Annotated in this window: 202 protein-coding genes and 1 pseudogene (2 of these 203 only partly in view); 115 read left to right on the forward strand and 88 right to left on the reverse strand. The window is 68.2% G+C overall.

What is annotated here, in order from left to right:
• The 8 genes from ACYVG2_RS06825 to ACYVG2_RS06860 all read right to left on the reverse strand — a co-directional run.
• Positions 1-1666: the 5' portion of a DEAD/DEAH box helicase gene (locus ACYVG2_RS06825; protein ID WP_460780279.1), read on the reverse strand. Its footprint begins 863 nt before the window's first position; the window shows 1666 of its 2529 coding nt (coding positions 1-1666); its start codon is at positions 1664-1666; its stop codon lies beyond the left edge, outside the window.
• A gap of 32 nt (positions 1667-1698) precedes the next feature.
• Positions 1699-2913 carry an MFS transporter gene (locus tag ACYVG2_RS06830; protein ID WP_460780280.1) on the reverse strand — a complete coding sequence of 405 codons (1215 nt, stop codon included), beginning with the start codon at positions 2911-2913 and terminating at the stop codon, positions 1699-1701.
• Between the two features lie 53 nt (positions 2914-2966).
• Positions 2967-3677, reverse strand: a complete 711-nt coding sequence (deoD, locus tag ACYVG2_RS06835; RefSeq protein WP_460780281.1) for a purine-nucleoside phosphorylase — start codon at positions 3675-3677, stop codon at positions 2967-2969.
• A gap of 15 nt (positions 3678-3692) precedes the next feature.
• On the reverse strand, positions 3693-4364 hold the full coding sequence (locus ACYVG2_RS06840; RefSeq protein ID WP_460780282.1) for a DNA alkylation repair protein: 672 nt from the start codon (positions 4362-4364) through the stop codon (positions 3693-3695).
• A gap of 124 nt (positions 4365-4488) precedes the next feature.
• A complete protein-coding gene (locus tag ACYVG2_RS06845; RefSeq protein WP_460780283.1) occupies positions 4489-5523 on the reverse strand; it encodes an FUSC family protein in 1035 nt (344 codons plus the stop codon).
• A gap of 126 nt (positions 5524-5649) precedes the next feature.
• Positions 5650-6459 carry an ABC transporter ATP-binding protein gene (locus tag ACYVG2_RS06850; protein ID WP_460780284.1) on the reverse strand — a complete coding sequence of 270 codons (810 nt, stop codon included), beginning with the start codon at positions 6457-6459 and terminating at the stop codon, positions 5650-5652.
• 2 nt (positions 6460-6461) lie between these two features.
• Positions 6462-7526 carry a FecCD family ABC transporter permease gene (locus tag ACYVG2_RS06855; protein ID WP_460780285.1) on the reverse strand — a complete coding sequence of 355 codons (1065 nt, stop codon included), beginning with the start codon at positions 7524-7526 and terminating at the stop codon, positions 6462-6464.
• Complete coding sequence (locus ACYVG2_RS06860) at positions 7523-8581, reverse strand: iron chelate uptake ABC transporter family permease subunit (protein WP_460780286.1); 1059 nt, start codon at positions 8579-8581, stop codon at positions 7523-7525. The genes ACYVG2_RS06855 and ACYVG2_RS06860 overlap by 4 nt, the downstream gene beginning before the upstream one ends.
• Before the next feature lie 89 nt (positions 8582-8670).
• Here ACYVG2_RS06860 and ACYVG2_RS06865 point away from each other — a divergent pair, with 89 nt between their 5' ends.
• Complete coding sequence (locus tag ACYVG2_RS06865; protein WP_460780287.1) at positions 8671-9669, forward strand: iron-siderophore ABC transporter substrate-binding protein; 999 nt, start codon at positions 8671-8673, stop codon at positions 9667-9669.
• A gap of 4 nt (positions 9670-9673) precedes the next feature.
• Here the strand turns inward: ACYVG2_RS06865 and ACYVG2_RS06870 are convergent, their stop codons facing one another.
• Genes ACYVG2_RS06870 through ACYVG2_RS06885 form a run of 4 tightly spaced genes read right to left on the reverse strand, consistent with a single transcriptional unit; the run spans position 9674 to position 13615 of the window.
• The gene (locus tag ACYVG2_RS06870; RefSeq protein ID WP_460780288.1) at positions 9674-10480 is read right to left on the reverse strand and encodes an ABC transporter ATP-binding protein; all 807 of its coding nucleotides are present in this window, start codon (positions 10478-10480) and stop codon (positions 9674-9676) included.
• On the reverse strand, positions 10477-11508 hold the full coding sequence (locus ACYVG2_RS06875; protein ID WP_460780757.1) for a FecCD family ABC transporter permease: 1032 nt from the start codon (positions 11506-11508) through the stop codon (positions 10477-10479). Before ACYVG2_RS06875 ends, ACYVG2_RS06870 begins: the two co-directional genes overlap by 4 nt.
• Positions 11509-11543: 35 nt before the next feature.
• A complete protein-coding gene (locus ACYVG2_RS06880) occupies positions 11544-12587 on the reverse strand; it encodes a FecCD family ABC transporter permease (RefSeq protein ID WP_460780289.1) in 1044 nt (347 codons plus the stop codon).
• Positions 12584-13615, reverse strand: coding sequence for an iron-siderophore ABC transporter substrate-binding protein (locus ACYVG2_RS06885; protein WP_460780758.1), 1032 nt, complete (start codon positions 13613-13615; stop codon positions 12584-12586). Before ACYVG2_RS06885 ends, ACYVG2_RS06880 begins: the two co-directional genes overlap by 4 nt.
• Positions 13616-13800: 185 nt before the next feature.
• Here ACYVG2_RS06885 and ACYVG2_RS06890 point away from each other — a divergent pair, with 185 nt between their 5' ends.
• From ACYVG2_RS06890 to putP, 3 genes are all read left to right on the forward strand, one after another.
• Positions 13801-14745 carry a siderophore-interacting protein gene (locus tag ACYVG2_RS06890; RefSeq protein ID WP_460780290.1) on the forward strand — a complete coding sequence of 315 codons (945 nt, stop codon included), beginning with the start codon at positions 13801-13803 and terminating at the stop codon, positions 14743-14745.
• 78 nt (positions 14746-14823) lie between these two features.
• Positions 14824-15861 carry a DUF998 domain-containing protein gene (locus tag ACYVG2_RS06895; protein WP_460780291.1) on the forward strand — a complete coding sequence of 346 codons (1038 nt, stop codon included), beginning with the start codon at positions 14824-14826 and terminating at the stop codon, positions 15859-15861.
• A gap of 85 nt (positions 15862-15946) precedes the next feature.
• Positions 15947-17479, forward strand: a complete 1533-nt coding sequence (gene putP / locus ACYVG2_RS06900) for a sodium/proline symporter PutP (RefSeq protein WP_460780292.1) — start codon at positions 15947-15949, stop codon at positions 17477-17479.
• A gap of 63 nt (positions 17480-17542) precedes the next feature.
• On the opposite strand, the gene ACYVG2_RS06905 is transcribed toward putP, so the two are convergent.
• Positions 17543-18385 (reverse strand): alpha/beta fold hydrolase, encoded by an 843-nt coding sequence (locus ACYVG2_RS06905; RefSeq protein WP_460780293.1) that lies wholly within the window; start codon positions 18383-18385, stop codon positions 17543-17545.
• A gap of 97 nt (positions 18386-18482) precedes the next feature.
• Here ACYVG2_RS06905 and ACYVG2_RS06910 point away from each other — a divergent pair, with 97 nt between their 5' ends.
• From ACYVG2_RS06910 to ACYVG2_RS06935, 6 genes are all read left to right on the forward strand, one after another.
• On the forward strand, positions 18483-19040 hold the full coding sequence (locus tag ACYVG2_RS06910) for a TetR/AcrR family transcriptional regulator (RefSeq protein ID WP_448966799.1): 558 nt from the start codon (positions 18483-18485) through the stop codon (positions 19038-19040).
• A gap of 103 nt (positions 19041-19143) precedes the next feature.
• Complete coding sequence (locus ACYVG2_RS06915) at positions 19144-19392, forward strand: hypothetical protein (protein ID WP_460780295.1); 249 nt, start codon at positions 19144-19146, stop codon at positions 19390-19392.
• Between the two features lie 59 nt (positions 19393-19451).
• Complete coding sequence (locus tag ACYVG2_RS06920) at positions 19452-22298, forward strand: ATP-binding protein (RefSeq protein ID WP_460780296.1); 2847 nt, start codon at positions 19452-19454, stop codon at positions 22296-22298.
• Between the two features lie 84 nt (positions 22299-22382).
• Positions 22383-23222, forward strand: coding sequence for an ABC transporter ATP-binding protein (locus tag ACYVG2_RS06925; RefSeq protein WP_460780297.1), 840 nt, complete (start codon positions 22383-22385; stop codon positions 23220-23222).
• A 26-nt stretch (positions 23223-23248) separates the two neighbouring features.
• On the forward strand, positions 23249-24280 hold the full coding sequence (locus ACYVG2_RS06930; RefSeq protein ID WP_460780298.1) for an ABC transporter substrate-binding protein: 1032 nt from the start codon (positions 23249-23251) through the stop codon (positions 24278-24280).
• Between the two features lie 10 nt (positions 24281-24290).
• Positions 24291-26342: an iron ABC transporter permease gene (locus tag ACYVG2_RS06935; protein ID WP_460780299.1), complete on the forward strand. Its 2052-nt coding sequence runs from the start codon at positions 24291-24293 to the stop codon at positions 26340-26342.
• Positions 26343-26361: 19 nt separating this feature from the next.
• Here ACYVG2_RS06935 and ACYVG2_RS06940 read toward each other — a convergent pair whose 3' ends face one another.
• From ACYVG2_RS06940 to ACYVG2_RS06965, 6 genes are read right to left on the reverse strand one after another with little or no spacing between them, the layout of a single operon-like run.
• Entirely contained in the window at positions 26362-27033 is a 672-nt protein-coding gene (locus ACYVG2_RS06940) for a response regulator (RefSeq protein ID WP_448966793.1), read from the reverse strand.
• Positions 27030-29555: an ATP-binding protein gene (locus tag ACYVG2_RS06945; protein ID WP_460780759.1), complete on the reverse strand. Its 2526-nt coding sequence runs from the start codon at positions 29553-29555 to the stop codon at positions 27030-27032. Before ACYVG2_RS06945 ends, ACYVG2_RS06940 begins: the two co-directional genes overlap by 4 nt.
• Positions 29556-29569: 14 nt before the next feature.
• Complete coding sequence (gene kdpC / locus ACYVG2_RS06950) at positions 29570-30169, reverse strand: potassium-transporting ATPase subunit KdpC (protein ID WP_460780300.1); 600 nt, start codon at positions 30167-30169, stop codon at positions 29570-29572.
• Between the two features lie 10 nt (positions 30170-30179).
• On the reverse strand, positions 30180-32324 hold the full coding sequence (gene kdpB / locus ACYVG2_RS06955) for a potassium-transporting ATPase subunit KdpB (RefSeq protein WP_460780301.1): 2145 nt from the start codon (positions 32322-32324) through the stop codon (positions 30180-30182).
• Position 32325: 1 nt separating this feature from the next.
• Positions 32326-34005 carry a potassium-transporting ATPase subunit KdpA gene (gene kdpA, locus ACYVG2_RS06960; RefSeq protein ID WP_460780302.1) on the reverse strand — a complete coding sequence of 560 codons (1680 nt, stop codon included), beginning with the start codon at positions 34003-34005 and terminating at the stop codon, positions 32326-32328.
• Positions 34005-34094: a potassium-transporting ATPase subunit F gene (locus tag ACYVG2_RS06965; RefSeq protein WP_448966789.1), complete on the reverse strand. Its 90-nt coding sequence runs from the start codon at positions 34092-34094 to the stop codon at positions 34005-34007. Before ACYVG2_RS06965 ends, kdpA begins: the two co-directional genes overlap by 1 nt.
• 259 nt (positions 34095-34353) lie before the next feature.
• Between ACYVG2_RS06965 and ACYVG2_RS06970 the strand changes: the two genes are divergently transcribed.
• Both ACYVG2_RS06970 and ACYVG2_RS06975 read left to right on the forward strand, forming a co-directional pair.
• Entirely contained in the window at positions 34354-34599 is a 246-nt protein-coding gene (locus ACYVG2_RS06970) for a hypothetical protein (RefSeq protein WP_460780304.1), read from the forward strand.
• The gene (locus tag ACYVG2_RS06975; protein ID WP_460780305.1) at positions 34596-35597 is read left to right on the forward strand and encodes an SRPBCC family protein; all 1002 of its coding nucleotides are present in this window, start codon (positions 34596-34598) and stop codon (positions 35595-35597) included. The genes ACYVG2_RS06970 and ACYVG2_RS06975 overlap by 4 nt, the downstream gene beginning before the upstream one ends.
• Before the next feature lie 22 nt (positions 35598-35619).
• Here ACYVG2_RS06975 and ACYVG2_RS06980 read toward each other — a convergent pair whose 3' ends face one another.
• Positions 35620-36216 (reverse strand): GNAT family N-acetyltransferase, encoded by a 597-nt coding sequence (locus tag ACYVG2_RS06980; protein ID WP_460780306.1) that lies wholly within the window; start codon positions 36214-36216, stop codon positions 35620-35622.
• A gap of 113 nt (positions 36217-36329) precedes the next feature.
• Here ACYVG2_RS06980 and ACYVG2_RS06985 point away from each other — a divergent pair, with 113 nt between their 5' ends.
• Entirely contained in the window at positions 36330-37850 is a 1521-nt protein-coding gene (locus tag ACYVG2_RS06985; protein WP_460780307.1) for an HNH endonuclease signature motif containing protein, read from the forward strand.
• A gap of 121 nt (positions 37851-37971) precedes the next feature.
• Positions 37972-38667, forward strand: coding sequence for a GTP pyrophosphokinase (locus ACYVG2_RS06990; protein WP_460780308.1), 696 nt, complete (start codon positions 37972-37974; stop codon positions 38665-38667).
• Between the two features lie 5 nt (positions 38668-38672).
• Here the strand turns inward: ACYVG2_RS06990 and ACYVG2_RS06995 are convergent, their stop codons facing one another.
• Positions 38673-39887 carry an amidohydrolase gene (locus ACYVG2_RS06995; protein WP_460780309.1) on the reverse strand — a complete coding sequence of 405 codons (1215 nt, stop codon included), beginning with the start codon at positions 39885-39887 and terminating at the stop codon, positions 38673-38675.
• 15 nt (positions 39888-39902) lie between these two features.
• On the reverse strand, positions 39903-40547 hold the full coding sequence (locus tag ACYVG2_RS07000) for a TetR/AcrR family transcriptional regulator (RefSeq protein WP_448966782.1): 645 nt from the start codon (positions 40545-40547) through the stop codon (positions 39903-39905).
• A gap of 161 nt (positions 40548-40708) precedes the next feature.
• Here ACYVG2_RS07000 and ACYVG2_RS07005 point away from each other — a divergent pair, with 161 nt between their 5' ends.
• From ACYVG2_RS07005 to ACYVG2_RS07030, 6 genes and pseudogenes are all read left to right on the forward strand, one after another.
• On the forward strand, positions 40709-42379 hold the full coding sequence (locus ACYVG2_RS07005; protein WP_460780311.1) for an ABC transporter substrate-binding protein: 1671 nt from the start codon (positions 40709-40711) through the stop codon (positions 42377-42379).
• Positions 42380-42470: 91 nt separating this feature from the next.
• Positions 42471-43295, forward strand: a complete 825-nt coding sequence (locus ACYVG2_RS07010) for an ABC transporter ATP-binding protein (RefSeq protein WP_460780312.1) — start codon at positions 42471-42473, stop codon at positions 43293-43295.
• A 104-nt stretch (positions 43296-43399) separates the two neighbouring features.
• A pseudogene (locus tag ACYVG2_RS07015) lies at positions 43400-44092 on the forward strand (ABC transporter ATP-binding protein); the annotation flags it as partial.
• On the forward strand, positions 44089-45180 hold the full coding sequence (locus tag ACYVG2_RS07020) for an ABC transporter permease (protein ID WP_460780313.1): 1092 nt from the start codon (positions 44089-44091) through the stop codon (positions 45178-45180). The pseudogene ACYVG2_RS07015 and the gene ACYVG2_RS07020, both read left to right, overlap by 4 nt.
• Before the next feature lie 3 nt (positions 45181-45183).
• Positions 45184-46239: an ABC transporter permease gene (locus tag ACYVG2_RS07025; protein ID WP_460780314.1), complete on the forward strand. Its 1056-nt coding sequence runs from the start codon at positions 45184-45186 to the stop codon at positions 46237-46239.
• Entirely contained in the window at positions 46239-48479 is a 2241-nt protein-coding gene (locus ACYVG2_RS07030) for an exo-beta-d-1,3/1,6-glucosidase (RefSeq protein ID WP_460780315.1), read from the forward strand. Before ACYVG2_RS07025 ends, ACYVG2_RS07030 begins: the two co-directional genes overlap by 1 nt.
• Positions 48480-48576: 97 nt before the next feature.
• Here ACYVG2_RS07030 and ACYVG2_RS07035 read toward each other — a convergent pair whose 3' ends face one another.
• From ACYVG2_RS07035 to ACYVG2_RS07055, 5 genes are all read right to left on the reverse strand, one after another.
• Complete coding sequence (locus ACYVG2_RS07035; RefSeq protein ID WP_460780316.1) at positions 48577-49434, reverse strand: NAD(P)-dependent alcohol dehydrogenase; 858 nt, start codon at positions 49432-49434, stop codon at positions 48577-48579.
• Positions 49435-49493: 59 nt separating this feature from the next.
• Complete coding sequence (locus tag ACYVG2_RS07040; protein WP_460780317.1) at positions 49494-50138, reverse strand: response regulator; 645 nt, start codon at positions 50136-50138, stop codon at positions 49494-49496.
• Complete coding sequence (locus ACYVG2_RS07045; RefSeq protein WP_460780318.1) at positions 50135-51229, reverse strand: sensor histidine kinase; 1095 nt, start codon at positions 51227-51229, stop codon at positions 50135-50137. The genes ACYVG2_RS07040 and ACYVG2_RS07045 overlap by 4 nt, the downstream gene beginning before the upstream one ends.
• Positions 51230-51239: 10 nt before the next feature.
• Positions 51240-51935 (reverse strand): DUF2306 domain-containing protein, encoded by a 696-nt coding sequence (locus tag ACYVG2_RS07050; RefSeq protein ID WP_460780319.1) that lies wholly within the window; start codon positions 51933-51935, stop codon positions 51240-51242.
• A gap of 112 nt (positions 51936-52047) precedes the next feature.
• Entirely contained in the window at positions 52048-52398 is a 351-nt protein-coding gene (locus ACYVG2_RS07055) for a MerR family transcriptional regulator (protein WP_460780761.1), read from the reverse strand.
• Between the two features lie 186 nt (positions 52399-52584).
• Between ACYVG2_RS07055 and ACYVG2_RS07060 the strand changes: the two genes are divergently transcribed.
• The gene (locus ACYVG2_RS07060) at positions 52585-54108 is read left to right on the forward strand and encodes a SulP family inorganic anion transporter (RefSeq protein ID WP_460780320.1); all 1524 of its coding nucleotides are present in this window, start codon (positions 52585-52587) and stop codon (positions 54106-54108) included.
• A 1-nt stretch (position 54109) separates the two neighbouring features.
• Here the strand turns inward: ACYVG2_RS07060 and soxR are convergent, their stop codons facing one another.
• Positions 54110-54604, reverse strand: coding sequence for a redox-sensitive transcriptional activator SoxR (gene soxR / locus ACYVG2_RS07065; protein WP_460780321.1), 495 nt, complete (start codon positions 54602-54604; stop codon positions 54110-54112).
• A gap of 86 nt (positions 54605-54690) precedes the next feature.
• On the opposite strand from soxR, the gene fdxA reads away from it, so the two are divergent.
• The 3 genes from fdxA to ACYVG2_RS07080 are packed head-to-tail and all read left to right on the forward strand — an operon-like array spanning position 54691 to position 56166.
• On the forward strand, positions 54691-55017 hold the full coding sequence (gene fdxA / locus ACYVG2_RS07070; protein ID WP_460780322.1) for a ferredoxin: 327 nt from the start codon (positions 54691-54693) through the stop codon (positions 55015-55017).
• On the forward strand, positions 55014-55535 hold the full coding sequence (locus ACYVG2_RS07075; RefSeq protein ID WP_460780323.1) for a flavin reductase family protein: 522 nt from the start codon (positions 55014-55016) through the stop codon (positions 55533-55535). The genes fdxA and ACYVG2_RS07075 overlap by 4 nt, the downstream gene beginning before the upstream one ends.
• Position 55536: 1 nt before the next feature.
• Positions 55537-56166, forward strand: a complete 630-nt coding sequence (locus tag ACYVG2_RS07080) for a superoxide dismutase (protein WP_460780324.1) — start codon at positions 55537-55539, stop codon at positions 56164-56166.
• A gap of 45 nt (positions 56167-56211) precedes the next feature.
• Here ACYVG2_RS07080 and ACYVG2_RS07085 read toward each other — a convergent pair whose 3' ends face one another.
• From ACYVG2_RS07085 to ACYVG2_RS07105, 5 genes are all read right to left on the reverse strand, one after another.
• Entirely contained in the window at positions 56212-57456 is a 1245-nt protein-coding gene (locus ACYVG2_RS07085) for a glycosyltransferase (RefSeq protein ID WP_460780325.1), read from the reverse strand.
• A gap of 16 nt (positions 57457-57472) precedes the next feature.
• Positions 57473-58336, reverse strand: a complete 864-nt coding sequence (locus ACYVG2_RS07090) for an alpha/beta fold hydrolase (RefSeq protein ID WP_460780326.1) — start codon at positions 58334-58336, stop codon at positions 57473-57475.
• Complete coding sequence (gene nhaA, locus ACYVG2_RS07095; protein ID WP_460780327.1) at positions 58333-59637, reverse strand: Na+/H+ antiporter NhaA; 1305 nt, start codon at positions 59635-59637, stop codon at positions 58333-58335. Before nhaA ends, ACYVG2_RS07090 begins: the two co-directional genes overlap by 4 nt.
• Positions 59638-59720: 83 nt before the next feature.
• Positions 59721-60416 (reverse strand): potassium channel family protein, encoded by a 696-nt coding sequence (locus ACYVG2_RS07100; RefSeq protein WP_448966766.1) that lies wholly within the window; start codon positions 60414-60416, stop codon positions 59721-59723.
• Positions 60417-60449: 33 nt separating this feature from the next.
• Positions 60450-61817, reverse strand: coding sequence for a TrkH family potassium uptake protein (locus ACYVG2_RS07105; RefSeq protein ID WP_460780328.1), 1368 nt, complete (start codon positions 61815-61817; stop codon positions 60450-60452).
• Positions 61818-62000: 183 nt separating this feature from the next.
• Here ACYVG2_RS07105 and ACYVG2_RS07110 point away from each other — a divergent pair, with 183 nt between their 5' ends.
• The gene (locus ACYVG2_RS07110; protein WP_460780329.1) at positions 62001-63470 is read left to right on the forward strand and encodes an alanine/glycine:cation symporter family protein; all 1470 of its coding nucleotides are present in this window, start codon (positions 62001-62003) and stop codon (positions 63468-63470) included.
• Here the strand turns inward: ACYVG2_RS07110 and ACYVG2_RS07115 are convergent, their stop codons facing one another.
• From ACYVG2_RS07115 to ACYVG2_RS07125, 3 genes are all read right to left on the reverse strand, one after another.
• A complete protein-coding gene (locus tag ACYVG2_RS07115) occupies positions 63471-64547 on the reverse strand; it encodes a LacI family DNA-binding transcriptional regulator (protein WP_460780330.1) in 1077 nt (358 codons plus the stop codon).
• Between the two features lie 9 nt (positions 64548-64556).
• Entirely contained in the window at positions 64557-66218 is a 1662-nt protein-coding gene (locus ACYVG2_RS07120; protein WP_460780331.1) for a glycoside hydrolase family 13 protein, read from the reverse strand.
• 156 nt (positions 66219-66374) lie between these two features.
• The gene (locus ACYVG2_RS07125; protein ID WP_460780332.1) at positions 66375-67304 is read right to left on the reverse strand and encodes a 2-hydroxyacid dehydrogenase; all 930 of its coding nucleotides are present in this window, start codon (positions 67302-67304) and stop codon (positions 66375-66377) included.
• An 88-nt stretch (positions 67305-67392) separates the two neighbouring features.
• Between ACYVG2_RS07125 and ACYVG2_RS07130 the strand changes: the two genes are divergently transcribed.
• Together ACYVG2_RS07130 and ACYVG2_RS07135 are read left to right on the forward strand one after the other, a co-directional pair.
• Positions 67393-67821 (forward strand): DUF1761 domain-containing protein, encoded by a 429-nt coding sequence (locus ACYVG2_RS07130; protein ID WP_448966760.1) that lies wholly within the window; start codon positions 67393-67395, stop codon positions 67819-67821.
• 46 nt (positions 67822-67867) lie between these two features.
• Positions 67868-68749, forward strand: a complete 882-nt coding sequence (locus tag ACYVG2_RS07135) for a hypothetical protein (protein ID WP_460780333.1) — start codon at positions 67868-67870, stop codon at positions 68747-68749.
• A gap of 32 nt (positions 68750-68781) precedes the next feature.
• Here ACYVG2_RS07135 and purQ read toward each other — a convergent pair whose 3' ends face one another.
• Positions 68782-69489: a phosphoribosylformylglycinamidine synthase subunit PurQ gene (gene purQ / locus ACYVG2_RS07140; RefSeq protein WP_460780334.1), complete on the reverse strand. Its 708-nt coding sequence runs from the start codon at positions 69487-69489 to the stop codon at positions 68782-68784.
• Positions 69486-69734 carry a phosphoribosylformylglycinamidine synthase subunit PurS gene (gene purS, locus ACYVG2_RS07145; RefSeq protein WP_033105327.1) on the reverse strand — a complete coding sequence of 83 codons (249 nt, stop codon included), beginning with the start codon at positions 69732-69734 and terminating at the stop codon, positions 69486-69488. The genes purQ and purS overlap by 4 nt, the downstream gene beginning before the upstream one ends.
• A gap of 276 nt (positions 69735-70010) precedes the next feature.
• On the opposite strand from purS, the gene ACYVG2_RS07150 reads away from it, so the two are divergent.
• A complete protein-coding gene (locus ACYVG2_RS07150; protein WP_460780335.1) occupies positions 70011-70712 on the forward strand; it encodes a MerR family transcriptional regulator in 702 nt (233 codons plus the stop codon).
• Positions 70713-70722: 10 nt separating this feature from the next.
• Here the strand turns inward: ACYVG2_RS07150 and ACYVG2_RS07155 are convergent, their stop codons facing one another.
• The gene (locus ACYVG2_RS07155; protein ID WP_460780336.1) at positions 70723-71256 is read right to left on the reverse strand and encodes an adenine phosphoribosyltransferase; all 534 of its coding nucleotides are present in this window, start codon (positions 71254-71256) and stop codon (positions 70723-70725) included.
• Positions 71257-71415: 159 nt separating this feature from the next.
• Here ACYVG2_RS07155 and ACYVG2_RS07160 point away from each other — a divergent pair, with 159 nt between their 5' ends.
• The 5 genes from ACYVG2_RS07160 to ACYVG2_RS07180 all read left to right on the forward strand — a co-directional run bounded on the left by ACYVG2_RS07160 (position 71416) and on the right by ACYVG2_RS07180 (position 77265).
• The gene (locus tag ACYVG2_RS07160; protein WP_460780337.1) at positions 71416-72723 is read left to right on the forward strand and encodes an ABC transporter substrate-binding protein; all 1308 of its coding nucleotides are present in this window, start codon (positions 71416-71418) and stop codon (positions 72721-72723) included.
• A gap of 97 nt (positions 72724-72820) precedes the next feature.
• Positions 72821-73864 carry a carbohydrate ABC transporter permease gene (locus ACYVG2_RS07165; protein ID WP_460780338.1) on the forward strand — a complete coding sequence of 348 codons (1044 nt, stop codon included), beginning with the start codon at positions 72821-72823 and terminating at the stop codon, positions 73862-73864.
• Positions 73861-74748, forward strand: a complete 888-nt coding sequence (locus ACYVG2_RS07170; RefSeq protein ID WP_460780339.1) for a carbohydrate ABC transporter permease — start codon at positions 73861-73863, stop codon at positions 74746-74748. The genes ACYVG2_RS07165 and ACYVG2_RS07170 overlap by 4 nt, the downstream gene beginning before the upstream one ends.
• A gap of 5 nt (positions 74749-74753) precedes the next feature.
• A complete protein-coding gene (locus ACYVG2_RS07175; protein ID WP_460780340.1) occupies positions 74754-76184 on the forward strand; it encodes a GH1 family beta-glucosidase in 1431 nt (476 codons plus the stop codon).
• 88 nt (positions 76185-76272) lie between these two features.
• Complete coding sequence (locus ACYVG2_RS07180; RefSeq protein WP_460780341.1) at positions 76273-77265, forward strand: LacI family DNA-binding transcriptional regulator; 993 nt, start codon at positions 76273-76275, stop codon at positions 77263-77265.
• 12 nt (positions 77266-77277) lie between these two features.
• On the opposite strand, the gene ACYVG2_RS07185 is transcribed toward ACYVG2_RS07180, so the two are convergent.
• Complete coding sequence (locus ACYVG2_RS07185; protein WP_460780342.1) at positions 77278-79245, reverse strand: TPM domain-containing protein; 1968 nt, start codon at positions 79243-79245, stop codon at positions 77278-77280.
• 319 nt (positions 79246-79564) lie between these two features.
• On the opposite strand from ACYVG2_RS07185, the gene ACYVG2_RS07190 reads away from it, so the two are divergent.
• The 3 genes from ACYVG2_RS07190 to ACYVG2_RS07200 all read left to right on the forward strand — a co-directional run bounded on the left by ACYVG2_RS07190 (position 79565) and on the right by ACYVG2_RS07200 (position 82367).
• A complete protein-coding gene (locus ACYVG2_RS07190; protein WP_460780343.1) occupies positions 79565-80059 on the forward strand; it encodes a RidA family protein in 495 nt (164 codons plus the stop codon).
• An 11-nt stretch (positions 80060-80070) separates the two neighbouring features.
• Positions 80071-81465, forward strand: coding sequence for an aminotransferase class V-fold PLP-dependent enzyme (locus ACYVG2_RS07195; protein WP_460780344.1), 1395 nt, complete (start codon positions 80071-80073; stop codon positions 81463-81465).
• A gap of 173 nt (positions 81466-81638) precedes the next feature.
• Positions 81639-82367 (forward strand): LytR/AlgR family response regulator transcription factor, encoded by a 729-nt coding sequence (locus tag ACYVG2_RS07200; protein WP_460780345.1) that lies wholly within the window; start codon positions 81639-81641, stop codon positions 82365-82367.
• Positions 82368-82425: 58 nt separating this feature from the next.
• On the opposite strand, the gene ACYVG2_RS07205 is transcribed toward ACYVG2_RS07200, so the two are convergent.
• Positions 82426-83247: a VOC family protein gene (locus ACYVG2_RS07205; RefSeq protein WP_460780346.1), complete on the reverse strand. Its 822-nt coding sequence runs from the start codon at positions 83245-83247 to the stop codon at positions 82426-82428.
• Between the two features lie 67 nt (positions 83248-83314).
• Positions 83315-83953, reverse strand: a complete 639-nt coding sequence (locus ACYVG2_RS07210) for a GntR family transcriptional regulator (protein WP_460780347.1) — start codon at positions 83951-83953, stop codon at positions 83315-83317.
• Positions 83954-84079: 126 nt separating this feature from the next.
• On the opposite strand from ACYVG2_RS07210, the gene ACYVG2_RS07215 reads away from it, so the two are divergent.
• The 5 genes from ACYVG2_RS07215 to ACYVG2_RS07235 are packed head-to-tail and all read left to right on the forward strand — an operon-like array spanning position 84080 to position 90275.
• Positions 84080-85363, forward strand: coding sequence for an NRAMP family divalent metal transporter (locus ACYVG2_RS07215; RefSeq protein WP_460780348.1), 1284 nt, complete (start codon positions 84080-84082; stop codon positions 85361-85363).
• A 2-nt stretch (positions 85364-85365) separates the two neighbouring features.
• Positions 85366-86145, forward strand: a complete 780-nt coding sequence (locus ACYVG2_RS07220) for a LamB/YcsF family protein (protein ID WP_460780349.1) — start codon at positions 85366-85368, stop codon at positions 86143-86145.
• A gap of 1 nt (position 86146) precedes the next feature.
• Positions 86147-86947, forward strand: a complete 801-nt coding sequence (locus ACYVG2_RS07225; RefSeq protein WP_460780350.1) for a putative hydro-lyase — start codon at positions 86147-86149, stop codon at positions 86945-86947.
• Entirely contained in the window at positions 86947-88566 is a 1620-nt protein-coding gene (locus tag ACYVG2_RS07230) for a 5-oxoprolinase subunit B/C family protein (RefSeq protein WP_460780351.1), read from the forward strand. The genes ACYVG2_RS07225 and ACYVG2_RS07230 overlap by 1 nt, the downstream gene beginning before the upstream one ends.
• Positions 88563-90275, forward strand: coding sequence for an acetyl/propionyl/methylcrotonyl-CoA carboxylase subunit alpha (locus ACYVG2_RS07235; RefSeq protein WP_460780352.1), 1713 nt, complete (start codon positions 88563-88565; stop codon positions 90273-90275). The genes ACYVG2_RS07230 and ACYVG2_RS07235 overlap by 4 nt, the downstream gene beginning before the upstream one ends.
• Before the next feature lie 130 nt (positions 90276-90405).
• Here the strand turns inward: ACYVG2_RS07235 and ACYVG2_RS07240 are convergent, their stop codons facing one another.
• From ACYVG2_RS07240 to ACYVG2_RS07260, 5 genes are all read right to left on the reverse strand, one after another.
• Positions 90406-91746: a uracil-xanthine permease family protein gene (locus ACYVG2_RS07240; RefSeq protein WP_460780353.1), complete on the reverse strand. Its 1341-nt coding sequence runs from the start codon at positions 91744-91746 to the stop codon at positions 90406-90408.
• A 98-nt stretch (positions 91747-91844) separates the two neighbouring features.
• Positions 91845-92705, reverse strand: coding sequence for a phosphoribosylaminoimidazolesuccinocarboxamide synthase (locus tag ACYVG2_RS07245; RefSeq protein ID WP_460780354.1), 861 nt, complete (start codon positions 92703-92705; stop codon positions 91845-91847).
• 83 nt (positions 92706-92788) lie between these two features.
• Complete coding sequence (locus ACYVG2_RS07250; RefSeq protein ID WP_448966737.1) at positions 92789-93169, reverse strand: RidA family protein; 381 nt, start codon at positions 93167-93169, stop codon at positions 92789-92791.
• Positions 93166-94812 carry an N-acyl-D-amino-acid deacylase family protein gene (locus ACYVG2_RS07255; protein WP_460780356.1) on the reverse strand — a complete coding sequence of 549 codons (1647 nt, stop codon included), beginning with the start codon at positions 94810-94812 and terminating at the stop codon, positions 93166-93168. Before ACYVG2_RS07255 ends, ACYVG2_RS07250 begins: the two co-directional genes overlap by 4 nt.
• A 10-nt stretch (positions 94813-94822) precedes the next feature.
• Complete coding sequence (locus ACYVG2_RS07260) at positions 94823-96196, reverse strand: MFS transporter (protein WP_460780357.1); 1374 nt, start codon at positions 96194-96196, stop codon at positions 94823-94825.
• Positions 96197-96314: 118 nt separating this feature from the next.
• Here ACYVG2_RS07260 and ACYVG2_RS07265 point away from each other — a divergent pair, with 118 nt between their 5' ends.
• Together ACYVG2_RS07265 and ACYVG2_RS07270 are read left to right on the forward strand one after the other, a co-directional pair.
• Complete coding sequence (locus tag ACYVG2_RS07265; protein WP_448966734.1) at positions 96315-97001, forward strand: helix-turn-helix transcriptional regulator; 687 nt, start codon at positions 96315-96317, stop codon at positions 96999-97001.
• A 144-nt stretch (positions 97002-97145) separates the two neighbouring features.
• Positions 97146-98567 (forward strand): DHA2 family efflux MFS transporter permease subunit, encoded by a 1422-nt coding sequence (locus tag ACYVG2_RS07270; RefSeq protein ID WP_448967263.1) that lies wholly within the window; start codon positions 97146-97148, stop codon positions 98565-98567.
• A gap of 111 nt (positions 98568-98678) precedes the next feature.
• Here the strand turns inward: ACYVG2_RS07270 and ACYVG2_RS07275 are convergent, their stop codons facing one another.
• From ACYVG2_RS07275 to ACYVG2_RS07285, 3 genes are all read right to left on the reverse strand, one after another.
• Positions 98679-99683, reverse strand: coding sequence for a sugar phosphate isomerase/epimerase family protein (locus tag ACYVG2_RS07275; RefSeq protein WP_460780358.1), 1005 nt, complete (start codon positions 99681-99683; stop codon positions 98679-98681).
• Between the two features lie 39 nt (positions 99684-99722).
• Entirely contained in the window at positions 99723-100862 is a 1140-nt protein-coding gene (locus ACYVG2_RS07280) for a Gfo/Idh/MocA family protein (RefSeq protein WP_460780762.1), read from the reverse strand.
• Positions 100863-100946: 84 nt separating this feature from the next.
• On the reverse strand, positions 100947-101999 hold the full coding sequence (locus tag ACYVG2_RS07285; RefSeq protein WP_448966726.1) for a substrate-binding domain-containing protein: 1053 nt from the start codon (positions 101997-101999) through the stop codon (positions 100947-100949).
• 297 nt (positions 102000-102296) lie between these two features.
• Here ACYVG2_RS07285 and ACYVG2_RS07290 point away from each other — a divergent pair, with 297 nt between their 5' ends.
• From ACYVG2_RS07290 to ACYVG2_RS07300, 3 genes are all read left to right on the forward strand, one after another.
• A complete protein-coding gene (locus ACYVG2_RS07290; protein ID WP_460780764.1) occupies positions 102297-103781 on the forward strand; it encodes a sugar ABC transporter ATP-binding protein in 1485 nt (494 codons plus the stop codon).
• 65 nt (positions 103782-103846) lie between these two features.
• Positions 103847-104833, forward strand: coding sequence for an ABC transporter permease (locus ACYVG2_RS07295; RefSeq protein WP_448967260.1), 987 nt, complete (start codon positions 103847-103849; stop codon positions 104831-104833).
• A gap of 92 nt (positions 104834-104925) precedes the next feature.
• Entirely contained in the window at positions 104926-106104 is a 1179-nt protein-coding gene (locus ACYVG2_RS07300; protein WP_460780359.1) for an ROK family transcriptional regulator, read from the forward strand.
• A 120-nt stretch (positions 106105-106224) separates the two neighbouring features.
• On the opposite strand, the gene purD is transcribed toward ACYVG2_RS07300, so the two are convergent.
• Entirely contained in the window at positions 106225-107517 is a 1293-nt protein-coding gene (gene purD / locus ACYVG2_RS07305) for a phosphoribosylamine--glycine ligase (protein ID WP_460780360.1), read from the reverse strand.
• 31 nt (positions 107518-107548) lie between these two features.
• Entirely contained in the window at positions 107549-108226 is a 678-nt protein-coding gene (locus tag ACYVG2_RS07310) for an NUDIX hydrolase (RefSeq protein ID WP_460780361.1), read from the reverse strand.
• Positions 108227-108314: 88 nt separating this feature from the next.
• On the opposite strand from ACYVG2_RS07310, the gene ACYVG2_RS07315 reads away from it, so the two are divergent.
• On the forward strand, positions 108315-108683 hold the full coding sequence (locus tag ACYVG2_RS07315; RefSeq protein WP_460780362.1) for a sterol carrier family protein: 369 nt from the start codon (positions 108315-108317) through the stop codon (positions 108681-108683).
• Positions 108684-108709: 26 nt separating this feature from the next.
• On the opposite strand, the gene ACYVG2_RS07320 is transcribed toward ACYVG2_RS07315, so the two are convergent.
• Genes ACYVG2_RS07320 through ACYVG2_RS07330 form a run of 3 tightly spaced genes read right to left on the reverse strand, consistent with a single transcriptional unit; the run spans position 108710 to position 111680 of the window.
• Positions 108710-109483 carry a heme ABC transporter ATP-binding protein gene (locus ACYVG2_RS07320; RefSeq protein ID WP_460780363.1) on the reverse strand — a complete coding sequence of 258 codons (774 nt, stop codon included), beginning with the start codon at positions 109481-109483 and terminating at the stop codon, positions 108710-108712.
• Entirely contained in the window at positions 109480-110553 is a 1074-nt protein-coding gene (locus ACYVG2_RS07325; RefSeq protein WP_460780364.1) for a FecCD family ABC transporter permease, read from the reverse strand. Before ACYVG2_RS07325 ends, ACYVG2_RS07320 begins: the two co-directional genes overlap by 4 nt.
• A complete protein-coding gene (locus ACYVG2_RS07330; protein ID WP_460780366.1) occupies positions 110550-111680 on the reverse strand; it encodes a heme/hemin ABC transporter substrate-binding protein in 1131 nt (376 codons plus the stop codon). Before ACYVG2_RS07330 ends, ACYVG2_RS07325 begins: the two co-directional genes overlap by 4 nt.
• Positions 111681-111854: 174 nt before the next feature.
• On the opposite strand from ACYVG2_RS07330, the gene ACYVG2_RS07335 reads away from it, so the two are divergent.
• The 3 genes from ACYVG2_RS07335 to ACYVG2_RS07345 are packed head-to-tail and all read left to right on the forward strand — an operon-like array spanning position 111855 to position 116378.
• Complete coding sequence (locus tag ACYVG2_RS07335; RefSeq protein ID WP_460780367.1) at positions 111855-115190, forward strand: HtaA domain-containing protein; 3336 nt, start codon at positions 111855-111857, stop codon at positions 115188-115190.
• Between the two features lie 4 nt (positions 115191-115194).
• Positions 115195-116025: a siderophore-interacting protein gene (locus ACYVG2_RS07340; RefSeq protein WP_460780368.1), complete on the forward strand. Its 831-nt coding sequence runs from the start codon at positions 115195-115197 to the stop codon at positions 116023-116025.
• 38 nt (positions 116026-116063) lie between these two features.
• On the forward strand, positions 116064-116378 hold the full coding sequence (locus tag ACYVG2_RS07345; RefSeq protein ID WP_448966716.1) for a potassium transporter Trk: 315 nt from the start codon (positions 116064-116066) through the stop codon (positions 116376-116378).
• An 11-nt stretch (positions 116379-116389) separates the two neighbouring features.
• On the opposite strand, the gene ACYVG2_RS07350 is transcribed toward ACYVG2_RS07345, so the two are convergent.
• Positions 116390-116995 (reverse strand): zinc-binding alcohol dehydrogenase, encoded by a 606-nt coding sequence (locus ACYVG2_RS07350; protein ID WP_448966715.1) that lies wholly within the window; start codon positions 116993-116995, stop codon positions 116390-116392.
• Positions 116996-117056: 61 nt separating this feature from the next.
• On the opposite strand from ACYVG2_RS07350, the gene purM reads away from it, so the two are divergent.
• The 3 genes from purM to ACYVG2_RS07365 are packed head-to-tail and all read left to right on the forward strand — an operon-like array spanning position 117057 to position 120952.
• A complete protein-coding gene (gene purM, locus ACYVG2_RS07355; protein WP_448966706.1) occupies positions 117057-118175 on the forward strand; it encodes a phosphoribosylformylglycinamidine cyclo-ligase in 1119 nt (372 codons plus the stop codon).
• Positions 118176-118181: 6 nt separating this feature from the next.
• On the forward strand, positions 118182-119639 hold the full coding sequence (purF, locus tag ACYVG2_RS07360) for an amidophosphoribosyltransferase (protein WP_460780369.1): 1458 nt from the start codon (positions 118182-118184) through the stop codon (positions 119637-119639).
• Complete coding sequence (locus ACYVG2_RS07365; protein WP_460780370.1) at positions 119636-120952, forward strand: MFS transporter; 1317 nt, start codon at positions 119636-119638, stop codon at positions 120950-120952. The genes purF and ACYVG2_RS07365 overlap by 4 nt, the downstream gene beginning before the upstream one ends.
• A gap of 85 nt (positions 120953-121037) precedes the next feature.
• Here ACYVG2_RS07365 and ACYVG2_RS07370 read toward each other — a convergent pair whose 3' ends face one another.
• Positions 121038-121223, reverse strand: a complete 186-nt coding sequence (locus ACYVG2_RS07370) for a DUF3073 domain-containing protein (protein WP_188438153.1) — start codon at positions 121221-121223, stop codon at positions 121038-121040.
• A 149-nt stretch (positions 121224-121372) separates the two neighbouring features.
• On the opposite strand from ACYVG2_RS07370, the gene ACYVG2_RS07375 reads away from it, so the two are divergent.
• On the forward strand, positions 121373-121915 hold the full coding sequence (locus ACYVG2_RS07375; protein ID WP_448966703.1) for a universal stress protein: 543 nt from the start codon (positions 121373-121375) through the stop codon (positions 121913-121915).
• A 70-nt stretch (positions 121916-121985) separates the two neighbouring features.
• Here ACYVG2_RS07375 and ACYVG2_RS07380 read toward each other — a convergent pair whose 3' ends face one another.
• The 3 genes from ACYVG2_RS07380 to ACYVG2_RS07390 form a co-directional block, all read right to left on the reverse strand.
• Positions 121986-122621 carry a PadR family transcriptional regulator gene (locus ACYVG2_RS07380; RefSeq protein ID WP_448967259.1) on the reverse strand — a complete coding sequence of 212 codons (636 nt, stop codon included), beginning with the start codon at positions 122619-122621 and terminating at the stop codon, positions 121986-121988.
• Entirely contained in the window at positions 122618-123457 is an 840-nt protein-coding gene (locus tag ACYVG2_RS07385; protein WP_460780371.1) for a DUF4097 family beta strand repeat-containing protein, read from the reverse strand. Before ACYVG2_RS07385 ends, ACYVG2_RS07380 begins: the two co-directional genes overlap by 4 nt.
• A gap of 156 nt (positions 123458-123613) precedes the next feature.
• Positions 123614-124654, reverse strand: a complete 1041-nt coding sequence (locus tag ACYVG2_RS07390; protein ID WP_460780372.1) for a hypothetical protein — start codon at positions 124652-124654, stop codon at positions 123614-123616.
• Between the two features lie 121 nt (positions 124655-124775).
• On the opposite strand from ACYVG2_RS07390, the gene ACYVG2_RS07395 reads away from it, so the two are divergent.
• The 3 genes from ACYVG2_RS07395 to ACYVG2_RS07405 all read left to right on the forward strand — a co-directional run bounded on the left by ACYVG2_RS07395 (position 124776) and on the right by ACYVG2_RS07405 (position 126849).
• Positions 124776-125570: a MerR family transcriptional regulator gene (locus ACYVG2_RS07395; RefSeq protein WP_460780373.1), complete on the forward strand. Its 795-nt coding sequence runs from the start codon at positions 124776-124778 to the stop codon at positions 125568-125570.
• 108 nt (positions 125571-125678) lie between these two features.
• Positions 125679-126047 (forward strand): hypothetical protein, encoded by a 369-nt coding sequence (locus tag ACYVG2_RS07400; RefSeq protein WP_460780374.1) that lies wholly within the window; start codon positions 125679-125681, stop codon positions 126045-126047.
• A gap of 4 nt (positions 126048-126051) precedes the next feature.
• The gene (locus tag ACYVG2_RS07405) at positions 126052-126849 is read left to right on the forward strand and encodes a nitroreductase family protein (protein ID WP_460780375.1); all 798 of its coding nucleotides are present in this window, start codon (positions 126052-126054) and stop codon (positions 126847-126849) included.
• 7 nt (positions 126850-126856) lie between these two features.
• Here the strand turns inward: ACYVG2_RS07405 and ACYVG2_RS07410 are convergent, their stop codons facing one another.
• Positions 126857-128386, reverse strand: coding sequence for an FAD-dependent oxidoreductase (locus ACYVG2_RS07410; protein ID WP_460780376.1), 1530 nt, complete (start codon positions 128384-128386; stop codon positions 126857-126859).
• A 92-nt stretch (positions 128387-128478) separates the two neighbouring features.
• Between ACYVG2_RS07410 and ACYVG2_RS07415 the strand changes: the two genes are divergently transcribed.
• The 5 genes from ACYVG2_RS07415 to ACYVG2_RS07435 all read left to right on the forward strand — a co-directional run bounded on the left by ACYVG2_RS07415 (position 128479) and on the right by ACYVG2_RS07435 (position 135412).
• Positions 128479-128847 carry a fluoride efflux transporter FluC gene (locus ACYVG2_RS07415; RefSeq protein WP_460780377.1) on the forward strand — a complete coding sequence of 123 codons (369 nt, stop codon included), beginning with the start codon at positions 128479-128481 and terminating at the stop codon, positions 128845-128847.
• The gene (locus tag ACYVG2_RS07420) at positions 128844-129203 is read left to right on the forward strand and encodes a fluoride efflux transporter FluC (RefSeq protein ID WP_460780378.1); all 360 of its coding nucleotides are present in this window, start codon (positions 128844-128846) and stop codon (positions 129201-129203) included. The genes ACYVG2_RS07415 and ACYVG2_RS07420 overlap by 4 nt, the downstream gene beginning before the upstream one ends.
• A 112-nt stretch (positions 129204-129315) precedes the next feature.
• Complete coding sequence (locus ACYVG2_RS07425; protein ID WP_460780379.1) at positions 129316-129906, forward strand: TetR/AcrR family transcriptional regulator; 591 nt, start codon at positions 129316-129318, stop codon at positions 129904-129906.
• A 17-nt stretch (positions 129907-129923) separates the two neighbouring features.
• Positions 129924-133100, forward strand: coding sequence for an efflux RND transporter permease subunit (locus tag ACYVG2_RS07430; protein ID WP_460780380.1), 3177 nt, complete (start codon positions 129924-129926; stop codon positions 133098-133100).
• 185 nt (positions 133101-133285) lie between these two features.
• On the forward strand, positions 133286-135412 hold the full coding sequence (locus ACYVG2_RS07435) for a HelD family protein (protein WP_460780381.1): 2127 nt from the start codon (positions 133286-133288) through the stop codon (positions 135410-135412).
• On the opposite strand, the gene ACYVG2_RS07440 is transcribed toward ACYVG2_RS07435, so the two are convergent.
• Positions 135405-136301, reverse strand: coding sequence for an aldose 1-epimerase family protein (locus ACYVG2_RS07440; protein WP_460780382.1), 897 nt, complete (start codon positions 136299-136301; stop codon positions 135405-135407). The two genes, ACYVG2_RS07435 and ACYVG2_RS07440, sit on opposite strands and share 8 nt — an antisense overlap.
• A gap of 265 nt (positions 136302-136566) precedes the next feature.
• Between ACYVG2_RS07440 and ACYVG2_RS07445 the strand changes: the two genes are divergently transcribed.
• Positions 136567-139011, forward strand: a complete 2445-nt coding sequence (locus tag ACYVG2_RS07445; protein WP_460780383.1) for a DEAD/DEAH box helicase — start codon at positions 136567-136569, stop codon at positions 139009-139011.
• Between the two features lie 138 nt (positions 139012-139149).
• Entirely contained in the window at positions 139150-140295 is a 1146-nt protein-coding gene (locus ACYVG2_RS07450) for a hypothetical protein (protein WP_460780384.1), read from the forward strand.
• A 17-nt stretch (positions 140296-140312) separates the two neighbouring features.
• Here ACYVG2_RS07450 and ACYVG2_RS07455 read toward each other — a convergent pair whose 3' ends face one another.
• Genes ACYVG2_RS07455 through ACYVG2_RS07465 form a run of 3 tightly spaced genes read right to left on the reverse strand, consistent with a single transcriptional unit; the run spans position 140313 to position 143070 of the window.
• Positions 140313-140852 (reverse strand): YaeQ family protein, encoded by a 540-nt coding sequence (locus ACYVG2_RS07455; RefSeq protein ID WP_460780765.1) that lies wholly within the window; start codon positions 140850-140852, stop codon positions 140313-140315.
• A 54-nt stretch (positions 140853-140906) separates the two neighbouring features.
• Positions 140907-141953, reverse strand: coding sequence for an Rv2578c family radical SAM protein (locus ACYVG2_RS07460; protein ID WP_460780385.1), 1047 nt, complete (start codon positions 141951-141953; stop codon positions 140907-140909).
• 55 nt (positions 141954-142008) lie between these two features.
• Complete coding sequence (locus tag ACYVG2_RS07465) at positions 142009-143070, reverse strand: hydroxyacid dehydrogenase (RefSeq protein WP_460780386.1); 1062 nt, start codon at positions 143068-143070, stop codon at positions 142009-142011.
• Positions 143071-143135: 65 nt separating this feature from the next.
• Here ACYVG2_RS07465 and ACYVG2_RS07470 point away from each other — a divergent pair, with 65 nt between their 5' ends.
• Both ACYVG2_RS07470 and ACYVG2_RS07475 read left to right on the forward strand, forming a co-directional pair.
• Positions 143136-144068: a M15 family metallopeptidase gene (locus ACYVG2_RS07470; protein ID WP_448966685.1), complete on the forward strand. Its 933-nt coding sequence runs from the start codon at positions 143136-143138 to the stop codon at positions 144066-144068.
• 140 nt (positions 144069-144208) lie between these two features.
• Positions 144209-145372: an acyl-CoA dehydrogenase family protein gene (locus ACYVG2_RS07475; protein WP_460780388.1), complete on the forward strand. Its 1164-nt coding sequence runs from the start codon at positions 144209-144211 to the stop codon at positions 145370-145372.
• 53 nt (positions 145373-145425) lie between these two features.
• Here the strand turns inward: ACYVG2_RS07475 and ACYVG2_RS07480 are convergent, their stop codons facing one another.
• The 5 genes from ACYVG2_RS07480 to ACYVG2_RS07500 all read right to left on the reverse strand — a co-directional run bounded on the left by ACYVG2_RS07480 (position 145426) and on the right by ACYVG2_RS07500 (position 150043).
• Positions 145426-145983 carry an ECF transporter S component gene (locus tag ACYVG2_RS07480; RefSeq protein WP_460780389.1) on the reverse strand — a complete coding sequence of 186 codons (558 nt, stop codon included), beginning with the start codon at positions 145981-145983 and terminating at the stop codon, positions 145426-145428.
• Positions 145980-146855: a siderophore-interacting protein gene (locus tag ACYVG2_RS07485; protein WP_460780390.1), complete on the reverse strand. Its 876-nt coding sequence runs from the start codon at positions 146853-146855 to the stop codon at positions 145980-145982. The genes ACYVG2_RS07480 and ACYVG2_RS07485 overlap by 4 nt, the downstream gene beginning before the upstream one ends.
• A gap of 10 nt (positions 146856-146865) precedes the next feature.
• Positions 146866-147684 (reverse strand): energy-coupling factor transporter transmembrane component T, encoded by an 819-nt coding sequence (locus ACYVG2_RS07490; protein WP_460780391.1) that lies wholly within the window; start codon positions 147682-147684, stop codon positions 146866-146868.
• Entirely contained in the window at positions 147681-149408 is a 1728-nt protein-coding gene (locus ACYVG2_RS07495; RefSeq protein ID WP_460780392.1) for an ABC transporter ATP-binding protein, read from the reverse strand. Before ACYVG2_RS07495 ends, ACYVG2_RS07490 begins: the two co-directional genes overlap by 4 nt.
• 92 nt (positions 149409-149500) lie before the next feature.
• Positions 149501-150043: an ECF transporter S component gene (locus tag ACYVG2_RS07500; RefSeq protein WP_460780393.1), complete on the reverse strand. Its 543-nt coding sequence runs from the start codon at positions 150041-150043 to the stop codon at positions 149501-149503.
• A gap of 171 nt (positions 150044-150214) precedes the next feature.
• On the opposite strand from ACYVG2_RS07500, the gene ACYVG2_RS07505 reads away from it, so the two are divergent.
• From ACYVG2_RS07505 to ACYVG2_RS07535, 7 genes are all read left to right on the forward strand, one after another.
• Positions 150215-152521 (forward strand): carbon starvation CstA family protein, encoded by a 2307-nt coding sequence (locus ACYVG2_RS07505; RefSeq protein ID WP_448966678.1) that lies wholly within the window; start codon positions 150215-150217, stop codon positions 152519-152521.
• Between the two features lie 4 nt (positions 152522-152525).
• Positions 152526-152759, forward strand: coding sequence for a YbdD/YjiX family protein (locus tag ACYVG2_RS07510; protein ID WP_448966677.1), 234 nt, complete (start codon positions 152526-152528; stop codon positions 152757-152759).
• 58 nt (positions 152760-152817) lie between these two features.
• Positions 152818-153999 carry a sensor histidine kinase gene (locus ACYVG2_RS07515; RefSeq protein ID WP_460780394.1) on the forward strand — a complete coding sequence of 394 codons (1182 nt, stop codon included), beginning with the start codon at positions 152818-152820 and terminating at the stop codon, positions 153997-153999.
• A 14-nt stretch (positions 154000-154013) separates the two neighbouring features.
• Positions 154014-154730, forward strand: coding sequence for a LytR/AlgR family response regulator transcription factor (locus ACYVG2_RS07520; RefSeq protein ID WP_460780395.1), 717 nt, complete (start codon positions 154014-154016; stop codon positions 154728-154730).
• Positions 154727-155107 carry a heavy metal transporter gene (locus ACYVG2_RS07525; RefSeq protein WP_460780396.1) on the forward strand — a complete coding sequence of 127 codons (381 nt, stop codon included), beginning with the start codon at positions 154727-154729 and terminating at the stop codon, positions 155105-155107. Before ACYVG2_RS07520 ends, ACYVG2_RS07525 begins: the two co-directional genes overlap by 4 nt.
• Complete coding sequence (locus ACYVG2_RS07530; RefSeq protein ID WP_460780397.1) at positions 155104-156561, forward strand: sodium/solute symporter; 1458 nt, start codon at positions 155104-155106, stop codon at positions 156559-156561. Before ACYVG2_RS07525 ends, ACYVG2_RS07530 begins: the two co-directional genes overlap by 4 nt.
• Positions 156562-156788: 227 nt before the next feature.
• Positions 156789-159731 carry a S8 family serine peptidase gene (locus ACYVG2_RS07535; protein ID WP_460780398.1) on the forward strand — a complete coding sequence of 981 codons (2943 nt, stop codon included), beginning with the start codon at positions 156789-156791 and terminating at the stop codon, positions 159729-159731.
• A gap of 154 nt (positions 159732-159885) precedes the next feature.
• Here the strand turns inward: ACYVG2_RS07535 and ACYVG2_RS07540 are convergent, their stop codons facing one another.
• The 3 genes from ACYVG2_RS07540 to ACYVG2_RS07550 form a co-directional block, all read right to left on the reverse strand.
• On the reverse strand, positions 159886-161454 hold the full coding sequence (locus ACYVG2_RS07540; RefSeq protein ID WP_460780399.1) for an HNH endonuclease signature motif containing protein: 1569 nt from the start codon (positions 161452-161454) through the stop codon (positions 159886-159888).
• Between the two features lie 72 nt (positions 161455-161526).
• On the reverse strand, positions 161527-162456 hold the full coding sequence (locus ACYVG2_RS07545; protein ID WP_460780400.1) for a pirin family protein: 930 nt from the start codon (positions 162454-162456) through the stop codon (positions 161527-161529).
• A complete protein-coding gene (locus tag ACYVG2_RS07550; RefSeq protein WP_448966670.1) occupies positions 162453-162779 on the reverse strand; it encodes a GNAT family N-acetyltransferase in 327 nt (108 codons plus the stop codon). The genes ACYVG2_RS07545 and ACYVG2_RS07550 overlap by 4 nt, the downstream gene beginning before the upstream one ends.
• A gap of 79 nt (positions 162780-162858) precedes the next feature.
• Here ACYVG2_RS07550 and recQ point away from each other — a divergent pair, with 79 nt between their 5' ends.
• Positions 162859-164892: a DNA helicase RecQ gene (recQ, locus tag ACYVG2_RS07555; protein ID WP_460780401.1), complete on the forward strand. Its 2034-nt coding sequence runs from the start codon at positions 162859-162861 to the stop codon at positions 164890-164892.
• Between the two features lie 121 nt (positions 164893-165013).
• Here the strand turns inward: recQ and ACYVG2_RS07560 are convergent, their stop codons facing one another.
• Positions 165014-165427, reverse strand: coding sequence for an OsmC family protein (locus ACYVG2_RS07560; RefSeq protein ID WP_460780402.1), 414 nt, complete (start codon positions 165425-165427; stop codon positions 165014-165016).
• A gap of 74 nt (positions 165428-165501) precedes the next feature.
• On the opposite strand from ACYVG2_RS07560, the gene ACYVG2_RS07565 reads away from it, so the two are divergent.
• The 4 genes from ACYVG2_RS07565 (at position 165502) to ACYVG2_RS07580 (ending at position 170102) form a co-directional block, all read left to right on the forward strand.
• Positions 165502-166275 (forward strand): methionine ABC transporter ATP-binding protein, encoded by a 774-nt coding sequence (locus tag ACYVG2_RS07565; RefSeq protein WP_460780403.1) that lies wholly within the window; start codon positions 165502-165504, stop codon positions 166273-166275.
• Positions 166275-166946, forward strand: coding sequence for a methionine ABC transporter permease (locus ACYVG2_RS07570; protein WP_460780404.1), 672 nt, complete (start codon positions 166275-166277; stop codon positions 166944-166946). Before ACYVG2_RS07565 ends, ACYVG2_RS07570 begins: the two co-directional genes overlap by 1 nt.
• 49 nt (positions 166947-166995) lie before the next feature.
• Entirely contained in the window at positions 166996-167817 is an 822-nt protein-coding gene (locus ACYVG2_RS07575; protein WP_460780405.1) for a MetQ/NlpA family ABC transporter substrate-binding protein, read from the forward strand.
• Between the two features lie 230 nt (positions 167818-168047).
• Positions 168048-170102, forward strand: coding sequence for an acyl-CoA dehydrogenase family protein (locus tag ACYVG2_RS07580; RefSeq protein ID WP_460780406.1), 2055 nt, complete (start codon positions 168048-168050; stop codon positions 170100-170102).
• Between the two features lie 36 nt (positions 170103-170138).
• Here the strand turns inward: ACYVG2_RS07580 and ACYVG2_RS07585 are convergent, their stop codons facing one another.
• Positions 170139-171137, reverse strand: a complete 999-nt coding sequence (locus tag ACYVG2_RS07585; RefSeq protein ID WP_460780407.1) for a hypothetical protein — start codon at positions 171135-171137, stop codon at positions 170139-170141.
• Between the two features lie 79 nt (positions 171138-171216).
• Between ACYVG2_RS07585 and ACYVG2_RS07590 the strand changes: the two genes are divergently transcribed.
• The 12 genes from ACYVG2_RS07590 to ACYVG2_RS07645 all read left to right on the forward strand — a co-directional run bounded on the left by ACYVG2_RS07590 (position 171217) and on the right by ACYVG2_RS07645 (position 189762).
• Complete coding sequence (locus tag ACYVG2_RS07590; RefSeq protein WP_460780408.1) at positions 171217-171786, forward strand: DNA-3-methyladenine glycosylase I; 570 nt, start codon at positions 171217-171219, stop codon at positions 171784-171786.
• 116 nt (positions 171787-171902) lie between these two features.
• Entirely contained in the window at positions 171903-178004 is a 6102-nt protein-coding gene (locus ACYVG2_RS07595) for an Ig-like domain-containing protein (RefSeq protein WP_460780409.1), read from the forward strand.
• 48 nt (positions 178005-178052) lie between these two features.
• Positions 178053-179024, forward strand: coding sequence for an AAA family ATPase (locus ACYVG2_RS07600; protein WP_448966660.1), 972 nt, complete (start codon positions 178053-178055; stop codon positions 179022-179024).
• Positions 179024-180283: a DUF58 domain-containing protein gene (locus tag ACYVG2_RS07605; RefSeq protein WP_448966659.1), complete on the forward strand. Its 1260-nt coding sequence runs from the start codon at positions 179024-179026 to the stop codon at positions 180281-180283. The genes ACYVG2_RS07600 and ACYVG2_RS07605 overlap by 1 nt, the downstream gene beginning before the upstream one ends.
• The gene (locus ACYVG2_RS07610; protein ID WP_460780410.1) at positions 180280-182682 is read left to right on the forward strand and encodes a transglutaminase family protein; all 2403 of its coding nucleotides are present in this window, start codon (positions 180280-180282) and stop codon (positions 182680-182682) included. Before ACYVG2_RS07605 ends, ACYVG2_RS07610 begins: the two co-directional genes overlap by 4 nt.
• Complete coding sequence (locus ACYVG2_RS07615) at positions 182679-184112, forward strand: RDD family protein (RefSeq protein WP_460780411.1); 1434 nt, start codon at positions 182679-182681, stop codon at positions 184110-184112. The genes ACYVG2_RS07610 and ACYVG2_RS07615 overlap by 4 nt, the downstream gene beginning before the upstream one ends.
• On the forward strand, positions 184109-184924 hold the full coding sequence (locus ACYVG2_RS07620; protein ID WP_460780412.1) for a PP2C family protein-serine/threonine phosphatase: 816 nt from the start codon (positions 184109-184111) through the stop codon (positions 184922-184924). The genes ACYVG2_RS07615 and ACYVG2_RS07620 overlap by 4 nt, the downstream gene beginning before the upstream one ends.
• Positions 184924-186294, forward strand: coding sequence for an FHA domain-containing protein (locus tag ACYVG2_RS07625; protein WP_460780413.1), 1371 nt, complete (start codon positions 184924-184926; stop codon positions 186292-186294). The genes ACYVG2_RS07620 and ACYVG2_RS07625 overlap by 1 nt, the downstream gene beginning before the upstream one ends.
• Positions 186291-187925 carry a serine/threonine-protein kinase gene (locus tag ACYVG2_RS07630; protein WP_460780414.1) on the forward strand — a complete coding sequence of 545 codons (1635 nt, stop codon included), beginning with the start codon at positions 186291-186293 and terminating at the stop codon, positions 187923-187925. Before ACYVG2_RS07625 ends, ACYVG2_RS07630 begins: the two co-directional genes overlap by 4 nt.
• Complete coding sequence (locus tag ACYVG2_RS07635; RefSeq protein ID WP_460780415.1) at positions 187922-188650, forward strand: hypothetical protein; 729 nt, start codon at positions 187922-187924, stop codon at positions 188648-188650. The genes ACYVG2_RS07630 and ACYVG2_RS07635 overlap by 4 nt, the downstream gene beginning before the upstream one ends.
• On the forward strand, positions 188643-189437 hold the full coding sequence (locus ACYVG2_RS07640) for a hypothetical protein (protein ID WP_460780416.1): 795 nt from the start codon (positions 188643-188645) through the stop codon (positions 189435-189437). Before ACYVG2_RS07635 ends, ACYVG2_RS07640 begins: the two co-directional genes overlap by 8 nt.
• Positions 189430-189762 carry a hypothetical protein gene (locus ACYVG2_RS07645; protein ID WP_448966651.1) on the forward strand — a complete coding sequence of 111 codons (333 nt, stop codon included), beginning with the start codon at positions 189430-189432 and terminating at the stop codon, positions 189760-189762. Before ACYVG2_RS07640 ends, ACYVG2_RS07645 begins: the two co-directional genes overlap by 8 nt.
• Before the next feature lie 16 nt (positions 189763-189778).
• On the opposite strand, the gene ACYVG2_RS07650 is transcribed toward ACYVG2_RS07645, so the two are convergent.
• A complete protein-coding gene (locus ACYVG2_RS07650; RefSeq protein WP_460780417.1) occupies positions 189779-190483 on the reverse strand; it encodes a hypothetical protein in 705 nt (234 codons plus the stop codon).
• Positions 190464-191135 (reverse strand): hypothetical protein, encoded by a 672-nt coding sequence (locus ACYVG2_RS07655; RefSeq protein ID WP_460780418.1) that lies wholly within the window; start codon positions 191133-191135, stop codon positions 190464-190466. Before ACYVG2_RS07655 ends, ACYVG2_RS07650 begins: the two co-directional genes overlap by 20 nt.
• Before the next feature lie 75 nt (positions 191136-191210).
• Here ACYVG2_RS07655 and ACYVG2_RS07660 point away from each other — a divergent pair, with 75 nt between their 5' ends.
• The 12 genes from ACYVG2_RS07660 (at position 191211) to ACYVG2_RS07715 (ending at position 205919) form a co-directional block, all read left to right on the forward strand.
• Positions 191211-192248, forward strand: a complete 1038-nt coding sequence (locus ACYVG2_RS07660; RefSeq protein ID WP_460780419.1) for a hypothetical protein — start codon at positions 191211-191213, stop codon at positions 192246-192248.
• On the forward strand, positions 192245-196585 hold the full coding sequence (locus ACYVG2_RS07665; RefSeq protein ID WP_460780420.1) for an FtsK/SpoIIIE domain-containing protein: 4341 nt from the start codon (positions 192245-192247) through the stop codon (positions 196583-196585). The genes ACYVG2_RS07660 and ACYVG2_RS07665 overlap by 4 nt, the downstream gene beginning before the upstream one ends.
• 85 nt (positions 196586-196670) lie before the next feature.
• Positions 196671-197294: an FHA domain-containing protein gene (locus ACYVG2_RS07670; RefSeq protein ID WP_460780421.1), complete on the forward strand. Its 624-nt coding sequence runs from the start codon at positions 196671-196673 to the stop codon at positions 197292-197294.
• Positions 197295-197422: 128 nt separating this feature from the next.
• On the forward strand, positions 197423-197716 hold the full coding sequence (locus ACYVG2_RS07675) for a WXG100 family type VII secretion target (RefSeq protein WP_307361391.1): 294 nt from the start codon (positions 197423-197425) through the stop codon (positions 197714-197716).
• A gap of 54 nt (positions 197717-197770) precedes the next feature.
• Positions 197771-198229, forward strand: a complete 459-nt coding sequence (locus tag ACYVG2_RS07680) for a WXG100 family type VII secretion target (RefSeq protein WP_460780422.1) — start codon at positions 197771-197773, stop codon at positions 198227-198229.
• Positions 198226-198519 carry a hypothetical protein gene (locus ACYVG2_RS07685; protein ID WP_448966643.1) on the forward strand — a complete coding sequence of 98 codons (294 nt, stop codon included), beginning with the start codon at positions 198226-198228 and terminating at the stop codon, positions 198517-198519. The genes ACYVG2_RS07680 and ACYVG2_RS07685 overlap by 4 nt, the downstream gene beginning before the upstream one ends.
• A gap of 3 nt (positions 198520-198522) precedes the next feature.
• A complete protein-coding gene (locus ACYVG2_RS07690; protein WP_460780423.1) occupies positions 198523-202281 on the forward strand; it encodes a WXG100-like domain-containing protein in 3759 nt (1252 codons plus the stop codon).
• Positions 202278-202709, forward strand: a complete 432-nt coding sequence (locus ACYVG2_RS07695; RefSeq protein ID WP_460780424.1) for a hypothetical protein — start codon at positions 202278-202280, stop codon at positions 202707-202709. The genes ACYVG2_RS07690 and ACYVG2_RS07695 overlap by 4 nt, the downstream gene beginning before the upstream one ends.
• A 34-nt stretch (positions 202710-202743) precedes the next feature.
• The gene (locus ACYVG2_RS07700) at positions 202744-203586 is read left to right on the forward strand and encodes a hypothetical protein (RefSeq protein ID WP_460780426.1); all 843 of its coding nucleotides are present in this window, start codon (positions 202744-202746) and stop codon (positions 203584-203586) included.
• Positions 203587-203669: 83 nt separating this feature from the next.
• Positions 203670-204434 (forward strand): PoNe immunity protein domain-containing protein, encoded by a 765-nt coding sequence (locus ACYVG2_RS07705; protein WP_460780427.1) that lies wholly within the window; start codon positions 203670-203672, stop codon positions 204432-204434.
• Positions 204435-204467: 33 nt separating this feature from the next.
• On the forward strand, positions 204468-205400 hold the full coding sequence (locus tag ACYVG2_RS07710) for a hypothetical protein (protein WP_460780428.1): 933 nt from the start codon (positions 204468-204470) through the stop codon (positions 205398-205400).
• Between the two features lie 30 nt (positions 205401-205430).
• Complete coding sequence (locus tag ACYVG2_RS07715) at positions 205431-205919, forward strand: DUF6630 family protein (protein WP_460780429.1); 489 nt, start codon at positions 205431-205433, stop codon at positions 205917-205919.
• A gap of 9 nt (positions 205920-205928) precedes the next feature.
• Here the strand turns inward: ACYVG2_RS07715 and ACYVG2_RS07720 are convergent, their stop codons facing one another.
• Positions 205929-206399, reverse strand: coding sequence for a recombinase family protein (locus ACYVG2_RS07720; protein ID WP_460780430.1), 471 nt, complete (start codon positions 206397-206399; stop codon positions 205929-205931).
• A gap of 68 nt (positions 206400-206467) precedes the next feature.
• Positions 206468-207457, reverse strand: coding sequence for a malate dehydrogenase (locus ACYVG2_RS07725; protein ID WP_460780431.1), 990 nt, complete (start codon positions 207455-207457; stop codon positions 206468-206470).
• Positions 207458-207547: 90 nt separating this feature from the next.
• Between ACYVG2_RS07725 and ypfJ the strand changes: the two genes are divergently transcribed.
• On the forward strand, positions 207548-208417 hold the full coding sequence (ypfJ, locus tag ACYVG2_RS07730; protein ID WP_460780432.1) for a KPN_02809 family neutral zinc metallopeptidase: 870 nt from the start codon (positions 207548-207550) through the stop codon (positions 208415-208417).
• Between the two features lie 91 nt (positions 208418-208508).
• Positions 208509-209474, forward strand: a complete 966-nt coding sequence (gene pip / locus ACYVG2_RS07735; RefSeq protein WP_460780433.1) for a prolyl aminopeptidase — start codon at positions 208509-208511, stop codon at positions 209472-209474.
• Between the two features lies 1 nt (position 209475).
• Here the strand turns inward: pip and ACYVG2_RS07740 are convergent, their stop codons facing one another.
• The 3 genes from ACYVG2_RS07740 to ACYVG2_RS07750 form a co-directional block, all read right to left on the reverse strand.
• Complete coding sequence (locus ACYVG2_RS07740) at positions 209476-211221, reverse strand: aldehyde dehydrogenase family protein (protein ID WP_460780434.1); 1746 nt, start codon at positions 211219-211221, stop codon at positions 209476-209478.
• A gap of 87 nt (positions 211222-211308) precedes the next feature.
• Positions 211309-212709 carry an MFS transporter gene (locus ACYVG2_RS07745; protein ID WP_460780435.1) on the reverse strand — a complete coding sequence of 467 codons (1401 nt, stop codon included), beginning with the start codon at positions 212707-212709 and terminating at the stop codon, positions 211309-211311.
• 28 nt (positions 212710-212737) lie between these two features.
• Positions 212738-213001 carry a glutaredoxin family protein gene (locus ACYVG2_RS07750; RefSeq protein WP_448966629.1) on the reverse strand — a complete coding sequence of 88 codons (264 nt, stop codon included), beginning with the start codon at positions 212999-213001 and terminating at the stop codon, positions 212738-212740.
• A gap of 150 nt (positions 213002-213151) precedes the next feature.
• On the opposite strand from ACYVG2_RS07750, the gene ACYVG2_RS07755 reads away from it, so the two are divergent.
• The 4 genes from ACYVG2_RS07755 to ACYVG2_RS07770 all read left to right on the forward strand — a co-directional run bounded on the left by ACYVG2_RS07755 (position 213152) and on the right by ACYVG2_RS07770 (position 217320).
• Positions 213152-214339 carry a glycosyltransferase gene (locus tag ACYVG2_RS07755; RefSeq protein ID WP_460780436.1) on the forward strand — a complete coding sequence of 396 codons (1188 nt, stop codon included), beginning with the start codon at positions 213152-213154 and terminating at the stop codon, positions 214337-214339.
• A gap of 64 nt (positions 214340-214403) precedes the next feature.
• Positions 214404-215549 (forward strand): low temperature requirement protein A, encoded by a 1146-nt coding sequence (locus tag ACYVG2_RS07760; protein WP_460780766.1) that lies wholly within the window; start codon positions 214404-214406, stop codon positions 215547-215549.
• A 264-nt stretch (positions 215550-215813) separates the two neighbouring features.
• Entirely contained in the window at positions 215814-216080 is a 267-nt protein-coding gene (locus ACYVG2_RS07765; protein WP_448966612.1) for a hypothetical protein, read from the forward strand.
• A 124-nt stretch (positions 216081-216204) separates the two neighbouring features.
• Positions 216205-217320: a fatty acid desaturase family protein gene (locus ACYVG2_RS07770; RefSeq protein ID WP_460780767.1), complete on the forward strand. Its 1116-nt coding sequence runs from the start codon at positions 216205-216207 to the stop codon at positions 217318-217320.
• A 19-nt stretch (positions 217321-217339) separates the two neighbouring features.
• Here ACYVG2_RS07770 and ACYVG2_RS07775 read toward each other — a convergent pair whose 3' ends face one another.
• On the reverse strand, positions 217340-218278 hold the full coding sequence (locus tag ACYVG2_RS07775) for a ketopantoate reductase family protein (RefSeq protein WP_460780437.1): 939 nt from the start codon (positions 218276-218278) through the stop codon (positions 217340-217342).
• Between the two features lie 91 nt (positions 218279-218369).
• Here ACYVG2_RS07775 and ACYVG2_RS07780 point away from each other — a divergent pair, with 91 nt between their 5' ends.
• Positions 218370-218918, forward strand: coding sequence for a TetR/AcrR family transcriptional regulator (locus tag ACYVG2_RS07780; protein WP_460780438.1), 549 nt, complete (start codon positions 218370-218372; stop codon positions 218916-218918).
• Between the two features lie 53 nt (positions 218919-218971).
• Positions 218972-219208, forward strand: a complete 237-nt coding sequence (locus ACYVG2_RS07785) for a hypothetical protein (RefSeq protein WP_460780439.1) — start codon at positions 218972-218974, stop codon at positions 219206-219208.
• Positions 219209-219245: 37 nt separating this feature from the next.
• Here the strand turns inward: ACYVG2_RS07785 and ACYVG2_RS07790 are convergent, their stop codons facing one another.
• Positions 219246-219671: a VOC family protein gene (locus ACYVG2_RS07790; RefSeq protein WP_460780440.1), complete on the reverse strand. Its 426-nt coding sequence runs from the start codon at positions 219669-219671 to the stop codon at positions 219246-219248.
• 97 nt (positions 219672-219768) lie between these two features.
• On the opposite strand from ACYVG2_RS07790, the gene ACYVG2_RS07795 reads away from it, so the two are divergent.
• The 3 genes from ACYVG2_RS07795 to ACYVG2_RS07805 are packed head-to-tail and all read left to right on the forward strand — an operon-like array spanning position 219769 to position 222912.
• Complete coding sequence (locus ACYVG2_RS07795; protein WP_460780441.1) at positions 219769-220728, forward strand: helix-turn-helix transcriptional regulator; 960 nt, start codon at positions 219769-219771, stop codon at positions 220726-220728.
• Between the two features lie 9 nt (positions 220729-220737).
• A complete protein-coding gene (locus ACYVG2_RS07800; RefSeq protein WP_460780442.1) occupies positions 220738-222144 on the forward strand; it encodes an amidase in 1407 nt (468 codons plus the stop codon).
• Between the two features lie 60 nt (positions 222145-222204).
• The gene (locus ACYVG2_RS07805) at positions 222205-222912 is read left to right on the forward strand and encodes a spermidine synthase (protein ID WP_460780443.1); all 708 of its coding nucleotides are present in this window, start codon (positions 222205-222207) and stop codon (positions 222910-222912) included.
• 96 nt (positions 222913-223008) lie between these two features.
• Here ACYVG2_RS07805 and ACYVG2_RS07810 read toward each other — a convergent pair whose 3' ends face one another.
• From ACYVG2_RS07810 to ACYVG2_RS07825, 4 genes are all read right to left on the reverse strand, one after another.
• Positions 223009-225138 carry an alpha/beta hydrolase gene (locus tag ACYVG2_RS07810; protein WP_460780444.1) on the reverse strand — a complete coding sequence of 710 codons (2130 nt, stop codon included), beginning with the start codon at positions 225136-225138 and terminating at the stop codon, positions 223009-223011.
• Positions 225139-225421: 283 nt separating this feature from the next.
• Positions 225422-226822: a threonine/serine exporter family protein gene (locus ACYVG2_RS07815; protein WP_460780445.1), complete on the reverse strand. Its 1401-nt coding sequence runs from the start codon at positions 226820-226822 to the stop codon at positions 225422-225424.
• Positions 226823-226853: 31 nt separating this feature from the next.
• Complete coding sequence (locus ACYVG2_RS07820; RefSeq protein WP_460780446.1) at positions 226854-227177, reverse strand: hypothetical protein; 324 nt, start codon at positions 227175-227177, stop codon at positions 226854-226856.
• Positions 227174-227959 (reverse strand): DNA/RNA non-specific endonuclease, encoded by a 786-nt coding sequence (locus tag ACYVG2_RS07825; protein ID WP_460780447.1) that lies wholly within the window; start codon positions 227957-227959, stop codon positions 227174-227176. Before ACYVG2_RS07825 ends, ACYVG2_RS07820 begins: the two co-directional genes overlap by 4 nt.
• Positions 227960-228072: 113 nt before the next feature.
• Between ACYVG2_RS07825 and ACYVG2_RS07830 the strand changes: the two genes are divergently transcribed.
• Together ACYVG2_RS07830 and ACYVG2_RS07835 are read left to right on the forward strand one after the other, a co-directional pair.
• Complete coding sequence (locus tag ACYVG2_RS07830) at positions 228073-228414, forward strand: ArsR/SmtB family transcription factor (protein ID WP_460780448.1); 342 nt, start codon at positions 228073-228075, stop codon at positions 228412-228414.
• Positions 228411-228839, forward strand: the 5' portion of a protein-coding gene (locus ACYVG2_RS07835; RefSeq protein ID WP_460780449.1) for an SRPBCC family protein. It continues 75 nt past the right edge of the window; only the first 429 of its 504 coding nucleotides appear in the window; it begins with the start codon at positions 228411-228413; its stop codon lies beyond the right edge, outside the window. The genes ACYVG2_RS07830 and ACYVG2_RS07835 overlap by 4 nt, the downstream gene beginning before the upstream one ends.

The raw sequence follows: 228839 nt of genomic DNA on the forward strand, positions 1-228839 counted from the left end.
GGCTCAGCACCGCACGCGGATCGTCGAGTGTCGCCTCGACGATCGAGATCATGTCGAGGGCGAAGGTCGCGGCATCCGGATCCAACAGCTCGAATGCTGCCAGCGCGAACGGCGACAGCGGCTGGTTGAGTGCGAAGTTCGGCTGCAGATCGACCGTGAGACGGATCTCTCCGTCTGCGGTCTGCTCGACGATCCCCGATTCCCGCAGCGTCCGATAGATTCCCAGCGCCCGGATCGCCAGCATCCGCTGCCGCGCCCGAGGCTCGTGATTGTCGTATACCAGCGCGCGCATATTGCCGAACACGTCGCCGCCGCGCGCGATCACGTTGAGCATCATCGCGCTCGTGATCTGCATGTGCGAGGTCAGCGTCTCCGGCTCGGAGTCGATCAGCTTGCGGAACGACGGCTCGCCCCACGACACGAAACCGTCCGGCGCTTTCTTGCGGATGATCTTGCGCTTCTTCTTCGGGTCGTCACCGGCCTTTCGGATCAGCGCGGCGTTCTCGGTCTCGTGCTCGGGCGCCTGGGCGACCACCGTGCCGGCGGTGTCGAAGCCGGCGCGGCCCGCACGACCGGCGATCTGATGGAACTCGCGGGCGTTGAGCTGTCGCATGCGCGTGCCGTCGAACTTCGTCAGCGCCGTGAGCAGCACCGTGCGGATCGGCACGTTGATGCCGACGCCGAGCGTGTCGGTGCCGCATATCACGCGCAGCATGCCGCGCTGGGCCAGTTGCTCGACGAGCCGGCGATACTTCGGCAGCATGCCCGCGTGGTGCACGCCGATGCCGGCGCGCAGGAACTTGGACAGCGTCTTGCCGAACGCGGTCGTGAAGCGGAACTCTCCGATGAGCTCGGCGATCTGATCGCGCTGCTCGCGCGTGGCGATCTTCATGCTCGACAGCGCCTGCGCGCGCTCCATCGCGGCGGCCTGCGAGAAGTGCACGACGTAGATCGGCGCCTGGCCGGTCGTCAGCAGATCGTCGACGGTCTCGTGGATCGGCGTCAGTTCGTAGTAGAAGTGCAGCGGTACCGGCCGCTCGACGCCCGTGACCGTCGCCGTCTCGCGTCCTGTGCGGCGGGTCAGATCCTCGGCCAGCGCCGTCACATCGCCGAGCGTCGCCGACATCAGGATGAACTGCGCCTGCGGCAGAGTCAGCAGCGGCACCTGCCACGCCCAGCCGCGATCGGGGTCGGCGTAGAAGTGGAACTCGTCCATCACGACCTGGCCCACGTCGGCCGACGGGCCCTGGCGCAGCGCCAGGTTCGCGAGGATCTCGGCCGTGCAGCAGATGATCGGCGCGTCCGCGTTCACGGAGGAGTCGCCCGTGATCATGCCGACGTTCTCAGGGCCGAAGATGTCGACGAGCGCGAAGAACTTCTCGCTCACGAGGGCCTTGATCGGCGCGGTGTAGTAGCTGCGGCGGCCCTCGACGAGCGCCGCGAAATGCGCGCCGATGGCGACGAGGGACTTTCCGGTGCCGGTGGGAGTGGAGAGGATCAGATTCTGTCCGGAGACGATCTCGATGACGGCCTCGTCCTGCGCCGGGTACAGCTGAATGCCGGTGCCCTCAGCCCATTCGACGAATGCCAGGTAGACGGCATCCGGGTCGATCGCGCCCTCGGTGTCGCGCAGGGAGGTCGGATCGAGGCGCGCGGAAGAAGTCATGGTCCTTCGATCATCCCTCACTGCGGGCTGCATCAGCGCCTGGCGGGTGGTCGACTGCCGGCACGGCGACGCCGACCGACCAGGATGCGCACCAGCACGACGATCGCGACGATGAAGCAGAGCACCGAAGTCGTGGCCAGCGCGACACTGAAGTCGGTGCCTGCGGCGATGAAGCCCACCACCAGCGCGCCGATGCCGGTGCCGCAGTCGAAGCCGATGTTCCAGACGGCGCTCGCGACGTCGCGGTGGCGGGGCCCGACCGCCGCGAACGACTCGATCAGAGTGACGTTCTGCAGCGCGCCGTAGGCGATGCCGGTGAGCGCCATTCCGCCGACCAGCGCCGCGCCTCCTCCGCCGCGCATCGACCACACGCACAGTGCGAGCCCCGACGCCCCGATCAGGAGCAACGGTGGCTGGAACGCCAGATGCCCGAAACGATCGGCCGGCCCGCCGACGAGCCAGCGGGCGATCGCGGCGCACGCCGTGAGCGCGAACAGACCGGCGACCGCGTAGCCGCCCACCTCGGGGAACTGCGGCACGAAAGTGAGCAGCGCCCCACCAGGGGCGGTGATCGTGAGCAGGACCACGCTCGGGGCGGTGAGCGCGAGCCACACCCGTGCGCTCGTCCCGTGTGCGACATGATCGGCTGCCGGTGACTGCGACATCCGGTCGAGTCGTCGGGCGAGGAGGAAAGCGGGGACCGTCGCGATCAGCGGGGCCGCTCCGATGGCGAAGACGACCCAGAAGCCGATGTTCTCCGCGACCCACACCGATGTCGGCACGAGGAAGATCTGCGGGGCGGCGATCGACAGACCGTAGAGGCCGATCGCGCGGCCGCGGCGGGCGGGATCGACCAGCATCGCCACCGCGGACGATCCGCACACGGTGATCACCGCGAAGCCGGCACCGCGTGCGGCGGAGATCGTGAGGATCGCAGGCAGAGCATCAGTGAGGAGCAGCAGCAGCGACGGTGCACCGAGCAGCGCCACACCGGCCACGAGAGTCGGGGTCCATCCGAAGCGTCGCAGTGCTGCCGGTACGGTCGTCTGCACCGCGACGGTCGCGGCCATCATCACGGCGTTGACGAGGCCGCCCCCGACTTCGTCCGCGCCGCCGCGCACGGCCCACAGCGGCACCGTCGACACGAGTGCGCCGAAGCCGGCGAAGCCCAGCGCCGACATCGACATCAGTGCGATGATCCCGGGGGTCCGGATCACACTGCCGGGTGTCGACGTCGTGCCTGTCATATCCGATTCAGCCTACCGAGCGTCGCGTTCGACGATCGGGCGGATGCCGCGGATCAGGCCGTCGCCGCGCGCAGCGAGATCTCGATCATGTCGCCGAAGGTCTGCTCGCGCTCCTGCGCGGTGGTCTCCTCGCCGGTCACGATGTGATCGGAGACGGTGCAGATGCTCAGCGCCCGACGTCCGTGGAACGCCGCCAGCGTGTACAGCCCGCTGGTCTCCATCTCGACGCCCAGTGCACCGTGGGCGACGAACGGCTCGGTCAGCTCGGGCCGCGTGCTGTAGAACTGGTCGCTCGAGAACAGCAGCCCGACGTGCACGGCGGCATCCAGCGACATGGTCTCACTCGCCTCGACCGCCGCGCGCAGCAGCGAGAAGTCGGCGACCGGGGCGTAGTCGAGTCCGTTGAACCGCACGCGGTTGATGCCGGAATCCGTGCAGGCGCCGTTCGCGATGATGATGTCGCGCACGGCGAGCCGCTCCGTCAGCGCTCCGCACGAGCCGACCCGCACGATCGTCTGCACGTCATAGTCCTTGAACAGCTCGGTCGCATAGATCGCCATGGACGGCTGGCCCATGCCCGACCCCTGCACCGAGACTCGGTGCCCGTTCCAGGTGCCGGTGAACCCCAGCATCCCGCGCGTCTCCGAATAGAGCTGCGCATCCGTGAGGAAGGTTTCGGCGATCCACTTGGCGCGCAGCGGATCGCCGGGGAACAGGACGATGGGGGCGATCTGACCGGGCTCGGCGGCGATGTGCGTGCTCATGCACTCAGCCTAGAGTCAGCCCTCGCGGCGTCTGACGATCTCGTTGATCCAGATCGGCGCGAACGGCGAGGTGCACCCGGGCGCGGTCGGGTAGTCGGCGAGAACCTGCAGCCGGTCACCGATCTCCAGCGCGCGGGCGCGCAGGTGCGGATGATGGATGCCGATCTGCGCGAGCGTCTCGTTCATCGACCACTGCGGCCGTGCCGGCGCATCCTTCATGCCGCGCTCGATGCGGTCGAGCAGATCCTCGAGGTCGACGCCTTCGGGGTTCTTCGCGACGCGTTCGCTGGTCAGTGACCACGCGGCGGCGGCGACCGTCGGATCGCTGTCGTCGAACCACCGCTGACGCATCTGCTCGGCGAGCGGCGACTTCTTGGCTATGTAGTTCACGAACCAGTCGTTGACCTTCGGCGGATGCGTCTCACGCAGCATCGCGTCGAGCTCGTCCGCTGTGAAGGCGCGCGGCGTGCAGATCAGCATCGCGAGCAGGCGCGGCGCGGTCTCGCCGGTCGACCACAGCTCTTTCGCCAGAGGATGGTTCGTCTTGATCTGCTTCGCGAGCCCCCGCATCTTCGACAGGTTGATGCCGTGGTCGTCGCCGCGCTTCTCGTTCGCGGCTCGCATCTTCGGATCCTCGAGCGCCGCGAGCTCGCTGAGCACCTCGGGGACGGTCATCGTGTCGGCCATGATTCCAGCGTACGACCGGCGCCCCGGTGACAGATGTCAGTCCAGAACACAGATGTCAGCACAGATCGGCCGGTTTCGGCTGACATCCGTGAAATCCACTGACGGGTGTACCCGCGTCGACGCGTCAGTCCTCGCCGACGAGCTCGTCGCGGATGCGCCGCAGATCCTCCATGAGCGATCCGATCAGGATCCAGTGACCGGATGCCGGTGGCTTCACCCGCAGCGGAGCGGTCAGCGCCGGGATCGCCGAGGTCTCCGATGACGGTTCGGGTGCGACGTCGGCGACCTGCACGGCAAGGCGCACATCGTGGCCCGCCCGGCGAAGCTGCTCGGCGATCGCATGCACCGTCGGTTCGTCGGCAAGAGTGTCGTCGTAGTGGTCGAAGTACGCTCGCGTCATCCCGATCACCTGCGTGACGATCGGGGAGAGCCTGTCCAGAAGCGCGCGCATCTCGGCGAGGTCGCCGCGCTGCGAACGGCGAGGATTGAGCGTGAGCGATTCCTCGCCCGCGGTGATGGATGCTTCGGCGGCATCGCGCATCGGGCGCAGCAGTCGCGCCTCCACCATCAATCCCTGAAGCTGAGCGGGCGTCTGCGCAGTCGGCAGCGCCGAGGCCAGCCGGTCGAGACTCGCGGCGATCTCCGTGCCCAGCAGGCCGAGATCCCGCCGTGCCGGCTCGGTGAGCACAGGGGGCACGATCAGCGCGTTGACGATGATGCCGATCGCGACGCCGATCAGCGTCTCGATGATGCGGTCCAGGGCGTACTGGGGGCTGGATGAACCCAGCGCGAGCACCAGCATGGCCGAGATCGCGACCTGATTCCCCATCCCCGGTGTCGCACGGAACACCCATGCCACCAGCATCGCGACCACGATCGCGAGCAGGACCACCCAGCTCTGCGGTCCCAGCAGCAGGCTGAGTCCCGTGGCGATCACGACGCCGACGATCACCCCGGCGCTGCGCTCTATCGCCTTCGTGAACGACTGGTTCACGCTCGGCAGCACCACGAGCAGTGCGGCGATCGCCGCGAACACCGGCAGCGGTCCTGGCACCAGCCAGCCGGCGATCAGCCAGGCGCCGATCGTCGCCACCGCCGACTTCACGACCTGCAGCAAGGGTGCGCGCTTCGCGCTGCGCACCGCCGACGTCATCCGCATGACCCCACGTTAGCGCTGGTGCCGGTGGGCATCGACGCCCCCTTCGGGCGCCGACGCCCCCTCCGGTCTGCGTGGTTCAGAGGGGGCGTCGACGCCGAGCGGGGGCGTCGACGTCAGGCAACACGTTCACACGCGCGCGGTCCGCACCGCTCTCGATTCGGGAACGACCATGGGCGTGCCCGTCGCCGGATCCTCGATGACCCGGCACTCCAGACCGAACACCTCGCGCACGAGCGTCGACGTCACGATCTCCTTCGGTGCGCCCTCGGCGATGACCCTCCCGTCCCGCATCGCCACGAGGTGGGTGGCGTACCTGGACGCGTGGTTGAGGTCGTGCAGGACCGCGACGAGGGTGTTCCCCGCCGAGTGCAGATCTGCGAACAGGTCGAGGAGCTCGATCTGGTGGGCGATGTCCAGGAACGTTGTCGGCTCATCGAGGAGCAGGATCGGCGTCTGCTGCGCCAGCGCCATCGCCGCCCAGACACGCTGCCGCTGACCGCCGGAGAGCTCGTCCACCTGTCGGGCCCGCAGATCGACGATGTTCGTCGCGAGCATCGCGGCCTCGACGGCATCCTGATCCTGGTCGGTCCACTGCCGGATGAGTCCCTGGTGCGGATATCGGCCACGTCCGACGAGGTCGACGACCGTGATGCCCTCCGGGGAGATCGAGCTCTGCGGAAGCAGCCCGATGATGCGCGCGGCCTCCTTCGCCCGGTACGACGAGATCGCCTTGCCGTCCAGCACGACCTCTCCTCTGCTCGGGAGCAGCAGACGCGACAGAGCGCGCAGCAGGGTGGACTTCCCGCATGCGTTCGGCCCGACGATCACGGTGAACGACTGATCCGGGATGCTGATGGACAGTTGTTCCGAGACGACCCGACGATCGTAGGCCAGGGTGAGATCGTCGGCGTGGAGGCGAGTATCCGGTGCGGTCATGTCTACAGTTGCCTTCGTGCTTCGTTGACGAGCAGTGCGATGAGATAGATGCCGCCGATCACGACCGTGACGATGCCGACGGGAGCCGACCCGGGGACGACATGCTGGCCGATGACGTCGGCGGCGAGCAGGAGGAACGCCCCGACGATCGCCGATCCTGCCACCGGGATTCCGGCGCTGGCGCTCAACCTGCGGGCGATCTGAGGCGCGGCGAGGGCGATGAAGGCGATCGGACCGGAGGCCGCGGTGACGATCGCGATGAGGGCGACGCCGACCACCATGACCAGCAGGCGCACGGGTTCGGGGCGCACTCCGTGAGCGTGCGCCGCGTCGTCGCCGAGCTCGAGCTGTCGCAGCGGTCGGACGACGATCATGGTGCCGACGGCGAGCAGCAGGAGGGGGATCGCGGTGACCGCGATCTGATCCCAGCCGACGAGCGAGAGCGAACCGGCGCCCCAGATGGCAGCGCTCATCGCGACCTCGGTCTGCGCTCGGAGGAGGAGGAAGGTGTTCACGCTGCTGAGCAGAGCGGTGACGGCGATTCCGACGATGATGAGGCGGAATCCCTGCACTCCGTTGCGCCATGCCAGCACGTAGACGACGGCGGCGGTCGCGAGTCCGCCTGCCAGGGCGCCCGCTGAGACGGCGATGAATCCGCCGCCCGCGATCGTGATCACGAGGATCGCTCCCGTGTACGCGCCGGTGGAGAACCCGATGATGTCTGGAGAGCCGAGCGGGTTCCGCGTCAGTGTCTGGAAGAGCGCGCCCGAGGCTCCGAGCGCCGCACCGAAGACGATGGCCGCCACGATCCGGGGAAGACGCCATTCTCCGACGATCCTGCTCGCGAACCCCTGGTCGCTGAACAGCGCCGCGATCACCTCGGGCACGGTGAGCGGGTAATCCCCGAGGGTCAGGGCGGTCACGGCGACGACGATGATGGCCGACGACGCGATCGTGCCGACGAGGAGACCCCGCCGCGGGATCGGTATGCGTCCGCCGGGAACCGGCAGCGCGAGATGGCCGTCCGGCACGCGCCTGCGGCGCGGCGTGCGAGTGCTGACCGTCACAGCGCGCTCGCCCTCTGCGTGCGGACGAGGAGGATCAGCACCGGCGCTCCGAGGAACGCCGTCACGATGCCCACCGGTATCTCACCGGGGCGCAGCAGGATGCGGCCGAGGACGTCGGCGGCGACCAGCAGGATGGGTGCGAGCAGCATCGAGTAGGCGATGATCCACCGCTGATCCGGACCGACGATCCACCGGGCGAGATGCGGGATCATGAGCCCGACGAACACGATCGGACCGGCCATGGCGGTGGCGGTTCCGCACAGCAGCGTGACCGCGACGATCGCCAGGATCCGAGTGCTCGGCACGCTCGATCCGAGAGCGCGGGCGAGATCGTCTCCGAGCGCGACCGCATTGAGGGAGCGTCCCAGCAGCAGGGCGAGCACGAGACCGACGGCGAGATACGGCGCTGTCCCAGCGACGACTTCCCATCCCCGATCGGCGATCGCGCCCGACTCCCACGCTCGCATCGCGTTGAAGCCCTTCGGATCGGCGAGCACCATGGCGGAGGTGATGCCGGCCAGCACGGCGCCGATCGCGACCCCGGCCAGGGTTATGCGCGCGGGGCTGATCGATGCTCGTCCCGCCGACCCGATGAGGTACACCACGATCGTCGTGACCAGGGCGCCGCCGAACGCGAACCACAGGTACGCGGGTGGGGACGTGATCCCGAACACTCCGACGGCGATCGCGACCGCGAATGCGGAGCCGGCGTTCACGCCGAGGATGCCGGGATCGGCGAGCGGATTGCGTGTCACCGCCTGGATCAGCGCTCCGGCGACTCCGAGCCCTGCGCCCACCAGCAGTCCGAGGACGGTGCGGGGAATGCGCAGCCCGAGCACCGTCTCGGCGTCGCGATCGGCTGAGAAGCCGATCAGCGTCTCCCAGACGACCCGCAGCGGCACGTCGCGAGCCCCGATCATCAGACTGAGCATGGTGACGGTGACGAGCAGGATCGCGATGACCAGCAATCCCAGGAGGCGTCGTCCGCGCGGCGGTCGCTCGGCTGCGGATGCACCGCCTGCGGAGCTCGCGCGTGCGATCGACGGTGGGGTCACTCATCCAGCTTAGGCTAACCTAAGCTGGATGAAGAATGGGGTGGGCAGACGGCCCACGACCCGGAGATGAGCCTGAAAGGCAGCAACGGATGAACTCGAGGCACAAGTTCGCGGCGGTCGTCGCCCTTCTGGCAGTGACGCTGACGGGATGTGCGAGCTCCGCCGGCGCGGACAAGGAGGAGCCGACCGGCGAGACCTCGACGACAGGATCGTTCCCGCAGACCGTGGAGACCGCTTTCGGAGACATCACGATCGAGAGCGCGCCGCAGCGAGTCGTCGCCCTCGGGTGGGGCGACGCCGAGACGGCGCTCGCATTCGGCGTCCAGCCCGTCGGGGCGTCGGACTGGCTGGCCTTCGGCGGCGACGGCGTCGGACCGTGGGCGGAGGGCCTCTACGACACCTCCCCGGAGATCATCGACACGCTCGAACCGTCCTACGAGGCCATCGCGGCGCTCGAGCCCGACCTCATCCTCGACGTGCGCGGCAGCGGTGACCAGGATCGCTACGACCGCCTGGCCGAGATCGCGACGACCGTCAGCGTTCCGGAGGGCGGCGAAAGCTACCTGACGACCCAGCAGCAGCAGGTGGAGATGATCTCGACCGCTCTCGGCGTGCCGGAAGAGGGCGAAGCGCTGCTGGACGAGATCGAGACCGCCTACACGGAGGCCGCCGAGGCGCATCCGGAATGGCAGGGCAAGACGGTGACGGCCGCCACGAGGACCAGCGAGGGCTGGGGCGCGTACATCGAAGGGAGCAACCGGGTCGAGACCATGGAGCGCTTCGGCTTCGTGCAGAACCCGACGATCCAGGAGATCCCGGTCAACTCGGGGGGCTTCTCGGTCTCGATCTCCAGCGAGGAACTGGACGCGATGGAGGCAGACCTGATCGTCGCCTTCCCGATCTACATCGAGACCACCGAGATCACCGACGACCCGCAGTGGCGCAAGCTCAGCGCCGTGGAGGAGAACCGCGCCATCGTCATCGACGGCGACATCTCGGCTGCGTACTCGCTCGGGTCCCCTCAGGCGGCGCTCTACACCGTCGAGAACCTGACCCCGCTGCTCGAAGAGGCCGTCCCGGCCCCGTGAGGCTCTACGGCTGCCGCATGTGATGCCGCCCGATCGGCAGCATCAGCGGCTTGCCGGAGGTCGGATCGACGATCACCTGACTCTCGATGCCGAACACGGACTGCACCATCGTCGGCGTCAGCACGCTCGTCGGATCGCCTGCCGAATGCACGCGTCCGCCGTTGAGCGCGATGAGGTGATCCGCGTAACGGGCGGCGAGGTTCAGATCGTGCAGCACCATGACGATCGTCGTTCCGCGACGCCGGTTCAGATCGGTGAGCAGATCCAGCACCTCGACCTGATGACTCACGTCGAGGAAGGTCGTCGGCTCGTCCAGCAGCAGCAGATCGGTGTGCTGCGCGAGTGCCATCGCGATCCACACGCGCTGGCGCTGCCCTCCGGAGAGCTCGTCCACAGCGCGGTCCGCGAGCGCGACGGTGTCGGTCGCCAGCAGCGCCTCGGCCACGGCCTCGTCGTCCTCGCGGGTCCAGCGCGTGAAGATGCCCTGATGCGGATGCCGTCCGCGTCCGACCAGGTCGGCGACGGTGATGCCCTCCGGAGCGATCGGCGACTGCGGCAGCAGGCCGAGCGTGCGTGCGAGCTGCTTCGCCGGCATCCGGTGCACCGACGCGCCGTCGAGGACGACCTGGCCCGTGCGCGGAGCCAGCAGCCGTGACATCGAGCGCAGCAGGGTGGACTTGCCGCACGCGTTCGGGCCGACGATCGTGGTGATCTTCCCTGGCGGAACGGACAGATCGAGCTCCTCGATCACGCTCCGATCGCCGTATCCCAGAGTGAGCTGTTCGGCGACGAGTGTGTGCGATGCGGTCATAGCGACCCTCCCGCGCGGTTGGTGCGGATGATGAGATACACGAGGTACGGGGCGCCGAGTATGCCGGTGACGATGCCGACGGGGTAGCGCATCCCGACGAGGTTCTGTCCGACGAAGTCGGCGACGAGCACGAGCAGTGCGCCCACGAGCGCCGAGGGGATGAGCATCGATCCGTGCGGGCCGACGATCCGAGCGGCGATCGGCCCGGACAGGAAGGCCACGAAGGCGATCGGCCCGGTGGCGGCCGTGGCGAAGGCGATCAGTCCGACCGCGGCGATCACGACGATGAGTCTGGTGCGGTCGACGCGCACGCCGAGAGCGGAGGCCGTGTCCTCACCGAGGCGCATCGCGTCGAGATCGCGCGACCGGCTGAGCAGCAGCGCACCGAGGACGATGAGCGCGGCGAGTGTGGGCAGCACCTGGTTCCAGGTGCTGCCGTTGAGGCTTCCGGTCAGCCAGCGCAGCGCCTCCTGCAGCTCCCACTGACCGGCGCGCGAGAGCACGTACTGCGTGAGGGCGTCGAGCATCGCCGCGATGCCGATGCCGATCAGGATGAGCCGGGTGCCCGCCGAACCCGAACTGGTCGACAGCAGGTAGATGACGACCGTCACGACCAGTCCTGCGACGATCGCGAAGACGGAGACCATCGTCCCGCTCAGGCCGAGGACGATGATGGCGAAGGCCGCCGCGGCACTGGCCCCGGCACTGATGCCGATGATGTCGGGACTCGCGAGCGGATTGCGCAGCATGGTCTGGAAGGTGACGCCGGCGACGCCGAAGCTGAGCCCGACGATCACCGCCAGCACGGCACGCGGCAGACGGAGGCGACCGACGGTGAACGTCGCGCCGTCGACGTCCTGCCCGAGGATCACGCCGATGACGTCGCCGAGCGGATAGAAGGTGTTGCCGACCATGAGCGAGACGGCGAACATCAGCACGATGAGGGTGGTGAGCACCACGATCACGCCACGGCGCCGACGGTGGCGGCGACCGCGGCCGCGTGCGATCGCGGTCGCGACGTCGTCCATGCTCGTGGCGGGCGAGTGCGTCGATGTCTGAACGGTCACAGCGCACGCACCTTCTGGCGGCGGACGATGGCGATGAAGACCGGGGCGCCGACGACGGCCGTGATGATGCCGACGTCGATCTCGCCCGGGCGGGCCACGATCCGCCCGAGGATGTCGGCCGCCACGACGAGGCACGCTCCGCTGAGCGCCGAGAAGGGCAGTAACCAGCGGTGGTCGACGCCCACGAGCAGACGGCAGGCGTGCGGGATCATGAGTCCGACGAACGCGATCGGACCCGCGATGGCGGTCGCAGCCCCGCACAGGAGAACGGCGCCGAGCGCGGAGGACGCGCGCACGACGGCGACGCGCTCGCCGAGACCGGCCGCGAGGTCGTCTCCGAGTGCGAGGGAATTGAGACCTCGGGCGGAGAGCAGCGTGATGGCGGCGCCGACCACGAGGAAGGGGAGCATCTGCTGGATCGACGTCCAGGAGGCGCCGCCGACGCCGCCGACGAGCCAGGAGCGCACGACACCGGAGATGTCGCCACGGGGCAGGTAGACGGCGGTGACGAAGGATGCGAGCGCGGCGGAGGTGGCGGCGCCTGCGAGAGCGAGTTTGAGGGGCGTGGCTCCACCGCGACCGAGCGAGCCCACCGTGTAGACGAAGACGGCGGCTGCGCCGGCGCCGATGATCGCCACCCAGAGGTAGCCGTCGGCGGAGGAGAGCCCGAACCAGGCGATGCCGGTGACGATGGCCAGTGAGGCGCCCATGTTGACGCCGAGGATGCCGGGATCGGCGAGCGGGTTGCGGGTCACGCCCTGCATGACCGCGCCCGACAGTGCCAGAGCGGCTCCGACGAGCACGGCGAGCATGGTGCGCGGGGCGCGTTTGACCACCGCGGCCTCGCTGATGCTGTCGGTCGAGCCGGAGAGGCCGGCGACGATGTCCGCCCAGGTGACGTCGCGCGACCCGATCGCGACGGATGCCGCGAAGAGCAGGATCAGCACGATGACGACCGCGATCAGCCAGAGCAGGCGAACGCGCTGTGGGCGTCGCACGACGGCGACGCCCACAGCGCTCTGGTCTTCCAGGTGCGTCACTTCACCTTGTCTGCGGCATCCGCGAGGAGCGCGAGGTAGTCGTCGAGCACCCACGAGATCGCCAGCGGCGTCGGGTTGGCGGCGGTCCCCAGCGAACCTGCACCGTCCAGCGACACGATCGCCCCGTTCTTGACCGCCGGCATCTGAGACAGGAGCGGATCGGCCTCGAGCACGTCCACCAGTTCCTGGTCGCCGTACGTCACGATCACCTCGACATCATCGAAGACATCCACCTGCTCGGCGCTGATCTTGCCGGAGAACTCGCCACTCGCGGATCCCTCCTCCACTGCCGCGGGCGTTCCGAGTCCGAGGTCTTCGAAGAACGCGGCGCGGGTGTCGTTCGCGGTGTAGAAGTTCACGGTGCTCAGGTCAGCGGGGTCGACGTGCGTGAGGAACATGGTGGACTTCCCCTCGAGCTGCGGGTACTCGGCGAGTGAGTCCGTGATCTCCTGCTCGATGTCGGCGATGAGCTCTTCGCCCTCGGCGCCCATGCCCATGCCCAGTGCGTTGTACTCGATGACGTCCTGCCACGAGGTCGCCCATGGGCCCTCGGGGTACGCGACGACGGGCGCGATCTCGCTCAGCGTGTCGTAGTCCTCCTGCGTCAGGCCGGAGTATGACGCGAGGATGACATCGGGGTCGGTGTCCGCGACGGCCTCGAAGTCGATGCCGTCGGTCTCGTCGAACAGCACGGGGGTGTCGGCGCCCAGTTCGTCGAGCTTCTCCTTGACCCAGGGCAGCAGTCCGTCGCCGTCGTCATCGCCGAAGTTCGCCGCAGCCATGCCGACCGGCACGACGCCGAGTGCGAGGGGAACCTCGTGGTTGGCCCACTGGACCGTGGCCACGCGCTCGGGCTTCTCGTCGAGCGTGGTCGTGCCGAGAGCGTGCTCGATCGTGATCGGATAGTCGCCCGAGGACTGTGCGGTGCCGTCGGTCTCCGATTCCGGCGTGCCGCCGCATGCGGAGAGGACGAGGGCCGCGGAGGCCGCGATGGCTGCGACGGCCGCATACCGGGAGCGAGTGCGCAAGGTGAACTCCAGTTCGATCGAGGGGGAGCCAGGGATGCCGCGGATGAGCCGCGCACGGATGTCCCCACGCAGCACTGACGCTGACTTAGGGTAGGCTTGCCTAGATCCTAGTCGGCCCGATTCGTCGCTGGCAAATGCCCGTACACCGCAGGCGAAGCCGATACTCACGCCGATCGGAAGGCATCATGTCCGCTGGCACCACCACCACGCAGCGCCCCTCCTATGTCCTCGCCCGCGCCGAGGTGCGCGCAGTCGAACGGCTTTCGCCGAACTTCGTGCGCGTCACGTTCGGCGGGCTCGACCTCGAGGAGTTCGGCACCCCTGGCGATGTCTTCGACGCGCGGATCAAGCTGGTCTTCCCGCCCGCGTCCGGCATCCTTCCCGACCTCGATCGCGACGCCGACGACTGGTGGGGCGGATATCTCGCGGTACCGGAGGAGCAGCGCGGGTCGATGCGCACCTACTCGGTGCGCTCACTCGATGTCTCGGATGCCGGCACCGAAGTCGTCGTCGATTTCGTACTGCACCTCGCGCCGGGGCTCACCGGCCCGGCGTCGCTGTGGGCGAGTAACGCGTCGCGGGGGGACGAATTGTGGATGGTCGGTCCGCGCCGCGGACGGGAGGACCGCAGCGGCATCGAGTACGCGCCGGGGGCGGCGTCATCCGTGATGCTGGTCGGCGACGAGACCGCGGCCCCGGCGATCGCCCGCATCCTGGAGGACGCACCGCGGAGCCTGCGCGGTCTCGCGTTCATCGAGGTGCCCACAGCGGATGACGTCCTTCCGATCGATGCGCCGGAGGGGGTGGAGGTGCACTGGCTGCCGCGGGGGGATGCGGCTCACGGGCTGCGCCTGATCCCCACCGTGCTCGACTGCCTGGGCGACACCGGCCACACCGAGATCGTCGTGCAGGATGCCGAGGGCGAGGAGCTCGTCTGGGAGACCCCGGTCTACTCGGGCGGCGGCGAAGACGTGGTCGGTGCGGTCGCCGACGAGCGGTACTTCTGGATCGCGGGCGAGAGCGGAGTCGTCACGACGTTGCGCAGGCATCTGGTGAAGGATCTCGGCATCGACCGATCGCAGGTGGCGTTCATGGGGTACTGGCGCCGCGGCGTCGCGATGCGCGGCTGAATCCTTCGGGGTCGCATCGGCCGGGATCGGAACGTCGCCGACCCGTGGTTCGATGGAGGCATGGACCAGGAGCGCAGGATGCGGCAGGAATCCCGAGCGATCTGGGCCACCGTCATCTGCTTCCTGGTCGGCACCGGCATCGGCACGGCGGTGCTGTGGGGCAATCCACGGCCGATCGCCGGTGACGGATCCGTCAGCCTGCCGGCAGCACTCGTCGCCGGTGTCGTCGCCGCGGCATCCTTCGTCGTCAGCACCTTCCTGCACCGAAGAGGCGAGCACGCGTCGATGCCGGTGTGGCAGGTGATCATCTCGGCGTCGTCGGCCGTGGCGTTGACGGTGGCGTTCGCCGGGGTGACCGCACTGGGCGTGCTGCTCGCGAGTGAAGTGCTCGGCGTCGGTCTTCAAGGACTCGAGCTGCCGGCGCTCGGCGGAGGCATCATCACGGGGGTCGCGAGTGCCGTCGGCGGCAGGCTGACGTTCGACGCGGGGATCGGCCTGCGAACCGCCGACCTCGCCACGCTTCTCTTCAGCTACCTCGTCATCGGCACGCTCTTCGCCATGCTCACCGCCGCAGATCCGCAGTGGTGGGAGACGAACTTCTCACAGCTCGGCATCGGGGTCGGCTCCTGGGTGTTCAACGGCACGCTCGTCGTCGCCGGCATCCTCATCGCGACGGTCGGGTCGTACATCGGCCGCGACCTGCATCGCGTCCTGGGCGACGCGGCGCTGGGACGGATCGCGTGGGTCGTCGTGCTGTGGGCGGCGACCGGTGTCGCGCTCGCCGGGGTGGGGCTGTTCCCGCAGGAGAACATCGTCGTCATCCACAACATCGCCGCCGTCTCCGCGCTGGTGCTGTTCGTCGCGTCGGGCGTCCTCACGACCACCGTGATGCCGGGGCCGCCACGGCCGCTGCTGCTGACGACGGTGGGCGTTGCCCTGCTGCTCGTCATCGCGTTCGTGCTGGCCGACAGCTTCCATCTCTACTCGATCACCGTGCTCGAGGTGATCGTGATCGGGCTCGGGCTGCTCTGGCTCACGACGCTGGTGCGCGTGCTCGCGGTGCTCACTCCGGACGTCGCGCGCCCGTCGGTGCGGGGGTCACTGCTGGGAGGGTGATCCCGGCCGAGCCGCGCCGGACGGGGTAGCACCCCGCATCCGTCCCTGTCAGTATCGGGGGACCGACCTCCACGAAAGGACGACGATGTCCGACCAGATTTTCATCTTCATCGCGCTGGGCCTCTACTTCGCTGCCATGCTCGCCATCGGCTACCTGGCGTTTCGCCGGACCACCGACCACGAGGACTACATGCTCGGCGGGAGGAACCTGCCGCCGTGGGTCGCGGCGCTCAGCGCCGGGGCGTCGGACATGTCCGGCTGGCTGGTGATGGGCCTTCCCGGCGCCATCTACCTGTCGGGTCTGATCGAGGCGTGGATCGCCGTCGGTCTCACGATCGGCGCCTACTTGAACTGGCTGCTGGTCGCTCCGCGGCTGCGCGCGTACACGCAGGTCTCGCGCAACTCGATCACCGTGCCGAGCTTCTTCGAGAACCGGCTGCGCGACTCGTCACGGCTGCTCCGCATCCTCGCCGGCGTCGTGATCCTCGTGTTCTTCACGCTGTACATCTCCAGCGGCATGGTCGCCGGTGGCTTCTTCTTCGAGACGTCCTTCAACTCCGACTATCTGCTCGGCATTGCTCTGGTCGGCGGCGTCACGCTGCTCTACACGCTGTTCGGCGGCTTCCTCGGGGCGTCGTTCACCGACGTCGTGCAGGGGCTGATGATGGTCATCGCGCTCATCGTCATCCCGGTCGCCGCCGTCATCGCCATCGGCGGTTTCGGCGAGGTCGGCGGCTACATCGACGACCTCGCGCCGAACCACCTGTCGCTCATCGGCGGTACGGCGTTGACCGGTGGGGTGGTGCTGACGATCGTCTCGGGCCTCGCCTGGGGCCTCGGCTACTTCGGTCAGCCGCACATCATCGTGCGGTTCATGGCGTTGCGCAATCCTGGCGAGGCGAAGACCGCTCGCCGCATCGGAATGACCTGGATGATCATCTCCCTGGTCGGAGCGGTGTTCTCCGGCATGATCGGCATCGCCTACATGGCGCAGAAGGGCATCGACCTCACCAACCCCGAGACGGTCGTGCTGGTCATGTCGCAGACGCTGCTGCATCCCTTCGTCGCGGGGCTCGTGCTCGCCGCCGTGCTGGCGGCGATCATGAGCACGATCTCCAGCCAACTGATCGTCGCGTCGTCCGCGCTCGTGGAGGACCTGTTCAAGGTCGTGAAGAAGGAGCCGTCCCCGAAGCTGCTGGTGCTGCTCGGGCGGATGACGGTGCTCGGCGTCGGCATCATCGCCGCACTGCTCGCCCTCGTCCCGAACGACACGATCCTCGGACTCGTGTCGTTCGCATGGGCGGGCTTCGGTGCGGCCTTCGGTCCGCTGATCCTGCTCAGCCTGTTCTGGCGCAAGCTCACGAACTGGGGCGCACTCGCCGGCATGTTCGTCGGTGCGGCCGGTGTCTTCCTGTTCAAGGCGATCTGGCCAGGGCTCTACGAACTGCTGCCCGGATTCATCGCGGCCACGATCGTGGCGGTGGTCGTGAGCCTGCTCACCCATCGCGACGGGTCGCAACGTCAGAACGAGATCCTGCAGGAGTTCACGGACACGGGAACGCTGCTGACAGTGAACGGAGTGGGCCGCGGAGCGCGCACCGACCGGATGACCCCCTGAGCCGCGCGACTCCGGCGGCCGCGCTGTTGAGCATCGGCCACCGGAGTCGGCGTCACAGGGTCCTTACTTGTCGAGGAATGCGCTCAGCGCGGCGTTGACCTCGTCGGCGTGCGTCCACAGCAGGCCGTGCGGGGCGCCTTCGACCTCGACGTACTCGGCATCGGGCACCGCCTGGTGGAAGCGTCGCGCGGTGGCGTCGATCGGCAGGATGTTGTCCGCCGTGCCGTGCAGGATCAGCGTCGGCTTGCCGGCCGCACGGACCGCTTCCACATCGCCGCGGAAGTCCTCGATCCATGCGGAGACCACGGCGTAGGCGGCGACCGGTGCGCTGCCGATCGCGACATTCCAGCTGCCGTCGACCGCCTGCTGGCTGATGCGGGTTCCGAGGTTCTCATCGAGGTTGTAGAAGTTCTTGTAGAAGTCCGCGTACCAGGCGAACCGATCGCCCTTCGCGGCAGCCTCGATCCCGTCGAAGACGTCCTGAGGCACGCCGTCCGGGTTGTCGTCGCGCTGCACGAGGAACGGCTCGAGCGACGCGAGGAAGGCGAGCTTCGCGACCCGCTCGTGCCCGTAGCGCGACACGTAGCGGGCGAGCTCACCCGTTCCCATCGAGAATCCGACGAGTACGACCTCGCGCAGATCGAGGGTCTCGAGCACGGTGTTCAGGTCGGCGGCGAACGTGTCGTAGTCGTACCCGGTGCCCACCTTGGACGACTGCCCGAACCCGCGGCGGTCGTAGGTGATGACGCGGTAGCCGTTCGCGAGCAGTTCGCGCGTCTGACGCTCCCAGCTGTGGCCGTTCAGCGGGTAGCCGTGGATGAGGACGACCGGCTGGCCGGCGCCCTGATCTTCGTAGTAGAGCTCGATCGGAGCGGAGTTCTCGGTGCCGACGTTGATGTACCCCATGGTTCTGCCTTTCTGGAAGAGAGTGGAGAACGATCGTTCTCCGCCGTTGATCACAAATGTAGAGAACGATCGTTCTCATGTCAAGTACAATCGGGATATGGATTCAGACAAGTCGCGCGAACGCATCCTCGACGCGGCCGAGGAGCTCTACTACGCCAAGGGCTACGCCGCTGTCGGCATGGATGAGCTGCGTGCGGCGGCGGGCGTCTCCCTCAAGCGGGTGTACGCGCTGTTCCCCTCGAAGAACGACATCATCAAGGCGGTGCTCGCCCGCAAGCACGATGAGTGGGAGAGCATGGTGACGAGCGCGGTGCAGGCCGCCGGTGACGATCCCCGCGCGCGTCTGCTCGCCGTGTACGACTTCCTGCAGGACTGGTTCAGCACCGACGATTTCCGTGGTTGCGCGTTCATCAACGCGTTCGGTGAACTCGGCGGCACAGTACCCGAGGTGGCCCGGATCGTGCGCGAGCACAAGGCGTCGTTCCAGGAGTACATGACCGGACTCGTCGCGCAGACAGGTGCATCCGAGATCCTCGCCGCACAACTGTCCATCCTCGCCGAAGGAGCGCAGAGCACGGCAGCGATCTCCGCCGATCCCCGGGTCGCGGCGCAGGCGCGAGGCGCGGCTGAGGTGCTCATCGACGCTGCCGTATGAGGCGGCCGGGGCACGGAAATAAGGCATCTGCCCGATGTCGGCAGGGGGCCTTAGAGCGGAGTGTTGACTCAGCGCCAGAAGGCGCAGCAGAGGAGTCGACATCATGTACGAGCACCCGTCCTTCACGTACGGCAGCATCATCGTCGAGCAGGAGCGCGTGGACCGCGCCAACGAGATGCGCCGCATCATCGCCGAGAACCCGTCCAGGATCATCCCGCGTGCGCACCCCGTTCTCGATCGGATGCGCGGTTGGTTCCGTGCCGGCCGAGCGGATGCCGTATCGGCGGCCACGTCCGTGGACGGTGCGCGAGCCGTCTGCGATCACACCGCGCGACCCGCGCACGCGCGGTGAACCCGTTCCCCGCCGAGATCTCCGGCCCCGCTGTCCGCGGTGCGTGGCACCATGAACAGGTGACGGTTCCGACGGACAGCACGACGATGGTGGGTCGCGACGACGATCTTGCCGAACTGCGGCGCGCGTTCGACAGAGCGGCCGGTGGAGAGCCGTCGGCCGTGCTGATCGAAGGAGAGGCCGGCATCGGTAAGACGCGTCTGCTGCGGGAGTTCCTGAGCGACGTGTCGCCGCACTCCGAAGTGCATGTCGGGCGCTGCCTCGATCTCGGAACCGCCCGCTCGGCGTACGGTCCGCTGATCAGCATCCTCCGTTCCCTCGTCGAGACCATCGGGGTCGACGAGGCGCGCGCCGCGGTCGGAGTCGGCGCCGAGGCGCTGCGGATGCTCGTGCCGGAACTCGGCGGCGGCGCGGCGCAGCGCGAGCTCACGAGTCCCGACGCACTCCGTGGCGCGGTCATCACCCTGATCGAGGCCGCAGCCGAACGTGCACCGCAGGTGATCGTGATCGAGGACGTGCATTGGGCGGACGACTCCACGCTGGGCATGCTCTCGTTCCTGCTGCGCACTCTGCAGTCGGGTCGCGTGCTCGTGGTCATAACCTGCCGAAGTGATGATGTGCGACGGGGCGACGCCGTGAGCCGTTTCATCGCCGAGACCACGCGTGCTCGGCTCATCGAACGGCTCTCGCTGCGGCGCCTCGACGCCGACGCCACGCGGCAGCTCGTCCGACAGCTCGCGGGCGACTCGCTCACCGAGGCCGCTCTGCAGCGTCTGATGGAGCGCGTCGAGGGTGTGCCGTTCTTCATCGAAGAGGTCGCCTGCTGTGCGGCAGGACCGCTTCCCGGCTCTTTGCGCGACATGCTGCTCGTGCGATTCGACCAGCTCGACGATGACGCTCGGCACGTCGTGCGCGTCGCATCCGGTGCCGAGGGGATGCTCTCGCACACGCTGCTCGCCGAACTCGCTCGCCTGCCGGACGACCGGTTCGACGACGCGATACGCGCGGCAGTGCAGGGAGGCATGCTCTCGGTCGATGACGATCAGTACACGTTCCGGCATGCGCTGCTGCGTGAGGCGGTGCACGACGACCTGCTGCCTGGCGAGCGGGCGCGGCTTCACCGCTCGTACGCCGAGGCCCTCGAAGCCCGCGCCGAGCTGCTCGATCGCTGCGATCGCTCCTCGCTCGCACACCACTGGCGACTCGCGCAGGTGCCGGACAAGGCGCTGGCGGCGTCCGTCAAGGCCATGCACGAGGCGAAGTCCCGATTCGCCTTCGCGAGCGGGGCCCGGTTCGGTGAGCTCGCGCTGGAGCTGTGGGAGCAGGTGCCCGATCCGGAGACCGTCGTCGCGCTGACGCACGTGCAGCTCCTGCGTCAGATCGGATCTATCCTGCGCAACGCGGGCGAAGCGGAGCGGGCGCTCGCGATCGCCGAGCGCGCGCTCGACGAGGTCGATGACAGCACCGATCCGGCAGAGCATGCCCGGCTGCTGCGGGACAAGGGGGAGTTCCGCAGCAACCTCGGGCTTCCGGGCTCGAAGGATCTGTATCTGCAGGCGCTGGAGATCGTGGATGCGCGCGTCGATGACGACCGTCTGCACGCGACGCTTCTCAATCAGATCGCCGGCAAGCACATGCTCGCATCTATGCCGCGCGAGGCTCTCATCACGGCGACGCAGGCGCTCGCGATCGCGCAGCGTGCCGACGACCCCTACGCGATCTCGGTGGCCCACAACCTTCGTGGCACGTGCCGGGCGTACCTCGGGCAGCTGGACGAGGCATTCGCCGACTACCGCGAAGCGGAGCGGTTCGCGAAGTCGAGCAACGGCGGCGCGGAGTTGCGTTACCAGGTCAACTATTCAGACATCCTCGCGCTGCTCGGGCGGCACCACGAGGCATTCGACGTGGCTGAGGCCGGCGTGGCCAAGGCGAGAGAGCTGGGTGTCGAACGCGCCTCCGGCACGCTCATGGTGCAGAACATGGCCGAACCGCTGCTCACGCTCGGCGACCTCGACGGGGCGAGAGCGCGGTTGGCGTCGGTGCCGGTGGGCAGGCCCCAGGTGCTCAACGATCAGTACGTCGTCCTCACGCGCATCCGCGTTCTCGCATGGCAGGGTGAGGTCGACGAGGCCGAGCGGCTGCGTGAGGAGTGGCTGCCGTCGCTGCAGCGCACGGGGGAGATCGAGCGCCAGGCGTGGTATCGGCTCATCGAGGACGAGATCGCACTCGCGGTCGCCCGCGGACGATGGTCTGATGCGCTCGCCGCGGTCGTCGCGATGACCGAGGATCAGGGATTCGTGCTGCTGCACGCGTATCGGCTGCTGCTCGAATCCGGCTGGATCGTGGCCGAGGTGCGGGCATCCGGTGAGAACACCGGCACTGCCGTCTCGGCGATCCGCCGGCTGTGGTCGGAGCTGCCGGACGCTGTGCGCGCCGACGACTGGGAGACGATGCTCGAGGCGATGCTCGAGCCCTCGCCGGATGCGCTCGCCGCGGCCGTCGCCGCGTCCGACGCGCACGACGTGCCGGCGATCATGCGCGGCGTCACCCGACTCGAACTGGCACGGTCGCTGGTCCAGGCGGGGGAAAGGAGCGAGGCGCAGGCGGTGCTGGCGGATGCTGCGGCCGTCGCCGACCGGATCGGTCACGTCCCTCTGCAGAGGAGTGTCGCCGCGTTCGGGCGGGCGAGCGGGATCACGACCGCAGAGCGTCCGACGGATGACCTCGAACTCACGATCAGGGAGCGGCAGGTGCTCGAGCTCGTGGCCGAGGGGCTCAGCAACAAGCAGATCGGCGAGCGCCTCTTCATCAGTGCGAAGACCGCGAGTGTGCACGTCTCGGCGATCCTGCGCAAGCTCGGTGTCGCGACCCGCACCGAGGCGGCGATGGTGGTCGCCCGACGCTGAGCACGCGTCGCGAGTCGCGGAGCGCAGGCGCACAGCACAGGCGCAGATCGCGAGGATCGAAGATATAGGTTAGGCTCTCCTAACGTGAGCCCAGACCCCCTTCGCGCATTCGACGGCGTCCTCCGTGGCGAGAATCTGGCCCTCGGCTATCGCAAGGACCGCGTCGTCCACGACGTCTCACTGCAGCTTCGGCCCGGCGCCGTCACCGCGCTCATCGGCCCGAACGGCAGCGGCAAGTCGACAGTGCTGCGTGCGCTCGCCCGACTTCACCCCGTCGAGGGCGGAACAGTCCACGTCGGAGAGGCCGAATCGAGGACGCTCTCCGCACGAGAGTTCGCGCGTACGGTGGCGATGCTTTCGCAGTCGCGGCCTCATCCCTCCGGGCTCGAGATCCGTGATGTCGTCGCGTTCGGCAGGCACCCGCATCGGGGTCGCTTCGCCGCAGTGAGCGATGCGGATCGCGCGGCCATCGACAGCGCGCTGGCGCTGGCAGGTCTCGCGGAGATGTCGCACCGCGCCGTGGACGAACTCTCGGGTGGAGAGCTGCAGCGCGTGTGGCTTGCGACGTGCCTCGCGCAGGACACCGGCATCCTTCTCCTGGACGAACCGACCAACCATCTCGACCTGCGCTACCAGATCGAGACCCTCGACCTGGTCCGCGATCTCGCCGACCGGGGCACCGCGTTGGGCGTGGTCCTCCATGATCTCGGACACGCGGCCTCCGTCGCCGACGAGGTGATCCTGCTTCACGACGGTCGGGTCCGCGCCAGCGGTCGGCCTGCCGAGGTGCTCACCTCCGAGAATCTCTCCGAGGTGTACGGGCTGCACATCGACACCGTCGTCGACGACGAGACAGGGCACGTCCGAGTACTGCCGCGTGGCCGACATCAGCGGCCACGACTCGTCGAAGCATCGATGTCATGAACACAGGAAGAGTGAACAGAGGAAGCATGAACAAGACCCCGATCACCGCGCTCGCGACCGTCAGCGTCCTGGCGCTGATGCTGTCCGGATGCGGCACCACCGACGTCGCCGCGCAGGACACCGCCGCTCCGGAATCCGTCGCGAGCGAGGACTGCGCGGCCGACGAGACGTCCACCTCCACCGACGCGGTCACGCTGACCGACGACTTCGGCCGCACGGTCGAGCTGGACAAGCCGGCCGAGCGCGTCGCCGTGCTCGAGTGGCAGCAGATCGAGGACGCCCTCACGCTGTGCGTGACGCCCGTCGCCGTGGCCGATGCCGAGGGGTACACGACCTGGGACACCGCGGAGGCGCTGCCGGAGGGCGTGGTCGACGTCGGCACGCGGCAGGAGCCGAACCTCGATGCGCTGTTCGCGACGAACCCCGACCTGGTCATCGTCGAGGCCACAGGCCCCGACGACGAGATCATCTCCCAGCTCGAGGCCTATGACGTGCCAGTGATCGCCACGATCGGCGCGGATGCCGCCGATCCGATCGCGAAGATGCTCGCCACCTTCGACCTGATCGCCGAGGCCACCGGCCGCGAGGAGCGCGCCGAGGTCGTGAAGGACGAGTTCGACGCCTACCTCGCCGATGCCAAGGGCACGCTCGCCGATGCCGACCTCCCCACCACAGACTTCGTGTTCTTCGACGGCTGGATCGACGGCGGCAACGTCGCACTGCGGCCCTTCGGGCAGGGCTCGCTGATCGGCGAGATCGGTGAAGAGCTCGGTCTCACGAACGCGTGGACCGGCGAGGTCGACGCGGCGTACGGTCTCGGCCAGACCGACATCGAGGGCATGCTGGCCATCGGCGACGCGACGTTGCTGCACACCGGCACGGTCGGCGACGACTCGGACGAGTTCCTCGCCGCGCTCGACGGCAACAGCATCTGGAAGACCGTTCCGGCCGTCGCGGAGGAGCGGATCTACAGCTTCCCCGCCGGCATCTGGACCTTCGGCGGTCCTCGTTCGGCGCAGCAGATCATCGACGCGTACGTCGCGGCACTGAGCGAATGACACTGAGCAAGTGACGCTCACCGAGACGCGCGGCGCTCCGACGGAGGCGACCGCCGCCCCTGTCCCGCGCGCCGCGCGCCTCGGCGCGGTGGGGGCCCTCATCGCCCTCGCCGTACTGCTCGTCCTCGTCTCGCTGTGGCATCTCACGCAGGGCACGAGCGGCGCCGCATTCGCCGACGAGACGGTGCTGTGGGGTTCGCGCATCCCCCGTCTCGCCGCCGGCGTCACCGTCGGTGTCGCGCTCGGCGTCGCCGGCACTCTGCTGCAGTCGCTGTCGCGCAACGCTCTCGCCTCACCGGACACGCTCGGGGTGACGGCCGGTTCATATCTGGCCGTCACGGTGATCGCCGCGTTCGGCATCGCTCTGCCGATCTGGGCGTCCGGCACGGTCGCCTTCATCGGTGGACTGGTCGGTGCGGTGATCGTGCTGGGGCTCGCCGGCGGCGCGGCATCCTCGACCACGCGCCTTGTGCTCGCGGGCTCCGCACTGGCGATGGCGTTCCAAGCCGGAACCTCGACTCTGCTCATCCTGTTCTCGGAGGAGACCAAGGGCCTGCTGGCCTGGGGCAGCGGCTCGCTGACCCAGCTGAACCTGAACGCCTTCCTGCAGGCCGCCCCTGTCGTCGTGCTCGTGCTGGCGGCCTCGCTGCTCCTTGCCCGTCGATTCGACGTGCTGGCGCTCGGTGATGACACGGCCTCGTCCCTCGGCATCCCGATCCGTTCGACCAGAGCGATCGGAATCCTCTTCGCCGTCGCGCTAACCGCGGTCTCGGTGACGCTCGCCGGTCCGCTCGGCTTCGTCGGACTGTGCGCACCCGTGCTCGCACGCCTCCTCACCCGCGTCGTGCCGGGGCTCAGCAGGCACATCTTCCTGCTGCCGGCATCCGGTCTTCTCGGTGCGCTCGTCGTGATCGTGTCGGATGCCGTGCTCAGGGCCATCCTCGGGGCAGAGCAGGCGATCAGCATCCCGACCGGTGTGGCCACGACGCTGCTCGGCGCGCTGGTGCTGGTGCTGATGGCTCGGCGTCTCCGCGACGCCGGTCCCACCAGGGAACCCCCGAAGGTCCGCTTCGGGGTGCGGAGCGCACGTCGATTCCGCATCGTGATCGTGCTCGCCGGGGTCGGAGTGGTCGTCATCGGCCTGGTCGGCCTGCTGCTCGGGCACACCGCGCTGCTCACCGGTGACGTGGTGCTGTGGCTGCAGGGACAGGCACCGCCGCAGATCGCGTTCGCGCTCTCCGAGCGGGCACCGCGTGTCGCCGCGGCGATGTGCGCCGGGGCCGCTCTCGCCCTCGCCGGAACCCTCATCCAGGCCGTCAGCCGCAACCCGCTCGCGGACCCGGGCATCCTCGGGGTGACGGGAGGCGCGGGCCTGGGCGCCGTGATCATCGTGACCAGCGCCGTCGCCTCCACCGCCGGCATGATCGCGGCAGCGGTGGTCGGAGCGCTGCTCGCGTTCGGCCTCGTCTATCTGCTCGCGTGGCGCGGCGGGCTGAACGCCGACCGATTCATCCTGATCGGCATCGGCGTCTCCTACGGCGCATCCGCACTGACCACGTTCCTGCTGCTGCGCGCCAACCCGTGGGACACGCCCAAGATCTACACCTGGCTCTCCGGGACGACCTACGGGCGCATCTGGGAGCAGGTCATCCCCGTCGCGATCGTGCTGGTCATCGCCGTGCCGCTCGCTTTCGCGGTGCGCCGCGACGCCGACGTGCTCGCGCTCGACGAGGACACGCCCCGCCTGATCGGCATCGGGGTCGAACGCACGCGCATGATCATGCTCGTCGCCGCCGCGGTGCTGGCCGCTCTCAGCGTGACAGCGGTAGGGGTGATCGGTTTCGTTGGCCTGGTCGCCCCGCACGCCGCCCGCGCGCTGGTCGGCTCCCGGCACACGAGGGTGATCCCCGTTGCGGTGCTGCTCGGTGCGCTGCTGGTCGGCGCTGCCGATGCGATCGGTCGCACGATCATCGCGCCGGAGCAGCTGCCGGCGGGTCTCGTGGTCGCGCTGCTGGGAGCGCCGTACTTCGTGTGGCTGCTGTGGCGGTCGCGCGACGTCTGAGTTCGCGCGCGAGTCCGAGTCAGAGCACCAGCCGGTAGCCCATTCCCGACTCGGTGAGCAGATGCACTGGTTCGGCCGGCGAAGCCTCGAGCTTCTTGCGCAGCTGCGACATGTACAGCCGAAGGTAGCCGGAGTCTGACACCTGGTCGCTGCCCCAGATGCCCTTCAGCAGATCCTGGCGCGTCACGAGGGCGCCGGGGTTGCGGGCGAGGTGCTCCAGCATCCGCCATTCCGTCGGCGTCAGGTGCACTCTGGTGCCGTCACGGGTCACGGCCTTCGCGGCCAGGTCGATGACGACATCACCGAAGCGCACGGTGGACTCTCCCGTCGCGGGCGTCGCCCGACGCGACAGCGCCCTCAGCCGGGCGAGCAGCTCATCGATCTGGAAGGGCTTGGTGACGAAGTCGTCCGCCCCCGCATCGAGCGCCTCCACCTTGTCGGCCGAGCCGGTGCGGCCGGAGACCACGATGATGGGCACCGTCGTCCAGCCGCGGAGGGCATGGATCACTTCGATGCCGTCGAGTCGCGGCATCCCGAGATCGAGAAGGATGATGTCCGGGTGCGTCTGCGCGGCAGCCGCGATCGCTCCCGCGCCGTCGGCGGCGGCGACGACCTCGTAGCCGTGCGCCCCGAGGGTGATGCGGAGGGCACGGACCATCTGCGGATCGTCATCGGCGATGAGCAGCTTCACTCCGCCTCCTGGATGTCGGACTCTCCCGCGGCCAGCGGCAGGGAGATGACCATCGTGAGGCCGCCACCCGGGGTGTCCTCCGGAGTCAGGCTACCGCCCATCCCCTCGGTGAACCCCTTCGAGAGGGCGAGACCCAGACCGAGGCCCGTGGTGTTGTCGGTGTCGCCGTAGCGCTGGAACGGCTGGAAGATGCTGCCGTGCCGTTCCGGTGGCACTCCGGCGCCCCTGTCGATGATGCGCAGTTCGGCCCGCTCCCCCAGACGGCTCGTCGACACGATCACGCGCTGATCGGCGGGCGAATGCCGGAACGCGTTGGTGAGCAGGTTCACGAGCACGCGCTGCAGCAGCACCGGGTCGGCCTGCAGCGGGGGGAGTGCGGGGTCGAGGGCGAGCTCGACGGCGGAGGGGCCGAGGGAGAGCTCGTCGAGCGCGGCGAGGATGCCGGCCGACGCGTCGACCCGAGTGGCCGAGACGGCCAGCACTCCCGCCTCGACACGCGTGACGTCCAGCAGATCCGTGATGAGCGTCGACAGGGCGGCCAGGCTCTCGTCCGCCGTGGCGAGCAGCTCATCGCGGTCGGATGCCGAGAGGCGGTGCGCTCCGCGCAGCCCTCCGATCGCGGCGACGGCGGCGGCCAGCGGGCGACGGAGATCGTGGCTCAACGCGGACAGCAGGGCGCTGCGCACCTGATCCGTCTCGGCGAGAGCCTCGGCCTCCTTCGCGGTGGCGCTGAGGTCGGTGTGCTCGATCGCGGCCGACAGCTGCGCGACGATGACATCCAGCAGTCTGCGCGACGGAGTGTCCAGCGGCCCGCCGTGCAACTCGAGCAGTGCGCGCGGTTCCCCGTCGCCGCCGCGGCCGACGGGGATGGTGGTGGCACGGCCGTCGCGCAGAGGCTCCCCGTCGGTGGCGATGACCTCGCCGTCCGGCGCGACCAGGCGCACGCCGCTCAGCGCGAAGGCCTCTCTCGTCCGGCTGACGATGGCGAGCGCCGCACTGTCGCCGCGCAGCACGTTGCCGGCGATGGACGCCAGCAGCTCGGCTTCGGCGGTCGCACGCTGAGCGGAGCGCGCGCGTCGTGCCGCCTGATCCACGATCAGGCTGACGAGGATCGCGATGATGACGTAGAGCGCGAGCGCGATGGCGTGCAGCGGATGCGCGACGGTCACGGTGAACAGCGGTGCCACGAAGAGGAAGTCCAGTGTGATCCCGGAGAGCACCGCGGCGAACAGCGCCGGGCGCAGCCCGCCGATCAGCGCGACGATGACCACGAGCAGCTGATAGGACAGCACGTCGGAGGTGATCGACTCCGGAGTGCGCAGCGTGAACAGCAGCCATGACAGCAGCGGCCCGCCGACGAGCGCGACGACGAAGCCGAGCACCTGGCGGCGCCATCCCAGCGCGCCGCCGGTCATGCGCGGCAGTGCGGTGCGGCGGCCGGCGTGGGCGTGCGTCACGATGTGCACGTCGATGTCGCCCGAGCGCCGGATCACCTCCGCGCCGATGCCTGGGCCGGTCAGCATCGCTGCCAGTCGGCCGCGACGGCTCACGCCGATCACCAGCTGGGTCGCATCGACCGACTGGGCGAACTCCACGAGGGTCTCGGGCACATCGTCGCCGATGACCTGGTGATAACTGCCGCCGAGGGATTCGACCAGCGTGCGCTGGGCGGTCAGCGCTCCCGGTGCCTCGGTGCGCAGTCCGTCCTGCGTGGACACGTGCACTCCGAGCAGTTCGCCACCCGCCGAGCGCGCTGCGATGCGGGCTCCTCTGCGCAGCAGGGTCTCGCCCTCCGCCCCGCCGGTGAGGGCGACGACCACTCGTTCCCTCGCCTGCCACGCGCCCTCGATGCCCTGTTCGGCACGGTAACTGCGCAGTGCGCTGTCCACCTCATCCGCGAGCCACAGCAGCGCGAGCTCACGCAGCGCTGTGAGATTGCCGAGTCGGAAGTAGTTCGAGAGGGCGGCGTCGACGCGTTCGGCGGGGTACACGAGGCCCGCAGCCAGACGATCGCGCAGCGATTGGGGGGCGAGGTCGATCACCTCGATCTCGTCCGCGGCGCGCACGACGGCATCCGGGATCGTCTCCTGCTGGGCGACGCCGGTGATCTTCTCGACCACGGCGTTGAGCGACTCGATGTGCTGGACGTTCACGGTCGTGATGACGTCGATGCCGGCGTCGAGCAGCACCTGCACGTCTTCCCAGCGCTTGTGATGGCTGGACCCGGGGATGTTCGTGTGCGCCAGCTCGTCGACCAGGGCGATCTCGGGTGCGCGGGCCAGCACGGCGTCCAGATCGAGCTCGCTGAGCGCGACACCGCGGTGCTGGTCGACGCGGCGCGGAATCTCTGGCAGCCCGACGGTCTGGGCCAGGGTCGCCGCGCGATCATGGGTCTCGACGATCGCGATCACGACGTCGCGGCCCTCGAGCAACAGGCGGCGGCCCTCCGCGAGCATCTCGAACGTCTTGCCGACGCCGGGAGCCGCGCCCAGGAGCACGCGGAGCCGTCCGCGTCGCGGCATCCGCTCTGCGTGCATCAGCCCTCCAGGTCGTCGAGTGCGAGATTGAGCTCTGCGACGTTGATGCGCTCCTCGCCGAGGAAGCCCAGGTCCCGCCCTTGAATCCTAGACTCCACGACGCTGCGCACCTCCGACTCCGACAGCCCGCGTGCATCGGCGACGCGCGGCACCTGCAGCAGGGCATAGGCGACGCCGATGTGGGGGTCGAGCCCGGAGGCGGATGCCGTCACCGCATCGGCCGGGACCTCGGAGGGGGAGACGCCTTCGCGGTCGGCGATCTGTGCCTTGCGGTCCTCGATCGTCGAGATCAGATCGGGATTCTCAGGACCGAGGTTGCTGCCGCCGGAACGCGTGCCGTCGAAGCCGTCGCCCGCTGCCGAGGGGCGCGACTGGAAGTACTCCGGCAGAGCCTCGCCGTCGGAGTCGGTGAACGGCTGCCCGATCAGGGCGCTCCCCCTGCCGTCGGAGAGCGAGGAGCCGTTCGCCTGCCACGGCAGGAGCACCTGACCGATGCCGGTGACGACGAGCGTATAGCCGACGCCGAGGAGCAGTGTGAGCACGAGCATCGTGCGGACGGCGACGCCGGCGGTGCGGACTGCAGTGCGTGTGGAGGACATGGGGTGCCTTTCAGAAACCGGGGATGAGACTGACGACGAGGTCAATGAGCTTGATGCCGATGAACGGCGCGATCACGCCCCCGACCCCGTAGACCAGAAGGTTGCGCTGCAGGATCTGCGAGGCGCTCGCCGGGCGGTACTTCACGCCGCGCAGCGCGAGCGGAATGAGGAAGACGATCACGATCGCGTTGAAGACGATCGCGCTGGTGACGGCGGATGCCGGGGAGTGCAGCTGCATGATGTTCAGCGCCGCGAGTCCGGGGAAGACTCCCATGAACATCGCCGGGATGATGGCGAAGTACTTCGCGATGTCGTTCGCCAGCGAGAACGTCGTGAGCGCACCGCGCGTGATGAGCAGTTGCTTGCCGATGCGGACGATGTCGATGAGCTTGGTCGGGTCGGAATCGAGATCGACCATGTTCCCGGCCTCTTTCGCGGCCGAGGTGCCCGTGTTCATCGCGACGCCGACATCGGCCTGAGCGAGGGCCGGGGCATCGTTCGTCCCGTCGCCGGTCATCGCGACCAGTCGCCCTCCTTCCTGCTCCTGGCGGATCAGTTCGAGTTTCTGCTCCGGAGTGGCCTCGGCGAGGAAGTCGTCGACGCCCGCCTCCTTCGCGATGGCCGCTGCGGTGAGCGGATTGTCGCCCGTGATCATGACGGTGCGGATGCCCATGCTGCGCAGCTCATCGAACCGCTCGCGCAGGCCGTCCTTCACGATGTCCTTGAGGTGCACGACGCCGAGTACGCGGCCGATGCCTGCGGCATCCTTGACCGCGACGACCAGGGGAGTGCCGCCGCTCTGCGCGATCGCCTCTGTGCGCGAGGTCAGCTCGTCGTCGTCCGCAGCCCCGAGCCATGCCTGCAGGGCGGAGCCGGCGCCCTTGCGGATCTGCGCACCGTCCGGCAGGTCGAGCCCGCTCATCCTGGTCTGGGCGGTGAACGGAACGACGACCGCGTCGGCGGGCTCTTCGACCCGGATGCCGCGGGCTGCGGCCAGTTCGACGATCGATGCACCCTCGGGGGTCGGGTCGGCGAGAGAGGACAGCGCGGCGGTCCGGAGCAGTTCGTCGGGATCGACGCCGGGCATCCGCACCACCTCGTGCGCACGGCGGTTGCCGTACGTGATCGTGCCGGTCTTGTCGAGCAGCAGGGTCGTCACGTCTCCCGCCGCTTCCACCGCCCGCCCCGACATCGCCAGCACGTTTCGCTGCACGAGCCGGTCCATACCGGCGATGCCGATGGCCGAGAGGAGTGCGCCGATGGTCGTCGGGATGAGGCACACGAGCAGCGCGATCAGCACGGGGATGCTCACCGGCGATGCCGCATACGAGGCGATCGGGTTGAGCGCCAGCACGACGATCAGGAACACGATCGACAGGCTCGCGAGCAGGATGTTCAGGGCGATCTCGTTCGGGGTGCGCTGCCGGCTGGCCCCTTCGACGAGGGCGATCATCCGATCCACGAACGTCTCGCCCGGCTTCGACGTGATGCGCACGACGATGCGGTCGGAGAGCACTCGGGTGCCGCCGGTCACGGCGCTGCGGTCGCCGCCGGATTCACGGATGACCGGAGCGCTCTCACCGGTGATCGCCGATTCGTCGACCGTGGCGATGCCGGCGAGGATGTCGCCGTCGCCGGGGATCAGCTCACCGGCTTCCACGATCACGACGTCGTCGCGCTGCAGTTCTGCGGAGGAGACCTCGACGGTCTCCGCGCTGCTCGCCGCGGCATCCGATGCCGGGTCGTATGCGGGCACCCGGCGGGCGAGAGTGCTCGTGCGGGTCCCCCGGAGACTGGCGGCCTGGGCCTTGCCGCGTCCCTCGGCGATCGACTCCGCGACGTTCGCGAACAGCACCGTGAGCCACAGCCACACCGCGATGCCCCAAGTGAACGCGGCCGGCACAGGGGTGCCGCCGGATTCGCCCGGCCCGCCCAGGAAGGGCTCTGCGATCGCGAGCGCGGTGGTGAACGCGGCGCCCACCCAGACGAGCAGCATCACGGGGTTGCGGACGAGGGATGCCGGATTGAGGCGGCGCAGCGCACCGGGGAGGGCATGGGCGAGCTGCGCCCATCCGAAGGAACGGGGCTTCGATGCTGTCGAAGACGCGGATGCCGCAGCATCCTGCTGTTCGGGTGCGGAGGTGATGAGTGTCATGTCAGACGAGTCCTTCAGCGAGCGGGCCCAGGGTGAGCACCGGGAAGTACGTGAGTGCGGTGACGATGACCGTCACGGCGGTGAGGAGGCCGACGAACTGCGGCCGGTGGGTGGGGAGCGTCCCGGATGTCGCCGGGATGCGCTCCTGCGCCGCGAACGAACCGGCGAGGGCGAGCACGAGCACGATCGGGATGAACCTGCCGAGCAGCATCGCGATGCCGAGCGCGGTGTTGAACCACGGGGTGTCGGCGGTGAGGCCGGCGAACGCGGAGCCATTGTTGTTGGCCGCCGAGGTGAAGGCGTAGAGCACCTCGCTCATGCCGTGCACTCCGGGGTTCAGGATGCTGGTCGACTCGACGTCTGCTCTGATCCCCGGGATCGCGAAGCTCAGGGCGGTCCCGCCCAGCACGAGCGCCGGTACGACGAGGATGTAGAGGCTCGCGAGCTTGATCTCCCGCGGACCGATCCGCTTGCCGAGATACTCCGGGGTGCGTCCGATGAGCAGGCCTCCGACGAACACCGCGATGATCGCGAGCACGAGCATCCCGTACAGACCCGAGCCGACGCCGCCGGGGGCGACCTCGCCGAGCATCATGTTGAGCATCGGCATCATGCCGCCCAGTGCCGTGTAGGAGTCGTGCATGGAGTTGACGGCGCCGGTGGACGTCAGGGTGCTGGCGCTGCCGAAGAGCGTGGACCCGAGGACGCCGAAGCGCTGCTCCTTGCCCTCCATGGCGGCGCCGGCGAGCTCGGGCGCCGTGCCGCGGCCGGCCAGTTCGAGCGCTGACAGGGCGAATGTCGAGACCAGGAAGATCGTGCCCATGACCGCGGCGATCGCGTATCCCTGGCGGTGGTCGCCGACCATGCGCCCGAAGGCGCGGGGCAGTGCGAACGGGATCGCGAGGATGAGGAGGATCTCGAACAGGCTCGTCCACGCGGTGGGGTTCTCGAAGGGGTGCGCCGAGTTGGCGTTGAAGAACCCTCCGCCGTTCGTGCCGAGGAGTTTGATGACCTCCTGCGAGGCGACCGGGCCGCCGGGGATCGACTGCGTGCCGCCGGACACCGTCGTGGCGTCGGTGAAGCCGGCGAAGTTCTGCACCACGCCACCGGCGATCAGCACGACGGCGCCGACCAGGGCGATCGGCAGCAGCAGTCGTCCGAGTCCGCGGATGAGGTCGACCCAGAAGTTGCCGATCGTCGCGGAACCCCGACGGGAGAGTCCGCGGATCAGTGCGATGGCGATCGTGAGGCCGACGGCCGCGGAGACGAAGTTCTGCACGGTCAGGCCGGCGAGCTGCACGACGTAGCCCATGGTCTGCTCGGGCGAATACGACTGCCAGTTCGTGTTGGCCACGAATGACGCGGCGGTGTTGAACGCGAGGCCCTCCGGTACGGCGGGAAGACCGAGCGACTGCGGCAGGAACGCCTGCAGTCGTTGCAGTGCGTAGACGAGCAGGAAGCCGACGAGCGAGAAGGCGAGCACGCTGCGTGCGTAGGCGCGCCAGGTCTGCTCCGAAGTCGGGTCGACACCGATGACGCGATAGAGGCCTCGCTCGACGCGAAGATCGCGCGGCGAGGTGTAGATGCGTGCGATCGCATCGCCGAGCGGGCGATACAGGAGCACGAGGGCGACGATGAGCGTCGCACCCTGGAGGACGCCGAACCAGATCGTGGCATCCATCAGAACTTCTCCGGCGCGACGAGGGCGACGACGAGGTAGACGATCGCGGCGACGGCGAGAGCGGCGGCGGCGATCTCGAAGACGATCACAGTCGCTCCACCCCCTTCGCGATCAAAGCGACGAGGGCGAAGAGCGCGAAGGTCAGCGCGAGGTAGATGATGTCGAGCACGAGAGTCGATACAACTCCGGTGCGCTCGCCGTATCCACGATCCTCACGGTTTCCCTACGGGCGTGCGGTCGATGCATACGGGATGCTCACATCGCGCGGTTGCCGTGGATCTCACCGGCGTGAGCAGCGCGCCAGCAACTTAGGTTGACAGATTGAGTTAAGCAACATAGGTTGACTGAATGGAGTCTTCGAGGATCGCAGTGGTCGCTGCGGACACGAGCGACCCGAGAGCGGGCCTGCGGGCCGTGGCGTCGTTGCGTGTTCTCGCCGACACATTGGAGCTGCGGCAGGTCGAAGCCGCATTGCGTGCAGGGCTGAAGTGGCAGGACATCGCCGATGCGCTCGGTGTGACGCGGCAGGCGGTCCATAAGAAGCACGCCAAACGGGTGGATCCCTCGATCCCGATCCCGAGGAGGAACGCATGAGCAAGTTCATTCAGGCCGCGCAGACCAGTCAGATGCTGTCTCTCATGGCCCTGGAAGAGGCGTCACGACAGGGGCTCAGAGAAGCGGACATCGAGCACCTGTTCCTCGCGCTCGTGTTGTCCGACCAAGCTGCGGGGCGGGTGCTTCGAGGCTTGGGCATCAGCATCGAGGATGCGCGGCGTGCCGTGCGGGAACAGCACGAGGATCAGATCTCCTCTCTCGGTATCCGGGCAGAACTCCCCGAGCCGGGGCGGATCGTGTTCCACGAGACCGACGGGTACGAGCTCACGCGGCGGACCGCAGACCTGATCGGGCGCGCGGCGGGGAAGAACCGTGACGGGAGCGCATCGTCCGTCCTTCATGAGCTCGTCGTGGAGCCCAGTGGCCTCATCGATGACATCCTTCATCGGCTCGGCGCAAGTCGCGCGGATGTTCTCGTCAGGCTCGATCAGCCTGAGGATGTCGATGCGACGGCCCCATCCGAGGGAGCATCAGAGGCGTCGAAGGGGAGCGTGCGAGCATCCGGGTCGACGCAGGCGTTCGTGCCGGCATCCGTCGACAAGGTCTGGGAATACCTGGTCGATCCGGATCATGTCCCCGCGTGGCAAGGAAGCGTCGGCTCGATCGAGCGAGACGCGCAAGATGGGATTCCTGGCGCTGTGTGGCACGGTCACGCGCCCACGGTCCGTCCGGACGGCAAGCCGATCAAGATCCGACCGCCGTTTCGTCGCCGCGAGATCGAACTCGCCGTCGCGCATCGGGCGGAACGGGTCGCATGGCGCTTCTCGTACCCTGACGCACCCCGGACCAGCCCGATCCTGACCGAATTCATGCTCACGCAGACGCCGGGCGGAACCCAGGTCATCATCACCATGTCGTGGACCCGCCATCGTGGCTGGCGGAGAGCCATCGGCCTTCCGTTGCGGCCGGTGCAGAAGTTCTTGATCTGGATCAGCCTGTCCCAGATCGCCGCTGCCGTCAGTCGAGCGTTCCGCTGATCTCGCGGTTGAACAGGCTGCCTCAGTCGTGGCTCGACTGCCATTCCTCGGCGAGGAGTCCGTAGTTCATGCCGTCCATCCACTCGCCCGAGCGGTGCAGGCCGGTCTTGCGGCTGAACTCCTCGCGGCGCATGCCGATCCGCTCCATCAGTCGCCAGGATGGTTCGTTGTCGGCGAAGCATCCGGCGTGCACGCGGCGCAGACCCAAAGGGCCGAAGCAGACGTCGATCGCGGCCTTGACCGCCTCGGTGGCGTACCCATGACCGACGAACGCCGGGTCGAGCGCCCAGCCGAGCTCGGCCTGCACGCCTTTGGCGTCGTCGGCGACCTCCCGCTGCGCCCATGCGTCCTCGATGCGCACCATGAGGTCGCCGATGACGGTCCGGTCCACGCCGGACGTCGGCAGCAGCTCGATCACGAAGGTCGCTGCGAGGCGGTCGGGTTCGAGATAGCGCGCGTGGAATTCGTCGCGCGTGGCTGGTGCGACGCCGAGCCAACGGTTGACCTCGGGGAGCTGCCGGAACTCCCAGAGTCGGTCGAGGTCGTCCGGAGAGCAACGTCGGATCTCGAGGCGTGAGGTGCGGATCGGCCATGGATCAAGGTGCTGCGGGTCGGTCATGGATTCAGCCTAGATCCCACACAACGGGCGGCATGGAAAGTTCTTCAGAAAAGTTCTCTGATCTGGGTTAAACCAGGGTTGGAATGTCGGTGGCCCCCTGTTGAATAGTGAGTATGAACAGCATCGTTGCTCGGCTTCGGGATGTGGAGGAGTCTCTCGATTCGGTGGTGCGTGATGCGTTCGGTGCGGAGCGGATTCCTTCTCTGTCGGATGCCGATGTGGCGGAGGTGCTGGCGGTGTCGGGGCGGATCCAGCGCCGCCTGGAGGGCGTGCAGGTCGAGGCGACCGTGCAGGTGGTCGATCGGTCGGTTGGGCTGAAGGAAGAGCGGTTGACGACCCGGTTCGGGTGCTCGAAGCCGGCGGATCTCGTGCGGATGCTCGTCGGAACCGACACGCGGGGCGCGACCAGGTTGGTGCGGGCGGCCCGGTTGGTGCGCCGTGATGTCGGGATCACGGATGGGGCGTTCCTGCCGGCCCGGTATCAGGCGTTGCGGGAAGTGATGGTCGACGGGGGTCTGGGTCTGGCGGGGTTGTTGGCGGCGACGGATCCGATCGAGCAGTCCGCGCGGCGCATCAGTGATGAGGACCGGGTCGAGGCCGACCGGCAGTTGGCGGACTTCGCCCGCGGCGTGGACGCCGGGGCGGCGGAGAGTGTGGCGCCGCGCCCGGTCCCGCTTCCGGAAGACCTGGGAGTGCTGGCGCGGGTGATGGTGGCGTATCTGGATCCGGATGGTGCGGAGCCGGCGGAAGAGGCGGCGATGCGGGGGCGGTACTTCTCGATCGGGAAGGTCAAGGACGGTGCGGCGCCGGTGCGGGGGAGCCTGCTGCCCGAGGTCGCGGCACAACTCGCCCTGTTGATCGACAGCCTCCTGAACCCGAAGATCAACGGGGCCGACGAGCCGGGCAGGGACAGCGAAGCAACCGATGACGGAGCAACAGCCGGCAGGCCACGGGGTGGTGAGCCGATGGGCGGCGCGTCAACGGGAAGCGGCGTGCGGTTCGAACCTTCCGCCGACACCGACCCCGCGGACGGAACGGGCGTCACGGATATCCGCACCCGTGGGCAGAAACTCCACGACGCTCTCGCCACGATCTTGAACACTGCGGCCCGGACCGACTTGTTCCCGCATCTGGGTGGTGCGGCTCCGACGCTCACGGTCTCGGCGACGGCGGCGGATCTTGCCGCGGGGTACGGGTGGGCGCAGATCGGGCACACCGGTGACCTGGTCCCGCTCACGGCGGCACTGCAGGCCGGGTGTGCGGGTGGGATCCAGCGGATCCTGTTCGATGACCATGGCCGGATCGTGTCGATCGGCACCAGCAGTCGGATCTTCAATGCCCTGCAACGCCGGGCGATCACTGCGAGGGATGGTGGGTGCGTGATCCCGGGGTGCACGATCCCCGCGACGTGGTGCGAGGTGCACCACGTGCAAGAGCACGCGGACGGCGGTCCCACGCATACCGATAACGGGGTGCTGTTGTGCTGGTTCCATCACCGCACCCTGCACCTGACCGAGTGGGTGATCCGCATGAACCACGGTGTCCCCGAAGTCCGCGGCCCCGCCTGGTGGGACCGCCACCAGAGATGGCATCCCACCCGAAGCCCCCACCACCGACAACCCGTCCCCGGATGACGGGCGAACCAATTGAGTCGGCCGGGATGCGGCTGACACGCACCGAATCTTCACGTCACCGGCATCCGCCCACAGCGAAACGCACAGCGCGTTCTGATCACGACCACGTAACGTCGATCTCATGACGACCATCGAGGTCAGCGAAGACGACATTCGCCAGACGCGCGAACTCCGTGACGAATTCCAGAAGTTCCTGCGCGAGTACGAGTTCGGGATGCGCGAGGTCGAGACGAAGATCTCGATCCTGAGGGACGAGTTCCTCCACGATCACGCGTACAACCCCATCGAGCACGTGAAGAGCCGGATCAAGACGCCGGACAGCATCGTCGAGAAGATCGCCCGCAAGGGGATTGAGGAGCCGGACTTCGAGCGCATCCGTGAGGAGATCACCGACATCGCCGGTGTGAGGGTGACGTGCAGCTTCGTGGCTGACGTCTACCAGCTCTTCGACCTGCTCACCCAGCAGGACGACATCACGGTGCGGGCCGTGAAGGACTACATCAAGAACCCGAAGCCCAACGGTTACAAGAGCCTGCACGTCATCATCGAGGTGCCCGTGTTCCTGTCGACCGGGCCGCTCCTCGTGCCCGTCGAGGTGCAGTTCCGCACGATAGCGATGGACTTCTGGGCGAGCCTTGAGCACAAGATCTACTACAAGTTCTCCAACCAGGTGCCATCGCACCTCGTCGAGAGCCTGTCGGATGCGGCGGATGCGGCCGCCGAACTCGACTCGCGGATGGAGCGGCTGCACCGGGAGGCACACGGCGTGCCGCAGCGTCAGCTGGATCCGCCGCCGCCCCGTATCGTCGAGGTGTAACTCGCTCAGCCGAGGAACTCGCGCACCGCCGTCGCCATTGCTGTGACGCCGACCTCGATCGTCGGGTGGATCTCCGGCGCGAAGAACGGGGAATGGTTCGTCGGGATCGTGCTGGCGACCGTGCCGCTCTCGACCGCGGCGGCGAAGGTCGCGGGGTCGACCCCGCCCCAGAACCAGAACACCAGAGGCGCACCGGCGTCACGTGCGAACCATGAGACGTCCTCGCTGCCCGTGATCATCCCGGGGTCGATCACGGCGGCTTCGCCCAGCGTGCGCTGGAATGCGGCACTGACCCGCGCCACGGCATCCGCATCGTTGATCGTGGGCGGCAGCGTGTGGTCGGTGCGGATCTCTGGCTCGCGCTCGGCGCCGGAGGCGAGGGCCTCTGCTCGGACGATCCGTTCCACGCTCGCGAGCACGTCGGCGCGGGACTCGTCGTCCGGATAGCGCAGGCTGAGCTCGAGCGTCGCCTCGGCGGGGATGATGTTGTTCTTCAGCCCAGCGTGGATCGATCCGACCGTGACGACGGCGACGCCCTGCGGGTCGGTCTCGCGAGAGGCGATCGTCTGCAGGCGCATCACGGTGGCGGCCGCCATCACTACCGGGTCGATGGTCGTGTGCGGCCTTGACCCGTGCCCACCGCGGCCGTGCAGGGTGACGGTGAGACCGTCGGATGCCGCCATCTGGGTGCCGCTGCGCAGGCCGATCACTCCCGCCGCGAACGGGGTGACGTGCTGGCCGAGCACGATGTCGGGCTTCGGGTAGCGGTCGAGGATGCCGGCGTCGAGCATCGCCCTGGCCCCCGCGCCGTACTCCTCAGCCGGCTGGATGACGACCACGAGCGTGCCGGACCATTCCGCCCGCTCGGCGACGAGCCGCTCGACCGCTCCGAGCATGGCCGTGACGTGCATGTCGTGCCCGCACGCGTGCATCACGGGGACGTCGTGGCCGGCCGGGTCGATCCCGTGCGCGGTGCTCGCATACGCGAGACCCGTCTGCTCCTCGACCGGGAGTGCGTCCATGTCGGCGCGCGCCCACACCGTCGGACCCTCCCCGTTGCGCAGCACGCCGATGACGCCCGTGATGCCGACGCCCTCTTCGACCTCGAGCCCGAGATCGCGCAGGTGCCCGGCGGCGATGCCCGCGGTGCGCGTCTCCTGGAAGGAGAGTTCAGGATGCTGGTGGAGGTCGATGTACAGCGCTTCGAGGTCGATGCTCATGGGGCGAGCCTACTGTCACTCCACGCGCGCGTACGTCTCGAGTTCCGGACCAGGATGCAGCACGGCGTTCACGATCGCGCGGATCGCGAACTCGCTGGCCTCGCCGAGCTCGACGATCTCCGGATGCAGCAGCCACTGCAACTGCAGGCCGTCCATGACGGCGAGGATGCTGGCGGATGCCGCGGCGACAGTGTCGGGCTCGGTCACGCCCTCCTGAGCGCACAGGGCGTGGAACGCCTCCGACACCTCGCGCCTGAGGGTGGTGTAGCGCTCCTCGAAGAAGTCGCGCGCCGGGTGGTCGTCGGTGACCGACTCGTTGGACAGCACGGTGTAGGCCTGCACGATGCCGGGGCGGCGCTCGTTCGCGAACGCCGTGCGCACCAGATGCAGGAAGAGCTCCGGTCCCCCGGGTATGTGCTTCTCGTCGAGCTCGGCGACGTCGGCCTGGTCGCGGTAGGCGAGCACCTCGAGCAGCAGCTTCTGCTTCGAACCGAAATGATGCAGCACGCCGGCGTGCGTCATCCCGACCTGCTCGGCGACGTCGGCGAGCGTGCCGTTCGTCGATCCCTTGTTGCCGAAGATCTCGACCGCTGCTTCCAGGATGTCGGTGCGTTTCTGCCTGGTGGCAGGGCGCGTGCGCGTCGGATTCTCTGTGGCCACGGCATCCCCCTCTGAGGTGAGTGTAACGGTCTGGCATCGCGTACTTGCAAGCTTACTTACTTGTCGGTAACCTCGCCTCAGTTTACTTTCTCATGAGTAAGCTAAAGCGTCACACCGACGCGTGCCACACCTGCACAATGACCCGTGTCCAAGGAGAAGCAATGAAGCTCAGCAGATCTCTGATCGCGATCGGCGCGATCGCGACCCTCAGCATCGGCGTGCTCGCCGGATGCTCGCCGGCCTCAGACGACGGCGGGGGTGCGGACTCCGGCTCGTCCACCGCCGCACTCACGATCGCCAAGCCCGACGGGGCGATCACCACCGAGTCGCACAACCCCTACCTCGGCGACTCGGCCGCATCGAAGTACGGCTACGCGAAGGTCATCTTCGAGCCGCTCGCGCTCGTGAACCCGACCGGCGACCTCGGCACCACACCGTGGCTCGCGGAGTCGGTCGAGTGGAACGACGACTACACCGAGCTCACCGTCGTCCCCCGCGGCGACGTCAACTGGAGCGACGGCGAGCCGTTCACGGCAGACGACATCGTCTTCACATTCGACCAGTTCCTCAGCGGCAAGCTCACCGACTCCTCGGGTCTGAACTACCAGGGTGCGACGGTCGACGGCGACAAGGTCACGCTGAAGTTCGGTGACTCGAAGTTCACCGCCCAGTCGCGCGTGCTGCACACTCCGATCGTGCCGCAGCACATCTGGGAGAACATCGCCGACCCCAACACCGACCCGCTCACGGCCGACGGCCTCGCCGTCGGCACCGGCCCTTACGCGCTCTCCAGCTGGACGACCGAATCGGTCACCCTGACCGCGAACGAGGACTACTGGGGCGGCGAGCTCTCGGTGCCAGAGCTGCACTACGTCTCCTACGGCGACAACGCCGCCCTCACCACCGCGCTCGCATCGGGCGAGGCCGACTGGGCCCAGGCGTTCCTGCCGCAGATCGAGGAGAGCTATCTGTCGGTCGACCCCGACAACCAGTTCCTCGTCTCGCCCACCGCCGGCGCGGGCACGCTGTTCATGAACCTGCAGACCAAGCCGTTCAACGACCCGGCGCTGCGCCAGGCCCTGGCCTGGACCATCGATCGCGACGCGTACGTCGACATCGCCCGCGAGGGCGCGAGTGAGGCGGTGTGGAACGTCACCGGGCTCGGAACGCTGCTCGCGGACGAGATCATCCCCGAGTACCAGGATGCCGAGTACTCGGTCGACGTCGACAAGGCGAAGCAGATCCTCACGGACGCCGGCTACACCTGGAAGAGCGACAAGCTCATCGACCCCGACGGCGAAGCCGTGTCGTTCTCGGTCTCGGTTCCCGCCGGATGGAGCGACTGGAACACCGAGCAGGCGCTGCTCGCAGAAGAGCTCGGCGACAACCTCGGCATCGAGGTCAAGGTCGACCAGCCCGACTGGGGCGGCTGGGACGCCGCCCGCCAGGAGGGCACCTTCCAGGCGATCATCCACTGGCTCGAGGACACCGGAAACGTGTACGGCCTGTACACCTCGACCATGGATCCGAAGTGGATCGTCGACGACAAGGCGCAGTACAACTTCGGCCGCTTCGAGGACCCCGCGGTCACCGAGGCGCTGAACACCTACGCCAACGCCTCCTCCGATGAGGAGCGCGCTGCGGCCTCGGCGGTGCTGCAGACCGCCTTCGCCGAGAACGTGCCGGCCATCCCGCTCGGCGCGCATCCGCTGCTGGGCGAGTTCAACACCCGCAACTACGTCGGATGGCCGAGCGAGGACGACCAGTACGCGTCGGCCGACCCGACCCAGCCGGGCATCGTGCAGATCCTGACGAAGCTCGAGGCGAAGTAAGAACGCGCGGATGCTGAGCCCGTCGATGCATGCGTCGACGGGCTCGGCAGCACCACGCCCGGCATCCGTTCCCCGCACGAAAGCGATACCCATGCCAGACCCCCTGCTGACCGTCCGAGACTTCTCGGTCGTGTACGACGTCGATCCGCCCGTCGCGGCGGTCAAGAACGTCACCCTCGAACTGCAGCGCGGCGAGATCCTCGGACTCGCCGGCGAGAGCGGCTGCGGCAAGACCACCCTCGCGTACGGCGTGCAGCGTCTGCTCAAGGCACCGGCGGTGATCACGAGCGGATCCGTCACCTTCCACGACGCGGACGGCGACGACATCGACGTCAGCGCGCTCGGCGCCGAGCAGATGCGCCGCTTCCGCTGGGACAAGATCTCGATGGTGTTCCAGGGGGCGATGAACGCTCTGAATCCCGTCGCCACGATCGGCGCGCAGCTCGAGGACGTGTTCGAAGTGCACCGTCCGGGCATGAGCAGGAAGCAGCGGCGCGAAGCGGTCGCCGAGCTGCTCGAGATCGTCAAGGTCGGCGCGCAGCGCGCACGCTCGTTCCCGCACGAGCTGTCGGGCGGCATGCGCCAGCGCGTGATGATCGCGATGGCGCTCGCGCTGCGTCCGCAGCTCATGGTCATGGACGAGCCGACGACGGCGCTGGACGTGCTCGTGCAGCGCGAGATCCTCCGCCAGATCTCGCAGCTGCGCGAGGAGTTCGGGTTCTCGGTGATCTTCATCACCCATGACCTCCCGCTGCTGCTCGAGATCAGCGATCGCATCGCCATCATGCGCGAGGGCGAGATCGTCGAGATCGGCACCGCAGAGCGGATCTGGAACGCCCCGCAGGACGAGTACACGAAGACGCTGCTCTCCTCGTTCCCGAGACTGACCGGCGAGAAGGGGGTGGTGGTGCGATGAGCACTCTCGAAGTGAAGAGCGTCACCAAGGTCTACAACGTGCGCGGGGCCGGACAGCTCAAGGCGCTCGACGACGTGAGCTTCACGCTCACCTCGGGTCGGACGATCGGCCTGGTCGGCCAGTCCGGCAGCGGCAAGTCGACGATCGCGAAGATCCTCACCCAGCTCGAGACGCCCACGAGCGGCGAGGTGCTCCTCGACGGCACGCCGATCCCGCGCCGAGGACGAGGGCTTCGCACCTACCGGCAACAGCTGCGGATGGTGTTCCAGGACCCGTTCGCCTCACTCAACCCGTACCACTCGATCCGCTACCACCTCGAGCGCCCTCTGCGCCTGGATGCCGTGGTGCCGAAGAGCGAGACCGAGGCCGAGGTGCGCCGGCTCCTCGAGCGGGTGCGACTGGTTCCGGATGCCGTGATCGATCGCCGTCCGCACGAGCTCTCCGGCGGGCAGCGCCAGCGCGTCGCGATCGCACGTGCGCTCGCCTCGCGGCCGAAGATCCTCGTCGCCGACGAGCCCGTCTCGATGCTCGACGTCTCGATCCGCCTCGGCGTGCTCAACCTGCTCGCCGACCTGCAGCGCGAGGAAGGGCTGGGCGTGCTCTACATCACGCACGACCTCGCGACGGCCCGCCACTTCAGCGACGAGATCATGGTGCTCAACCAGGGCAGGATCGTCGAGCACGGGCCCGCCGACGACGTCATCCTGCGGCCGCAGGACCCGTACACGCAGGAGCTGCGCGCAGCATCCCCCGACCCTGAGCGATTCTTCGCCGACACCCGTGGAGGTGCACGATGACCGCCGTCGAACCCCAGATGCCCACCACCGACGAGCGGTCGTCCGTCGACGCCGTCGAGGTCGGCACGACCGCGACCAAGGTCGTCGCCGGTCGCTCCCGCATACCGTGGCGCTTCCTCGGTGGGCGTGCGGCGTTCTACATCTTCACCCTGTGGGCCGCGCTCACGATCAACTTCTTCCTGCCGCGGATGATGAAGGGCGACGCGGTGAGCCAGTACCTCTCGCGCAACCGCAACGTCTCTCCCGAGGCGGCCGACGCGCTGCGCTCGTTGCTCGGGCTCGACACCGACAAGACGCTCTTCCAGCAGTACCTCGACTACTGGGCTCTGCTGCTGCGGGGCGATCTGGGCGTATCCCTGCTGCACGGCCTGCGGCCGGTCACGGAGGTCGTCAGCCAGGCACTGCCGTGGACGATCGGATTGGTCGGCTTCGCGACGATCGTGTCCTTCGCGATCGGCACGATCGGCGGTGCGGTGATCGGATGGCGCAGGGGCAGCAGGCTCGAGGCGCTGATCCCGATCACCACCTTCCTCAGCACCATTCCCTACTTCTGGCTCGGCCTCCTCGCGATCGCGGTGTTCTCGGTCAACCTCGGCTGGTTCCCGATCGGCAAGGCGTACGGCGTCGGGATGGTGCCCGGCTGGAACCTCGAGTTCATCGGTCAGGTCATCGTGCACGGCACGCTGCCTGCCGCGACGATCGTGATCGCCTCTCTCGGCGGATGGATGCTGGGCATGCGCAACATGATGCTCACCGTGCTCGATGAGGACTACATCACCGTCGCGCAGGCGAAGGGCATGCCCAACCAGCGCGTGCTGTGGCGTTACGCCGCTCGCAACGCCGTTCTGCCGCAGATCCAGAGCTTCGCACTGTCGATCGGTTTCATCGTCGGCGGCACGATCGTGATGGAGATGGTCTTCAGCTACCCGGGCGTCGGCAAACTGCTGCTGGATGCCACGAATGCGAAGGACTACGCGCTCATGCAGGGCGTCTTCCTGGTCATCACCCTCTCGGTGCTGGTCGCGAACATCCTCGCGGACATCGCCTACGCATTCCTCGACCCGCGCACGCGCCAGACGGAGGCCTGAGCCATGACCACGACAGAGAAGGCCGGCCGGCGCCAGGCGAGCGCTCCCGACACGTTCCTCATCCGCACCAGCGGTACCGGCACCGGGGGCGAGCGCCAGAGCTTCTGGGCGAAGCTCGCCTCGGCGTTCGCGATGTTCCGCAACGGCAAGTCCATCGCAGGTCTCGCGATCCTCGCATTCTTCGTGCTGGTCGCGATCTTCGCCGACGTGCTGGCGCCGTTCTCGCCCACGGAGATCGACAACTCGGCGCGTCTGCAGCCGCCGTCCGCGGCGCATTGGCTGGGCACCACCCACATCGGGGAGGACGTGCTGAGCCAGGTCATCCACGGCACCCGCGGCGTCATCGTCGTCGGATTCCTCGCCGCGCTGATCGCCACGGTGATCGCCATCACCGTGGGCGTGATCGCCGGGTACCTGTCCGGATGGAAGAGCGAGGCGCTGTCGGCGCTGACCAACGTGTTCCTGGTGATCCCTGGGCTGCCGCTCATCATCATCGTCGCCGCGATGTTCGAGGACCCGCCCCTGGTGCTGATCGCCGCCGTGCTGGGCCTCACGGGGTGGGCGTGGGGCGCGCGAGTGCTGCGCGCGCAGACCATGTCGTTGCGCAACCGCGACTTCGTGCAGGCCGCGAAGGCCAACGGCGAGCCCCTGCGCCGCATCATCACGGTCGAGATGCTGCCGAACCTCATGGCGCTGATCGCCGCGAGCTTCGTCGGCACGGTGACCGCCGCGATCCTCGGCCTCACGACGCTGTCGTACATCGGCGTGATCCCCGTGACCACGTACAACTGGGGAACGATCCTCAACTGGGCCTCCGCCCAGGGGGCGTTCGGCCAGAACCAGTGGTGGTGGTACCTGCCGCCTGGACTGTGCATCGCTGCGATCGGCGTCGCTCTGTCATTGATCAACTTCGGCATCGACGAGTACGTCAACCCGCGCCTGCGCTCCGCCGGCGAGCGGGCGCGTGCGATGAAGAAGAAGGGCCTGAACGTGAACGACGCGGTCACGGCCGTGCGCACCACCGACGCGGCCGCTGCGACCGCAGAGACCAAGAAGTGATGACCTCCGAGACCCTCACCCTCCCGTACCTGAACCCCGATCTGGCCGTCTCCGACCGCGTCGCCGACCTCCTCGGGCGCATGACGCTCGAGGAGAAGATCGGACAGATGCTGCAGCTCGATGCGCGCGACGATCTCGACGACCACGTGCTCCGGCGCATGGTCGGATCGATCCTGCACACCTCGCCGGAGCGGATCGTCGCGGCGCGCGAGTTGACGCTGCAGACGCGCCTGCAGATCCCCCTCCTCGTCGGTGAGGACTGCATCCACGGTCACTCGTTCTGGCCAGGCGCGACCATCTATCCGACCCAGCTGGGCATGGCGGCTTCGTGGGATGCGTCCCTGCTGGAGAAGGTCGCCCGCGCGACAGCCGTCGAGGTCGCGGCGACCGGTATCCACTGGACGTTCTCGCCGGTGCTCTGCATCGCCCGCGATCTTCGCTGGGGGCGTGTCAACGAGACGTTCGGCGAGGATCCGTTCCTGCTCGGAGAACTCGCGTCGGCGATGGTCCGCGGCTACCAGGGCGAGGGGTTGGACGATCCGACGGCGATCCTCGCGACGGCCAAGCACTTCGCCGGGTACTCCGAGACCCAGGGCGGGCGTGACGCCAGCGAGGCCGACATCTCGCGGCGCAAGCTGCGGTCGTGGTTCCTGCCGCCGTTCGAGCGCGTCGCCCGCGAAGGGTGCCGCTCGTTCATGCTGGGTTATCAGAGCATGGACGGCGTGCCGATCACCCTCAACGACTGGTTGCTCAGCGACGTGCTGCGCGGCGAGTGGGGCTACACCGGCACGCTGATCACCGACTGGGACAACGTCGGCCGGATGGTGTGGGAGCAGCGGGTGCAGCCCGATGTCATGCATGCGGCAGCGGCCGCCGTGAAGGCTGGCAACGACATGATCATGACGACGCCCACCTTCTTCGAGGGCGCTCTGGATGCTGTCGCGCAGGGCCTGCTCGAAGAAGACGCCTTCGATGCCGCCGTCGAGCGGATCCTCACGCTGAAGTTCGAGCTCGGACTGTTCGAGGACCCGCGGACCCCGCTGGACGGGCTCGAGCAGATCGTCGGAACGGTGGAGCACGCGGACCTCAACCTGGAGGTCGCGCGACGTTCGCTCGTGCTGCTCGAGAACGACGGGACACTACCTCTACGGCAAACCTCGATCGCGCGCGTCGCGGTCGTCGGGCCGCTCGCGGACGATGCGCAGGAACAGCTCGGCGACTGGGCCGGCGGTTCGGGGCAGGCCGGATGGCTCGACGGGCAGCCGCGCGAGATGATCACCACCGTGCTCGACGGGCTGCGCGAGATCGCGCCCTGGGAGGTCCTGCACGTGCGCGGCGCGGACATCCTCACACTCGAGCCCGACCCCGCCGGTGCGACCTGGCCCGACGGGCAGCCACGCCCGCCGGTCGTGAAGCCGTGTGCACCGGATGCCGCGCAGATCGCCGAGGCGGTCGCCGCGGCGAAGGCGGCCGACGTGTGCGTCGCCGTGGTCGGCGATGCGCAGGGGCTGTACGGCGAGGGCCGCTCCACGGCGACTCTCGAGCTCATCGGCGGGCAGAACGCCCTGCTCGACGCCGTGATCGGGACGGGCACGCCCGTCGTCGTGGTGCTCATGGCGTCGAAGCCGCTGGTGCTGCCGGCATCCGTCTCCAAGGCCGCCGCGGTGCTGTGGGTGGCGAATCCGGGGATGCAGGGTGGGCGCGCGATCGCCGAGCTGCTGACCGGTCAGATCGAGCCCACCGGCCGCCTGCCGATCTCGTTCGCACGGCACGCCGGCCAGCAGCCGACCTATTACAACCAGCTCCGCGGACAGCACGGCGACCGCTACGCCGACCTCACGCAGTCGCCCGCGTGGGCGTTCGGCGAGGGGCTCTCGTACACGACGGTCGAGTACAGCGACCTCGTGCTGGCCGATCCTGCGCTCGCAGCATCCGGCACGATCGTCGCCGACGTCACCGTGACGAACACGGGAGAGCGGCCGGCGCTCGAGACCGTGCAGGTGTACGTGCGCGATCAGGTGACGAGCGTGAGCTGGGCCGACAAGGAGCTCAAGGCCTTCCGCAAGGTGGCGCTGGCGCCGGGCGAGAGTGCGCGCGTGCGCCTGGAGTTGCCCGTCGCGGACTGCACGATCGTGGATGCCGCTGGCGACCGCGTCGTCGAGGCGGGTGAGTTCACCCTGCTGGTGGGCCCGAGCTCGCGCGACGAGGTGCTGCTGAACGCAGTGTTCACGGTCGCGTGACGCGCGCCTTCCATCGCCGAGCCCCCTTCCGTCGCCGACGCCCCTCCCGCCCTGCGCACACCCGAGGGGGCGTGGACGACGAGAGGGGGCGTCGCCGTCAGGCGGTGGGGGCGGTCAGGACGACGTTGCCGCGCTTGCGGCCGGTGTCGACGTAGCGGTGCGCCTCGACGACCTGCTCGAGAGAGAAGGTGCGGTCGATCACCGGGCGCAGCACCCCAGTGCCGGCGAGGTCAGCGAGACGCTGCAGGTCGTCGCGCGTGATCGGGGACAACCCGGTGTTGCGCACGTGCACTCCGCCCGGGCGAAGCAACCCTCGGCATGCACGCCGCGATGACAGTGCCACTGCGTCGTAGACCACATCGAACCGCGGACCGAGTCGGGTGAAGTCCTCGGACTGGTAGTCGATCACGGCATCCGCTCCGAGGTCCTCGACGAGTTCGCGATTGCGTGAGCTGCACACCGCCGTCACCTCGGTACCGAGGTGCTTCGCGATCTGGATCGCATAGGTGCCCAAGCTCCCCGAGGCACCGTTGATCAGGATGCTTTGCCCCGCACGGAGTCGGGCCTTCTGCAGATTCTTGTGGGCGGTCAGCGCACCGGCAGGGAAGGCTGCGGCTTCCTCGAAGCTCAGCGACGCGGGTTTGCGCACGATCGCGCCGAGACGCTGGGCGTTGCCGGCTGCGACGGGGAGGCACCTGTACTCGGCGTTGCCGCCGAAACCGAACCCGCAGAAGGCCATCACCTCGTCACCGGGTACGAACGTCGTGACAGCGGATCCGACAGCATCTACGACACCGGCGAGCTCCAGCCCGAGGATCAGGTCTGGTCTCGGGCGGAACAGCCCGAATGCGAAGCGCGCCGCGAACGGATCGGCACGTCGGATACGCGCATCGCCCACATGCGCCGTGGTCGCGACCACGCGGATACGCGCCTCGCCGTGACGTGGCTCGGGCATCGGCACATCCCGGATGGACAGCACCTCTGGGGCGCCGTATGCCGGGCACACCACCGCCTTCATTCCCGAGCTCTTCCGGTGTCGTAGGCCCACATCGCCGCCTCGACGCGGTTGCGCACCTTCAGCTTCGCGAGGATCGCGCCGATGTGGGCCTTCACGGTGCCCAGCGACACGAACAGCCGCTCGCCGATCTCGTCGTTCGTGAGGCCGGAGCTCAGCAGCGCGAGCACCTCCTCCTCGCGCGCTGTGAGCGCTTCGTCGGGTGCAGCGACGGGGCGGCGGTTCGCGAAGGCCGACAGCAGCCGCGTCGTCACGCGCGGGGACACGAGCGACTCGCCGTTCGCCGCGGCCCGGATCGCTTCGCCGATCAGCGGCCCACCGGCATCCTTGAGCAGGAAGCCCTTCGCGCCGGCACGCAGTGCGCCGTGCACGTATTCGTCCAGGTCGAAGGTCGTGATGATCACGACCGCGATCGGATCCTCGACGTCGGGCCCCGCAAGCAACTCCGTCACCTGGAGCCCGTCCAACTTCGGCATCCGGATGTCGACGAGCGCGACGTCGGGACGCAGCCTTCTCGCCGCGCTCACCGCGCTCACGCCGTCGTAGGCGTCGCCGACGACCTCGACATCGGGGAGGGTCTCCAGCAGCAGGCGCAGTCCGGTGCGCACGGACTCCTGATCGTCGGCGATGAGCACGCGGATCATGGCACTCTCCGCGGGACGCGCGCACGCAGCGCCCACCCGCCGGCATCGCTCGGACCGGCATTCAGCTCGCCACCCAGCAGAGTGAGCCGCTCGGCCATCCCTCGCAGGCCGAACCCGTCGCCCGTCGGGGCGGGCTGCCCGTCGTCGATGACCGTCAGGATCACGTCACCGCTCTCGGACCGCACATCGACGTCGATGCTGCCGGCCCCGATCGCGTGCCTTCTCGCATTGGTGACGCCTTCCTGCGCGACGCGGTACAGCGTCGCTGCGACGACTCCCGATGGTGCGGGCGTGACGTCGATTCGCACCGTCACCCGTGGCGGTCCCGACGTCGCGAGAGCAGCCACATCGTCGAGCCCACGGGTCGGGACGTACGCGACGGGCTCGCGCAGCGTGCGGACGATGCCGCGCATCTCGTCCAGCGCCGCGCTCGCCTCCTTCTCGATCGCGGCCAGCGACGCGGCCGTATCGGTCGCATCGACGCCGCGAGCCGTCGCCGCCTGCGCCCGAATGGCGATCGCCGAGACGTGATGCGCGACGGTGTCGTGCAGATCGCGCGCGAGCGAATCACGCTCCTGCGCGCGGGCCATCGTGATCTCACGCTCCCGTGATGCGGCCCGTTCGCGGCGCAACGCACCGATCAGGCACGCAGTGCCGACGAACAGCAATCCGACGATCGCGCCGATCAGTCGATCCGCCGCGGTTCCCGTCGCCAGCGCGGATGAGACGAGCACGCTGACAGCGAGGGCCGCGGAGCCGATGATGCGTTCGGTGCGCGTTCCCCAGCGCAGCAGCGCGTACGGGACGAGCAGCAGTGCGAACATCGCGCCGAGGCCGGCCTGAGGCAATCCCGCCCATGCCTGCGCGACGGCGAATCCGGTCGTCAGGGCGGTCATGGCCAGCACGAGGACCAGCGGGTGCCGACGCCGCCACGGGAGCCCGGAGAGGAGGAGCGCCGTCACGGCGACCGTGGCGATCGGCCAGTGCAGGTCGTGGCGGATCGCGCCCTCGACCACCGCCAGTGCGATGAGCGCGATCGCGAGGGCGAAGTCGCGGCGCCGCGGCGTGCGCAGATCGCTGACGGTGTCCACGCCACGCATGCTACGCGACCCGTTCGGCTGGCCGGCGTCCACGGCGGATGATCAGCTCGGCCACGACGATGTTGATCATCCACCCGGCGTCCATCTGCACGAGGCGCCAGAACTCGTCCGGCGTGCCGAACAGCAGCGCGAACGGTGCCGAGGTGAGCACCTGGGTTCCGGCGCCCATCGCCAGCGCATAGGCGCGGATCATCCATCCTCGATGCGCGCCGATGTCGCGGCGCAGCACCGCCATCACGCCCAGACAGAGGAAGACGAGCATGAGGATGCCGACGACGTAGCGCGAGATCTGCAGCGCGAGGCCGTCGATGGGCGGCACATCGTAGAACGCGGTCATCCACAGGCCGCTCAGCGCGACCGTTGCCCCCGCCGGTACGAGCAGGTATCGCCCTGCGAAGCGGTGCCATCCGATGCGGCGGGATCGTAGCCGCGGGAGGAACTGGAAAGCGCCGATGCCGGCGTATACCAGTGCCGCGATGATGTGCAGCACGACAGGAAGAGGCACCTCCATGAAGCGCGCGTTGCCGGCGGTGGTCGGTGCACCGCTCGCGATCTCACCGACGCGGAACGCGCCGGCTGCGGACGGGATGAGCGCGAGCAGGAGCAAGCCGGTCGCGATGAGGACGTCACGACGGTCGGAACGTGAGGGAGAGGAGATGCGAGCCGGTGTGCGGAGCTTCAGACGGGAAGTGGTCATGCACCCAGCGTCGCTGGGACCGACCGCCCGGCGCATCGGCCGATCGGCCGATGTCAACGCTCTGCCGCGCCGAGGTGATCCGACCGCAGTCGCCGCCGTAGCCTCTCGCGTATCAGATGCGGTCGAGTTGCTCGAGGAACTCGTCTGCCATCTCGAGCTGTCTCGCAAGCTTGTCTCGGCGTTCTGCTGCATCGACGCGGAAGTCACGCAGCACGGTCAGCGCCTCCGGGTCGTCGCCGGGTCCGGCTCCGTCCAGCACGCGCAGAAGGTCGCCCATCTGCTCCAGTGAATATCCGAGTGGCTTCATGCGCCGGATCAGCAGCAGCCTGCGCACATCGTCATCGGTGTAAAGGCGGAAACCGCCGTCGGTTCGCCCCGATGGGTTGACGAGTCCGATCTCGTCGTAGTGGCGGAGTGTGCGCAGCGAGAGCGAGGTGCGTTCGGCCACTTCACCGATGTGCATGGTCTTCGCGTCGTTCACTGCGGTCTCCCTGTTCTGAAGATTTACGTGCAACTCTCACGTTACGGTAGAGTCTCCTCGTCCGCAGTCTGCGGACCGACTCCCCATTGTCTCCCGACGACCCCGTCGGAGCTGCGCAACGGTGCGCTGCAACATCTCCGTCCACTCCCCGCACCCTCTGGAGCGCCCATGACCGACGTCATCCCCGTTCAGGATCCCAAAGAGCGATACCGCATCGAACCGACCGTGTGGCAGGCGCTGCGCAGCCCCCGCCTCCTCACACGCGAGGTCCTTGCCGGGCTCGTGGTGGCGATCGCGCTGATCCCTGAGGCGATCGCATTCTCGCTCATCGCCGGCGTCGACCCACGCGTCGGACTGTTCTCATCGTTCGTCATGGCCGTGGCGATCGCCTTCCTCGGCGGCCGCCCTGCGATGATCACTGCTGCGACCGGAGCGATCGCGCTGGTCATCGCGCCGGTCGCGCGTGAGTACGGCATGGACTACTTCATCGCCACCGTGATGCTCGGCGGGCTGATCCAGGTCGTGCTCGCCGCGCTCGGAGTCGCGAAGCTGATGCGCTTCATCCCGCGAAGCGTCATGGTGGGATTCGTCAATGCGCTCGCGATCCTGATCTTCATCTCGCAATTCCCGCAGCTGATCGACGTGCCGTGGATGGTGTACCCGCTCGTCGTGGTCGGACTGCTCATCATGTTCCTGATGCCGCGCATCACCAGAGTGGTCCCCGCTCCGCTGGTCGCGATCGTTCTGCTCACGGGTGCTGCCGTCGTCTTCGGGCTCAACGTGCCCACCGTTGGCGACCAAGGTGCTCTGCCGCAGAGCCTGCCTGAGTTGTTCATCCCGAACGTCCCGCTGACGTGGGAGACGTTGGCTGTCATCCTCCCGTACGCCGCCGCGATGGCCGTGGTCGGAATCCTCGAATCGCTCATGACGGCGAAGCTCGTCGACGACATCACCGACACCCACTCACGCAAGACCCGCGAGACCTTCGGCCAGGGAATCGCCAACGTCCTCTCCGGCGCATTCGGCGGCATGGGTGGCTGCGCGATGATCGGCCAGACCATGATCAATGTGAAGGCCTCCGGCGCGCGCACCCGCATCTCGACGTTCCTGGCCGGCGTCTTCCTGCTGATCCTCGTCCTCGTCCTCGGCGACGTCGTAGCGATCATCCCGATGGCGGCGCTCGTCGCCGTCATGATCGTCGTGTCGGTGCTCACCTTCGACTGGCACAGCATCCGACCAGCGACCCTCAAGCGGATGCCGAAGAGCGAGACGTTCGTCATGCTCATCACCGTCGTCATCACGGTATGGACCCACAACCTCGCCGTCGGCGTGGGTGTCGGAGTCCTCGCGGCGATGGTGATGTTCGCCCGACGCGTCGCACACTTCGTCAGCGTGACGCGTCGTATCGACAAGGACGAGCAGGTACCGACAGTGCGCTACACGGTCGACGGCGAGCTCTTCTTCGCCTCCAGCAATGACCTCACGACGCAGTTCGAGTACGCGGAAGACCCCGAGCGGATCGTCATCGACATGTCGCGTTCACACGTGTGGGATGCGTCGACCGTCGCCGCACTCGACGCGATAACGACGAAGTACGCCCGTCACGGCAAGAGCGTCACCCTGGAGGGGATGAACGACGCCACGACCCGGATGTACGGACGACTCAGTGGAGGGCTCGGCGCCGGGCACTGACTCAGTCGGCGTCCGGCCCGTCGCCGTCGTCGAGTCGGCGCGGCCCGACTCCGGATGCGCCGAGGGCGTCGTCGGGGTTGAGCAGTCCGCACGCCTTCATCGACAGGCACCCGCAGCCTATGCATCCCGTCAGTTCGCGCTCCAGACGCTCGATCCCTTCGCGTCGTCGCTCCAGGTCGCGCTTCCACCGCCGTGACGCGCGCTGCCAGTCCTCGTGGCTCGGCGTGGCCGTGAGCGGCACATCGGCGAACGCCTCCTGCACGTCGGAGAGCGGGATGCCCAGTCTCTTGGAGACGGTGATGAGGGAGACCCGCCGGAGCATGTGACGCGGATAACGTCGCTGGTTCCCCGGCGTGCGCGTCGACGCGATGAGGTCGAGCTTCTCGTAGAAGTGCAGCGCCGACACGGAGACACCGGTTCGCCTGCTCATCTCGCCGATGCTGAGCAGTTCGTCGGGGACGTGGTGCGGTGATTCCGCGCCCTCTTCGGTCGCCATCTCTGCTCCTCCCGCCGTTGTCGATTTGACCTCAAGGGTACTTGAGGTTTTAGCGTGGAGGACATGACCCGGAGGAAGAATTCTCGATGACCTATGTGATCGCGCTGCCGTGCGTCGACGTCAAGGATCGTGCCTGCATCGACGAGTGCCCGGTCGACTGCATCTACGAGGGCGAGCGCTCGCTCTACATCCACCCCGACGAGTGCGTCGACTGCGGCGCATGCGAGCCGGTGTGCCCCGTCGAGGCGATCTACTACGAAGACGACGTGCCGGAGGAGTGGGCGGACTACTACAAGGCGAACGTCGAGTTCTTCGACGGCATCGGCTCCCCGGGCGGGGCCGCCAAGCTCGGGATGATCGCGCATGATCATCCGCTGATCGCCGCGTTGCCCCCGCAGGAGGGGATCGAATGACTGGGGCGCACAGTGATCCGACCGCATCGGCAGTGGGCGAGGGGTTGAAAGCGGCATTCCGCACTCACCCGGCCGGCATCGCGATCATCACCGCTGCCTCGCCGACCGGACCCGTCGGTCTCACGGCATCCAGCGTCGCCTCCGTCGCGGTCGACCCGGCAGCGATCATGTTCTCCGTGACCCGTGCGACGGGCAGTGCCGGAGCCCTCCTCGGCGCCGACACCTTCGTCGTCCATCTCATCGACGACGACCACGCCGATCTCGCTCAGGCCTTCGCGACCAGCGGTGCCGAGCGGTTCACCCCCGAGCAGGGGTGGGACACGCTCGGCTCAGGCGAACCGCATCTGCCCAGCGCCAGAGCGGCGCTGCGCTGCCGGGCGTTGCACACCATCCCGGTCGGCTCATCGACCGTGGTGATCGCCGAGGTCCTCGACATCATCGCCGGCGGTGCCGGCCGTCCTCTCGTCTACCTCGACAAGCGCTTCCACTCCCTGCCGATCCACTCTGAAAGGAACTGACATGCCCGCTCCCTACACCCTCCCCGAACTGCCCTACGACTACGCGGCGCTCGAACCGCACATCTCCGGCAGGATCATGGAGCTGCATCACTCCAAGCATCACCAGGCCTACGTCACCGGTGCCAACACCGCGCTCGAGCAGCTCGCCGCAGCGCGCGACGCCGGCGACCTCGCGAACGTGAACAAGCTCGAGAAGGATCTGGCGTTCAACCTCGGCGGCCACGTCAACCATTCGGTGTTCTGGCAGAACATGTCACCTGACGGAGGTGGCACCCCGGAGGGCGAGCTCGCCGCGGCGCTGCAGGACTCGTTCGGCTCGATCGATGCGTTCCGTGCGCACTTCACGGCCACCGCCCTCGGCGTGCAGGGCTCTGGATGGTCGGTCCTCGCGTGGGACGGCCTCGGGGCGCGACCCGTGATCTTCCAGCTCTTCGACCAGCAGGGGAACGCACCGCTGGGTGTCACGCCCCTGCTGCAGCTCGACGTGTGGGAGCACGCGTACTACCTCGACTACCTGAACGTCCGGGCCGACTACGTCAAGGCGTTCTGGGAGATCTTGAACTGGGACGACGTGCAGCAGCGGTTCGAGAGGGCGCGGACGGCGACGCAGGGGCTCATCTCCGCGCGCTGACACGCCCGAGCGTCCTCGCTCGTCGATCGGCGAGGGCGCTCGCGCTCACGGGGATTCGATCTCCTCCAGGAGCCGCACCGCGGTCCCGGTGCCGTCCTCGCTCGCGATCCGTTCACCGACCACCGCCGCGCGTTCGGCGTAAGCGGCATTGCCGACCAGGTCGGTCAGCCGTTCTTCGAGCGAATCGGCGCGCATCTTCTTCAGGGGCCGCGGCGCGGGACCGGTGCCGAGCGCGTGCACTCGCTCTCCCCAGAACGGCTGGTCGCCGAGCACGGGGCAGATCAGCGTCGGTCGGCCGGCGCGCAGGCCTGCAGCGGTCGTGCCCGATCCACCGTGATGCACGACCGCGGACATACGCGGGAACAGCAGATCGTGCGGCACCTCGTCGACGACGAGAACATCTTCAGCCTGTTCCGCTTCCAGGCCACCCCACCCTCGCGCGATCACGACCCGAGCGCCGGCAGTCCTGACAGCATCCAGCACCGCTCTGCCACGATCAGCAGCGTGCCTGCCGAAGCCCATGCTGCCGAAGCCGGCGTAGACGACAGGACCGTCGCCGTCGAGGAAGTCCGAGACATCAGCAGGGAGCGCCTCTGCCGATCCCTGATCGCGGAACCAATAGCCCGTCAGATGTGCGGAGTCCGGGTAGTCGGGCGGCCGGAGCACCACAGACGGGCTGACCGGGTACAGCACGGGAACGGATGCGCCGTCGCGGTGCAGGTAGTCGCTGAACCGGCTCTCACGTGTGAGACCGAGGTATTTCTTTCGGAAGCGATTGATCATGCCCCCGTAGGCGATCGCCGTGAAGCGATTGAACTGGTACGTCATCCGGTTCCAGCGCTCCGTGTGGTGGCCGGTGATGAACGGGATCGGAAAGGCCCCGGTCGGAGTCAGGAACGGCAGAGGCAGGGACGCCACGAAAGGGACCGCGAGCCGCTCGGCGATGTGCAGCCCACCGAGCGCCTTCGGATGCGACACGATGATCGTCGGCTCGGCTCGCTGCGCGGCAATCCACTGTTCGACGAGGGAGTCGCGCATCGCGGCGGTCATCTGCCGCGCCGCGCGCGCGACGTCGATCGGACCGGATGCGGTGGACATGCCGCCCCGGACGAGTTCGTGCATGCGCGTGCCCGCTGGGGCGAACCCGACGCCGGCCTGTACGGCCTCGGGTCGGTACGCTTCCGGTGCGCACAGCACAGCGTCGTGGCCTTCGCGCCGGAGGCGTTCGGCGAGCGCGAGGTACGGCTCGATGTCGCCGCGGGTTCCGAAGGTGATGATCAGTGCGCGCATGGGTGGGCTCCTGGATTCAACCTTCGGTTTCCGGCGGGGACAGATGCGCGAGGAACGACGAGACCGCACGAACTTCGTCCTCCGCATGCGGCCCGATCCACAGGAAGTGGCTGAGGGTGTCGGTCAGCACGAGCCGCGCGCTGGGGATGCTGTGGACGAGAGCGTGCGCATGCTCGATCGGTACGGCACCGTCGTTCCGGCTCGCGACGACGAGTGCGGGCTGCATCACCTCGGGTGACACATCGTCCACCACGCGCAGGTCATTCATGAACCCTGATCCTGACCGCATCCGCGATAGCAGGTCGGCGAGCGCCGAACGTTCGGCAGTCCCGAGCAGATCGTACGCGGCGGTTGGCCGCATGGTCGAAAGCGATGAAAGCATCCGCTTGAGCGTGAATGACGGAAAGATGCGGAACAGGAGCCGTGTCAGTGCCCACGTCACCTGCTCGAAGCCTGGACGGAACACGACTCTCGCGATCGCTCGGGTCGACGGCGATGGCCAAGGCAGGAAACTCGTCGCACTCTCGAGGATGAGACCGACGACCAGGCTCGGATGACGCGCCGCCAGCGTGATCGCGGAGCGGCCTCCCGCCGAGACGCCCACTGCGACCTCGCGGTAGCCGAGCCGCGTGCTCAGCGCCGCGATCCGATCGGCGAAGAGAGCGAGGTCGGTGCCGGCGCGTAGTGGCGTACCGCCATAGCCCGGCCGCGAAGGCTGGAGAACCGACCACCCGGCTGCCAGGAACGCCTCGTGACCTATCGAGAGATCGGCTCGCATATGCCCACCGTGCAGCAGCACAGCGAGCCGATCGCCTCCAGGTCGATGAAGGTACTCGATGTCCTCACCGTCGACGCGCTGTCGTACGGTCGCGACACTCACGGTTGAACTTCCTGCTCGCGCTCCTCGGCCTTGCGGTAGCGCCGGTTGCGGAACCCGAGCAGCGCGGCCGCGAGCAGGGCGGCCACGACGGATGCCGTCAGGATCGCGACCTTGCTGTGGTCGTAGTGCGGGCTGCCGGCGGCGAAGCTCAGTTCGGCGACGAGCAGAGACACCGTGAACCCGATCCCGGCGAGGATGCCGACCCCTGCGATGTCGATCCACCTCAGAGACGGATCGAGGTTGATGCGGCGGATCCTGGTGATGAGCCAGGTCGCGGCCGTGATGCCGAGCGGCTTGCCGATCACGAGACCGAGGACGATCCCGATCAGCACGGGATCCGTGAGCGCCGAAACGAATCCGTCTGCGCCGCCGATCGCCACGCCGGCGGAGAAGAACGCGAACACCGGGACCGCGAAACCCGCGGACAGCGGCCGGAACCGGTGCTCGAAGAGCTCGGCGAGCCCCGGCCCCGCATCCTCCGACCGCTCCGCCCTCTTGTGCAGCACCGGGATCGTGAATCCGAGCAGCACGCCGGCAATGGTGGCGTGGATGCCCGAGGCGTGCATCAGCGCCCAGGCGGTGAAGCCGATGGGCAGCAGGATCAGCCACGCTGCTCCCGGTCGGACATGGAAGAACTGTCGGAAGCGCTGTGCGATCGCACCGTAGATCGCGATCGCCACCAGGGCGAGAAGCAGCGGTACGAGGTCGATCGACTCGGTGTAGAAGATCGCGATGATGCCGATCGCGATGAGGTCGTCGACGACGGCGAGCGTCAGCAGGAAGATGCGCAGCGCGCTGGGCAGATGCGATCCGATGAGCGCGAGGACGGCGACAGCGAACGCGATGTCCGTCGCGGTCGGGATCGCCCAGCCCCTGGCTTCGCTCGTGGTCGTGCCCACCACCGCGACGTACACGAGCGCGGGTACGACGACGCCTCCCACGGCGGCGACGACAGGGACGATCGCCGTGCTGGGCTTGCGCAGGTCGCCGGCCACGAACTCGCGCTTGAGTTCGAGCCCGACGAGGAAGAAGAAGATCGCGAGCAGGCCGTCCGCAGCCCATGCACCCAGTGAGAGCTTCAGGTGCCACGGCTCGTACCCGATCTCGAAGTCGCGGATCGCGAAGTACGAGTCGGCCCAGGGCGAGTTCGCCCAGATGAGCGCGATGGCTGCGAAGACGACGAGCAGGATGCCGCCGACCGTCTCCTTGCGCAGGATCTCGGTGACGCGGACCGATTCCTCTCGGGATGCCGAGGGGAAGATGCTTCGGACTCGGGCGAAGCGGGGAGGAGTGGGCGACATGGTGGCCATTCTGGTCGACGAACAGGGACGTCGACCAGGCTTCCCGACACTCCGAGCTCCCAGTCTAATCGATGAGGCGATGCTCAGCGAAGCTGTGCGAAGCGCTCCACCTCGGTCGTCGGACCGACCACGAGGACGAGATCGCCGTCATGCAGCACGGTGTCGGCCTGAGCGTTCTGCCACGAGCCCTTCGCACCGCGGTACGCGGCGATCGTCACGCCGTGCGTGTGCCTGACCGCGCTCTCGGTGAGCGTGATGCCGTGCAGCAGTTGCGGTGCGATGGTCTTCACGACCGCATAGCCCTTGTCGATCTCCAGGTAATCGGCGGCCGCGCCGCGGACGAGGTGCGCGACCCGCCGCCCCATGTCCTTCTCCGGATAGATGACCTTGTGCACGCCGAGCTGTTCGAGCACGGCTCCGTGGCGTTCGTCGACCGCCTTGGCCCAGATGACCGGAACATCGAGGTTGAGCAGAAGGGACGCCGTGAGGATCGATGCGGTGATGTCGCTGCCGATCGCGAGCACGACCCGGTCGAACTCACCGATCGCGAGCTGCTCCAGCACTTCTGGACGAGTGGTGTCGGCGCGTACCACCTGCGTCAGAAGGCCGTTCAGCGACTGCACGACCTCCTCATCCGCGTCGATGCCGAGCACTTCCGTGCCGGAGTCCATCAGCTCCACGGCGAGAGACGTGCCGAACCGGCCCAGTCCGATGACAGCCACCGAATCGGCCTCGGCGATGCGACGGGCATCCTGCCCGAATGAGAGAAATCTGGCCATGCGAGGTCCTTTCGATGTGCGTGCTCCGCGGGATCATCCGATTGCGGGGCGTTCCTTGGGGAGTTCGTACGCCGTCGCCCGCTCACGCAGGGCCAACGCCGATCCCAGCGTCAACGGACCCAGCCTGCCCAGGAACATGAGCAGGATGAGAATGAGCTGGGCCGCCTCAGGGAGATCGGCCGTGATGCCGGTCGACATCCCGACGGTCCCGAATGCGGACACGACTTCGAACAGCACCCGATCGAGGTCGAGATCGGTGATGGCGAGGATCACGATCACCGCCGCCATCACGGCGCCCAGTGCCGCGAGCACGACCGTGATCGCCTCCCGGTGCACGGCACGCGAGAGCCGCTTGCCGAAGACGTTCACGGCGGTACCGCCGCGCAGTTCGGTGACCATGATGAAGAACAGCACGGCGAAGGTCGTGACCTTGATGCCGCCGGCGGTTCCGGCCGGTCCACCTCCGATGAACATCAGCACATCGGTGCCGAGCCAGGTCTCATCGTGCAGCTGCGACGTGTCGACGGAGTTGAAGCCGGCGGTGCGGGACTGCACGGCATGGAAGAAGCCTGCCAGTACCCGGGAGCCTGGGTCGAGCGCGCCGAGGGTGGCCGGATTGTCCCACTCGATCACGACGACGTACACGGTTCCGAGCGCGAGCAGCACGCAGGTCGCCCACAGCACGATGCGAGTGTTCATCGTCCAGTGCAGCGGCCGGCGCAGCTCCTTGCGCAATTGCCGCAGCACGGGGAATCCGAGTCCGCCGAGGATGATCGCGCCGCAGATGGGAAGGCAGATCCAGGGGTCGGACACGAACCCCATCAGGCTGTCGGTGTAGAGCGCGAAACCGGCGTTGTTGAACGACGACACCGCGTGGAAGACGGCATGCCAGGCGGCGCGGAGAGGGTCGTAACCGTACCCCATCGTGAAGCGGGCGAACAGGAGCACGGCGACGGCGGCCTCGATCACCACGGTCGTCACCAGGATGCCGGTCGCGACGCGCTTCATGTCGCCGCCACCGGCCGTCTTCGTCTCGGTTCCCGCGATGACGCGCGAGCGCACGGACAGTTTGCGCGCGAGCGCGAGTCCGATGAGCGAGGCGAACAGCATGATCCCGAGACCGCCGAGTTGGATGAGCAGCAGGATCACCACCTTGCCGAACGGACTCCAGTACACCGGTGTGTCGACGACGATGAGTCCCGTGACGCATACGGCGGACGTCGAGGTGAACAGCGCATCGATGAAACCGGTCCACCTGCCGTCGGCTGAGGAGATCGGGAGCATCAGCAGGAAGGTGCCGAGCAGGATGGCCGACCCGAATCCGATCGCTATCGCCTGTGCAGGGGCGAGGTGTCGCTGCTTCGGGCGACGCGCTCGCGCGAAGAAGTCGGTTCGAACCACAACAGGGAAGGCTACGCGAGCACTGGCCGCGGCGACAGGATCCTAACGGGATCCTTACGCAGGGCCGGCGATGTCGCGGACACGATCCTCACGGCATCCTCACGCCGACGCCAGCCTGCGGCTGATTGTCGGCGCGCGCCGACTTCGTAGCCAAATAAGCGACGATCACGACATACTGACTGAATGGATGCTGTGAATGAGTGGCTGCTCACGTGGGGCGACAATCTCTGGACGTGGCTGGTGCTGCCGATCGTCGTGCTGCTGGGGCTGTACTTCACCGTGCGCTCCGGTGTGGTCCAGTTCCGGTTGATACCGGAGATGTTCCGCACGTTGAAGGACCGGACGCCGCGGAAGGATACGGGTGAGCCGCAGTCGGTCTCTTCGTTCCAAGCATTCACGATCTCAGCGGCGTCGCGGGTCGGAGTCGGCAACATCGCCGGCGTCGGCACGGCGATCGCGATCGGTGGTCCTGGTGCGGTCTTCTGGATGTGGCTGATGGCTTTCGTCGGCGGTGCGTCCGCATTCATCGAGTCGTCGCTGGCGCAGTTGTACAAGACGCGTGATGCCGAGGGCTTCCGCGGAGGTCCGGCCTATTACATGCAGCGGGGACTCGGTGCCCGATGGATGGGGATCGTCTTCGCGATCATCCTCATCATCTGCTTCCCCATCGCGTTCAGCTCGTTGCAGGCGAACACCATCCAGGCCACCATCGCGGGCAGCTTCGGCGGCGATGCCGTGGGCTGGTTGCCGTGGGTGACCGGGGCGGCGCTCGCTGTGCTCATGGGGCTCGTCATCTTCGGTGGTGTGCGCCGCATCGCCACGGTGACGCAGACGCTCGTCCCGCTCATGGCGCTGCTGTATCTGCTACTCGGACTCGTCATCGTCGCGATCAACATCGATCGTCTTCCCGAGGTGTTCGCGACCATCTTCACGCAGGCATTCGGCCCGAACGAGGTCGTCGGCGCGACACTCGGTTACATCATCCTCACGGGTGTGAAGCGCGGGATGTTCTCGAACGAGGCCGGTCTCGGCTCCGCGCCGAACGCGGGCGCGAGCGCTGCTGTCACCCATCCAGTGAAGCAGGGCCTCGTGCAGACGCTGGGCGTCTACTTCGACACGTTCCTGGTGTGCTCGATCACGGCGTTCATCATTCTCGTCTCCGTGCCCGATCTCGCGAACGCGGAACGGGGCATCGGCCTTACGCAAGGGGCGGTGGTCGGCGCGCTCGGCAGCTGGTCGAACGTCGTGCTCATCGTCATCATCTTCCTGCTCGCGTTCAGCTCGATCCTCGGAAACTACTACTACGGCCAATCCAACATCGAGTTCATCACGTCGAAGCGCGGCGTGCTGCTCGGGTACCGCATATTCTCGATCGCCGCGGTCTTCGCCGGCGCCCTCGTGTCGGCCGACGTCGTCTGGAACTTCGCCGACGGCGCGATGGGTTTCATGGCGATAGTGAACCTCGTTGCCATCGCCCTGCTTTCGGGTGTCGCGTTCCGTCTCCTGAAGGACTACACGCAGCAGCGCCGTGAGGGTCTGGACCCGGTCTTCACCAAGGCGCGGCTGCCCGGTGTGCGGGGAATCGAGGTGTGGGAGGACGAGCTCTCGGTCACCGGTCCCATAGACCTTCCAGCGCAGGGCCGGCGTCGCTGATCAGGTGCGTGCGGGCCGGGAATCATCGGAGTCCCGGCCGGGCGAGCGGCTCGTGACGCGGGTCCTCGCCAGCGAGGCTCGGGCGGTGGTCCCGCGCACGATGAGCTCGTAGGGCAGCGCACCGGGTGCGGGTGCGACCGGGGCGTCCTCGAGCTTCGCGAGCACTGCGGACGCCGCCCGCTCGCCCTGGGCGAGCGGGAACTGGTCGACAGTCGTGAGCTGGAAGAACTCGCCCAGTTCATGGCCGTCGATGCCGACGACCGACAGATCCTCCGGCACGCGGAAGCCGAGATCGCGCGCGGCGAGGATCGCACCGATCGCCATCTCGTCGGATGCTGCGAAGACCGCCGTCGGTCGCGGCCCCGGTCTGCCCAGCAATTGCTTCGCCGCGCGGTAGCCGCCCTCGACCGTGAAGTCCGCCGGCTCGAGGAATGACGGCTTCGGGGCGATTCCGGCATCCGCCAACGCCTTCTCGAAGCCGAGCCGGCGCCGGGTGGGGATGTGGAAGTCGAGGTCGAACTCCGGATTCGCGCCGATGTGGGCGATCGCGGTGTGGCCGAGGCTCAGCAGGTGCTCGGTCGCCAGCTGCGCCACTGCGCCGTCGTCGACCGTGAGCGTGTCGAGCTTCGGGTTCGGCCCGCCGATCGCGATGACGGGAAGACCCAGTTCGAGCAGACGGGTCGTCTCGGCCTCGTCGAGCTCGATCGACACGGCGATCACGGCATCCACACGCTGGCGCCGCAGCGCCGTGTCGAAGACGTTCCGGCGCACGTCCTTGTCGGCCGTGATGTTGTACAGGGTGATGTCGTAGCCCTGACGCATCAGGGCACTGGAGACGCCCGAGAGCACAGTGCTGAAGAACCAGCGATCGAGGAACGGCACCACCACACCGATGTTGCGGGTGCGACCCGAGGCGAGCGATGAGGCGCGCGACGACACCACGTAGCCGAGAGTCTGCGCCGCGACGAGCACGCGATCGCGCGACGCGGCCGAGACATGACCGCGACCGCTGAGGGCGCGCGACACGGTCGCCGTGGACACCCCGGCAAGTCGCGCGACCTCATCGATGCTCACCATGGAATACGATCAGCCCCTGGTGTACCAGGCGGCGGTGTCGACGGGCAGCGCCGTGCCGTCGAACGGCTGACTCCGCACGACGAATGCGGCGTCAGCGCCGAGTTCCAGCGGCTCGGTGCCGAGGTTGACCGCGATGTGCAGATCGCCGCGGCGGAAGCCGACGGCCGTCTCGCCCAGGTCTTCCCAGACGAGCGATCCGACACCCAGCGCGCGCTCACGGCGCAGTTGCAGCAGCTGCTTGTACAGGTTGAGGGTCGACGCGGCATCCGCTTCTTCCGCGTCGCGGGCGAACGACGCCCACTCCGCGGGCTGAGGAAGCCAGGAGTCACCGGAGTCGTTGAAGCCGAACGCCGGAGCATTCGCCTCCCACGGGATCGGCACGCGGCATCCGTCGCGGCCGTACCGCTTGCCGTTCGTGCGGTACCAGGTCGGGTCCTGGCGGAACTCGTCGGGGATATCCATGGCTTCCGGGAGTCCGAGCTCCTCACCCTGATACAGGTACGACGAGCCGGGGAGTGCGAGCATCATGGTGGTCGCGGCACGTGCACGGGACAGCCCGATGACGGGGTCGGGCTTGCCCGCCGACTTCGGGCCGATGCCCTCGCCCTGCGGGTTGTCGGCGGTGAGAGCCAGACGCGATGCGTGCCGGACGACGTCGTGGTTCGACAGAACCCAGGTGCTCGGTGCTCCGACGGCACCGAACTCGTCGAGCGATTCGCGGACGACGTTGCGGATGCTCACGGCGTCCCATGCGGTCATCATGTAGGGGAAGTTGAACGTCTGGTGCATCTCGTCAGGACGCACCCACAGCGCGGTCTGCTTCAGCGTCGGCAACCATGCCTCACCGCACAGGGCGCGGTCGCCGTCGTACTCGGCGAGCACCTCATGCCAGTCGCGGTATATGTCGTGCACGCCGTCCTGGCCCCAGTACGGCACGCTGGCCTCTCCGCCGCCCATGGAGTCGGCATCCGCCACCGGTGCGTAGTCGGGCAGACCGGCTTCCTTGACCATTCCGTGGGCGACGTCGACGCGGAAGCCGTCGACGCCGCGGTCGAGCCAGAAGCGCAGGACGGAGCGGAACTCCTCCTTGACCTCTTCGTTCGTCCAGTCGAAGTCGGGCTGGCTGGCATCGAAGATGTGCAGGTACCACTGGCCCGGCGTGCCATCGGCCTCGGTCACGCGTTCCCACATGCCACCGCCGAAGACGCTCTCCCAGTTGTTCGGCGGGAGCTCGCCGTTCACGCCCTTGCCGTCGCGGAAGACGTAGCGGGCGCGCTCAGGGCTGCCCGGCCCCGCCTTGAGCGCCTGCTGGAACCAGACGTGCTGGTCGGAGGAGTGATTGGGGACGAGGTCGACGATCAGGCGGATGCCGCGGGCATGCGCCTGCGCGATCATCTCGTCGAAGTCGGCGAGAGTGCCGAAGATCGGATCGACGTCGCGGTAGTCGGCAACGTCGTATCCGGCATCCTTCTGCGGACTCGTCATGAACGGGCTCAGCCAGATCGCATCGACGCCGAGCTCCTTCAGCGAATCGAGCCGGCTCGTGATGCCCGGGAGATCTCCGATGCCGTCACCGGACGCGTCCGCGAACGAGCGCGGGTAGATCTGGTAGATGACGGCGCTGCGCCACCACTCTGCTCCTGGGGCGGCGAACTGCTCAAGCTCTGTCATGCGACGAGCCTACTGCAAGCGCTTACAGTTGTGCGAGCGCCTGGATCGAATCGGTTCGGCCGGATCTCCTCATCGCCTGCGCTACACATTCTGGCACGCGCGCCATCGATCGATGTAGCGGATGCCGAGAAGTGGCGCGGAAGGCGGAAGCAGGTGTCAGGAGCCCTGGATCACGACGTTCACCGGGGCGTCGCCCCGCAGCATCCGTTCGATCTGCTTCCGGACGAGTCTGGCGATGCGCGGATTCATCGCGGTCGAGGCGCCGCCGACGTGCGGGGAGATGAGCACGCCGTCCGTCTTCCAGAGCGGATGCTCGGCGGGGAGCGGTTCCGGATCCATCACATCGAGCGCGGCGCGGATCCGGCCGTTCTGACGGGCCAGGGCGTCCGTGTCGATGAGCGTGCCGCGCCCCACGTTGACGATGAGCGCGCCGTCGGGCATGAGGTCGAGCATCCGCTCGTCGAAAAGGTGTCGTGTCTCATCGCCGCCGGGGAGGGCGAGCATGACGATCTCGGCCTTCGGGACGAGGTCGGCGAGCTCGTCGATGGCATGCACCTGCACGCGGCCGAGTCGCTCGTGCCACACCGGTCGGGCGGTGCGGGCGACGACGGTCAACTCGACCTCGAACGGCTCCAGGCGCATGGCGATCGCCTCACCGACACCACCGAATCCGACCAGCAGCACGCGCCGGTCGGCGAGGCTCTCGGCGAAGACCTGCGCCCATTCGCCGGTCTGCTGGGCGAGCACGAACCGGGGGAGCTGCCGCTGCGCGGCAAGGGCGAGCGCAAGAGCGATCTCGGCAGTGGACGTCTCGTGCACGCTCGCCGCATTCGCGAACGGGATGCCGGCGGGCAGCGCGGCGGCGACGCCGTCGTATCCGATCGACTGGCTCTGCACGAGGCCGATGTCGATGCCGTCCAGCACCGACAGCACGGACGAGGCGCCCATGTACGGCGCCACCACGAGGTCGATCCTGTCCCTCGGCGCGGGAGAGCGGAAGTCCCAGACCTCGAGCTCGACGCCCTCGGGCAGCGCTCCGATGTTCTCGGCCAGGTGGGCGGTGGGGACGGTGACGAAGAGACTCACACGTCGAGCCTATCGATCCCGCACGGCGGGGAGAGTAGCGTCGGCCTCAGCAGCGGCCCTCGGCCGCTCTCAGGCGCGAGGAGGAGCCATGATTCCGGAGATCAACTACTGGGCGGTGCTGCTGGCCATGATCTCGAGCATGATCGTCGGATCGATCTGGTACACGCCGAAAGTGTTCGGCACCCGGTGGGCGCGGCTCGCGAAGGTCGACATGACCGGGTCCGCCAAGAGCGCGGTGTGGCCGATCGTGACCACGGTGATCGTGAGCTTCGTGACCGCATGGGTGCTCGCCGGAGCGGCCGCCATCGCCTGGCACTTCTACGAGGGATCGTTCTTCGTCTCGGCAGTGGTGACGGCGATCCTCCTCTGGGCCGGGTTCACCGCCGCGCGCTTCATCACGCACGATGCCTTCGAAGGTCGCCCCACTGCACTGACGACCATGAACATCGCCCACGAGCTGGTCACGCTCGTGATCATGGCGGTGCTGATCGGAGTCTGGCCGCCGGCCGGCATCTGATCCGCACCTGGCGCCGGCGCACCGATCGACTGCCTAGGCTGAGAGGGTGAATCCTCCTGACCTCGGTCTCCTGCTCGACGTCGACGGCCCCGTCGCCAGCCCCGTCACCCGCACCATCGCGATCGGATCGATCGCCCGCGACATCGTGGACCTCGTCGCCGAAGGCGTGCCGATCGCGTTCATCACAGGGCGCTCGCACGAGTTCATCGCCGACGTGGTCATCCCGACCCTTCAGGCCGCCGGGCTGCGCGAGGCACTGGGTCGTCCAGGGGCGCGCATGTTCGGCGTGTTCGAGAAGGGCGGTGCGTGGTCGACGATCGACGTCGCCGGCATGGGTGAGCCCACGATCGATCAGACCGTGGCGTTCGACGCGGATGCCGTCGACGCGATCCGGGACCTGGTCGGGCAGCGATTCGCCGGCACCATGTTCTTCGACGAGACCAAGCGCGCGATGATCTCGGTCGAGCAGCGCACGGATGTCGCAGCCGACGACTACCGCCGTGCCCAGGGAGATTTCCAGGACGAAGCGTTCCGCATCCTCACCGCGCAGGGCGTGGGGCTCCGTTACGGCGAGCTGTCCGTCCCTGACTCTTCTGGAGCGGTGCCGTTCCGCATCGATCCGACCGTGATCTCCACCGACATCGAGTCGATCCGCCTCGACAAGGATCACGCCGCGCGACGTGCGCTCGAGCACTTCCGTGCTCACGGGCCCGTGCCGCGCCGCTGGCTCAGTGTCGGCGACTCACGCAGCGACTACCTGATGGCCGATCAGCTGCATGCGGAGGGGTACGAGACCGCTCATCTGGATGTTCGCCCAGGGGACGGCATCCTGGAGCGTCCGTACCCGGTGCTCACCGAAGCCGACCTCATCCACGACGAGGCGTTCGCCGCGCATCTCACCCGTATCAGGGCCGAACTGGGCGTCTGATCGCGGTACCGCGCTGACCGGCGCCCGCGCGACTACGCCGCGACGCGGCTGACGGCGGCGATGGCGCTCGTGAAGAAGGCAAGGCCGTCCGTGCCGGAGCGCATGGCGTCGGCGGTGTTCGGTCCGAAGCCCGCCTCGGTCGCGTGCTCGGGGTGCGGCATGAGGCCGACGACGTTGCCGGCGTCGTTCGTGAGACCGGCGATGTCACGCAGCGAGCCGTTCGGGTTCACGCCCGCATAGCGGAACGCCACGAGGCCTTCGCCCTCGATGCGATCCAGCGTCTCCTCCGAAGCGATGTAGCCGCCCTCGGCGTTCTTCAGCGGGATGACGATCTCCTGGCCGCTGGTGAACTCGCTCGTCCACGCGGACGTGGTGTTCTCCACCGTCAGCTTCTGGTCGCGCCGCACGAAGTGCTGGTGGTCGTTGCGGATGAGCCCGCCCGGCAGCAGGTGCGCCTCGACGAGCATCTGGAATCCGTTGCAGATGCCGAGCACCGGCATGCCGGACGCCGCGGCATCCTTCACCTCGGTCATGATCGGCGACAGCGCGGCGATGGCACCGGAGCGCAGGTAGTCGCCGTAGCTGAATCCGCCGGGAAGCACGAGTGCGTCGACGCCTTCGAGATCGTGCGAGCCGTGCCACAGGGCGACGGGTTCGGCGCCGGCGAGTCGGATGGCGCGCTGCGCGTCGCGGTCGTCCAGCGAGCCCGGCCAGGTGATGACGCCGATGCGGACGGTCACTCGACCACCTCGATGCCGACGACGTCCTCGATGACGGCGTTGGAGAGCACGTCATCGGCGAGCTTCTTGACCTCGGCGAGCACGGCATCCGTGACCTCGCCGTCGACCGTGAGCTCGAAGCGCTTTCCGATGCGCACATCGCTGAAGCCCTCCACGCCCAGACGCGCGAAAGCGCCGGAGACGGCCTTCCCCTGCGGGTCGAGCAGTTCGGACTTGGGCATGACGTCGACGACGATGGTGGGCATTGAAGGCTCCAGAAGTCGCGGGAAGGCGGGCCGTTCCAGTCTAGCCGCCCGGGTGGTGGTCGACGGATGCGCAGATGCGGCGCCGGCGCGGCTCGCGGATGCTCGGACGGATGACGCAGCCCCCCTGGTACATCCGTCCGAGCATGTCGAGGAGCCCCTGCTCATCGAAACTCCCGACCGCGAATCCCCAGCGGCGACACAAGTCCCTCCATGAGCAGGTTAGAGTCATCGCACAGAAGCCGCATCGTGGAGAGTCGCGGGGCTCGTCACTCTCCAATGGTCGACCTCGAGGGGGAGCAGCGCATGAAGCTCAAGGAGCTGGCCGTTCAGAGTGGAGTCAGCACGACCACTCTCAAGCACTGGATCCGCGTGGGCATCATGCCGGCCGGGCGATTGCGCAATCGCACCACGGCCGTCTACGAGCAGCGTCACGTCGACAGGGCGCGTCTGATCGTCGTGATGCGCGATTCCTACCGCGCGTCGACAGCCGCGATCAGGTCGCTGACCGATGTGATCGACTCCGACGCCCCCACGCTCGAGGTGATGAACGCGTGTCAGGCGTTCGCGCTGGGGATCGGCGAGAGCGTCGTCTCGGATCCCGACTACGAGATCTTCCGCGAGCGAACGCACGAGCTGATGCGGCGCCGCGACTGGCGCGGCTATCCCGGCGCAGCCGAACAGGGGTTGGCGCACGCGCTCGCACAGGCGTCCGCGGTCGGCCTGGACTACGACGTCGACGAGCTCATGGAGTACGCCGACGCGCTCGAGCCGCTCGCGGGCCGAAACATCGCCGCGCTGCGTCCAGACGGCTCGCGCGACGAGGTGGCCAGGAGGATGCTGCTCGCCGTCCATGCTCGTGCTCGACAGCTGGTCGCGGTGAGCAGCCTCGCTCATGCGGCGGCATCCATCCGCTCCGCGATCGATCGAGGCGTCGCCCCGGCCGACCTCGCGAAGCCTCCGTCTGCGCGCGTGGAGTAGCGCGCGGGCGTCAGGCCGAGTGGAAGACCGTGTGCAGGTCGCCGATGAGGTCGCGGCCGCCGAGGCCGTCGATCTCGAACAGCACCGATATGCCGGCGACGTGCGACCCGAGCTCCTCGATGAGCTGACGACCCGCTGCCAGAGTGCCGCCGGTGGCCAGCACGTCATCGATCAGAAGGACGCGTGAGCCGGCGGGCAGGTCGTTGTGCATCTCGATCGTCGCGGTTCCGTATTCGAGTGCGTAGTCGACGGATGCCGCCGGGCGGGGCAGCTTGCCGGCCTTGCGGATCGGGATGAGGCCCACGCCTGCGGCGATCGCCGCGGCGCTGGCGATGAGGAATCCTCGCGCTTCGATCCCCGCGATGACGTCGAACTGCCCGGCGAAGGGCTCGATGATCGCCTCGGTCGTCACGCGCAGCGCCTCTGAGTCCGCGAGCAGTGGCGTGATGTCGCGGAACAGGATGCCGGGTTCGGGATAGTCCGGGATGCTGCGGATCAGCGATTCGGCGCGAGCGAGAGCAGGGGAGAGGTCGGCGGAGGGCACTGGCCAAGGCTACTTCAGGCGCGCGGTGCTCCCGCGCTTGACTTTCGTGGGAGCGCTCCCATAGAGTGGCCCAACAGTTCGTGGGAGCGCTCCCACGCGCACGCCGGAACCCGCAGCACCATCCCGCATGAAGCACCTGCACACACAAAGGAGTGAATCGTGAACACACACGCACAGCGCCGGATCACCACGGCGGTAGCCGTCGCATCCGTCTCCGCACTGGCCCTCGCCGGCTGCGCGAGCGGCGACACCACCGGTGGCGGTGACACCGACGAGAAGGTCACCCTGACCGTCACGACGTTCGGCACCTTCGGCTACGAAGACCTCTACGAGCAGTACGAGGAGGAGAACCCGAACGTCACGATCGAGGCGACCAACATCGACACCGGCGGCAACGCCCGCACCGATGCCTTCACCAAGATCGCCGCAGGCTCCGGCCTCAGCGACGTCGTCGCGATCGAAGAAGGCTGGCTCGGCGCCATCATGGACGTCTCCGACACCTTCGTCGACCTGCGCGACTACGGGATCGAAGACCGCAAGGACGACTGGGTCGACTGGAAGTACGCGCAGGGGACCGACGCCGAGGGGCGCGTCATCGGCTACGGCACCGACATCGGCCCGAGCGGAATCTGCTACAACGGCGCGGCCTTCGAGGCCGCGGGGCTTCCCAGTGATCGCGAGTCCGTCGCGGAGCTGCTGACCGGCGACTGGGACAACTACTTCGCCGTCGGCGCCGAGTACACCGAGAAGACCGGCAAGGCCTGGTACGACCACTCCGGCTTCGTCTGGAACTCGATGGTCAACCAGCTCGAGGAGGGCTACTACACCGCTGACGGCGAGCTGAACGTCGAGGGCAACGCCGAGCTCAAGGAGCGCTTCGAGCTGCTCGGTGCAGCGACCGAGGGCGGCCAGTCCGCGGCGCAGGCGGCGTGGGACTGGAACGGCGGGAAGTCGTTCGTCGACGGCACCTTCGCGACCTTCGTCTGCCCTGGCTGGATGCTGGGTGTCGTGCAGGGTCAGGTCGAAGCTGGCGGCGGCGACGCGGCGACTGGCTGGGACTTCGCCGATGTCTTCCCCGGCGGGGCAGCCAACTGGGGCGGCGCGTTCCTCTCCGTGCCGGAGAGCTCGGAGCACAAGGAAGCCGCAGCGGCGCTCGCCGACTGGCTGACGCAGCCGGAGCAGCAGGTCAAGCAGTCCGAGGCCGCCGGCAACTTCCCGTCCACGGTCGAGGCGCAGGACGAGCTCGCCTCTTCCGCGACGCCGAACGCGTTCTTCAACGACGCACCCACGGGTGCGATCCTCGCCGAGCGCGCCAAGGGCGTCGTCGCCCAGTTCAAGGGCGCCGATGACTCGGTGATCCAGGAGAACGTCTTCGGTCCGGCCCTGAGCAGCCTCGACCGCGGCGAGACCGACACCAAGGGCGCGTGGGATCAGGCGATCCAGCTCCTGGACGAGCTCGTCGGCTGACGCACCCCTCGGCAGGCCCGGTGACCGCTCGACCGTCGCCGGGCCTGCCGAAGCACGCTCCCCGGCATCAGCACGCGACGCGACAAGGACACAGACAATGACTCTCACCGCTCCGCCGAAGGGGCGCCGAGACACAGCACCCGCAAAGCAGGCGGATGCCGTGCCGAAGCGCTCCTGGCGCCACCGCCTCTCGCGGTTCGATCAGAACGCCTCACCGTACGCGTACGTCGCGCCGTTCTTCCTGCTGTTCGGTCTCGTCGGGCTCTTCCCGCTGGTGTACACGGTCTACGTGGCCGTGCACGAGTGGGACCTGCTGAAGGGCGAGGGCGACTTCGTCGGCTTCGGCAACTTCGTCGAGATCCTCGGCGACGCGATGTTCTGGAACTCGATCGTCAACACGCTGAGCATCTTCCTGCTCTCCGCGATCCCGCAGCTGGCGGTGGCCTTGCTGGTCGCCTACCTGCTCGATCGGGGGCTGCGCGCCCCGACGATCTGGCGCATGAGCGTGCTCATCCCGTTCGTGGTCACGCCAGTGGCCGTCGCCATCATCTTCTCGAGCATCTTCAACGAGGCCGACGGTCTCGCCAACAACCTGCTGAACCTGATCGGCATCGTCGATCAGGAGTGGAAGCACAACACCTTCCTCTCGCACATCGCGATCGCCGTGATGGTGAACTTCCGCTGGACCGGCTACAACGCCCTGATCCTGCTCGCGGCGATGCAGGCCGTCCCGCGCGACCTCTACGAGTCCGCTGCGATCGACGGCGCGGGGCCTGGCCGCCGGTTCTTCTCGATCACGATTCCGACGATCCGTCCGACGCTGATCTTCGTGATCATCACCGCCACCATCGGCGGTCTGCAGATCTTCGCCGAGCCGAGGCTGTTCGACGTGTCGACGGCCGGTGGCATCGGCGGCAGCGACCGTCAGTTCCAGACCACGGTGCTGTTCTTGTGGGAACTCGCGTTCTTCCGGCGCAACCTCGGTGAAGCATCCGCCGTCGCCATCCTGCTGTTCCTGCTCATCGTCGGCATCGGCGTGATCAACTTCCTGCTCTCCCGGCGCATCGCCACCGGATCCGCGCCCAAGGCCAATCGCGCTGCGCGCCGCCGCGCCCGAATCAACACGGAGAAGACGCGATGACCGCCACCCAGGTACTCAGCGTGCCGGAGAAGATCCGCAGGCGTCGAAGCAGCGGCGGCAACGCCGGGATCGGCAGCCGTCCTGGCTTCCTCACCTACGGGCTGCTCGCCGCCTTCATCATCGGCAGCGTGTACCCGCTGTGGTGGTCGGTCGTCGTCGCCGGCGGCACCAACTCGACCCGCGGCGAGACGCTGCCGATGATCCCGGGTGGCAACTTCTTCGCGAACGCCGCGAAGGTGTTCGACGCCATCCCGTTCTGGCTGGCACTGGGCAACTCCCTGCTCGTCTCGACGATCATCACCCTCTCGGTCGTGACCTTCTCGACTCTCGCGGGCTACGCCTTCGCGAAGCTGCGCTTCAAGGGGCGCGAGGGACTCATGATCTTCGTGATCGCGACCATGGCGATCCCGACCCAGCTCGGCATCATCCCGCTGTTCATGGTGATGCGCGAGCTCGGGTGGACGGGATCCATCGGCGCGGTGATCATCCCGACCCTGGTCACGGCGTTCGGCGTCTTCTTCATGCGCCAGTACCTCGTCGACGTCATCCCCGATGAGCTCATCGAGGCGGCCCGCATGGACGGCGCGAACCAGTTCCGTACGTTCCTCACGGTCGGCATCCCCGCTGCGCGGCCCGCCATGGCCATCCTCGGTCTGTTCACGTTCATGACCGCGTGGACCGACTACCTGTGGCCGCTGATCGTGCTCTCCCCCCAGAACCCGACCCTGCAGACGGCGCTGAGCCAGCTGCAGTCCGGGTACTACGTCGACTACTCGATCGTGCTCACGGGCGCGGTGCTCGCGACGCTGCCACTGCTGATCCTGTTCGCCGTCGCCGGCAAGCAGCTGGTCAGTGGAATCATGGCCGGCGCGGTGAAAGGATGACCGCTATGACCCGCCCCTTCCCCGAGGAGTTCCTGTTCGGCGCCGCCACCGCGGCGTATCAGATCGAAGGCGCTGCGCACGAGGACGGTCGCACCGATTCGATCTGGGATGCGTTCGCGCGCGTACCCGGCGCCGTCGTCGGCGGTGAGAGCGGCAAGGCGGCCTGCGATCACTATCACCGCTACCCCGAAGACGTCGCGCTCATGACCGCGCTCGGTCTGCAGACCTACCGCTTCTCGACCTCGTGGGCGCGCGTGCGTCCCGACGGCGGCGCGGTGAACAGGGCAGGCGTCGACTTCTACAGCCGCCTCGTGGACGAGCTCCTCGGCGCCGACATCCTGCCGTGGCTCACGCTGTATCACTGGGACATGCCGCAGGCGCTGCAGGAGAAGGGCGGGTGGACGAGCCGCGACACCGTCGACCGGTTCCTCGAGTACGCCGGCACGATGCATGACGCGCTCGGCGACCGGGTGAACGTGTGGACGACGCTGAACGAACCGTGGTGTTCCTCGTTCCTCTCCTACACGGGCGGTGAGCACGCGCCGGGTCACACCAGCGTCGCCGAGGGGCTGCTGGCATCGCATCATCTGCTGCTCGCGCACGGCCGGACCGTGCAGGAGCTGCGCTCGCGTGATGAGACGTTGAACCTCGGCATCACGCTGAACCACACGGTCGCCGATCCGGCCGATCCCGACCGTCCCGCCGACGCCGACGCCGTGCGCCGAGTGGACGGCCAGTTCAACCGGTGGTTCCTCGACCCGATCTACCGCGGCTCGTACCCCGCGGACATCGTCGAGGACATCCGCGGCGTGGATCCGGATGCGGTCGCGCTGTTCGAAGCCGCGATCCACGACGGCGACATGACGTCGATCTCGCAGAAGATCGACACCCAGGGCGTCAACTACTACCACGGTGATCTTCTGTCCGGTCGGGCTCCGGCGGTGCCGCCCGTGTCGGGCGGGCCGACGACCGAGAGGGCGAGGCGCAGCCCGTACCCGTCGAACGACGGCATCCACACGGTCGAGCGTGGACTGCCGCGCACGGCGCAGAACTGGGAGGTGCAGCCGGAGGGGCTGACCCGCCTGCTGCAGCGTGTCTGGACCGAGTACGCCGAGCCAGCCGGCACCGTGCTGTACGTGACCGAGAACGGCGCCGCATACGACGACGTCGCGGTCGTCGAGGACGGCGAGACGCGCGTGCACGACGCGGATCGCACCGAATTCCTTCGCCAGCACCTCGGTGCCGTGCTGGATGCCGCGGATGCCGGAGTCGACGTGCGCGGCTACTTCTACTGGTCGATGTTCGACAACTTCGAGTGGGCGTGGGGCTACGACAAGCGATTCGGCATCGTGCGTGTCGACTACGACACTCAGCAGCGCAGCCTCAAGGACAGTGGTCGGGAGTACGCTCGCATCATCGCCGCGCGCACCCTGTAGTCGGGTCGTCGGCATTCAGATCGCGCGAAGTGCTGCACTCGGACCCGGGACGCAGCCCTTTGCGCGATTCGAACGAAGGAGGTTGCCGATGACACGAGCGACGATCGAAGAGGTGGCGGCCACCGCAGGAGTATCGCGTTCGACGGTGTCGCGCGTGGTCAACGGCTCCACCGCGGTGAGCCCGGAGGCGCTCGCCGCCGTGCAGACGGCGATCGCCGAGCTCAACTACGTGCCCAACCGTGCTGCCCGTTCCCTGGCGTCCAAACAGACGCACGCGATCGCTCTGATCGTTCCGGAGGACACCACGCGCTTCTTCGGCGATCCGTTCTTCGCCTCGATCGTCGCCGGTATCACCGGCGCGCTCAGAGGCTCGGACTATCTGCTCAATCTGCTCATCGCCAGTGACGACCCCGGCGACAAGATGACCAGCTTCGTGCGCAACGGCGGTGTGGACGGCGCGCTCATCGTGTCGCATCACACGAGCGACGCGTTCATCGATCGCATCGCGGACGCCGTGCCCGTCGTCTGGGGCGGACGCCCTCTGCGGCAGCGCCCGAGCGACTACGTGGTCGACGTCGACAACGTCGCGGCGGCTCGCACCGCGACGCAGCGCCTGATCGACATCGGCCGCACGCGTATCGCGACGATCTCCGGTCCGTTGAGCATGCTCGCCTCCGTCGATCGCGTGCAGGGCTTCCGCGATGCGCTTTCGGATGCCGGACTCGCCCCGTTCGCGGAGGAGGAGGGTGATTACGGTGAGACGAGCGGCGCGGAGGCCGTGCGCCGCATCCTGTCGGCCGGCACTCCCGATGCGATCTTCGTGGCGAGCGACCTCATGGCGCGCGGCGCGCTGAACGCCATGCGGTCGGTGGGGTTGAGGGTGCCGGAGGATGTCGCGCTGCTCGGATTCGACGACTCGGCAGTGGCGTTGTCCACCGACCCTCCGTTGACGACCATGCGGCAGCCGATGTATCTGCAGGGCGAGACCATGGCCGCGGTGCTGCTCTCTCGCCTCTCCGGCGGCGAGACCGAGAAGATGACGATCCTGCCGACCGAGCTGGTCGTGCGCGGGTCGGCGTAGAGCACTCCGCGCTCAGAACCGGCGACCCCCGGAACGACCTGACGACCTGCTGCCGCCGGAGCTGCTGAAGGACCGACTGCTCGACGATCGCGATGAGCTGCTCCGCGACGAACCGCTCCACGAGGAGCCTCCCCATCCGGATGAGCCGCCGCCTCCGCCCCCGCCGCTGCGGCCGAACGCACCGGAGAGCGCGCCGATCACCACGCCGCCGATGACGAACAGCACGACGAGTCCTGGCTGCTCCTCGGCGACGGCCATGCTGCTGAAGAACCCGAGTCCGCCGCCGCAGACCGCGCCCCACACAGCCTTCCCTGCCGTCCCGTCGTCCTCTTCGTACACGCGTGGCCGCCGCCACTCCGAGCGCTCGGTCGTGCGCGTGGGCGGGTCGTACATCACAGGGCCGTCATCGGGGGGCCGGACGGATCGGACGAAGCGCCCGCTCTCCGGCGCCGCCGAGGCGCCGACGAGACTCTGCACCTGCTCGGCCGCCGACAGTGCGGAAGCCGCCTGCTGTTCTGCGTCTTCCGTGCCGGCGGCCGCCACGGATTCGGCGAGCTTCCGCTGGGCGAACTGCAGCCGCATCAGGGGGAATGAGGTCACCTCGCCGGGTCGTGCCTGCACCGAGATCTCGGCCGCGCGGACGGCGGCCTTCGCCTGGTCGATGATCGATCCCGTCGGCGTCGGCGTCGGCGTCGTCGGCGTCGGCGTCGTCGGCGACGCCGACCGTGCAACGAGCGCGTCAGCCTGGGCATCGACGGCGTCACGAAGATCCTTCGCCTCGGCGAGCAGCCGCTCGATCTCGTGCACGGCACGGGTGATGGCCCGCGGCTTGCGCGCCTGCACAGCCTTCTGCAGAGCATCGAGCTCGCGGTCCGCGGCGCCCAGCCGACGGCCGATCTCTTCCGGGTTGTCCACCACGCCGACCAGATCCGCCGGCGGAAACGCGGCAGTGAGCGTGGTGAGCCGGGCCGCGGCGTCGTTCTGGAAGGCTCCGGCGTCGGCACGTTCCGACTTCAGCCGGGTCAGAGTGTCCGCCGCTCCATCGGTCAGAGCCCGAAGCGACGCCATCTCGCGCGTGCGTCCTTCGAGATCGCGGTCGACCTGCTCGCACAGCCCGATGATCGCGTCTGTCCACGACCGCGTCTCCTGCGTCGTGTCCTCATCGGCATCCTCCAGCTTCTCGAGAAGCTGGAACGCCTCCTGCAGGCGGGACCGGCACGCCGCCAGGACGTCGGCGTACTCGGTCGTGGTCTCCTCGCCGAACTCCGCGGTCACGAAGCCGAGCTCCTGCTCACTCGTGCGCACCGCTTCATCGGTCTGGACCAGTTGACGCGCCGCGCGCTTCTTCTGCCCCTCCAGCGTTCGCAGCTCCGCGGCCAGCCGTGCACGGCGCCTGAGGAACAGGACGAGTCGTGTGATGAGGAAGATGACCAGGACGAGTCCGGCCGCCCACAGCAGCCATACCCACCACGGCGTCGGAACCTCCGAGAACTCGTCGGCGACGTATGCGATTCCGCCGGCCCAGTCGTCGTCCGCGAGGTAGCCCCCTCCGAGCGCGTTCTCGATGTCGAGCACCCGGGATTCGGAGAGCGGTCCGGCTGAGACTCCGTCGCCGCCGTACTCCGCCGAGATGGCGAGGCTGCGGCCGTCGGTCGCGATCGCGAGAAGGTACTGATCCGACGCGAGATTGTTGCGCTGCGCCGTGTCATCCGCCCAGGCCAGAGCATTGGAAGGGTTCTCGAAGTCGGGCACCAGGACGACGTAGAGCTCGGGGAGGCTTCCGTCGGACGCCAACTCGCCGAGACGCTCTTCGAGGCGCGCTTCGTCTGCGTCGTCGAGGACGTCGGAGACGTCGCTGATGTATCCCGGCTCGAGTTCCGGCGGAGTCTCGGCGCCGGCGGCGACGGGCGGGGTGAGGACGAGGGCTCCGAGCAGCAGCGCCGCTCCCACGGTCGTCGTACGTCGTACCCGGTCCGTCATGGCGCCCCCCAGCGGTGAAATATGGTCCGGCCCATCATGGCACGGGTGATCGCGAGACGAACGGCCGTGGCGCGCTCGCGCTTTCGTGCTCGGATCTGGCCTCAGGCGGCGAGTTCGGCCTTCGACCCGGTAGCCGTTCGTCGCAGATCCGATGCCGCTCGTCGCATTTCTGTGTCTGCTGCGCCGGAAACCATCGCGGTCGCACACTGCCGTCCCTAGCTTGACAGCACGCGATGCCGCACGCGAGAGCATGCAACGCGTCGTGCCGACGAACTCGAAGGAGAGTCAGTTGTTCACATTCGTTTCCTCCCCCCGGGCGATGGTTCTGTCCGTCGCTGGAGCCGTCCTCGTCACAGGTCTTGTGACGACCAGCCTCTTGGGCGGTGTCGCCGACGCGGGGCCCTCATCGCTGGAGAGCCCCTCCAGCTCCTCGAAGAAGGTGTTGCACACCGATGATGCCCCTGCGGCGATCGGTCCGTATTCCCAGGGGATCGCCGCAGGCAACATGGTGTTCGTCTCAGGGCAGCTGCCCATCGACCCGAAGGTCGGCGCGATCGACAACAGCCAGTCGATCGCGGAGCAGACCGCCCTGTCGGTGCAGAACGTCAGAGCTGTGCTGAAGGAGGGGAAGCTCGATCTCGACGATGTCGTCAGCACCACCGTCTACCTGTCGGACATCGACGACTTCGCCGCGTTCAACTCCGTCTACGCCGAGTACTTCGGCACCGAAGCCGCCCCCGCGCGGGCGACCGTCGAGGTCGCCGCACTGCCGCAGGGAGCAAAAGTCGAGATCAGCGCGATCGCCGTGCGATAGGAGAGGAAATCATGGAAACGCAAGACCTTCAGACATCCGGAATCTCACGACGCAATGCCCTCAGGCTGTTCGGCGCCGGGGCAGGTGCCGTGGGCCTCAGCACTCTGGGCATTGCATCGCCCGCGAGCGCGCTGACCCCCGCCGCCGTCGTACCGGCAGCGAACGACGCCGCCTTCTGGCAAAAGGTCGAGAAGATGTTCGTGCTCGACAAGAAGATCCTCTATATGAACGTCGGCACCGTCGGTTCGCCCCCTCGCCAAGTGCTCGACATCGTGGACGCCGTTCACCGCCAGGTGGCGCGGGACGCCGAAGCGGCCTACAGCGACTTCGCGGATGTGCGCCAGACGATCGCCGCAGCGCACGGTGTCGACACGGACGAGATCGTGATCACCCATAACACTTCGGACGGAATGTCGAAGGCGCTGATGGGGCTCAACCTGCGCGAAGGCGACGAGATCCTGACGACGAATCATGAGCACGGCGGAGGTAACACCCCGATGGCGATGCTGCGCGACCGCCAGGGAGTCGTGATCAACCGGGTGCAGCTCCCGGTCGGCGATCAGCAGAGCGCCGAGGACTACGTCGCCCTGTTCCGCGCCGGTATCACCAGTCGTACCAAACTGATCATGTTCTCCGCCCCCACCTACCTCACCGGCACGATGCTGCCGATCAGGGAACTGGCGGTGCTCGCACAGGAGCACGGGATCCCGACGCTCGTCGACGGGGCGCATATCCCGGGAATGATGAACTACAACTTCAGGGAGCTCGGAGTCGACTTCCTCGCGGCATCCGCTGCGAAGTGGCAGTGCGGCCCCGGCGGCACCGGCATCCTCTACATCCGCAACCGTGTCAACGCGGCGAACCCGAACCCCCTGCCCGAGTTCTGGCCGATCGTGTCGTCGGGCTACCCGACGGACGGCTCGGTGGATCTGCGCAGCCGTGATGAGAGCCAGGACATCGGCAAGTATCTGCAGTCCGTCGGCAACGGCAGCAAAGCATTGAATGTCGGAGTGCAGACGGCGGTCCAGGTGTGGGACGAGATAGGGCGGCAGAACATCCAGGACCACATCGTCGGCCTGGCCGACAACCTCAAGGAGCAGGTCGTCGAGCGGTGGGGAGCAGGTGCGCTCTATTCCGCGAAGTCCGATGGCCGTCTCACCTGCGCGCTGACCGGGTTCAACCCGTTCCAGAATGCGGACGATGTGAAGAACTCACAGAAGTCGGCCGACTTCGTGGCGCGGCTGCTCGACGAGCACGGGATCGAAGTCCGGACCACCTCTGTGCCGGTCATCGGGGACGCGACCCTGCATGTTCCGGTGCGAGTGTCGACTCATCTGTTCCATCAGCAGGAGGACGTCGACCGGTTCGTCGACGCTGCGTGGAAGCTGTCCGAACAGATGGCCTGATCGTCGGGTCACGGCCGGTGCGTCCGCTCGACGGATGCGCCGGCCGTCCTTCCCGCGTGCCGCCGACGCGGTGGTTCGTCGCTCTCGCGGGACGGCGCTCTCATCATCGAGACGGTTCCCGACGCCTATACCATGGTCCCGAAGTCGCAACCGCTGCAGGAGACGGACGCCCCATGATCTTCGATGTGCTCGTCGCCGATGACGAGCCACCCGCTCTGGCCGAGCTCGTGGCGCTGCTCGAGGCGGATGCCAGGATCGGTGCGATCCACGCGGTCTCCAGCGGAGCAGACGCCCTTCGTACCCTCTCGATCGAGGCGGTGGATGCCGTCTTCCTCGATATACACATGCCGGGTGTGGACGGGTTCGATCTCGCGCGAGCTCTCGATCGGTTCGCGCAGCGACCATCGGTCGTGTTCGTCACTGCCGACGAGGCGGGTGCGCTCGAGGCGTTCGACGTGCATGCTCTCGACTACGTACTCAAACCGGTTCGCCCCGAGCGACTGCGACGTGCGGTCGACAGGTTGCTCGACGACCGTGGCGTCGGCGACGCGCCTGAAAGCGTGGAAGTGGAGACCGTGCCCGTGTCGACCGGGCGGTCGGTACGGCTTGTCCGGCGCGGCGACGTGCGCTGGGTGAGGGCAGAGGGGGACTACTCGCGGATGTGGACCGAATCGGGCGCCAGCCATCTCGTTCGCATCCCGATCTCGGAGCTCGAGGAGCGATGGTCGGCGGCGGGGTTCGTGCGCATTCATCGGTCCTATCTCGTGCAGGCGGAGGCGGTCACCGAACTCCGCCTCACCGGCCCGGTGCCGGTGGTCGGGCTCCAGGAAGTCGAGTTGCCCGTCAGCCGGCGGCTGATCCCCTCCGTGCGCAGCCGGCTGATGAATGCGGGCGGACGATGAAGCCGCTCGGCAGCGGCGGTGGCCGACGGTGCCGAGCGGCCCGCGGTACCGGCGATCCTCAGGCCGAGAGTTCAGCCTTGAGCGTGTTGTTCCACGGATCCTCGAATGCCAGGGTGCGGCCGTCGTCGCGGACCTCGGTGCCGAAGTGCCTGAGGCGTTCGTTCAATGCACCAAGTGCGTCGACGTCGGGAAGCAGCAGGTCGACCTGACCGAGGCCGAGCGCCGGCATCCGCGGACCCGCTCCACGGGAGTTCCACACATTCATCGCCATGTGGTGGTGGTACCCGCCGGCGCTGACGAACAGCGCCTGGCCGCCGAGGGATGCCGTGGCATCGAAGCCGAGCCGGTTCACATAGAACTCCCGCGCAGTGTCGACATCGCCGACCGAGAGGTGCACGTGGCCGATCTGCGCCGCCGTTTCTCCGGTCGGCTCCTCGCCCAGGTGCTCCTGCAGGAACGCGTTCGGGTCGAGGTAGAGGGTCGCCATCTCGATCTGCCCGTGCGTCCACGACCAGTCGGAGCGGTCGCGATCCCAGTACAGCTCGATGCCGTTGCCCTCGGGGTCGGTGAGGTAGAACGCCTGGCTGACGAGGTGGTCGGCGCTGCCGGTGAACGTCTGCGGCGCGTGCTCTGCGATCGAGAACAGAGCGCCCGCCAGCGCTGCCTGCGACTCGAACACGATCGCCGTGTGGAAGAGTCCGGCCGAACCGGGGCTCGCGTGCCGCAGCGCCGGCTCGTGGCGGAGGATCACGAGCGGTGCGCCGGCTCGACCGAGCGTCACGGCATGGCCGGCAGCATCCTGCACCTGCAGTGTGACGACGTCGCGGTAGAACGCCGTCATCGCGTCGAGATCGGCGACCAGCAGGGTGACGGCACCCATAGAAGTTGCCGCGGCAAGTTTTTCATTCATGTCAATGCAAACCGGCATCGGCCGGGAAGTATTCCGTCTACCCGCGTCCCATGCGCGCGAACGCGCCGAGCACGGTGCGCTCCGACGAGATCAGGTAGGTCTCCAGCGCGTCGGCCGCCGCATGCGGACCCTTTTCCAGCAGCGTCTTGAGCACGACGCGGTTCTTGCGCACGAAGGGCTCGTGCAGGGCACGGGGATCGTCGATCTCGAGGAACACCAAGCGGAGTTCCGCCGCGACGTCGCGGTACGTTCGCGCGAGTCGCGGGCTGTCGGCGAGCGCGACGATCGCATCGTGGAAGGCCATGTTCGCGCTGCCGACCCGGTGCCATTCCTCCTTCGGCAGGTGCTTCTCGGCTTCGGTGAGCGCGGCGCGCATCGACTGCACTGCCGGATGCTCCGGCTCCGACTGGCGAAGCTCGGAGCACTCGATCACGCGGCGCGCCCGGTAGATGTCGATGACATCGGCGATCGACGGCGCCGCCACCGAGACGCCTCGGTGCGGCACGTGCTCGATGAGGCCCTGCTCGGCCAATACGCGGAACGCCTCCCGCAGGGTGTTGCGCGAGACCTCGAACCTCTCGGCCAGAGCCGCCTCCGACAGGCGGGCGCCCGGTGCGAAGTCGCCGTCGATGATCCTCTGCCGCAGCTCATCGGCCAGCGCTCCCTGATGGTTCACGCCTTCATGTTAAGCGGGTGAGCCCTCGCTGTAGCATCCCGGAAACAAAATTGTTGAACAATCATGGTCAATCCGTTCTACACTCGGTGTCACCCGACACCCGCCGAAGACGATGGGAATCCCTTCATGTCCGAGCAGTCCCCGATCGACGCCCAGACCGACCCCGAGACCGCCGCGAAACTCGCCGCAGTGAAGAAGCGCGTCGGCCGCAGCGCCGTCATCGGTGCGATCTTCCTGATGGCCACCAGCGCCATCGGCCCCGGCTTCATCACGCAGACCGCCACCTTCACCGCATCGATGGGTGCCGCCTTCGCGTTCGCCATCCTCGTCTCGGTACTCATCGACATCGCCGTCCAGCTCAATGTCTGGCGCATGATCACCTCTTCCGGCAAGCGCGCCGGCGAACTCGCGAACTCGGCCATCCCGTTCTCCGGGCACGTGATCGCGATCCTCGTCGTGATCGGCGGCCTCGCCTTCAACATCGGCAACATCGCCGGTGGCGGGCTGGGCCTGAACGCCCTGCTCGGCGTCGACCCGAAGGTGGGCGGACTGCTCACCGCGGCGCTGGCGATCGTGATCTTCCTGATCAAGAAGGCCGGCAAGGTGATGGACATCGTGCTGGTCGTCCTCGGCATCGGCATGATCGTGATGACGGTCGTCGTCGCGATCATCGCGCAGCCGCCGATCGGCGACGCGCTGCGTCAGACGTTCGTCCCTGACGAGCTGAACTTCGCCACCATCACCACGATCGTCGGCGGCACCGTCGGCGGCTACATCACCTACTCCGGTGCGCACCGCTACCTCGACTCAGGGCAGACCGGCCCCGAGTACGCGGGCCCCGTCATGCGGGCAGCCGCCAACGGCATCCTGATCACCGGCATCATGCGCTACGTGCTGTTCCTCGCGATCCTCGGTGTCGTGGCTTCCGGTGTCGCCCTCGATCTGTCCAGCCAGGCCGCCAACCCCGCCGGCCAGGCCTTCGGCTCGGTGCTCGGTGATGCGGGCCTGCGCATCTTCGGTGCGATCTTCTGGGCCGCCGCTCTCAGCTCGGTGATCGGCGCCGCGTACACGTCGGCGACGTTCCTGTCGTCGTTCCACAAGCGCTTCCTCGGCGGCTGGTCGCTGCAGATCGCAACCGTCGCGTTCATCGTCGTGTCGCTGATCGTGTACCTGTCGATCGGCACCGCACCGGCCGCGATCCTGGTGTTCGTCGGCGGCTTCAACGGACTCATCCTGCCGATCGGCCTTACGGTGTTCATGTACATCGGATGGTTCCGCCGCGACCTGCTCGGCACGAAGAAGTACCCGCTGGTACTGCTCATCGCCGGCACGCTGGTGACGCTGCTCACCTGGTACATGGGCATCGTCTCGGTCGGACCCATCTTCGCCTTCCTCGGAATCGGAGCGTGACCATGCCTGTGAATGGTGGGCCGACCATCGACCTGAACTCCGACCTCGGCGAGAATGTCCCCGACCGCATCGTCAGCGACGACGTCGCGATGCTCGAGATCGTCACGAGCGCGAACGTGTCATGCGGGTTCCACGCGGGCAGCCCCGAGGGCATCCGCGACACTCTGGCGGCCGCGGTGCGGGGCGGCGTCGTGATCGGCGCCCACCCCGGCTATCGCGACTACGAGAACTTCGGCCGCACGAACGTCGAGATCGACTCGGCCACGTTGCAGGCGCATGTCGAGTACCAGCTCGGCGCGCTCATCGGCCTGGCCTCTTCGGTCGGCGGTACCCTCTCGTACGTCAAGCCGCACGGTGCGCTGTACAACACGATCGCCCGCGACGAGCGGCAGTCCGCCGACGTGGTCGCGGCGATCAAGGCGATCGATCCGAGCCTCGTGCTGCTCGGTCTCGCGGGCGGCGTCGTGCTGGAAGTCGCGTCGAAGGCCGGCCTCGCGGTCGCTGCCGAGGCCTTCGCCGATCGGGCGTACATGCCTGACGGGCAGCTCGTGTCGCGCACCCAGGAGGGCGCCGTGCTGCACGACCCCGCCGCCGTCGCCGAACGCATGGTGCGGCTCGCCTCGGACGGCGTGATCCAGGCGATCGACGGAACGGACGTACGCGTCGAGGCCCAGTCGATCTGCGTGCACGGCGACAGCCCTGGTTCCATCGCGATGGCGGCGGAGACGAAGCGGATGCTGCAGGCAGCAGGCATCACGATCGCACCGTTCGCCGGAGTCTGAGATGGTTGTGCTCGCGACCTCCGATCAGCTCGCCGCCGCCCGGGCTGCGCGTGCTTCGTATCGTTCGGGGCAGGCCGTGCCGACCAGCGGTGTCGCCGCGGGGCTCACGCAGGCGAACCTCATCGCCGTGCCGGCGGACTGGGCCTTCGAGACGCTGCTCTACGCCCAGCGCAATCCGAAGCCGTGCCCGGTGCTCGAGGTCATCGAGCAGGGACAGGTGGAGTCGATCCTGGCACCAGGCAGCGACATCCGCACCGACATCGGCCGGTACCGGATCTGGCGCGATGGCGAACTGACCTCAGAGGTGAGCGATGCGACGGAGGCGTGGGACGAGCATCCGGACCTGGTCGCCTTCCTGATCGGGTGCAGCTTCACGTTCGAGACGGGGCTCGTGGATGCCGGCATCCCGATCCGCCACCAGGAGCTCGGACGCAACGTGCCGATGTACCGCACGAACGTCGACTGCGTCCCAGCCGGGCGTCTGCGCGGCGAGATGGTCGTCTCGATGCGGCCGATCCCTGCGGGTCGGGTGGCGGATGCCGTGCAGATCTCGGGACGGACTCCGGCGGTGCACGGCGCCCCTGTGCACGTCGGCGACCCGACATCGCTCGGCATCGCCGATCTCTCGCATCCCGACTTCGGCGATGCTCCAGAGGTGCGCGAGGGTGAGATCCCGGTGTTCTGGGCCTGCGGCGTCACCCCGCAGGCGGCGATCATGGCATCCAAGCCGCCGTTCGCGGTCACGCATGCACCCGGCTACATGTTCATCACCGACGTGCCGGATGCGGAGTACATCGTCTGATGCGCATCCTCACAGCATCAGACCGCACTCTGCTCGTCGAGGCGGTCGACCTCGACGAAGCCATGCGGCTGAACCTGGCCTGGGACGGCGTGCCCGGGATCGTCGAGCGCATCCCCGGGGCGCGCACGGTGCTCGTGCGGTTCGATCCGCTGCGCACGTCGGCTGCCGCGCTCGCCGAGGTGCTCTCGGCGACGCAGGTGGACGCCGCGCACGTGCCGCACACGCGCGAGGTCGCGGTGCCGGTGCATTACGACGGCGAGGATCTGACGGAAGCCGCGTCGCTGCTGGGGGTGTCGTCCGAGGAGCTCGTGAACCGGCATCTCGCGGCCGACTGGCAGGTCGCGTTCTCGGGCTTCGCGCCCGGGTTCGGGTACGTCGTGAGCGGGGATCCGCTGTTCGACGTACCGCGTCGTTCGTCGCCGCGCACCCGCGTGCCGGCCGGATCGGTCGCACTCGCCGGAGCGTTCACGGGCGTCTATCCGCGCGAGAGCCCCGGTGGCTGGCAGCTGATCGGCCACACGGATGCCGTGATGTGGGACATCGACCGCGACCCGCCGGCACTGCTGTCGCCGGGGGCGCTGGTGAGGTTCGAGCGCGCTGGTCGGGAGTCGGCGACACTGTCCCGGTCTGCTGGATCGGAGAACGGAGACGAGCCGGCGAGTCTCCGGAGTGTCGCCGCTCGCCGCGCCGAGGACACGCCAGTCGGTCTGGGTTTTCCCAGAGGCGGCAGCGTGGAAGTGGTGCGCCCCTCCCTGCAGTTGCTGGTGCAGGATGCCGGTCGGCCCGGCCACGCGGCGCTCGGAGTCTCGGCATCCGGAGTCGCGGATCGCACGGCGCTGCGCGACGCCAACCGGGCCGTGGGCAACGCAACGGATGCCGCGGTGCTCGAGAGCGTCGGCGGAGCGGTGCTGCGATTCCACGGTGACGGCGTCGCCGCTGTGACCGGCGCGATCGGCGAGCTCACCCTGACGGATGCCGAGGGCCTCACCCGCGGCATCCCGCACGGTGCGCCTTTCGCCACCGTCGACGGTGACGCGCTGCAGCTCGGCCATCCCGACCGTGGACTGCGCTACGTGGTCGGTGTCCGTGGCGGTATCGACGCAGCATCCGCTCTCGGCAGCCGAGCCAGCGACACGCTCGCGGGCCTCGGTCCTGACCCGCTGGCCGCCGGTGATCTCGTCGCCATCGGAGATGCCGCACGGTACGCGGTCGATCCCGTCGCCACGCAGCGCGAGCTGCCGTCATCCGGCGAGCTCGTCGAGCTCGACATCACACTGGGTCCGCGCGACGACTGGTTCACGGCATCAGCTCTCGACACTCTGACGACACAGGAGTGGCTGGTCACGCCGCGGTCCGATCGGGTCGGCATCCGGCTGCAGGGCGAAGTGCCTCTGGCTCGCGCGACGCAGGGCGAACTGCCCAGTGAGGGCGCCGTGACCGGTGCGATCCAGGTGCCGCCCGACGGGCAGCCTGTGCTGTTCCTGCCGGATCATCCGCTCACCGGCGGGTACCCGATCATCGGCGCCCTGACCGATCGCTGCCTGGATCTCGCCGCCCAGCTGCCGCCGGGTGCGCGCATCCGTTTCCGAATCCCCCGCATCGAAGAAGGACTGTCATGAAGAAGGTGCTGATCGCCAATCGCGGCGAGATCGCGGTGCGCGTGATCCGCGCATGCGCCGAGGCCGGGTACGGCTCGGTCGCCGTGTACGCCGATCAGGATGCCGATGCGCTGCACGTGCGCCTGGCCGACGAGGCGGTGGGACTGGGCGGCACGAGCGCCGCCGACACGTACCTCTCGATCGATGCGCTGCTGCGCGCTGCCGCCGACAGCGGGGCGGATGCCGTGCACCCCGGCTACGGGTTCCTCTCGGAGAGCGCGGAGTTCGCCCGTGCGGTCGAGCGCGCAGGCCTCGTCTGGATCGGCCCTGCGCCCGAGAGCATCGACGCGCTCGGCGACAAGATGACCGCACGACGGATCGCGCAGAAGGTGAGCGCGCCTCTCGCGGCCGGAACGGATCAGCCGCTCGCCGGGCCGGCCGAAGCTGTCGCATTCGCGGAGGAGCACGGGTTGCCGATCGCGATCAAGGCGGCGTTCGGAGGCGGTGGGCGAGGGCTGAAGGTCGTGCGCGAACTGTCCGAGGTCGCGGAGGCGTTCGACGCCGCCACCCGTGAGGCGATCGTGGCGTTCGGGCGGGGGGAGTGCTTCGTGGAGCGGTTCCTCGAGAGTCCGCGGCACATCGAGGTGCAGGTGCTCGGCGACGGGCGCGGCGAGATCGTCGTGGTCGGCGATCGCGACTGCTCGATGCAGCGCCGCAATCAGAAACTGATCGAAGAGGCTCCGGCGCCCGGGCTGACCGTTGCGCAGCGCTCCGAGATCCACGACGCCGCGCGCCGGATCTGCGCCGAGGTCGCATACCGCGGCGCGGGAACCGTCGAGTTCCTGCTCGCCGCGGACGGCACGATCTCCTTCCTCGAGGTGAACACTCGGCTGCAGGTCGAGCATCCTGTCACCGAGGAGGTCACGGGCGTCGACCTGGTGGCGGAGCAGTTCCGGATCGCATTCGGGGACGGGCCGTCCTTCACCGACACCCCCGAGCCGCAGGGGCACGCGTTCGAGTTCCGGATCAATGCGGAGGATCCGGGGCGCGGCTTCCTGCCGAGCCCGGGGACGGTCGAGACGCTGCGGATTCCCGGCGGACCGGGCGTGCGGTGGGACAGCGGGATCGAAGCGGGGGATGCCGTGCAGTCGGCGTTCGATTCGATGATCGCGAAGCTCATCGTGCATGCGGACGACCGGGATGCTGCGCTGGTGCGCGCACGGCGCGCGCTGCGTGAGCTGTCGGTCGAGGGGCCGGCGACCGTCATCCCGTTCGATCGCCTGGCCGTCGATGAGCCGGAGTTCCAGACCGCGACGTTCGCCGTGCACACCCAGTGGATCGAGAGCACCCTGTTGCCGCGGCTGGAGCCGCAGCTGCGACCGGCGCCCGTCGAGGATGCTGCGCTGCAGCGCTTCCCCGTCGAGATCGACGGGCGTCGCGTGATGCTCGGGGTTCCGGCTGCGCTGCTGCAGGGATTCGCCGGCGGGGCCGTGCCGGCGGATGCTCCGGCATCCGCCGATCCTGCCGAGCTGCGGGCACCGGTCCCCGGCACGCTGGTGCGCTGGCTCGTGGATGATGGAACGTCGGTCGAGGCGGGGGATGCCGTGGCCGTGCTCGACGCGATGAAGATGGAGACCCAGGTCACCGCTCATCGCGCCGGGGTACTGGTTCAGGCTGCTGCGGTGGGCGACCTCGTCGCCGCGGATGCAGCGATCGGCCGTATCGGCTGAGTCGCAGCGTCCGAGCTTGCGGTCCGCGTCGCTGTTACGCACTGCGGAGGTTGTCACGCCTGTCGGAGAGATTCGGTGAAAACCTCCGACAGGCGTGACAACCTCCGACAGGCGTGACGCGCGGAAGCGCCTACTCCGGATCGCCGCCCAGCGGGCCGACGGCGGGGATGGGCCCGCCGTCATCCGCTCCGGTCTTGCGGGCACGGGCGATCGCATTGCCGACGTGATACACCAGCAGCGCCGCGACAGTGCCGATCACGATGGCGCCGAGCTGGAAGGCGCCCCACTGCATCGCGAACCCGCCGACCGCGATGACGAACGAGATCGCGACGGTGTACTGGTTGACCGGGCGGGAGAAGTCCACGCGGTTGTCGACCCAGATCTTGATGCCGATGACGCCGATCAGGCCGTACAGTGCGGTGGTCACGCCGCCGAGCACTCCGGGTGGGATGGTGTTGAAGATCACGCCGATCTTCGGCGAGAAGGCGAGCAGGATCGCGGCGAAGCCGGCCACCCAGTAGGCGGCGGTGGAGTAGACGCGGGTAGCCGCCATCACGCCGATGTTCTCGCCGTAGGTCGTGGTGGCCGAGCCGCCGAAGCCGCCGGCGAGCGTGGTGGCGAGACCGTCGGCGACCAGGGCGCGTCCGGTGTGCTTGTTGATCGACGGGTCGTTCGTCATGGTGGCGACGCCGCGCACGTGCCCGACGTTCTCGGCGATGAGCACGAGCACGACGGGGAGGAACATCGGCACGATCGTCCAGGCGCCGGGATCTGCGACGGCGGCGAGGTGGAACTCGGGCAGGCCGATCCACGCGGCATCCGCGATCGGGGCGAAGTCGACCTGGCCGGTGAAAGCGGCGACGATGTAGCCGACGATCACACCGAGGAAGATCGAGATGCGGCCGAGGAAGCCGCGGAACAGCACGCTGAACAGGACCACCGTGATCAGTGTCACCGAGGCGAGCTCGGGCTGCAGCGTGAAGTTGTTCCACGCGGCGGGGGCGAGGTTGAAGCCGATCAGCGCGACGATGGAGCCCGCGACGACCGGCGGCATGAGCTTGTCGATCCAGCCACTGCCGACCGCCTGCACCAGGAATCCGATGCCGGCGAGCAGCACGCCGACCACGAGCACGCCGACGAGCGCCTGGGCGATCTGCTCCGGCGTCTCGAGGGCGTTGCCGCCGTTGAGGGCGGTGATCGGGGCGAGGAATGCAAACGACGAACCCAGGTAGCTGGGCAGCCGGTTGCGTGTGAGGAGCAGGAAGAGCAGAGTGCCGAGGCCCGAGAACAGCAGCGTCGTCGACACCGGGAAGCCGGTGATGATCGGCACCAGGAAGGTCGCACCGAACATCGCGACAACGTGCTGCGCACCGATCGCGAAGGTGGCGGGCCAGTTCAGGCGCTCCTCTGGACGCACGACCTCGCCGGGGGCGACGGTGTGACCATTGCCATGGATCTTCCACACGGGCATGAGGGCTCCTCGGAAATCGGGGTGAGGGAATCGGGGGGATGCTGGAGAAACACTATCGAGTCGTCGACGCGCGCCGTGCGCGACGCGGCTCCCCTGGACTACGCGGTGAGGCGCGTGATGAGTTCGCGATACCGGTCGGCCGTGCGCTCGACGATCTCGTCCGGCAGAGCGGGCGGTTCGCCCTGCTTGTCCCAGTTCGATGCCAGCCAGTCGCGGACGATCTGCTTGTCGAAGCTCGCCATGCGCGTGGCCGGGGTCGATCCGGACTCCCACGTCGCGGCATCCCAGTAGCGCGACGAGTCGCTCGTGAGCACCTCGTCAGCCAGACGCAGCGTGCCGTCGGCATCCGTCCCGAACTCGAACTTGGTGTCCGCGAGGATCAGCCCGTGCTGTTCGGCGATGGCCGCAGCCTTCGCGTAGATCGCGAGCGAGGCGTCACGCAGCTCGGCCGCGCGCTCCGCGCCCACCAGCTCGACGACGCGCTCGAAGGTGATGTTCTCGTCGTGCTCGCCCATCGGCGCCTTGTACGCCGGCGTGAACAGCGGCTCGGGGAGGCGGTCGCCGTTCTCGAGTCCCGAGGGCAGCGGGATGCCGCAAACGGTCCCGCTCTGCTGGTACTCGACCCATCCGGTGCCGGTGATGTAGCCGCGCACCACGCACTCGATCGGCAGCATCTCCAGCGACTGCGCGAGCATGGCGCGGTCGGCGACGGCATCCGGGATCTCACCGTCGACGAGGTGATTCGGGAAGTCGAGCTGTGCGAACCACCATCGGCTGAGCGTGGTCAGCAGGGCGCCCTTCTCGGGAATGCCGGGGGAGAGCACGTAGTCGAAGGCGCTGACGCGGTCGCTCGCGACGACGAGGATGCGGGTGTCCGCGGGGTCCTGGGATGCATAGAGATCGCGGACCTTCCCGGAGTAGAGGTGACGCCAGCCGGGGATGTTCAGTGCATCGCTCATCCGCCCATTATCCCGGTTGGTCGTGTTCGTGCAGAACCGCGGCGGTGACCGGGGAAAGGACGCCCGGTCACCGCCGCGAGCCGTTAGGACTGACGGACGGCCGCGACCACATCGATCTCGACGAGGATGTTCGCCAGCTGCGACCCGACGGTCGTGCGCACGGGGTACGGCGTGGTGAAGAACTCCTGATACGCCTCGTTGAACTCGGCGAAGTCGGCGAGGTCGGCGAGGTGCACGGTGACCTTCACACTGTCATCGAGCGTGAGTCCGTGCTCGGCGAGCACTGAGCCGATGTTGCGCAGCACCTGGCGCGTCTGCTCGGACACCGAATCGGCGACCTCTCCGGTGGCAGGGTCCTGCGGTCCGAAGCCCGCTGTGTAGAAGAAGCCGTTCGCGATGATCCCCTGGCTGTAGGGGCCCGCCGGCTGGGGGGCGTTGGTGGTCTGGACAGCGGTCTTGCTCATGTGTCGCTCCGTTCTCTGGATGGGTGGTGGTCTGGTCCGGCCCGGCGCAGTCCGCGCCCGGGAAGCTGTCGATCGGATGCCGCGGCGACCAGTTCGCCCGCAGCCAGGACGGGGACGCCGGCCACGAGGACATCGTCGATGCCGACGGATTCGCTCAGCGGCTGTTCGTACGTGGCGGTGTCGGCGACGGCATCCGGCTGCACGACGATCAGATCGGCCACCGCTCCGCGCGCGATCTCACCGCGTCGCCCCAGCCCGAAACGTGCGGCGGGTGCGGCGGACAGATGATGCACGGCATCCGCCCACGACCAGGTCGCGGTCTCGCGCACGAACTCACGAAGGAACCGTGCGAACGAACCGCGTGCACGCGGATGCGGATGAGCGCCGATGAAGATCCCGTCTGATCCGCCGATGTGACCCGGATGAGAGAAGATGCGGGCCAGCTCGGTGATGGGTCGCTCGTACCGCACGGCCATGATGACGTTCGCCTGCAGCCGGCACGCCAGGAGCGTGTCGAGCACGAAGTCGATGACGTCGAGGCCGGAGCGCTCGGACGCCTGAGCGAGCGTGAGCCCGTGGGCCCACGACAGCTCCGGTGCCGACAGGTGCGAGAGCGAGATCATGTGCGGCCAGTCGGGCCCGAGGCTCGGGTTCTGACCGACACGGGGGAACCACTCGCGCCGCAGCCGTTCGCGTTCCGCTCGGTCCTCGAGCGCTCTGAGCACCTCGTCGACGGGTCGTGCGGAGAGTTCGGGCGGCAGCAGCGGCATGCTCATCAGGCTGCAGCCGCGGATGTAGGGGTACGCGTCGAACGTCGCATCGATACCGGCGGCGGCGAGCTCGTCCAGCTGGGCGAGCACGACGTCGGCTTCGGCGTGGAAGTGCGAGACGTGCACGCGCAGCGCGGCACCTGTCACCGCCTCGGCTCGGCGTGAGATCGCGGCGATCTCGTCGATTCCTGCGGCGGAGTTCGCCTCGTACCCGCCGCGCATGTGACTGACGTAGACGCCGCCGGCCGAGGCGACGGGGGCGCAGAGGGCGGCGATCTCGTCGACGCCCTGGAAGATGCCGGGCACGTAGTCGAGGCCCGTCGACAGGCCCACCGCTCCCTCGGCCATGCCCTCGCGCACGAGCGCGGACATCGCCTCCAGACGCTCGTCGTGCGCCGGATCCTGCGAGCGCCCGCACACCTCGAACCGCACGGTGCCGGCCGGCACGAGGTAGGCGGCGTTCACCCGCGAGGTGCCGTCGGCCGAGGCGAGATACCCCGCGACTCCGCCACCCGTGTAGTGGGGATGAGGGCCGTTGACGGCGGCGAAGTACTCGACGGCGTATGCGCCGTCGCCGGGAGCGTACGAGACACCGTCCTGCCCGACGATCACCGACGTCACGCCCTGGCGCAGCAGCGCCCGCTGCACGTCCTCGTCGCCCAGCAGCCCGTCGACGTGAGAATGGGCGTCGATGAACCCCGGCATGACGAACCGGCCGGCGCAGTCGACGACGGTGTCGCCCTCCTCGGGCGCCACCGTGCCGACCTCGGTGATCTTCGCGCCCTGCGCGGCGACGTCGGCGCGGCGTTCGCCGTTCGCGTCGACGACCGTGCCGCCGCGCAGGACGATGCGGCCGGAGAGATCATCGGTCATGATCGCCCTTTCACCGCGAGACGGCTCCCGCCTTGACGGTGGGGATGTTCTGCGTCGCGGCGAGCACGTGCAGACGTCCCGCGTCCTCCCGGTCGGGACGGATCGATGCTGCGAGCGTGGCGATCACGCCGACGACGGCGATCACCGCCGAGTAGACGACGACCGGCCAGAAGGCCCCTCCTGCGGCCGCGACCAGCGCTGTGCAGATCAGCGGTGCGAAGCCGCCGCCGAGAGTGTTGGAGAACTGGTACCCGATGTTCACCCCTGTGGTGCGTGCCTCCGCGTCGAACATCTCGACCAGCATCGTCGACAGCGTCGCCTGCATGGCCACACCGAACACCACGAAGCCGAGGATCTGACCGAGCCAGATCTGCCACATGTTGCCGGTGCTGAACAGCATGAAGGTGGGATAGACCATGGCGGCGAAGCCGAGGCATCCGATGATGTAGACGGTGCGCCTGCCGATGCGGTCCGAGATCGCTCCCCAGAGAGGGGCGACGACGACCTGCAGCAGCCCGACGATCATCGTGCCGGCGAAGCCCATCCATGCGGGCAGGCTCTGGTTCGAGACCATGAAGCTGAGGCCGTAGGTGAGCACGACGTAGCCGGCGATCGACTGGGGGAGGCCGATGAGGATTCCCATGATCGCGTTCTTCGGGTGACGGAACACCTCGATCAGCGGGTTCGCCTTCTTACCGGCTGCGGCGATCTGCAGGTTCTGCGTCTCGACGAACTCGTCGGATTCCTCCAGCTTGTGCCGCAGGATGATCGCCACGATCGCGAGCACCAGGGAGAACACGAAGGGGATGCGCCAGCCCCACTCGATGAACCAGGACCCCTCGCCGAGACCCAGGGCGGCCATGAATCCGCCGGAGACGACGTTGGCGATGCCCGCACCGCTGATGAGGAATGCGCCGTACATCCCCTTCTTGCCGATCGGTGCGTTCTCGACGACCATGGTCGCCGCTCCGCCCATCTCACCGCCGACGAAGAAGCCCTGGAACATGCGGAACACGATCAGGAGTATCGGGGCGGTCGCCCCGATCAGGTAGTCCGGCGGGATCAGGCCGATCGCCGTCGTCGCGATGCCCATGCCGACCACGGTGATCATCAGTACGGCCTTGCGTCCGACGCGATCGCCGACGATGCCCCAGATGATGCCGCCGACCGGGCGCAGCAGGAATCCGACGGCGAACGTGGCGAACGAGGAGAGCTGCGCGATGACCGGGTCGTTGCTCGAGAAGAACACCGCAGGGAACACCGCCGCCGACGCCAGCCCGTACAGGTAGTAGTCGTAGTACTCCATCAGCGTGCCGATGGAGCCACCGGCGATGGTGCGCTTCTGCTTGGGGGAGAGTCCGCTGGGGGCGCCCGCTCGGGTCATGAGAGCTTCCTTACTCGTCAGGGTTGGTCAGCTTGAGACAAGTTAGCGCAGCTCGAACACATTGTCTAGATGAGATACATTTAGTTCAGATCGCGTTCGGGGGTACAGAGTGGTGACCATGGGAGTTCAGACGCACGACACATTCGAAGGCGCGGCCGAGGTGCTCGAGACCTTCCGGCCCGTCATGCGGGCCATCGCCGCGGCCGGTGGGCCGTCCTGCGAAGTCGTGCTGCACAATCTCGACGGCGCCGACGTCGACCTCCGCCACACGATCGCCGCGATCGAGAACGGCCACGTCACCGGACGTGAGGTCGGCGGCCCCTCCACCAGCCTCGGACTGAGCGTCCAGCGCAATCGGCAAGAGGATCACGACGCGTTCGGCTATCGCGGTTTCACGGACGACGGGCGCGAGCTGCGCTGCTCGAGCGTCTACTTCCGCAACAGGGCCGGCGACATCATCGCCGCGTTGTGCATCAACATCGACCTCAGCGCCGTGCAACAGGCGCGGTCCCTCCTGGATGCGCTGCTGCCTGCGCAGGACGGCACGGCGGACGCCTCCCCCGACGAGTACTTCGGCCGGGACCTCGTCTCGGTGATGGATTCGATGATCAGTGAGGCCATCCGGGAGGTGGGCCGGCCGGTCAACCAGATGACGCGCGACGACAAGATCGGCGTGCTCGAGCGGCTCGACGAGCGCGGTGCCACGCAGATGCGCAAGTCGGTCGAGACGATCGCCATGCGCCTCGGAATCTCGCGTGTGACCGCCTACGCGTACCTGGATGAAGCGCGTCGCGCTGCGCAGTGACGCGAGCGGTTCCCGTGCGCCGATGACGTCGGCGCACGGGTGTACCGTTGCCGGGTGACTGACTCATCGGCATCCTCCGGGCCCTCGACCGGAACGTACGCCACCGGGCATCGCCCGCGCAGCCCGTGGCCGGCACTGTGGGCCATGGTCATCGGGTTCTTCATGATCCTCGTCGACACGACCATCGTCGGTGTCGCGAACCCTGCGATCAAGGAGGCGCTCGATCCGACCTCCAACAACCTCGACCGGGTCGTCTGGGTCACGAGCGCGTATCTGCTCGCGTACGCCGTGCCGCTGCTGATCACCGGGCGCCTCGGCGACCGCTTCGGGCCGAAGAACATCTACCTCATCGGTCTCGCGGTGTTCACGCTCGCCTCGTTGTGGTGCGGACTGTCCACGACGCTCGACGGGCTGATCTGGGCGCGCGCCGTGCAGGGCCTCGGTGCAGCGCTGCTGACGCCGCAGACCATGGCGGTCATCACGCGCACCTTCCCGCCCGAGCGCCGGGGTGCGGCGATGGGGCTGTGGGGCGCAGCATCCGGCGTCGCCATGCTCGTCGGTCCGCTCGCGGGCGGATTCCTCGTCGACGGCCTCGGCTGGGAATGGATCTTCTTCATCAACCTGCCGGTCGGCGTGATCGGGTTCATCCTCGCGTGCGTCCTCGTGCCGAAGCTGCAGACGCACAAGCACCGCTTCGACGTACCGGGCGTGTTCCTCAGCGCGATCGCCCTGTTTCTGATCGTGTTCGGGCTGCAGGAGGCCGAGGCGTATGACTGGGGCGTCATCTGGGGTCCGATCTCGGTGCTCAGCCTGATCATCACCGGCGTCGTCGTGCTCGTGCTCTTCCTCTGGTACCAGTCGCGCACCAAGAACGAGCCGCTCGTTCCGCTTGAGCTGTTCCGCAACCGCAACTTCGCGTGGTCGAACATCACGATCGCGATCGTCGGATTCACCGTGACGGCCCAGGGCCTGCCGCTGATGTTCTTCCTGCAGCTCGCGCGCGGCCTGACCCCGACCGAGTCGGCGCTGCTGCTGATCCCGATGGCGCTCGCCGCCGGCATCATCTCGCCGTTCGCCGGCAAGCTTCTCGACCGGATCGATCCGCGCCTCATGCTGGTGCCGGGGCTGCTGCTGGTCTCGACCTCGCTCTTCCTGTTCGCCGTGATGATGAACACCGAGATCCCGATCGGCTGGTTGCTGATCCCTTCCGCCATCCTCGGATTCGGCAACGCCGGGATGTGGGGTCCGCTCGCCACGACAGCGACTCGCGATCTGCCGCCGCGTCAGGCGGGCGCCGGGTCGGGCATCTACAACACGATGCGCACGGTGGGCTCCGTCCTCGGCTCTGCGGCGATCGCGGCGTTCATGCAGAACCGCCTGGAGGCGAACCTTCCGGGGGCCGCGGATGCGACCGGTTTCGGCGGAGGGAAGATGCCGGATGCCGTCGCCGGCCCGTTCGCGGATGCCATGGCGCAGACCATGCTGCTGCCCGCAGCCGTCATCCTGCTCGGCGTCGCCGCGGTGCTGGTGCTGCGCCGGCCGAAGCACCTCGCCGCACGGAAGTAGTCGGCGCACCGCTTCGCGCCAGTGAAGTCGTGCGCTACAGAAATCGGCAGACGCTACACCGATATGTGTAGCGTCTGCCGATGAGTGCAGCGCGAGCCGAGCAGCGCGAACTCAGCGCGTAGAGAATGCGCTGTCGAATGCGGCGTCGGCGGGCTTGTACGTCGACAGCCTGCGTACGAACTCGAGTGCCTCCGGTGCGCCGATGAGCCTGTCCATGCCGGCGTCCTCCCACTCGACCGACAGGGGACCCTCGTAGCCGATCGCGTTCATCATGCGGAACGCGTCTTCCCAGGGCACGTCACCGTGACCGGTCGAGATGAAGTCCCAGCCGCGCCGCGGGTCGGCCCAGGGCAGGTGCGACGACAGGCGGCCGTTGCGACCGTTGCCGAGGCGCTTCTTCGTGTCCTTGCAGTGCACGTGATAGATGCGGTCCTGGAAGTCCCACAGGAAGCCGACCGGGTCGATGTCCTGCCACACCATGTGCGACGGGTCCCAGTTGAGGCCGAACGCCTCGCGGTGCCCGATCGCCTCCAGGGTGCGCTTGGTGGTCCAGTAGTCGTACGCGATCTCCGACGGGTGCACCTCGTGGGCGAAGCGCACCCCGACCTCGTCGAACACGTCGAGGATCGGGTTCCAGCGGTCGGCGAAGTCCTGGTAGCCGGCCTCCACCATCTCGTCGGTGGCTGGCGGGAACATCGCGACGTACTTCCAGATCGATGACCCGGTGAAACCGGTGACGGTCTTCACGCCGAGCTTCGCGGCCAGGCGGGCGGTGTTCTTCATCTCCTCCGCGGCGCGCTGGCGCACGCCCTCGGGATCTCCGTCTCCCCAGACGTGATCGGAGACGATGTTGCGGTGCCGCTGATCGATCGGGTCATCGCACACCACCTGGCCCTTGAGGTGGTTCGAGATCGTCCACACCTTCAGACCGTTGCGCTCGAGGATGTCGAGACGGTCCTGGATGTATGCGTCATCGTCCCAGCGCCACGGGTCGAGGTGATCGCCCCAGCACGCGATCTCGAGGCCGTCGTAGCCCCACTCGCCCGCGAGCCGCGCGACCTCTTCGAACGGCAGGTCGGCCCACTGGCCGGTGAACAGGGTGACAGGTCGTGACATCTTCGTCCTCTTTCTCGTGAGTTCGTTTCGTGCTGGTCTTCAGACGCCGGTCCAGGCCGAACCGTCGGACGAACTGCGCTCGACTGCATCCAGCACCCGCTGCACATGCAGTCCCTCTGCGAACGTCGGGTGCGGGGTGGAGCCGCTCGCGATCGCCTCGACGAAGTCCTTCGCCTGGTGCGAGAAGCCGTGTTCGTAGCCGAGCATATGCCCGGTCGGCCACCATCCGGCAAGGTACGGGTGCTCCGGTTCGGTGACGAGGATCCGGGTGAAGCCCTGCTCGCCCGCCGGCTGCGTCGCGTCGTAGAACTCGAGCACGTTCATGTCCTCGAGGTTCCAGTGCAGCGCACCGGCGTCACCCGAGATCTCGATGTCGAGCGCGTTCTTGCGGCCCGTCGCGAATCGGGTGGCCTCGAAGGTGGCCAGCGTTCCCGACTCGAGTCGTCCGGTGAACAGGGCGACGTCGTCGACGGTGACCCTCCCGCGCTCGGTGCTCGCGGTGCCGCTGAGACCGACGGACTCGCCCAGCAGAGGGCGCTCGTCGACCAGCGTCTCCAGGACCGCCGAGACCTGGGTCAGCGACTGCCCGGTGACGAACTGCGTCATGTCGATGATGTGCGCGCCGATGTCGCCGAGCGAGCCCGAGCCCGCGCGGTCCTTGTCCAGACGCCACGTCATCGGCGACTCGGGATCGGCGAGCCAGTCCTGACGGTAGCTCGCGCGCACCTGCCGCACCGTGCCGACGCGTCCTGCCGCGATCATGTCGCGCATGAGGGTGACGGCGGGCACCCGGCGGTAGGTGAAGCCCACCATGGCGTGGATGCCGTGGGCCGCAGCATCCTGCGCAGCCCGCTCCATCGCCTCGGCCTCTTCCACTGTGTTGGCCAGTGGCTTCTCGCACAGCACGTGCTTGCCGGCCGCGAGCGCGGCGATCGCGATCTCGGCGTGCGATTCTCCGGGGGTGACGATGTCGATCACGTCGATGTCGTCGCGCGCGATGACGGCTCGCCAGTCGGTGGAGGTCTCGTCCCAGCCCCACTTGCGTGCCGCGGATGCCGTCTTGTCGGCATCGCGTCCGACGAGCACCGTCATCCTCGGAGCGAGGGGAAGGTCGAACGCCGCAGGCGCCTGTCGCCAGCCGACGGAATGCGCGGCTCCCATGAATCCATGGCCGATCATGGCCACTCGCAGCTCAGTTGTCATATCCACTCCCGGGGAAACGGTGCGGGGCGAGCGCCGTGGCGCTCGCCCCGCGGGTGTCGATCAGGATTCGAAGGCGAGCTTGATGAACTCGTCGACGTTGTCCTTGGTCACTACGGGCGCGTCCAGCACGATGCGGTACGGAACGCTCGGTGTGATGAGGTCGCTCATCGTCTTGTCCTGCGCGATCAGACGTGCCATCGCGATGCCGTCGGCGGCCTGCGTCGACGGGTAGATGACGGTCGCCTTGACGACGGTGTCGTCGGCCTTGATGTTGTCCATCATGTTGACGCTTCCTGCGCCGCCGACGAGGAAGAACTCGTCGCGACCGGCTGCATCGATCGCAGCGAGGACGCCGATGCCCTGGTCGTCATCGTGGTTCCAGATCGCGGCGATCTCGGGGTTCGCCGAGAGCAGCTGGGATGCTGCGCTCTCGCCACCGGCGACGGTGAAGTCCGCGGCGACTCGGGCTCCGACCTCGAGGTCGCAGGTTTCGAGAGCATCCTTGAAGCCCTGCGAGCGGTCCTGGGTCAGCGGCAGGGAGTCGATTCCGGCGATCTCCGCGACGACGGCATCGCTCTGGCCGTCGAGCTGCTCGCAGATGTACATGCCGGCGCTGACGCCCATGCCGTAGTTGTCGCCGAGGATCGTCAGGCGCGAGGCCGACGTGTCGGAGAACTCACGGTCGACGTTGATGACGGGGATGCCCGCATCCATCGCCTTCTGCGCGACCTGGGTGAGCGCGGCGCCGTCCGTCGGAAGGAGCACGATCGCGTCGACGCCCTCGTTGATGAACTGCTCGACCGCGGCGATCTGCTGGTTCGCGTCGTTCGTGCCCTCCGCCTGGCGCAGCTCGACGTCGTCGAAGCCCTCCGCCGCGTTGATGGCGCCCGTGTTGATCGCGCCGAGCCATCCGTGGTCGGCTTCAGGGCCCGACCAGCCGATGACAACGGTGTCGCCCGAGGCCGTGTTCTCCTCGCTCGTGGTGCCCTGGTTCTCGGTCGACCCTTCGCCCTCTGCACCATCGCTGGTACATCCGGCCAGCAGAGTGACGGCGAACAGTGCTGCCGCTCCTGCCATCAACGGGCGGAGCCCGCGTGTGCGCATGCTGTGCATGTCTTTCCTCCTTGAAATGTGATGCAGCTGCGTGCGGCGCAGACAACCAGGATCGGAACCCGAGCCGGTGAGCGCCGCGCACTGACAAGAGTCAAGCTAGCAGAACATGTCACCATGTGACCAGCTTTTGTTGTAGACCGATCAAAAGTAAGTACAGCGTTGTAATCCCTGTGATTCGAGGAGGCGAGCACTGGACATGATCTCTCGATCGTCGAACACGATGCTCTCGCATTCGAAAACAGAGCGTGTTATGTTCCTGCTGTGATCAAAGTTGACCAGACTCCGGCATTACTGGAGATGCGCGGTGTCGAGAAGAGCTTCGTCGGTGTGCGCGCGTTGCGCGGCGTCGACCTCGAGGTGAGGCCGGGCGAGGTGCACTGCCTGCTCGGACAGAACGGTGCGGGCAAGTCCACGCTGATCAAGACCCTCGCCGGCGTGCACACGCCGGACGCCGGTGAGATCCGCTGGATGGGGGAGCCCGTCGAGATCGCGAACCCGCAGGCGGCCATCTCGCTCGGCATCTCGACCATGTACCAGGAACTCGACGTCGTCGACGGCCTCACTGTGGCGGAGAACGTGTTCCTCGGCCACGAGTTCGACAGGTTCGGGTTCACCCGCCGCGGTCAGCTCGTGCATGAGACCCGCAGGCTCCTCGAGCGGCTCGGCCACGGCTCGATGTCGCCGCACGCGGACGTCGGCTCGCTCAGTGCGGCCGAGAAGCAGATCGTCAGCATGACCCGTGCCCTGTCGCACGACACGAAGCTCATCATCATGGACGAACCGTCCGCTGTCCTCGACTCGCAAGAGGTCAGCAACCTGTTCGCTGTCGTGCGGGAGTTGACGTCGCAGGGAATCGCTGTGGTGTACATCACCCACCGGCTCGAGGAGATCCGCGAGATCGGCGATCGCATCACCGTCCTCAAGGACGGGTCGACAGTGGCTAGCAACCTGTCCGTCGCCGACACGACCACGGCTGAGCTGATCAAGCACATGACCGGCCGCGCGGTGCAGAACGTCTTCCCTCCCGCAGAGCCCATCGCCGCCGACGCACCAGTGCTGCTCGAGGTCGAGGGGCTGGGCCTGGACGGGGTGTTCGAGGACGTGTCGTTCTCGGTGCGCGCCGGCGAGATCATCGGTCTGGCGGGCCTCGTGGGGTCGGGGCGCAGCGAGATCATCGAGACGATCTACGGCGCGCGGCGGGCATCGGCCGGAACGGTCCGCGTCGGCGGGAAGGAACTCCCGCGAGGATCCGTCTCGGCGGCTGTGGCCGCGGGTGTCGGTCTCAGTCCCGAGGAGCGGAAGTCGCAGGGTCTCGTACTGGGAGAGCCGATCTTCAAGAACGTCACGCTCTCGTCGTTCACGCGGTTCGCCAAGGGCCCGCTGCTCGATGAGCGCAGCGAGCGCCGCACGGCCAAGGAGCAGATCGCCGCACTCGAGCTGCGACCGGCGGATCCCGATCGGCCGGCGGCGACCCTGTCAGGGGGGAACCAGCAGAAGATCCTGCTCGCACGCTGGCTCGTGCACGGCAGCTCGGTGCTGCTGCTGGACGAGCCCACTCGAGGAGTCGACATCGGAGCGCGCTCCGAGATCTACGCCCTGATCCGCAGGCTCGCGGCATCTGGTCACGCGATCGTCGTCATCTCGAGCGAGATCGAGGAAGTCCTCGGTCTCGCGGATTCCGTCCTCGTCGTCGGAGACGGACGCGTCCTCACCACACTTCCCGCAACAGAGATCGACGAGCACGGCGTGCTCGACCTCGTCATGAAAGGAGTCGCCGCGTGAGCGTGCAGACCCCCACCTCGCCCGGCACGACCGAGGCTGATACCCCGTCGGCGCTGCGCAGGCTGATGTCCGGATCCGTCGGACGCAACCTCGGCCTCGTCCTGGCACTTCTGGTGATCATCGTCGTCGGCGCGGTGACCTCGTCGAACTTCCTGAACTTCGACAACGCGCTCGTGATCCTGCGTCAGGCGTCGATCATCGGCGTGATCAGCGTCGGGATGACCTTCGTCATCATCGCCGGAGGCATCGACCTCTCCGTCGGCGCGGTGCTGGCACTGGCATCCGTCGTCGGGTCGCTGTCGGCGATCCAGGACATCGCCAGCTCGAGCCACTGGATCGTCACGGTCCTCGTCGCACTGCTCGTCGGCGTCGGCGCCGGGCTCATCAACGGAGTCGTGATCGCATACGGAAAGGTCGCCGCCTTCATGGCGACGCTCGCGATGATGGTCGGGGCGCGCGGCCTGGCCGAGATCCTCGCCAACAACCGCACCCTGGTCATCTCCGATCGCGATTTCGTGCGCGCCATGAACGTCGACATCCTCGGTGTCGACATCCTCATCTGGATCTTCGCCGTGGTCGCCGTCGCCGGATGGTTCCTGCTCAACCGCACCACGTTCGGACGCCGCACGGTCGCGATCGGCGGCAACCCCGAGGCCGCGCGTCTGGCCGGCATCAAGGTCAAGCGCCACACGATGTGGCTGTACGCGCTCGTCGGATTGACCGCGGGAATCGCCGCGGTCATGCTCATGGGCCGCACGACGGCCGGCACCTCGACGCACGGCAACCTGTACGAGCTCGATGCCATCGCCGCTGTCGTGGTGGGCGGCACGCTGCTCATCGGCGGACGCGGCACGATCACCGGCACCGTGTTCGGCGTGCTGATCTTCGCGACGCTGTCGAACGTGTTCGTGCAGAACAACCTCACCTCCTCGGCGCAGGCCGTCGCGAAGGGCGTCATCATCGTCGTCGCGGTGCTGCTGCAGCAGCGGTTCGCGGTCGGACGCGTCGCGAAGAGCCGGCTGACAGCGATCAAGGCGGTGCCCGAAGCGTAGAATCGACAGACGCAGGGGGCCGTCGCCGGGGCCTTGATGCCGTGCCGCATGCATGATGCGCATGGCCGTTCACGAGAAGTACAGGTTTAAGAATGGCAAGCAATCTCAACGCCGGCGGGGTCGGGCAGCTCTTCCAGCTGCTGCGCGACGGCGAGCCCCGCACCAGAGCGGAGCTCGCGAAGACCTCGGGCCTCGCCCGGTCGACGGTCGCGGCCCGCGTGGACGAGCTCATGCGCAAGGGCCTCATCGCACCGGTCGCGGATGCCGCCTCGACCGGCGGTCGCCCGCCGTCCCAATTCGCCCTGAACCCCACCGCGAAGGTCGTCATCGCCGCCGACATCGGCGCATCGCACACGACGGTCGCCGTGACGGATCTCGCCGGCACGATCCTCGCCGAGCGCACCGGCACGCTCGCCGTGTCTCTCGGCCCGGAACCCGTGCTGCTGTGGCTCGTCGAGGCGGCGAACGAGCTGATCGCCGAGGCCGGGCTCACGCACGAGCGCGTCGCGGCGGTCGGCGTCGGCGTACCGGGGCCGGTCGAGCACGCCACCGGCCGTCCGGCGAAGCCGCCGATCATGCCCGGCTGGGACGGATTCGACGTGCCGGGCTGGATGCAGCAGCACCTGCAGGTTCCCGTCCTCGTCGACAACGACGTGAACATCTCCGCACTCGGCGAGCGCGCCGTCGCGTGGCCGTCGACCGACCACATGATCTTCGTCAAGGTCGCCACGGGCATCGGCGCCGGGATCATCTCGGACGGACGTCTGCTGCGCGGAGCGCAGGGCATCGCGGGTGACTTCGGGCATGTGCGCGTCGCGCGAGGCGCGGACGTGCCGTGCCACTGCGGGAACACCGGATGCCTCGAGGCGCTCGCCTCAGGGCCGGCGATCGCCAGGGCACTCAGCCAGCGCGGCATCGAGGCGAAGGACGGCAACGACGTCGTCGAGCTCGTCAAGGCCGGCAGCCTCGATGCGATCCAGGCGGTGCGGCAAGCTGGGCGAGACCTCGGTGAGGTGCTCACCGCATCCGTGAGCCTGCTCAATCCGTCGGTCATCGCGATCGGCGGCGCCATGGCACGCGTCGGGGAGCACCTGATCGCCGGAGTCCGTGAGGTCGTCTACACGCACTCCATGCCGTTGGCGACCGAGCATCTCGCGATCGTGCAGTCCGTCACCGCCGGCGAGGCGGCGGTGCGCGGTGCGAGCCTGCTCGCGATCGAGCACGCGCTGAGCCCGGAGATCCTGCCGCAGAGCTTCAGCCTCGCCGACTAGGGCGCCTCGCCGATCCTCGACTCCTGCGTGCGCTGCAGAAATCGGCATGCGCTACATCGATATGTGCAGCGGTTGCCGATTTCTGCAGCCCAAGCGGCGCGGGCGAGCTCCGACCGCGGACTACTGCGCGACGCGGGCGGCGATGTCGCTGCGGAAGTGCGCACCGTCCAACCCGATCCGGCCCATCGCGTCGTACGCCTGCGCGCGAGCGGCGGCGAAGTCCGAGCCGACGGCCACCACGTTGAGCACACGGCCGCCGGTGGCGAGCAGGTCTCCGCCCGGCGCATCGGGCCCGGCGGTCGCCGCGTGCACGAGTCGCACACCGTCGACGCTCGCCGCATCCGAGAGTCCTGAGATCTGGCGACCGGTCTGCGGAGCCTCGGGGTAGCCCTCGCTCGCGAGCACGACGGTGATCGCGACATCGTCCGAGAACACGGGATCGGGCTGGTCTTCGAGAGTTCCGGATGCCGCGGCGAAGAGCAGCTCGGACAGCGGGGTCACCAGACGCGGCAGCACGACCTGCGTCTCGGGGTCTCCGAAGCGGGCGTTGAACTCGATGACCTTGACGCCCTTGTCCGTGAGGATGAGCCCCGCGTACAGCAGACCGATGAACGGGGTGCCCTCGGCATCCAGCCTGCGGATCACCGGCAGTGCGACCTGCTCGGTCACGAGCGCGACGAACTCCTGCTCGCTACCGAACTGCTCGACGAGCCACGGCAACGGCGAGTAGGCGCCCATGCCGCCGGTGTTCGGACCCTCGTCGCCGTCATAGGCGCGCTTGAAATCCTGTGCGGGGCTCAGGGCGCGCACGGTGTCGCCGTCGGAGAGGAAGAACAACGAGACCTCGGGTCCGGAGAGGAATTCCTCGATCAGTACCGGTCCCTGGGGAAGGTAGTGCGCGGCGTGGGCGAGAGCCTCGGCGCGGTCGGAGGTGACGATGACGCCCTTCCCGGCCGCGAGTCCGTCGGCCTTGACGACGTACGGTGCGCCCAGGTCGTCGAACGCGCTCTCGACGTCGGTGACGGATGCTGCGCGCACGGCGCGTCCGGTCGGCACCGATGCCGCGTCCATCACTCGCTTCGCGAAAGCCTTCGAACCCTCGAGCTGCGCCGCGGCCCTGCCGGGGCCGAACACGGGGATGCCGCGTTCGCGCAGCGCATCCGCGACACCGGCCACGAGCGGGGCCTCAGGGCCGATGACGACGAGGTCGATCCCGTTCTCGTTCGCGAACGTCGTCACCGCTCCGCCGTCGAGCTGATCGAGGATCACGAGCGTGGCGTCCTGCGCGATGCCGGCGTTGCCCGGCGCGGCGAGGATCTCGTGCTGCGCACCGCCCGCCTTCTCGGACTCTGCCTTCAGGGCGAGGATGATCGCGTGCTCACGGGCACCGGAACCGAGGACGAGGATCTTCACCCATCCAGACTACCGAGCCGGTCGAGCCGCGTCAGACGGTCACGGGACGTTCGTCGCTCGCATCCCACGGCACGGTCCACCCGCAGCTGTCGAACAGGCGGTCGAGCACCATCGCGGTGAATCCCCACACGATCGTGCCGTCGACGTCGAATGCCGGACCGCTGAAACGGAATCCGTCACGGGTGATGACGGAGGTGAAGCGCGTCGCGGGGTCGAGCAGTTGCGCCACCGGCACACGGAACACCTCGACGGTCTCGGCATGGTCGACGGCTGCCACCTTCGACGGCGTCGTCCACCACGCGAGCACCGGTGTCACCCGATGGTTGCTGGCCGCGAGGGGGAGCTCGGGGAGCACACCGAGGATCTCGACCCCGCTGGGATCGAGTCCGGTCTCCTCGACCGCCTCGCGCAGCGCCGTCGCCACGGAGTCCGCATCGGCCGCTTCGCGCCCTCCGCCGGGGAAGGACACCTGGCCGGGATGCGACGACAGGGTCGATGCGCGTCGCTGGAGGAGCACGTCGAGATCCTTCGCCACAGCGGCGTCGATGACGGGGGCCGGGGTGCGATCGAGCACGCCGAACAGGATCAGAACAGCGGACTCACGAGCCGCGTCCGGATCTTCCAGCTGCGGAAGTATGCCCCAGCTGCCGGACTGCGCGGCGGCGAGCAACTCGGCGCGGGCGCCCTCCGGATGCTGCGGATCGGTCATCCCTTCGAGCATACGCGCGCTTCTTCCGTCGGGGCGGCGGGTCCGACCGGCATCGGATCGGGAGAGGCCGTCGTCGTAGGCTGATGCCGTGGCCAGGAAGATCGATGTGAGCGACGGGCGCGACGCGCTGGATGCCGTGCGTGAGTCGCGCACCGCGGGTACGAAGCCTGCGCGCAGCGCGCTCGCGACGGCAGTGCGCTACCTGTTGCAGCTGCTCGATGAGAAGGCCCCTGGCAACAGCGTCGAGGTGCGAGTGCCGCCATTCGGTGCGGTGCAGGTGGTGCAGGGTCCGCGCCACACGCGCGGCACGCCGCCGAACGTGATCGAGATGGATGCCGCGACCTGGATCGACCTCGCGACAGGGGTCGAGAGCTGGGACGAGGCCGTCGCGGCAGGACGCGTGCAGGCTTCGGGCACGCGCGCGGATCTGTCGGATCTCATGCCGCTGCGTCCGTAGATCCGCCCGTCGAGGGGCAGCCCCGGCTACCGCCGCGGGACCACCAGGGGAACGCCGCTGACCGGATGCGGGAACACGTCCACCGCCTGCCCGTACACCTGCGCGATGCGTTCGGCCGTCAGGACCTCCGCTGGCGGGCCGGACGCGATCACACGCCCTGATGCGAGCAGCGTCAGTCTGTCGGCGTGCGCGAGGGCGGCGTTCAGGTCGTGCAGCACCACGGCGACGGCGGTGCCGGCATCCGCTGCGCTGCGCACCAGGCGCATGACGTCTTCATGATGCTTGAGGTCGAGCGAAGCGGTCGGCTCGTCGAGCAGCATGACCGGCGTCCGCTGCGCGAGCACGCGGGCGATCGCCACCCTGGCGCGCTCGCCGCCCGACAGCGACGACACGGACCGGTCTGCGAGGTCATCGATCTCGGTGTCGGCCATCGCCTCCGCGACCGCCGTGTCGTCGTCGTCCTCGAAGGCGGTTCGCGCCCATGGAGCCCTGCCCATGCGCACGACCTGCTCCGCGCGGAAGGGGAAGGAGACCGCGTTCTCCTGCAGCAGCACCGCCCTGGTGCGGGCCAGGTCACGGGGGCGGATGCCGGTGATCGACCGTCCATCGATCTCGACGGCACCCGAATCAGGAGCGATGTCGCCGGCGAGCACGCCGAACAGTGTGGACTTTCCCGCACCGTTGGGCCCGACCAGGGCGTGGATCTCGCCGGGGTGCACGTCGATCGAGGCGCCCTCGAGAATGGCGCGACCTCCCGCGATCCGAACGGTGACGTCGTTCGCTCGCAGCCGCGCGTTCATGCCCATCCCCCGGCACGACGGCGGGTGCGCACGAGCAGCCACAGGAAGAACGGGCCGCCGACGAGCGAGGTGATCATCCCGATCGGCATGTCGGCCAGCGGAACGGCCGTGCGGGCGACGAGGTCGGCGAGGGCGATCAGCAGCGCGCCGCCGACCGCCGAGGAGATGATCAGCGGCAGGTGCGCGGGGCCGATGATCATGCGCATGAGATGCGGGATCACGAGCCCGACGAACCCGATGATGCCGGCGAACGCGACCGCGGCGCAGACCAGGACCGCGACCGTCACGATGACGACGATGCGCAGCAGCTCGACGCGCACACCGAGATGCCTGGCGGTGCGCTCGCCGAGTGCGAAAAGATCGAGCCGGTGCGCCACGATGACCGAGATCACGACGCCGACGACCGTCAACGGCGCGACGACCGCGATGTTCGGCCACAGCGCTCCGTTCAGCGAGCCCAGCTGCCAGAAGACGATCTGCTCGCGCGTCGAGGTCGAGCCGAGGAAGGTCATGAAGGCCATGCCCGCGCCTCCGATCGCGTTGATCGCGATACCGGTGAGCAGCAGCGTGACCACCTCGGTCCGTCCGCCGGATCTGCTGATGAAGTACACCGAGAACACCGCGATGAGTCCCCCGATGAACGACAGGGCGGGCGTCGTCCACATCCCGAAGGTCGACAGTCCGAATGTGAGGCTCGCCGCGGCGCCGAGGGCTGCACCGGACGAGACGCCGACGACGCTCGCATCCGCCAGGGGGTTCCCGAAGATCGCCTGCATCAGCACGCCGGCGACCGCCAGCGCGGCACCGACGAGGATGCCGAGGACGAGACGGGGGAGGCGGATGTTGAAGATCACGCCGGAGTCGGATGCGTTCGGCGAGGCCCACGGTGCGTCGACGCCGGCGCCGTGCAGCAGGATGCCGATGATCTCGCTCGGCGACAGCGAATACTGCCCGCTCGCGAGCGACACGATGCAGGTGACCACGAGCGCGACGGCGAGGCCGAGAGTGATCGAGGCGAACCGCACCGCCCGGTGCCGTGTCGGCGTGCGGGTGATGACCTCTGCGGTCATTCTGCGTTCTCGCCGGACGACGACGTCTCGCCTGCGGCTGGCGCGTAGAGGGCGCGAGCGATCGCCCGGATGATCTCCGGTGAGCGCGGTCCGAAGCTGAGGATCTCGCCGTCCGCCATGTCGATCACCCGGCGGTTGATCCCGGCAGGCGTCTCGGCGACGGCCGGCACCCGCTCGATGAGCCCGTCGATGCCCCCGACCGATTCCAGTCCGTCGGTCATCATGACCAGCACATCAGGCTGCGCGGCGACGAGGGCCTCGGCGGTCATGGGCTTGTTGCCCTCCCAGCCGATCTCGCTCGCGACATCGATGCCGCCGACAGCCTCGATGAGCGAATCGGCGCCGGAATCCTTGCCGAAGATGTAGTACACGTTCGCGCTGCCGCGCACATACAGGAACAGCATCCGCGCACGATCGGCCTCGTCGGCAGGCGTGACCTCGGCGATCTCCGCGAGCGCCGAGGAGAGGTCGGCGTCCGTCTGGGCTATGAGCTCCTGGCCGCGGCTCCGGATGCCGAGGGCCGACGCCACCTCCTCGATGAGCTGGTCGGTGCTGTCGAGGCGCAGCTCGTCGGAGATCACGACGATCGGGATGCCCGCATCGCGGAGTTGCTGGCGCACCTCTTTCGGACCGATCGTCGTGTCGGTGAGGATCACGGTCGGGGCGAGCTCGAGGATCGCCTCCGGGTTGAGAGAGTGGCCGGCCTTGGTGACGACCGGCAGATCGTGCGTTCCCTCGAACGTCGTCGAGGAGTCGCGTCCGACGACGCTGTCGCCCATACCGAGCGCGAACACGGTCGCAGCGATGGTGCCGGAGATGTCGATCGGCAGGATGCGACTGACATCGGTGATCTCGACATCACGACCCTCGGCATCGGTGATCGTGACGGGGAGAGCGGGGGCAGTCGTGTCGGCGACCGCACTGATCGCATGATCGGAGAGGCACGCGGTGGAGCCGCCGATCGCGGCGCGCACGTCGTCGACGAGCTCGAGATCCGCGAGCTGCCGGGCCGCGGCGGGGCAGGAATCGGAAGCTGTGTCCTCTGATCCTTCGGTCGCTGGGATGCTGCAGCCGGCAAGACCGACGATCAGGGTCGCCGCGAGGAAGAGAGCGAGACGAGAGCGCATTGAGGTTAGCCTGTCCTAATTTTTGACGAGATCACATTGATCAGTCTATGGTCGGAGGCGGAGGTTAGCTAAGCCTAACCAAACGTAAGCACAGCATCAGACCTGAAGAGGTTTCTGCCGTCGCGCGCGCTCTGTCGACCAGGGCGAGCGACGGCCTCACGCCTGGAGGCATCCGTGAATCACACCGAGACCCGCGCGACGCACAGTCGCACCCGAGCAGTGTTCGCGGCGGTGCTGGCCGTGCTGATGACACTGTTCGGCACACTGACCGCACCCACCGCCTTCGCCGCCGACGGCGCGACGGTCGCGGCGCAGGTGACCGCGGCATCCGAGGCGGGCGTGTCGATCCAGGTGAACGCCCAGGGGCTTCCCGCTGACATCACGGGTGCGTACGCCGCGCTCATCGTGCAGGGCAACGACGAGGCGCTGAACAGCCAGGAGTACGTCGCGTTCGCCCTGCCGTTCCCCGCGGTCGCCGCCGGTTCGACCGCGTTCTCGCTGACCGCTCCTCTCGCGAAGCTGGACCGCACCCTGACCTATGAAGTGGTCGTGTGGAAGCAGCACAGCGCGTTCACACCGGAGAACCTCTACGGCCGCTCGGTCGTATCGATCTCGGAAGGGCAGTGGGACGCGGTGTTCCCGCCGGTCGAGCCCGAGACACCGGTCGAGCCCGAGACGCCGGTCGAGCCCGAGACACCAGTCGAGCCCGAGACGCCGGCCCCCGCCGTCACGACCTCCGTGTCCTCGGCATCCATCGAAGACGGACTCGTCGTCGACGTCGCCGGCTCCGAGTTCGCAGGCGTCTCAGGCGAGTACGTCGCGCTGATCGAGAAGGGCACCGAGGCCGATGTCACGGCAGGGGGTGGCTTCTTCGCGATGCAGTATGTGCGCGGTGTCGCCGACGGCGCCTTCCAGGTGAGTCTGACCGCCGCAGCGGATGCGCTCGACCCGTCGATCTCCTACGAGGTGATCGCGTGGCAGCAGCACACGATGCCGAACGCCGACACGATCCACGCGCGCACCGACGTCGCCATCAGCGCCGAGCAGTGGGCGGCGCTGAAGCCCGCACCGATGCAGCCGTCGATCGACGTGTTCCTCGCCGACGGTACGACTCCGGCTGCGGGCACCGCGCTCGCGGAGGGAGACACCATCGTCGTGAAGGGCAGCGGTTACGACCCGACCGCCAACGTCGGTGGTCGCGGGGTGCCGATCCCGTCGCACCTGCCGCAGGGCACGTACGTGGTGTTCGGCGAATTCGCCGAGAACTGGCAGCCGTCCACGGGCGCGGCATCGGGATCGCGATCGGTCGGCGCACAGGTGTGGGCACTCGCAGAAGGCGTGCTCGAGCAGGTTCCGGCGCAGTACCAGGACGCGATCCGTGCGCAGTGGGTCGACATCGCCGCCGACGGGACCTTCACCGCCACGCTGACGCTGAAGGACGCACCGGCCGAGCCGGAGGGCGGCGCATACGGCGTGTACACCTACGGCGCCGGTGGCGTGAAGAACGCCGCGCAGGAGCAGAGCGTTCTGCTGGACTACCGCACCGCGCAGGACAAGGTCGTGCAGGCCGTCACCTCGGTCGACGGCACCGACCTCGTCGTCGACGTCGACGGACGAGGATTCGACGGCGAGCCGGGTGTCTATGCCGCGCTGATCGAGGAGGGCACCGAGGCCGATGTCACCGCTGGTGGCGGCTTCCTCTCGATGCAGTACGTGCGGAGCATCTCCGACGGCGTGTTCACGACCGCTCTCAGCGCGGCAGGCGACGCACTCGACCGGGGGAAGTCCTACGAGGTGATCGTCTGGAAGCAGCACACGATGCCGAACGCCGACACGATCCATGCACGCAGCGGAGTGACCATCACCGCCGAGCAGTGGAAGCAGCTCGACGGTCCGTCGACTGAGCCGCCGAAGCCGACGCCGACCCCGACGCCGACGACGCCGCCCACTGCTCCGCAGAAGCCTGTGGCCGGAGGATCGCTGCGCTGGGCGATCTCGTCGTCGTTCGTGAACTACGTGACAGGTCCCATCGCCCAGGGCGAGATCCGCGTCTCCGGCGGCGCGACGCGCTCGGGCGGTCAGTTCCAGTTCGGGCAGGCAGCCGGCAGCACCTACGACTCAGCGACCGGTGTCGGCGCGGTGGCATACACCGGTGCGGTGCGATTCACCGGACACCACGGCGTGCTCAACGTGACGGTCTCCAACCCGCGTGTCGAGATCACCTCGGCATCCGCGGCGACGCTCTACGTCACGCATGACGGCGTTCGGGTTCCGTTCGCTGCGATCGACATCTCCTCGGCCGCGAAGACCACCACCGGGGGTGCGACGACCTTCATGGCCGCGCCGGCCAGCCTGACCTCCGCCGGGCAGAATCAGGTGCTCGGCGGCTTCAGCACCGCCCTCAATCCGGTGACCTTCACCATCGGGGCACCGGCCGCAGCGCCCAACGGCACTGTGGGCACGGTGGCTGCGGCATCCGTGCAGCAGAAGCAGGAGCTGCCTTCCGCGCCTCCGGCGACCGCGGGAATCGTGATCGACGAGGAGAACCTCAGCGCGCTGCAGTCCGGAGCATCCGCCACCGTGTCGGCATCCGGTTTCCAGCCGGACGAACGGGACATCAAGGTCGTCGTCTATTCGACGCCCGTGCTGCTCGACACGGTCGACGCGGACGCGAACGGGGTCGCCACCTGGACCGGTGCGCTGCCTGCGACCCTCGAGGCCGGGGCCCACACCCTGACCTTCCAGGGGTCGATCGACCGTGGACTCGCGTTCACGCTCGATCGCACCGCGACGGCGATCGACGTCTGCACCGTCGAGGGCGCCACTCTCAACTGGGGGTACAAGGAGAGCTTCCGCAACTACATCGAGGGCATCGCCCACGGCGGTTGGGATCTCAGCGGCGTCGTCTACGAGTTCCCCGAGTTCGTGTGGTCGGAGGGCACCGGCTCCTTCGATTCCGAGGCAGGGAGCGGTCTCGTCGACTTCGGCGGCGCCATCGCGTTCCACGGGCACGACGGTGCGCTCGACACGACGCTGAACGATGCGCGGGTCGAATTGGCCGGCGACAAGGGCTACATCGTGTTCGACATCGCCGGCACCACGCAGGGCGGCGAGCAGATCGATCAGAAGGGCGTGCGGTTCGTCGAGTTCTCCCTGGCGGATGCCGAGACCGTGGACGGTGTGCTGACACTGAGCGGGGCGGCATCCGCCCTCACAGAGAGCGGATCCGCAGCGTTCGGCACCTATGCGGCTGGTGAGTCTTTCGACCCGGTGTCGCTGCGCATCCCCGTGGCAGCCGACTGCGGTGTCGCCCCGGTGGATGAGGCGGCGGACGAGGAACCGGTCGCGGCGATCAGCGCGGCGGTGACGCCGAGCACCGATGATGCCGTCGGGTTCCCGATCTGGGCATGGGTGGTCATCGGGCTGCTCGTCGTCGGCGCGGGAGCGGGTGTCGTCGTTATCGTCGCGCGGCGTCGGGATGCGGTGTCCTCCGCCATCGGCGAGGATTGAGGGTATGACCACCACTGAACGTCCCCAGCGACGCCCTCGTCCGCAGATCGTGCTGGAGGTCATCGAGTCCGTCCGATTGTCGCCGCACCTGGTGCGCATCATCGCCGGCGGCCCCGGTATCTCGGCGGTCGTGGACAACGGCTTCACCGACGCGTACACGAAGATGGTCTTCGCGCCGGCCGAAGCGGGGCTGACGCCGCCGTACGACATGGAAGAGCTGCGAGAACGACTGCCGGTCGAGCTGCTGCCCTCCGTGCGCACCTATTCGATCCGCCTGTTCGATCTCGACGCCGGACGGATCTGGATCGACTTCGTCACGCACGGCGACGAGGGTGTGGCGGGGCCGTGGGCGGCGAACGCGAAGCCGGGGGACCCCGTCGTGCTCGGCGGGATCGGCGGCGGGTACGCTCCCGACCCGGCGGCGGACTGGCATCTGCTGGTCGGCGACGAGTCTGCCATCCCCGCGATCTCGGCGGCGATGGAGGCGATGCCGGCGGATGCCGTCGGCACGGTGCTCCTCGAGGTGCAGGACGAGTCGGAGCACATCGAGCTCTCCGTGCGCGACGGGATCGACGTGCGCTGGCTGCACCGCGGGGACCGGGAGGCGGGGACGACGACCGAGCTCATCGACGCGGTGCGTGGTCTGGAGTGGCGGTCGGGGCGCGTGCAGATCTTCGCCCACGGTGAGCGTGGTGCGATGAAGCTTCTCCGGCCGTACTTCACGGATGAGCGCGGCGTCGACCGTGCCCAGCTGTCGCTGTCGGCGTACTGGGCATACGGTCGCCGTGAGGATGCGTTCCAGGCGGAGAAGCGCGAGGCCGTCGGCCAGGTGTGAGGCTCCCGCAGCCCTCGGAAGAGTGGGACAATGGAGACATGTCCTCCACCGATTCCCACGAGACCGTCGAGGCGACCGTACGACGGGTGCCTCGCTACGGGGTGTTCATGGGCATCGGCGTCGTGCTCGGGATCATCGCCGCCGGCATCCTGACCATGGTCGGCAACTACGAGCCTTCGCAGGCGCTCGATGTCGTCTACCCGCCGAGTCAGGTGTTCGGCTTCGCGCTGCTGTGGACCGTGCCGATCGGGCTCGCTCTGGGCGGCGTGGCGGCGATCCTCCTGGAACGCCTCGCCCGCCGGCATGACCGTGTCGTGCGCGTCGACCGCGAGACGATCATCGAAGCCGACTGACCGGCATCCCGCTACGCCAGCTCGGCGATGATCGGCCGGATGGCGGCGTCGAATGCGACCACATCCCGCCGGAGCCCATCGGTGACGGCGACCGTGAGTGCGCCGATCCACCAGATCCCACGCTGCGAGAACGGCAGCACCTGCACGTTCAGCTCGAATGAGTGCGCGCGCCGGCCGATCTCCCGCTCGAACTCGGCGATCGCGCTCGCATAGGCGCGGTACGCGCCGCCCCCGGTGGCCGTCTTCATGGTTCCCAGATATCGCTTGTGCGCGTCGCGGGCGTACTGCAGCGCGGAAGCCGCGAGCGGAGTGATCGCTTCGCGCAGTTCCTCGGCGCCGGTGGCCGGCAGAGCGACCAGGGTGTCGAACCCGTCGACGAGCTCCAGCGGGCCCTCGGCGGGGTGCGCACGCGGCTCCACCGCCATGTCCCAGTAGTCGCGCCACTGCGCTTCGAGCGCGGCGCTGGCGTCGGCGGCATCAGGCGCGCGCACCTGCAGGTCGCGCAGGCTCGGCAGGCCCTCCGGCTCCCGGATCCCGAGCATCTGTCGCAGGGCGAGCGCGACGAGCGTCGGCATCCCGGCGTCCTCGCGTATCAACCACTGGGGCTTCTCGGCCATGGCCCCATCCTAGGGAGAGATCGCGGAGATTCCACTGCTCGGGCACCGGTAGTCTTGTGGGGTGGCAGCCTCCTCCACCAATCCCTATTCCGAAGCCGGCGTCGACACCGCTGCAGGTGATCGTGCCGTCGAGCTGATGAAGTCCTCCGTGCGCGCTACGCACGGCCCCGAAGTGCTCGGCGGTGTCGGCGGGTTCGCCGGCCTGTTCGACGCGACCGCTCTGCTCGGCTACACCAAGCCGTTGCTCGCGACCAGCACCGACGGAGTCGGTACCAAGGTCGCGATCGCGCAGGCGCTCGACAAGCACGATACGATCGGGCAGGACCTGGTCGGGATGGTCGTCGACGACATCGTCGTCGTGGGGGCGAAGCCGCTCTTCATGACCGACTACATCGCGTGCGGCAAGGTCGTCCCCGAGCGCATCGCCGACATCGTCCGCGGCATCGCCGACGCGTGCACCGCCACCGGCACCGCGCTCGTCGGCGGTGAGACGGCAGAGCACCCCGGCCTTCTCGGCCCGCGTGACTACGACGTCGCAGGCGCCGCCACCGGCGTCGTCGAGGCGGATGCCGTGCTCGGCGCCGAGCGCGTCCAGGACGGCGACGTCGTGCTCGCGCTGGCATCCAGCGGGCTGCACTCCAACGGCTACTCCCTCGTTCGTCACATCGTCACGGGCGCGGGCATCGGCTACGGCGACAACGCCGCAGACCTCGGCACCACCTGGGGCGAAGCGCTGCTCGAGCCGACCCGCCTGTACACGCTCCCGTTGCTGCGCCTGATCGAGAAGCTGGCAGAGGGCAGCGTGCACTCCCTCAGCCACGTCACCGGCGGTGGCATCGCTGCGAACCTCGCGCGTGTGCTCCCGGTGGGCAGCTGGGCGGAGGTCGACCGCTCGACGTGGTCGCCGAGCCCTGTCTTCCGTGTGCTCAGCGACATCGCCGGTTCCACACTGGAGTCCGCCGAGGGCACCTGGAACCTCGGCATCGGCTTCCTCGCCGTGATCGATCAGCGCCAGAAGGATGCCGCGATCGCCGCGCTCGCCGCGGAGGGCATCGACGCCTGGCAGGTCGCGACGGTCGGAACGGGTCCTCGCCCGTCCGGAGAGTTCGAAGAAGGCGCCAAGGGCGTCGATGGTGGTGCGGTGCGTCTCGTCGGCGCATACGCGGATGGAGCAGAGTAATACCCCATGTGCGGAATCGTCGGAGTGGTCGCTGGCGGCCCGGTCAATCAGGACATCTACGATGCGCTTCTCCTGCTGCAGCACCGTGGCCAGGACGCCACCGGCATCGCCACGGCTGAGCCGAGCGGCGTCATGCACATGGCCAAGGCCGAGGGCATGGTGCGCGAGGCGTTCCGCACCCGCGACATGCGCTCGCTCCTCGGCAACGTCGGCCTCGGCCACGTTCGCTACGCGACCAAGGGCACAGCATCCAGCGAAGAGGAGATGCAGCCGTTCTATGTGAACGCGCCCTACGGCATCGTCCTCATCCACAACGGCAACCTCACCAACACGCGCGAGCTCACCGCGGAGATGGCCAAGCGCGATCGTCGCCACCTGAACTCCTCCAGCGACACCGAGTTGCTGCTGAACGTCCTCGCCGGCGAGCTGCAGGCCACGACGAGCGACGTCGACCTCGACCCGGAGCGCATCTTCGAAGCCGTGAGCCGCACGCACGAGCGCATCGAGGGCGCCTACGCCGTGATCGCCGTGATCGCGGGCTACGGTCTGCTCGCCTTCCGTGACCCTTACGGCATCCGTCCCCTGATCCTCGGTCGCCGCGACGGTGCGGAGCACGACGAGTGGGTCGTCACCAGCGAGTCGCTGGTGCTCGAGAACGGCGACTACGAAGTCGTACGGGAGGTTGCGCCCGGCGAGGCGATCTTCATCACCGACCAGGGCGAGTTGTTCAGCCGGCAGTGCGCCGAGAACGCCACGCTCACGCCGTGCGCGTTCGAGTACGTGTACCTGGCCCGACCCGACTCGACGATGAACGGCATCGCCGTGTACGAGTCGCGTCTGCGGATGGGGGAGCGTCTCGCCGACACGATCGCGAAGCACGTGCCGCGCGAGAAGATCGACGTCGTCATGCCGATCCCCGACTCCGCTCGTCCGTCGGCGATGGAGGTCGCCCGCAAGCTCGGGATCGAGTACCGCGAGGGCTTCTACAAGAACCGCTATGTGGGCCGCACCTTCATCATGCCGGGTCAGGCGGTGCGCAAGAAGAGCGTGCGTCAGAAGCTCAACGCGATGTCGACGGAGTTCCGGGGCAAGAACGTGCTCCTGATCGATGACTCCATCGTGCGCGGGACGACGAGCAAGCAGATCATCCAGATGGCGCGGGATGCCGGTGCGCTGTCCGTGACGTTCGCCTCGGCTGCGCCGCCGGTGCGGTACCCGCACGTGTACGGCATCAACATGCCCTCGAAGCACGAGTTGATCGCCCATGGCCGCACGATTCCGGAGATCGCCGCGGAGCTCGGCGCCGACCACCTGGTGTACCAGGAGGTCGAGGATCTCAAGGCCGCGATCATCGAGGGCTCGGATGTGACCGACCTCGACATGAGCTGCTTCGACGGCCGCTATGTCACGGGCACCGTCACCGACGAGTACCTCTCCTGGGTCGAGAGCTCGCAGTCGTCGTGAGCACGTCGCGCCCGCTCTGGCAGGGTCGGGTGCTCGCGGTGCTCGGCATCCTGCTGTGCGCCTTCTCGCTGCGCTCCGCCGTGGCATCGCTGTCGCCGCTGTTCGATCACGTCGCCGCCGACTTCCCGCTCTCCTCCGCCGTGGTCGGGCTCATCGGCACCGCGCCGCCGGTGTGCTTCGCGATCTTCGGGTTGCTGACACCGCTGTTCGAGCGACGACTGGGCCTCGAACGGGTCACCGTGATCGCGCTGATCGCGATCACCGCCGGCCTCGTGCTGCGCGGATTCTCGGTCGACGCGATCACGCTGCTGCTGTCGACCGCGCTCATCTTCGCCGGAGTCGGGATGGGGAACATCCTGCTCCCGCCGTTGGTCAAGAAGCACTTCCCCGACCGGCTCGGCGCGATGATGACGATCTACACGACGGCGATGGCGCTGTCGACGTTCCTGCCGCCGTTGGTCGCGGTGCCGGTGGCGGATGCCGCCGGATGGCGCGTGTCACTGGCGATGTGGGGAGTGTTCGCACTCGCCGGCACCATCCCCTGGGTGCTCATGCTGCTCCGAGGGCGCACCGACGGCGTCCCGGTCCCCGTCGTTCGCGAAGACCGCTCGGCACGTGATGCGGAACGGGCGGATGCCGCGGCATCCGGTCCCGTGACGCTGGTCACCGGACCGATCGCCGTCGCTCCGGCGAACTCGCGGGTGTTCGGACGGCTCGCCCGGCTGCCGCTGGCCTGGTCGATCGCGGTCGTCTTCGGGACGTCGTCGACGATGGCGTACGTCTCGTTCGCGTGGCTGCCGACGATCCTGGTCGATCGGGCCGGGGTCACGGCATCCGTCGCCGGACTGCTGCTGTCGCTCTTCGCATTCATGAGCCTGCCCGCTTCGCTGCTCGTCCCGCTGCTGGTGGTGCGGTTCCAGGCGACGAGGCCGCTGTTCATCGTCGCCGTCGCCTGCGGCGCGGTGGGCCTGGCCGGACTCATCCTGCTGCCCTCGATCGCCCTCGTGGGGCTGTGGGTCGCGCTCTTCGGCATCGTCGGTGTGCTCTTCCCACTGGCGCTGGTGCTGATCAGCGTTCGTGCGCGCACACCGGAGACGGCCGTCGCACTGAGCAGCTTCGTGCAGAGCGCCGGTTACATCGGAGCGGCCGCGTTCCCCATCCTGCTCGGCGTCGTGCACGACCAGACCGGCGACTGGCTTCTGCCGCTGCTGATCATCGGCGCCGTGCTCGTGATCGCCGTGCCGTTCGGGTTGATCGCGGGTCGGCGGCAGACGATCGAGGACGAGTGGGAGCGCCGGCACGGACGCTGGTGAACCAGTGCCGCGCCGCGGGTGAACACAGCGGATGCGGGCACGACGAAACCCCCGCACGAGGTGCGGGGGTTGTCAGATCAGGCGGTCAGGCCTTCTCTAGTTCGTCTTCGTCTTCGTCCGCGTAGTCGTCCGCCCACTTGTCCACGTAGGCGTCTTCATCCGTCGGATGAGCAAGTTCCCGCTCGAGCGCGGAGTAGTTCACCGAAGGACTGAAGGACTTTAGTTCGCGAGCGATCTTGGTGTGCTTCGCCTTTTGACGGCCACGGCCCATGCGCGAGACCCCCTAACGATTTAAGCTGTCGGACAATCAGGTGCCCGAGGCATTCACGACACCGGCGTGCGGCCGGTAAGAGTAGCATTCAGGATAGCACGAGGGCCAGGTGTGCTGGCCTTCGCCGGCAGGTGAAGGGAACGATTCACATGACAGATGCAGCCTCCTCCCCGTCCGACGAAACGGCGCAGAACGCCGGGTTGCAGAAGGCCGTCATCGTCGGCATGCAACCGGGTCAGGCCGTACACGTATTGCAGGAGGCCGCGCACTACGCGCACCTCCTGAACGCCCCGCTCGTGGTCGCCCATGTGGACGTGACCCGGTTCGTCACATATGAGGATCCGGACGGTTACGTGCACTCGGCACCGATCGATCTCAACATCGAAGCCGGCGCCGCCGAGTTCGAAGAGGTCCAGGCGGCCGCGGCCGCCGAACTCGACGGCAAGGGCCTGACCTGGGCCGCGCGTCAGCTGGTCGGTGACCCGGCCCTTGCGATCAAGCAGCTCGCGAACAAGCTCGACGCGCAACTGATCGTGGTCGGCACGCGCAAGCGCGGGCTGGGCGAGTCGATCAGAGAGTTCTTCACTGGCTCGGTCGCCGCGCGTCTCGCTCACCGTCAGCACCGTTCGGTGCTCGTGGTGCCCCTCGAGGAGTCGGTCCCCGACGACCAGCAGGAGATCTGGACCGAGTAGCCTCTGCCCGGCCCGCCGAGATCCTGTGTTCGGCACGAATACGGGATCTCGGCGGATGGGCCGGACGGGCTCAGGCGCCGGGAGAGGCCAGAGCCTGTGTGACGGCGCGGGCTGCGGCGTCGAGCGCGGCCTCCAGGTCGTCGACGGTGGATACCGCGAGCACGCCGCCGCGCGCCACGTGAGTGCGCAGGTCGGTGCGCACTCGGGCGCGGAAGGCGTTGATCGACGCATCCGCCCGGTGCAGCGCTTCACGACTGGTCACCCGTTCGTCCGGCATCGAAGACGAGGTCGACCGGGGGCGTGCCTTGGCACTCGTCCGCTCGTCGTTCGCGGCCGCCGCCAGATCGGCGCGCAGGCTCTTCATGGCGTCCTGCACGCTCTGGCGCACTTCGTTCGCGATCAGGCGGACCGAGTCGGCGAGACCGGACTCGATGCCGGCGAGATCGCCCTCCCGTCCGGCGAGTTCGGCGCGACCGGCATCCGTGATCGAGTAGATCGTGGTGCGTCCGTCTACGGTCTTGGAGACCAGGCCCTCCTCCTCGAGCTTCGCGAGCCGAGGGTAGATGGTGCCGGCGCTGGGCGTATAGGTGCCGCCGGTGCGATCGGTGAGCGCCTGGATGATGCCGTAACCGTGCTGCGGAGCCTCGGACAGCAGGGAGAGCAGATACAGGCGCAGGTCGCCGTGCGAGAAGACGGCCGGGGTCATGAGTCCCACTCCGCATCGTCTGCGACGGTGATGCGAGGCTGACGCAGCACCGTGATGTCGCCCGAGACCGAGTTGGTGCGCACGTCGACGAACGAGCCGGCGAGCTCTCCCGTCGAGCCCGTGTAGTTGGTCGGTCCGGTGTTGCCCCGGTCGACGCCGTCGATCAGCATCCGTCCGCTCATGGAGCGTGCCACGTAATTGGCGGGCAGAGTCTCCTCGAGTCGGATCGTGCTGTTGCCGGCGACCGTGTTCAGGTTGATGGTGTTCACGGCACCCGCCGCGTCGACCATGATCGCGCCGGAGACGGTGTCGACCGTCGCCTTGCGCACCGAGCCGGTGATCGCCACGTCGCCGGAGACGCTGTTCGCGTTCGCCGAGCCGGTCAGGTTACGCACCTGCACGTCGCCGGAGACCGAGTTGACGGTCAGGTCTCCGGTGTGGGTGTCGACGATGATGTCGCCGGAGACGGTGTTGAGCCGTGCGTCGTTGGTGAGTCCCGAGATCAGGGCGCCTGCGCTGACCACGCCGAGGTTGAGCGCGATGCTGCGGGGGACTGCGACACTGACCTCGGCACGGGGGCCGCCGGAGCCGAAGTTGCGGAAGACCTCAAGGAAGTTGTCCCACCCCAGCTGCGGGTGGTCGATCTCGATCTCGTTGCCGTCGGATTCGATCCGGAGGTCTTTGATGGTGACGCCGTGCACCTCGATGCGGATGCCGGGGTCGTCGTGGGCGACGACGTCCACCTGACCGCCGACGAGCCCGACCTTGAGTCGGGTCGCCTGAGCGATGTCGATGACGCGTTCCTCGCCGGGGGCGATGAGCCACTTCTCGGTCATGTTGTCTCCTGGTGTGTGATTAGTCGCGATATATCGCGTGTGAAGAGAGTAACACGATATATCGCGAGTTTGTCAAGAGGAGATCTCGTGAAAGCCGGATGAGACGCAAGAGGCGCCCGGCTCTGAGCCGGGCGCCTCATTAGGAACGCGCTGAGTTCACTGCACGTAATTCGGGCTGTACACGCGATTGTTCGAGGAATCGCGATCGTTGTGGATGCTGGTCTGAATGGATGCTCCGGGGTGGAGGTACACGTCGCGGATCGGGCCGGGATTCATGGTCATCGTCAGCGTCACGGTGAGCGTCTGGCCCGCGGCGATCGATGTATTGCGCAGCCAGAATCCCAGCGGGCTCTCCTCCACGATGTCCGATGAGACGTCCACGCCGTCGAGCTGTGCGCTCGTGATCGTCGCCCCGGTGAAGGCATCCTCCCAGCCTCCGCCCGCGCCGGGCTCACCGACGTAGACCTGCGGGCCACGCACGTCGAAGGAGATCTCCGGACTCGTCCCACCCGGGGCGAGTGAGGTGAGCGAGAAGGACGTCGGAACGTCGATCGCGTACGGCGTGGAGGCGTCGAATTCGTTCATGATCGTCGCGGTACTCCACTGGGCGGTCACAGAGCCGTCGTTCGTGTCCACGTACGTGGCGGACATGGTCACGACGTTGTTCTCCGGGGTGGGGTCGCCTGCTGCGAGGACGCTCAGCACATACGGATTCACGTCGTCGTACCACGCTCCCTGCCAGACGCCGAAGCCACCGTAGATGGAGACGGAGCCGCCCGCCGGTATCTCTGCGGGGATCGTGAACGTGGAGGTGACGATGTTGCCGGTCGTCTGCGAACTCGCACGCGGCACCTCGGTGCCCGTCGACGAGTCGAGCCTGAAAGTGGGGTCGCCCAGGACGCGTGCGTCGCTGCTGGCCGTGACCACCGTGCCGACCGGCACTGTCGCGCTCGAGTCGTTGAAGATGCTGAATGCCCCGGGGACGCCGATGCTCCACTGGCGGAGGCCGTCAGGGCTCTGCGCGCCGAGCCCGTCGCCGAAGGGAAGGGCCTCCAGTCGCAGGTCGGTGGCGACGCTCGCTGCGGCCAACGGCGTCGCGACAGCGGCGGCGATCACCGGCACCGACCATGCGGAGGCCTTCAGTACGGTGCGCCGGGCTACCCCGGGCGCGTCGGATGTCGTGATGTCAGTGCTCAAGGGGTCCCCCACCGGTCGTTTCAATTACGGGGAAGACTTTAGCGGGTTCTGGGCGGTTCGGCTTGACATTGACGTTGCGTCAACTTTTATCGTGGTCATATCGACACGGAAGGAGGATGTAGTGCACACGCAGGACTGGTCGATCCAGGAGATCGCCCGCCACGCCGGGACCACGAGCAGAACGCTGCGTCACTACGACGACATCGGCCTGCTCGCTCCATCGCGCATCGCGCACAACGGCTATCGGCACTACGACCAGAGCGCCCTCGTGCGGCTGCAGCGGATTCTGCTGCTGCGCGACCTCGGACTCGGTCTGCCCCAGATCGCCGAGGCGCTCGAAGCATCGACGGACAGCAGCGCGGCAGCCGAGGCATCCGCTCTCGAGACCCACCTCGCGTACCTGCGCGAGGAGCAGAACCGGCTGGCGCGGCAGATCGCGTCGGTCGAGACGACCATCAACGCATTGAAAGAAGGAGGAACCCTCATGGCCGAGAACATGTTCGACGGCTTCGACCACACGCAGTACAAGGAGGAGGTCGAGAACCGCTGGGGAAAGAAGGCCTACGCCGACAGCGATCGCTGGTGGCGAGGCATGACCGACAGCGAGCGAGCCGAATGGCAGCAGCTCGTGTCCGACCTCTCCCGGGACTGGATCGCAGCCGCCGAGAGCGGCATCGAGCCGGCATCGGATGAGGCGCAGGCCATCGCGCGACGCCACGTCGAGTGGCTGACCGGGGTGCCGGGCACGCCGGCATCCGTGCCGCAGGGCGACGTGAAGGGCTACGTGATCGGGCTCGGTGAGATGTACGTCGCCGATCCGCGCTTCGGTGCCAATTACGCCACCGCCGACGGCGGTACGCGCGGCGCCGAGTTCGTCCGCGACGCGCTCCGCGTCTACGCGGAGGCGAACCTGTAGGACACGCGTCAGGGAGGAGATCGCACGTTCGGGACGAAGATCCCGCGTGTTCTCTCCTCCCTTTCGCGCGTTCTCCTCCCGAACGACTGCGGGGCATAGGGTCTATGCATGGCAGGCCGCCGCACGACCTCGAACGCGGCGCCGTTGTTCGTGGCAGCGGCGCTCAGCTATGAGGCGAACTGCGCACTGGGTCTGGCAGTCGCCGCCAGGGTCATCGACACCCGGAACTTCCGCTGGCTGCATCATGCGATGTACATCACGACGTGCACCACGGTCGTCGCCGCCATCGGCAGCGCGTGCCGGGGCAGTCGGCCCGCGCGTCAGGCCGCCCTCGCGCTGGCGCCGGCCGTGGTGCCGCTCACCGCGATCGCCTACGTGCCGACGCACACGCGCCGGCATCCGCTCGTCGCGCTCGCCGCAGCGCCCTTCATCGTCGCGAGCGTCGTGCGCTCGCTCCGCCCCGCCGACCGGAAGTGATCGCATGGAACTGCTCGACGCCATCCGCCGCCGCAAGACCACGAACGGGCCCTTCCTGCCCGAGCCCGTCTCGGGGGAGCATCAGCGGATCCTCCTGGAAGCGGCGGGCCGAGCCCCGTCGCAGCTGAACAGCCAGCCCTGGCGATTCGTCGTGATCGAGAGTCGCGACACGATCGAGCAGATCGCGCGCATATCGGGCGAGAGCATGACCGAGGCGATGTCGAACGGCACGTTCTTCGAGCGCTACAAGCCGTACTTCCGCTTCAGCCAGGCCGAGATGGAGCAGAAACGCAGCGGGATGCTGTTCGACAAGCTCCCGGCGCCGCTGCGCCCCTTCACCGGTCAGGTGTTCACGAAAAGAGGGCAGACCCTCATGAACGCCCTCGGGGTGCCGAAGACGCTCGGGTCGGAGAACCGCAAGCTCGTCGCGGGCTCTCCGCTGCTGCTCGGCGTGATGCTCGATCGCAGCGAGTACCGCCCCGGGCAGCTGTCGTCGTTCTATTCGGTGTTCAGCATGGGCGCGGCGATGGAGAACGTCTGGCTGACCACGGTCGAGCTCGGCATGGGCATCCAGTTCATCTCGTTCCCCATGGAGGTGCCGGGTCGGTGGGATGAGATCGTGCGGCTTCTGCGCGTGCCTGACGATCTCGAGCTGATGGCCGTGTACCGGCTGGGCTACCTGCCGCCCGAGCAGCGGCGCCCGGCCATCGACTGGTCGAGCAGCCAGCGCAAGCTCCCGTCGCAGTACGTGTACCGAGAGGTCTGCGAGACGCCGCAGACCGGCTGGGACGAGACGGACTGACCGTGCGTCAGTTACCGCCCGACCGGGGGTGAAGCGTCAGATCGCGGACCGCGGGGCCCTCGATGCGCGTGCCGTCCGGCGCGAAGCGCGAGGCGTGCAACGGGCAGTCCCACGTGCATTCGGCGTCGTTCCAGTCGAGCACGCCTCCCAGATGCGTGCACACGGCGGAGACGCCGCGCGTGACGCCGTCCACAGTGGAGACGCCGACGGGGTGACCGGCGCGATTCGCCACGACGCCGCTGCCCTCCGCGGGGCGGGGAACCGGAGCGCGACGCGACTCGGCACGTGACCATCCGGTTGCCGCGGCGGCTGCGACCCGCCCGCTCTCGGCGACGGCCCGTGAGATGTCGGCGGGCACGGTCAACCGTGTGCCGATCGCCGTCATCCAACGCGGTCGGTCGTGCCGATCGGTGCCGATGATCTCGGCGGTGAGGCGCAGTGCGGCGGCCGGAGCGTTGGACAGCCCCCACTTGGCGTAGCCGGTGGCGAACCGGATGCGTCCGAGACCCCGCGGCATCGCGCCGACGAACGGGACGAGGTTGTGCGACTCGTAGTCCTGAGCCGACCACCGGTGGGTCTCCTCGGCACCGGGGAAGTGCTGTCTGGTCCATGCCACGAGATCGTCGATCGCCTCCGTCTCGCCATCCGAACGTCCGACCGGATGCCCGTTCCCGCCGACCACGAGCTGCGCCGTCGCGCCAGGCCCGTCGTCGGGCGAGACAGGACGGATCGACCGGCTCGGGTCGTCCACGGCGATGAAGGTGCCCTCGAGGGCGCTCCCCGGAACGCGGAAGGCGACGCAGTACGAACGGAGGCCGCGGGTCTTCGCGAAGTAGAGACCCCGGTCGATGATGGGCGTGCCCGTCGCGAGGACGACGTGGCGCGCGAACAGCGGCCCGGCGGCGGTATCCACGCGCGGCTCGGGGAGGGCGTGGGCGCCGGTGGCGCGGATGCCGGTGTGCAGTACTCCGCCCACGGCCCGCAGCTCTTCGGCCAATGCTCGTGCGACACGCATCGGGTCGATCGTCACCTGCTCCTCGAGGGCGACGGCGCCGACGACCGGGAACGGTGTCGCGGGCAGATCGGCCGGAGCCAGCATCCGGGTCGCCAGCCCCGCCTCGCGCGCAGCGAAGTGCTGAGCCCGGACAGCGTCGAGGCCGCGCGGACTCTGCGCGTACGTGTGGTCGGTGCACCGGGTGTAGGGGACTCCCGCGCTGTCGGCGAAGGCGGTCAGCCACTGCATGCCGGCGCGGTTGGCGTCCACATACGCCCTCACGAGTGGGACCGTGTGATGCTGGCGGATCTTCGCCAGGGTCTGCCCCTGAAGCAGCGTCAGCTTGCCGGTGTTCGCACCGGTCGTGAGCTCGCCGACCTCGCCGGCGTCGATCACTGCGACATCGAGACCCTTGCGAGCGAGCATGACCGCGGTCGACAGGCCGGTGAGCCCCGCCCCGACGACGACCACGTCATGGCGTGCGCCGGGTTCGAACGGCGACCCGAGGGATGAAGTGGGTTCGAGCTTCCACAGAGGGTTCATGGCGTTCAGTCAACGCCGCCCGCGAATGCACACATACCGCCTTGACAATCCCGCTGTCCGCGGTCACGCGACGACGGGGCTAGAGTGGCCGCGTGACTCTCCGCCGGCTGCTGCTCGTCGTGCTCGGTGGGACTCTGGGCACCGCGATGCGGCTCGCGTTCGCCCTGTGGACGCCGGATGCGGGAGGCTTCCCCCTCGCGACCTTCACGGTGAACATCCTCGGCGCGCTGCTGATCGGGGTCCTCGCCGCGCGCCTTCCCGGCGGATCGGACCTGCGCGTCTTCCTCGGCACGGGCATCCTCGGCGGGTTCACCACCTACAGCGCTTTCGCGGTCGACACGGTGCAGTTGTGGGCGCAGTCGCCGCTGCTCGCGGCGCTGTACGCGTTCCTGACTCTGCTGCTCGGCGTGACAGCCGCAGCAATCGGGATGCGCGTCGCACGGCGCAAGGGCGCGCGATGACTCCGCTCGTCTTCCTGCTCGCATCCGTCGCCGGGGGTGCCGGCGCCGCTCTGCGCTACGCGGCGGATGTGGGCGTCAGCAGGTTGTCCGGCCGCCGGTTCCCCTGGGGCATCGTCATCGTCAACGTCAGCGGTTCTTTCGCGCTCGGCCTCGTCACCGCAGCGCTGCCGGATGCCGCTTTCGTCATCGGGGCGGGACTCCTCGGCGGCTACACCACCTTCAGCACCGCGATGCTCGACAGCATCGCCCTCTGGACGGACGGCGAGCGGAGGGCATCGGCGGCGCATCTGATCGGGACGTTCGCGGTATCGGTCGTCGCGGCGCTCGCCGGGCTGGGCCTCGGCGCTGCGCTCTGACCACCGCCGACGCCTGGATGCCCCGACCCGGGCGGGGGCCACGGCGCTCAGCATCCTCACAAATGCGAGAATGTACAAAAGTACATGCACAGGAGTCCAGAGGGGGAGGATCGTGGCTGAAGCCGTCCGTCGCAGACGCGATCCCGAGACGCGCCGCCTGGCGATCGTCACCGCGGCCGCTGAGCTCATCACCGAGGTCGGCGTCGACGCGATCACCCATCGCATGGTCGCCTCCCGCGCCGATGTGCCGCTCGGTGCGACGACCCAGTACTTCGCCACACTCGACGACCTCCGCGATGCGGCGCTGCAGCTGCTCGCCGCTCATGTGGCCGAGCGGATGGCGGACATCCGTGCGACCATCAGCGAACGCGGTGCGACTCCGGCCCTGCTGGCCGAACTGATCCACGCGGCCCTCTCCGACGCCGCGGCCGTCCAGGCCGATCGTGCCGTCGTCACGGCGGCCGTGCACGATCCCAGGCTGCGCGAGCTCGCGCGGCACTGGACGGACGAGCTCGTCGGTATCCTCGCCCCCGTTCACGGCCCCGACAGCGCCAGGGCAGCAGCCGTTTTCATCGACGGCATACTCTGGCACGCACAGATCCACGAACGACCGCTCGATCAGCAGCTCATCGAGACCGCGCTCGCGGGCATCCTCGGGACCGCTGAGACTCCTGCATCCCTTTCGCCGCCGTCCACCGCATAGACAACCGAGAGATCACCGTGTCGAAACTCGCCATCCTCAGTCTGCGCAACCGCGCGCTGATCGCTCTCATCACGATCGTCGCCGCCGTGTTCGGCGGACTCGCCCTGACGAACCTCAAGCAGGAGCTCATCCCTTCGCTCGAGCTGCCGTCGCTCATCGTCATGACGTCGTACCCCGGTGCATCACCGGAGGTGGTCGAGAACGACGTCTCCACGCCGATCGAGACGGCGATCCAGGGCGTTCCGGGGCTCGAGTCCACGACGGCGACGAGCTCGACGAACTCCTCGATCATCCAGGCGACCTTCACGTACGGCGAGAACCTCGCCACCGCCGAGCAGAAGATGCAGCAGGCGATCAACCGCATCTCCTCGCAGCTGCCGGAGGACGTCGAGCCGCAGGTGCTCTCGGTGTCGATCGACGACTTCCCCGTGATCCAGGTCGCGGTCACCGGATTCGAGGATGCCGAGACGGCGCAGGCCGACCTCGAGAACGTCGCGATCCCCGACCTCGAAGATGTCGAGGGGGTCAATGCCGCGCAGATCGTCGGCGGCATCGGCCAGCGCATCACCATCACCCCTGACGATGCGAAGCTCGCAGCCGAGGGCGTGAGCAGTCAGGCCATCAGAGACGCGCTGCAGCAGAACGGCTCGCTCTTCCCCGGCGGTGACATCACCGAGAACGGTCAGACGTTGACGGTGCAGACCGGAGCGAAGATCACCTCGGTCGACGACATCGCTGCTCTTCCGCTCGTGGGCACGGCCGCCACTGTGGCGGATGTCGCCACCGTGGCGCTGGAGTCCGATCCGGTGTCGTCGCTGTCCCGCGTGAACGGCGAGGATGCACTGTCGATCTCGATCACCAAGCTTCCCTCTGCGAACACGGTGGAGGTGTCCGACGGCGTGATCGCCGAGCTCGACGAGCTCCAGGAGGCCTTCCCCGACGCGGAGTTCACGGTCGTCTTCGACCAGGCGCCGTTCATCGTGCAGTCGATCGAGACGCTCGCCACGGAGGGGCTGCTCGGCCTCGTCTTCGCGGTGATCGTCATCCTCGTCTTCCTGCTGTCGATCCGCTCGACCCTGGTCACCGCGATCTCGATCCCGACCAGCGTGCTGATCACCTTCATCGGCCTGCAGGCGTTCGGCTACTCGCTCAACATCCTCACCCTCGGCGCTCTCACGATCGCGATCGGCCGTGTGGTCGACGACTCGATCGTCGTGATCGAGAACATCAAACGGCATTACGTGGGCGATGCGGACAAGGGAGACGCGATCCGTCTCGCCGTGCGCGAGGTGGCGGCCGCGATCACGGCGTCCACGATCACGACCGTCGCAGTGTTCCTGCCCATCGTCTTCGTCGGCGACATGGTCGGCGAGCTGTTCCGACCGTTCGCGATGACGGTGACGATCGCGATGGTCGCCTCGCTGCTCGTGGCGCTGACGATCGTGCCCGTGCTGGCGTACTGGTTCCTGCGTCCTGGCAAGGAGCTGCGCGACGAGAACGGCGACGTGATCGATCCGGAGCACCAGGACGCCCCGCCGACACCGCTGCAGAAGATGTACCGCCCGATCCTCGGATGGACGCTGAAGCACTCGGCGATCACGGTGATCCTCGCGGTCGTGGTTCTCGGCGGCACCCTCGCCGCTGCGCCGCTGATGAAGATCAACTTCCTCAGCGACTCCGGTCAGAACACCATGACCGTCACCCAGGACCTCGGTCCGACGGCGAGCCTCGAGACGAAGGATGCCGCGGCATCCGTCGTCGAGGACGCGCTCGAAGGCATCGACGGCATCGAGAACGTGCAGGTCTCGATCGGCTCGAGCGGCTCGTCGCTCATGGACGCCTTCTCCGGCGGAGCCGGCGTGACGTACTCGATCATGACGTCGTCCGATGTCGATCAGGAGCAGCTCCGCGCCGACGTGCTGGACGCCGTCGACTCGCTGGAGGACGTCGGGGACATCAGCGTCAACGCCTCGGCTGGTCTCGGCTCGAGCGACATCGAGGTGAACGTCACGGCGCCGAGCTCGGATGCGCTGGCCGAGGCGACCGAGGCCGTGAAGGCCGAACTCGACGGACGCGACGGCATCGGTGCGATCACGGACAACCTGGCCGCCTCACTGCCGTACATCGCCGTGGTGGTCGATCGTCAGGCCGCAGCCGACAACGGCCTCTCCGAGGTCGCGGTCGGTTCGATCGTCTCGAACACGATGCGCCCGCAGCAGGTCGGCTCGGTCGAACTGGATGACACGGCTCTCACGGTGTACATCGCCGCCACCGAGCCGCCGGCGACGATCGACGAACTGCGCTCGCTGGTCATCCCGAGCCCGCGCGGCATCCTCACGCTGCAGGACATCGCCCTTGTCGAGCAGCGTGAGGGGCCGACCTCGATCACGACCGAGCAGGGCCGGCGTACGTCGACGATCACGGTGCCTCCGGCATCCGACAACCTCGCCACCGCGACCGCATCGGTGGCGGCCGCCCTCGAAGCGGTCGATCTGCCCGACGGTGCCAGTGCAGAGGTCGGCGGCGTCGCCTCGCAGCAGGCGGACTCGTTCTCGCAACTCGGACTCGCGATGCTCGCGGCCATCCTGATCGTCTACGTCGTGATGGTCGCGACCTTCAAGTCGCTGCGACAGCCGCTGCTGCTGCTGGTATCCGTGCCGTTCGCGGCCACCGGCGCGATCCTGCTGCAGATCGTCACCGGCGTGCCGCTCGGCGTCGCATCCCTCATCGGTGTGCTGATGCTCATCGGCATCGTGGTGACGAACGCGATCGTGCTCGTCGACCTCGTGAATCAGTACCGGGAGAAGGGTCTGTCGACACGAGATGCGGTGATGGCGGGTGGCGAGAAGCGTCTGCGCCCGATCCTCATGACGGCGCTCGCGACGATCTTCGCCCTCACGCCGATGGCGCTGGGCATCACCGGGCACGGCGGGTTCATCTCGCAGCCGCTCGCGATCGTCGTGATCGGAGGCCTGGTCTCCTCCACGGTGCTGACACTGATCGTGCTGCCCACGCTGTACAACCTCGTCGAGGGGGCGAAGGAACGGCGCCGGGCTCGCAAGGCGGGGCCGGATGCCGAGGCCGACGCGTCGGAGTCAGATGGGCCGGAGCCCGATGGGCCAGGATCCGACGGTGCTGAGCATCCGCTGACCCGTCGTGAGCTGCGCGAGAATCACCGTCCTTCTGCAGTGTGAAGGCTGTCGACTGACGCTTCCGCTGCACATATCGGCATCCGCTACATCGATATGTGTAGCGCATGCCGGAACCTGTAGCGCATCCGTGGGAAGGTCGGATCAGCGCATCGCGGAATAGATCGCAGCCGGGTGCTGTTCAGCGGCGAGTGCGCCGACCTCAGACCCGGCGCGCAGAAAGAGTGTCAGTGCCACTGAACGACCTCACCACATCGCCCGACCAGGAAACGATCACGAACGAGACGGCGGTGGCTCAGGAGCAAGCCGCTCTCGACGAGGCATTCGCGCGCAGGGACGACCTTCTGCAGGAGCTCGACGCGGGCCTCACGGCTCCCGCGACGGATGCCGTCCAATACGCGCGGATGCGCATGATGGCGCAGCGGCGGTCCGAACTCGTGCACGCCGAGCAGGGGCTGATCTTCGGGAGGCTCGACGCTCTCGATGACACCGTCCGGCGTCTCGGTCGGGTGGGGATCCCCGGCCCGGACGATGATGAGCCGCTGGTGATCGATTGGCGTACGCCGGCTGCGCGCGCCTTCTACACCGCCACTGCCGTGGACCCGCAGGGTCAGGCCCGGCGTCGGCACATCCGCACGAGCGGTCGCACCGTGCAGGGAGTGGACGACGAGCCGCTCGACGGTTCGATGGCGAGCGATCTCGTCGGCGAAGGCGCGTTGCTCGCCGCGCTGGACGAGCGTCGTACGGGCCGCATGAGCAGCGCCGCTGCGACCCTGCAGCGCGAGCAGGACGACGTGATCCGCGCCGACGCCCGCGGACCGCTCGTGGTGCAGGGCGGACCTGGCACCGGCAAGACGGTCGTGGCACTGCATCGGGTGGCGTACCTGCTCTTCACCCACACGCAACTGGCCGCGCAGGGCGTGCTGGTGCTCGGGCCGTCGACGCGCTTCCTCGACTACATCGCTCAGGTGCTGCCCGCCCTCGGGGAGACCGCGATCGTGCCCGCGACGTGCGACACGCTCGTCCCTGGGATCACCGTCGAGCGCGACGAGCCGCGTGCGGTCGCGGAGATCAAGGGAAGAGCGCTCTGGCAGCGCGCCCTCTCCGAGTACGCGTCGTCGCTGGCGCCCGCCCCCGCAGGGCTGGAGCTCCGCTGGGAGGGGGAGACGTACACGCTCGAGGAGCGCAGGATCGTGAATGCACTCGCATCCGCGACGTCCGGACGCGCCTACCACGCTGCGCGCGCCGTCTTCGGCGCACAGCTGCGGGATCTGCTCACCGATGCCGTCGTCGAGCGCAACGAGCAGATGCTGGAGCAGCTGGAGGAGGGACTCGAGGACATCCTGGCCGGCGTCGACGCGGGGCTGGCGCGCTCCGATGACCGCGCCGCGGCCACGGGAGCGACAGGCGCGGAGGTCGACGGAGTGCTCTCGGAGGATGACATCGAGCGGTTGCGCGATCGGATCGCCGCCGACGGCGGGATCGACGCCGTGCTCTCGCAGTGGTGGCCGATCCTCGACGCGGCGACCGAGTTGCGCCGGTTGCTCGCCGACGATGCGATGCTGCGCAGGTGGGCGCCGGATCTCACCTCCGCCGAGCGCGATGCGGTGCGCCGCGAGCCGGCGGGTTGGGCCGGCAGCGACATCCCGCTCCTCGACGCGCTCTCCGATCTGCTGGGCGATCCTGAGCCCGGCGGCGGGCAGGGCGAGTTCCTCGCCGATCGCGCTGCGGCGAGGCGCGACTGGGTCTACGGTCACGTCGTCATCGACGAGGCGCAGGAACTGTCGGAGATGCAGTGGCAGATGGTGATGCGGCGTTGCCCTTCACGGTCGATCACGGCCGTCGGCGACATCGATCAGGCGGAGGCACCGCATCGGCACACCTCGTGGCGGCAGGCCGTGACAGCGGCGTTCGGCGAGCGGTGGACCGAAGCCCGGCTGACGATCTGCTACCGCACCCCGCTCGAGGTGATGGCGCTCACCGCCCCCGTGCTGCGAAATGCCGGGAGCGAGAACGAGCCGCCGCGAGCCGTGCGTGCCTCTGGCATCGAACCGTGGGAACGCGACGTCGCCGAGCGGGATCTCGCCGCCGAGGCGGGACGCCTGGTCGATGAGTTGTCTGCGCGCTGGTCCGGAGGAACCGTCGGCGTCATCGCACCAGAGGGTCGCCTCGCGGCACTTCGCGACGCCCTGCCGGAGACGAATGTGCTCTCGGCGACCGACGCCAAGGGGCTGGAGTGGGACGCGACGCTGCTCGTGGACGCTGCCGGTATCGCGTCCGAGCCGCGTGGCTGGAACGGGCTCTACGTCGCCCTGACCCGTTGCACCCAGGAGCTCGGGCAGCTGCGCGTCAGCTGAGCGCTACGCCCCAGGTGAGACTCCACGTCTCGCCTGGGGCGAGGCGGCGGATGCCGAGACCGCTGTTCAATGCATCCGCAGGGGCGGTCATCGGTTCGATGGCCACCGCGAGGTCGTGCCCGGGGTAGTTCGTCGTCGTGTAGACCTGCACGAAATCGAAGCCCTCGCCCTGAAACAGGGTGACGCGGCGACCGTCGGGCGACGTGAGCGTGTGACGAACGAATCCGTCCGCATCGCGGGTGAGTTCGGTGAAGCCGGTGTCGAGCGCGATGTCGCCGAGGCGCACGCCGTCGCGCAGTCCCTCCGGCGCGGGGGAGGTGCCGGTGGGCAGCATCCGCTCGTCGGTGTCGAACTGCGTCGCGGCCGGCACGGTGAGCACCAGGTCGTGCGTGTCGACTTCGCCGATCATGAGGAAGGGGTGGGTGCCGAGGGCGACGGGTGCCGCGGCATCCGATCGGTTCGTCAGCGTGTGCGTGACCTCGATGCCGGCATCGGTGAGCGCGTACGTGACCGTCGTATCGATCTCGTACGGGAAGCCGGTCTGCGGATGGATCGTCGCGCGGAGGGTGGCGACGTCATCCGTCTGCTCGACCTCGTAAGCGGTGAAACGCAACAGTCCGTGACTCGCATTGTGCAGCTTCGGCTCGCTGATCGCGAGCTGCCGCGCGGTGCCGTCGTCGTCCCAGAGTCCGTCGCGCACGCGGTTCGGCCACGGGGCGAGCACGACGCCCGAGCACGAAGGGGTCGGGATGTTCTCGGGGTATCGCGAGACGAGATCGACGTCTCCGACCGTGAGGCCGCGGAGGGATGCACCGACCTGGGCGACCTGCGCCGTGACGGCGCCGCGCTGAAGGTGGATCTGGATGCCGGTGGGCGATTGCGAGGTCACAGTGTCATGTTACGGGCGGTCAGGTCACGGGCGCCGTCGCCCGAGGGGTTTCTCAGGTGCATCGGCTAAACTTGTGCGGTCGGCTTCGGGCAGCCGCGCATGGCGCGGGCGTTTATCTGTTGGAAGTGTGAGCCCAGGGGCCGATGGTGAGCGTCGATCGACGCACATTAACCATCACATGAATGGCCCCCGGCCGACGGATGTCCGGGTTTCCCCGCGCGCGCAGCGCGGTGCTGTCACGTGCAGAACCCAGAAGGACACACCCATGCCCAAGAACAAGAAGCCCCAGGGCGGCAGGCCCTCCCGCAACTTCGAGCCGCGCTACGGCGCGAACAAGACCTCGTTCCACGACCGTCACGCCGGTCGCCCTGAGGGCGGGCGTTCGGATGCCGGTGCACAGCGCTCCGCTTCGAGCCGCTCGTCGGCCGGTGCCGACCGCCGCCCAGGCAGCAAGAGCGCGGGTCACCGCGGATACCGTCCGGCCGAGGCCGAGAGCGGTGCCCCGAAGCGTCGTTGGAGCGACCAGGAGCGTGCCGGTCGCGACGAGGCCCGCGGCATCCGCAATCGTGCCGAGTCCGGTCGCCGCGAGGCGCCGCATCACCAGAGCGAGCGTCCCCGCACCGATGGGCGTCGTTTCGACGATGACCGTCCGCGCTACAAGAGCGACCGTGGAGCTGAGCGTCCTCGGTTCAACGACGACCGTCCGCGCCGCGATGATCGTGGACGCCAGGATGAGCGTCCGCGTCGCGATGCCGGCTCATCGACCGGTTCCCGCTACCAGGGTGACCGTCCGCGATTCAACAGCGACCGCGGCGCTGAGCGCCCCCGTTTCGACAGCGATCGTCCGAACGGCCGCGGCGCCGAGCGTCCCCGGTACGACAACGACCGTCCGCGATTCAACAGCGACCGGTCGGCAGAGCGTCCGCGCTTCAATGACGATCGTCCCCGCCGCGACGACCGCGGTGGCCAGAGCGATCGCCCGCGCCGCGATGCGGGTGCGTCGGCAGGCAGCCGGTTCTCCGGCGACCGTCCGCGTTTCAACAGCGACCGCGGCGCTGAGCGCCCTCGGTACGACAACGATCGCCCCCGGTACAACAGCGACCGCGGTGGCGACCGCCCCCGCTATGACAACGACCGCCCTCGCTTCAACAGCGACCGGTCCACCGAGCGTCCCCGCTTCAACGACGACCGCCCGCGTCGTGACGACCGCGGTCGCGACGATGGCCGACCGCGTTACGAGGACCGTCCCCGTGTCGACAGCGAGCGTCCCCGTCGTGACGCTGCAGGCGCGGCATCCGGTTCGCGGAACCAGGGCGACCGTCCGCGCCGTGACGACGCCCGCCGTGACGACCGCGGACCCCGCCGCGACGACCGCGGCCCTCGTCGTGACGACCGCCGCAGCGAGCCGCGCGCGAGCCGTGACGACTGGAACAAGACATCGGCTGCACCGTTCGAGCCCACCGAGGACGTCGTCCACGAGCGTCTCGAGGCGAAGACCGTGGCCGCGCCGGAGGTCGAGGGCGTCACGTTCGCCGATCTCGGCATCGGCTCGAACATCGTCGAGGTGCTGAGCAATCTGGGTGCGGAAGCGCCGTTCCCGATCCAGGCCGCGACGATCCCGTCGATCCTCGAGGGTCGCGACGTGCTCGGCCGTGGCCGCACCGGCTCCGGCAAGACCATCGCCTTCGGCGCCCCGCTCGTCGAGCGCGTGCTGAAGTCGCAGGCGGGCAAGCGTCGCGAGTACGGCCGCAAGCCTCGTGCGATCATCCTCGCCCCGACGCGTGAGCTCGCGCTGCAGATCGACCGCACGATCCAGCCGATCGCTCGCAGCGTGGGCCTGTTCACCACGCAGATCTACGGCGGTGTCCCGCAGGGGCGCCAGGTCGGCGCGCTGATGAAGGGCGTCGACATCGTGATCGGAACGCCCGGACGCATCGAGGACCTCATCAAGCAGCGCAAGCTCGACCTCTCGGACTGCCGCATCGCGGTGCTCGACGAGGCCGACCACATGTGCGAGCTCGGCTTCGTCGAGCCGGTGCAGCGCATTCTGCGCCACACCCAGGAGGGCAGCCAGAAGCTGCTGTTCTCGGCGACGCTCGACCGCGAGGTCGCTGCGCTGGTCGACGAGTTCCTCGTGGATCCTGCAGTCTACGAAGTCTCGGGTGAAGACCAGGGCTCCGGAACGATCGACCACCGCGTGCTCGTGATCGAGCACCGCGACAAGGCCGAGATCCTCACCTCGATGGTCGACCGTGCAGGCAAGACTCTTGTCTTCGCCCGCACCCGCGCATACGCGGAGACCCTGGCCGAGCAGTTCGACGACGCCGGCATCCCTGCGGCCGCGCTGCACGGTGACCTCAACCAGGCCAAGCGCACGCGCAACCTCGAGCGCATGACCTCGGGGCGCGTGTCGGTTCTGGTCGCCACCGACGTCGCTGCTCGCGGCATCCACGTCGATGACATCGACCTGGTGATCCAGGCGGATGCGCCGGACGAGTACAAGACCTACATGCACCGCTCGGGTCGCACCGGCCGTGCAGGCCGCGCGGGTCGCGTCGTCACGCTGATCACGCGTCAGCGTCAGCGTCGCATGACCGAGCTGCTGGGTCGCGCCGAGATCGACGCACCGTTCGAGTCCGCTCGTATCGGTGACGACATCATCGAGGAGATCACCGGGCGCATGCCCAGCAACGACGAGATCACCCGATAACAGGGTTCACAACTCCTCGAAGAACATGAGGCGAAGGGCCCCGGATGCAAGATCCGGGGCCCTTCTGCGTCATTCGTGAGGAGTTGTGAACCGTGCCGATGCCACGACGCCGACGGACGGCGGTGGTAGCCTCGCCGCGTGGCAGACAAACAGGGCTCTGATGTCGTCCTCTCGACCGAACCGACCGCGTGGGAACCCGATGAGCTCGGTCTCGCCGTCGGCGCGACAGGCGCGTACAGCGAGTACGCCGCGCGCGACGGCGTCGTGCCTGATCCTGCTCCCCTGATGACGGCGTGGCTGACGGGCCGTGGGCAGAAGATCCGGCGGAACGCCTTCGCGAACGGCGACACCGTCGACGGGCTCACGTTCCAGGAGTCGTACTCGCGCGCACTCGCGAACATGTCGGCATCAGCCGTTCCCGCCGAACCTGCGAAGCACTTCGCAGGGCTGCGGATCGATGTCCCACGGGCTGCGGGATTCCTCGCCGTCCCCGACGTTCTCCTGCGGTTCGAGTCCGAAGTAGACGGAGAGCTGCTCGTGGCGGCGCCGACCGCGAACACCCTGCTGCTCGCCGGCTCGGCGCAGGACGACCTCGTGCACTTCTTCGGTGTCGCGCTGGCCGAGTGCCTGGCGGCCGACCCCCGCGGGCTGTCGCCGGTGCCGTTGCGCATCGTGGCGTCGGCAGAGGGAGGCGCGTCACTCGAGCGATGGGACCCGGGAACGGACTCGCCCTGGTATCCGCTCTCGCTGCGCGCCAGGCAGCTGGAACTCGAACGGCGCTTCGGGCCGATGCTGCAGTACGACGACATCGGCACCTACACGTTCCGGGGCGTCGGCGCCGCGTGCGCCTCACCTCGATGGTCGTACGACGAGGCCGAGGGACAGTTGCGCTCATATGCGGTGTGGACGCCCGGCTACTTTCCCACGCTGCTGCCGCCGGTCGACTGGATCGCGGTGAATCAGAAGACCTCCCGGTCGGCGCCGCAGCTGTGGCTGAGCCGCGACGAACTCGCGAGATGCGCCGGCGTCGAGGTCACGCACACGGACGAGTTCGGTCTCGAGGTCGATGTGGTCACCTGGACGGGCTACGCCGACGATCACGACGGGATCGGGTTGAAGGCAGCGCTGCGCGAGGCCGGCGCCCGCACCACAGTGAAGATGGGCGGAATGGGGACGAGCGTGCACATCCTCGACTGGATGCCGGGACGGTTCGGCGGCCCGGCGTCACGGTTCACGACGTTCGACGAGTTCCCGAGGATGCAGCGACCGCCGACTGCCGGCTGAACGTCCGCGCCGCCGGCTCAGACGATAGCGTGCTCGTGCACCGTCGAGCTCAGCGTGGTGCCGTTCAGGTCGAGATACAGCTGCTGCTCGGTCACGGTCAGCGTCATGGTGTTGCGGCGCTCGAGCGAGGTGGTCGCGGCGTCGATGAAGCCGGGATCGAAGCTGAACACCCTGATCGACTCTGCGTCGTGGATGCGCTTGCCTGCCCACGGGGCGATGACCTTGAGCGGGTCGCGATGCGTGTAGACCGCGACCCGGCCTGCGAGCTTGCTGCCGTAGTGCAGACGCTCGGCGGCAGGGGCTCCGACCTCGATCCAGGCGGTGATCGTGCCCGTCATGTCGCGGATGATCACCGCTGGCTCCTCGGTCGACGAGATGCCGGCACTGAACGCGATGCCCTCGGCGTACTCGAGGCAGTACGCGAGTGTGCGGGTGAGCATGTACGCGTCTGTCTCGGACGGATGCCGCGCGACGCGGAGCGCGAGCTCGTCGTAGACACCGCGATCCATGTCTGCCAGCTGCACCGTGAAGGTGTGGATCATCGCGCCGATTGCCATAGTCATCGAGCCTACGCGTCGAGGCAGCCGGCGTTGACCGCGAATCGACGCCCGTCAGAACAGGGTCGGTGCCGCCGGTTCCACGAAGGTCGGGCGGACCGTGGCCGGTCGGGTGAGCCGTCGGCTCGGATACGCGTCGTCCGAGTGGCGGGCATCGAGCCCGTGCGCGCGGATGAGCGGACGCACGCGCTTGGCCAGCCACTGACGATACGGTTTCGGCGCCTCGGATGCTGCGCCGGGATAGAGCCCTCGGTACGACGACATGAGCTCAGGGTGCTCGCGCTGCAGCCACTGCATGAACCAGGGTTTGACCCCTGCGCGAAGGTGCAGTGCGCCGTAGATGACATGATCGGCCCCGGTCTCGGCGATGCGGTGAAGTGCGTGATCGACGGCCGCGACCGAGTCGGTGAGATGGGGGAGCACCGGCATCAGGAAGACGCCGACGCGGAACCCCGCATCCGTCAGTGCGCGCACCGTGTCGAGTCGCGCCTGCGTGCTCGGTGTGCCCGGCTCGATCGAGTGCTGCAGCGTGTCGTCGTACATCGCGATCGACATCTGGATGTCGATCGGCACGTGCGCCGCCGCATCCACCAGCAGCGGGATGTCGCGTCGGATTAGCGTTCCCTTGGTGAGGATCGAGAACGGCGTCGCGGACTCGGCGAGTGCGCGGATGATGTCCGGCATCAGCTTGTAGCGGCCCTCTGCGCGCTGATATGGATCGGTGTTCGTGCCCAGCGCGACGCTCTCGTGCTGCCAGCTGCCGCGCTTCAGCTCTTTCGCGAGCACCTCGGCGACGTTCGTCTTCACGACGATCTGCGAATCGAAGTCGCCTCCGCCGTCGAGATCGAGGTACTCGTGCGTGCCGCGGGCGAAACAATACGTGCACGCATGACTGCATCCGCGATACGGGTTGATCGTCCAGCTGAACGGCATCCGCGACCCGGCGGGGACCTTGTTGAGCGCCGAGCGTGCGAGCACCTCATGGAAGGTCATTCCCGCGAACTCGGGCGTCGTCACGGAGCGGACGATTCCGGTGCGATTCTCCAGGCCGGGCAGCGCAGCGTCGTCCGCGTCATCGATCGTCTGTCCCTGCCACCGCATGCATTCATTCGAACAAATGCGCGAGGTTAAGTCAAGTAGGATTCGAAGAGAAGTACTATCCCAGTGGTTCGGGGTACCGGAAGGGCTCCCCGGCCACGAACCGGCGAACCTCGTCCACGGCGTTCTCGCCCATGCGGTGCAGCTCGCCTCCCAGCGATCCAGCGATGTGCGGCGTGAGAACGGCGTTCGGCAGCGACCAGAGCTCGTGCTCGGGCGGCAGCGGCTCGGGATCGGTGACATCGAGGATCGCGCGGATGCGCCCCGTGCGCAGCTCTCCGACGAGGGCCTCCTGGTCGACGACGGCGCCGCGCGCGGTGTTCAGCAGAGTCGCTCCGTCGCGCATGAGCGACAGCATCCGCGCATCGATCTGCCCCACTGTCGCCGGTATCAACGGCTGGTGCAGCGAGACGACATCGCTCTGCGTCATCACCTCGGCGAGCGTCGCGGCGCGCACTCCGACCTCGGTGGCGAGCTCCGGCGTCAGCTCGGGACTGAACGCGACGATGTCGAAATCGAAGGTCCGCAGACGTGCGACGAGCAGGCGCGCGACCTGGGACAGGCCGACGATGCCGATCGTGCGCCGATGGTTGCCGGCCACTCCGCTTCGGGCTGCGGCCGGCGCCTCCGGGTGCTCGCGATAGGCGCGTTCCGCGGCGAACGAATCCTTGCCGTCGAGCAGGATCATCGCCAGGGCGAATTCGGCGACGGGACTCGCGTTGATGGAACGGGCGTTCGCGGCGAGGAGCCCTCGCCGCGCCCACGCGGAGGGGTCATCGAGGCACAGGGCCGCGACGCCGCCGAGGTAGACGAGTCCGCGCAGGGCGGGTGCATCGTGCGGCGAGAGCCGTGGTGCGCCCCAGCCCCCGATCGCGATCTCGGCGTGCTGCAGCTGCTCGACCGCCTCCTCGGTCCGCGACACCACCGAGGACGGATCGATGTCCACGAGGGTCTGCAGCTCATCGAGCATGGCGGAAGTGAAGAGGTCGGCGACGAGGGATGCCGGATTCATCAGGAAGACTGCGGACGGGCGGATGATGTGCTCCCTCTCGAGGTTCGCTGCACCTTCGAAGTCGGCTGAGCGGACGGCATCGATGCCGTCTTCGCGCTCGAGACTCACAACATATCAACCACCCGCGACGGAACGGATGCGGCTCTCGGCGCAGATCACGGCAGAATGGAGGCATGAGCGGCGCGCATCACCCCCGGCATGCGTCGCGCCCGTCCCGTGTGCTGACCATCGCGTTGCCCGTCGGACTGGCGGTGACGGCGCTCGGCGTCCTGTGGGCGATCGCGGACGCCCCGGCCGCGGCAGAAGCCGAGCTCCCGCCCCCTCCCATGCCGGTCGTCGCGGCCCAGTTGCCTCCCGTCGATCTCGGAGGAGTCGTGGCGTCCGATCCGTGCGCTGACGCCGCCGTCGTCGACGCGCTCGCGGTCGGCGATGATGAAGCGGCGATCACGGCATTCGGTGGAGGTGCGGCTTTCCGGGAGGCCGTCGTCGCCGGGAACGCGCCCTGCATCTCGCTCAGTGACCCTGCCAGGCTCTGGCTCGTCGTCAACAAGGCGCGGCCGATCGAGCCGTTGGACTTCGAGCCGGCATCGCTCTCCGAGGTCGACCTCGCGGCGACGACCTCATCCGACCGGCTGCGCACGGATGCGCGCGACGCCCTGAGCGCCCTCGCCGACGGGGTCGATGCGTCGGGTGCCGGAGCCATCGGGATCAACAACGGCTACCGCTCGTACGACCTGCAGGTGTCCACCTATTCCGGCTTCGTCGCTTCTGAAGGTGTCGCAGGCGCCGACCGGGGCTCCGCGCGTGCGGGATTCAGCGAGCATCAGACCGGTCTGGCAGTGGATGTCGTCGCGTGCGACGACGGCTGCGGCGACATCGACGCGTTCGGCAGCACGGCGCAGGCCGCATGGGTACAGGAGCACGCCTGGGAGCACGGCTACGTCGTGCGATACGAGAACGGCGCGAGCGACCGCACCGGGTACATGCCCGAGCCGTGGCACCTCCGCTACGTCGGCCCTCAGCTCGCCTCCGCGTATCACGAGGGCGGCTTCCACACGCTCGAGGAGTTCTTCGGTCTGCCCGCGGCCCCCGACTACGCGCACTGACCCGTTCTGTGGCATCCCACAAACGCGGTACGCAGTCCCACGCGCGGTGGGATGCATTCTCACAACGCGCTGTCGCGGCATCCGCTCTCCGCCCTAGAATCGCGGGAGCAACGACGCACTGACACGTTCGGGAGGACGGCATGGAACGCGACATCTACGAAGAAGACCACGAGGCATTCCGCGACCTGGTGAAGGACTTCGTCAAGCGCCACGTCAGCAATGAGAGCATCGAGAGGTGGGATGCCGCGGGCGAGATCGACCGCGAGACCATGCTCGCCGCAGGCGAGGCCGGGCTCATCGGGCTTTCCGTGCCTGAGGAGTTCGGCGGCGCCGGCATGCTGCAGGACTACCGCTTCCGCACGATCGTGATGGAAGAGGTCATCGCCTCCGGTGCCGGTTCGCTGGCCGGGGCCTTCGGCATCCAGGACGACCTCGCCGTTCCGTACCTCGTGCACATGGGCACGCAGGAGCAGAAGGAGAAGTGGCTTCCTCGTATGGCCACGGGTGAGGTGCTCGGCGCGCTCGCGATGACCGACCCCGGTGCTGGTTCCGACCTCCGCGGCATCAAGACCAACGCGAAGAAGATCGACGGCGGCTACATCGTCAACGGCGCGAAGACGTTCATCTCGTCCGGGACGACGGCCGACATGGTCGTCACCTTCGTGAAGACCGGCGAGGGCAACCGCCCCGACGCGTTCAGCCTACTCATCCTCGAGAAGGGGATGGAGGGCTTCGACCAGGGCAAGAAGCTCAGCAAGATGGGCTTCCACGGGTGGGACACCGCCGAGCTCAGCTTCACCGACGTCTTCGTTCCCGAAGAGAACCTCATCAGCGGCAAGGAGGGGCAGGGCTTCATCCAGCTCATGATGAACCTGCCGCTCGAGCGCCTCTCGATCGGTGTCGCCGCCGCTGCCGCCGCCGAGGCGGCGACCAACTGGACCATCGCCTACACGAAGGACCGCGAGGCCTTCGGCGAGCGCATCGCCGACTTCCAGAACACGCGATTCCGGCTCGCCGACATGGTCACCACCACCGAGGTGATGTGGGCGTACATCGACCAGGCGCTGCGCGCCTACAAGGACAAGAAGCTCACCGCTGAGGATGCGGCGAAGGTCAAGTTCTGGGCGACCGAGCGCGAGTGGGAGGTGCTCGACACCGGCGTGCAGCTGCACGGCGGCTACGGCTACATCATGGAGTATCCGATCGCCCGCGCCTTCACCGACGCCCGCGTGCACCGCATCTACGGCGGCACGAACGAGATCATGCGCGACCTCGTCGGACGCCAGATCGCCGGCAAGCGCTGACACGCGTTGCGAAACCGTCCGTCACCGCAGTGGGGACGGACGGTTTCGTCGTCTCAGCGCCGTCCGACCCCTGCCGTGCGCAGGCGATCGGCGATGAGGATGCCGAGGGCCGTGGCGCCGAGGCAGCTCGCCAGAGCCGCGACGAAGAAGAAGACCTGCGCCCACAGAGGCTGCGACGCCATGTTGAAGAACGTCCACGAGAACAGCGGGTACACGACACCGAGCACCGCGGCGCCGGCGTAGTGCATCCAGGTCTTCCAGAAGCGCCACAGCACGAGCAGGAACGGCAGCTCGGCGAACAGCGCCCATGATGCGTTCGTCACGACGCTCATGAATCCGTAGCCCGAGAACGGCACGATCACGAGCCCGGCGATCACGCCGACGAGGATTCCGACGAGCGGCGTGCGCAGCAGGCGAAGGGCGATCACCGACGGGAGCACCCACAATCCGGTGATCGCGACGGAGAGGATCGGTGAGCCGAGTCCCAGGAGCACGGTCGAGAGCCAGTTCGCCGGTGCGAGCAGAAGACCACCGGCGACGCCGAGAGCGGCGCAGGTGAGCAGCAGCGATGTCGAGATGCCGGGGCGTCGAGCGCTTCGCGCCTCGCTCACGACACCGGCTCCGCTGCGGCTTCGCGCGCGGCCTTGGATGCGGGCGAGGAGGCGCCGATCTTCCAGTAGCCGCAGAAGCTCACGCTGTTCTTGTCGACACCGCGTTCGCCGACCAGCTGCTTGCGCACGCCGGACGCGAGTGCCTGCTCACCTGCGGCGTACGCGTGGAACGGCTCGATCGGCAGCGTCGCCTCGCGCAGTGCGGCGAGTGCGAGCACGCCGGGCGTCGTCTCATTCGGGCGTGTGATCCACTCGATCGAGACGCCGGACGGATGCTCGAACTCCAGTGCATCGTCGGCGGAGGGCACCTCGATGATGGCCGCACCCTCGGCTGTGGAAGGCAGAGACGCGCAGATCGAGGCGATGGCGGGCAGCGCGGTCTCGTCTCCGACGAGGACGACATGATCCGTGCCGCGCTCGGGGTTGAACGTGAGCCCCTCGTCGATGATGAGCACGTGCTCGCCCGGCTCGCAGGTCTCCGCCCAGCGGGAGGCCGGTCCGGCGGTCCCCTCGGCAGCTGAGCCGTGCAGCACGAAGTCGACGTCGATCTCGGCGCCGCGATCCCCGGTAGCCGGGCGGTACGCGCGCACCGAGTAGTTGCGCATCACGGGGCGCTCGCCGTCGGGGATGCGCAGGAACTTCAGGTAACCGAACATCTTGTGCGCCTTCGCAGGCACGCGTTCGAGACCCGCTTCACCGCCCACGGGGATGAACAGCCGGAACCACTGGTCGTACCCCATCGGGCGGAACGTGGAGATCTCGCCTCCGCCCAGCGTGATGCGCATCCAATGCGGTGCGAGCCTTTCGCTGCGCAGCACTTCGAGGTGCAGGAGCTCGGTCGTCTCGGGCTTGACCATCTTGCTGAATGCCATGGGATGCCTTTCAGGCGGGTTGCCAGGGGAAGAGCACGATGAAGATCGTGGCGGATGCTGCGAGCAGCAGGACGATGAACACGACGTCGCGCGTGCGGAAGGGCACGAGATGTCGTTCGGTGCGGGTGGGATGCGCGCCGAAGGCGCGGGCATCCATGGCCAGGGCGACGCGTTCGGCGTGGCGGATCGCGCCGGCGAGCAGTGGCACGATGTACCCCCAGCCCCTGGCGATGCGCGCGAACGGGCCGCGACCGCCGTGATGCCCGCGCACGCGGTGCGCGGCGCGGATCACGCTGAGCTCGTGCCCGAACCTCGGCACGAACCGGAAGGCGGCGAGAGCCGTGTAGCCGACGCGGTACGGCACCCGCAGCTGCTGGATGCTCGCCCGCACCAGGTCGGGTCCGCTCGTGGTGAGTCCGCCCACCAGCGCGAGTGCGGCGATGGCGCCGAGCCGCAGCGCGGTGGCGAACCCGACCTCCAGCGCGCCGGTGAAGAGGGTCCAGCCGCCGATGCGCAGGAACGGTGCGGTGTCGTCGACGAGGGCGGCATCCACCCACAGCGAGAAGCCGATGCCGATCACGAGCATGGCGACCGGTATCACGACGAGCAGAAGCAGCAGGAGGCGCCAGGTCAGCCGCGCGCCGACCAGGATCAGCGCATACGCGAGCACGAGGAAGGCGGCGGGCGTGGCGAGGTCGCGCACGAAGACCAGCAGGATCATCGCCGGCGCGACAGCGGCGACCTTCGCCAGCGGGTTCAACGCGTACAGGAACTCGCGCCGCGATCTGGCGACCATCGAGGCGTACGGGTTGACGACTGCGGTGCTCATGACGCCGTCGTCCCTGCGTGGGCGGCGAGGACGCGCTGCAGCGCGGGCAGTCGCAGCCCGGCGGTGGTGAAGACGTGCTCATCGCGGAAGAGCTCGTCTGTGCGACCTTTGGCGTGCACGCGTCCGTCCGCGAGTACGACGGTGTGCGTCGCATGTTCTGCGACCAGCTGCAGATCGTGCGTGACGATCACGATGGTCGTGCCTTCGCGGCGCAGTGCGTCGAGCAGGGCGAGCAGCTCCGCAGCGCGCGCGCGATCCTGCCCGAATGTCGGCTCGTCGAGCGCGAGCACGCGGGGGCCGGTGATCAGTGCGGTGCCGACCGACAGCCGTCGCTTCTCGCCGCCCGAGAGGAGGAACGGATGCACATCCGCCTTGTGCTCCAGCCCGAACCGACCGAGCATCTGCCGCACGCGGTGCGCGATCTCCGCCTCGCTCACGTGGCGCAGGCGCAGCCCGTGCGCGAGCTCGTCGAAGACGGTGTGCGCGATGAACTGGTGCTCCGGGTTCTGGAACACGAAGCCGATCCGTGCGGCGAGATCGCGCGGCGACGCCGTGGCGGGATCGAGCCCGTCGACGTCCACCTGGCGCTTTCGCGGAGGAACGACCCCGGCGAGGGCCTGGATGAGGGTGGTCTTGCCCGCACCGTTCGCGCCGACGATCGCCGTCAGGCTGCCGGCCTCGATGTCGAGGTCCACGCTGTGCAGGATCTCGCGTCTTCCGCGCGTGACCGTGAGCCCGCGGGCGCGGATGAGGGTGTGCGCGTCAGACGGCGGCGGGGACAGATGTCGGTGCAGATCACGGATGTCAGTGGAGAACGCGGTTTCTTGGCTGACAGGTGTGTTTCCGGCTTGCAAGTGTGCGCCGCCGGCGGGCAGCGCGGCGGCCAGTTCCTCCGGTGTCAGCGGCAGCGGCGCATCGTGAGACAGGATGCCGCGCTCGCGCAGCATCCGTGCCGTCAACGTCGCGGCCGGCAGCCACACGCCCATCGCGACGAGTTCTTCCGTGTGCCCGCGGAGGATCTCGTCGACCGAACCGTCGAACGCGACTGTGCCCGCCTGATCGAGCACGATCGTGCGCGTCACGAATTCCATGGCGGCGTCGAGGTTGTGCTCGACGAGCAGGATCGCGCGGTCACCCGCCGCGACGACCTCGGCGAGTGCGGCGTAGACGTCGTCGATACCCTGCGGGTCGAGGTTGGCCGTCGGCTCGTCGAGCACGAGGAGGGGCGATCCCATCGCGAGGGCGCAGGCGATCGCCAGGCGTTGACGACCGCCGCCGGAGAGACGATCGGGGTTCTCGTCGCGACGCTGCCACAATCCGACGCGGCTCAGGGCGTCCTCTGCGCGTGCGCGCACCTCGTCCAGGGGCAGCAGCAGGTTCTCCGGTCCGAAGGCAACCTCGTCGTACACGGTGCCGGTCACGATCTGGGCATCCGGATCCTGGAACACCATCGCGACGTGCGTGCTGAGCGTGGCGGTCGAGGCGTGCGCGCTGTCGATCCCGCCGGCTTCGACCGCGCCGGTCATGGTCGCGGGCAGCGCGTGGGGGATCAGGCCGTTCAGTGCGAGCGTGAGCGTCGACTTGCCCGACCCAGACGGACCGAGCAGCAGTACGACCTCACCCGGTGCGATGTCGAAGCTCACATCGCTCGGTGAAGGGTGCGCGGCATCGGCGTGGGTGAGGGTGAGATCACGCACGCGGAGAAGGGGCGCGGATGAGCGCACGGCGGAACCCCGGGTCGGTGGAACGGACCCTTCTAACTTAGCTGAGCCTTACCTGAATCGCCATCGGCGCATCCGTGCTCGGCCGGAGGCGCTCAGCGGCGGGAGACGCCCGCTCGACCCAGGGCGGATCCCACCGCGAGCCCGAGTGCGGTCCAGGCGATCGGACCGAGCAATGAGAGCACGAGGTAGGCGATCTGCGCCCACAGCGGCAGCGAGCCCAGGTGCGCGACGAAGAACACGACGACCGCGACGATGATGCCGATCGCGGTCGCAGAGATGAAGAAGCGCCATGCCCCCCAGGCCCGGTAGCGGGTGAGGGCGGCCACGCCCTCCTGGATCGCGCCGAACAGCAGCGCGGTGCCGATGAAGCGCAGCGCCCAGGCCGGGTTGAAGGCGCTGGAGACCAGCGCGGCGATCACGTGGGTGATCAGTGCGACGAGCGGCTGGCGCAGCACCTCCTGCGCGATGATCCCCGGCAGCACGTGGGCGCCCAGCAGCAGGCCGTACGCGTACGGAGCGGTGAAGAGCACGAACGGCGTCAGTACCCCCGCGATCCCGCCGACGATGCCGGTCGCGACGCCGATGGCCGCGCAGACCAGCAGCACTCTGGTCGACAGGAGAGGGGTTCGCGCCACGTCCTCAGCCTACTTGCGCAGGGGCGGCACCGGCCGCGCAGGGAACGGTGAGATGCGCCGCTCGTCGCCTCGACCGTGCCGCTCGTCGCATCCGGTCCCGAAACGATCGGGACGGCGGATGCTGCGCCTCTAGCGTGGGGAAACGCAATGACGCGCACACAAGGAGCAGCCATGTCATCACCTTCGTCGCGCCGCCCAGCGAACACCGCAGGCGGCGCCCCCACCGTCGATGAGCCGGAGCTCATCCAGGACCCCGACCTTCCACCCGTGGCGCTCACGGAGGAGCAGCACGACAAGGCGGGCCGCTGGACCTGGCCGAAGATCGTGCTCTGGGTGGCCATCGCGCTGCTCGGAGGCATCGCCTGGACGATGCTCGCCATCGTCAGGGGCGAGACGGTCAACGCGATCTGGTTCGTGTTCGCCGCCGTCTGCACGTACCTGATCGGGTACCGCTTCTACTCCAAGGTCATCGAGCGCTTCATCACGCGCCCCGATGACAGGCGCGCGACGCCCGCCGAGGTCAAGCAGGACGGCAAGGACTACGTCCCCACCGACCGGCGCGTGCTGTACGGTCACCACTTCGCCGCGATCGCGGGCGCCGGTCCGCTGGTCGGCCCCGTGCTGGCCGCGCAGATGGGCTACCTGCCCGGAACCATCTGGATCATCGTCGGCGTCGTGCTCGCCGGCGCTGTGCAGGACTACCTGGTGCTCTTCTTCTCCATGCGCCGCGGCGGCCGCACGATCGGTCAGATGGCGCGTCAGGAGCTCGGGAAGATCGGCGGCACTGCCGCGATCATCGCCGCGCTGCTCATCATGATCATCATCGTCGCGATCCTCGCGCTCGTCGTGGTGAACGCGCTCGGCGAGAGCCCGTGGGGCGTGTTCTCGGTCGGCATGACCATCCCGATCGCGCTCTTCATGGGCGTCTACCTGCGGTTCCTCCGCCCCGGAAAGGTCACCGAGGTCTCGATCATCGGCTTCGTGCTGCTGATGGCGGCGATCATCGGCGGCGGCTGGGTCTCGAACACCGAGTGGGGACAGGCGCTGTTCCACCTCGACACGACGACGATCGCGTGGGGCATCATCATCTACGGCTTCATCGCCGCGATCCTCCCGGTCTGGCTGCTGCTCGCTCCCCGCGACTACCTGTCGACCTTCATGAAGATCGGCGTGATCGTCATGCTCGCCGGCGCCATCGTGCTGGTGCGCCCCGAGATCTCGGTTCCGGCCCTCACGGTCTTCGGCGAGAACGGCCTCGGCCCGGTGTTCTCCGGAGCACTGTTCCCGTTCCTGTTCGTCACGATCGCGTGCGGCGCTCTGTCGGGATTCCACGCGCTGATCGCCTCGGGCACGACGCCCAAGCTCATCGAGAAGGAGCGGCAGACCCGCTTCATCGGCTACGGCGGCATGCTCATGGAATCGTTCGTCGCGATCATGGCGCTGGTCGCCGCGATCTCGATCGATCAGGGCATCTACTTCGCGATGAACTCGCCCGCTGCACTCACCGGCGGCACGGTCGAGGGAGCGGTCGCCTTCGTGAACTCGCTCGGGCTGACCGGGGTGAACCTGACACCTGAGATGCTCACCGGTACCGCTGCGGATGTCGGCGAGGAGTCGATCGTGTCGCGCACGGGTGGCGCCCCGACGCTGGCACTGGGCCTCGCGCACATCATGCAGCAGGCGCTCGGCGGTCAGGCACTGATGGCGTTCTGGTACCACTTCGCGATCATGTTCGAGGCGCTGTTCATCCTCACCGCGGTGGACGCAGGCACCCGCGTCGCCCGCTTCATGCTCCAGGACACGATCGGCGCCTGGTTCCCCAAGTTCCGCGACGTCTCCTGGCGCCCCGGTGTGTGGATCACGACCGCCATCATGGTCGCCGGGTGGGGGTACATCCTCATCCTCGGAGTGACCGATCCGCTCGGCGGCATCAACACGTTCTTCCCGCTGTTCGGCATCGCCAACCAGCTGCTCGCCGCGATCGCGCTCGCCGTGGTGCTGGCGATCGTCGCCAAGCGGGGCAAGAGCTACGTGAAGTGGCTGTGGATCGTGGCGCTGCCGCTGGCGTTCACGGCTGTGATCACCATCACCGCCTCGCTGTACAAGATCTTCTCTCCGGTGCCGCAGATCGGCTACTGGGCGAATCACTTCAAGTACCGCGCGGCTCAGGAGGCGGGCGACACGAGCCTCGGTGAGCCGGCGACCGTGGAGGCGGTCATCCGCAACACCGCGGTGCAGGGCACGCTGTCGATCATCTTCGTCGTCCTCGCGATCGTCGTGATGATCATGGCCGTCATCGTCGCCATCAAGGCGCTGCGGCGCGGCGGCGGCGAGAACACCGAGGATGCCGCAGTGGTCTCGCGCCGCTACGCGCCGGCGGGGTTCCTTCCGACATCCGACGAGCGCGAGCTCGAGAAGCAGTGGGAGCCGATCGTGAACGAAGAGCTCCGCGCCAACGCCCACCGCAAGGGACACTGATCTCATGACGATCCAGTCGGATGCTGCGACCGGCCTGAGGGCGGCCGGTGCATTGGCGCTGCGTGCCGGTCGCGGCATCCGCTGGTACATGCGCAACCTCATGGGCGACAGCGCCTATGAGACGTATCTCGCGCATCACCGGCGCAGGCATCCGGATGAGAAGCCGATGACGGAGCGGGAGTTCTGGCGCGACCGGATGGACGAGCAGGACCGCAACCCCGGAGCACGCTGCTGCTGAGCGCGTGGCGCCGCGCTCGGCAGCAGTGCCGGTTTCGCCGTCGTCCTAGGCTGATGCCATGACCGGATCCGTGGTGCTCGCCGCCGCCCTCGGCGTGATCGGCGGGGTCGTGCTCACGGTGCTGCTGCTGCTCGCCTGGCGCCTCGCACGCGGCAACGCCGACCTGGGCAGCGCGGCGGAGCAGGCGTCGTACGCGGCGATGCACCACGCCAGCCTGGCGGCGCGGCATCTGCGCGCAGGACTGAGCGCACCGGACGTCGTTCGCGCCGCCAGGCACTTCCGCACACTCCTCGGCAGCAACGCCGTCGCGATCGTGGGGGTCGACGGCGCGGTCGCGATCGACGGTGCGGACGACGCGCTCAAGGGCTCGGCGCTGCGCATCGCCGAGCGCGTGCAGGAGTCCGGCCGGAGGCAGGTGTTCCCGCATCCCGACGGCGAGGATCTGGAGGCCGTCGGCGCACCGATCGTCGTCGACGGACAGGTCGCCGGCGTGGTCGTGGCGTTCGCGGCACCCGTGCGGGCGGCGCTCGTGCGGGCGACAGGGGAGGTCGCAGACTGGTGCGCGGCGCAGGTGGAGCTGGGCGGACTGGACGCGTCTCGTACGGCGCTCGCCGAGGCGGAGCTGCGGTCGCTGCGCGCCCAGATCTCGCCGCACTTCATCTACAACGCGCTGACCGCCGTGGCGTCCTTCATCCACGCCGATCCGGAGCGGGCGCGCGAGCTCGTCCTCGAGTTCGCCGACTTCACCCGCTACTCGTTCCGCCGTCAGGGCGAGTTCACGACGCTGGCGGAAGAGCTGCGCAGCATCCACTCCTACCTGACGCTGGAGAGGGCGCGCTTCGGCGACAGGCTCGAGGTGACGCTGCGCATCGCGCCCGAGGCGCTGGCGACCGTCATCCCGTTCCTGTCCGTGCAGCCGCTCGTCGAGAATGCGGTGCGGCACGGGCTGGAGCCAGGCGAGGGCGGCGGCACGATCCGGATCGAGGCGATCGATGACGGCACGCACACCGAGATCACCGTCGAGGACGACGGCGTCGGCATGGATCCCGATTCGCTGCGCACACTGCTGACGGCCGCCGACGACGGTGCCCACGTCGGGCTGCGCAACGTCGACACCAGACTGCGGCAGATGTACGGGCGCGAGGGCGGGCTGGTCGTGGAGACGAATCCAGGCGAAGGTACGCTGGTGCGGATGCGCATCCCGAAGTCGCAGCCGCTGCACGACCCGGGGCGCGACTGAGCGGGAGGGACGACATGATCGATGTCCTCGTCGCCGATGACGAGCATCCTGCTCTCGACGAGCTGACGCATCTGCTGCGCCGTGATGATCGCATCGGTGAGATCCTGACGGCGAGTTCCGGCGCGGAGGTTCTGAGGATGCTGTCCGCGCAGGCCGTGTCGATCGCATTCCTCGACATCCACATGCCCGGCCTCTCCGGCATGGAGCTCGCGCGTTCGCTGGGGTCGTTGGCGACTCCTCCCGCTGTCGTCTTCGTCACGGCGGACGATGCCCGCGCCGTCGATGCATTCGATGTGCGTGCGGCGGACTACCTGCTCAAGCCGGTCAGGGCCGACCGGTTGATCCGCGCCGTCGACCGCGTGCTGGAACTGGGAGGAACCGCCGCGCCGTCGGACGACGAGGTGCTCTCGGTGACGGTGGGCTCCAGCGTGCGCTTCGTGCATCGCAGCGACGTGCGCTGGGTGCAGGCACAGGGCGACTACTCGCGTCTGCACACCGCGGACGACATGGGGCACCTGGTGCGCATCCCGATCTCGGAGCTGGAACAGCGATGGGCCGATGCCGGATTCGTCAGGGTGCATCGCTCGTACCTGGCCGCCGTCGCCGCGATCGATGAGGCACGACTGTCCGGAGGCGAGCCCTCTGTGGTGGTCGGAGCGGTCGTGCTTCCCGTGAGCAGGCGGCTCCTGCCCGCCGTGCGCGAGGCGCTGGTGCGCGGAGCGCCCAGATGACCGCGCAGCATCCGCCTCGTCGCGTGCGCGTGAGCGCGGACGACCGCCGTGCGCACGACCATGATCACACCCATGGGATCGCTCTTCCCGGCACGCCGGCCGACGACGCGGATGCCGTGTACGCCCGCGCCCTGAGGCGCAGCCAGCTGCGACTCGCCCTGGGAACGGTCGCAGGATTCGTCGTGGTCGCAGCGGTGCTGACCCTCGTGATCGCGCTCGTGCCCGAGATCGATCGGCTCGTGATCGCGGGGCTGCCGCTGTCGTGGCTGCTGCACGCGTTCGCGTTCTATCCCATCATCATCGTGTTCGCCCTGCTCTACGCGCGCGGCGCCGCGCGCAACGAACGGGCGTATCGTGCGCTGAGGGAGCGCGGATGAACCCCGTGTTCGACCTGCTCGGCATCGCACTCGTCGTGATCGCGACGCTGCTCATCGGCGTCTACGGTCTGAGGGTGTCGCGCACGACCGGCGACTTCTTCGTTGCGTCGCGCACCGTCAGGCCGGTGTGGAACGCCTCGGCGATCAGCGGAGAGTACCTTTCCGCCGGCACGTTCCTCGGCCTGTCAGGACTGGTGCTGCTCGAGGGTGCGCGCGGCTTCTGGTTCCCGATCGGCTATGCCGCCGGATATCTGCTGGTGCTCGTCTTCGTCGCGGCGCCGCTTCGCCGCAGCGGGGCCTACACCATCCCCGATTTCATCGAGGCGCGGCTGGAATCGGTCAGGGCGCGGCGCGTGACGAGCATCGCCGTACTCGTGATCGGCTGGCTGTACATCGTGCCGCAGTTGCACGGCGCCGGCATCACGCTCATGGTCGTGGCTGGTCTGCCGCAGTGGATCGGCGAGGTCGCGATCGCCGTGCTGGTCGCAGCATCCGTCGCCGCCGGCGGCATGCGGGCGATCACGTATGTGCAGGCGTTCCAGTACTGGCTGAAGCTGTTCGCGCTGCTGGTGCCGCTGTTCTGCATCGCGTTCGCGCTGACCGGCGGGCCGCACGAGATCGATCCGGTCGTGATCTTCCCGGCATCCGCAGGTCCTTCCGGCTTCGACGCGTACGAGACGGCGTCGCTCATGGTGGCGCTGCTGCTGGGGACGATGGGGCTGCCGCACGTGCTGGTGCGGTTCTACACGAGCCCGACCGGCGTCTCGGCTCGGCGCACGACGGTGCTGGTGATCGTGATGGTGAGCGCCTTCTACGCGGTCTCCAGTGCGATGGGACTGATCTCCCGAATCGTCGCCCCCGATCTCGCGGCACCGGGAGTCGCCGACACCGTGGCCTTCGTGCTGCCGTCGAGGGTCTTCCCCGGGCTGTTCGGCGAGCTTCTGACCGCACTCATCGTCGCCGGCGCGTTCGCCGCGTTCCTCGCGACGTCCGCCGGCCTCGTCGTGTCTTTGGCCGGGGTCGTCAGCCAGGACGTGTTCTCGGGATCCGTGCGATCGTTCCGACTGTCGGCGGTGCTGTGCACAGCGGTGCCGCTCGTGGTGGCGCTGCTGACCGTGCCGGAGGGTCTCGGCTCCAGCGTCGGGATGGTGTTCGTGTTCGCGGCATCCATGCTCTCTCCCATCGTGCTGCTCGGAGTGTGGTGGCGGGGGCTCACGGCGCGGGGTGCCATCGCCGGCATGACCACGGGCGGCGTCGCCTGCGCGCTGTCGCTGCTGATCCACACCGCGATCGGCGGGGTGGGCGCAGCCGCGCCGTTCCTCGCGCATCCGGCCGCGTGGACGGTTCCGCTGGCGACCGCCGTGACGGTCGTGGTCTCGCTCATGGACACCCGTGGAGCGCCTTCACGGGCGGATCGCTACCTCGGGCGGCTGCACACGCCGGAGCGCGCCTGACCCGAGTCGTGCAGCGTCCATATATCGCAGATCGCTCTCGGAATCGACATCTGGTGCACGAGTGATCTGAGCGCTAAGTTGATCGACGGTGCGGCAATGCCGCCGCAGCTCACCAACCATCGGAGAGACACATGGGTCGATCACCCTTCCGATTGGCGATGGCCGTCACAGTGGCCGCAGTCGTCATCGGATCCTCGGCAACTGCCAGTTTCGCAAGCGTCGAGGGGGTGACACATCCCGCACCCGTGGAGGGCACTCCAGGTCATTACATCGTCATGATGAAGGCCGATCCGCTCGCCACCTACGAAGGAGACACGAAGGGGCTGCGCAGCACGAAGCCGAAGCCTGGCAACCAGCTCGACGCTCATTCGCAGGACTCGCAGAAGTACATCGCGCATCTGAAGAACGAGCAGCGCAAGCTCGCGCAGGCCGGTGGAATCACGCCGGACGCCACGTACCAGGTGACGCTCAACGGCTTCAGCGCCGAGCTCACCGGCGACCAGGTCGACGCGCTGCGCTCGTCGAAGGACGTGCTCGGGGTGTTCCCTGACGAGGTGCGCCATCCCGACGCGCAGACCTCCACGGACTTCCTGGGACTCGGCGACGACAGCGCGGGTGCCGGCGGGGTCTGGGAGGAGACCGGGGGCGTGGATCACGCCGGTGAGGGCGTCGTGGTCGGCGTGATCGACACGGGCATCGCCCCAGAGCATCCGTCATTCGCGGGCGACAAGCTCAAGAAGCAGAAGCAGAGCGGCGGCGACGCGTACAGCGACGGTTCGTACGTGTACTTCGACAAGTCAGACGGCGGTCAGTTCCGCGGAGCGATCGTGCAGGGCCAGGACTGGGACAAGCACGACTACTCGACCAAGCTGATCGGCGGGCAGTACTTCTCGGCCGGCGCGACGGCGGCTGGATTCGACTTCCAGTACGACTACCTCTCACCGCGTGACGGAGACGGCCACGGTTCGCACACCGCCAGCACGGCGGCAGGCGCCTTCGGGGTCGACGCCGCCGTGAACGGCGTCGGGCTCGGCACGATCTCGGGTGTGGCACCGGCGGCCAAGGTCGCGGCGTACAAGGCCTGCTACGTCGGTCCGGATGCCGCGGTCACCGACGACGACATCTGCGCGCTCAGCGACCTCATCTCCGCGATCGACCAGGCCGTCGCCGACGGCGTCGACGTGATCAACTACTCGATCGGCGGGGGAGCGGCCACCACCGTGCTCGCGCCGGACGACATCGCCTTCCTGAACGCGGCTGCCGCAGGCGTGTTCGTCGCGGTGAGCGCGGGCAACGACGGCCCGGATGCCGTCACCACCGACCACGCCTCGCCCTGGTACACCTCGGTCGCGGCATCCACGATCCCGACCTGGGAGGGCACGGTCGTCTTCGACGGATTCACCCAGGCCGGTGCATCCGTCTCGGTGCCGTTCGGCGAGACCGTGACCGGCCCGTCGATCTACGCCGCTGATGCCGCGGTCGCCGGTGCGGTCGATCCTCGTCTGTGCCTCCCCGGCACGCTCGACCCCGCGAAGGTGTCGGGGCACATCGTCGTCTGCGATCGCGGCGGCAACGCGCGGGCGGAGAAGTCGCAGGTCGTGAAGGACGCCGGCGGCATCGGCATGGTGCTCGTGAACGTCCCCGGTGAGGCGGACTCGCTCGACAACGACTTCCACGTCGTGCCGACCGTGCACCTCTCCTCCGTGCATCGCGAGGCGGTGCTGGCGTACGTCCAGGGCGGCGTCGACCAGCCGATCTCGCTGATCGGCGAGAACACCACGGACGAGGTCACCCCGGTGCCTCAGATCGCCGGGTTCTCCAGCCGCGGCCCGGTGCACGCCGACGGCAGTGATGTCATGAAGCCCGACATCGCGGCTCCTGGCGTGGCGATCCTCGCGGCGACGAACAGCGGCAGCAAGGACGAGCCGACGTTCGGCATCCTGTCCGGCACGTCGATGGCGTCGCCGCACATCGCCGGTCTCGGTGCGCTGTATCTCGGTGAGCGTCCGAACGCGACGCCCGCAGAGGTGAAGTCCGCGATGATGACCACCGCGTACGACACCGTGAACGCAGACGGTTCGGCGAACACCGATCCGTTCGCGCAGGGTGCAGGGCAGGTCGATCCGTCGCGCTTCTTCGACCCGGGGATGCTGTACCTGAATGACGTGACCGACTGGGCGGCGTTCATCGAGGGCAAGGGGCTCGCAGAGTTCGAAGGCATCGAGCCGATCGACGGCAGCGATCTCAACATCGCGTCGATCTCGATCGGCACCCTCGCCAGCGCGCAGACGATCACGCGCACGGTGACGTCGACGGAGGCCGGAACGTTCACGGCCAGCATCGACGTTCCCGGCGTGAGCGCGACCGTCGAGCCGTCGACGCTCAGCTTCGGCGGTGCGGGAGAGACCGCGACCTACACGGTCACCTTCGACAACGAGAGCGCTCCGGTCGAGCAGTGGACGACGGGATCGCTCACCTGGTCGAGCGAGTCGAACTCGGTGCGCACGCCGATCGTGGTGTTCCCCGTGACGGCGGATGCTCCGGCCGAGGTGACGGGAACCGGCGTGGACGGCAGCACAACGGTCGAGATCACACCGGGGCTGGACGGCGAGCTGCCGCTCAACCTCGCAGGTCTGACGCCGTTCCAGCTGCTCGCGGATCCCGCCAACCCCGTCGAGGGTCACTCGGGTGACGAGAACTCGGGAGATGCGAACAAGGATGTCGCGTGGGTCGTGGACGTTCCGGAGGGAACGTCGCTGTCGAGGTTCGATCTCGATTCGTCGGACGACGAGGGCAGCGACCTCGACCTGACGGTGTACCGCGTGGTGGCACCCGATGATCTGCGCTACTACGAGCGGTGGCAGTCGGCGTCGGCGTCGGCCGATGAGCAGGTGACGCTCCCGGCTCCGACGGCGGGCACGTACCTGGTCGTCGCGAACGTGTACTCGACGACCGGGCCGATGACGTGGGACATGACCTACGCCAACGTCGCGCCGGGCGGCGAAGGTGCGCTTACGGCGACGCCGAACCCGATCCCGGTGACGCAGGGCCAGTCGACGAGCTATGAGCTCAGCTGGAGCGGCCTCGCGGCTGGCACGGAATACCTCGGCGTCGTGCAGTACGGTGACTCCGACGTGCGGACGATCGTCTCGGTCGACACCGGACAGTAAGGAATTCGGGCCGTAGAGCTACTGCCCGGTAGAGCTGCTCGCCGGTAGAGCTGCTCGCCGGTAGAGCTGCTCGCCGGTAGAGCTACTGCCCGGATGCGAAGGGGCGCCTCGTGCACATGCGCGGGACGCCCCTTCGCCCGCCGACGACCAGCTCTCACACGAACATCACGCGCAGCGGTGCTTCGTCGGTGTAGGTGCGTCCGAGCGGACTGGTCCAGAGGATTACGCCATCAGCGAGCTGCTTCGCCGTCCAGCGATCGCGCGCATCGACATCAGGATGCTTGAGCGGATGATGGCTGGTGCAGAACAGGCACAGATTGCACAGTGCAGTCGGTCCGCCCTTGGCGTGGTCGTGGTTGTGGTCGATCTGGCAGCGATGCGCAGGTGCCCGGCACCCGGGGAAGCGGCAATGCTGGTCGCGGGCGCGGAGGAACCGTTTCATTCCCGCAGTGGGCACGTAGTTGTCGGTCTCGACGACCATGCCTCTGGAGTCGAGGAACGCTCGGTCCCAACTGCCGGTGCGACCGGCGAGAATTCTCGCGGCGTCAGGAGTCATCGGCCCGTGACCGTTGAGTTCTGCCATCGCGTCGTCGTCGCCCGCGAGCGTCGACGCGCTGATGGTGATCTGAACAGTGGCCTTCACGGATCCGAGCGCTGTGGTGGTGACGCTGGTGGGCGTCGTCGTCAGAAGAAGGTCGGCCAGGATATCGGCGCGCAGCTGATCCTTGGTGCGCGTGTCGTGTTCGAGGGTGCCGTAGCCGTCGTGCATCGGGGTGGAGTCGTGGAACGCGTCGTCGTCGCCGGTCGCGTCATCGAAGTCCTCATCACCGATGAAGTCGTCGAAGTGCTGATCTTCGGCCGGGACGGTATCGCCGTCGTCTGTCGGCCGCTCGGCGGACGGCGCTTCCCACGGTGCGGGCTTCGCCATCGAATCGCGGAACTCGTTCTCGAGATCGATCGGCGGCTCGGGGTCGAAGGGGGTCTGCTGTGCGAGAGCGGCATCGCGCTCGGCCCGGATCTTCTCCAGCGTGGAACGGCGAGGCCGACGCTGCCCCTCCGGTCGCGCCTGGGTGACGTCGTCGGCCATCGCCGTCAGCCGGTCATGGATCGCATACGCGAGGAGCTCGGGCAGGATCGCCGTCAGCACAGCCATGCCGTCGCCGTCTGACCTGACGGTGACACTGCGCTCCGAGCGTGCCCGGCGATGCTGCTCCGCCGTCCCATCGGGATGCACGGTCACCGCGACGCCACGGGCATGAGTGCGGGTGCGAGCAGCGGTGTCATGCTCCGCGAAGGGCAGAACCTGCTGTTCGTAGTCGCCGCGCAGGCGTACTGCATCCGGATGGCCGCTCACGTTCGGAGCCTCGGCGACGATGGCATCTGCGTGACGCTTGCTGATCGCGCCGGCCGCCAACGACGCCAAGGTCTCGGGGAAGAGGCGAGCCAATGCCCACGCGCTCGTGATGTGCGTCGCCACCGTCGACGGCGGGACATGCCCCGCGGCCGCATACTCCGCGCACATCGATCGGAACGCGATCTCATCGGAGCCCGGTTCCAAGGAACGCTCCTGTGCCAGCAGGTCGAGCCGTTCAGCCAACAGTTCAGCGCGGCGCGCTTCGAGTGCACCGATCTGCCTGCCCGCATCGACCCAATCGTCGAGCAGGGCGCCTTGACGCACGAGGGATTCCTCGGGTGCCGGTCGCGGTGGGCTGATCGTTGCCATACTTCGAGCTTAGAACATAGATTCGAATAAGGCAAGAGAATATCTGGTCGATATTCGATTCTTTACCCGCATTCAGATCTGCCGCCGCCGCGGCTTCAACCTCACGTTCGGCAGCTCGGGAGCGGGGATCCGCTCCGACCCGTGGGCCACCACATGCCCGAACCGAGCGGATGCGGCATCCGGTGTCTCCCAATCGGCACGCGCCTGAGCGATCTCATCATGGGTGCGGCCGGCGAAGTTCCACCACATCACGAGGTCCTCCTCGAACGGCTCGCCGCCGAGGACGAAGAGCAGCGCACCCTCAGTGCTGGAGACGGAGACATCCGACCGTGCATCGCCGAGGTACAGCATCTCGTTGCGCGCCTGCGGGCGTCCGGCGACCGTGACATCGCCCTCGACGAGCACGACCGCGTGCTCCCACGCCTCATCGAGCGGCAGCGCGACGGTGCTCCCTGCCGGCAGCGCGATCTCGGCCCCGACGATCGGCGTGTGGGCCGTCGCGGGGGAGCGGACCCCAGCGAACTCGCCGAGCACGATGGTCGCCGCGGCATCCGGACCGGACGATGCCGGAAGAGCGACCGTGGGAAGGGACGTGTGCTGCTCGAACCCGCCAGCACCGTGCCTGGCCGACTCCGGCAGCACGACCCACAGCTGCAGCGCGTCGAGCGGGATCGGCTCCTCGCCGAGCGAATACTCCGAGTGCGAGATGCCGTCGCCCGCCGTCATGAGGTTCAGCTGCCCGCGCTTCAGCGTCACGTCGCTGTCCACCGAGTCGCGGTGACGCATGTCGCCCACGAGCGGCCAGGTCACGGTCTGCAGCCCGATGTGCGGGTGCGGCTCGACTCTCATCTTCACCGGACCCGGCCCGAAGCGGTCGAGGAAGCACCAGGCTCCGACGGTCGGCAGGTCGCGGTTCGGCAGTGTGCGCAGCACGCTCATGCCGCGCACCCCGCCGAGCGGCACCTCGCGCGGTTCGAGCGCGATGGAGTGCTGGCCGATCATTGCCCGGTGGCGTCTGTCGGGTCGGTCGGAAGCTGCGGCCAGCGGATCTCCGCGCCCTCGACCTCGTGCGTCTTCAGGTACTTCGCGATGTAGGGGCAGTACGGCACGATCGTGTCGTCGGATGCTGCGGCATCCGCCAGTGCGCCCGCCGCGAGAACCGAAGCCAGGCCCTTGCCCTGGAACGCGGGGTCGACCTCGGTGTGGATGAAGCGGATCTCGCCCGGGCGGTGATCGAACTCGGCGAAACCGGCGAGGGTGTCGCCGACGCGGATCTCGTAGCGAGACGCGTCGTCGTTGCGGGAGACAGTGGTGTCATCGGTCATTGTTTGCTCCTTCGCGTTGTCCGCTGGTCATCCCCACCCTAGGACGGCGGGCGTCCGCAGGGGTCGTTACGCTGGAGGGATGCCGCAGACATCCCGTGACCCGTACGAGGATCTGCCGTGGGATCCGACCGAGCCCGCCCCTTGGGAAGACGCCCCTCCGCCCGAAGAGATGGACTGGGAACCGCAGGGGCCGGGTTACGAACCGCCGCTCGACTGGGGTCAGGGCCCGGCGACGCCAGTGGTGGCATCCTCTGCTCCCGTCGCGCGACAGGCGGCGCCGGCGCGCTACGCGACCGCCCGCGAGGCGCTGCACACCGTCTTCGGCTACGACGCGTTCCGCGGCGACCAGGAGGCGATCGTCGATCATGTGATCGGCGGTGGGGATGCCGTCGTGCTCATGCCGACCGGCGCGGGAAAGAGCGTCACCTACCAGGTGCCGGCGCTCGTGCGCGAGGGCACCGGGCTCGTGATCAGCCCGTTGATCGCACTGATGCACGACCAGGTCGACGCGCTGCGCGCCAACGGCGTGAACGCGGCCTATCTGAACTCGACGCAGTCGGTCTCCGAACGCTCCGAGGTCGAGCGGGCGTATATCGCCGGCGAGCTCGACCTCATCTACGTCGCGCCGGAGCGGCTCTCGAACCGTCAGACGACGACACTGCTGCAGCGCGGGGTGCTCAGCGTCATCGCGATCGACGAGGCGCACTGCGTGTCGCAGTGGGGCCACGACTTCCGCCCCGACTATCTCGCGCTGGGCGACCTCGGCGAGCGGTTCCCCGGGGTCCCGCGCATGGCGCTCACCGCCACCGCGACCCGCGCCACGCACAAGGAGCTCACCGAGCGCCTGCAACTCGACGGGGCCGGCGGGAGCGCGGGAGCGAAGCACTTCGTCGCGAGCTTCGACCGCCCGAACATCCAGTACCGCATCGTCCCGAAGGTCGACCCGCGCAAGCAGTTGGTGCAGTTCGTCCGTTCGATGCCCGACGGCGCAGCGGGCATCGTCTACGCGCTCAGCCGCAAGTCCGTCGAGCAGACCGCGACGTATCTCGCGGCGCAGGGGCTCGACGCCCTGCCGTACCACGCGGGCCTTCCTGCCGAGGTGCGCGCCGCGAATCAGTCGCGGTTCCTGCGCGAGGACGGCGTCGTGATGGTCGCGACGATCGCGTTCGGCATGGGCATCGACAAGCCGGATGTGCGGTTCGTCGCGCACATCGACCTGCCGAAGTCCGTCGAGGGCTACTACCAGGAGACCGGTCGTGCCGGTCGAGACGGCGAGCCGGCAGTGGCGTGGATGGCCTACGGTCTCGGCGACGTCGTGCAGCAGCGCCGCATGATCGACCAGAGCCCCGGCGATCGCACGTTCAAGATGCGGATGGGGCAGCACCTCGACGCCATGCTCGCTCTGTGCGAGACGGTCGAATGCCGGCGCCGGAACCTGCTGAACTACTTCGGCCAGGAATCGATTCCCTGCGGCAACTGCGACACGTGCCTGGAGAAGCCGGAGACGTTCGACGGCCTCGTTCCGGCGCAGAAGCTGCTGTCGACGATCGTCAGGCTCAAGCGGGAGCGCAACCAGGCGTTCGGCGCCGGTCACCTCATCGACATCCTGCGGGGGTCGTCGAACGACCGCATCCGCCAGCAGAAGCACGACGGTCTCGCGACCTACGGCATCGGCGCCGACCTGTCGGATCAGGACTGGCGCAGCGTCGTGCGGCAGCTGCTCGCGCGCGGCATCCTCGTCGCTCAGGGCGACTACGGCACGCTCGCCCCCGGTGCGGTCGCGGCCGGCGTGCTCAGCGGCGAGACGCCGGTGCCGCTGCGCAAGGACACCATGGGGAGGGTCAGCGCTACCCGCTCACGCAAGACGTCTGCGGCAGCGGATGCCGTCGCCGAGGGCGACCGGTCGCTCTTCGAGGCGCTGCGGGTGTGGCGCGCCGAGACGGCGCGGGAGATCGGCAAGCCGGCGTACATCGTGTTCGGCGACGCGACCCTGCGTGCGCTCGCCGAGCTCCGTCCCGCGTCGATGGGCGACCTCGACGGCATCACCGGCATCGGTGAGAAGAAGCGCGAGGCCTACGGAGACGCCGTGCTCGCGGTGGTCGCCGCGAACTGAGTGGCCGGGGCCACTCTGACGCTCAGCGCTACAGTTCGTGACATCCGCGACACCGATCGATGGCGCGCTTGTCACGAGGTGTAGCGCAAGCGTAGAGCGGTGGTCGCCGCGAACTGAGGCGTCAGCCCGTGAAATCCTCGGCGTGCACGGCGACGGTCGCGGCGCCGCCGATGAGCTTCGACACCGGACAGCGGGCGTGGGCGGCAGCGAGCACGCGCTCCGTCTCCGCGGCATCCGCATCCTGCACCGACAGGAACGCATCGACGTGGAACTCGTAACCACCGCCCGCCGAGGCGTCGTGCAGTTCCACTTCGACCCGCACCGCGGTCTGCACGCGACGCGCCACCACGGCCTGCGCTGTCGCGTTCAGGCATGTCGCCCAGGCGAGCGCCAAGAGCTGTTCCGGGTTCGTCCCCGCCGGATCGCGGTCGGGGTTCAGCGGTGACGAGACCGTCACCGTCAGCCCATCCGGAACTGCGGCCGTCCCGTCTCCGCCATCACGATTGATCGCCCCTGTCCGATACCTCATGCTCATACCTCAACTATAATTGGACTCAGTACACCAACTCCGGGCGATGAAGCCGCGAGCGAAGAGAGCGGCACGCATCGATGGAAACCACGGGCACGACGATCGTCGAGTTCAGCGACGTCAGCAAGTACTACGGCGACCGCTCCGACCAGCCGCCGGCGCTCGACGGCATCGACCTGAGCATCGATCGCGGCGAGATCTTCGGCGTCATCGGCGAGAGCGGTGCGGGCAAGACGACGCTCCTCGAACTCGTCAACGGGCTCATCACGGCCGACCGCGGTGAGGTGCGCGTCGACGGTGCGACCATGGCCGGACGCAGTCGCCGCGAGATGCGGATGCTGCGCCGGCAGGTCGGCGTCGTCTTCCAGGGCATCCACCTGCTCAGCAATCGCACCGTGCGGCAGAACGTCGCGCTCGGACTCCAGATCAGCCGCAGGGCAGGCATCCGGCGCACGCGTGCCGAAGAGCGGGCCGCCGTCGATGAGATGCTCGCCTTCGTCGGCCTCACGCATCGCGCCGACCATCACACGGCCGAGCTCAGCGGTGGGGAGAAGCAGCGCGTCGGACTCGCCCGCGCGCTGGTCACCCGCCCGCCGCTGCTGCTCTGCGACGAGCCGACCTCTTCGCTGGACGCCAGCACGACCGCCGAGGTGCTCCGCGTGCTGCTCGACGCCCGCGAGAAGTTCGGCACGACGATCGTCGTGATCTCGCACGACCTCGACGTCGTGAAGGCGATCTGCGATCGCGCGCTGCTGCTCGAGAAGGGGCGCATGCGCGAACTCTTCGCGGTGAAGAAGACCGACCTGCGCGCGATGCCCAGCTATCACGAACAGGTCAAGCGGGAGCTGATGTGATGGGCTGGCTCACCGACCTCCTCTCCGAGTACGGCGCGGACATCGCCGAAGCGCTCGCCGAGACCGGGTACATGATGCTCGTGTCGTTGGCGGCGGCCGTGCTGATCGGACTCCCGCTCGGGATGGTCGTGTTCCTCACGCAGCGCGGCGGCATCGCCGAGAACCGCCCGGTCTGGACGATCGCGAACATGTACATCAACATCGTCCGCTCGTTCCCGTTCCTGCTGCTCGTCGTCTTCCTCATCCCGTTCACCCGTGCCGTGATCGGCACCAGCTTCGGCACGCAGGCGTCGACCCTGCCGCTGTGCTTCGTCGCCGTGGCCATCTACGCCCGGCTGGTCGAGCAGATCCTCCGGGAGATCCCGCCGGGCATCTCCCGTGTCGCGGTCGCGATGGGTACCACGCTGCCGCAGGCGGTGCTCCGCGTCCTCCTTCCCGAGGCGCGTTCCGGACTCGTCTACGCGCTGACCTCCGCGGCGATCAGCCTGCTGTCGTACTCGACCGTGCTCGGCGTCGTGGGCGGCGGCGGCATCGGCGACTTCGCGATGCGCTACGGCTACCAGGAGTACAACGACGCGCTCATGTACATCACGATCGCGATCATCGTCGTCTGCGTGCTGGTGATCCAGGCCGTCGGACACCGTGCCTCCGAGAAACTCGACCACCGCTGAGCCGCCGCGCCGGCGCAGTGGAACAACCACCCCGAAGAGAGAAGGATTCATGAGAACCGCACGTATCGGCATCCTCGCCGCGAGCATCGGAGCCGCTCTGGTGCTCGCCGGATGCGCGTCGGGCCAGCCGTCCGAAGGCGGGGATGCCGCAGCATCCGAACCCGTCGTGCTCAAGATCGCCGCCGTCACCGCGCCGATGACGGATGTCGTCGAGGCCGCGGGGGAGGCGATCGAGGACGGATACGAGATCGAGCTCGTCGAGGTCTCGGACTACATCACCGCGAACACGATCGTGAACGACGGCGACGCATACGGCAACTTCTCGCAGCACGAGCCGTACATGCAGGAGTTCAACGCGGCCAACGGGGCCTCGCTGGTCGCCGTGCAGCCGGTGTACAACTTCGTGATCGCGTTCTATTCGAAGACGCTCGACGACATCGCCGACCTTCCTGACGGCGCCACGGTCGCCGTGCCGAACGACTCGTCGAACCTGGGCCGCGCGCTCAAGCTGCTCGATGCCGAAGGCGTGATCACCCTCGACCCCGATGTCGACCCCTACGTGTCCACCGTGGACGACATCACCGAGAACCCGAAGAACATCGAGTTCCTCGAGGTGCCGATCGCATCGCTCAACTCTGCGTACGAAGAGGCCGACCTCGTCTTCCAGTGGCCGTCCCACATCGCGGCTCTCGGCCTCAACCCCGCCGACGACGGCCTCATCACAGAACTCGACGACCGGTTCGCGCTGCACGTCGCGGTCCGTGAAGAGGATGCCGACAGTGAGGCGACCGCGGCGTTGAAGGCCGCGTTCGCCAGTGACGAGGTGCGCGAGGTCATCGAGTCCAACGGCACGATCGACGTCGCCTTCTGAGCGGAGCGCACCCGATGAGAGGAGGAAGGTGTCGGCCACGATCGCTCGAGACCGACACTTTCCTCCTTTGAAGGCGCGCCGCCGCCCGCGGGAGCCGGGCTGTGGCCTCGCGACAACTCGACCTGACCGCGTGCCGCGGGAGGCTTGGAGGTTGCGCACACAACGCTTGGTGGCGTGTTGGAGGACTCCTACGGTTGAAGCATCCTTACTTCTCTTTGAGAGGAACTCTCATGGTCGACGCCGCCGTCCGCACCGCAGCCTCACACAGTGACGACGATGCCCCGCGCATCGACGTCGATCGGGTCAACGACCTTCTGCTGGGCACCTGGGCAGACACGCGCCGCACGGCGCGCGCGATGATCAAGGATCCGGCCTTCTGGCGCATGGACGAGCTGGGCAAGGACGAGCATCGCGAGCGCGTGCTCAGCCAGCTGCACCTGCTGGTCGAGAACAAGGCCGTGCACCGCGCGTTCCCGAGGGCATTCGGCGGCGAGGACGACAACGGCGCGAACATCTCCGGCTTCGAAGAGCTCGTCGCGGCCGATCCGAGCCTGCAGATCAAGGCGGGAGTGCAGTGGGGACTGTTCGGATCGGCCGTGCTGCAGCTCGGAACCGAAGAGCACCACAAGAAGTGGCTCCCCGGGATCATGGACCTCTCCATCCCCGGCGCGTTCGCGATGACCGAGATCGGACACGGCTCCGACGTCGCCTCGGCCGGCACGACCGCGACCTACGACCCCGAGACCGAGGAGTTCGTCATCAACACGCCGTTCCGCGGCGCGACGAAGGAGTACCTCGGCAACGCGGCGCTGCACGGTGTCGCAGCGACCGTGTTCGCGCAGCTGATCACCAACGGCGTCAGCCACGGCGTGCACTGCTTCTACGTGCCGCTGCGCGGTGACGACGGCGACGACCTGCCAGGCATCGGCCGCGAGGACGACGGTCTCAAGGGCGGCCTGAACGGCATCGACAACGGTCGGCTCTCGTTCGACCACGTGCGCATCCCCCGCACGAACCTGCTGAACAAGTACGGCGACGTCGCCGCCGACGGCACCTACACGAGCTCGATCGACAGCCCCGGCCGCCGCTTCTTCACGATGCTCGGCACCCTGGTGCAGGGTCGCGTGTCACTTGACGGCGCAGCATCCTGGGGCTCCGCCCTCGGCCTGTACATCGCGATCACCTACGCCACGCAGCGCCGCCAGTTCGACGGCGCTGACGGACAGGAGGTCGTGCTGCTCGACTACGGCAAGCACCAGCGCCGGCTGCTGCCGCGTCTTGCCACCACATATGCGCAGATCTTCGCGCACGACGAGTTCCTGCAGAAGTTCGACGGAGTGTTCTCCGGTCGCACAGACACACCCGACGACCGCGAAGACCTCGAGACCCTCGCGGCAGCACTCAAGCCGCTGTCGACTTGGCACGCGCTCGACACCCTGCAGGAGGCCCGCGAGGCCTGCGGCGGCGCCGGCTACATGTTCGAGAACCGACTGGTGGGGCTGCGTCAGGATCTCGACATCTACGTCACCTTCGAGGGCGACAACAACATCCTGCTGCAGCTGGTCGGCAAGCGACTGCTGACGGATTTCGCGAAGCAGTTCAAGGACAAGGATGCCGCGGCGCTCGCGAAATACGCGGTCGGACAGACCGCAGGGAAGGTGTTCCACGGCGCCGGCCTGCGCCGCTTCGGCCAGAACATCGCCGACTTCGGCTCGACCGCGCGCTCGGTCGAGAACGGTCTGCGCGCCGAGCAGCAGCACGAGCTGCTGGCGGACCGCGTGCAGCAGATGGTCGCCGACATCGCCGGCCGCCTGCGTCCTGCGGGCAAGGACAAGGTGCTCGGCGAGAAGCTGTTCAACGAGAACCAGGCCGACCTCATCGAGGCAGCGCGCGCGCACGGCGAACTGCTGCAGTGGGAGGCGTTCACGGATGCGGTCAACAGCATCCCCGATGACGGCACCCGTCAGGTGCTCACGTGGCTGCGCGACCTGTTCGGCCTGCAGCTGATCGAGAAGCACCTCGCCTGGCACATCATCAACGGGCGCCTCTCGACGCAGCGCGCCGCTGCGGTGTCGAGCTACATCGACCGACTGTGCCTGCGGCTGCGGCCGCACGCCCTCGATCTCGTGAACGCCTTCGGCTACGAGCCCGAGCACGTGCGTGCGCCCATCGCGAGCGGTGCGGAGCTGGAGCGTCAGAACGAGGCCCGTGCGTACTACGCCGAGTTGGCGGCATCCGGTCAGGCGCCGATCTCGGAGAAGGTTCTGAAGAAGCAGAAGCGCTGAGCGCGGCGACCTCGCCGCACTCACGGCGCGTCGGGTTCAGCCGGTAGGCGGCACGGGAGGACCGGCGGAGGGTGGCGGTGGAGCCGCGACCGGTGGAGCCGGGGGATAAATCCACTGAGGCGCGACAGGATGCTGCCCGACCGGATACGCCCCGTGATCGGCAACGGGAACGGATGCCGCAGGCAGGCGCCCGCGCCGGGAGATGATGAGCAGCACCACGGTGAAGGCGAGTTGCGCCACGGCGACTGCGGTCGCGACTCCCACCATGACCATCGGCGTCCCGGACCGGAGCAGATCCATCGGCACGATGCCGCGGAAGACGGGTGCTCCCATCGTGGTGACGAACAGCAGCGAGATCAGAAGCAGGAAGAGCGCCGGAATCACGAGCGACCACGGTGACCACCTGCTGGCGCCGATCCCGGCGACGGTGAATGCGGCGCCGACGATCAGTGCGAGTGCCACCAGAGGATTGATCGAGGTGTCGAAGGTTCTCACCGCGTTCATCTGACCCTCGCCGTTGCCCCAGACCAGCAGCCATCCTCCGACCGCCAGCAGCACGGGCGCCGCGACGAACCCTCCGACGACGACGCCTGCGCCGACGCCGCGTGTGCTCCGGCGGATCAACATGAGCGACAGGCCCATGGCCCCGAGAACCGTGCATACGAGGAGGGGGAGTCCGTAATAGAGCCCGTCGCCCCACGCCCGAGGAAGGAACGGCGGCGCGCTGATGAGCAGTTCGAGCATGAGCCCCGGCACGACGGCGAGCACCAGCGCCGCGAGTCCGAGCACACCGACGCCGATGAGGCCGGCAGAGCTCCACAGCCCGGTCGCGACGACGCCGACGAGGAGCAGGAGCCCGAGAATCTGCAGCGCGATCGGCCCCGCGAACTCCGTGAGGCCGACACCCGTGTAGCCGAACATCGTGAAGAGCCGGTACGCCTCGATGCCCCCGGCCGAGATGATGCCCAGAGCGATCGGCGTGACGATGACGCCGATCAGAGCAGTGGTGATCCTGGCCGTCGTAGATGATCGCATCACGGCATCCCCCCCGATTGTCGAGTGCCCAGGTTACCGGCGCGATACCCGTGTCGGCGGCATTGCCTACGCTGATGACATGACCTCCCTTCTCACCGGCGTCGACGGGCGCGCACGCTGCGCATGGATCGGGACGGATGCCGAGTACGCCAGGTATCACGACGAGGAGTGGGGAACCCCGCTGCACGGCGACCGCGCGCTGTTCGAGAAGATGTCGCTCGAGGGCTTCCAAGCCGGACTGAGCTGGATCACGATCCTGCGCAAACGCCCGCGGTTCCGCGAGGTGTTCGCCGGGTTCGATCCCGAAGCGGTGGCCGCATTCGACGATGACGATGTCGAGCGGCTGATGGCGGATGCCGGGATCATCCGCAATCGCGCCAAGATCCTCGCCACGATCGGCAACGCGCGCCTCGTGACCGAGATGGCACCGGGGGAGCTCGACGAGCTCATGTGGTCGTTCGCACCGGCGGCAGGCAGCCGCCCTCGGTCGTTCGCCGACGTCCCTGCAGTGACGGACGAATCGACGGCGATGAGCAAGGCGCTTCGCAAACGCGGATTCCGGTTCGTGGGAGCGACGACGATGTACGCGTTGATGCAGTCGACCGGCATGGTCGACGATCACGTCGAGGGGTGCTGGCGCGTCACCTGATCAGATGGGTATTCCTGCCCGTGGGGCGATCCGCATCTGGCGGTTAGGATGTACCGGTGCGTCCTGGGTCGATGGCCCGGCGCACGCTTGTGACGTCCACCGGGGGGAATCTGACGATGAAGGCGCTGTCATGGTTGCGCGCGAAACCGAAGACAGCCGCGTCCGTCGCGGGTGTCACCGCGGCGGTCGTCGCGATCGGCACGCTCGCCTTCACGTATGAGGGCAACCCGACCACCAAGGTCGATCTGAACGACGGCGGCGTCTGGATCACGAAGTCGTCAGCCCTCATGGTCGGGCACTTCAACAACGAGTCGACTCTGCTCGACGGCGGACTGCGCACCACGGGCGAAGGCTTCGACATCCTCCAGGACGAGTCGACCGTGCTCGTCACCGACCGCACGAACTCGACGCTCACCGCCGTCGACTCCGCCCGCGTCTCGCTGGGCGACAGCACCACGATCCCTGGTTCTGCAAAGGTGGCGCTCGGCGCCAGCACCGCCGCGATCCTGGACACCGAATCTGGCGACCTCTGGGTCGTGCCGGTCGCAGGCATCGCCGGTTTCGAACTGCAGGGCACCGACCCGCTCGTGGAACTGGGCAAGAACTCCGACGTCACCGTCGGGCAGGACGGCACGGTGTACGCCGTCTCCGGCGAGAGCGCCGAGGTCGTGACCATCCCGGTCGATCCGGAGGGGCAGGCGCTCGACCCGCAGACCGCCGGGCTCTCCGAGCTGGACTCCTCGATCGCGCCGTCCATCACGGCGGTCGGCGAGACGCCGGTGGTCCTGTCGCCGGCGGACAGCGCCGTGATGACGCCGGGAGGGATGCGCACCGAGATCACTGAGGCGGATTCCGCCGTGCTGCAGTACTCCTCGACGGCGACGGACACCGTGACCGTGGCGACCGCATCTCAGCTGGTCGACGTACCGCTCGACGGCGGCGACCCGATCGTCACGAAGGCCGGGGGCGAGGGCACACCGGCAGCACCCGTCTCGCTGCTGGGCTGCCGCTACGGTGCATGGTCCGGCACCGGCACGTTCGTGCGCGAGTGCCCCGGCGAGGACGACGACATCAATGAGAAGGTTCCCGGTGCCGAGTCCTCGGCGTCGCTGACCTTCCGCGTCAACCGCGACGTCATCATCCTCAACGACACGGTCGGCGGAGCGGCGTGGCTCACCGATGAGAGCCTGCAGCAGGTCGACAACTGGGACGACCTGACGCCGCCAGAGGGCGAGACCGAGAACGAAGAGGACACCACGCAGGAGACTGTGGAGACCACTCTTCCCGTGCGCACCAACGTGAACACGCCTCCGGTCGCGGAGGACGACGAGTTCGGCGTGCGGCCGGGTCAGACCACAGCGCTGCCCGTGCTCGACAACGACAACGATCCGGACGGAGATGTCCTGGTCGCCGCGGTCGCCGAGCAGCAGCCGTCGATCGGCACCGTGCAGCCGATCTACGACGGCGGCTCGCTGCAGATCGCCGTCTCAGAGGATGCGTCGGGATCGGCGTCCTTCACCTATGAGGTGGACGACGGCCGCGGCGGCAAGGACACCGCGAAGGTGAGTCTGTCCGTCAAGGACTGGGACACCAACACCGCCCCGAAGCCGAAGCGCGCGACGACCCTGGCCATCGAGACCGGTGGAACGATCTCGTACAACATCCTGCCGGACTGGATCGACCCCGAAGGCGATGACATCTACCTGCGCGGCGTCGTCGCGGCGCCGGGTGACGAGGTCGAGTTCACCACCGACGGGCAGATCACGTACCGGGCGACTGCGAGCCTGCAGGGCCGCAAGGAGGTCCAGGTCTCCGTCGCCGATGCCCTCGGCGAAGTCACGACCGGCACGCTCGTGCTCGACGTGCGCCCAGCGGGGACCACGCTGCCCAAGACGAACGCCGACCACGTGATGACCCGGGTCGGCGAGCAGGTCACGGTCTCGCCGCTCGCGAACGACTCCAGCTCTGGCCAGGAGCAGCTGCGCCTGACCAGGGTGAACGGCGATGAGACGCCCGGCGCGACCATCCAGCCCGACTACCCGAACAAGACCTTCACCTTCAGCGCCCCGGCGCCCGGCGTCTACTACGTGCTGTACGAGGTGGCCGCAGGCCCGAACGGCGTGCCGGGCATCGTGCGCATCGACGTGGCCGATGCGAGCGAGCAGGATCTGCCGCCGGTCGCTGTGCGCGACGTCGCACTGCTGCCGACGGGTGGCGAGGTGCTGCTGGGTGTGCTGAACAACGACACCGATCCGTCCGGCGGCATCCTCGTGATCCAGTCGGTGACCGTGGAGCCCGGCAGCGGCGTCTCCGTGTCGGTGCTGAACCACGAGTCGCTGCGCATCGGCGATCAGGGTGCTCTCGACGAGCAGGTGCGCATCAGCTACCGCATCTCGAACGGGTCGAAGACCGCTGAGGGCGAGGTGGTCGTGATACCGATTCCCGCGCCGGACAAGATCCTCCCGCCGGTCACCACGCCGGATCAGGCCGTGGTGCGCGTCGGCGACGTCGTGACCATCCCCGTGCTCGAGAACGACACGAGCCCGATCGGCGACGCGCTCACGCTCGAGCCGGAACTCGTCGAGCCGTTCGTCGACCCGGAGGACGGCGAGATCTTCGTCTCGCAGGATGCCGTGCGCTTCAAAGCCGGCGACGAGGCGAAGACCGTGTACGCCACGTACGAGGTGTCCGACACCCGGGGGAACAAGGTCGGCGGGTACATCACGATCCAGATCGTGCCCGTCCAGGACGAGAACGCTGCGCCCCGCCCGCAGGACATCACGACACGCGTGCTGAGCGGCAACGTCGCCAACATCGCGGTGCCGCTGGACGGCATCGACGCCGACGGCGACTCCGTCGAGTTGATCGGCCTCGCCTCGAACCCGAAGAAGGGCCGGATCACCGAGGTCGCGCAGAACTACTTCGTCTATGAGGCGTATGCGGATTCCTCCGGCGTCGACACGTTCTCGTACCGGGTGCGCGACCGCCTCGGCAAGGAGGGCACGGCGACGATCCGCGTCGGGGTCGCCCCCGCGGAGGAGATGAACCAGGCGCCGTACGCGGTGAAGGATGCCGTCGTGGTGCGCCCAGGGCGCGAGATAGCCGTGCCGGTGATGCTGAACGACTCCGATCCGGAGGGCGACGAGATCGCACTCGTCAAGGAAGGGCTCGTGCTGGGGGACGAGTCCGGTCTCGACGCACGCGTCTCGGGCGACCGCGTGCTCGTGCAGGCTCCGGACCGCGCGGTGGAGACGTCCCTTCAGTACACGATCAGTGACGCACGCGGCGCGACGTCCCAGGCCGTGCTGCAGATCACGGTCGATGAGGATGTGCCTCTGCTCGCCCCGATAGCCCGCGATGACCGTGTGCTGCCCTCGGACCTCACCGACGGCGAGCTCACCAGCGACGTCGACATCCTCGGCAACGACGAGGATCCGGACGGAACGACCGAGACGCTGGACGTCGAGGTCGGAAGCGGCGGCACGCTGCTCGACGACGGCAAGGTGCGCGTCACCGTCGGCGACGAGATGCAGCTGATCCGCTACACGCTCACCGATCGCGACGAACTGTCGACATCGGCGTTCATCTTCGTGCCTGCAGTGAAAGACCTGCGGCCCTCGCTCATATCGACGAAGCCGGTCGAGGTCGTCAGCGGTGAGACGAAGGAACTCCCGCTCGACGAGTACGTGATGGTCGCGGGCGGCGGCACTGTGAAGATCACCGAGCACGCGAAGGTGAGCGCATCGAACGCCGATGGGGCAGACCTCGTCAAGGACCCCGGCACGCTCGTGTACACCTCGAAGGCCGGGTACTACGGCGAGGACGGCGTCACGTTCGAGGTCACGGACGGGACGGGTCCTGATGACCCCGAAGGTCGCAAGGCGACACTGACGATTCCGATCACCGTGCTGCCGCCGGACAATCAGCAGCCGACGTTCACCCGCGCAGAGATCAACGTCGCGCCGGGCGATGCGGCCACGACGCTCGACCTGGCGGCGTTGGTCACCGACCCGGATCCGGAGGATGCCGGTGAGCACGAGTTCTCGCTCGAGGGGGATGCCGGCGAGGGCCTCACCGCTCGCGTCGACGGAGACACGCTCAGCGTCGAGGCCGCCTCGAACACGAAGAAGGGCACCAGCCAGACGCTGACCCTTCAGATCACGGATGGCGAGACCGAGCCCATCGAGGGCACTGTGGTCGTGAACGTGACCGCATCCACACGGGCGCTCGCCACGGCGAACACCGACACGATCGACGAGGCGGATCAGGGCGCGACGATCTCGGTGCCGGTGCTCGCGAACGACTTCAATCCGTTCCCCGACACTCCCTTGAAGCTCGTCTCCGCCGCGCCGGAGGCCGGCAACGGCAGCGCATCGGTCGAGGGCGACGAGGTGCGCGTGACTCCCGACGACGAGTTCGTCGGCACGCTCGTGATCAGGTACACGATCGAGGACGCCACCGAGGACTCCGATCGCCATGTCGACGGTCGTATCGTGCTCACAGTGCAGGGCGTGCCGGAGGCTCCCGGTCGCCCGCAGGTGACGAGCGTGCAGGACCGCACCGTGGTGGTGTCGTTCTCCGCCCCGTCGAACAACGGCGCGGAGATCACCCACTACACCGTCTCGAGCACGTCGGGCAGCGCCTACAGCAAGCAGTGCTCGACGACCACGTGCACGCTGGATGGGCTGACGAACAACGTCGAGTACACGTTCCAGGTCGTCGCGACCAACCGCGTCGGGGATTCCGAACCGTCCGGCGCCTCGACGGTCGCGCGTCCTGACGCGCGCCCCGACACCCCGGTCGCACCGACCCTCGTGTTCGGCGACAAGTCGCTCAAGGTCGCGTGGACCACGCCGCCGACGCCGGGATCGCCTGTCGAGTCGTTCAATCTTCAGATCTCGCCTGCTCCGCCCTCAGGGATCACGGAGAAGACCGGGGTCACCGGAAACTCGCTCACCTGGGAGGGCCTGGAGAACGGCACGTCGTACCAGGTGCGCGTGCAGGCGGTGAACAGGGCCCCTGAGCCGTCGACCTACAGCGGCTGGTCGATCGCGGAGATCCCCGCCGGACCCCCGTTGCAGCCCGCGGCGCCGACGACGTCGGAGCTGGCACCCGTGGGCGACCAGGCGCAGATGCAGGTCTCCTGGACGGCGCCGAACGACAACGGCGATTCGATCGACGGCTATCAGATCCAGGTGCTCGAGGGCGGCTCGACGGTGCGCACCGTTCCTGCGGCGGCGGGGCAGACCAGCCAGGCCATCGTCGTGCCGACCTCCGAGCAGGGGTACACATATATCGTGCGCGCCGAGAACAAGGCCGGCTGGGGCCAGTTCAGCCCGCCTTCCGCAGAGCGCCGCGGTGCCATCAGGCCCGATGCGCCGAACACGCCGTCGATCGTCGCACACGACCGGTCGATCGAGATCACCTCCTCGTACACGCTGTCCGCAGAGCAGCGCAACGGTGCCAGGCAATCGGAGATCAGTTACCAGTACCGGCTCAACGGAGGCGGCTGGCAGGGCCTCAGCGGCAACACGATCGGCGGGCTGGACAACGGCACCGGTTACTCATTGCAGATCCGGGCGTTGTCGAATACCGGCACGGGGAGCTACACCGGTGTCGAGTCGGCTTCATCGAACAACGCGACGCCGTACGGCTTGCCGCCTCAGCCGAATGCAGGCGCCCAGAACAACGGCGGCAACATCACCTTGAGCTGGAGCAACAACGGCAACAACGGCGCCGCGCTCGACGACACGCAGATCCGCATCCGCGACCACAACGGCAACTGGAGCGGCTGGGACAGCGTCGGCAGCAACGGCAACCGCACCGTCGGAGGCCAGTACTCCCAGACCTGGGTCATCGAAGTGCGGGTGCACAACAAGGCCGGATGGTCGAGCGTCGCGTCGGCTTCTGCGACGACCGACAAGAGACCGGATCCGCGCGTCTGGGTCACGCAGGGCGGCGCAGCCGGAAACTGCGTGAACGGGTGTCAGCGCTTCACCGTCAACTGGACCGACCTCGACATCGGATCGCAACGGGTCACGTGCAACTCGACCGTCGACAACGTGATCGGCGGCTCCTCGTACACGATCAACTTCAACGGCAACGGCAGCACGACGCTGAGCTGCTACAAGGGCCGCGACGGCGTGGACGTCTGGGTGGACATCCTGGGCTGGGGCGACGGCGTCGACACTGAGAAGCAGTACTGGCCGAGACCGTGACCGCAGGCACGGCAGCGCAATCAAGCGAACACAGAGGAACGAACTGAGATGACAATGACCCCCGAACAGGCCGCCTGGTTCCAGGGCACCTTCGCCCGCCTGGTCGACAACGTCGACAAGGCCGTGCAGGGCAAGCGGGAGATCGTCAGCCTGGTGCTGGCGTCGATGCTGGCGGAGGGCCACGTGCTCCTGGAGGACGCGCCCGGCACCGGCAAGACCAGCCTCGCGAAGGCGCTGGCCGCCACGGTGCAGGGGACCAGTTCGCGCATCCAGTTCACGCCCGACCTGCTGCCCTCCGACGTCACCGGCGTCACGATCTACGACCAGCAGGCGCACAAGTTCGAGTTCCACAAGGGACCGATCTTCTCCTCGATCGTTCTGGCCGATGAGATCAACCGCGCCTCCCCGAAGACCCAGTCGGCACTGCTCGAGGTCATGGAGGAGTCGAAGGTCACGGTCGACGGCGTCACGCACGAGGCCGGCCGGCCGTTCCTCGTCATCGCGACGCAGAACCCGATCGAGCAGGCCGGAACGTACAAGCTGCCGGAGGCGCAGCTCGACCGCTTCCTCATCAAGACGTCGATCGGGTACCCCGACCTCGCGGTGACGGAGAGCATCCTCGCCGGAGCATCGGATCGCAACCCGTCCTCGAGTCTGTCGGCGATGATCACCACCGGGGCCGTCGCCGACATGGCCGATCTCGCAGCCACCGCGCACGTCGAGCCGGCCGTGCTCCGCTACGTCGCCGAACTCGCCGAGGCCACCCGCAACGACAGCGGCGTCCGGCTCGGTGTGTCGGTGCGCGGCGCGATCGCGATCATCCGCCTCGCGAAGGTGTGGGCGGCCGTCCACGGTCGTCACTACGTCCTCCCCGACGACATCAAGGCGCTCGTCGCCCCGGCGTGGCAGCACAGGCTGCTGCTCGACGCCGAAGCGGAGTTCGCCGGGACCACCTCGGACGTCGTCCTTGGTCGCGTTCTCGAGACGGTCGCGGCACCTCAGGCGCGAACGGCGGCTTGATGACCGCAGAGACGCTGGCCGCAGCGCCCACGACCGACCGTGATGCCGGATGGCGCGACATCGCGGCGGTCATCGGTGCGCGCATCGGCGTACGTCTGCGGAAGATCGCCAGCGTCATCCGCCCACTGGCGTGGGTGCTCATGGCCCTGGCGGTCGTCTTCTGGATCGTCGGCGCGAGCCTGGGCTGGCGTGAACTCACCCTCGCCGCTGTCATCGTGGCGCTGACCCTCGTGCTGTGCGCGCTGTTCCTCATCGGGCGCACCGAGTACGACGTCTCCCTCGACCTCGCCCGCACGAGGGTCGTCGTGGGGGAACGAGCGGTCGGCGCGCTCACCCTGTCGAACCCCGGCGATCGCGCGATCCTGCCCTCTCGTGTCGTGCTGCCGGTCGGCAGCGGACGTGGCGAGTTCGGCATCCAGCGCCTCGCACCCGGCGACAAGGCCGAAGAGCTCTTCGCGATACCCACTCAGCGCCGCGGCGTCGTCAAGGTGGGCCCGGTCAGTGTGGTGCGCGGCGACCCGTTCGGCCTGTTCGAGCGCGCGCACCGCCGCGACGATCCCGTCGACCTGTTCGTCCACCCCCAGACCGTGCTCTTCGACGGCCAGTCCCTCGGCTTCCTGCGCGACCTCGAAGGTCTTCCCGCAGCCGATCTCTCGCGCGATGACGTGTCCTTCCACGCGCTGAACGAGTACCAGCCCGGAGACGACCTGCGTCACGTGCACTGGCGCTCCACCGCGCGCACCGGCGTGATGATGGTGCGGCAGTACGAGGAGACCAGGCGTTCGCACTTCGTGATCGGTCTCTCACGCTCCAGCGGCGACTACGCGAGCGACGGCGACTTCGAACTCGGGATCTCGGTCGCGGGCTCCGTCGGGCTCCGCGCGATCCGCGACTCCCAGCGCGTGGACGTGCGCGTGCAGGGCCGCGAGCTCCGGGCCGGCACCGGCAAACAGCTGCTCGATTCGCTCGCGGCCGTCGAGGCCAGCAAGCCGCGCGACGGAGGGATCTCCGACCTCAGCGGCGTGATCGCCGCCACGATGCCGCTCGCGAGCGTCGTCGTGCTCGTGTGCGGTACCAAGGTCTCGAACGAAGACCTACGACTCGCCTGTGCGCGCCTCCCGTTCGGCGCCCGCGTGATCGCGATCGTCGCCGACGGCACGGTCGACGCGCCGGCCCTGCGCCGCATCGGAGAAGCCGACGTGGTCAGCGTTGGCACGCTGAAGCAGATCCCCCTCGCACTTCAGAAGGTCCTCGCATGAGCGCGTCCGTCGCATCGGCGTTCCCCACCTCACCGGTCCTCACCACGCGCCGCTGGATCCTCGACATGGTGGCGGTCGCCGTGCTGCTGGGCGTCTCGATCGCGGGGTTCTGGCCGACTTTCGCGGGCCCGAGCTATCTCGTGGCGGCCATCGGCGGTGCGCTGCTGGGCATCGCGGTCGCCGCGGTCGCGACATGGCGACGCTGGGGCATCCTCATCATCGCCGGCCTCACCGTGCTGGCGTACTTCCTCTTCGGCGGCGCGCTCGCACTGCCGCACACCGCGATCTTCGGCGTCATCCCCTCGATCGACACGCTCCAGCAGCTCGCCGTCGGGGTCGTGACGTCGTGGAAGCAGCTGCTCACTACCGTCGCGCCGGTCTCCGGGGCGGATGGTTTCCTCCTCGTGCCGTTCCTGCTCATGCTCGTCGTCGCGGTGATCACGGCATCCCTCGCCCTGCGCCTCGCGCAGCCGGCGTGGGCGCTGATCCCCGCAGGAGTATTGCTCGCGGCCGTCATCGCCCTCGGGACGCCGCAGCCGGCCGCCCCCGTCATCCAGGGCACTGTGTTCGCCTTGGCGAGCATCTCGTGGCTGGCGGTGCGTCAGATCTGGGCCCCCCAGAACGCCGCCGTGTCGGTGGGCGAGATCGACCCGGCCAGGGCCAACCACATGCGGATGCGGCGAATGATCTCCGGTGCGGTCGTGCTCGCCGTCGCGGCGGGTGCAGGAGTGGCGACCAGCGCGTTCACCGCGCCGACCGAGGTGCGGCACGTGCTGCGCGACACGATCATCCCACCGTTCGACGTGCGTGACTACCCGAGCGCGCTGCAGTCGTTCCGCGGTCACGTGCGCGACGACGCCGAGAGCACGCTGTTCACCGTGCGCGGACTCCCCGAGGGTGCCCGGGTGCGCCTCGCCGCCATGGATGAGTTCGACGGTCAGGTCGTCAACGTCGTCGACGGCGGTCCCAGCTCGTCCAGCGCGTTCACACCGATCCGCTCGAACATGTCGCCCGAAGCCGAGGGCATCCCCGTGACGCTGCAGTTCGACATCGACGAGTACTCCGACGTCTGGGTGCCGCAGGCGGGTCTCGTGTCGGAGTTCCAGTTCTCCGGGGACGACGCCGACACGCTGCGCCGGGGCACGTACTACAGCACGGGCTCCGCGACCGCCGTGGCGACGCCGGGGCTCAGCAAGGGCGACAGCTACACGGTGCAGACGACGGTGCCGGGGCAGTACAGCGACGAGCAGCTCGCGGAGGCCGAGTTCGGAGCGGTGCGCCTGCCGAAGGACAACGTTCCTGAGGAGTTCTCCGCTCTCGCCGGCGAGATCGTCGCGGATGCGGAGACACCCGTCGAGCAGGTGCAGGCGCTCGAGACCTTCCTGTCGGAGGAAGGGTTCTTCAGCCACGGTCTCGAGGGCGAGGTCATCTCGCGCTCCGGTCACACCGCCGAACGCGTGTCGACGCTCATCGGCGGCGATCAGATGATCGGCGACGACGAGCAGTACGCCGTGACGATGGCGCTGCTCGCCGGTGAGCTCGGCATCCCCGCGCGGGTCGTGATGGGCTTCTACCCGGATGAGGAGGACGCGGGCGCCGCAACCTTCACGGCGACCGGTGACGACATCCACGCCTGGGTCGAGGTCAACTTCGACGGATTCGGATGGGTCCCCTTCGACCCGACGCCGCCGGAGGACCAGGTCCCGAACGATCAGAACACCAAGCCGCGCGCCGACCCCAAGCCGCAGGTGCTGCAGCCGCCGCCCCCGCCGCAGGAGCCGGTCGATCTTCCCCCGACCCTGCCCGATGACCGTGAGGCCGAGGACGAGTCGCTGAACATCGGCGGGATCATCCTCGCCATCCTCGCGATCGGCGGGATATCGCTCGGCATCATCGCGCTGCTCGCGTCACCGTTCATCATCATCGGCGCCTGGAAGGCCTCGAGGCGACGCGCGCGCCGCACGGCCGAGCGGACCGCCGACCGGATCGCAGGCGGCTGGGACGAGCTCACCGACCGCGCCGTCGACTACGGCGCTCCACTCGCGCCAGGGGCGACTCGCGGTGAAGAGGCGGCTCTCGTCGCCGATTCGCTGGCCGTGCCGACGGTGACGACCCTCGCCGACCGCGCCGACGCCGAGGTCTTCGGCCCACGCGACCCGAGCGCCGAGGATGTCGAGGCCTTCTGGCGCGAGGTGGATGAGATCGTGCTCGGCCTCGGTGCCGAAGCCGGATTCTGGAAGCGGATCAAGGCGCGCCTCAGCATGCGATCGCTGCTCGTCGGCTCCGCCCTGTCGAACGGCTTCCAGGGGCTCAAAGCAGCGGCAGCCGCGCGAGTTCGGCGCGAACCTGGCACCATCAAGAACAGCACTTCCGAAGCACCCGAGAGTGAGACCCCATGACGCAACCGGCGTTCGGCACCGTCGCCCCGACGTCACGGCGTGCCGTGGCATACATCATCGACGCCGCGATCTCCGCCGGGATCGCGGTCGTCCTGAGCATCCTGCTCGTCGTATTCGCGAGCCTCGCCGGCCCCGAGGGCATGCTCGCGGTGCTGGCCGTCGGCGCACCCGGGGTGTGGCTGGTGATGGTCGGCTGGCTCGTGTTCTACACGTTCATGCAGGCAGGCAGCGGCTCGATCGGCATGCGCGCCCAGGGGCTGCGCCTGGTCAAGGAGGATGACGGCACGTCTCTCGGCTTCGGGAAGGCGCTGCTGCGCAATGTGATCTTCGGGCTCGCAGCATCCATCGTCGTCGGTTATTTCACCCCGCTGTTCGACGGCTCGGGGCGCTTCCAGGGATGGCACGACAAGGTCGCGCGCGCGCTGATGCTCGACGCTCGCACCGGTGCCGCCGCGGTGGGGGTGCCCGTCACCCGGGCGATGAACGTGCCTCCGCGGCCGGTCGCGCCGAACGCCGTACCACCGCTGCCTGGACGCGCGGCAGCGCCGACGTCCGCATTCTCCGCTCCCGGAACCGCGCCCGCCCCGATGGGTGGAGTGCCGCCGGTGCCAGGACTCGCGCCTGCGCGGCCCGCACACGGCTACTCGTCTCCCGAGTCGATCGCGTACGCGGCTCAGAGCGACGCACCAGGCGATGCCGTGCCCGCGCTCGACGAGACGATTCCCGCACCCAGGATGCCGCAGCCCGCGCCAGTCACTCCGCCGTCGGTCGCTCCGCTGTCCGTCGCTCATCCGCCGGTCACTCCGCCGTCGGTCGCGCAGCCGTCGATCAGTTGGCCACCGAGCGCACAGCCTGTCGCGCCCGGTCCCGGTGAGGACTCGCTGATCGCGTTCGTGCCCGGCATCACACAGGACGGTCCGCCGGAGCGGAACACTCCGGCACCCGAGGCGCCGACGGCCACTCCGGCCGCCGCGGCTCCCGCGGTGCCTCCTGCACCGGCCGCGCCTCCTGCACCCGCCCAGCCTGCTCCGGCCCACCCGGCTGTGTCCGACCAGGCGCTGCCCGACGATCTCGGCGACGTCGAGGACACCCGCATCAGCATCCCCGGTCACCGACTCGTCTTCACCTGGGACGACGGCACCAGGGTCACCGTCTCGCAGCGCACGCTGTTCGGGCGCAACCCGGCGCCCGAGGACGGCGCCGTGGCAGTGATCGTGCGCGATGAGACGCTGTCGCTGTCGAAGACGCACTTCGAGGCGGCTGCCGAGGCGTCCGGCGGCTGGGTCAAGGACAGGCATTCCACGAACGGCACAGTGATCGTGCGCGACGGCGAGCGCATCCCGTGCACCCCCGGTGAGGCGGTGCGCGTCCGTCTCGGCGATGCGATCGAGATCGGCGACCGCATCGTCACGATCGGCGGTTACGCATGACGGCTCCACTGATCGTCTCCGCAGGCTCGTCCACCCACACGGGGATGCGCCGCACGCTCAACGAGGACGCGATGCTCGCGAGCGCACCGATCTTCATCGTCGCCGACGGGATGGGCGGGCACGAGGCCGGCGAGCGCGCGAGCGCCGCGGTGGTCGAGGAGTTCGCCCGTTTCGCCGGTCGGGAGAGCCTGGACCTCGACGACGTGCTCGACGCGCTCAGCCGGTCTCGAGTGGCCGTCGACGCGCTGTCCGTCATGGCCACCGGGCGTGCCGGCACGACCCTCAGCGGGGTCGTGCTCGCCGACGTCGACGGCACCGGGTACTGGCTGAGCTTCAACATCGGCGACTCCCGCACGTATCGACTGTCGCGCGGTGAAATGGAGCAGATCAGCGTCGATCATTCGGTCGTGCAGGAGCTCATCGAGTCGGGCGAGCTCACGGTCGCCGATGCGGTCTCCGACCATCGGCGCAACATCATCACCCGCGCGATCGGCGCGGGCAGCACAGGAGACGCCGACTTCTGGATGTTCCCGGCCGAGCTCGGCGATCGCATCCTGATCTGCTCCGACGGACTCTCCTCCGAGGTGCCGGACACGCAGATCCAGCAGATACTCACTATCGAGTCAGACCCGCAGACCGCTGCCGCCACCCTGGTCGGAGAGGCGGTCACCGCCGGAGGCAGGGACAACATCACCGTCGTCGTCGTCGATGCGGTGTTCGTGGCGTCCCGCCCCGGCATGCAGGTGCAGGCGGACGACGACTTCGATGAGAACACCCGGCCCCGCGAGGCAGCCGCAGGAGGGATTCGCTGATGCAGACGACCTACCGACCCGGGGACTGGTACATCATGGTGGCGCCGGGAGCGCTGATCGCGCTATCCCCGGACGCCCCCGAAGAGCTCGTGGCGACGCTGTGGGAGCGCCAGCAGGCCGGCGGCGACCTCGCGGCCGTGATCGACGCCCTCACCGATCACGCGTCGGGATCGTTCGCGGCGATGCTGCCGTTCGCTGCCGTCGTGATGGAAGGGCCCAACGCGAGGATCGCCGTGCGCGGTGACGTGGAGGTGCGCATCACCGGTCCCGACGGCGCCGAGAGCTTCACGGGCACGAACGTCACCACGTGGAGCGAGCGCTTCGCGCCGAACGCGAATCGGATCGCGGTGCACGCCGACGGCGCCGAAAGCACTGCGCCTCTGCCCATCATCGGCGGGATCATCCGGGCGGCGAATGTCAGCGCGGACGTCGAGCCTGCTGATACGGCCGCACCGGATGCCGCGCCGGCGGCGGATGCGCCGGCGCCGAGTGCACCGGATGCTGCGCCTGCGTCGGATGCACCGGTTGACGTGCCGGCCGGGCGATTCGCCGCGCGGCCCCCTGTGACGCCCCTCGTGGTGCCGGCTGCGGTGCCGGCGGCCGAGGCAGCCCCGGCTGTCGAGCCCGAGGCATCCGATCCGGAGCCGATCGTCTCCGAAGAGCCGAGCGCTGAGGAGTCCGTCGAGGATCCTGAGCCCGCGACAGAGCAGATCCCCGAGACCCCCGCGCCGGTCGACGACTCGGTCGACGGTGCGACTCTCGCTCCGCCGGACATGTCGGATTCGAGCGACATCGACGAGTTCGAGCAGCTGTTCGGTGCGACGATCGCGTCGCCGAGCGCGGTCGTGCAACCGGCTCCCGCTCCTCCCGCACCGCCGGCGCCGGCCGGCGCAGTGCCCGTGGACGGCGCGGACGACGGAGACCACGACGGAGCGACGATCTCCGTGGCAGAAGCCCGCGCCCTCCGTCAGAAGGTCCCGACGGCCGCGCCGGAGGCGCCGACGGCGGTGCTCCCTGTGGTCGCCTCCGGCGCGGGTCGCGTGCGTGTCTCTACAGGGCAGGTCGTCACGCTCGATCGCACGGTCATCATCGGACGACGCCCGCGCTCACCGCGTGCGAGCGGTGCAGACCTCCCGCACCTCGTCGCGGTGGAGAGCCCGCAGCAGGACATCTCCCGCAGCCACCTCGAGATCCGTCCCGAAGGCGACACCGTGGTCGTGGTCGATCTGCACACCACCAACGGCTCGACGCTGCTGCGCTCCGGAGCCGACCCGTTGCGCCTGCACCCGGGGGAGCAGACGCTCGTGCTCTCCGGCGACGTCGTCGACCTCGGCGATGGCGTCACCGTCGCGTTCGAGGATCTTCCGTGAGTCGACCCCCCTCACCACCCCCGGAACTTCCCGGCTTCACCTACGTCGAGCCGCTGGGCACCGGTGGCTTCGCAGACGTCTTCGTCTACGAGCAGCAGATGCCCAGGCGCAAGGTCGCCGTGAAGGTGCTGCTCGCCGATCGGATCTCGAGCAGTGCGGCCCAGGAGTTCACCGACGAGGCCAACGTCATGGCGATGCTGTCGACGCATCCGGCGATCGTCACGATCTACCATGCCGGTGTCGCCGGAGACGGCCGTCCGTACCTGGTGATGGAGTACTGCCCGAGGCCGAACCTGCAGGTGCGCGCTCGGAAGGAGCCGTTCTCGGTCGCCGAGGCCCTGCGCGTCGGCATCCAGGTCGCGGGAGCGGTCGAGACCGCGCATCGCGCCGGTGTGCTGCACCGTGACATCAAACCCGCGAACATCCTGGTCACCGAGTACAACCGCCCGGCGCTCACCGACTTCGGCATCGCGTCGACCACGGGTGCGGTGACGGAGGCGACGGGGATGTCGATCCCGTGGTCGCCACCGGAGTTCTTCGCCGACCCGCCGCAGAGCGGACCCCGCTCCGACGTGTTCGCCCTCGGCGCCACGCTCTACACGCTGCTCGCGGGGCGTTCCCCGTTCGAGCGCCCCGGTGAGCGCAACTCGGGTGCCGATCTGATCGAGCGCATCGAACGCGCACCGCTGCAGCCGTTGTCGCGCGCCGATTCGCCCGCGAGTCTGCAGAAGGCCATCGAACGCGCGATGGCCAAGAACCCCGACGCGCGCTTCCCGAGCGCCGTGGCGTTCGCGCGTGCGCTGCAGAAGGTGCAGATCGAGCTGACGCACTCGGTCACGCCCATCGACATCATCGACGACCATCCGATCGCGGAAGACCTCGAGGACGAGGCGGACGGCCTCACCCGCGTGCGTGACATCGTCAGCATCGAGCCGGATGCCGGCGCCACCCGCCCGTCAGCGACGACCCGCCCGTTCGGTCGGCCGCAGCCTGCCCCGCAATCCCCGTCCGGTCCGCAGTTCTCACCCGGGAGCCCCGTCGACAGCGGTGCCGTGGAGGACACCGTCCTCCGCTCGACGCCGCCCTCGGCCGCTGCCGCTCCCGTCGACGACGATCGCACCCTGCTGCGCGCGCCGCGGACGCTCTCCCCTGAGCTGCCGCAGGTGCAGCACGCGCGGGCCGAGACTCCGGCTCCGCCCGCCGCGATGCCCTCCGCCACACGCAGACCTCGAGTGGGGCTGTGGGTCACGGCGGCCGCAGTCGCCGCGGTGCTGGTCGGAGCGACGATCGTCGGCGTCAACATGATCTCCGGGGCGGAGCCTGAACCGGTGGAGACGCAGGGCGAGGCCGTCCCGCAGGATCCCGTGTCCGACGCCGTGCCGCGGGTCGAAGAGCTCGCAGGCACCAGGGACGGCACCGCGATCACCTTCACCTGGAGCAACCCGGCATCGGAGGACGGAGACCTGTACCTGTGGAACACGGTCGATCTCTCCGGAGCCGGCAAGCCGGAGACGTCCCGCGAGGCCACTGTGACCTTCCAGGGTGCGGCGTCGGGACAGGTCTGCATCGACGTCATGCTGCGCCGCAGTGACGGACGCGCGTCAGAGCCCGTGCGGGGGTGCGTCGAGTGAGCACCGATCAGGTCACCGTCGAGTTCGCCGGCGAGTACTTCCCGATCGAACGCGGGGGGCGTTTCACGGTCGGACGGGAGGGCGACCTCGCGATCGACGACAACCTCTTCCTGCACAGGCACTTCCTCGAGATCAGCCATGAGGCGGGCCTGTGGTGGCTGTCGAACATCGGCAGTCGACTGACGGCGACCGTGACGGACTCGGCAGGGGGAGTGCAGGCCTGGCTGGCTCCCGGTGCACGCCTGCCGCTGGTCTTCCACCGGACCACTGTGGTGTTCACGGCCGGACCGACCACTTACGAGCTCGTCGTGCACGCGGCGGAGCCGACGTTCCGGCCCACGCGTCCGGAGAGTGCGGACGGTGATGCCACGATCGGCGACGTGCCGCTGACGGTGAGTCAGCGACAGCTGATCCTGGCGCTCGCCGAGCCGCAGTTGCTGCGCGACGGCACCGGCATGAGCGAGATCCCCACTTCTGCGAGTGCCGCGCAGCGGCTGGGGTGGACGATCACCCGCTTCAACCGCAAGCTCGACAACGTCTGCGACAAGCTCGATCGGATCGGCGTACCGGGTATGCGCGGCGGTCAACGGAACTTCGCGACCAACAGGCGGGGGCGGCTCGTGGAGTACGCGATCGCATCGCGACTGGTCACGAAGACCGACCTCGCGCTGCTGGATCTGCGCACGGAGGAAGAGAACACGGAAGGGTCCGGCGCCGATGAGTGAGGATCAGAACCAGGGGCCGCAGCTCGTCCCGCGCCCCGTCGACGCCGCGGTCGCCGCGGAATGGCGGTCGTTCTTCGCCGGCGGCGGTGTGTTCTCGCTGCCGGCGGCGGCCGAGGTCAACCGGCGAAAGCGCGGCAGCAACACCGTCTTCCTGACCGCGCTGGTCCTGCTCGCTGTCGCGGCGGCCGCCGTGGCGGCCGTGCTCCTCGCCACAGGAACGGGGCGTGCGCTGACGTACGCGCTCCTCGCCGTACTCGTCATCGTGACCGTCGTGGCCGCAGCCAGGATCGCCGGCATCCGTCGTTCGCTGAACGCCGTGCGCGACTCCCCTCAGGAGTACATCGCGGTCTCTCGGGACGGCATGCGCTTCGCCGGAGTCGACTTCCCCTGGACGGCGGTCGTCGGCGGGCTCATCATCGACGAGCGCGGGGTGCAGTACTCCGGGTTGAAGCGACTCACCGCCGGGGTCATGTCGTCAGCCGGTCATCCGCAGGTGGAGCTGCTGCTCGGTGTGCAGGAGGGCACGGTGCGCGAGTACCGCTCGCGCGCGCCGGGTGCGGTCGGACGAGTGTTCTTCGTCTCGATGGGCTCCGGTGGACCGAGGATCCCGTTGCACCATGCGATCGACGACGAGAGCATCAACGCCGTCGCCACCGCGGCGAGGGTGAGTGCGGCCGATGCCGATGTGCCCATCATCGTCTCGCGCGATCCGGCGCTCATCCATCCGACGATCATGGCAATCTGGCGCGGAAAGCGCCCCACAGCAGGAAAGGATCCGCATGAGTGACCTTCGCGCAGAACGATGCGACCGGATGGTGCAGCCGATCGTCGATCTGACGGCCTCGGTGCTGGCATCCCAGATCGGCAACCTCGATGACTTCGACGATGTGATCAGGGCGGCGGAGGCGGTGCTCGCCGTGGCCGAACTCGGCTCCTTCGGCATCGACGACGACGCGTACATCGACTGGGCGGGCGCAGCCCCCGCCACGTTCAAACTCATCATCGAGGCCGCTGAACGCAAGGACAAGAAAGCGGTGTGGCTCGCGTTCGCCGATCCGCAGACCGGTGTGTATCGCGTCTCGGCGGCGTGCCAGGGCCTACCGCGCTGGTGACGCGGCGGCGCCGCCGTCAGCAGCCTTCGGCGAGCGGTGAGGGCGGGGCGACTTCCGCCTCTGCCCAGTCGCTGAACTCGACTTCCATCGTGCCGGCGGCATCCGCACGCACCAGAGCGATGGGCAACGGAGCGCCGTCCGTCGAGACGGTCAGCGCGCCGAGCGCTCCCTCGCCGCCGAGGACGAGGTTCGCGGTGCCCTCGCCAGTGGCGGCGACGGCACTCGCGTCGGCGCTGAACTCGGCGACCGTGCGCACCGGGTCGAGCAGCGTCCGCCAGCGCGCCACGGCGGGGTCGTCGACGCCGACGCAGGCGTAGACGCCGTCTGCCGCGTCGCCCGTAGGAGAAGGCAGGATGTAGGCCACGTCATCGGTCAGCACGATCCGGGTGGTCGCTTCGCCGACCACGAACTCGGCCTGCACCGAGCCGCCGCGGCCGGACACCGAGAACGTCATCAACCTGTCCGCCGTGTCGACGAATACGCCCGTCATCGTCACCCCGCGTTCGGCGCGCATCGCGGCGATCACGGTGGCGAGGGCATCGTCGGTGCCGAGCAGCGCGACGCCGTTGCCGACGTCCTCGCCCCAGTCCTCACTCAGATCCAGATGGGTGGGCGTCGCGACGGGCGTGGCTGGGGCTCCGGAGCATCCCGGCACGAGCAGGAGCGCGAGCGTCAGCGGGATGATGACGCGCCGAAGCGCATCACTCCTCCTCTTCGGCATCCGTCACGCACCCCGATACGGCGCCCTGCTGGTCGAGCGTCGCCCGATCGAGTGAGGCGGGTGCCTTCTCATTGCCCTCGGCGGGTCGCACCAGAAGGCAGGACCTCTCATCGATGAGTCCGGCGGCCAGCGGCAGCCAGACCTCGGTGCCGGTCACTCGCTGAGACACGTCCACCGCGTCGCCGGCCGGACCGTCGACGACGATCACCTGGTACGGCACGTCAGGGCCGCTCCAGCTGGCGCGCACCACGTTCTCGGTCGCCTCGACCTTCAGATCGGTGGCGGCGGCCGTACCGCCGAAGACACCGAGGATCAGGAACACCGCCAGCGCGATCAGGGCGATCAGCGTGGTGCCGGCCGACACGAGGAACGCAGGATGCAACCACAGCGGACGGCGCTTCGCCGAGGACGAGTCCTCTTCCAGCTCGGGGAGCACGCTGCCGGAGATCTCGAGGGGCCGGATCGGACCGGACATCGCGTCCAGGCTCGGACGCGGGGACGACCATCCGATCTGCCCCGCCATGGCGGCCGGAGCCGATGACGGCGCAGAGGAAGACCAGGAGGCCGGCGTGGTCGTGATGATCGAGGGTTGCCCGGTGACCGAGTCCGTCGCGCTGCTGCGCTCTCGTCGGGTGCGGGGGACATCGCTCATCGAAGGACTGCGGATTCTCTCTGCTGATCGGTCCCGTCTATCCTAGTCGTGATCCGACCGGAGACTTGGAGTCGAATGCGTTCGTCGTTGCCCTGGCGTCGCGGCGCAGCCGCGGTCCTCGCGCTGGTGCTGCCCGTCGCGTCCGTCCTGCTCGCCGCGCAGGGCGACGAGGAAGAAGACGAGGGCCCGCCCCCGGACGGCGCCGTCATGATCCCCTACCAGGAAGCCGGTGAGATCCGTCCTGGTGAGGGGTGGTTGATCGACTGCTCATCGCTCGGAGTCGTCGAGGGCGTGACGATCGCGTGCGACACCGAATCGATAACGCTCTCCGCCGCGTACGACCCGGACTGGGGAGAGCATCCGCTGTCCGTGCGCATGGTCTCGAAGCACACCGACCTCCAGGTCGGTTACACGCTGCGCATGGAGCCCCCGCCGGCACCGGAGATCACGGTCGACCGACTGGACATGCCCATCGAGGTCGGGGCGCAGGCGATGGTGCCGTTGTCCGCACTGGGCATCGAATGCGAGATGTGCTCTGACGACGGCGGCGCGCTCATCGAGGTCGGCAAGCTCCCGCACGGCGTCGACGTCGGGGTGAGCGGCACTCATCTCTCCGTCAGGGGCTCCGCGCCCCGAGATGTGGAGGTGCCGTTGCGCGTCACCGACGACGCGGGGCAGACCGGCGAGGTGAAGCTGACGCTCTCGTTCGTCGAGGCCGCGTCGTCGGAGCCGGTGGGTGCGCTGCACGTCGTCAGCAGCGCATCGGAGTGGGACCTCGCCGCGCTGTCGTGGGGCGACGACCTCACGGTCGTCTGCGCCGAACCCCGACCGGCAGCGCTCGCCTGCGCGCCGGACGGCACGGCATCGCTCGCCGCCGACAGCCCGTCGCCCGCACAGTTCATGTTCCGCGTCGTCGCAGACGACGGCGCGCAGGCCTGGGGCAGCGTCACGGTCGATGCCGACGCAGGGGACCGCGACGTCGCGGTACCGGCATGGGCGCACGAGGCCCCGCTGCACATGGTCTATCCGCCCTCGGGCGATGACGCACCCGGTGAAGGCGGATCCCTGCTGGGAGCGCTGACACTCCTGTTGGAAGGGATACCCGGATCATGAGCCTCCGGTTGACTGTCGCCGATCGTCCTGGCGGCTCGCATACAGAATCGTGGCTGGTCAAGGTCGACGAAGCGACCACGGTGTCCGAGATCGGTGAGGCGCTGAGCGTGCCCGTCGAGATCGTCGCACCCGGTGCGGATCCCGTAGCACCGTTCGCGAAGTCGATGCTGCGAAGCGGTGTCGTGGTCCCGAGCCGCTCATCGACCGTGCATCCTGCCGGAACGACCAGGCTCGACTTCGTCGCCGGCCCGTTCGCCGGCGAATCGGTGGCCGTCGTACCGGGGGAGCAGCTGCTGATCGGGCGCGGCCCCAGCGCCACGATCCGCGTCGCCGACCCTCACCTGGCAGAGGAGCACGCGCACATCACGGTGACCGGTGGGGCATCCGTAGAGGGCGCGCCTCTGCCACTCGCCGCGCGCATCGAGCTGGTCGACCCGACGGGGAACCTGCTCGTGAACGGCGAACAGGTGTCGTCATCGGCCGAGGTCGTCCCCGCTGATCTCGTCCAGCTGGGAAGCAGCGTGCTGCGCGTCGGCTCCGCCCCGGCATCCGATGCCGACATCACCGTCGACGAGCTCGGAGCCCGCGCGTTCAACCGGCCTTCCCGCATCCGTCCGTCGCAGACACCGCCGTCGGTCACGCTGCCGGGAGACGAGCCGGAAGAGGCCGACGCTTCTCCGCTCCCGTGGCTGTCTGCCATCGTGCCCGTCGTCCTCGGCGTCACCCTCGCGATCGTCTTCCAGCGACCCGTCATGCTGCTGATGGCCGCCGCCTCGCCGATCATGGTCGTCGGCTCGTTCATCGCCAACAAGAAGATCGCCAAGCGCAAGGGCGAGCGCACGCAGGTGGAATGGATCGCGGAGATCGAGTCCGCGAGGGAGCGCATCGCTGCGACCGTGCGGCAGCAGCGACTGACGAGCTGGTACCACCACCTCGACCCGGTGTACATCCGCGATGTCGTCACCCGTCCGCTCTCGCGGCTCTGGGAGCGCCGGCGATCGGAATCCGACGCGCTGAAGGTGCGTGTGGGCGTCGCGGACGTCCGGCTCGACGTCCGCTTCGAAGGCGGTCCGCAGAAGGAGAGACGCGAGGATCGGCACGTCGGGGTGTCCCCGTCGCCCGTGGTCGTCGATCTCGCCGACGGGCCCGTCGGAGTCGCGGGGCCGGCCGACGTGGCCGAGGGCGTCGTGCGTTCGATGATCACCGCGCTGACGGCGCTGCGCTCGCCGAGGGATCTCCAGATCGCCGTGCTGTGCGATCGCGAGCAGGAGCACGCCTGGTCGTGGGTGCAGTGGTTGCCGCACGCCCAGCCGGGTGTCGGGCCGGTCGCGCTCATCGGCAACACCGACCTCACCCGTCGCGAACGCGTGCGCGAGATGGGCGCGCTCCTCGACGTGCGCATGCGCATCGGGCGCGATCGACGCATCGAGACCGAATCGCACGTCGTGCTGATCGTCGACGGCGCGCGCCGATACCGGATGCTGCCTGGCATGGTCGCACTGCTGGAGCACGGAGCGGCGTACGGCATCCATGTGATCGCGATCGACAGCGACCGGTCCCGCCTGCCGGAGGAGGCGACGACGGTCGTCGTCGCCGACCCTGGGGACCCGCTGCTGGGCCGTGTCGAGTCCGGTGACGCGTATCACTCGCCCGTGCTGCTCGATCAGGTCACGGTGAACTACGCCGAGGAGCTCGCGAGAGCGTTGAGCTCGATCGAGCACGTCCGCGGCGTCGGCGATGACGCGACGGTGCCGACCAGCGTGCGCTACACGGAGCTGCTGGGCGTCGACCTCAACGACCCGCAGCCCATCATCGATCAGTGGCGGGTCGCACCCCGGCAGTCGTTCGTCGTGATCGGTGCGGGTTCGGAGGGCGAGTGCGCGGTGGACATCGCCACCGACGGGCCGCACGCGCTGGTCGCCGGCACCACCGGTTCGGGCAAGTCGGAGTTCCTGCAGGCGCTGGTCATCTCGCTGGCGCTGGCGAACCGGCCGGACGCGCTCAACTTCGTCCTGATCGACTACAAGGGCGGATCGGCGTTCGCCGACTGCGCGCGGCTTCCGCACACCGTCGGCATGGTCACCAACCTCGACGCACGCGAGACCGAACGCGCGCTCGCCTCCCTCGACGCTGAGCTCAAGCGCCGCGAGCGGGTGCTGCGGGACGAGATCGGCGCGAAGGATGTCGACGCCGCGTGGGACAAGGACGCGGATGCCGCAGCGAAGCTGGGCCTCGCACGGCTGATGATCGTCGTCGACGAGTTCGCCGAGCTCAAGACCGAGCTGCCGGACTTCATCAACGGGCTCGTGCGCATCGCGCGCGTCGGCCGCTCGCTCGGTGTCAACCTCGTGCTCGCGACGCAGCGCCCGTCCGGTGTGATCACACCCGAGATGCAATCGAACATCAACCTGCGCATCGCGCTGCGCGTGACCGATCGCGCGGACTCCACCGATGTCATCGGCACCCCCGATGCCGCGCTCATCTCGGCCGCGACGCCGGGTCGCGGGTACATGCGTGCGGGCCTCGACGCCGCCCCAGTGGTCTTCCAGACGGCGCGCGTGGCAGGGCTGAGGATCGGGCACCAGCGCACGACCAGGGTGCTGCCGCCGGCCGCGAAGTTCGATTGGCAGACCGTCGGCCTGCCGCCGCGCTTCCCCGCGGTGGAGAAGGCGGTGCACCGCCCCGACCAGGACGACACCGACCTGCGCGGCCTGGTGCAGCTGGCCACGAAGGCGGCGGCCGAGCTCGGCGTGGAGCGCAGCCCGTCGCCGTGGCTGCTGCCGCTGCCCGAACTTCTTCCGCTCGATCGTTTCGACGAGGACTCCGCGCCCGAGGGTGCAGTCGTCCTCGGACTCGTCGACGTGCCTTCGCGCCAGACGCAGCGTCCGCTGCTGTGGCACGTCCACAACGACTCCCACCTGCTGTTCTTCGGAGGCAGCCGATCAGGCCGCACCACCGCCGTGCGGACGCTGCTCGCCCAGGCCGTGCAGCGCTTCACCCCCGCCGACCTGCATGTGTACGCGGTCGACTACGGGACGGGTGCGCTGCTGCCGTTCGTGGGAGCGCCGCACACCGGTGCGGTGATCACGCCACAGGATTCGGGTCGTCTTCCCCGTCTGCTCGCGCGGATGAGCGAAGAGCTCTCGCGCAGGCAATCGGTGATCGCAGCCGCCGGTGTGGGCAGCATCGGAGAGCAGCGGGCGCAGGCGGACGCGCGTGACGCCCTCTCGTACGCGCTGTTCGTGATCGACGGATGGGAGCGGCTGTCGGCATCGCTGAGTGCGGACGACATGGTGACGGTCCGCGACCATGTCCTGCGACTGCTCCGCGAGGGGCCCTCGTCCGGCCTGCGGGTGATCATCACCGCCGACCGGTCGGTGCCAAGCGACAAGGTCGCCAGCTTCATCGACACGCGGTACGCGCTGCCGATGCGCGACGTCAACGACTACCGTGGCGCGGGCATCATGATCCGCGAGGTGCCGTCGTCGATTCCTCCCGGACGCGTGATGTTCGGCTCCTCGGGCACCGAGGCGCAGCTCGCGGTGCTGTCCACGGACGTGACGGGCGAGGGGCAGACCGCGGCGGTCCGCGCGATCGTCGAGTACGTGTCGGCGCACTACGCGCAGTTCCCGCAGCTGGCCGAGCTGCCGCAGGCGTTCCGCGTCGATCCGCTGCCGCAGCGCATCGGCCTCAGCGAGACCGCGAAGCTGCCGCTCCTGGAAGGCGCGACCGCCGAGTTCCCCGTGGTGGCCGTCGGCGGCGACCGGCTCTCGCGGATCACGGTCGCATGGCCCGACGTCGGTGGTTTCGTCGTCACCGGAGACAGGCGCAGCGGCAAGACGCATGCCCTCGCCGTCATCGCGCATCAGCTCGCGTGGCACGGCACCCGCATCGTCGTGGCCGTCGCCCGCGACGGTTCAGTGCTCTCGGACGTGGCGCGCAGCCACGGGATGCCGGTACTGACCCCGCAGTCGGCAGAGGGCGATGTGGTCGCAGCGCTCGCCGCGGGCGAGCAGCCGCTCACGATCGTCGTCGACGACAGCGAGGGAATCCGCGACTCGACGCTCGATCGCGCACTCGCGTCCGCGCGGGGTCATGCCCGTTTCGTGGTGGGCGTCGGATCGGAGTCGGCGGGTTCCGCGATCACTGTCGCACTGACCGAGGCGAAGAAGGGCAGAGCGGGCCTTCTGCTCTCGCCGACCTCGACCATCATCGGCACGCAGGTGTTCGGTGTGCAGCTCGCCCGTACGCACATCGGACGCGGCGCGCCTGGCTCCGGCATGTTCTTCTCCGACGGCACCTACGTGCCTGTGCAGGTCCCGGACCTCACCGCGTGAATCCGGGTGGTTCGGTGAGGGTTAGACTGACGCGGTGTTCCTGCGCCCTTTTCGGGCGCTCAGCGGATGAAGGGGGGAATCTTCGATGAGCACTCAATGCCGTTTCTGCGGTGAAGCGGTCCGGCCGGACAGCATGTTCTGTCCGGCGTGCGGACAGCTCATCGACGCCGTCGCCGGCGTGGCTCCGCCGTTCCCCGGCGCGGATGCCGCACCGCGGCGGCAGGACTCGGCATCCCCCGTCGAGCCCGCACCGGTCCTCGCCCCTGTGCCCCTGCCGGCGCCGCGGAAGCCCGCTCGCAAGCCGGAGAGGGCAGAGCCGCAGGATCAGGAGTCCCCGCCGCAGAAGAAGCCGGCATCCTCCTCGCAGCCGACCGCGGCCGCTGTGCAGGTTCCGACCGCCGTGGTGCTGCCGGGCGGGAAGAAGCTTTCGCTGGAGAGCGTGCTCGTCCTCGGCCGATCGCCGGAACAGGGTGCCGCACAGTACAAAGGCGTCGCCGTTCGCCTTCCCGACCCTGAACGCGCGATGTCGCGTGTGCACCTCGTGATCTCCCCGGTGTCCGACGGCGTCACCGCGACCGATCCTGGTTCCGCGAACGGCACGTTCCTCGAGCGGGCCGGTGGCCAGTACGTCCTGGTCGCAGGAACGCCGACGAATCTTCTGCCGGGAGACCGCCTGCTGCTCGGTGATGCGACGCTCGTCGTCGCCTGAGCCCTCCGGTTCGATGGCTCGGCCGCACGCATGGGCATATCTCCCCATCGTTGAGCGCTCCCGCCCTGTGTTAGGAATGGTTACGCAGATCCAACCAGCGGCACAGCCGCATGACCAGGGGGTATGACATGGCCGAGATCAAGGTCACCTCAGAATCACTCGCAGGCGTCGCGAGCCAGCTCGCAAACGGCGCATCCTCGATCGAGTCGCAGCTCGGCAATCTGAAGGCCCTGGTTCAGGGACTGATCGCCGGAGACTGGGGCGGATCGGCATCGGAGACCTTCAACGATCTCTACGAGCAGTGGGACGCCGCCGGCCTCCAGCTGAAGGAATCGCTCAACGGCATCAGCGACCAGCTCAACAAGGCCTCGCTGGCGTACGAGGAGTCGGAGTCGAACATCGGCAACAGCTTCCGTCAGTAGTCCAACCGGCCGGGCCCTCGGGCCTGCCATCGTCACATGTGAGGGGGGTGCCTCATGGCGCATTTCGTGGTGAGCACGCCGTCGCTCGGCTTCTCCGCGGCATCCATGATGAATGCCGCGGGGATGCTCGACGCGCAGATCCAGCAGGCTCAGGGTGTCGTGAACGCCGTCGTCGGGGGAACCTGGACCGGCGATGCCGCCGACGCGTTCCTGGAGGAATGGAACTCGTTCATCACGAGCGCGGCGCTGACGCGGACGGCGCTGCTGAGCATCGCGACGCGACTGCACGGCGCCCAGGCCACCTATGAGACGACGGAGAGTCAGATCATCACCGCGACGCGCTCAGCGCGGGTGTCGATCAACCAGCCGGGCAAGGACGGGGAGCTCGGCACCAAGGACGACGAGAAGGTCAGCGTGACCCTCGCCGAGAGCGTCGGCGACTCGCGCGAGGACCTCACCGAACTCGTCGCAGAGATCAAGACCTTCACCAAGGGCGGGAGCGCTGAGGTATGACCGGGCAGCACACCTACGAGACGGGCGACATCCGTGGTCTCGAATCTGCGCTCAAGCAGCTGCAGGGCTACTGCAGCGATCTTCAGGCGCACGCGATGGCCGCGACCGCTGCGGTGGACTCCCAGTGGCAGGGCGTGGCCAACGCGGAGTTCGTGAACTCCGTGCAGGTATGGCAGGTCGGGGCGAGCGTGCTCACCTCGCACGCGGAGTTCCTCGCGACCTGGGCCGGAGCCGCAGCGACCGAGTACGAGACCGCCCAGACCTCCATGACGTCGAACTGGGCCGGGTGAACCATGGTGAACATCGATCCGGAGAAGTTCCGCTCGGCGGCAGACAACTTCGACGCCATCTCCACGCAGGCCGACACCTACGGCTCCTCCGCACGTTCGTCGTTGAACGGTTTCGACGGCATGGCCGGAACCGACCCAGGTGGAGAGCAGTTCGCCGAGGCGTACGACGAGATGGCGAAGGCGGCGCTTCAGGGCTTCGCGGACACTCAGGCGTCCGCACGCGATCTCGATCGCGGGCTCATGGCCGCTGCGGCCACGCACGCCCAGGCCAACGCGAACGCCGGCTACATCGTCTACGACGCCGCTGGTACGTATGTGCTGCGGGACAAGATCGAGAGCACCACGGTCTCATCCCCGCCCTCCGCTTTCGGCGGGCGCCCGGACACCATGGTCGACGGTCTGGATTCGGCCGCGGTCTGGATCTGGGATCAGATCATGAACCTCGTCGGCACGCTCTTCCCCGACGGCGACCCGGATAAGCTCCGCGAGGCCGGTACGACCTGGGCCAGCATCCTCGGAGATCTCGAGGCGTTGAAGACGTCGATCTCGACTGCGGATGCGCCGCTGAGCGGCATGGAGAGCGGCGAGCTCACCTCGATCTCCTCCAAGGTCGACGACTTCTCGGAGGGCCTCGGGAAGTTCGTCAGCAGCGACGACGGCATCGGTCAGATCGACAACATCTGCCGCGACTACGCGGACACCATCGAGGAGACGCATCGCGAATCGCGTCAGATGATGGTGCAGCTCGTGATCGAGGTCGTGGCGAGCATCGCGGTCGGCGGTCTGCTCTCCGTGGTCACCTTCGGCGCCTCCGCCGTCGTCGCCGGCTCCGGTATCGCCATCCGCATCGCGAACATCGGTGCGAGGATCGCCGGACTCGTCCAGAAGTGCGTCGCCGCCGCGATGCGGCTCTCGAGCAAGCTGCGGGCGATCGTCGCCGCGCTGCGCGCCGCCGGCACCCGGTTCCCGAAGCTGACCCGCGTGACGATCGAGGTCGTCTCCGGCACGACGGGCGCGATGGCTGCAGAGACCGTCGACCCCAACCCGAACTTCCTCGCGGCCTTCGCGGGCGGCTTCGTCGGCGGCAGCGTGACCGCGGCCGTGGTCGCGCCGTTCGGCAACGCCGGCCGACGAGTCGTCGTCCAGGCGCTCGGCAACGGCAGCGGCGGTGTGGCAGGCACGGCGACCGACATGGGCGTCCGAGGCGAGGAGATCACACCTGGCGCTCTCGCGCTGAGCGCCGGTCTCGGCGTGGTGATGTCCGCACGCCTCCCCAGTCGCAACTCGCCGACCGCCGGGAACGTGGACGGCGGACGCATCGAGACGCCCGACGCCAATGTTCCTGCCGGTGTCGGCGGCGACCCTGGCTCCACCAGCGTCGACGGCAACGGATCGAGGACAGATTACGACGGCCCGACCGGTGCCGGCAACGAGATCGGCTCGGGCGGCGGCGGTGACGGCGGCGGTGCGCCGACCGATCACGGCGAGGCTCCTGCCGAGACCGACATCAACGTGACGCCGCCGGTCGGCGACGGTTCCACCTCGGGCGACGGAACGTCGTCCGGTGATGGCACATCCGCGGGCGACAGCGCTCCGGAGCCGACGCCGGAGCCCACTCCGGAGCCGACGCCGGAGCCGACGCCGGAGCCGACCCCTGAGCCGACCCCTGAGCCGACCCCTGAGCCGACGCCGGAGCCCACTCCGGAGCCGACGCCGGAGCCCACTCCGGAGCCGACCCCTGAGCCGACGCCCGATGCCGAGGCCGACCCCGATGCGACGCCCGGCAGCTCCGAGGGCGCGGGACTCGGTTCTCGTGGTGTCCCGCACGGCGGCGGCGAGGCCGACGGCGGCCGGCCCCCTCGCGAGGACGGCGACGCCGAGGGCGAAGCCTCCGAGGAAGCCGACCCCGACGCCGATGCAGACGGCGACGGAAAGCCGGACGACGCGGATGCTGACGACACCGGCGACTCGCCGGAGGACGACGCAGCCGTCCCGCCGACGTCACCGACGGACGGCGATCGACTGTCACCGTCCGACTGGAACCCGGCGAACTCCTCGAACTCGAACGTGGCCGGTCTCTTCGACGCCGACGGCAACATGCGCTCGTTCGATGAGTGGAACGCAGCGAACGGCGACCCTGACGCACCGGCGAACCACAACAAGGGCACGTACGGCGAGCTCCAGGCGCAGGCGTTCATGGAGAGCAACGGCTGGACGCGCATCGACAACGGTGCGGACGGGTCGCATCCCGTCACGGCGCAGGGAATCGACGGCATCTACCGCCGGACCGGACCGGACGGCCAGACCGAGGTCGCAGTCATCGAGGCGAAGTACAACACCGCACGACTCGGGAACACGCTCGATGGACGTCAGATGAGCCACGACTGGCTGACCGGCGCCAACACCGGGACCAACCGCATCGACTCGGCGATGCAGGACACGTCTCAGGCTGACATCGACGCGGTGAATGACGCGCTCGCCTCCGGCGACGTGCAAAGCGGTCTCGCGCAGGTCGCGCCGGATGGCTCCATCAGGGTGCGCGAGCTGGGCGCCGACGGACACGTCGCCGGCGGGGACGGCAAGTTCACGGGATCCCCCGCGAACGGTGAAGGTCCCGCTACGCCGTCTACTCAGGCGTCCGGCTCTCATTCGACCTCCGGCGCTGCACCCCAGTCTTCTCACGACGTGCCGCAGACGCCGAGCGAGCCGGACTCGTCCACGAGTGCTGAGACACCCGCGGCGCCTGAGGCTGCTGGTGATCCCGCTCCGCAGAGTGACGGCGAGCCCGCAGCCGAGGGTGACGGCGAGCCCGCAGCCGAGGGTGACGGCGGCGACGTGCCGCCCAACGACGGTGACGGCCCAGGTGACGCCGCGGGTGCGGCAGGCGACCCCGGTTCAGGCGGCACAGCGGCACTCAGCGACGGCACGTCGCACACCGTGCAGGCGTCGCCAGAGCAGATCGCAGCGAACACCACCCCTTGGGATCAAGGCGAGTTCGGCGGACAGCCGCTCGACGACTTCCTTGCGGACCGCGGGTGGACTCGACACGACCTCGATGACGCACTCGACACGCACGTGCGCAATCTCACGCCCGATCAGGTCGACTTGCTCACGCAGGTGCGCGATTCGATCACTGTTGATGCAGACACCTGGATGCAGAAGGTCGTCGACGACAACTCCGCGCTCAACTACCTGTACAACGATCGTGCGGGACGCAACAGTCCTGATCGCATCTACGGATTCACGGCGCGCGCAGGCGACGTCGCGGACATGACGACTCCGCGCGACATCTTTGAGCGGCTCGGCCTGAACTATGAGGGGACGCAGTTCTCTCCGGCCGACCGAGATGTCACCGTCATCCGATATCAGACGGGTGACTTCGCAGAGAGCGTCGTGCCGCGGCATTCAGACTTGTTCGGCGGCACGGGGCACGGGTCGCAGAGCGACTGGGATTCCGGGGCGTGGCAGATCACGCCCGGTCGAGGTGACAATGCGCAGCCCATTGCAGATCGTGGCCCCGCAGATCCGAATGTTCCCGGGGCAGTCAAGCTGCCGCATGAGAATCCGCTCGTGGGCGCTGGGTGGACGCTCGGCTCGGATGGCGCTCCAGAGCTTCACACCGGTCGGGCGTCGGAGATGCGTGAGGGCGCAGAGATGTGGTCGATCCATCAAGACGGAAGTCAGCACCTGACTGCCGTGTTGAAGCAGACCGGTGTCGACACGCACGGCAACCCCATTCTGGAGTGGGTGGAGACAGCGTGAGCAGATTGAGTTCGGGGAAGTACACGCGCATCGATGATGTGCTTTACCGCATCGTCGGAAACTCAGCGTCCAACAGTCGGAACTGGGTACTGGTGGCGGTGGATCCGACCGTCGAGCCAGGGCGACGGGAGATCCCCGGGGGAACACCGGGCTACAAGTACATTTCGCCGTCCGCGACGTATCGGGGGACACGGCTGGATGATCTTGAATTCTTGGAAGATGGTCAGGTTGCGTTCATTGTGTGGGAATACCCGCACCAGCTCGATGGTCAGTGGCCCGACGGGGTGACGCTCCACAAGTACGGCAACCCGGAACGCGCGGGCGATGGGTATTGGACGGGGACGATCGCATGCTCAGAGTTGGCGGACTTCGATGATGGTCTCCCTGAAGAGTGGCGTCGGTTCCTGCCGGCAGGTGACGCCGGGTGAGGCGCGGTAGCGTGGTGACGTCGAAGGAGGCGTTGTGACGATCTGGCAGAAACTGCTCATGCCGGCGATGACGGACGCGATGCTCAAGGGTGGGCTCGCCGAGTTCGGTGGGCCCGTCGTGCGAGCGGGCGATGTGGTCGGGGTGCTCCCGGCCGACTTGGTCCGCGCATACGGGCTCGGCGGTGACGGGCTGGTCTTCCCCGAAGCGCCGGAGTACGTCGATGTGCTGCTGTTCGAGCAGCGTCCGCTGATGCGATTCGAGACGCCGTCCGACATCGGCGAACGGCCGTGGCCGACATACGAGACGGGGTTCCTGCGCGGCCCCGTGCGCGCCCCGGTCTGGCTTCTTGCGCGCACTCGCGTGCCGAGCGGATCGACCATTCAGCGCCTGCACGCCGATGGGCGCATCGAACAGCTCGCTGCCTTCGGATCGCCCGCGAAGGGATGGACGGGCGCAACCGGCTTCTATCCGCCGCTGCACATCGTCGGTCCGCGTGCGAAGTGGCGCGGTCACGATCTGCCGGCGGACTTCCTGCCGAACGGCCAGCCGGGCGTGGAGCTCGTGTGGATCGGCGACGAGGGCGTGCCGGACGGCTTCGAGCAGATCCGCCCGATGATCCATCGCCGTCTGGCGCCGTTCGGCGAGTGCGACGAGATCTTCGAGGTCGTCATCACCGCGAGCCATCGGGGGGTGCCGGTGCGAGTCCTGCAACAGGCCGCAGGCGAGGCGCTTCTTCTGCTGGAGAACCCCTCGTGGAGTCAGGTCGAAGAACTGCAGCCGGGGCCCGTCGAGCCCGGGTATTTCGAGCTGACGACCCCCAGTGCCGAACTCGAGAGCGTTCGGTCGGTAGCGAACGTCTGGGCGCCAGAGCCGTGAGCCTCGATGCGGCGGCGCGCGTGATCGACAGCGATCGCACTCGCTGAGCGACGACCCGACCGGGAGACGAGAAGGAGATTACGGTGCTGCGCGACACCCGTGCCGACCAGGCGTACTTCGATGACGTGGTGGAGTATCTGACCACACGATGCGAGAGCAACGATCGACGATTCGATCGACCAGTGGAGAAGTGGGCAGACCCGAAGATGATCGGGCAGGTCGCCGGCGACGTGATGAAACAACGCTGGGACCGATTCAGCGCACTTTATTCGCAGGGAGCGTCTGTTGAGGTGCTCCGTGCCGATTTCGACATCGTTCTGAGCGACGCGGAGCGAGCGCTGCGTCTTGAGTTGGAGTTCCTCTCGGATGAACATCGAGCTGTGCGGTTCGCGTTCGGCAACAGCAAGGACTTCTATCGCGAGTGGCTGTCGCTGGTGTCGCTGGCGCTGGCATTCCGCGTGGACGATGCGACTTTTGATCGTGTCGTCGCGGCAGTGCGGTTCGGCTGGGGAGATCGGCTGATCGATCGACTCATCGCCACGAGGCGCCCTGAGCACTCGGTGGGTGAGACGCTGTCATTTCCCAAGGTCGTCGGAGTGCTGGACGAAGCCTTCGACGCCGGTGATCCGTCGCAGAAGATCGAGAAGTACCTCAAGAACTGGTACAAGGCTTGGAAGGGCGTCTGGGGATGGGGCGGGCACGAGTTGGTCGGCAAGAGGAGCGTGTACTACGGGTACTGGGCGTTCGAGGCTCTCGGTGTGGCCACGGCTCTCGACATCGATGACACCGGATTGCGCAGTGACGAGTTCTATCCTGGCGATCTGCGGTCCGCTGGCGTATCTGCCTGATTCCCGTCCATACCCACAACGAAGGAGCAACTCATGACCGGTGGCATCGAGATCCCTGCGAGCCTCGACGAGGCTCGCGCAGTGCTCTCCGCCCGGCCAGTCGGTGTCGTGCCGTTCCAGATCCGCGCGCAGCTGCTCGCGGTGCAGGGCGTGGAGCAGGCGGTCGATTCCGCCGTGCCCGCGGTGGAGGACTACTACGTCGGTGCGATCCTGGATCTTCCGACGGCTGATGTGCCGGTCACCGCCACGATGCTCGGCGAGTGGGGTGTGACGATGGATGATGTGGTCACCGCCGGCGCCGCGGCTCGAGGTCAGGACGAGTCGCCGGTGGAGCAGTTCGGTGCCGCGCTCGTCATCCGCTCGATGCCCTTCGCCGCTGCCGCGCTGCGCGATCCGGCTGCAGTATCGGGTCTGCGACCTGATGCCGTGCCGGTGATCGTGGTGCCGGATGTCGGTCACACCCTCGTCGGGTTCGCTGATGATCCCGCATCGCTCGCATCAGTCGCGACCGCGGCCGAGCGCGTGCTGGCGAACACCGACCGCAGCGTGTCGATCACGCCTCTCGTGCGCGGTGCGTCGGGGTGGGAGCGATTCGAATGGCCGGAGAGCGTCGCGGCGGAGGTGGGTCGGATGCGTCGCCGCTGGGATCAGGTGCAGTACGCCGCCGCCCGAGAGGTTCTGGGTCGCACCTACGCCGCCGCAGGCGTGGACGTCTTCGTCGCCACGCTCGAGCTTGCCCAGCAGAGCGAAGAGGGCCCCTACACCACGTATGCGACGGTGACGAAGGACGTGCACACCGTGGTTCCGCGCGCGGATCTGATCGTGCTGAACGGCGGCGACGGGCGGATGCAGCGGGTGCCGTTCGAGCGGCTGATCGAGCTGCCCGGTGTGCTGACGCCTTCCGCCGGCACGGTTCCCGAGCATTTCGAGGTGGCGCGTTTCCCCGAAGAGCTTCTGGCCGGCTGATCCTGCAGGACCCGAACATCGAGGAGAATCATGAACGAGGAATGGATCCGCCTGTGCGGACTGCTCGATGATGACGCGGAGCTGGCCGCCTCGGTGAAACAGGCGGTCGACGATCCGGACGCGTACTATGCGGCGCACGCCGATGATCTTCTCGACCGCGGCATCGAGTCCGCCTCCGACATCGATCCCTGGCTCGTCATCATCGACGGACTCGACGAAGCCGGAGCGCTCGCCTACCTCGACTGGAAGGACGGAGGTGCACAGCTCGCCGACGCTCTCGCCGGCCTGCCGCGCATCTTCGCGACCGGGATCGACCTCGACGCGGTCGGAGACATCGAGGCAGATCTGCCGACGGCCGTCGCGGTCGCGAACGGCATGCTCGACGAGCACGGCCTCACGCTCGTCTACCTCGAGGAAGATTCCGACGCCTACCCGCTGGTCGCCGTCGAGGCCGACGACGCGGAGCAGATCGTCGCGCTCGCGAGTGCGCTCGGGCACGTCGCCCGCACGCACCCCTGACAGACGCGGTCAGCGCACCGCGTCGGCGAGGTGCCGGGAGTCGGTGCTGAGCACCTTCACGATGATGCCTCGCTGGCGCAGATCGGTGATCGTGCGCGTCTCTTCGTCACGGTCGCGCCCCAGGGCGTGCACGTTGGCCACGACCAGCACGTCGCCCTTGTGCAGGGTCGCGATGAAGCGGGCCAGACGATCGCTCCAGCTCTCGAGGATCTCAGGAGCCGGATGCCGGAACCCCTCGATCGGAACGCCGAAGCGGGTCAGATCATCGCGCTGCTGCACGACCGATGGCATCCCCTCACGGGAGACGACCAGTCCGACCAGTCGCGAGCTCGCAGGGCGTGCGTGCCACCAGTCGTGATCATGCTGCAACTCGGTGAAGCACTTCTCGCACTGCGTCGCCGCATGCGGCAGGTGCAACGGACTCGTCATCGGTTCGCCGATGGGATGTTTCCCGGTCGTCAGATCAGTCGTATCGCTCATCGGCGCACCTCCAGCATCCATTGTGCCCTGCGCCTCGGACAACCAGGTACCCGCGCCGGAAGATCGGGTCAGAGCACTCCGAGCGACCTGACCGCGTCCCGCTCCTCGACGAGCTCGGCGACTGAGGCGTCCACGCGCGCGCGAGCCCATTCGTCCAGCTCCAGGCCTTCGACGATCTGCCACTCGCCGTCGACCGATCGCACAGGGAACGACGACATGAGGCCCTCGGGAACCCCGTACTCGCCGTGCGAGACCACGCCGGCGCTGGTCCAGTCATCCGTGCCGCGCACCCAGTCGCGGGCGTGCTCGATCGCGGCGTTCGCAGCGGATGCCACGGACGACGATCCACGCACCTCGATGATCTCTGCGCCGCGCTTCGCGACACGGGGGATGAAGGTCTGCTCGAGCCAGGTGCGCACGTCTCCGACACGTTCGGCCAGCGCTTCGACCACGGGTCGTCCGTCGACGGTGGCGTGCGAGACATCGGGGAACTGGGTCGCCGAGTGATTGCCCCAGATCGGTACGCGACGGATGCTCGACACCGGGGCGTCGAGGGCGGCGGCGACCTGCGCACGGGCGCGGTTCTCGTCGAGTCTGGTCAGCGCGGTGAAGCGCTCGGCCGGAAGCCCTTCCGCGGATGCCGCGGCGATCAGCGCATTCGTGTTCGCGGGGTTGCCGACCACGGTGACGCGCACATCCGCCGCTGCGTGCTCGGCGATCGCCTTGCCCTGCGGTCCGAAGATGCCGGCGTTGGCCGCCAGCAGATCCCCGCGCTCCATGCCAGGACCGCGGGGCCGCGCGCCGACCAGCAGCGCGAGGTTCGCTCCGTGGAAGCCGGTCGCCGCATCATCGGTCACCTCGACGTGCTCGAGCAGGTCGAAGGCGCCGTCGTGCAGCTCCAGAGCCGCTCCCTCGGCGGATCTGAGCCCCTGAGGGATCTCCAGCAGCCGCAGCCGTATCTTCTCGTCGGGGCCCAGCAGGTCTCCGGCCGCGATGCGGAACAGCAGTGCGTACCCGATCTGTCCGCCCGCACCCGTGATGGTGATCGTCGTAACCATGATCCGAGCCTACGCCGACACCGCTCAGCGCCGACACGAGTCCGGCCTCATTGCCCGCACACAGCGCAGCCTGCGCGGTACTCTCATCCCATGACGTTCAACCCTGACTCCGACATCTCGGGACATCGGACGCGTCGCCCTGGTCGCACCGCGGCGATCGCCGGTGGCGGCGTCGGAATCCTCGGCATCCTCGCGCTGCTCGCTGGACCGCTGTTCGGGATCGACCTGTCGGGCCTGGTCGGCGGCGGCTCGCAAGGCGGCGCACCGCAGGAATCCGGTGGCACGGTGCTCGCGTGCGAGACGGGTGAGGACGCGAACACCCAGGATGACTGCCGCATGGCCGGCGCCCAAGTGCTGCTGGACGACTACTGGGCGCAGCACGTCGAGGGCTACACGCCTCCTCAGCTGTACGTCTTCGAGGGGCAGACCTCCACGCAGTGCGGCACGGCGTCCAACTCCGTCGGACCGTTCTACTGCCCGCCCGAGCAGGGCGTGTACATCGACCCCGACTTCTTCCAGATCATGCGTCAGCAGTTCGATGCCTCAGCCGGTGAGCTGGCGCAGCTGTACATCGTCGGCCACGAGTGGGGCCACCACATCCAGAACATCACCGGCATCATGACGCAGTACCCGAACAACGGCTCCGGCCCCGACAGCAACAGCGTGCGCACCGAGCTGCAGGCCGACTGCTACGCCGGCGCCTGGCTCGCAGACGCCGCGACGCTCGAAGACGAGAACGGTGTCGAGTATCTGCAGACGCCGACCGAAGCGCAGTTGAAGGACGCGCTGAACGCGGCGTTCACCGTCGGCGACGATCACATCCAGGAGCAGTCGGGCTTCAGCAATCCGGAGTCCTGGACGCACGGGTCGAGCGAGCAGCGGCAGTACTGGTTCGCGAGCGGATACGAGAACGGCCTCGGCAGCTGCGACACATTCGCCGTCGACGGCAGCCAGCTCTGAGCCACGCCTGCGCGGGTCTTCCGACACTGAGCGGTACGGTGGAATGACCGCCAGAAGGCGGACGACTCACTGACCGGGGGGCCAGAAGCCGATGAAGTTGGACGCACTGTATCCGCCGATCGAACCGTACGACAGCGGGATGCTGATCGTGGGCGACGGCCAGCGCATCGCGTGGGAGGTGAGCGGCAATCCAGAGGGCAAGCCGGTCGTCTTCCTGCACGGCGGACCCGGCAGCGGCGTCTCGCCCTGGCAGCGGCAGTTCTTCGATCCGGAGAAGTACCGGATCGTGCTGTTCGATCAGCGCGGTTGCGGCAAGAGCACTCCGCACGTCAGTGCGCCGGACGCCGATCTCCGGTTCAACACCACGCCGCACCTGGTCGCCGACATCGAGCTGCTGCGCAAGAACCTGGGCATCACGAGGTGGCAGGTCTTCGGAGGCTCTTGGGGGAGTGCGCTCGCGCTCGCCTATGCGCAGGCACACCCGGATGCGGTGAGCGAACTGATCCTGCGCGGAATCTTCACGCTGAGGCGCGTCGAGCTGGAATGGTTCTGCGACGGTGGAGCCGCGGTGCTCTTCCCCGAACTGTGGGAGGAGTTCATCGCTCCTATCCCCGTGCTCGAGAGAAGCCGGATGACAGAGGCGTATCACCGTCGGCTGAGCGATCCGGATCCCGCGGTGCACGTGCCGGCGGCCGTCGCCTGGGCGAAGTGGGAGGCATCGATCGTCACCCTCCGCCCGGACGCTGACGTGATCGCCTCGATGACCGAGCCTGCTGCAGCCATCGCGCTCGCACGGATCGAGAACCACTTCTTCCTGCACCGCGGGTGGCTGAGCGAGGGGCAGCTGATCGCGGGGGTCGACCGGATCCGGCACATCCCCGCCGTCATCGTGCAGGGCCGCTATGACGCCGGCACGCCGATGATGACGGCCTGGGACCTTCACAAGGCCTGGCCGGAGGCGGAGTTCGTCGTCATCGACGATGCCGGCCATGCGGCATCCGAACCCGGCATCCAGCAGGCGCTGCGCGACGCGACAGACCTCTTCGCCGACGACTGACTCAGGCGCGGAGCGCTCGAAGCAGGGTCTTCACCAGCCCGAGAGCGCCGCCGTCAGCACGGAAGCGCGTGAGCCCCTCCGATACCTGAGCGCCTGTGCGTGCCGTGACGAACCACGGCGGCTTCGGGAGGATCGTGAACCGCCCTCCGCCGTTCACGACGGGCAACGACCGCGGGAACGGCCGGAACGGGCCGCGCAGGACCGATCGTTCGACACGGTCGAGCAGCAGTGCGTTGTGCACCACACCGATCCCGCTGCCGACGTCGGCCAGAGTGTTGCCGGGGAACGCGCCCCACGTCAGCGTGGGCGTGATGAATCCGACCGCGGTCCAGACGTTGATCGCGATCGAGCCGTAGCGCAGCTCGGTGATCGCGCGCTCGAATCCGGTGCCGAGCGCTTTCTGCGTTGCCGGGTCGATCAGCAGGTTCGCGCCGAGCGTGCCCTGCAGCTCGTCGTTCGCATGTGCCACGGCGGCATCCAGGAACTCCTGCCCCGTGCCCGCGACCTCGACCACGCCCAGCACCGGGCCGAAGTACTCGGTGCTCTGCAGCGCCGACGCGTCCTCGCCACGCCCGACCTCTATGAGGAGCCGGTCGCCGAGCACCAGCGCGTCCGGGTAGTCCTCCGACGCCTGCTGCATGCGCGCATCCGATCCCGGGTACCAGGTCGGGCGCTCCGGAGCCTTGGCGTAGGCGCGGCGCAGCGCGGCACGGAAGGCATCCGCCTGCTCCCAGTCCGACGACATGATCACGACCTGCCCGGCGATGCAGTTGTGCCCGCAGTTCTGCAACCGCATCGTCGCGATGTGCTCGGCCTGGAAGGCTATGTCGGCGTCGGTCCACTCACCTGGCACGACGATGATCGGCGAGACACCGCCGAGCTCTGCGGTGATCGGCTTCTTCAGCTGCGGACGGTCCTCGCGGCGCCGGCGCTTTCCCGCCGACCCCGTGCCCCATGTGATCGCGTCGAACGTCGCCGCGGACCCGGTGATGTGCACGTGGGCGAGCTTCGGATGGGCGGTGAGGTAGGCGCCGACGTCGCCGCCGCCGCGGACGATGCGCAGGAATCCCGGCTCGATCAGCGGTGCGAACGCGTGCTCGAACACGGAGACCAGTGAATCCTGCGTCGGATTCACCTTCAACAGCGCCGTGCGGTTGTGCGCGAGCAGCTCGTAGAGCACATCGAGCACGGGGATCGACGTCACATTGCCTGCGCCGAGAACGAGCCCCACGCCGCCGGACTCTCCCGGCGTGCGCTGTGCAAGACCGGCGCCGGCGCGTGCGGAGCGCGGCGTGACTCCTGGCTCGAGCCAGACCTCACCGGCGAAGCCCGACAGCAGCACCTTGTCGACTCCCGTCAGGGGGAAGGCGTGCACGCGGGTTCGTCCACCGGGCGCCCTGTCGATGCGGATGCCTTCGAGCGGGTTGCGCCCCTCCGACAGTCTCGTGAGCGTCTCGATGTACGCATCGAGGGCGCCGAGGGCGCTGTACGGTCCCGAGAGCCACTCCTCGCCGCGCAACGGATGTCCGCCGTTCAGACCCTTGGACACGGCAGCGGTGTGCGCCCACTCCTCCGATGCTGACGCGACGGCGGCGCGCACGGCGCGCAGGAGCGTGGCCCGTTGCCCGACGGCGAGAGCCGACCAACTGCGCGCTCCCGCATCCAGGTCGGCGATCGCCGCGTCCAGAAGATCGCGGTCGACCTCGTCGAGTCCTTGTGCGGGGGCCACGGTGGTCGTTGACGTCATCGGCATCTCCTTCGTGCGGGTACGCGCCCAGCCTAGGATCGATCCGCCGACTGCGGAGCAGCTGTTGTGCCATTCCTCACACGAACGTCACCCGAGCTCCTCGATATCGTGACGGCGCAGGGTGTAGCGGGCGAGCGGGATCAGGCTGAGTGCCATGAGAGCGGCAGGGAGGATGCTGAAGCTGAGCACGATGCCCGCGACGGCGGCATCCGGTTGGTCGGTGCTCACCCCGGCGACGCTGGAGACGTATCCGGTCGAGGCGAGCATGAGCGCGACGGCGGTCGCCCCCAGCGCGAACCCGATCGTCTCGCCAGCGGTCCAGATGCCGGTGAACGTCCCGGCCCGACCAGGGCCCGTCGCGTGCTCATCGTGCGAGATGACGTCGGGCAGCATCGCCATCGGGAGGGACTGCAGACCGGCGTAGGCGATGCCGGCGACGGCCACGGAGGCGTAGATCCACGCTCCCGGTGCCCATACCGCGAGGGTGATCGTCGCCGATGCGGCCAGGAACAGGATGCTGGCGGCGAGGAACGAGCGCTCCTTGCCGATGCGATTCGCGATCACCGTCCAGGCCGGAGTCGCGATGAGGGCGGGGCCGACCAGGGCGACGAACAGCACTTCGACCGCGGCCTCGTCGTTCAGCACCCAGGTCGCGACGTACTGCGCACCGGCCAGCATGGTCCCGGTGGCGAGAGCCTGAAGAAGGAACGTGCCCAGCAGCGCCCGGAACGGCCGACTGCGGCGCAGCGCACGGAACCCGGACAGGTACTGCGTGCGCAGGCTCGTCGTCGTCGCGCCGTCCTGCGACACGGCCGAAGGGTCGGCGTCGATGGCGGCGGCCTTCGCCGCGGCATCCGCAGTGCGACTCGCGCTGAGCATGCCGATCCCGATGGCGACACCGGCGATGCTGCCCATCAGCAGGTAACCGGTGACCGGATCGCCGGTCGCGCGGCGCAGCATCGGGCCACCCGCCCCGAACAGCAGGATCGCGGCGGTCAGCACGACCACGCGCCAGCCCAGCAGCCGGGTGCGCTCGTCGTAGCTGCGCGTCAGCTCGGCCGGCAGCGCGACGTAAGGGACCTGGAACAGGCTGAATGCGGTCGCAGTGCCGAGGAAGGCGAGCAGGACGCAGATCGCACTCGCGACCGGTCCCCACGAGGGCGGGACGGCGAACGTGAGTGCGAAGAAGATCGGCAGCGTCAGACCGCCGATCACCATGAACCCTCGGCGCGAGCCGGTGCGTGCGAGCTGACGGTCGGATGCCGCGCCGATCAGCGGGTCGATCACCACATCCCACACCTTCGCCACCGTGACGATGACGCCGGCGGCGAGGGCTGCGACGCCGAGATTGTCGGTGAGGAAGTAGGCCAGGACGAGGCCGGGCAGGGTCGAATAGCCACCGGTGCCGAGGGATCCGATCGCATAGTTCACGATCGTTCGCGCGGAGAGGCGGACGGGTGCCCGCTCGGGTCGAGCGTCAGTGCTCATCGCGCCAGTGTAGCGGCGCGGAGTGGCGTCAGATCAGCGCGAGTTCGCGGAGCTTCGCCTCGACGTCCTCGTTGCGGGGCTCGACGTGGTGCGAGGCGTCCGGGTACACGACGACGGGGATGTTCGTACGACCCGAGATCTCCTTGGCGACGTCGGCCGCTGCAGGCTCGGCGACGAGGTCGACGTAGGTGTACTCCACGCCGAGGTCGTCGAGCTGCTTCTTGGTGCGGATGCAGTCGCGGCACCAGTCGGCACCGAACAGCGTGATCGAGTCTGAGGCGGGAGAAGTCATGAATCCAGGATACGGGCGTGCGGATGGGCGGGCGCTGAAACGAATCCGAGGTGCTCGGGCGCTCTGCACAGGTTCCGGGCGGGCGCGAGAGTTCATAGCGGAACGTGAAACGATGGGTACGGCTGACCGGCGCGATCAGAGGGGACGAACATGCGCACTGCTGTCACGATCATCGTCCCCACGTTCAACGAACGCGAGAACATCGCCGAACTGGTCGCGCGCACCGGCGCGGCGCTCGCGGATCGCGACGCCGAGATCCTCATCATCGACGACAGTACGGACGGCACCGCAGGCGAGGTCGAGCGGGTATCGGGGTCGGCGCCGCTTCCGGTGCGGGTGATGCATCGCGCGGAGAACACCGGCGGCCTCGGAGGTGCCGTCGCGCTCGGCCTGGCGGAGGCCGCGGGCGACATCTGCATCGTGATGGACGGCGATCTCCAGCATCCGCCCGAGCTGATCCCTGACATGCTCTCGCGTTTCGAGAAGGGCGACGTCGACGTCGTCGCGGCATCCCGTTACGTGGGTGGCGGCGACTCGCGTGGCCTCGGCACGGCGATGCGGTTCGGCGTCTCGCGGGCCGCGACCTGGCTCACCAAGGCGATGTTCCCCCGCCGGCTCGCGGGCAGCTCCGATCCGATGACAGGGTTCTTCCTCGTGGACAGGCTCAGCCTCGACGTGCCCGCGCTGCGTCCGCAGGGCTTCAAGATCCTGCTCGAGATCCTCGCGAGGTCGGATGTGCGCATCGCCGAGGTTCCGATGGAGTTCTCCGAGCGCCGCAACGGCACGTCGAAGGCCACGCTCCGTCAGGGAGCGACCTTCATCGCCCATCTCACGCGCCTGCGTTTCGGAAAGATGTCGCGGTTCGCCGTGATCGGCGGCATCGGAGCCGTTCTGAACCTCGCCATCATGTGGGCGCTCACCACGGTGGGGATGCCCTACATCTGGGCCGCGATCATCGGCGCCGAGGTCACCATCGTCGGCAACTTCTTTCTGCAGGAGCGGTTCGTCTTCGGCGATATGCGCCCCGATGCCAGAGGAGTGGGTGCCAGATTCGCCGCATCCTTCACGTTCAACAACGTCGAGGCGGCCCTGCGCATCCCGATCATGGCGCTCATGGTCGAGACCTGGCACATCTCCAGCGTGCTGGCGACCGCACTCTCGCTGATCGTGGCGTTCTTCGCGCGCTTCCTGTTCCACTCGCTGTTCGTGTACGCGCCCCGTCGAGGGCGGGCGAGAGCGGATGCCGGTGCCGCGGTTTCCGAGCCGAAAGCGGACACCGCCGCGCAGCGCATCATCCGTGCGATCGACGCAGAGGCGATGCGGCCGGGCGAGCTCTGACCCGTCGGGCTACGATGTCCCGGTGAGCGAACACACGGCGCCTTCCCGATATCGGCTGACGAGCATGCGGCCGCGGGACCCGCAGCAGCCGCACCGCTCGGCGAGCATGCTCGAGCTGTTCTTCGATCTCGTGTTCGTGGTCGCGGTCTCCATCGCCTCTGCGGAGCTTCATCATGCGCTCGCCGAAGGGCACTTCCTGCACGGCATCACGAGCTATGCGATGGTGTTCTTCGCGATCTGGTGGGCGTGGATGAACTTCACCTGGTTCGCCACCTCGTACGACACGGACGACTGGCTCTACCGGGTGCTGACGATCGTGCAGATGGGTGGCGTGCTGGTCCTCGCGGCCGGCGTCCCCGATGCTTTCGGGCATGCCGACTTCACGATCGCCGTGGTCGGCTACGTCATCATGCGCGTCGCGATGATCGCCCAGTGGCTGCGCGCGTCGCGCCACTCCGGGCTGCTGCGCAGCGCGACCCGGCGATACGCGCTGGGGATCGCCGTCGCGCAGGTGCTCTGGATCGGATTCCTCTTCCTGCCCGCAGAAGTCCGCATCCCCGCCTTCGTGCTGTTCGCGCTCGTCGAGATCTCGATCCCGGTCTTCGCGGAGTACCGGCATCAGACCCCGTGGCATCCGCATCACATCACCGAGCGCTACGGGCTGTTCACCCTCATCGTGCTCGGAGAGAGCCTGCTCGCCTCGGCGAACGCCATCATCGAGGCGCTGCACGAGGTGGACCGGCTCGGGCCGCTCATCGCGATCGCCGTGCTGACCCTCGTGGTGACGGCCTCGCTGTGGTGGATCTACTTCTGGCCGCCGCACCACCACGCGATCACCTCGTTCAGACGCTCACTGCGCTACGGCTACACGCACTACTTCGTCTTCGCCGCCGCTGCCGCGTTCTCGGCGGGCATCGAGGTCGAGATCGACGTACTCACCGGGCACAGCGAACTGAGTCCGGTCGCCGCGTCGTTCACGGTCACCGTGCCGATCGCCGTCTTCCTCCTGGGGATCTGGTGGATCGCGATCCGCGACAACGCCGACCGCATCGTCAACACCGTCGTCCCGATCGCGGCGCTCCTCGTGCTGTTCGATCCGCTCATCCCCATCCCGGTCACGCTGACCGCCGGCATCCTGATCGTCGTCGTGACCGTGCTGGTGATCCGCCCGCCCGTCCGCAAGCGATCTACCGACGCGCACGAGAATTGATCTGCAACGTGAGACTCGTGTTGCCCACGCCCTTCTCACGCAGCAGGTCGATTCTCACGCTTTGATCGACGCCGATCGGCGCCCTCGGGCGTTTTCGGGTAGACTGGTGGCGCAACGTGAAGGATTCGCCGCGATTCGGCGCATCACGTCGCCACTGATCAGGGCCGTAAAGGACCGCTCGCACCGACGCGCGCGGCATCCGCTCTCGATCTCGAGAACATGAGGCGCGCATGCGCGCGCCCACCACAAGCAATGAGCATCACAATGAGCAGTACATCCATCCGTCCACACGCACCGCTGAACTGGAAGCAGGCAGACGACTTCGTGCACGTCGCGACCCGCGACGGCGAATTCGCCGGCTTCGTCGAGTTCGACGGCACCGAGTACATCGTCCACGACAACCACGGCAACGAACTGGGTGCCTTCGCGACGTCCTCGGACGCGCGCCGCGCACTCGACGGCACGCCCCGTCGCATCAACCGTTCGATCGCGCAGACCCTGCGCCGGCATCTGAGCCGCGCGCGCTCCTGAAGTTCATCTGCGAACCCCTTATGTATACGTGAGGACGCATACGCGTCGCGTTAGCCTAAGGTAAGCGATCGGCACCTGCCCTTGGCTTTCACAGCTCAAGGGCTCCGATCGACAGGAGAGCAACATCTCCACCTCAACGGTCGTCGAAACGACCAGCACTCTCGGACCGGTACGTCAGACGTACTCCGGCAATGCGGATTTCCCGCCCATGGCGCGCGCTTTCAAGAACGTCTCGCAGGTCGTCCGCGAGACAGGGCTCCTGCAGCGCACCGGATGGTTCTACCTCCTCACCGCAGTGGGCATCGCGCTCGCCCTCGGCGGGGCCGTCACCGGATTCATCCTGCTCGGGGACAGCTGGTTCCAGCTGCTCATCGCCGGCGCCCTCGGCATCATCTTCACGCAGATCGCCTTCCTGGCGCACGAGGCTGCGCATCGGCAGATCCTCACCTCGGGGCCGGCGAACTTCCGTCTGGCCCGCATCCTCGTCGGACTCGTCGGGATGAGCTACTCCTGGTGGGACAACAAGCACACCAAGCACCATGGCAACCCCAATCAGGTGGGCAAGGATCCCGACATCGAAGTCGACACGATCTCCTTCCTCGAAGAGGATGCAGCCAAGTCCCGTGGCCTGATCCGCATGATCACCCGCAAGCAGGGCTGGCTGTTCTTCCCACTGCTCACCCTCGAGGGCCTGAACCTGCACTACCTCGGTCTGAGGTACCTGCTCACGAAGAAGGGCGTCAAGGGCCGCTGGATCGAACTGTCGCTCATCACCGCGCGCCTCGCAGCAGTGCTGGTGCCCGTCTTCCTGCTTCTTCCGCTCGGAATGGCGTTCGCCTTCATGGGCGTGCAGCTCGCCGTCTTCGGCGTGTACATGGGTGCCGCGTTCGCCCCGAACCACAAGGGCATGCCGATCATCGAGCCTGGCGCCCGGCTGGACTTCTTCAGCAAGCAGGTGCGCACCTCGCGCAACATCTCCGGCGGCTGGTGGGTGACCATGTTCATGGGCGGCCTCAACTACCAGGTCGAGCATCACCTGTTCCCGAACATGCCCCGCCCTCACCTGGCGAAGGCCAGGGAGATCGTGCGCGACTACTGCCTCGCCAACGACGTGCCGTACACCGAGACCACGCTTCTCAAGTCGTACGCGATCGTCATCCAGTATCTGAACCGGGTGGGACTCTCTGCGGGTGCCGATCCGTTCGACTGCCCCGCCGTGGCGCAGTTCGGTCGGGCGTAGCAGACGCCCCCACGGGTTGTCAGCCGCCCGAGAGGACCGCATCCAGGCGCGGGGTCGGGATACCGAGCCTGCGGGCGTCTCGTGATCCGTCTCGGAGCACCGCCTGCGGTTCGGGTGCATCCGGATCGGTATGGGCTGCCAGGCTGACCCGGGCGATCCGGAAACGGGTGGACGCCCACGCGATCACGGCGCTCGTCTGCGCAGGCAGGCGAAAGGGCAGGACCGCACTCCGGTGCCGACGCAGGTCGATCCCGCGCGCCTCGAGCAGGGGCAGCAGTTCACGACCGATCAGGAAAGCGTCTCGGAATGCCTGTCTGTCGCCGACCATGTTCGCCAGACCGCCGTATCGACGGCCCTGAGCATGCATCCCGACGTCGGCGATGAAGTGCAGCCACAGCCACCCGCGGATGTCCTTCTCCTCACGGACGACGAAGCCCGCCTGTCGGAACAGATTCCGCACGGCGATCTCCCGTGCGACGGGCGCTGTGCCGGACGTGCCGAGGATCACGGTGCGCATGACGGCGCCATGCAGGACTCCCGCGTCATCGAAACCGCCACCGGCCTGCGGGAAACCGAACAGGATCTGACTCGCCGGGATCGGGGCGACCGCCGCGAGGGGCTCGTCCCACACGTTGCCCAGCACGAGCACCGTCGCGTCGCCCAGGCGGGGAGCGATGTACTCGGAGGCGGCCGAGAGGTGATGATGGCCGACGCTGAGTACGACGAGGTCGAACGCGTCCGATGGCTCGAACGACTCTCGCAGTCGGGTGCGGACGACGTTGCGGGACTCACGGCCGAGCGGCGTGCGGCGCGCATCCAGGAGCTCCATCACCACCTCGTCGCCGTACTGCTCGGCGCGTCCTTCGCGGACGTGGAACTCGACGTCGTGTCCGGCATCCTGCAGTGCGTGGGCGTAGATCGTCGAGATCACTCCACGGCCGAACATCAGTACTCGCATGTCGAGCCTCTCTTCGCCGATTCCAATAAGTGGAGACGATCTCCGGATGCTACGATATGGAAACCATCTCCGGATGTCAAAGGGAGAGCACATGGCGGAAGAACGTGCGATGAGGGCGGATGCCCGCCGCAATCGGGACGCGATCGTGGCAGCAGCACGGGCGGCGTTCGACCGTGGCGATCAGTTGCGGTTCGACGACTTCGCGAGCCGCGCAGGAGTCGGCGTCGGAACCCTCTATCGGCACTTCCCGACCCGAGAGGCGCTGGCCGCGGCGGTGTATCAGGGCGAGGTGCTCGCTCTCTGCGAGCGGGCACGCACATCGACAGAACCCGCGGCGAAGGCCCTCGAAGCCTTCCTGCGCGGCTTCGTGGAGTACGTCGTGGCGCATGCCGCTTTGGCTCGGACGCTTGCCGCTCTGGTGGGGCCTCATGTCCAGGCCGACGGCGGAAACGAGCTCGAGCTCACGGTCGCCGGACTGATCGAACGAGCCGCTGCTGACGGTGCCATTCGCGAACAGGTCTCCGCGGGTGCGGTGATGGTGGTCCTGCACGGGATCGGGTCAGCGGTCGACCGGCCGCTGTGGGAAACAGAGTCGAGGGCCGCCGTCGAACTGCTGATCGACGGGATCAGCTCGCGCTGACGAGCAGCCAGGGTGCTCTTCCGGCAGCACTCCGCGTTCGCTACTTTGTGGGCATGGACAACGACTATTCAGGAATGGCCGCAGGCCTCGGGATCGGTGCGATCATCTTCGGCCTGGTGATCTACCTCGGAACCATCGCCTTGATGCTGTGGATCGGATATCTGGTCATGCGCACTGCCGTGAAGAACGGCATCCTTCGCGCGGATGCGGAACGTGCCGGACAGCGACCCGGCGGCCCGTACGCTGGGCCGCCGAGCACCCAGCATCACGGCATACCGCCGAGGCAGTGACCCTGGGTGCGGGACCGCGGCCCCGCACCCCGAACGATCAGCTCGCAGGCCAGGCCGCCTCGACGTCGAGAACCCAGGTGACGCCGAAGCGGTCCTTGAGCATGCCGTAGAGCGGCGCCCACGCGGCCTGCGCGAGCGGGACGACGATGTCGGATCCCTCGACGAGACGCTCCCAGTAGCGGGTGATCTCGTCGGCGTCGGCGCCGCGCACCGACACGAACACAGGAATCGTGCCAGGGGCGTGAGGGGTGTGCGAGGGCACGTCGTACGCCATGACTCGGAAGCCCTCGGGTGAGGCGACCTGTCCCCACATGATCTGCTGCGCCTCGTCGGCGGCGGTGACGCTGTGCGCGTCGGCGTAGGTGATCGCGGTGAGGTCGCCGCCGAAGACGCCCTGGTAGAACTCGAGCGCTGCTCGGGCATCGCCGCGGAAGTTGAGGTGAGTGGTGGTGGTGATCGACATGGTCGCTCCTCGCTGTCTGGCCGGTGGATCCCGGTGATGACCACGCTGTCAGCAGTACAGGTCGGTTTCTGTCCCCTACTGGATCTAGTCTGAGAGCATGGCCTCGACCACGTCGCGATTGCTCATGCTGCTGTCGCTGCTGCAGACGCGGCGCGACTGGCCGGGTGGGGCACTCGCCGAGCGCCTCGAGGTCAGCTCCCGCACGGTGCGCCGGGACATCGACCGGCTGCGCGAGATGGGGTACCGGGTACAGGCGGCGAAGGGGCCGGACGGCGGGTACCGCCTCGACGCGGGCTCGGAACTGCCGCCGCTGCTCTTCGACGACGACCAGGTGATCGCGATCGGGTTCGCGCTGCAGTCGGCGACCGCGATGGGCGCAGGCATCGAAGAAGCGGCGGTTCGTGCACTGACGACCGTGCGGCAGGTCATGCCGTCACGACTGCGGCACCGCCTCGACGCGCTGAAGGTCACCCCGCTGCGCATGGACGACGCGGATGCGGCATCGCCGGACGTGCTGGTCGCGCTCGCCGCCGCGATCCATGCGGAGGAGACGCTGAGGTTCGACTACGGCGCCTCCGAAGACCGGCGACGCGTCGAACCGCATCACCTGGTGACCTCGGACGGGCGCTGGTATCTGATCGCGTGGGATCTCGACAAGGACGACTGGCGGATCTTCCGCGCCGATCGCATCGTTCCGCGCATCCCGAACGGCCCACGGTTCGCCCAGCGGGACGTGCCGGGCGGCGATGTGCGCGCGTTCGTCGCGGCACGGTTCAAGGGGTCTCAGGGACGTGACGTCTGGCCGTGCCGTGGAAGGGCGATCGTCGACCTTCCCCTCCCGGTGGTGCGCCCTTTCCTCGGCGATGCAGTCGCCGAGGCTGTGGACGAAGGACGGACGATGATCGACGCGGGCTCGTGGTCATGGGTCGCTCTGGCGGCGTCGTTCGGCCGGTTCGACGCGGCGATCACGGCGATCGAGCCGCCCGAGCTGGCGGAGGCGTTCGCGACGCTGGCCGACCGGTATGGATCGGGTGCTCGCGGCAGCACGCGCCCGTAGGCTCGAGGCATGGCTGAGCTCCACGACCTGACGGCGATCGAACAACTCGCGGCGCTCCGCGCGCGTGAGATCAGCCCGGTCGAGCTCACCCGCCATTACCTCGATCGCGTCGCTAGACTGGACGACGGCCTCGGCGCGTTCGTGCATGTGACGGCGGATGCTGCGCTCGCACGCGCGGCCGCGCTCGGCGACCAGACGCCGGAAGGGGCGCTGTGGGGCCTGCCGTTCGCCGACAAGGACCTCGTGCCGCGCGCCGGTGTGCCGACGCGGTTCGGGTCGCGTCTGCACGCGGAGTTCATCCCGGATGCCACAGCGGATCAGGCCGCAGTGCTCGACGAGGCCGGCGGGATCAGCCTCGGCAAGACCAACACCCCGGAGTTCGGGCTGACCGGATACACCGAGACGCAGATCGCTCCGCCCGCGCGCGATCCGTGGAATCCGCTCAACGGGGCAGGCGGATCGAGCGGCGGAGCCGCGAGCGCTGTGGCGGCCGGACTGCTTCCGCTCGCCCCGGCATCGGACGGCGGCGGTTCGATCCGCATCCCCGCCGCGACCGTCGGCGTCGTGGGGCTCAAACCGTCGCGCGGAAGGATTCCGTTCGCCTCAGGCCTGGACAGCCCCGGTGGCCTCCCCGTGGCGGGCCCGATCGCCCGCACCGTAGCCGATGCGGCGCTGCTGCTCGACGTGCAGGTGCACGGGCGACCCTATTCGTACGCGACAGCGGCCTCCGGCTCCGGTCGCTTCGCGGACGCCGCGACGGCGGTACCGGCATCCGCTCGCGTCGGCGTCACGACCGTATCGCCATGGGATGACGCCGAAGACATCCGTCTCGATGCCGAAGCGGCGCGCGCAGTCGACATCGCGACGGCGCTGCTGGCGGATGCCGGGCACGGCGTCGATCCGTTCGACTGGCGCCCGCGCGGTTACGCGGAGATGTTCACAACGATCTGGCGCACGAGCGCTGCGCGGATGAATCTGTCGGATGCAGAGCTCGAGCTCGTGGAGCCGATCACCGCGTGGTTGGCGCGTGAGGGACGCGCGCTCACGGGCACGCAAGTGCTCGAGGCCCTCGCCGCGGCGACGGTCTTCGAGCGTGAGACGATCACCGCCTTCGCGCCGTTCGACGTCGTGCTGACTCCGGCTCTGGCGCTGCCACCGCAGCCGGTCGGCTGGTTCCATGCGACGGATGCGGCGGAGAACTTCTCCCAGCAGGTGCGCTACGCGCCGTACTCGAGTTTCGTCAACGTCGCAGGCCTGCCCGCGATCGTGGTGCCCGTGACGCTCAGTGCATCCGGTCATCCGGTGAGCGTGCAGCTGGTCGGTCGGCCGGGCGGGGAAGCAGCGATCATCGCGCTCGCCGCAGAGCTGGAGCGCGGTGCAGGTCCGATGCCGAGGCCGGACGTCTGGCGGGAGTGACGCATGGCGATCCGGGTCTGCCGGCGCGGGTAGGGTGAGGAATGACGGAGGGACGCCGCAGTGATCACTCGGTTCGAAGAACTCGACTGGCAGTCCACACCGATCGGCGACCTCATGCTCAGGCGCCGCACCGAGCCCGCGGTGGGTCGGGAGATCTACGAGGTGAAACTCGGCGACGAATACCTCATGTCGAGCCTGTTCACGGTGGCCGAGGAGGAACTCGCGCACCTGGGGCTCGCCGCAGTCGAGGGTGAGGATCTCTCGGTTCTCGTCGGAGGCCTCGGGCTCGGATACACCGCTGTCGCCGCGCTGCGCGACGAGCGGGTGCGCGCGCTCACGGTGATCGATCGGCTCGGTGCCGTGATCGGCTGGCACGAGCGGATGCTGCTCCCTGCGTCGACCGCGCTCGTGGGAGATGCACGGACGACCCTCGTGGAGGACGACTTCTTCGCCGTGATGCGGGCCGCGCCCGCGGAAGGGCGCGGCGGCTATTCCGCCATCCTGCTCGATGTGGACCATTCCCCGCGGCATCAGCTCGACCCGACGCATGCCGATCTGTACGACGCCGCGGGACTGCGATCACTCGCCAGGCACCTCGTGCCGCGCGGTGTCTTCGCGCTGTGGTCGGATGACCCGCCCGATGACGACTTCATGGTCGAGTTGAACGACGTCTTCGACGACGCGGCGGCGCACGTCGTGGACTTCGACAATCCGGTCACGGGCGGTGTGTCGTCGAACACGATCTACGTCGGTCGCAGCCGCAGCTGATTCCCGCAGGGGCGGAGACGCACGAGTGGCGTCGCTGCTTCTCCGTGTCGAAGAAACAGCGACGCCACGCCGTGCTGATCAGTCAGACTCGGTCATTCACTCCTGAAACAGGCGAGGAGCGAAATCGATGAGGTTCTTCTGCCAGACGTCCCACCCGTGCGGGCCGGGCGTCACGCCGTCGAACTCGTACTCGAGACCGATCGCGTCCATCGTCGCGAGCGAGGTCATCATCCCCTGGTAGACGAAGTCGGTGATGTCACCGATGTAGAAGCGGATCATGTCGGTGTTGGCGTTGATCGCTTCCACGTCCAGTCCGTCTCCGCTGCCGAACCCGGCCGAGAAGACGCCGATCGAGGCGAACTGCTCCGGATGCGCCTTCATCACCGACAACGTGCGTGCGCCACCGGCCGAAAGACCGGCGAGTGCCCGCTGTTGCGGATCGCTGCTCACGTTGTAGTTCTGCTCCGTCGCCGGGACGACGTTCTCGAGCAGCTCCTTCGGATAATCGCTGACATTGCCGTTGGGCATCACCACGACCATCGGCTCGATGGAGCCGTCGAGGAAGAGGTTGTCGAGGATCTGACGCGTACGTCCGACCTCCACCCAGTCCGTCCAGCTCTGCCCGCCACCGTGGTTGAGCACGAACAGCGGGTAGGCCTCGGCGCGGTCGGCGTCGTAGCCAGGAGGCGTCCACACGTAGGCGCTGCGTTCCTGACCGGCGACCGTGCTCTGGTACGTCATGACGTCCAGTCCGCCGCCCTGGCCCTCAGGAACGTCGGTCAGCAGACGAGACTCCTCGCCCTCCACGAGGAACGTGCTCCACATCGGCTCCGACGTCACCGACGTCGGGTTCGACGTGTCCTTGACCGCTTGCCGATCGACGATCAGACGGTAGTGGTAGAACCACGGGTCCAGCGGACCGATGGTCGTCTGCCAGCGATCGCCGACCTTGTTCATCTCCACGCGCAGCCAGCTGCCGCCCGGAGCGATGTTCGCCCACACCGAGACGTACTCGGCGTCCGCGAACTCGGCAGTCGTCACGAACGTCACGAAACCGTCATCGCTGATCCACGGCGTCGGCGTGGTGCCGGATGCCGGCGTCTCGAAGCGCTCGGTGAGCGCGGTGTGCCCCTCGCTCATCGCCGGATCGGATGCTTCGCCCGTGAACAGACGAGGGGCGAAGTCGATCAGGTTCTCCTGCCAGGCGTTCCAGTTGTGGCCTGCGTCGGGGTTGACGCCGTCGAACTGGTACTCGAGGCCGAGCTCGTCGAACTTCTGGAACGAGTCGTAGACGTCATTGTGCGCAGCATCCGTCGCATTGCCGACGTAGACGCGGAACAGGTCGGTCTTGTTGTTCATCTTCTTGACGGGGATGTCGTCGAGCTCGCCGAAGCGGCCCGCGCCGAAGGTGCCGATCGCCGTGAACTCACCGGGGAGCTCGCTGAAGACCTCGAACGTCTGACCGCCGCCCATCGACAGGCCGGCCAGTGCGCGCTTGTTCCGAGACGGCGAGACGTTGTAGGCGTTCTCGACGGCGGGGACGATGTTGTCCATCAGCTCGGCCGAGAAGTCCGAGACGTTGCCGTTGCCCATCACGACGAGCATGTCCTCGAGCTGTCCGGACAGCCAGAGGTTGTCGAGGATCTGCTCGGCCCGGCCGACCTCGACCCAGTCGCGGTAGCTCTGCCCGCCGCCGTGCTGCAGGTACAGCACCGGGAGCTTCTTGCCCTTGGGCGTGTATGTCGGCGGCACCCAGACGAGCGCTTCGCGTTCCTCGTTCTCGACGGAGCTGTCGTAGGTCAGCGTCTCGATCGTGCCGGCGTCCTCCGGGGCGTCCGCGAGCAGCGCGGCGGACTCGCCGGGGATGAAGAACGTGCTCCACTCCGGCTCGGATGCGACGCTGGTGGGGTTGCTCGCATCCTTGAGCACCTTGCTGTCATCGCCGGTGACCTGGTAGTAGTACAGGCCGGGCTCGAACGGGCCGTACGTCGCGGTCCAGTTGGCGCCGCTGCGCTGCAGTCCGATCTGCGCCCAGTTGTGGGACGGGCCGAAGTTGCCCTCGACGACGACCTGCGACACCGGTCCGACCGCCTCCTCGACCGCAGCGCCGGGCACGCTGATCCTCAGGTAGCCGTCATCCTGCACGGTCACCCAGGGGGTGGTCGCGGCGGACACAGGGGCGGCGAAAGCCAACCCTGCGACGGCGACCAGGGCTGCGGTGAGCAAGGCCGCCGCCCTTCGCGTTCTTCCGCGCCGGCTCGAACGCCGACTCTCGGATGTGATCTCCATCGATTCCTCATCTCGTGTGTGACTCGGCCGACTCGGCAAGGCGCTGGGCGCGACCCGTGTCCGAATCGGATGGGGGAGTACGGATGAATCCGCTGCGATGAAATTTACAACGTCGTAAATCCGTACGCCGACACTCTTGCAGGCCAGGATGCCTCAGGTCAATGGCAATTTCCAACGTTGTGAAGAAATGGCATGCTGTTCTGAAGAAGGGCGAAGGATCTCAGCGCCGGACGCGGGCGCGCGACTTCGCGACGCTGGCGAGGGTCTCGCGCAGCGGGGTGCCGAGGTAGAGCCCGAGTGACGCGCCGGCGGCCAGCCCGATGCCGATCGAGCCCGCGAGCACGAGCGGACTGATGCTGACGAGCATCCCCTCGGCCGTGCCGTCCGAGTCGACCATCCCGAGCAGACCGCGGAAGACGGCCGAACCGGGAACGAGCGGAACGATCGCCGCCGTCGTCACGGCGACCGACGGCACGTGGAAGTTCCGGGCGATCAGGATGCCGATGAAGCTCGCCATGAGCGCGCCGACGCCGCTCGCCGCTGCCTCGTGGATGTCGAGCAGGATCGCGAGGTTGTATCCGACGATCGCGATCACGCTGAGTCCCGCGCTGACGAGGATGATCAGTGCACCTGCACCGTTGAACAGTGCGACCGCGATGGCGATGATCACGGAGCCGGCGATCTGGTGGGCGAGGCTGCCGAAAGGCAGGATGTCGTCGGGCAGCGCCATGCTGAACCCGGCCAATCGCGCGAGTTCGAGTCCGATGAGGATGCCGAGGACGACGCCGACGGTCTGCATCGTGAGGTCGAGGATGCGACCGCCTGCGGTGAGCGCGAAACCGTCGATGGCGTCCTGGGCAGCACCGACGACGGTGAGGCCGGAGAGCATCAGCACGATGCCAGAGGCGACGATGATCGACGGTTGCACATCATCGAAGGGCGCGATGCCTGCGGCGCCGAGCGCCGAGGTCGCCGTCGCGATGACGGTGATGACGAACGCGCCGGCGATCTGGCTGAAGAACGACGGCACCTGCAGGCGTGCGAGACCCGCCTGGGTGAACGCGGCGCACAGGGCCGCGATGAAGGTCAGCAGGATGATGATCGGCGAAGCTGCGAGCAGGATGGCGACGCCGACGGTGAGCAGCGCGCGGGCGATGATCACGACGAGCGGGCGGTACAGGAACGGCGTGCGCCGGATGATCCGGAAGGCCATCCGCGCGGCATCCAGGTCGAGTCCTTCGGTGATGTCCACCAGCAGTGCCTGCAGACGCTGCAGCTTGGCGTGATCGGGGGATGCGGCGCGCACGACCCGCATCAGGGTCGTCGGCCAGTCCTCCTCGCCGCGATGGTACGAGACGCTGATCGCGTTGAAGGTGACTTCGACGTGCACGCCGGTGAGCCCGTACACGCGGGCCACCCTGGTGATCGCGAAGGTGACGTCGTGAGCAGAGGCGCCGACCGCGAACATCGACTCACCGATCCGGAGCGCGAGGTCGAGGATCTTCACGACGACGGTCTCACCCAGTACGGGGTGCATCTCGGTGAGCGCGACCTTCGACGGATCGGTGCGGATGGCGCGACGGACGGAAGTCAGCAACCTCCACTGGCGTTCGGGAGACATACCTCCATTGTGTCGAGGAGGTGCCCGGGCGTCACCCCTGCGGCGGCGCGGCGGGGCGAAGTCGCCCGGGTGAGAACGGTAGAACCGGCGCGCGGTACTCGAGCGCTGACGTGCCGGGGTCGAGCGCGAACTCGGCCTCGCCGAAGCGCCACAGCCTGTTGAAGAGGAAGACGCCCAACGTCACCTTCTCGTCGGCAGAGACCTGCCAGGTTCCGAGGCCCCACTGCGTCGGCTGACCGCGTCCGCCGATCACGAGGGTCGGCCTGACTCCCGCGTACAGGGCGAACCAGGGTCGGTGCATCGTGAGTTCGATACGGCGGGTTCGGGCGCCGGTCGTCGCGCCGCCCTCGCTCACAGGACCACGTCGTCTGCGGTGGTCAATGCGCGCCAGGCGTCCGGGCGCGCGGTCCGCGCCGCCAGCACATCGGCGTCCGGCAGCGCCCCGAAGTCGACGCCGGTCAGGTCGGCGATGTCCGTGATGGGTGCCTGGAAAGTGCGGAACGCCCCCAGCGGCGGTGCGGCGAGAACGCCTTCAGAGGTGTCGACGAGCTCGGACTGATCCAGGATGAAGCCGGTCGCGGCGAGCCCGTCCGGGCCCTGCCACGCGGCGACCTTCCAGAACCGGAGGGGGATGAGGATGCCTCGGTAGGGCGGATCGCCGTCGGCGAGCACCGGCGCCGTGAAGACCGACACCCGCTGATCGGTCGTCTCGGCGTACTCGAGCACATGATCCTCGAGACCGAGCCAGAGTTCCTTGGACTGGTTGAAGCCGGCTGCCTGCGGTGCCGCGTTGGGGTAGAAGAACGTCGCCTCCGTGGCGTCGCGAGCCTCATCGGCCGTGCCCCAGCCTGGGTCGCGGCGGCGCACGAGGTGACCGCGGTCGAGGTCGTTGCGAGCATAGACATCCGCGCCGGTCTGCTCCTCCGCCGGGATCCTCGTGTCCAGACGCCAGTCGCCGGTACGCGAGACTTCGCGAAGTCGTGCGCCGTCGATGTTGACGCCGGTGACTGCGGCGAGCCTGCGCTGCGGCTCGAGCAGCACGGAGAACCGGGGATAGGTGAGCTCCGTGACCTCCGGTGCGGGGCGGGGCATCGGAAGCGGCGTGGCCAGGAATCCGGCGTCGTACCCATCGGTCATGTGTCCATCGTGCCGGATATCCGGTCGCGCCGTGGACGATGGCTGCGCCGGCCGGGTGAACTTCCGTCGGCGACTCTTGAAACACTTGCCTATATGGGTATATGTTGTCAGGCATGGCACGCGCAGCGACGACCTCGGATGTGTTCAACGCGATCGCCGAGCCTCGCCGCCGGCAGATCCTCGTGCTGCTTCGGTCCGGCGAGATGCCGGTGACCGAGCTGGCACGCGAACTGGACCTGCCGCAGCCCGGGGCGTCGAAGCATCTTCGGGTGCTGCGAGAGGTCGGCCTCGTGCGGGAGCGCAGGTCGGGGAAGCAGCGTCTGTACGGCATCGACGCGCGAGGGCTGCGATCGGTGCACGAGTGGACCGGCGGCTTCGAGCAGTTCTGGAACGAGAGCTTCGACCGCCTCGATGCCTATGTGCAGGAACTCAAACAGGAACGAGAGGAATCATGATGGATTCGACGGCTTCTTCGTCGATGTCGGAGACGGCTGAGCGTGAGATCGTGATCGCACGCCGTATCGATGCTCCGCGCGAGCTGGTGTTCGAGGCGTTCACCGAGGTGCGGCATCTGTCGCGGTGGTGGGGACCGGACGGGTTCACCACGACCACGAGGGCTTTCGAGTTCCGGGTGGGCGGCGTGTGGGATTTCGTGATGCGCGGACCGGACGGCACGGACTATCCGGAGTGGATCTCCTGGACTGAGATCGTTGCCCCGGAGCGGATCGTCATGCTCCACGGCGAGCACGCCGATGATCCGGACGCCTTCGAGTCGGTTCTCACCTTCGAACCTGAGGGCGAAGCGACACGGGTCGAGATGGTCACGGTCTTCCCGACCGCGCAGTTGCGCGACGAGGCGATCGAGAAGTTCGGTGCGATC

It is taken from the genome of Microbacterium shaanxiense (assembly GCF_054779995.1).

Excerpts from the sequence above, each read along its gene's own strand:
- ACYVG2_RS06830 (WP_460780280.1), bottom strand. The coding sequence starts at position 2,913 with ATGACAGGCACGACGTCGACACCCGGCAGTGTGATCCGGACCCCCGGG.
- deoD (WP_460780281.1), bottom strand. The coding sequence starts at position 3,677 with ATGAGCACGCACATCGCCGCCGAGCCCGGTCAGATCGCCCCCATCGTC.
- ACYVG2_RS06840 (WP_460780282.1), bottom strand. The coding sequence starts at position 4,364 with ATGGCCGACACGATGACCGTCCCCGAGGTGCTCAGCGAGCTCGCGGCG.
- ACYVG2_RS06845 (WP_460780283.1), bottom strand. The coding sequence starts at position 5,523 with ATGCGGATGACGTCGGCGGTGCGCAGCGCGAAGCGCGCACCCTTGCTG.
- ACYVG2_RS06850 (WP_460780284.1), bottom strand. The coding sequence starts at position 6,459 with ATGACCGCACCGGATACTCGCCTCCACGCCGACGATCTCACCCTGGCC.
- ACYVG2_RS06865 (WP_460780287.1), top strand. The coding sequence starts at position 8,671 with ATGAACTCGAGGCACAAGTTCGCGGCGGTCGTCGCCCTTCTGGCAGTG.
- ACYVG2_RS06870 (WP_460780288.1), bottom strand. The coding sequence starts at position 10,480 with ATGACCGCATCGCACACACTCGTCGCCGAACAGCTCACTCTGGGATAC.
- ACYVG2_RS06875 (WP_460780757.1), bottom strand. The coding sequence starts at position 11,508 with ATGGACGACGTCGCGACCGCGATCGCACGCGGCCGCGGTCGCCGCCAC.
- ACYVG2_RS06890 (WP_460780290.1), top strand. The coding sequence starts at position 13,801 with ATGTCCGCTGGCACCACCACCACGCAGCGCCCCTCCTATGTCCTCGCC.
- ACYVG2_RS06895 (WP_460780291.1), top strand. The coding sequence starts at position 14,824 with ATGCGGCAGGAATCCCGAGCGATCTGGGCCACCGTCATCTGCTTCCTG.
- putP (WP_460780292.1), top strand. The coding sequence starts at position 15,947 with ATGTCCGACCAGATTTTCATCTTCATCGCGCTGGGCCTCTACTTCGCT.
- ACYVG2_RS06905 (WP_460780293.1), bottom strand. The coding sequence starts at position 18,385 with ATGGGGTACATCAACGTCGGCACCGAGAACTCCGCTCCGATCGAGCTC.
- ACYVG2_RS06910 (WP_448966799.1), top strand. The coding sequence starts at position 18,483 with ATGGATTCAGACAAGTCGCGCGAACGCATCCTCGACGCGGCCGAGGAG.
- ACYVG2_RS06915 (WP_460780295.1), top strand. The coding sequence starts at position 19,144 with ATGTACGAGCACCCGTCCTTCACGTACGGCAGCATCATCGTCGAGCAG.
- ACYVG2_RS06930 (WP_460780298.1), top strand. The coding sequence starts at position 23,249 with ATGAACAAGACCCCGATCACCGCGCTCGCGACCGTCAGCGTCCTGGCG.
- ACYVG2_RS06945 (WP_460780759.1), bottom strand. The coding sequence starts at position 29,555 with ATGCCGCGACGCGGACGGCTCCGCGTGCTCCTGGGCGCGGCTCCCGGC.
- kdpC (WP_460780300.1), bottom strand. The coding sequence starts at position 30,169 with ATGTCCTCCACACGCACTGCAGTCCGCACCGCCGGCGTCGCCGTCCGC.
- kdpB (WP_460780301.1), bottom strand. The coding sequence starts at position 32,324 with ATGACACTCATCACCTCCGCACCCGAACAGCAGGATGCTGCGGCATCC.
- kdpA (WP_460780302.1), bottom strand. The coding sequence starts at position 34,005 with ATGGATGCCACGATCTGGTTCGGCGTCCTCCAGGGTGCGACGCTCATC.
- ACYVG2_RS06970 (WP_460780304.1), top strand. The coding sequence starts at position 34,354 with ATGGAGTCTTCGAGGATCGCAGTGGTCGCTGCGGACACGAGCGACCCG.
- ACYVG2_RS06975 (WP_460780305.1), top strand. The coding sequence starts at position 34,596 with ATGAGCAAGTTCATTCAGGCCGCGCAGACCAGTCAGATGCTGTCTCTC.
- ACYVG2_RS06980 (WP_460780306.1), bottom strand. The coding sequence starts at position 36,216 with ATGACCGACCCGCAGCACCTTGATCCATGGCCGATCCGCACCTCACGC.
- ACYVG2_RS06985 (WP_460780307.1), top strand. The coding sequence starts at position 36,330 with ATGAACAGCATCGTTGCTCGGCTTCGGGATGTGGAGGAGTCTCTCGAT.
- ACYVG2_RS06990 (WP_460780308.1), top strand. The coding sequence starts at position 37,972 with ATGACGACCATCGAGGTCAGCGAAGACGACATTCGCCAGACGCGCGAA.
- ACYVG2_RS06995 (WP_460780309.1), bottom strand. The coding sequence starts at position 39,887 with ATGAGCATCGACCTCGAAGCGCTGTACATCGACCTCCACCAGCATCCT.
- ACYVG2_RS07005 (WP_460780311.1), top strand. The coding sequence starts at position 40,709 with ATGAAGCTCAGCAGATCTCTGATCGCGATCGGCGCGATCGCGACCCTC.
- ACYVG2_RS07010 (WP_460780312.1), top strand. The coding sequence starts at position 42,471 with ATGCCAGACCCCCTGCTGACCGTCCGAGACTTCTCGGTCGTGTACGAC.
- ACYVG2_RS07020 (WP_460780313.1), top strand. The coding sequence starts at position 44,089 with ATGACCGCCGTCGAACCCCAGATGCCCACCACCGACGAGCGGTCGTCC.
- ACYVG2_RS07025 (WP_460780314.1), top strand. The coding sequence starts at position 45,184 with ATGACCACGACAGAGAAGGCCGGCCGGCGCCAGGCGAGCGCTCCCGAC.
- ACYVG2_RS07030 (WP_460780315.1), top strand. The coding sequence starts at position 46,239 with ATGACCTCCGAGACCCTCACCCTCCCGTACCTGAACCCCGATCTGGCC.
- ACYVG2_RS07035 (WP_460780316.1), bottom strand. The coding sequence starts at position 49,434 with ATGCCCGAGCCACGTCACGGCGAGGCGCGTATCCGCGTGGTCGCGACC.
- ACYVG2_RS07040 (WP_460780317.1), bottom strand. The coding sequence starts at position 50,138 with ATGATCCGCGTGCTCATCGCCGACGATCAGGAGTCCGTGCGCACCGGA.
- ACYVG2_RS07050 (WP_460780319.1), bottom strand. The coding sequence starts at position 51,935 with ATGACCACTTCCCGTCTGAAGCTCCGCACACCGGCTCGCATCTCCTCT.
- ACYVG2_RS07055 (WP_460780761.1), bottom strand. The coding sequence starts at position 52,398 with ATGCACATCGGTGAAGTGGCCGAACGCACCTCGCTCTCGCTGCGCACA.
- ACYVG2_RS07060 (WP_460780320.1), top strand. The coding sequence starts at position 52,585 with ATGACCGACGTCATCCCCGTTCAGGATCCCAAAGAGCGATACCGCATC.
- soxR (WP_460780321.1), bottom strand. The coding sequence starts at position 54,604 with ATGGCGACCGAAGAGGGCGCGGAATCACCGCACCACGTCCCCGACGAA.
- fdxA (WP_460780322.1), top strand. The coding sequence starts at position 54,691 with ATGACCTATGTGATCGCGCTGCCGTGCGTCGACGTCAAGGATCGTGCC.
- ACYVG2_RS07075 (WP_460780323.1), top strand. The coding sequence starts at position 55,014 with ATGACTGGGGCGCACAGTGATCCGACCGCATCGGCAGTGGGCGAGGGG.
- ACYVG2_RS07080 (WP_460780324.1), top strand. The coding sequence starts at position 55,537 with ATGCCCGCTCCCTACACCCTCCCCGAACTGCCCTACGACTACGCGGCG.
- ACYVG2_RS07085 (WP_460780325.1), bottom strand. The coding sequence starts at position 57,456 with ATGCGCGCACTGATCATCACCTTCGGAACCCGCGGCGACATCGAGCCG.
- nhaA (WP_460780327.1), bottom strand. The coding sequence starts at position 59,637 with ATGTCGCCCACTCCTCCCCGCTTCGCCCGAGTCCGAAGCATCTTCCCC.
- ACYVG2_RS07100 (WP_448966766.1), bottom strand. The coding sequence starts at position 60,416 with ATGGCCAGATTTCTCTCATTCGGGCAGGATGCCCGTCGCATCGCCGAG.
- ACYVG2_RS07110 (WP_460780329.1), top strand. The coding sequence starts at position 62,001 with ATGGATGCTGTGAATGAGTGGCTGCTCACGTGGGGCGACAATCTCTGG.
- ACYVG2_RS07115 (WP_460780330.1), bottom strand. The coding sequence starts at position 64,547 with ATGGTGAGCATCGATGAGGTCGCGCGACTTGCCGGGGTGTCCACGGCG.
- ACYVG2_RS07120 (WP_460780331.1), bottom strand. The coding sequence starts at position 66,218 with ATGACAGAGCTTGAGCAGTTCGCCGCCCCAGGAGCAGAGTGGTGGCGC.
- ACYVG2_RS07130 (WP_448966760.1), top strand. The coding sequence starts at position 67,393 with ATGATTCCGGAGATCAACTACTGGGCGGTGCTGCTGGCCATGATCTCG.
- purS (WP_033105327.1), bottom strand. The coding sequence starts at position 69,734 with ATGCCCACCATCGTCGTCGACGTCATGCCCAAGTCCGAACTGCTCGAC.
- ACYVG2_RS07150 (WP_460780335.1), top strand. The coding sequence starts at position 70,011 with ATGGTCGACCTCGAGGGGGAGCAGCGCATGAAGCTCAAGGAGCTGGCC.
- ACYVG2_RS07165 (WP_460780338.1), top strand. The coding sequence starts at position 72,821 with ATGACTCTCACCGCTCCGCCGAAGGGGCGCCGAGACACAGCACCCGCA.
- ACYVG2_RS07170 (WP_460780339.1), top strand. The coding sequence starts at position 73,861 with ATGACCGCCACCCAGGTACTCAGCGTGCCGGAGAAGATCCGCAGGCGT.
- ACYVG2_RS07175 (WP_460780340.1), top strand. The coding sequence starts at position 74,754 with ATGACCCGCCCCTTCCCCGAGGAGTTCCTGTTCGGCGCCGCCACCGCG.
- ACYVG2_RS07180 (WP_460780341.1), top strand. The coding sequence starts at position 76,273 with ATGACACGAGCGACGATCGAAGAGGTGGCGGCCACCGCAGGAGTATCG.
- ACYVG2_RS07185 (WP_460780342.1), bottom strand. The coding sequence starts at position 79,245 with ATGACGGACCGGGTACGACGTACGACGACCGTGGGAGCGGCGCTGCTG.
- ACYVG2_RS07190 (WP_460780343.1), top strand. The coding sequence starts at position 79,565 with ATGGTTCTGTCCGTCGCTGGAGCCGTCCTCGTCACAGGTCTTGTGACG.
- ACYVG2_RS07195 (WP_460780344.1), top strand. The coding sequence starts at position 80,071 with ATGGAAACGCAAGACCTTCAGACATCCGGAATCTCACGACGCAATGCC.
- ACYVG2_RS07200 (WP_460780345.1), top strand. The coding sequence starts at position 81,639 with ATGATCTTCGATGTGCTCGTCGCCGATGACGAGCCACCCGCTCTGGCC.
- ACYVG2_RS07205 (WP_460780346.1), bottom strand. The coding sequence starts at position 83,247 with ATGGGTGCCGTCACCCTGCTGGTCGCCGATCTCGACGCGATGACGGCG.
- ACYVG2_RS07215 (WP_460780348.1), top strand. The coding sequence starts at position 84,080 with ATGTCCGAGCAGTCCCCGATCGACGCCCAGACCGACCCCGAGACCGCC.
- ACYVG2_RS07220 (WP_460780349.1), top strand. The coding sequence starts at position 85,366 with ATGCCTGTGAATGGTGGGCCGACCATCGACCTGAACTCCGACCTCGGC.
- ACYVG2_RS07225 (WP_460780350.1), top strand. The coding sequence starts at position 86,147 with ATGGTTGTGCTCGCGACCTCCGATCAGCTCGCCGCCGCCCGGGCTGCG.
- ACYVG2_RS07230 (WP_460780351.1), top strand. The coding sequence starts at position 86,947 with ATGCGCATCCTCACAGCATCAGACCGCACTCTGCTCGTCGAGGCGGTC.
- ACYVG2_RS07235 (WP_460780352.1), top strand. The coding sequence starts at position 88,563 with ATGAAGAAGGTGCTGATCGCCAATCGCGGCGAGATCGCGGTGCGCGTG.
- ACYVG2_RS07240 (WP_460780353.1), bottom strand. The coding sequence starts at position 91,746 with ATGCCCGTGTGGAAGATCCATGGCAATGGTCACACCGTCGCCCCCGGC.
- ACYVG2_RS07245 (WP_460780354.1), bottom strand. The coding sequence starts at position 92,705 with ATGAGCGATGCACTGAACATCCCCGGCTGGCGTCACCTCTACTCCGGG.
- ACYVG2_RS07250 (WP_448966737.1), bottom strand. The coding sequence starts at position 93,169 with ATGAGCAAGACCGCTGTCCAGACCACCAACGCCCCCCAGCCGGCGGGC.
- ACYVG2_RS07255 (WP_460780356.1), bottom strand. The coding sequence starts at position 94,812 with ATGACCGATGATCTCTCCGGCCGCATCGTCCTGCGCGGCGGCACGGTC.
- ACYVG2_RS07260 (WP_460780357.1), bottom strand. The coding sequence starts at position 96,196 with ATGACCCGAGCGGGCGCCCCCAGCGGACTCTCCCCCAAGCAGAAGCGC.
- ACYVG2_RS07265 (WP_448966734.1), top strand. The coding sequence starts at position 96,315 with ATGGGAGTTCAGACGCACGACACATTCGAAGGCGCGGCCGAGGTGCTC.
- ACYVG2_RS07270 (WP_448967263.1), top strand. The coding sequence starts at position 97,146 with ATGGTCATCGGGTTCTTCATGATCCTCGTCGACACGACCATCGTCGGT.
- ACYVG2_RS07275 (WP_460780358.1), bottom strand. The coding sequence starts at position 99,683 with ATGTCACGACCTGTCACCCTGTTCACCGGCCAGTGGGCCGACCTGCCG.
- ACYVG2_RS07280 (WP_460780762.1), bottom strand. The coding sequence starts at position 100,862 with ATGATCGGCCATGGATTCATGGGAGCCGCGCATTCCGTCGGCTGGCGA.
- ACYVG2_RS07285 (WP_448966726.1), bottom strand. The coding sequence starts at position 101,999 with ATGCACAGCATGCGCACACGCGGGCTCCGCCCGTTGATGGCAGGAGCG.
- ACYVG2_RS07290 (WP_460780764.1), top strand. The coding sequence starts at position 102,297 with ATGCGCGGTGTCGAGAAGAGCTTCGTCGGTGTGCGCGCGTTGCGCGGC.
- ACYVG2_RS07295 (WP_448967260.1), top strand. The coding sequence starts at position 103,847 with ATGTCCGGATCCGTCGGACGCAACCTCGGCCTCGTCCTGGCACTTCTG.
- ACYVG2_RS07300 (WP_460780359.1), top strand. The coding sequence starts at position 104,926 with ATGGCAAGCAATCTCAACGCCGGCGGGGTCGGGCAGCTCTTCCAGCTG.
- ACYVG2_RS07310 (WP_460780361.1), bottom strand. The coding sequence starts at position 108,226 with ATGACCGATCCGCAGCATCCGGAGGGCGCCCGCGCCGAGTTGCTCGCC.
- ACYVG2_RS07320 (WP_460780363.1), bottom strand. The coding sequence starts at position 109,483 with ATGAACGCGCGGCTGCGAGCGAACGACGTCACCGTTCGGATCGCGGGA.
- ACYVG2_RS07325 (WP_460780364.1), bottom strand. The coding sequence starts at position 110,553 with ATGACCGCAGAGGTCATCACCCGCACGCCGACACGGCACCGGGCGGTG.
- ACYVG2_RS07330 (WP_460780366.1), bottom strand. The coding sequence starts at position 111,680 with ATGCGCTCTCGTCTCGCTCTCTTCCTCGCGGCGACCCTGATCGTCGGT.
- ACYVG2_RS07340 (WP_460780368.1), top strand. The coding sequence starts at position 115,195 with ATGACCACCACTGAACGTCCCCAGCGACGCCCTCGTCCGCAGATCGTG.
- ACYVG2_RS07345 (WP_448966716.1), top strand. The coding sequence starts at position 116,064 with ATGTCCTCCACCGATTCCCACGAGACCGTCGAGGCGACCGTACGACGG.
- ACYVG2_RS07350 (WP_448966715.1), bottom strand. The coding sequence starts at position 116,995 with ATGGCCGAGAAGCCCCAGTGGTTGATACGCGAGGACGCCGGGATGCCG.
- purF (WP_460780369.1), top strand. The coding sequence starts at position 118,182 with ATGTGCGGAATCGTCGGAGTGGTCGCTGGCGGCCCGGTCAATCAGGAC.
- ACYVG2_RS07370 (WP_188438153.1), bottom strand. The coding sequence starts at position 121,223 with ATGGGCCGTGGCCGTCAAAAGGCGAAGCACACCAAGATCGCTCGCGAA.
- ACYVG2_RS07375 (WP_448966703.1), top strand. The coding sequence starts at position 121,373 with ATGACAGATGCAGCCTCCTCCCCGTCCGACGAAACGGCGCAGAACGCC.
- ACYVG2_RS07380 (WP_448967259.1), bottom strand. The coding sequence starts at position 122,621 with ATGACCCCGGCCGTCTTCTCGCACGGCGACCTGCGCCTGTATCTGCTC.
- ACYVG2_RS07385 (WP_460780371.1), bottom strand. The coding sequence starts at position 123,457 with ATGACCGAGAAGTGGCTCATCGCCCCCGGCGAGGAACGCGTCATCGAC.
- ACYVG2_RS07400 (WP_460780374.1), top strand. The coding sequence starts at position 125,679 with ATGGCAGGCCGCCGCACGACCTCGAACGCGGCGCCGTTGTTCGTGGCA.
- ACYVG2_RS07405 (WP_460780375.1), top strand. The coding sequence starts at position 126,052 with ATGGAACTGCTCGACGCCATCCGCCGCCGCAAGACCACGAACGGGCCC.
- ACYVG2_RS07410 (WP_460780376.1), bottom strand. The coding sequence starts at position 128,386 with ATGAACCCTCTGTGGAAGCTCGAACCCACTTCATCCCTCGGGTCGCCG.
- ACYVG2_RS07420 (WP_460780378.1), top strand. The coding sequence starts at position 128,844 with ATGACTCCGCTCGTCTTCCTGCTCGCATCCGTCGCCGGGGGTGCCGGC.
- ACYVG2_RS07445 (WP_460780383.1), top strand. The coding sequence starts at position 136,567 with ATGCCCAAGAACAAGAAGCCCCAGGGCGGCAGGCCCTCCCGCAACTTC.
- ACYVG2_RS07455 (WP_460780765.1), bottom strand. The coding sequence starts at position 140,852 with ATGGCAATCGGCGCGATGATCCACACCTTCACGGTGCAGCTGGCAGAC.
- ACYVG2_RS07460 (WP_460780385.1), bottom strand. The coding sequence starts at position 141,953 with ATGCGGTGGCAGGGACAGACGATCGATGACGCGGACGACGCTGCGCTG.
- ACYVG2_RS07470 (WP_448966685.1), top strand. The coding sequence starts at position 143,136 with ATGAGCGGCGCGCATCACCCCCGGCATGCGTCGCGCCCGTCCCGTGTG.
- ACYVG2_RS07475 (WP_460780388.1), top strand. The coding sequence starts at position 144,209 with ATGGAACGCGACATCTACGAAGAAGACCACGAGGCATTCCGCGACCTG.
- ACYVG2_RS07485 (WP_460780390.1), bottom strand. The coding sequence starts at position 146,855 with ATGGCATTCAGCAAGATGGTCAAGCCCGAGACGACCGAGCTCCTGCAC.
- ACYVG2_RS07490 (WP_460780391.1), bottom strand. The coding sequence starts at position 147,684 with ATGAGCACCGCAGTCGTCAACCCGTACGCCTCGATGGTCGCCAGATCG.
- ACYVG2_RS07505 (WP_448966678.1), top strand. The coding sequence starts at position 150,215 with ATGTCATCACCTTCGTCGCGCCGCCCAGCGAACACCGCAGGCGGCGCC.
- ACYVG2_RS07510 (WP_448966677.1), top strand. The coding sequence starts at position 152,526 with ATGACGATCCAGTCGGATGCTGCGACCGGCCTGAGGGCGGCCGGTGCA.
- ACYVG2_RS07515 (WP_460780394.1), top strand. The coding sequence starts at position 152,818 with ATGACCGGATCCGTGGTGCTCGCCGCCGCCCTCGGCGTGATCGGCGGG.
- ACYVG2_RS07520 (WP_460780395.1), top strand. The coding sequence starts at position 154,014 with ATGATCGATGTCCTCGTCGCCGATGACGAGCATCCTGCTCTCGACGAG.
- ACYVG2_RS07525 (WP_460780396.1), top strand. The coding sequence starts at position 154,727 with ATGACCGCGCAGCATCCGCCTCGTCGCGTGCGCGTGAGCGCGGACGAC.
- ACYVG2_RS07530 (WP_460780397.1), top strand. The coding sequence starts at position 155,104 with ATGAACCCCGTGTTCGACCTGCTCGGCATCGCACTCGTCGTGATCGCG.
- ACYVG2_RS07540 (WP_460780399.1), bottom strand. The coding sequence starts at position 161,454 with ATGGCAACGATCAGCCCACCGCGACCGGCACCCGAGGAATCCCTCGTG.
- ACYVG2_RS07545 (WP_460780400.1), bottom strand. The coding sequence starts at position 162,456 with ATGATCGGCCAGCACTCCATCGCGCTCGAACCGCGCGAGGTGCCGCTC.
- ACYVG2_RS07550 (WP_448966670.1), bottom strand. The coding sequence starts at position 162,779 with ATGACCGATGACACCACTGTCTCCCGCAACGACGACGCGTCTCGCTAC.
- recQ (WP_460780401.1), top strand. The coding sequence starts at position 162,859 with ATGCCGCAGACATCCCGTGACCCGTACGAGGATCTGCCGTGGGATCCG.
- ACYVG2_RS07560 (WP_460780402.1), bottom strand. The coding sequence starts at position 165,427 with ATGAGCATGAGGTATCGGACAGGGGCGATCAATCGTGATGGCGGAGAC.
- ACYVG2_RS07565 (WP_460780403.1), top strand. The coding sequence starts at position 165,502 with ATGGAAACCACGGGCACGACGATCGTCGAGTTCAGCGACGTCAGCAAG.
- ACYVG2_RS07570 (WP_460780404.1), top strand. The coding sequence starts at position 166,275 with ATGGGCTGGCTCACCGACCTCCTCTCCGAGTACGGCGCGGACATCGCC.
- ACYVG2_RS07575 (WP_460780405.1), top strand. The coding sequence starts at position 166,996 with ATGAGAACCGCACGTATCGGCATCCTCGCCGCGAGCATCGGAGCCGCT.
- ACYVG2_RS07580 (WP_460780406.1), top strand. The coding sequence starts at position 168,048 with ATGGTCGACGCCGCCGTCCGCACCGCAGCCTCACACAGTGACGACGAT.
- ACYVG2_RS07585 (WP_460780407.1), bottom strand. The coding sequence starts at position 171,137 with ATGCGATCATCTACGACGGCCAGGATCACCACTGCTCTGATCGGCGTC.
- ACYVG2_RS07590 (WP_460780408.1), top strand. The coding sequence starts at position 171,217 with ATGACCTCCCTTCTCACCGGCGTCGACGGGCGCGCACGCTGCGCATGG.
- ACYVG2_RS07595 (WP_460780409.1), top strand. The coding sequence starts at position 171,903 with ATGAAGGCGCTGTCATGGTTGCGCGCGAAACCGAAGACAGCCGCGTCC.
- ACYVG2_RS07600 (WP_448966660.1), top strand. The coding sequence starts at position 178,053 with ATGACAATGACCCCCGAACAGGCCGCCTGGTTCCAGGGCACCTTCGCC.
- ACYVG2_RS07605 (WP_448966659.1), top strand. The coding sequence starts at position 179,024 with ATGACCGCAGAGACGCTGGCCGCAGCGCCCACGACCGACCGTGATGCC.
- ACYVG2_RS07610 (WP_460780410.1), top strand. The coding sequence starts at position 180,280 with ATGAGCGCGTCCGTCGCATCGGCGTTCCCCACCTCACCGGTCCTCACC.
- ACYVG2_RS07615 (WP_460780411.1), top strand. The coding sequence starts at position 182,679 with ATGACGCAACCGGCGTTCGGCACCGTCGCCCCGACGTCACGGCGTGCC.
- ACYVG2_RS07620 (WP_460780412.1), top strand. The coding sequence starts at position 184,109 with ATGACGGCTCCACTGATCGTCTCCGCAGGCTCGTCCACCCACACGGGG.
- ACYVG2_RS07625 (WP_460780413.1), top strand. The coding sequence starts at position 184,924 with ATGCAGACGACCTACCGACCCGGGGACTGGTACATCATGGTGGCGCCG.
- ACYVG2_RS07640 (WP_460780416.1), top strand. The coding sequence starts at position 188,643 with ATGAGTGAGGATCAGAACCAGGGGCCGCAGCTCGTCCCGCGCCCCGTC.
- ACYVG2_RS07645 (WP_448966651.1), top strand. The coding sequence starts at position 189,430 with ATGAGTGACCTTCGCGCAGAACGATGCGACCGGATGGTGCAGCCGATC.
- ACYVG2_RS07650 (WP_460780417.1), bottom strand. The coding sequence starts at position 190,483 with ATGCCGAAGAGGAGGAGTGATGCGCTTCGGCGCGTCATCATCCCGCTG.
- ACYVG2_RS07655 (WP_460780418.1), bottom strand. The coding sequence starts at position 191,135 with ATGAGCGATGTCCCCCGCACCCGACGAGAGCGCAGCAGCGCGACGGAC.
- ACYVG2_RS07660 (WP_460780419.1), top strand. The coding sequence starts at position 191,211 with ATGCGTTCGTCGTTGCCCTGGCGTCGCGGCGCAGCCGCGGTCCTCGCG.
- ACYVG2_RS07665 (WP_460780420.1), top strand. The coding sequence starts at position 192,245 with ATGAGCCTCCGGTTGACTGTCGCCGATCGTCCTGGCGGCTCGCATACA.
- ACYVG2_RS07670 (WP_460780421.1), top strand. The coding sequence starts at position 196,671 with ATGAGCACTCAATGCCGTTTCTGCGGTGAAGCGGTCCGGCCGGACAGC.
- ACYVG2_RS07675 (WP_307361391.1), top strand. The coding sequence starts at position 197,423 with ATGGCCGAGATCAAGGTCACCTCAGAATCACTCGCAGGCGTCGCGAGC.
- ACYVG2_RS07680 (WP_460780422.1), top strand. The coding sequence starts at position 197,771 with ATGGCGCATTTCGTGGTGAGCACGCCGTCGCTCGGCTTCTCCGCGGCA.
- ACYVG2_RS07685 (WP_448966643.1), top strand. The coding sequence starts at position 198,226 with ATGACCGGGCAGCACACCTACGAGACGGGCGACATCCGTGGTCTCGAA.
- ACYVG2_RS07690 (WP_460780423.1), top strand. The coding sequence starts at position 198,523 with ATGGTGAACATCGATCCGGAGAAGTTCCGCTCGGCGGCAGACAACTTC.
- ACYVG2_RS07710 (WP_460780428.1), top strand. The coding sequence starts at position 204,468 with ATGACCGGTGGCATCGAGATCCCTGCGAGCCTCGACGAGGCTCGCGCA.
- ACYVG2_RS07715 (WP_460780429.1), top strand. The coding sequence starts at position 205,431 with ATGAACGAGGAATGGATCCGCCTGTGCGGACTGCTCGATGATGACGCG.
- ACYVG2_RS07720 (WP_460780430.1), bottom strand. The coding sequence starts at position 206,399 with ATGAGCGATACGACTGATCTGACGACCGGGAAACATCCCATCGGCGAA.
- ACYVG2_RS07725 (WP_460780431.1), bottom strand. The coding sequence starts at position 207,457 with ATGGTTACGACGATCACCATCACGGGTGCGGGCGGACAGATCGGGTAC.
- ypfJ (WP_460780432.1), top strand. The coding sequence starts at position 207,548 with ATGACGTTCAACCCTGACTCCGACATCTCGGGACATCGGACGCGTCGC.
- pip (WP_460780433.1), top strand. The coding sequence starts at position 208,509 with ATGAAGTTGGACGCACTGTATCCGCCGATCGAACCGTACGACAGCGGG.
- ACYVG2_RS07740 (WP_460780434.1), bottom strand. The coding sequence starts at position 211,221 with ATGACGTCAACGACCACCGTGGCCCCCGCACAAGGACTCGACGAGGTC.
- ACYVG2_RS07745 (WP_460780435.1), bottom strand. The coding sequence starts at position 212,709 with ATGAGCACTGACGCTCGACCCGAGCGGGCACCCGTCCGCCTCTCCGCG.
- ACYVG2_RS07750 (WP_448966629.1), bottom strand. The coding sequence starts at position 213,001 with ATGACTTCTCCCGCCTCAGACTCGATCACGCTGTTCGGTGCCGACTGG.
- ACYVG2_RS07755 (WP_460780436.1), top strand. The coding sequence starts at position 213,152 with ATGCGCACTGCTGTCACGATCATCGTCCCCACGTTCAACGAACGCGAG.
- ACYVG2_RS07760 (WP_460780766.1), top strand. The coding sequence starts at position 214,404 with ATGCGGCCGCGGGACCCGCAGCAGCCGCACCGCTCGGCGAGCATGCTC.
- ACYVG2_RS07765 (WP_448966612.1), top strand. The coding sequence starts at position 215,814 with ATGAGCAGTACATCCATCCGTCCACACGCACCGCTGAACTGGAAGCAG.
- ACYVG2_RS07775 (WP_460780437.1), bottom strand. The coding sequence starts at position 218,278 with ATGCGAGTACTGATGTTCGGCCGTGGAGTGATCTCGACGATCTACGCC.
- ACYVG2_RS07780 (WP_460780438.1), top strand. The coding sequence starts at position 218,370 with ATGGCGGAAGAACGTGCGATGAGGGCGGATGCCCGCCGCAATCGGGAC.
- ACYVG2_RS07785 (WP_460780439.1), top strand. The coding sequence starts at position 218,972 with ATGGACAACGACTATTCAGGAATGGCCGCAGGCCTCGGGATCGGTGCG.
- ACYVG2_RS07790 (WP_460780440.1), bottom strand. The coding sequence starts at position 219,671 with ATGTCGATCACCACCACCACTCACCTCAACTTCCGCGGCGATGCCCGA.
- ACYVG2_RS07795 (WP_460780441.1), top strand. The coding sequence starts at position 219,769 with ATGGCCTCGACCACGTCGCGATTGCTCATGCTGCTGTCGCTGCTGCAG.
- ACYVG2_RS07800 (WP_460780442.1), top strand. The coding sequence starts at position 220,738 with ATGGCTGAGCTCCACGACCTGACGGCGATCGAACAACTCGCGGCGCTC.
- ACYVG2_RS07815 (WP_460780445.1), bottom strand. The coding sequence starts at position 226,822 with ATGTCTCCCGAACGCCAGTGGAGGTTGCTGACTTCCGTCCGTCGCGCC.
- ACYVG2_RS07825 (WP_460780447.1), bottom strand. The coding sequence starts at position 227,959 with ATGACCGATGGGTACGACGCCGGATTCCTGGCCACGCCGCTTCCGATG.
- ACYVG2_RS07830 (WP_460780448.1), top strand. The coding sequence starts at position 228,073 with ATGGCACGCGCAGCGACGACCTCGGATGTGTTCAACGCGATCGCCGAG.